Genomic DNA, 223,574 nt, shown 5'->3' with positions numbered 1-223,574 from the left:
CCGTCCAGGTCCGCGGATCCGCCGTCACCCCGCTGGGTTTCCATCCTCTTGCCACCTTCCGACACGCCCTGTACCGGCACACCACCAGCCGGTAGCCGGAAACCGTGGGGACCCTACCCCAGGCTGAACTCGCGGGTAACGGCCGGGGGTGTGTGGTGGGGACGGCCCGGCCGGGTCAGGCGGCCGTGTACCCGAGTTGACGGCGCATGTAGGGAGTCATGAGGCTCTTCGCCTTGGCCAGGGTGGTGGTGCGGCTTCCGAGGACGGCGGAATCGCCGCCCGGCACGGGCAGCACGGTCAGTCCGTCTGCGGACCCGAAGGGCACGATGAGCGGGGTGCGCCGGGTCGGGCGGTAGAGGCGCGGTTCCCTGCGGTGCTTACCCGAACTCTGCAGGTAGGTACGGATGTTGTGGGCGGCGGTGTCGGCCTGGGCGAGGGCGGCGGGGGTGACCTTGAGTTCGCTGACGTCGTTCACGTCGCCGACGGCGAACACGTCCAGCCGGCCCTCCACACGGAGCGTCCGGTCGACCTTCACGCGGCCGGCCGGGTTGAGCCAGTCGCCGTGCCCGGCCAGACGCAGCCAGAGCGTGTTGGGGGTGGTGCCCGTCGCCCAGAAGGACAGGTCGGCCTCGACGATCGTGCCGCGGGCGTCGCGGTAGGTGCCGAAGTCGGTGCCGGGTGACATGAAGGAGTCGAGCAGCACCTCGACATCGTGGGACTGGAGCCAGGCCAGGGCCTTGCGCCCCGGGCGGGCGTTGCCCGCGGAGTCGAGCAGCGCGGACCCGGAGTGGGCGAGGGTGACCCGGGCGTCCGGGCGGGCCAGGCGGATCTCGGCGCTGAGTTCCACGCCGCCGGGACCGCCGCCGACGACCAGGACGTGCTCGGCCGTGGCGACGTCGCGCTGGTGCTCGGCGAACGACGTGGCCGCTTCCTCCGTGGTGGTGCCGGTGAAGCGGGCCGGCTCCGGGTAGTCGGCGCCGGTGGCGATCACGACCACGTCGTACGGCAGCCGCTCGCCGGTGGCGAGGACGACCTGCCGCTCGGCGGTGTCGATGCGGACGGCCTTGCCGGTGACCAGGCGCCCGTGCCGCAGCAGCCGGTCGTAGGGGATGAAGGGTGTGTGCGTCCACTCGGGGTGCACGCCGGCGCGCAGGGAGGCGACGCGGTGGAAGAAGACCTCCTTGCGGTCCACCAGCGTGACCCGGGCCGTGCTGTCGAGCCGCCTGGCCAGCCGGACACCGGCGTAGCCGCCGCCGATCACCACTACGTCGCCGTCGTACACGCCGAGTCTCCTGTGCCTGGTGGGGGGAAGAGGGCCGCCGCGGACGGGCCCCGCTCGGATCGACCCCGGCGGCCACTCGACTGACGTGACAGTAGCGATTGAGACTTAAAGGGATCCCGAGGTTCCGTGCATGTTCCGTGAAGGGATCGGCACCTGAGCGGGCGTCACTTCCCCCAGATCTTCCGGTAGGCCTCCCGGTAACCCGACGGGTCCCAGGCCGTGGCCCCTTCGCTGTTGTCGGCCGTCGCGATGTGCACCGGGGCCACGTACCCGCTGTGGGGGCGGCCGGAGAAGGCGCGGTTGAACTCGTCGACGATCTGCCAGCCCTGCAGGGACAGCGGTTCGGGCACGGTGGCGGCCTGGTACTGCTCACTGTTGACACGCTGGAACGCGGACGGGTCACCGTCGCCGGCCCCGATGTTGAAAGGCGGGCCGGAGCCCTTCTCGCCGGCGGCACGGAAGGCGGGGGCGGCGTCGGCGAAGTACAGGTCGTTGATGGCCACGGAGTGGGTCCAGCGGTCCTGGAAGCGGGAGAGCAGGGAGGAGATCTCCCGCGGGGTTCGGCTGCTCGCGTCGGGGATCGGGATGTTCTCCACCGAGAGCAGCCTCACGCCCTGACAGGCGGCCAGCTCCTCGCGGATCAGGTCGGACTTGTTCCGGGCGAAGGGGATCGACGCGTCGGTGATGAGCACGACCCCGGCGCGGCCGTCGGAGTCGGAGATGATCCACTGCGCGCTGACGCGGGCCACGTCCTGGACGCGGGTGGTGACGTTGGTGAAGAGGTCGGGCCGGCGGCTCGGGCCGGGGTCGGGGACCGCGTGCCAGCCGATCAGCGGGATGCGCTGGGCGTTGGCCCGGGCGGTCTGCTGGGCCGTCGAGTCGGGGTCGAACCCGCCGATGACGATGCCCGAGGGCCGCAGGGCGACGGCTTCGCTCATGGCCGCCTGAATACCGGCCGGGGTGCCGCCGCCGTCGATCACACGGACGTTCCAGCCGATGGCGCGTGCGGCGTCGCGCACTCCCTCGGCCGCGCCCGCGACACCGGGGTTCGTCATGGTCTGGGCGACGTAGACGAGGGCCTTGCCGGCGACCGCCCGGGGGCCGCTGGCGGGACCGCCCCAGGGGATGTCGGTCCGCTCCGCCCGGGCGACGGCTTCCCGGGCCCGGGTGTGGACGGCGGGGCAGCCGCTCGGGCCCGTGGTGCTCTCGTCGGAGTCTTTGGAGGAGCCGCGTTCGCAGCCGGTGAGGACGGCGACCGTGGCCAGCAGGGCGCAGGAGGCGAGCCGCGCGGCGCGGACTGCGGGGGCGGCCTTGCGGGTGTGGTGCACGGGAGCTCCAGTGAGGGTCGACGCGGCGGGGCGGGCCGTGGGTCAGGGCGGGGCCGTGCCGCCCTCCCGCGCGGGAGGGTATGGGGGTGGCGTGGCGGGCGCGTCGCGGGCCACGCCGCCGCGCAGCCGGCGGCGGGCGGCGTATCCGGCCAGGCCCACGGCGATGAGCAGGGTGCCGCCGTTGAACAGCGGGACCGTCCAGAACTCGGCGCCCAGCTGCGCGATGCCGGTGAGGCCGACGGCGAGCACGGCGACGGCGACGACGGTGCCCAGGGCGTTGGGCCGGCCGGGCTTGATCGCCGTGGAGCCGAGGAGTGCGCCGACGAAGGCGGGCAGCAGGTAGTCGAGGCCGACGCTCGGGTTGCCGATCTGCTGCTGGGCGGCGAGCAGCACCCCGGCGAAGCCGACGATCAGGCCCGAGGCGGCGAAGGCGTAGACGGTGTACCTGCGGGTCGGGATGCCCACGAGGTCGGCGGCGCGCGGGTTCGACCCGACGACGTACAGGTAACGGCCCAGCGGCAGCCGCTCCAGCACCAGCCAGAGGGCGGCCGCGAGGGCGAGCACGTAGAAGGCGGGAACCGGGAGCCCGAGGAACGAGGAGTCGTAGAGGTCGGTGAACCCGGGGGGCAGGCCCTGCGGGCCGGGGACGATCCGGCCGCCGTCGGTGATCCAACCGGTCACGGCGTACATCATGCTGCCGGTGCCGAGGGTGGCGATGAAGGAGTCGATCCTGCCGAACTCGACGATGACACCGTTGAGGACGCCCACGACCAGCCCTCCGGCGAGCACGGTGAGGCAGGCGAGCGGCCAGGGCCAGCCCTCGTTGACGACGAGCTGCAGCACCAGCACATGGGCCAGGCCCAGGCCGTAGCCGATGGAGAGGTCGAACGCGCCGGTGACGACGGGCACCGTCGCGGCGAGCGCGAGGACGGCCGGGATCGACTGGTTGGAAAGGATCGAGTCGAGGGTGTCCAGTGTGGGGAAGGTGTCCGGCAGGGCGAGGGAGAAGGCCAGGTAGAGCAGGGCGGTGAGGGCGAGCAGGCCGTAGGCACCGATGTGGTGGCCGCCGGGGCGGCGCCGCGGCGGGGGCGGGGGCGTCACCGGTGCCCGGCCGGGGACGGGGGCATGGCCGAGGCCGCCCGGGTGAGACCGGTGACGGTGAGCGCGGGGCCGCTCAGTTCCGCCGTCACGGTTCCGCGCACGAAGACCAGCGTGCGCCGGCACACGCTCGCCACCTCCTCGAAGTCGGTCGACAGCAGCAGCACCGCGAGGCCCGCCTCCAGCGCCTGGTGGAGCAGGCGGTGGATCGCGGCCTTGGCGCCGACGTCGACGCTCGCGGTCGGCTCCTCCAGGATCAGCAGCCGCAGGTCCGTCCGCAGCCAGCGGCCGAGCATGACCTTCTGCTGGTTGCCGCCGGACAGGGTGGCGATGGGCGTCTCGCTGTCGCGCGGGCGCACCGAGAAGCGGTCCATCAGGGCGGCGGCCCGGAGCCGTTCGCCGCGGGGGCCGATCCAGCGTGGTGCGGGCGCACCCCCCGCGCGGGGATTGGCCAGGAGGTTCTCCCGTACGGTCAGCTCGGCGAGGCAGCCCTCCCGCAGCCGGTCGCCCGGCACCAGGCCTACCCCGAGGGAGACGGCCTCCGCGACCGTACGGGGGCGGTACGGCTGTCCGTGCAGGACGGCCCGCCCGCCCCGGAGGGGGCGGGCACCGGCGAGGGCGCGGCCCAGGTCCATGTGCCCGGCGCCGGAGAGGCCGACCAGGCCGAGGACCTCCCCGGCGGCGAGTTCGAGGGCCACGGGCCCGGTCCGGGCGGTGTGCACCCCCTCCAGGCTCAGGACGGGGGGTGCGCCGGCCGTCGTTCCGGTACGGCGGTGGGCGGCCGGTTCGTCCGCCTCGCCGACGATGTCGCGGACCAGACGCGCGGGGCTGCGCTCGGCGAGCCGGCCGTGGCTGACGACCCGGCCGTCGCGCAGGACGGCGAAGGTGTCGGCGACCCGGTGGACCTCGTCCAGGCGGTGGCTGACGTAGAGCAGGGCGTGGCCGCGGTCGCGCAGGTCGTGCAGGACGCGGAAGAGCCGGTCGCAGTCCGCGGCGGGCAGGCGGGCGGTCGGCTCGTCGAGGACGATGAGCCGCGCGCGTGCGGCGAGGGCCCGGGCGATCGCCACCAGGGAGCGGTCGGCCGGCGCGAGGTCGGACACCGGCGTGTCCGGATCGAGGTGCGCGGCGACGGTCCGCAGGACCTCGACGCAGCGCGCGCGGGTGCGCCGCCACGAGATCAGCCCCGACCGGCGCCCGTACCCGGTGGTCAGGGCGATGTTTTCGGCCACCGTCATCCACTCCACGAGACCGAGGTCCTGGTGGATGAACGACATCGCCCGGGTGGCGGTCGGGCTGCCCAGGGGTTCCCCGGCGACGGTGACCTGCCCCGCGTCGGCGTGGTGGACCCCGGCGAGGATCTTGATGAGGGTGGACTTCCCGGCGCCGTTGGGGCCGAGGAGGGCCAGGACGCTGCCGGGGTGGACCTCGAGGTCGGCTCCGGCCAGCGCGACGGTGCCGCCGAACCGCTTGCTGAGTCCGCGGATCCGGACCAGGGGTTCCGGCCCGAAGGGCGAAGCCGTCTCCGGGGGCGTGTCGGGAGCGTCGCGCACTCGATCAAATTACAGCATTCCGGGCATTTTCCGGCCTGCTACGGCTTTGATGGCCCGTGGCCTCCCCGGTCCCCCGCCGATGGTCGCGTCACGCCGCGCCGAGTTCGCACTCGGCCCAGATGACCTTGCCCTCGGGCAGGTAGCGCGTGCCCCAGCTCTGCGACAGCTGCGCGACGAGGAACAGGCCGCGTCCGCCCTCGTCCGTGCTGGCCGCCCGACGCAGGTGCGGTGCGGTGTTGCTGGCGTCGGAGACCTCGCAGATCAGGGTCCGGCCGTAGAGCAGCCGCACCCGGATGGGCGCGGCGCCGTGCCGGACGGCGTTGGTGATCAGCTCGCTGAGGATCAGCTCCGCGGCGAACGCGGTCTCCTCCAGCCCCCGGTCGGACAGCCACCGCACGGCGGCCGCCCGGACCTCGCCGACGAGGGCCGGGTCGGCGGAGAGCTCCCAAGTGGCGATCCGGCCGGGATCCAGGGCGTGCACGCGGGCGACGAGCAGGGCGATGTCGTCGTGCGGGTGCGCGGGCGCCACGGTGTCCAGGACCGCCTGGCAGGTCTCCTCCGGGGCGCGCCCGGGATGGGCCAGGGCCGCGCGCAGCTGCTCCAGGACCACGTCGACGTCGCGGTGCCGGTCCTCGATGAGCCCGTCGGTGTACAGCACGAGCTGGCTGCCCTCGGGAAGGCCGACCTCGACGGCGTCGAAGGGCAGGCCCCCGAGACCCAGCGGAGGCCCGGCCGGCAGGTCGGGGTAGGTCACGGCGCCGTCGGGGTGGACGAGCGCGGGGGGCGGGTGGCCGGCGCGGGCCATCAGACAGGTCTGGGCCGCCGAGTCGTAGACGGCGTAGAGGCAGGTCGCGCCGATGACGCCGGCGCCCTTGCCGTCGGGGTCCTCCCGGTCGAGGCGGCCCACGAGGTTGTCCAGGTGGGTGAGGACCTCGTCCGGCGGGAAATCAAGCTCGGCGAAGCTGCGGGCGGCGGTGCGCAGCCGGCCCATGGTGGCCGCGGAGAGCATGCCGTGGCCGACGACGTCGCCGACGAGGAGACCGACGCGGGCCCCGGGCAGGGGGATGACGTCGTACCAGTCGCCGCCCACGTCGGACTCGGCGGGCAGGTAGCGGTGGGCGACCTCGACGGCGTCCTGGTCGGGCAGGCCGTGCGGGAGGAGCCGGCGCTGGAGGGCCAGGACCATGGTGCGTTCATGGGTGTAGCGCCGGGCGTTGTCGATGGACAGGGCGGCGCGGGAGGCCAGTTCCTGGGCGAGGGAGCGGTCGTCGTCGCCGAAGGAGCCCTCCGCGCGGTAGAAGCAGGCGACGCCCAGGACGACACCGCGCGCGAGCAGGGGCACCGCTATGAGGGACTGCACGTGGGCCAGCAGCCGTGCGGTGGGCTCGGGGTCCTGGGCGAGCCAGCCCTCGGCGGCCTTCAGGTCCGGCTCCAGCACGGCCTCGCCGCTGCCGAGGCAGCGCAGCTGGGGCGTGGCCGGTCCGAAGTCGATGCGCTTGCCGGCCGGCGTGAAGGGCAGGCCCTCGCGGATGCCGTGGACGACCGTGCGGCGCAGGTCGGCGAGGGGGTCGGCGGACTCCTCGCCGCGCAGCACGGCGTCGGGCAGGTCGATGGTGACGAAGTCGGCCAGCCCGGGGACCGCGGTCTCGGCCAGTTCCTCGGCGGTGCGGCGCACGTCCAGGGTGGTGCCGATGCGGGTGCTGGCCTCGGACAGCAGCTCCAGACGCCGCCTCGCCGCGAGGGCGTAGGCCCCGACCTGAGGCTCCCCCAGCATCACCAGTCCCCGGGCCGGGAAGGCGTCCCCGGACTGCCGCTCGTCCGCGGTGCTCCTGCCGCCCTCGGCCGCGAGGGCCCCGTCGGACTCGGCAACGCCCCGGGCCTCGCCGCTCGGGACGCCCGCACCCGGCTCGACGCGAGGCCGACCGCCGTCGGCCGCGGCAGGCCCGCCGGTGCTGGGCGGATGATCCGTCGCTGCGGGGGTGTTCGGAGGGTGATCCACCGCCGCAGGCGCGGCGGGGGGCGGGTCGCCGTTCGCCGGGGCGGTCCTCTCGGTGCCCGTGGCCACCCGGAGGCCGTCGGTGCCGTCAGGGCCCGCCGTCGCGCCGTCTCCGTCGGGCGGCCCGGCCAACCGGGGGGATACGGCGAGGTGCCCGGTCGGCAGGGTGAGCGCCGGGCGCGCGGCGGAGAGCGCGACGGCGGGGGCGCCGAGGCCGGACGGCTCATCCGTCTGGTGCGGTATGACGAGGGGATGCCCTGCCGGGAAGTCCGGCAGCAGGGCCTCGATGGCGAACCCCCGGACCCCGGAGCCGCTCGTCACCGGACGGCTCACCAGCGTCACCCGCCGGCCGTCGGGCAGGGTCACCTCGGCGGCGCCGCGCTGCGCACCGGAGATCAGCTCGGCGGCCTTCTCCCGAAGGATCGCCTGGTCACGGGGGTTGAACTGGTTCACCAGCGCGTCCAGCGCCACACCGTGGTGCGGACCGGCGGCCCGGGCTCCGGTGGCCAGGTACGTCCGCAGCAGGGCCTGCTCGCGCGCGGAGCTCTGCCCCAGCAACCGCCGCTCGATGCCCTCGGCGGCCCGGCGGATGGCGACCCCCAGCCCGGGCCGCTCGAAGGTGCGCGGATAGCCGAGACACAGGACGCCCTCGATACGACCGCTGAGCGGGTCCCGTACGGGCATCGCGACGCAGGCGTTCTGCTGGGAGCGCTGCGCGAAGTGCTCGGCGCCGTAGACACGGATGAGCTGCCGTTCGGCCAGCGCCAGTCCGATGCCATTGGTACCGGCGACCTGCTCGGCGAACACGAACCCCGGGACGACCTGGATGGCCGGGAGGCTCCGGGCCATCGCCGCGTCCCCGAAGCGGCGCAGCAGGACCGTGCCGTTCGCGTCGGCGACCGAGATGTTGACCTGGCTGCCGGCGAACGTGGACTGCAGCCGGTCGAGCACCGGCACGGCCGCCCGGACGATACGGCCGCCCGCGTCGAAGTCCTCCCGGTAGGGCAGGTCCGATGTGTCCGGCGACAGCCCCAGGGACCGGCAGCGCTGCCACGAGTTCAGGATGGACGCCCGCACACCCGTCTCGACGAGCTCGCCCTGCAGGAACAGCTCGCGCAGGCTGGCGGGCCCCGTGCCGTCCGTCGCACGCCCCGCCGGCCTGGGTTCCTCGCCGGACCGACCCACGCTTCGCCTCACTTGCGCCCGCGGTATATCCGCTGCTCCCAAGAGAATCTGGCATTGATGAGGATACGGGCATTACGGGCGGGCGTCACGGCGCGCCGGGGCCGGCGGCCGGGAGCCGGGGCGACACCCCGTGCTCACCCCAGGAAACTCAGGCGCACCTTGCGTTCCGGGTTGTCCTTGTTGGTGTCCACCAGGCACACGGACTGCCAGGTGCCGAGCTCGAGCCGGCCGCCCAGCACGGGGAGGGTCGCATGGGGCGGGACGAGGGCGGGCAGGACGTGGTCGCGGCCGTGGCCGGGGCTGCCGTGCCGGTGCTGCCAGCGGTCGTCGGCGGGCAGCAGGCTGTGCAGCGCGGCCAGGAGGTCGTCGTCGCTGCCGGCTCCTGTCTCCAGGACGGCGATGCCGGCCGTCGCGTGCGGGACGAAGACGTTGAGGAGACCGTCGCGGCCGGCCGCCGCGTCGCGAAGGAAGGCCTCGCAGTCGCCGGTGATGTCGAGGACGCGCTCGGCGGCACCGGTGCTGACGTTCAGGACTCGGGTCGTGAAGACATCTGACATGCCCTCCATCCTGACGCACGCGCCGGAGTTTCTCCGGGTCCTGCCGGGCCGGGTGGCGATACGGGCGTCCCACTGATCGAGACGCCATTGACCGTGCGCATGCCAGCTGGCTAGGTTCGGCCGCATGTTGCGTTCAGCCCTGCTCACCACGCGCGGTCACATCGACCTGCTGCGGGTGGCCTCCGCCGCGTGTCGCCGCGGCTGCTGACGCCCCTCTCCCCCTCTCTTCTCTCTTCGCCCTTCCGGCCTCCTCGCCTGCGTTCCGCCTGTCCGCCGATCGCTTCCGATCGCATGGCACGGCGGCGGTGAGGCGCGCTTTCCCCGGCCCGCGCTCTCCCCCGTGGATCACTCATGAGCATCAGTCATGCCCCGCCCGTGTCCGAAGAACCCGATATTTCGTCTGTATCGGTTTCCGATCTCGACCTCCAGCCTCTCGTCCCCACCTCTTCCCGCCACGCCCGCGTCCCGCGCTGGCTGCGCCGCACCACCGGCCCGGTGCTGCTGCTGGCGTTGTGGCAACTCCTCAGCAGCACCGGCGCGTTGCCGCCCGACGTGCTCGCCTCACCCAGCCGGATCGCCCGGGTCGGCGCAGACATGCTGGCCGACGGTTCACTGCCCACGGCCATGGGCACCTCGCTCCAGCGGGTCGCCGGCGGGCTGCTGTTCGGCCTCGTCGTCGGCACCGGACTCGCCCTGCTCTCGGGCCTGTTCCGGATCGGCGAGGATCTCGTGGACGCGCCCGTGCAGATGCTGCGGACCGTGCCGTTCGTGGGGCTCATCCCGCTGTTCATCATCTGGTTCGGCATCGGCGAGGCCCCCAAGGTCGCCATCATCACGCTCGGCGTGACCTTCCCGCTCTATCTCAACGTCTACGCCGGAATCCGGGGAGTGGACGCCCAGTTGATCGAGGCCGGCGAGTCCCTCGGACTGTCGCGGTGGGGACTGGTGCGGCACGTCGTCCTGCCCGGTGCCCTGCCGAGCGCCATGACCGGCCTGCGCTACTCGCTCGGCATCGCCTGGCTCGCACTGGTCTTCGCGGAGCAGGTCAACGCCGACTCCGGCATCGGGTTCCTGATGGTGCAGGCGCGTGACTTCCTGAGGACCGACGTGATCGTGGTCTGCCTCGTGGTCTACGCCTTCCTCGGCCTGCTCGCCGACTTCATCGTCCGCTCTCTCGAAAAGGTGCTGCTGCAATGGCGACCGACGTTCACCGGCCGGTGACCCCCCAGGCGGTCCACGTCGAGGGCCTGACCCGTTCGTTCGACGGCCGGGCCGTCATCGACGACCTGCGCGTGGACGTCCGGCCGGGCGAGTTCGTGGCCCTGCTCGGCCGCAGCGGCTGCGGGAAGTCGACGCTGCTGCGCATCCTCGCCGGGCTCGACCGTGACATCGAGGGCACCGTGCTGGTACCCCGCCGCAAGGCCGTCGCCTTCCAGGCACCGCGGCTGATGCCGTGGAAGAAGGTGTGGCGCAACGTGCTGCTCGGTCTGCCCGGCAAGCCCGAGCGCGCCGTCGCCGAGCAGGCTCTGGACGAGGTCGGCCTCGGCCACCGCACGGACGCCTGGCCCAAGACCCTCTCCGGCGGTGAGGCCCAACGTGCCTCCCTGGCCCGGGCGTTGGTGCGCGAACCCGATCTGCTGCTGCTCGACGAGCCGTTCGGCGCGCTCGACGCCCTCACCCGGATCAAGGCCCAGCGGCTCGTGGGTGAGTTGTGGCAGCGCCGGGGCTGCGCGGTGCTCCTCGTCACCCATGACGTCGAGGAGGCCGTGCTGCTCGCCGACCGCGTCCTGGTGATGGACCGCGGGGTCATCGCCCATGAGCAGCGCATCGACCTGGACCGCCCGCGCGACATCACCGACCCCCGCTTCGCCGCCCTGCGCGCCGGTCTCCTCGAACGCCTCGGCGTCGAGGCGACAGCCGCCGAAGCCGCCTGACCCTCCCCGCGTACCGCCAGTACGCCCGTACGACCCACATGAACGGAACCATCATGCGACGACGACGCCTCTCCCCCGCCGCCCTGCTCCTGCCCCTCGCCCTGCTCCTCACCGCCTGCGGCGGCACCTCGGCAGCCGGCACATCGGAGGGCCGCGTCGACGGCAAGGGCTCCGTGACACTCAATGTGGGTGATCAGAAGGGCGGCTCGGAGGCCATCCTGCGGGCCGCCGGGGAACTGAAGAACCTCGACTACAAGATCAAATGGTCGACGTTCACCTCCGGCCCGCCGCTGTTGGAGGCCATCAACGCCGGGGCCGTCGACACCGGAGGCGTCGGCAACACCCCGCCGGTCTTCGCGGCCGGTGCGGGTTCGAAGATCAAGGTGATCGCGGCTTGGCACGGCACGTCCAAGGGCGACACCATCCTCGTCCCGAACGACTCCCCCCTGAAGAGCCCCGAGCAGCTCAAGGGCAGGTCGGTGGCCGTGGCACAGGGTTCCTCCGCGCACTTCCAGCTGGTCGCCTCCCTGAAGAAGGCCGGGCTGAAGCTGAGCGACATCAAGGTCAAGTACCTCCAGCCGGCCGACGCCCTGGCGGCGTTCACGTCCGGCAAGGTCGACGCGTGGGCGGTGTGGGACCCGTACACCTCACAGATCCTCCAGGGCAGGCAGGGGCGGGTGCTGACCGACGGCGACGGCGTGACCAACGGGCACACCTTCCAGGTCGCGTCCCCGGCGGCCCTGAAGGACAAGAAGAAGGCAGCCGCCATCAAGGACTACCTGGAGCGGCTGCGGCGCGCCTACACCTGGGTGTACGACCACGAGGAGGAGTGGGCGAAGGTCTGGGCCGAGGACACCGGGCTCCCGAAGGACGTGGCGCTGGCCGCGGTGAAGCGCACCTACACGACCCGGATCGCGGTCGCCGTCGACAAGCCGCTGATCGCCTCCGAGCAGGAGATCGCCGACACCTTCACGGCGTTGAAGCTCATCCCGCGCAAGGTCGACTTCGCCGAGTTCACGGACACGCGCTTCAACGACGGCCTGCCGCCGTCGACGACGCGGGCACGCCCTTCCACCGGTTCGTGAGGCGGCCGTGGGAAGATCCATCACCCCGCCGCGGTTAGTAGAAATGTGAACAACACGCCCGAGGTCGAGGTAGTCGTCATAGGCGCAGGTCAGGCCGGTCTGGCCGGCGCCTATCACCTGCGCCGATCCGGTTTCGAGCCGGACCGCGACTTCGTCGTGCTGGACCACTCCCCCGGCCCCGGCGGCGCCTGGCAGTTCCGCTGGCCGTCGCTGACGTACGGCAAGGTGCACGGCATGCACGCGCTGCCGGGCATGGAGCTCACGGACGCGGACCCCGCGCGACCGTCGGCCGAGGTGATCAGCGCGTACTTCGACCGCTACGAGCGGACCTTCGACCTGCGGGTCAGGCGCCCGGTGGACGTTCGGGCCGTGCGGGAAGGGCCGGGCGGACGGTTGCTCGTGGAGACCTCGGACGGCGTGTGGTCGCCACGGGCGCTGATCAACGCGACCGGCACCTGGGACCGGCCGTTCTGGCCGCGTTATCCGGGCCAGGAGACCTTCCGGGGACGGCAGTTGCACACCGCGCAGTACCCCGGGCCCGAGGAGTTCGCGGGGCAGCGGGTCGTGGTGGTCGGCGGCGGCGCGTCCGGCACCCAGCATCTGCTGGAGATCGCCTCGTACGCGTCGGCCACCACCTGGGTCACGCGGCGGCCGCCCGTCTTCCGGGAGGGGCCTTTCGACGAGGACGCGGGCCGCGCGGCGGTGGCGCTCGTCGAGGAGCGGGTACGGCAGGGGCTGCCACCCCGCAGTGTCGTCTCGGTCACCGGCCTGCCGCTCAACGACGCGATCCGGCAGGGCATCGAGGACGGGGTGCTCGACCGGCAGCCGATGTTCGACCGGATCACTCCCACCGGAGTCGAGTGGGCCGACGGTCGCCGCCTCGACGCGGACGTCATCCTCTGGGCCACCGGCTTCCGCGCCGCGATCGACCACCTCGCCCCGCTCCGGCTGCGCGCCCCCGGCGGTGGCATCCGCATGGAAGGCACGCACGCGGCCGCGGACCCCCGCATCCACCTCGTCGGCTACGGCCCTTCGGCCAGCACCATCGGAGCCAACCGGGCCGGACGCGCGGCCGTACGGGACATCAGGCAGCTGCTGGAGCGCGCGCCGGCCGCGGCATGACAGGGCGGGTCCAACGGGTCGGTGAGGCTCGGGAGACCCAGCCGCGCAGATACAGGCCGGGGCTGTCACCCGGCCGCCGGGGCCCCGCTCTTCTTGCTCAGCGCGTTGAACTCCGCGACGTTGCGCTGGTGCTCCTGGTAGTCCGCCGTGAACCGGGTGTCGCCCGGGCGGACGGTGACGAAGTACAGCCAGTTGCCCGCGGTCGGATTGACGGCCGCGCGCATCGCCTCCTCGCCCGGGCTGCCGATCGGGGTGGGAGGCAGGCCCATGCGCTGGTACGAGTTGTAGGGGCTCTCGATCCGGGTGTCGCTCTCCGTCGTGCGAACGGAGGAGCGATTGAGGGCGTAGTTGATGGTGGAGTCCATCTGCAGGGGCATGCCGCGTTCCAGACGGTTGAAGATGACCCGGGCCACCTTCCCCATGTCGGCCCTGGTGGCGGCCTCGGCCTGGACGATGCTCGCGATGGTGACGGCCTGGTACACGTTCATGGCGTTGCGCTGCGCCCCGGCGGCGATGGGCGCACCGTTGAACTTCTCGTTCGCGGTGTCGACCATGAGCGCGAGGAGCTTGTCCGGAGTGGTCTTCTCCTGGATCCGATACGTGGCCGGGAAGAGGTAGCCCTCCGGATTGCCCTCGGCGTCGTTGGGCAGTTTCAGCGCGGCCCTGTCCAGGGACTTCTTCGTACTGCCGGCAGGCAGGGCGAGGGCCTTGTCGACGGCCGCGTAGATCTGGCTCGCGCGCCGGCCCTCCGGGACGGCCAGGGTCGTGGGCCGGCTCTCCCCCTCTGTCCCGGCCCGCAGGGTCAGCAGCGGCACCGCCACGGCGGTGCCGACCACGACGGCTCCGGTCGCGACGAGGACGATGCGGCCCCTGCGCGTCAGTCGAATCGTGCTCCGTGGCGGAGTGTTCTTCTCCATGCGGGCACGGTAACCCCCATATCGCCATAAACCCGGCATATTTTCATCTTGTCGGCTCCAGTTGGGCGTCCCGGCGTACGAGTGCCGCGTACCGGCCGCCCTCCCCCATGAGGTCCTCGTGCGTACCGCGTTCGACCGCGCGGCCCGCGTCGAGGACCACGATCTGGTCGGCGCCGCGCACGGTCGACAGCCGGTGGGCGATGGTGAGGGTGGTGCGGTTGGCCGACAGAGCGTCGATGGCGTCCTGGACGGCCGCCTCGGTCCGGGTGTCCAGCGCGCTGGTGGCCTCGTCGAGGATGAGGACCGGCGGGTCGCGCAGGATGGTGCGGGCGATGGCCAGCCGCTGCTTCTCGCCACCGGAGAAGCGGTGGCCGCGCTCGCCGACGACGGTGTCGTAGCCGTCGGGCAGGGCCGCGATGTGATCGTGGATCTGCGCCGCCTTCGCCGCCTGGTGAAGCTCCTCGTCGGTGGCGTCGGGCTTGGCGAAGCGCAGGTTCTCGGCGACCGAGGCGTGGAAGAGGTACGTCTCCTGCGAGACGACGCCGACCGCGCGCGCCAGCGTGTCGAAGTCGAGGTCGCGAACGTCGGTCCCGTCGAGGGTGACGCGGCCGCCGGTGACGTCGTAGAGCCGGGGCACGAGGTAGCCGAGGGTGGACTTGCCGGCGCCGGTGGGGCCGACGACGGCGAGGCTGCCGCCGGCCGGGACGGTGAGGTCGATGCCGTCGAGAACCGGGCCGCCCTTGTCGTCGTAGCCGAAGGAGACGTTCTCGAAGCGGACCTCGCCCTTGATGCGTTCGAGACGGACCGGGTCGGCCCGCTCGGTGATGTCGATCGGGAGGTCGAGGTACTCGAAGATGCGCTGGAACAGGGCGAGCGAGGTCTGGATCTGCACCCCGGTCGACAGCAGGCTCACGGCCGGGCGGAACAGGCCCTGCTGGAGCGAGACGAAGGCGACGATCGTGCCGATGGAGACCGCGGGGCCGCCCAGCTGGAGGGCCATGCCGGCGGTCCAGTAGATGACGGCGGGCAGGGCGGCCATGACGATCGTGATGACCGCCATGCGCCACCGGCCGGCCATGTTCGACCGCACCTCCAGGTCGACGAGCTCCTCGGACTCGTCGGCGAAGGACTTCGTCAGCGAGTCGGAGCGGCCCATCGTGCGGCCGAGCAGGATGCCGCTGACGGAGAGCGACTCGGTGACGGTGGCGGCCATGGCGGCCATCTGCTTCTGGCGCTGGGTGGTGATCTTCCGGCGTTCGTTGCCGACCCGGCGGCTGATCCACACGAACACCGGCAGCAACAGCAGCGAGACGACCGTCAGGCGCCAGTCGAGGGCGATCATCGCGACGATGGTGGCGACCACGCTGGTGACGTTGGAGACCAGGGAGGTCGCGGTGGAGGTGACGGTGGCCTGCATGCCGCCGATGTCGTTGGCGATGCGGGACTGCACCTCACCCGTGCGGGTGCGCGTGAAGAAGGCCAGGGACATGCGCTGGAGCCGGCCGTAGACCGCGGTGCGCAGGTCGTGCATGACGCGCTGGCCGACCGTCGTGGAGATCAGGGTCTGGAGGACCCCGAAGACGCTGGTGAGGACGGCGCTGAGGATCATGCCGAGGGCGAGCAGGCTCAGCAGGCCCGTGCGCCCTTGCGGGATCGCGACGTCCAGGATCTCCTTCAGCAGGAAGGGCGTGGCGACCGAGACCAGGGACGCGGCGCCGACCAGCAGGCCGACGATCGCGAGGCGGCCCCGGTAGGGGCGGAAGAGGCCGAGGATGCGGCGGACCTGCCGGGGCTGCTCCTTGGAGTCGGCCGGTGGGGTCCAGGGGGCTTCACGGTCGGGATGCATGGGCTCCTACGAGGGATGCGGCGGATCGGATCACAGCTCATTGTTACCTATGCTCACAATGAACTGCATCCTGATATTGTTCCCGCATGACCACGCCCGACGCCGACGGCCTGCTCGCCGAGCAGTTGCTGCGGCTCACCCGCCGGGTGCACCGCATCCAGAAACGCCATCTGGAGCACCGCGACCTCGGCATCACCCCGGCCCAGTCCAGGCTGCTGCGCACGCTCGCACACTGGGGCTCGCCGCCGCGCATGGCCGATCTTGCCGAGCGCCTCGAGGTGGTGCCGCGGGCCGTGACGACGCTGGTCGACGGTCTGGAGGCGAGCGGCAAGGTGCGACGGGTCCCGGACCCGGCGAACCGGCGGGTGATCCGCATCGAGCTCACGGACGACGGCCGGGGCGCGCTGCGCGAGCTGCGGGCTGCGCGCAGGTCGGCCGCGGAGGAGATCCTCGCGCCGCTGACGGAGGCTCAGCGGGAGGCGCTCGGGGGTCTGCTGGACACGCTGATCGACGGGACGCCGGTGCAGTCCTGCTGACAAGGCCGGAGCGGCGGCAGCCGGACACCGGCACGGCCCCGCCGGCCGGCCGGCGGGGACACGGCAGCGGATCCCAGGCCCCGCCGGCTTAAGGGGGGAGCGCGGCAGCGGATCCCGGGGCCCTGCCGAGCCCCGGGGCCCCGGGGGGCGGAGCGCGGCAGCGGGCCGCGGTCACCGCTCGTCCTGTCCGTGCGGTGGCGCGGCCCGATGCCGTTCGGGTCAACCGGCCTCGGGAGCGGGCTCCTTGAGGTCCTCGGTCTTCTGGGCCGGGATGTCCGGCACCGGTGTCCCGGCGCCGACCACGGCAGCGGCGCCCTTCTGGGTGCCGACCGGCACGGAGACGTCCGCCGCGTCAGGGGCGCCCTTCCCGGCCTCGTCCGGATCCGGGGCGTCCTCCCCGTCCAGCGTCCTCTTCGCCCGGTCGATGTCCAGGGCCCCCTCCCAGCGGGACACCGCGAAGACGGCGACGCAGTTGCCGAGCAGGTTCGTCACGACGCGCATCGAGTCCATGATGCGGTCCACGCCGAGCAGCAGCGCGACGGCTCCGGCGGGGATCGCTCCGAGGGACGAGGCGGTCGCGGACAGGGCGAGGAACGCCGAACCCGGAATGCCCGCCATGCCCTTGCTGGTCAGCATCAACACCAGCACGACCGTGATCTGCTGGCCGAGGCTGAGGTCCACGCCCACCGCCTGGGCGATGAACAGCGTGCCGATGGACAGGTACAGCGAGGCGCCGTCGAGGTTGAAGGAGTAGCCGGTGGGGAGCACCAGCCCCACGGCGTCGTCGCGGGCACCGGCCCGGCGCAGCTTCTGCATGACACGGGGCATCACCGACTCGGTGGACGCGGTGCCGAGCGCGAGCAGCATCTCCTCGCGGATGTAGCGCAGGAACTTCCAGAGGCTGAGCCCGGTGACGGCCTTCAGGGCGACGGCGAGCAGCGCGACGAACAGCGCCGCGGCCACGTAGCAGAGCACGATGAGCTTGGCGTACGTCCTCATCACGCCCAGGCCGTAGTTGCCGACCAGATGGGCCATCGCGCCGAACACCGCGAGCGGGGCCAGCCGCATGATGAAGCCGACGATCGCGAAGATGACCTCCTGGGCCTGCTCGATCGCGGGCAGGATCTTCGGCACCTTGGTGTGCCCGAGGTGCAGCAGGGCGGCGCCCACCAGGCAGGCCAGGATGAGGACTTGAAGCAGCTCGTTCTCGGCGAAGGCGCCGAGGAAACTCTGCGGCAGCGCGTTCAGTACGAACTCGGCCGTCGAGGGAAGGTGGCCCCCGCCCGTCGTCTCGTTGACGGCCGCGGTGTTCAGCGAGGAGGGGTCGACGTTCATGCCCTTGCCCGGGCCGACGACGTTGGCGGCGACGAGGCCGATGACCAGCGCGGCCGTGGAGGCGATCTCGAACCAGATGAGGGCCTTCACCCCGATCCGGCCGAAAGCCTTCAGGTCCCCGGCCTTGGCGATGCCGACGACGACCACACAGAACACCAGCGGCGAGATCACCGTCTTGATGAGGCGGGTGAAGCCGTCGCCGAGCGGCTGGAGAGCCGTGGCCGTGTCCGGCCACAGCTTTCCGACGACGATTCCGAGGACGAGCGCGCAGGTGACCTGCGCGAAGAGCGAGGTGCGCAAGGTGCGGGCGACGCGTCGCGGGAGGGACGGTACGAACGGCGGCACGAAGCCTCCTAGGGGGACGGGACACACAGAAGCCGGAGGAGACTTCTGTGATACGGAAAGGAGATTCCGCTTCCGACACCCTGAAGGCCGTCTTGATCGCACACAAGACCGCAACGTTTCGGCCAAGTAAAACATCACGCGTGATACAGGTCACACACGCCTCGGATGTCGCCTCAGCAACGGTTCCGGTTCTCCGTGAGCATCCCCTGCACGGTGGCCAAGGTGCGGTCGTAGCAGCCGCGTGGGCCGGACAGCCGGTAACGCTCGCTCGTGGTGCCGACCGCGTGGCGCTGGTCGCGCGGCACGTCGGCCGTGTAGGTCGCGTCGCCCGTGTACGAGTCGTCGAGCCGTGACCACGAGGTGCGCCGCCCGCGGCTCGTCCCGACGACCGTGGCGTGATCGCCGAGCTTCAGTACCGTGCGCAGGCGGTCGCCCGTGCCGAGGATGGTCGTGCCGTCCATCGTGTAGCTGCGGTGGGTGCGCGTGGTGCGTGCGCCGACGGTCACCGACTCGTCGTCCGTCCAGACGGCTTCGAGAGCGTCACGCGTCTCGCCGTCGGTCCAGCGGTGGGCGGAGGTGCCGGTCAGCGAGCGGCTGACGGTGGTCCTGACGCGGCCGCGCGAGGTGTCGACATAGCCGGCGACGGTCAGCCGGTGGGCGCCCTCGGTGTCCACCCGGTGCTCGGAACCCGGCGTGTACACAGATGAGTCGGTGAGGTCTTCCGCCGTGTGCGCGGTGAGCTTCCCGGTGACCCGCTCGCGCTGTTCGTCCTGCCACACGAGGACGTTCACCGGCGTGCTCCAACCGCTCTGCCCCTCGGGCACACCGACCACCGAGACCTCGACGCGGTGCGGACGGCCGTCGTTGAGGATCCCGGCGAAGGGAGTGAGGTCGTAGGTGATCGGTTTGATGTCGAAGGCACGCGGGCCCGGGATCACGTACCAGAGGAACGGGTTGGACCAGCCTCCGGTCCACACCGTCGGGAACGGGGCGGCGATGCCGGCGAGCCGGCCGTCGACACTGATCTGCACCTCACGGTAAGGGCCTTGACCGGCCTTGCAGGAGTATGGCGCCGGTTCGGGCACCGTCAGGTACCAGTACTCCTCGCAGCCGCCACCGGACCCGGTCGCGTACACCTCGGCCAGGATGCGCTCGCTGTTGCGCGGGGTGGTGAGGGCCGAGCCGCCGTCGAGGGTGAGGACCCGGTCGGGGCTCTTCGGATCGGGGCGCCCCTGGAAGAACGTCAGCGTGACCTCGACGTCGAGGACGCCCGTGTAGGTGTCGTCCACGACGTTCCCGATGAGCATCTCGACGCCCCTGCTCGTGCGGAAGGTGTCGCTGTAGCGTGTGACGTCCTCCTCCACGGACCACTCGACGCCGTCGGGTGAGGGCTGCGGGGTCGACGTCCGGAAGATCTCGACACCGCCGACGTGGAGATAGCCGAGCCGGTCGTACTGACGCCCCTTGACCTTGCCGTCGAGCCGCAGCACCACCTTGCTCCAGCGGTCGCCGCAGCCGCCGGGCGGGGTGTAGGTGCCGCGGTACGGGGTGAAGTCCCGGAACTGCGCCCGGGCGAGGGTGACTTCGCACGACTTTCCGGCGGGCTTCGCGACGGGCGGCGCGGCCGTGACCGGGTCGTGCCAGTCGGTGCCGAACTCGGCGGGGACGCCGGCCGCCCGGGCCGGGACGTCCGCCGCCCCGGCGGGAGTGGTACCGAGGAGGGTGCCCGCCAGAAGGGTCGCTCCGGCAAGCATGGACATGACGATCCGTCTCTTCATGGGCGGTGTTCTACGGGGACTGGGCCACCCGCGCAATGAGGCCTAGGCGGCCAGGTCCGCCCTGTCCCCCATCACCACCACGGGACGCTGCCCGGGGTCGAGCGTGCGCAGCAGGTACCTCATGGCCGACTCGGGCACGCTGACACAGGCCGACGTGCCGCTGCCGTGGTCCATGTGCAGCCAGATCCCGCCGCCCTTCTTCTCGCCCTCGGGGCGGGTCGGGTCGTTCGGCGGGGTGCCCTTGACGCGGTTGTAGTCGATGGCGATGACGTAGTCGAAGTCGTGCCAGTACGACTTGGCCCACCAGCGCGGGGCGGCGAAGGCGGCGGAGCGGGTGTACGGCAGCCCGGAGCCCGGGTCCGGCAGCACGCCGCCCGCGTCGCTCAGGGTGAACACGCCCACGGGGCTGCGGTCGTCGTCCTCGCGGTGGTCGGTGGTCCAGCCCTTCTTGCCGTTGTGCCCGGCCCAACCGCGCTCCCGCTGCCAGGTGGAGCCGTGCTTGGTGTAGAGAACGACCGTGGAGTCGGCGGAGTTCTTCCCGTCGCCGTAGACCGCGACGACCTGGTGGGAGCCGGACGGGATCCGCCGCTGGAGCCGGTCACCGACGCCGGGGATGCGGGTCGGATCGGCCGTGGCCGCGCGGGTGCGAGTCGCCGGGCGTGCGGCGTCCGTCCCGCCGCCGCCCTCCGCGCCGCCGCAGGCGGACAGAGCCGTCAGGAAAGAGGCCAGGACCGCCGTCGCGGCCACCGCTCGTCGTACGCCACCAGTGTGCATCGCTCCATGGTCGCACCACCCCGCCTGCCGACCGGTGGCGCACGGCGGACGGCCGGTTCCGCTCGGTTGCAGACCGGATGCGCACGCCGGACGACCGGTCCCGCCCGGTCGTCGTCGGCCGGCTGCGCACGGCGGACGGCTGGTTCCGTGCTGCGGGCGGAAAACCGGTTGCCTCCGGCCGCGTCGCAACGCGAACCTGTCACGGTTTGCTGCCGTCGTCGGCGGCCGCCCCCCACTTTCCTGCCGACCCGCCTCCCGACCCCTTCGCCCCCTGACACGAGCCAATGGGACGTCATGCAGATTCAAGACCTTCCGTACCCCGACCCGGGCGTCCCGGACGCGCGTTCGGGCCCCCGATTCCTGTGGTGGCTCTTCCGGAACCAGCTGGGCGGTCAGCTCAAGTCGCTGAGCTGGGGGCTGCTGCACTTCGCCTCCGTCGCCGCTCTGCCGTTCTGCGTCGGGGTCGCCGTACAGGCCGTCGTCGACGGCTCCGGTACCCGGCTCGCCCTGGCGGGTGGCCTGCTGGCGCTGGCCTGCGTGGGCAACGCGGTCGGTGACACCTTCCTGCACCGCACCGCGATCACCAACTGGATCACCGCTGCCGCGCGCGTCCAGCAGCTGCTCGCCCGCAAGACCGCCCATCTGGGCTCGGCCCTGACCCGGCGGGTCGCGGCCGGTGAAGTGGTGGCCGTGTCGACCGGTGACGTCGAGAAGATCGGCTGGTTCGTCGAGGCCCTGTCCCGGTTCACCGCGGCCTTGGTCACCGTCGCCCTGGTCTGTGTCGGCCTGCTCGTCTACCAGCCCGCGCTCGGCGTGGTCGTCGCCGTGGGGCTGCCCGCGCTGGCGCTCGCCGTGCTGCCGCTGCTGCCCCGCGCCACCCGGCGTGCCGACACCCAGCGTGAGAAGGCCGGGCGGGCCACCGAACTGGCCTCGGACACCGTCGCCGGTCTGCGGGTGCTGCGCGGCATCGGCGGCGAGGAGCTGTTCCTCGACCGCTACCGCAGCGCCTCCCAGGAGGTCCGCCACGCCGCCGTGCGCAGCGCCCGGATGTGGTCCCTGATCTCCGCGATCCAGGTCCTGCTGCCCGGGCTGCTGCTCATCGCCGTCGTCTGGTACGGAGTGGGGCTGGCCCGCGAGGGCCGGATCACCGTCGGCGAACTGGTCACCGTCTACAGCTCGGTCATGGTCCTGACCTATCCGCTGCGGCACTTCGAGGAGATCGCCATGGCGTACTCCTTCTCCCGGCCCTCCGCCAAACGGGCCGCGGGGGTGCTGTCGCTCCAACGGCCCACGGACACCGCAGGATCACGCGCGGCCGAGGTCCCGTCGGGGGACCTGTACGACCCGGAAACCGGGCTGCTCGCGCCCGCCGGCCGGCTCACGGCCGTGGTGTGCGGCGACCCGGACGCCGCGGGCCTGCTGGCGGAACGGCTCGGCGGACACGCCTCCCGGCAGGGCACCTCGGTGCTGCTGGGCGGGGTGCCGCTCGACGAACTCCCGCTGGACAGCGCCCGGACGGCCGTCCTCGTCCAGGACAAGGACCCGGTACTGCTGTCCGGCACGCTGCGCGAGCTGCTCGACGTACCCGCGTCCGGTGCGGTGACGCCGCGGGAGGCGCTGGCCGCCGCGCAGTGCGACGACGTGCTGGCGGCCCTCGTGCAGGGCTCACTGGACGCGGCCGACCCGATGGACGCCCGGATCACCGAACGCGGCCGGTCCCTGTCCGGCGGTCAGCGCCAGCGGCTCGCGCTCGCCCGGTCGCTGGTCACGGACCCGGAGGCGCTCGTCCTGGACGAGCCGACCTCGGCCGTCGACTCGCACACCGAGGCCCGGATCGCACAGGGCGTACGGGAGTTGCGCACGGGACGCACGACGGTGGTCTTCACCTCCTCCCCGCTGCTGCTGGACCGCGCCGACCGGGTGGTGTTCGTCCACGACGGCGAGGCCGTGGCCGTCGGCGCCCATCGTGAACTCGTGCGGACCGAGCCCCGTTACCGGGCGGTGGTCACCCGCGAGACGGACGACGAGGCCGCCCTGGACGGCTCCGTCGCCCTGAAGGACGTACTGCAGGAACTGGAAGAGATCGAGGAGAAGGCATGATCGGCGTCGCGCCACCGGCGTACGACCCGGCGGCCCCGACGACGGCGAACACCCTGCCGGTCGGCGCCCCCGAGACCGTCCGCGCCTACGTGGCCGAACTGCTGCGCCGGCACCGGCGGGCGTTCCTGCTGCTGGTCGCCGTCAACACGGCCGCCGTGCTTGCCTCGATGGCTGGTCCCTGGCTGCTGGGCGGACTGGTGGAGCGGGTGTCCGACGGGGTCGGGAACCTGCGGCTGGAGCTCACGGCCGGGCTCTTCGTGGTCGCTCTGGCCGTCCAGGCCGTGTTCGTCCGGCAGGTGCGGCTGCGCGGCGCGATGCTGGGCGAGCGGATGCTGGCCGACCTGCGCGAGGACTTCCTCGTCCGGTCGGTCGGGCTGCCGCCCGGGGTGCTGGAGCGGGCCGGGACCGGCGACCTGCTGTCGCGCATCACGACGGACATCGACCGCCTGGGCAACGCCATGCGCGAGGCCGTACCGCAGCTGTCGATCGGCGTGGTGTGGGTGACCCTGCTGATGGGCGGGCTGGTGATCACGGCGCCGCCGCTGGCACTCGCCGTCCTGCTCGCCCTGCCTCTGCTGATCGCCGGCTGCCGCTGGTACTTCCGGCGAGCGCCCTCGGCCTACCGCTCCGAGGCCGCCGGGTACGCCGCCGTGGCCGCCGCGCTCGCCGAGACCGTGGACGCCGGGCGCACCGTCGAGGCACACCGCCTGGGCGAGCGCCGCGTCGCGCTGTCGGAGCGCCGGATCCGGGAGTGGACGGCCTGGGAGCGCTACACGCTCTGGCTGCGGTCGGTGCTCTTCCCGGTCGTCGACGTCACCCACGTGACGGTGCTCGCCTCGGTCCTGCTGGTCGGCGGTGTGTTCGCCCTGCACGGATGGATCGACGTCGGCCAGCTGACCACCGGCGCGCTGATCGCCCAGATGCTGGTCGACCCGGTGGGCATGATCCTGCGCTGGTACGACGAGCTGCAGGTGGCCCAGGTGTCACTGGCCCGGCTCGTCGGGGTCCGGGACATCGAGACCGACCCGGGGGATCCGACCCTGGCTCCCGAGGGACGCCATGTCCACGCCGACCGGGTGCACTTCGGCTACCTCGAGGGCGTCGACGTCCTGCGCAAGGTGTCCCTGGAGGTCGCTCCCGGCACCCGGCTGGCCCTGGTGGGTCCCTCGGGTGCGGGCAAGTCCACACTGGGCCGGCTGCTCGCCGGGATCTACGCGCCCCGGGACGGCCGGATCACCCTGGGCGGCACGGAACTGTCCCGAATGCCCGCCGAGCACGTCCGCTCCCACGTGGCCCTGGTCAACCAGGAGCACCACGTCTTCGTGGGCTCCCTGCGCGACAACCTCCGGCTCGCGCGGACCGGCGCGGTCGACGCCGAGCTGTGGGCGGCGCTGGGAGCGGTCGACGCCGACGGCTGGGCCCGTGCGCTGGAGGACGGCCTGGACACCGAGGTCGGCTCGGGCGGTCTGGCGCTCACCCCGGCCCAGGCCCAGCAGATCGCGCTGGCCCGCCTGGTGCTGGCCGACCCGCACACGCTGGTCCTGGACGAGGCGACCTCCTTGCTCGACCCGCGTGCCGCCCGCAACCTGGAACGCTCCCTGGCCCGGGTCCTCGACGGCCGCACCGTCGTCGCCATCGCCCACCGGCTGCACACGGCCCACGACGCCGACGTCATCGCCGTCGTCGAGAGCGGTCGGATCAGCGAGCTGGGCAGCCATGAGGAGCTGGTCGCGGCGGACGGGGCGTATGCGGCGCTGTGGAGGTCGTGGCACGGGTGAGCACCTCGTCGTACCAGGCGGCGCGGCCCCTCGCGAGGCGGCCGCGTCCTTGGCGTTGCGCGGTCCCGAACCTGGGTGGAAGGCTGGAATCAGGCACCGGCTCGGGGAACGCCCCGGAACCAGTGGTTCGGGCGGCGTCGGCGCTCCGTGCGGCGGCGGCCCGGCACGGGTCCCGTGAGAACGGGCCCGCCCCACCCCCTGGAGGTACCCGTGAACAGCTCCGACGGCTGGGGAGACGACGTCTACCAGCCGGACCAGGACGAGCAGAGGGAGGACACGGGGCTGCTCGACGCCGAGGACACCCTGGAGAACGACGGCGTCGACGATCCCCTGGACCGTGGCTGGTCCCCTCCCGAACGGCCCTGGGCCGTCGAGCACCTCGGTGTGACGGCCGCCGAGCGTCAGCGGGGCGAGACGCTGGACCAGCGGCTCTCCGAGGAGCTGCCGGACGCCGCCGTCCCGGACGGTGACGGCCTCGGCGACTGCACGGGCACCGACGGGGAACTCCTGGACAACGAGGTCGGAGCCGAGCGCTCCGGCCGGCTCGTGGCACCCGACGAGGGCGCCCACGAGGACGAGGAGGAGGCACTGGTCGCCATGGACGTGGGCATCGACGGCGCCGCCGCGTCGGCCGAGGAGGCCGCCGTGCACATCGTCGATGAGGACACCCTGCCCGGCTGATCGCAGAACCGGCCCGAGCCGCCCGAGGAGCATCCATGCAGCAGGACAAGCACCCCGACTACCACCCCGTCGTCTTCCGTGACCGCGCCGCCGGGTACGCGTTCCTCACCCGGTCCACCGCGACCAGCGACCAGACCATCGAGTGGGACGACGGCGAGACCTACCCGGTCGTGGACGTGGAGATCTCCTCGGAGAGCCACCCCTTCTACACCGGCAAGGCCCGCACGGTGGACTCGGAGGGCCGGGTCGCGGCGTTCGAGCGGCGCTACGGCGGCGGCTGAGGCGCCCGGAGGGGCGGGCTCCTGGAGGCTCCTTGCGGCTCCTTGCGGCTCGTGGGAGGCCGACTCCTGGGGCCGGCTCCTGGGGGTCAGATGAAGTTGAGCGCCGCCGCGCAGCCCACGCCGCCGAGCAGCATGAACACCGGCATCAGCACCTTGAGCTCCACCCAGCTGCCCGCCCGGAAGCGCATGGCCTTCGGGGGCCCGACCGGGTACCAGCGCTTGCGCCCGACCGGGATGGGCCACAGGATCGGGCAGCCGGACACGGTGAGCGCGTCCCCGATGTCGTGCACGATCGCACCCAGCACCACCGGCAGCCCCAGCCACAGGTACTCCTGGCCCGGTGCCGTGAACAGCCAGTCCGCGCCGTTGCCCGGCTTGTCCAGTATGCCGGCGAGGATCCACGCGGTGGTCGCGGCCAGCAGCCACACCAGGACCTCACTGCTGGAGCCGCGCGTCGCCCGCCACAGCAGGCCCTCGATGGCCAGGACCATGTGCACGAAGAGGACGGCGAGCACGCCCCAGCGGTCGCTGGTGATCGCCACGGCCGAGGTGCCCGCACCGATCAGGACCGCCCACAGCCAGGTGTGGGTCAGGGTGCGGTGCCCGCCGGAGCGGCGCGGGTCGCCCTGCTTCTTGGTGGCCTTGTAGACGGCGTACGACAGCTTGTCGACGATCTCGCACAGCCAGCGCGACAGCGGTCCGAAGGACCGGGAGATGGTGGCCGCCTTGTGGTCGAGGTCCGGGGCGAGGGCGGCTCCGGCGCAGATCAGCGCGCCGACGAGGAGGACCGGCCAGGGCATCGGGTGTCCGGCGGCCGCGGCGGCCGCACCGACGCCGAGCCAGGCGGCGGCCCCCGACAGTGAGTGTGCTGGTCCCATCATGGCCGTGGCCCGCCTCATTCCCATGTACCGCTGTCCAGTTGACCGGGCGCGCTGACGTCCCGTCGGCGCCCCAGCGTAGCGTTCGTGATCTTCGGGCCCGCAGCCGATTCCCGCATCGGGCACCGGGCCGGGCAAGATGGGGGCGTGACCCTCATCGATCAGCTGCCGCGGACCCCCGACCCCGACGCCCTGTACGAAGCCTTCGAGTCGTGGGCCGGCGAGCGGGGTCTCACGCTCTACCCCCACCAGGAGGAGGCGCTGATCGAGGTGGTCTCGGGTGCGAACGTGATCGTGTCGACGCCCACCGGCTCCGGCAAGAGCATGATCGCGGCGGGCGCGCACTTCGCCGCCCTCGCCCGTGACGAGGTCACCTTCTACACCGCCCCGATCAAGGCCCTGGTGTCGGAGAAGTTCTTCGAGCTGTGCAAGATCTTCGGCACCGAGAACGTCGGCATGCTGACCGGCGACGCGTCGGTCAACGCCGACGCCCCCGTCATCTGCTGCACCGCCGAGGTACTGGCGTCGATCGCGCTGCGCGACGGCAAGGACGCCGATGTCGGCCAGGTCGTGATGGACGAGTTCCACTTCTATGCCGAGGGCGACCGCGGCTGGGCCTGGCAGATCCCGATCCTGGAGCTGCCGCAGGCGCAGTTCGTGCTGATGTCGGCGACGCTCGGCGACGTCTCCTTCTTCGAGAAGGACCTCGCCCGCCGCACCGGCCGCCCCACGGCGGTGGTCCGCTCGGCGACCCGGCCGGTCCCGCTGTCCTACGAGTACCGCTACACCCCGCTCACCGAGACCCTCACCGATCTGCTGTCCGCCCGGCAGGCGCCCGTGTACATCGTGCACTTCACGCAGGCGCAGGCCGTGGAGCGGGCGCAGGCGCTGATGAGCATCAACATGTGCTCCAAGGAGGAGAAGGAGCAGATCGCCGAGCTGATCGGCAACTTCCGTTTCACCACCAAGTTCGGCCGCAACCTCTCCCGTTACGTCCGGCACGGCATCGGCGTGCACCACGCCGGCATGCTGCCCAAGTACCGCCGTCTGGTGGAGAAGCTCGCCCAGGCCGGTCTGCTGAAGGTCATCTGCGGCACCGACACGCTCGGCGTCGGCGTCAACGTCCCCATCCGTACCGTTCTGTTCACGGCCCTCACCAAGTACGACGGCACCCGTGTACGCACCCTGCGCGCCCGGGAGTTCCACCAGATCGCGGGCCGCGCCGGGCGGGCCGGGTACGACACGGAGGGCTTCGTCGTCGCGCAGGCGCCCGAGCACGTCGTCGAGAACGAGAAGGCCCTCGCCAAGGCGGGCGACGACCCCAAGAAGCGACGCAAGGTCGTCCGCAAGAAAGCCCCTGAGGGCTTCGTCGCCTGGTCGGAGCAGACCTTCGAGAAGCTCATCGGCTCCGAGCCGGAGCCGCTGACGTCCCGCTTCCGCGTGACGCACACGATGCTGCTGTCCGTGATCGCCCGCCCCGGCAACGCCTTCGAGGCGATGCGACGGCTGCTGGAGGACAACCACGAGCCGCGCAAGCAGCAGTTGCGGCACATCCGCCGGGCCATCGCGATCTACCGCTCACTGCTGGACGGCGGCATCGTCGAGAAGCTCGACCAGCCGGACGCCGAGGGCCGTATCGTCCGCCTCACGGTCGACCTCCAGCAGGACTTCGCCCTCAACCAGCCGCTGTCCACCTTCGCCCTGGCCGCCTTCGAGCTGCTCGATCCCGAGTCCCCGTCGTACGCCCTCGACATGGTGTCCGTCGTGGAGTCCACGCTCGACGACCCGCGGCAGATCCTCGCCGCCCAGCAGAACAAGGCGCGCGGCGAGGCCGTGGCCCAGATGAAGGCGGACGGCGTCGAGTACGAGGAGCGCATGGAGCGCCTCCAGGACATCACGTACCCGAAGCCCCTGGAGGAGCTGCTCTTCCACGCGTACAACACGTACCGCAAGAGCCACCCCTGGGTCGGCGACCATCCGTTGTCGCCGAAGTCCGTGATCCGCGACATGTACGAACGGGCGCTTTCCTTCACCGAGTTGGTGTCCCACTACGAGCTGGCCCGCACCGAGGGCATCGTGCTGCGCTATCTCGCCAGTGCCTTCAAGGCCCTCGACCACACCGTCCCGGACGACCTGAAGTCCGAGGACCTCCAGGACCTGATCGCCTGGCTGGGCGAGATGGTGCGCCAGGTCGACTCCAGCCTGCTGGACGAGTGGGAGCAGCTGGCCAACCCGGCGGAGATGACGGCCGAGGAGGCCCAGGAGAAGGCCGACGAGGTCAAGCCGGTCACCGCCAACGCGCGCGCCTTCCGCGTCCTGGTCCGCAACGCCATGTTCCGCCGCGTCGAGCTGGCCGCCCTCGACCAGGTGGGCGAACTGGGCGAGATGGACGGGGAGTCCGGCTGGGACGCCGACGCGTGGGGCGAGGCGATGGACAAGTACTGGGACGAGTACGAGGATCTCGGCACCGGCCCCGACGCCCGCGGGCCGAAGCTGCTGCTCATCGAGGAGGAACCGGAGAACGCCCTGTGGCGGGTCCGGCAGATCTTCCACGACCCGAACGGCGACCACGACTGGGGCATCAGCGCGGAAGTCGACCTCACGGCCTCGGACGCGGAGGGCCGCGCGGTCGTCCGCGTCACCGACGTCGGCCAGCTGTGACGGGCCCGGCAGCAGCGAGCACAGGAGAATTCCACCCATGACGACCAACCCGGCCGAAAGGCTCGTCGACCTGCTCGACCTGGAGCAGATCGAGGTCAACATCTTCCGCGGCCGCAGCCCGCAGGAGTCCCTGCAGAGGGTCTTCGGCGGTCAGGTGGCGGGGCAGGCGCTGGTCGCCGCCGGCCGCACCACCGAGGGCGACCGTCCCGTGCACTCGCTGCACGCGTACTTCCTGCGCCCCGGACGGCCGGGCGTGCCGATCGTCTACCAGGTCGAGCACGTGCGCGACGGGCGGTCGTTCACCACCCGGCGGGTCACGGCCGTGCAGCAGGGCCGCACGATCTTCAATCTCACCGCCTCCTTCCACAAGCCGGAGGAGGGCAGCTTCGAGCACCAGCTGCCTCCCGCACGCGAGGTGCCGGACCCGGAGTCCCTGCCCACCGTCACGGACGAGATCCGCGAGCACCTGGGTGCGCTGCCCGAACAGCTGGAACGGATGGCCCGCCGCCAGCCCTTCGACATCCGTTACGTGGACCGGCTGCGCTGGACCGTCGACGAGGCCCGCGACGCCGAGCCGCGCAGCGCCGTGTGGATGCGCGCGGTCGGGCCGCTCGGCGACGATCCGCTCGTGCACACCTGCGCCCTCACCTACGCCAGCGACATGACCCTCCTGGACGCCGTCCGCATCCCGGTCGAACCGCTGTGGGGTCCGCGCGGTTTCGACATGGCGTCGCTGGACCACGCCATGTGGTTCCACCGTCCGTTCCGCGCGGACGACTGGCTCCTCTACGACCAGGAGTCGCCGATCGCGGTCGGCGGCCGTGGTCTGGCCCGGGGCCGGATCTACGACCGTGAGGGCCGTCTCGTCGTGTCCGTGGTGCAGGAGGGGCTCTTCCGGAAGCTGGGCTGACCTTCGCCGCCGGGCCCTGCTCGCCGGGGTCCTGCGCGGCGGGCCCTGCCCGGCGGGGCCCTGCTCGCCCGGGTTCCGATCGCGCCCCTGACCGGATCCGGCGACCATGGCAGCAGCAGGCACCGCCGACGCCACACCCCCGCCGATCCGGGAGGTGACCACGCTGCACACCGTGCTGCCCGTCGTGTTCGCGATCTGCGCCGCCTTCAGCAACGCGGTCGCGACCGTGCTGCAGCGCAAGGCGGCGCTCACCGTGCCCTCCTCCCAGGGGCTGCGGGCCGGGCTGATCGTCGATCTGCTGCGCCGGCCGGTGTGGCTGGCCGGCATCCTCGCGGTGATCGGCGCCGCCGTCTGCCAGGCGCTGGCGCTGGCCACCGGGCCGCTGACCATCGTGCAGCCGCTGTTCGTGCTGGAGCTGCCGCTCACCCTCATCGTCGCCTCTGTGCTGATGCACCGACACCTGCCCGGGAGGGGTTGGCTGGCCGTCACGGTGGTGGTGGCCGGTCTGGCGGTGGCGCTCGCCGCCGCCTCCCCCGCCGGCAACCGCACCCATGTGGCGCTGGACCGCTGGATTCCCGCGCTCGCCGTGTGCGCGGGGGCGGTCGCAGCCCTCGCCGTCGCGGCCCTCCGCCGGCCCGAGGGCCGGGCCCGGGCGGCATGCCTGGGTGCCGCGACGGCGATCAGCTACGCGGTGACCGCGGCGCTGATGAAGGCCGCCACCCACATCCTCGACGAGCAGGGCCTCGTGGCCTTCCTCACCGCCTGGCAGACGTACGCCTTCGCCGCCACCGGAGTGTGCGCGTTGTTCCTGCTGGAGAACGCCATGCAGGCCGGCCCCCTGGTCGCCTCGCAGCCCGCGCTCACCCTGGGCGACGCCCTGGTGAGCCTCGCCCTCGGCATCACCCTGTACGAGGAGACCATCCGCTCCGGGTGGTGGCTGCTGCCCCAGTTGGTCGGTGTCGCGCTGATCGCCGCCGGCGTGCTCGCGCTGGCGCGCATTCCGTTCACACAGTCGCTGGTGGCCCCCGCCGACGAGCGCGAGACCGCTGCGACGCCCTGACCATGTGGTCCACGACGGGGACGCTGCGGGGGCCGGGACGGCGGAGCCTCGAGACGGCAGGACGCAGGCATCGGGCCCCGGCGTCGCGGGGCGGGGCAGTGGAACCGGGTGGCGCGTACTGTCGGCCCGGTTCTCGCCGCTCACCCTTCCGGCTGGCACCGCGGGCACCACACCGTGCCCCGGCCCGCCATACGGGTCCGGCGCAGCCCGGCGCCGCACCGCGGGCACCTCGGGTCATGGTCGTCCCGGTGGCCGGTGAGCCAGGAGTCACGGGGCGGCACGCAGCCGGCCGCCACGGACGAGCGCAGGGTGCGGCGCATCTCTCTGTACAGGCGACGGTGGTCCTCCCGGGTGAGATCACGCGTCCCGTGGTCGGGGCGCAGCCGGGCCCGCCACAGGATCTCGTCGGCGAGCAGATTGCCGAGCCCGGCGAGCACGGACTGGTCGGTGAGGGCCGTCTTGAGGTGCCCCCGGCGTGACGAGAGCACCTCCTCGAACTCCGCGTGGTCGACCGTCAGGGCGTCGGGCCCCTGCTTCCGCAGCAGCCGGCCGACGTCGGTCTCGTCGTGGGCCAGCCACAGCCCCTGGAGTTTGCGCTGGTCACGAAAGCGCAGCTGGCGTCCGCCGCCCAGGGTGAACAGGACGCGGTCATGTGTCTCGACGGGATCATCGACCTGCCCGCAGACCAACCGCCCGGTCATGCCGAAGTGCAGGACGAGGGTGGGACCGCCGGTACGGGCCAGCAGCCACTTGCCGTGCCGCTCCGGCGTACCGAACCGCCGCCCTTCGAGCGCGTCCCGCAGCTTCCGGGTGTCGACGCCGTGCAGCACGCCCGGATCCCGCACGTCGACCCGGCGGATCACGCGTCCCTTGGCGCAGGACTCGAGCACCTGCCGGAAGCCTTCGACGTCGGGCAGCTCGGGCACGACCGGCGCGTCAGGCTTCCTGAAGGACGGAGAGCACGTTCCCCGCCGGGTCGGTGAACCAGGCGATCAGCGGGCCGCCGCCGCGGAAGATGCCCTTGTCGTCCGCCTTCAGGTGGTCGTAGCGCTCGAAACGCACCCCTTTCCTGCTCAGCTCGTCGACCGCGGCCTCGATGTCGTCGACGGGAAAGTTGAGGATGGTGAACGTGGCCGGCGTGTGGTCCGGCTTGGGGTAGACCACGGTGTCCCGGTCACCCGCGATGTGCAGGATCAGCAGCCCGTGCTCCTCCGACACCCGCAGCCCGAGCGTGTCGGCGTAGAACGCCTTGGCCGCGTCGATGTCGTCCACCGAGAACCCGCTGAACGCCTTCGTCGTACCGAACATGGTCGCCTCCCGGACATAGTCTCCTGAGGGTGTGACCACGGCGCATCCGGAAAGTCATCGGTCGACGGGCCGCCCCCGCGGTGACGTCGACCGCCGGGTCACCCGGTCGGCTGCCGGCCTCTGCGGCGCAACCAGCTCAGCAGACCGCGGGAAGGAGTGCAGCCCGAAGGCGCGGGAGGGGGCCGCTTCGCCGCCGGGGTGGGGGCTGCGGCGGGGGCTGCTGACGTGTCCGGATGAGCCCCAGGTTCACCGCGAGGTCGAACTCCCGCCGTTTGAGCTCCAGTTCACGGGCTGCTCGGCTCGGGGCCCAAGTGGTGCGGTCGGATGTCGTGCTGGTACGTGCCATGGTCGCTCTCCCCCGTGGTGTCAGCGGCTCACGCCAGTGTGCGGTGGCCGCGTGCAGTGGCCCTGCGCGGTGGCCTGGAAAAAACCGTAGCCGCTTCGGCGGATCTCGTGGCGAGCCTGTGGATAACTCCACGGGGGATGACGAACGTACAGGTCAGAGGTCTGTCATCGGTTTTGGTAAGGGCTGGCGCGCGTCGACGTCGAGGCGCTCGCCGACCCGGTTGACCAGCAGTGTCATCTCGTAGGCGATCTGGCCGATGTCGGCCTCCGCGCCGCTGAGGACGCACAGACAGCTGCCTGTGCCGGCCGCGGTGACGAACAGCACCGCGTCGTCGAACTCGATCATCGTCTGGCGTACGCTGCCCGCCCCGAAGTGCCGTCCGGAGCCCTTGGCCAGGCTGTGCAGCCCGGACGAGACGGCCGCGAGGTGCTCGGCGTCCTCGCGGCGCAGTCCGGTGCTCGCGCCCGTCACCAGGCCGTCGTTGGACAGGACCAGTGCGTGCCGCACTTCGTGGACGCGCTCGGTCAAGTCGTCCAGCAGCCAGTCGAGTCCCTGGTTCTGCGCCATCTTGCGTTCTCCCCGTTTTCTCCCCGTGCGGAAGTCCTCCTTGGCCGGAGGACCTCCTTGTCAGCCTTCCCCACGAGCGCGGTCGGGGCAAGGAGGATGAAAGCCATGGCAGAGAAGATGACCGACGCTCGCCGGCCGAGCGGGACGTCGCGAACTGACCGCGCGCGCCCACCTGTTCGCTCAGCCGACCGAGTCGAGCAGCCGGGCGGTGTGCATCCGCCCGGCGTACTCGACGAGCCGGATCAGCACCTCCTTTCCCGAATCGCGGTCACGGGCGTCGCACAGCACCACGGGGGTGCCCCTGTCGAGATCGAGTGCGCGTGAGACGTCCGGGGCACCGTGCCGGCGGGCGCCCGCGAAGCAGTTGACGGCCACGACGAACGGGATGCGCCGGTGCTCGAAGTAGTCGACCGCGGGGAAGCAGTCCTCCAGGCGGCGGGTGTCCGCGAGGACCACCGCACCGAGGGCCCCCTGCGACAACTCGTCCCACAGGAACCAGAAGCGGTCCTGGCCCGGCGTGCCGAAGAGGTACAGGGAGAGGCCGGACCGGATGGTGATGCGTCCGAAGTCCATGGCGACGGTCGTGGTGGTCTTGTGGTCCACGCCGTCGGTGTCGTCCACCGACTGTCCCGCTTCGCTGAGCAGCTCTTCGGTGCGCAGCGGCCGGATCTCGCTGACGGCGCCCACCAGGGTGGTCTTGCCCACGCCGAATCCGCCGGCGACCAGAATCTTCAACGCCAGCGCGGCGCTCTCGCCGTCCGGGGCGTCGGAGTGCTCGGAGACCATTGATCACTTCTCTCAGGAGTACCGGGTGTCGGGAGTGCCTGCGTGGGGACTGCGGGGGGCGGGATGACCGTGCGTGAGGAGTCCGGGGATGGGGAGGGCCGCGTGCAGGGCCTGCGTGGGTGCAGGGAGCGTGCGCGGGTGGTGCGGTTTGCATCTGTGCGTCGGGTGTGCCGGGGTCACAGCGCTCTCAGGCCGTCGATCACCTCGCGCAGGATGCGTTCGTCGGGCAGCTGCGCCGGGGGGACGGGACGGCTGACGGTGACACAGCCGAGCTCCAGGAGATCGCCGAGGAGGACCCTGACCACACCGACGGGCAGGTCCGCACCTGCGGCGAGTTCGGCGACCGACTGGGTCTCCGGGCGGCACAGGTCGATGAGGTTGCGGTGTTCCGGTCCGAGCGGCGCGTCGTCCACCCCGGGTGCTCCCGGGTCCAGCGTGACCAGGGCGATCAGGTCGAACCGCACGCCGGTGGGACTCGGCCGGGTGCGTCCGCCCGTCATGGCGTAGGGGCGGACGAGCGGGCCGGCCTCGTTGTCGTACCAGTGGCTGCCCTGCTCGTGCGGGGTGCCCGTCATGTCCTCGGTCATCTGCACGGACCGTTCTCCCGGTTCATCCGGCGACGGGTGGCCGCGCGGCCGTGCGGGGCGCCGTGCCGAGGTGCTCGCCGACGCGTTTGACCAGGCGTGCCATCTCGTAGGCCACGAGACCGATATCGGCGGTGACGGCGGTGAGGAGGGCGAGGCAGGAGCCGTCGCCCGCGGCGGCCACGAACAGGAAGCCCTCGTCCATCTCCACCATGGTCTGGCGGACCCCGCCGGCGCCGAAGTGCCGTCCCGCGCCCTTGGCGAGGCTGTGGAAGCCCGAGGCGACCGCCGCGAGGTGCTCGGCGTCCTCGCGGCGCAGGCCGGACGACGCGCCCACGGCCAGGCCGTCGTTGGACAGCACCACGGCGTGCCGGATGTCGGTCACGCGGAGCACCAGATCGTCCAGCAGCCAGTCGAGTTCGCCGGTTCGCCGGGCGGACTGTGCGCTCGGATCCTGGATCATGCGGGGTCTCCTTCGCTGCTGTCGCTGCCCGTCGCGGGGCCGGGAGTGGTGCCGCGGCCGGGCCGCCTGCCGCCGCCGCGCGCCCAGCCGTCGCGGTAGGCGGCCATGCGGTCGCGTACGAGTTCGGGTGTTCGCTCGTCGTCCAGGGGGGCGGGCGCGGGCGGCTGTTCCTCGGGGCGCCGGTCGCGCAGTTGGGGAGCGAGGCTGGCCTGACGTACGCGCCGGGGGAGGTCGTCGTAGTCTTCGGGCTGCTGCGGTGGTCGGTGCAGTCGCAAGGTGGCGACTCCTGGGGCTGGGGGCTGGCTCGGGGTCTCCAGGTGACGAGGGCCGTCCGGGAGCCCTGAGGTCTCCGCGTGTCGTGAAGTCGCCGCGCGACGGGAGAGATCCGCGTGAGGCGAGGTCTCGGGCTGAGCGGCGGACGGCACCGGAGCCACAAGGGCCCTCCGGTCACCGTGGGCGGGGACGGCATCCTGGAGCGGTGTGTCGTCGGGCACGCGCGCACAGGTGCGGGCCCCGGGTTGCCGCGCGGGTTCCACCGCTTCGGGGGAGCGTGGTGCCGCGCCCGTGTGAAGGAGAGCGGTGGGCAGCAGGACGACCGCGGTGGTGCCGCCGTACGGGGAGGTCCTCAGCTGGACTTTGACGTCGTGCCGGGCGGCGAGCCTGCTGACCACGAACAGGCCGAGCCGGTCGCTGTCGAACAGGTCGAGCGCCTCGGACTGAGCGATGCGGCGGTTGGCTTCGGCGAGGGTTTCGTCGCCCATGCCGAGGCCGCGGTCCTCGACCTCGACGGCGTAGCCGTTGCCGACGGGTTCGCCGGTGACGCGCACCCGCGTGTGGGGCGGGGAGAACTGGGCGGCGTTCTCGATGATCTCGGCCAGCAGATGGGTGAGGTCGGCGACGGCCGCGCCGACGACGGCCGCCTCGGGGAGTTGCCGTACCTCCACGCGCGCGTAGTCCTCCACTTCGGAGACGGCCGCGCGGACCACGTTCGTCAGGGAGACGGGCATGCGCCAGGCCCGGCCCGGGGCGGCACCGGAGAGGATGATCAGGCTCTCCGCGTGCCGCCTCATACGGGTGGTGAGGTGGTCGAGGCGGAAGAGGTCGCTCAGCTCGTTGGGATCGTCGGAGCGGCGTTCCATGCTGTCGAGGAGGGCCAGCTGCCGGTGCACGAGGATCTGGCTGCGGCGGGCGAGGTTGACGAAGACGCCGGAGATGCCGCTGGCGAGTTCGGCGCGTTCCACGGCGGCCCGCAGCGCAGCGCGGTGCACGGTGGTGAGGGCCTCGGCGACCTGGCCCGTCTCGTCCTCCGCGGGCGCTCCCGGCGGTGCCTCGGCCCGGATGTCGATCTCCTCGCCCGCGCGCAGTCTGTGCATGGCGTCGGGCAGTTTGCGCCGGGCGATCTCCAGGGCGCTGTTGCGCAGGCCTTCCAGTTCCACCACGAGGCCGCGGCCGATGCGCACGGAGATGACGAGCGAGGCGGCGACGGCGGCGAGGCCGAGCAGGACGGCGGCGCCGGCCGGGGTAAGCAGTCCCCGGGTGAACGGGTCGGCCCGGTCGGCGACTCCGCGTGCCGCGTCGTCATCGATGGTGCGCATGCCGCTCTGCACGCGCGCGTGTGCCGTGTTCCAGCTGCTCTCGGGTGCCGCTTCGACCGCCTTCGTGCCCGGTCCCCGGGTGAGGACGACGTCCTCGGTTTCGTCCAGGCCGGCGTAGGCGCTGCTGCCGGCGAGGGCCTCCCACGCGGAGCGTTCGACGCCGCTCAGGTCCGCCACGGCCGACTCGGTGAGCGTACGGCGCAGGTCGACGGCGCCGGTGAAGAGGCGCAGCCGCTCCCCCGTCAGGGTGCCCTCCAGGCGGGCGCTCGCCAGCAGGGCGTCCTCCTGGGCCAACGCCTCGCCCGCGCGGGCCAGTTCGAGCAGCACGCGCGCGTCGGATCCGAGGTCGGCGTCCCGGATGCCGGTGAGTGCGCCTCCGACGCCGAACGCGGCCGAGATGGTCCGGGTGTAGCGGTCGTACGTCTCGGCCCAGCCGGCGCGCCGGTCTCGTACCGCGGTGCGCAGGGGCCGCAGTTGTTCGGCATCGGAGACGAACGTCTTCAGCCGCTGGGCGACTCCGGCGGGCAGTTCCCCGCTGTCGGCGACGGTGGTGCCCTGCCCGAGCCGGAGTCTCGCGACGGCCCGGTCGGTGCGCCGGGCCAGCTCGTCCAGTTCGCCGGTCCGGACGGCGGACGGCTCGGTGGCGCGACGTACGGCGGCGGCGCGTTCGGCCTGGAGGGCGGTGACGGCTGCGGAGACGGGGGCGCGGACGGTGGCGTCGACGCGCTGGACCTGCCGGAGCCGGGAGACGTCCTGGGCGGTGGTGACGGTGGCGTATCCCCACAGGGCCAGGAGGGAGACGACCGGCACCATCAGCAGGCAGACGATCTTGGCGCGTACGGTGCGGGGGCGTATGTGCCAGCGCTCCGCGCGCGCGGGCGCCTCGTCCGGTGCGGCGTCCGAGACGGTGTCGCTGCTCTCGTCGGCCGGTGGTCCGGCGTGCGCGCGGCGCCCGCGCAAGGGAGGGGGCGGCGCCTCGGCGCCGGCGGTGGGGGTCCTACGGGGTGTGCGCATGGACTCCTCGCTCGGGAGTGGGTCGGAGGGCTGAGGGCCGGCGTCCCGCCGGGGGCGCGTGGGGCTTGGAGCGCATGGCCCGACGGGGAGGGGACTGTCCATGCGGATGGGTGCGCCACCGCCGCCCGGACCGCTGGGACGGCCCCTCCTTGTCCGCCGGGACTCGTGCACCGAGAGGCATGCCTTGCCCCCCCGGGCCGCTCGGCAGCGGTCGGCGGTCTCGGGCCCCCTCGTGGCTAGGGGACGGCGCCCTGGACCGGGCGCTGGGCCGAGGCGGAGGCCGCACGCTCCCCCGCTGTGGGCGACAGCGCGACGAAGGCCGACGTCAGGAAGAGGTAGGAGCCGAGGCCGACGGCGAGGGGGAAGATGAACTGCATCGCCGAGGCCCCGGGCAGCGCCTCCCCGGAAGGCGTGACGCGCACGCCCACCGCGAACATCCCGGTGTAGTGCATGCTGCTGACGGCGGCGCCCATGATCAGGGAGGCGATGGTGACCGCCACGGGCGACTTGATGTTGAGGGCAGCCCACAGGGCCGCCGTGGCCGCGACGACCGCGATCAGCACGGAGAGTGCGACGAGCAGCGGGTCGTAGGTCACGTCGCCGTGCAGCCGGACGGCCGCCATGCCGAGGTAGTGCATGCTCGCGACGCCGAGGCCGGTGGTGAGCCCGCCGGCGAGCAGGGCGCGGCCGCGGTCCTTGCCGTAACCGACGGCGAAGACACCGGCGCAGACGACGAGCATGGCGACGAGCAGACTCAGCAACGTGAGCGGCACGTCGTAGCGGATGTCGGTGCCGGTGACGCCGAAGCCGAGCATGGCCACGAAGTGCATGGTCCAGATGCCGGTGCCGATCGCCGAGGCGGCGGTGACGAGCCAGTTGCGGCGCGAGCGCCCGGTCGTCGCGAGCGCGCGGACGGTGCAGCGCAGACCGAGCGCGGCGCCTATGCAGGCCATTGCGTACGACAGTGCGGGGGTCAGCCACCCCAGGGCTGCGTGGTCCAGGTGTCCCATGGCCCCGGGACGCTAGACCCGGCACCGGCACCCGAAGGGGGCGCATTTCGAAAGGTGTTGGAATATGACCCGAGGCTGTACCGGAACGATCGGGTCACGCTCGAACGTGTGCACTGAGGCGTCATCCGTGCCGGTGAGGAATCATGCGGTACATGAGCGACGAGCAGACGCGTGTCCAGGAGTTCTTCACCGCCCGCGCCGCCGACTGGGACAGCCGTTTCCCCGACGACGGCCCGGCCTACGCGGCCGCGGTCGCCGAGCTCGGACTGCGTACGGGCGACCGGGTGCTGGACGCGGGGTGCGGCACCGGACGCGCGCTGCCGCCCCTGCGAGCCGCCGTGGGGCCGTCGGGGATGGTCCTCGGGGCCGATCTGACGCCGGCCATGCTGCGGGAGGCCGTGCGGGCCGGACGGGACCGCGACGGGCAGTTGCTGCTCACGGACGTCGCCGCGCTGCCCCTGCGCTCGCGGTCGCTGGACGCCGTGTTCGGAGCGGGCCTCATCTCGCACCTGGGGAGTCCGGCCGAGGACCTGTCGGAACTGGCACGCGTGGTGCGCCCCGGTGGGGTGCTGGCGCTGTTCCACCCCATCGGCAGGGAGGCTCTCGCAGCACGCCACGGTCGTCCGCTCACCCCTGAGGACCTGCGTGCCGAGCCCAACCTCCGCCCCCTTCTGGCCGGTTCCGGGTGGCGCCTGAGGTCGTACGTCGACGAGGACTCCCGTTTCCTGGCACTCGCCGTGCGCGAGGACTGAGCCGCGTCGCCCCCCGGGCGTCCGGCCCGGTGTCGCCCCGCCCGGTCGTCCGGCCCCGCCTCAGCCCGCCCGGTCGTCCCGCCCCGTGTCACCCCGTCCGGTCGTCCGGCGCGGCGTGCCGCACCGGGCAGCCCCGGACGCCCGGGACCGGGCGGGTGCCGAGATCTGCGATCCGGTAGCCGTACGGGTACCCCTTGATCTCCCGGTTCTGGCGGGCGAAGTGCGGGGTGCGCCGGGGCGGCAGCAGGCGGACGGCGCGGCCCCGGAGCCGGACGGCGCGCCTCACCCACGCGCGCGTGGTGGCACTCGGCGGGGTGTAGCGGAAGGCGTGCAGCAGCGAGTCGTCGAGCAACGCGAGGGTCATGGTGCGCAGCAGGGGCGCGAGGGGGCCGGGGTACCAGGAGGCCATCAGGCGCAGCGTGGCGTCCGAGACGCGCCGGGCGTCCTCGTCCCAGGCGAAGTGGGCGGCCTCGTACGAGTCGAGGCAGCGCTCGAACTCCTCGTAGGTCTCAGGGATGCCCTTGATTCCCATGTGACGGCCCAGGGTGCGGTAGTGGACCACACTGGCGACGATCTCGTGGCGTGACATCCTGCGCCAGCCGTAGGCATCGATCCAGCGCTTGGGCATCACGACGAAGGTGCAGAGCACGTACCGCATGTCGTCGTCGCTGATGTCGTAGCTGCGGTGCATCTGGTTGATGCGGCGGATGGCGGTCCTGCCCTGCTCACTGCCGAAACCGTGCTCGACGACGGCGTCCAGCAGCAGCGAGGTGTCGTCGTAGCGCTTCTGCGTCCTGTCCGTGAGCTCTGCCGTGCGCGCGAGCAGCCTGCCGATGCCGGGGACGGCGTACGTGCGGAACAGGGCCAGCTCCAGGGCGCGTGTGAAGTCCCAGGGGAACTCGTGGGCGACGCTGAGCCGGTAGATCTCCGTGGCCTCCTCGTACGGGTCCATCCGCCGGATCTGTTCGAGCCGTGAGAAGCGTTTCACTGCTCCGTCCCCCTTCTGCCCCAGGATCTGCAACTTTACGTTGGAGACCGGGAGATGAACGACCGGGCACGGCAGAGGCAGAGGGAAGGTGGTCAGCATGTGGGACCGGTTCCGCAGAGCCGGGGGAAGGGTCGCCGATGTCTTGCGCACGGAGCCGAAAGCCGGTGAGGACAAGCGTCCGCACAATCTTTTCGAGGCTGCGGCGACCTATGTCACGGCCTGCGCGGAGAACCGCCCGGAGCAGGCCGACGAAGCGGCCGGCTGGGTGTCGCCGGAGGCGCTGTCGTTCGGCGTGAACGAGCTGGCCTGCCGGGCCGTGGTCGCACTGGCCCGTGAGCGCGGTCAGTCGCCGGAGACCGTGGCCCGCGGGTTGCTGGGGCTGCCGGCGGCATGAGGTGCGCCTCCAGGACGGCCGATTCGCCCCGTCCGCCGGAAAACTGCAGCTCCGAGTGCGCCTGCGAGACCGTGACAAGGGGCTTGCGGGCGCATTAGGGTGCGCGCCGGTGGACGAACCGATGGGGAGGCTGGGATGGCCGGGACGGACGAGGAAGCCGTCGCCGCCGCGGACGATGCGCTCTATGTGCTCACGGCGGTGCTGCTGACGCCGGCGAAGTTCCCGAGCGTACTGGGCGACGACTATCCCGAGGCATGCGCGGCGCTCGGCCTCGCGCCGCTCGCCGACGGGTACGGGCTGGTGCTCGGCCAGGACGGCGAGGGCGCCCGGTGGACGGTGGCCATCGACGACGTCTCGCTGGTGGCCGTCGCGATCGCCTCCTGGGACTGCGGCATGGAGTACGAGCTGTCGCCCGACGAGCGCACGGTCGTCGCGGCCTTGCCCGGGTGGCCCCTCGCGGTCGCCGTCGCGGCCCCCGGCGTGCCCGCGCCGCACGATCCGGGTCCGGAGGCTGACGACCGGCCCCCGCTGACCCCGCCGGACACCGGCGTGTGGGGCCCGGCCCAGCGGCGTCTGGGCGCGGACGAGATCGCGCTGCAATGGGCGACATGGCGGGAGCAGGTCGACGACACGGCGTTCCGGACGCCGGAGTCCACCGAGGCTCCCGGCTCCCCGGGAGACGACAGCGCCGCGACCGACGGCCCGGACGGAAGCGGGACCGCCGACGGATCGGGCGGGCGCCGGACGGCCGACGAATCGGGCGGGCGCGGGGCGGACGCGCAGAAGGGTGGCCACAGCGGCATCCGGCGCGTTCTCGCGGAGGCCCGTACCTACATCGACTCGCCGCCGCCGCTGGGCCGGGTCAGGTCCTCCTTCGCGCCGGGTGACGCCCGGACCCTGCGGGCCGACGGTCCGGGCTGGTCGCTCGTCGCGCGAACCGACGACATCGCGTTCGTGCTGCTGGACGAGGAGCCCGGTGAGGTCCTGCCGGTGGGCAGGGGGCCGGAACTGCCGAGTCTCCTGGAGGCGCTGGACAAAATGGCCGTGCGGCCGAACTGAGCCGGTGCGGCCGGGCTCCTTGCGGTGCCCGGCCGGTCGCGCGGAGCCGGGGCCTCAGCGGCCGAGTTCCTTGCGGGTGGCGCGGCGCAGCCTGCGCCGCTGCGACGGGTCGAGCGTGAGGTACGCGGCGGCCGGGACTCCCAGGATGATCAGGAGCGATGCCCACCAGGGCAGCCAGATCAGCAGGATGAGCCCGACCGCCACACCCCCCGCGGCGATCTTGGCGTTGTTCGACATGACTGTCGCCTCCTTCGCGGCCACTGCCGCTCTCTGTCTCGAAAACGGACCCGCCTCCACGGCGGTTCCGGACCGCGACCCTGAGACATCCCTGAGGTGCGACCCGACGCACCCCTGAGACCTCCATGGTGACCCAGCTCACAGCACATCCATACCCATGCGCACTGAAAGTGCTGTACTCTCGGCGACTCCGCTCTCACTAGTCAAATTTGAGGACTACGCCATAGCCGAGCATCGGAATCACCCGGCACCCTCCTCCGACGACTCCGAACTGGCCCTGTGCCGCTCCGTTTTCCTGCCCGGCGATCCCGCGCGCGCCGGCAGCCTCGCCTTCTGGCGGCCCGACGGCGCTCCCCTTCCGGTGTGGGAGTCCGCGTCCGTCACGGACCTGACGGTCGCCGTGCCTCACGACGGTGGGGTCGAGAAAATGAGCCTGCCCGCCGTCCTGATGCCGGTTCGCACGGCCTTGCCGGTCCTCACGCGCGCGCGTGTCGGCGAGCAGGGGCACCGGTCCACCGTCTTCTGGGGCGCGGCCGCCCTGCACGCCCTGCACCTCGTCGCCCGCGGACTGCTGTTGCCGGGACTGTCCCCGGGCGATCACGACGCCTGGCGCGCGGGACCGCTGCGCGCCCAGGACATCGAGGCCGTACGCCGCCTCGCCGCCGCGATGCCTCCCGAAGCGCACGCCGTCCCCCTGGAGAGCGCCGGGCCGATGCGGTTGCCCGACCCGGAGCAGCTCCTGCGCGCCTTCCTCGACGCGGTCGCCGACTCCCTGCCCCGCTCCCCCGCCGCACCCCTCGTGACGGGCGGCCCCGCCTACGCCGCGCAGGATCCGGTGCGGTTGCCCGAACAGCGTGCCTGGGCCGCCGCTGTCGCCGCGGGCCACGACGCGGGCGTCCGGTTGTCGCTGCGGATCGAGGCGGACGGGCTCACCGACTCGGCGGACGACGGCGCGGGCGTGACCTTCCGGGCCGTGCTTCAGGTGCACAGCGTCAGCGATCCGGCGTTGGTCGCGGACGCCGCGGACGTCTGGGCCGGGTCCCTGGGCGAGGCCTTCGGTCCGCGCGCGCGGATGGACGCGCTGCTCGCCCTGCGCCGTGCGGCCCGGGCCTGGGCCCCGCTCACGCCCCTGCTGTCGGCTTCCGTGCCGGACGCGGCGGAACTCGCCGACGAGGAGGTCACCGAGCTTCTCGGCGCCGGTGCCCGGGCTCTGAGCGCGGCCGGGGTCGATGTGCACTGGCCGAGGGGGCTGTCCCGTGAGCTCAGCACGCGCGCGGAGGTGGGGCCCGGCGACAGTGAGTCGGACGGCGCGCCGGAGCCCGGCGCGGCCCTCGCGGGCGTGCCGTCGTTCCTTTCGGCCGACGCGCTGCTCGCCTTCACCTGGTCCTTCGCCCTGGGCGAGAGGCGACTGGACCGGGAGGAACTGGACCGTCTGGCCGAGGCGAAGCGGCCGGTGGTCCGGCTGCGCGACCAGTGGGTCCTGATCGACCCTCAGGAGGCCCGCCTGGCCCGTTCCCGGCAGGACCGCCGGGTGACGCCCGTGGAGGCCCTGGGCGCGGCCTTGACGGGCTGGGCGGAGGTGGAGGGCCGCCGGGTCGAGGTGCGGCCCACGGGATGGCTGGCGGATCTGCGGGAGCGGCTCGCGACCCCCGAGGGGCAGCGGTCCGTGGAGCAGCCGGCCGCCCTCGCCGCCACCCTGCGGGACTACCAGCGGCGGGGCCTGAACTGGCTCGCGAGTATGACGTCACTCGGATTGGGCTGCTGTCTCGCCGACGACATGGGACTCGGCAAGACGATCACGCTGATCGCCCTCCACCTGCACCGGCAGTCCGACGCACTCTCCGCCGGACCCACCCTGGTGGTCTGCCCGACGTCCCTCATGGGCAACTGGCAGCGGGAGATCGAACGGTTCGCCCCCGGCACACCGGTACGGCGCTTCCACGGGACTCGGCGCGGCCTGGACGACCTGGCCGACGGGGAGTTCGTGCTCACCACGTACGGCACGATGCGCCTGGACGCGCCGCGGCTCGCCCGGGTGCCGTGGGGCCTGCTCGTGGCGGACGAGGCCCAGCACGTGAAGAACCCGTACTCCTCCACCGCGCGCGAACTGCGCTCCATCGGCGCACGCGCGCGCGTGGCGCTCACCGGCACCCCGGTGGAGAACAACCTGTCGGAGCTGTGGGCGATCCTCGACTGGACGACTCCGGGGCTGCTGGGCCGGCTCGGCGCCTTCCGCCGGCGGTACGCGGAGGCTGTGGAGGGTGGCCAGGACCCGGCCGCAGCCGACCGGCTGGCCCGGCTCGTACGGCCGTTCCTGCTGCGTCGCCGCAAATCGGATCCTGGGATCGCGCCCGAACTTCCGCCGAAGACCGAGACCGATCGCGCCGTGTCGCTCACCCAGGAGCAGGTGGCCCTGTACGAGGCGGTGGTGCGGGAGGCGCTCGCGGAGGTCTCCGGCGCCGGCGGCATGGCGCGGCGGGGCCTGATCGTGAAGCTGCTGACCGGGCTCAAGCAGATCTGCAACCATCCGGCGCAGTACCTCAAGGAGGAACGCCCCGTGATCGCCGGGCGCTCGGGGAAGCTGGAGCTGCTGGACGAGCTGCTCGACACGATCCTCGCCGAGGATGCGGGCGTACTGGTCTTCACGCAGTACGTGCAGATGGCCCGTCTCCTGGAACGGCACCTCGCCACCCGCGGCACACCCTCGCTGTTCCTGCACGGAGGGACACCCGTCCCCGAGCGCGAGGCCATGGTGCGGCGCTTCCAGGACGGCGAGATCCCGGTGTTCCTGCTGTCGTTGAAGGCGGCGGGCACCGGGCTGAACCTCACCAGGGCGGAGCACGTCGTGCATTACGACCGCTGGTGGAACCCGGCCGTCGAGGCACAGGCCACGGACCGCGCGTACCGCATCGGCCAGACCCGGCCCGTGCAAGTGCACCGGATCATCGCGGAGGGAACGATCGAGGACCGCATCGCCGACCTGCTGCTGCGCAAGCGGGAGCTGGCGGACGCGGTCCTGGGGGCCGGCGAGGCGGCGCTCACGGAGCTGACGGACGCGGAACTGGCGGATCTGGTCGAACTGCGAGGAGGCCTGCGATGACACGGCACGAGGGCGACACGGAACGCACCTTCCCCGCACTGCCGCCCGCGCACGGACGGGGCTTCGCGCAGTCCTGGTGGGGCCGGGCCTGGCTGCAGGCTCTCGAAGGCACCGCGTTGGACACGGCGCAGCTCAAGACGGGTCGTCGGCTCGCCCGTGCGGGTGCGGTCGGCGCGGTGTCGGTTCGCCCGGGGCGGCTCACGGCCGTCGTCCAGGACCGCGACCGTACGGCGCACCGGGCCGACGTCCTGCTGGAGGAGCTCACTCCCGAACGATGGGACCGCTTCCTGGACATGGCGGCGGAGCGGGCCGGTCACGTGGCGGCGCTGCTGGACCGGGAGATGCCGCCGCACCTGGTCGAGGACGCCGGGGACGCGGGCATCGACCTGCTCCCCGGCCTCGGTGATCTGGAGCCGGAGTGCGGCTGCGGGGCCTGGGACCACTGCGGGCACACGGCGGCACTCTGCTACCAGGTGGCACGCCTGCTGGACCAGGACCCGTTCGTGCTGCTGCTGATGCGGGGGCGCACCGAGGGCGCGGTGCTGGAAGATCTCCAGAGGCGCAGCGGTTCCTCCGCCGCGCAGGCCCCGGCGCCGGAGGGTGTGGACGCGGCCGAGGCGTACGCGGCCGGTGACATCCTGCCCCCGCTGCCGCCGCTGCCCGATGCGCCCGGCGAGCCGGGAGCGCCGCCGTCCCTCGACACCGACACGCCGCCCGCCCCCGGCCTCGACCCGCTCGCGCTGGAATTCCTGGCCGCTCGGACGGCCGTACGGGCCCGCGGCCTGCTCCGGGAGGCGCTCCGGGGCGGCTACCCCACGCAGTTGCGATCGGCGCAGGACGCGGTGCGGCTGGCCGCGGGCGATCCCGGACGGGATGTCGCCGACCGGCTCGCCGACGGGTCCGGACGCGGCCGGGAAGGGCTGGCGACGGCCGTGCGCGCCTGGCGTCACGGCGGGACGGCCGCGCTGTCCGTCCTGGATGAGGAGTGGCGCGTGGAGGGTGAAACGCTCGCACGCGCGCGTGCCGCCCTGGACTCGGCCTGGGACGCCGGCGAACGGCCGGAACTGCGGGCACGGGGCAATCGGTGGACGGTCGTCGGGGCGTCGGTCCAGCTCCGCCTCGGCCGGGACGGCCGCTGGTGGCCCTATCGCAAGGAAGGCGGCCGCTGGCAGCCCGCGGCAGGCGCCGCACCGGATCCGGCGACGGCCCTGGCCTCGATGACGGCCCCGGCCTCGGGGGAACTCGCGCCGGGAGAAGGAAACTCTCCGTAGGCGGTACCGGCCGGAAACCCCGGAGGGGCACGTGGAGCAGATGTCAGGGCAGTAGCCCGCCGGGGTCCAGGGACGGGACGAGTGATGCGAGGCCGCTCGGCAGCTCGCTCGGCCACCGCGTCGGGAAACCCGACGGCAACCTGGTCGGCAACTCGCTCGGCAGCATGGTGGGCAGCTTCGTGGGGAGGCCGAAGGACGGGGCGGGTGTGCGGGTCGCGCTCTCGCCGGGCGTCTTGTCGTCCGACGAGTCGCCCCGGCCCGAGGCCATGAGCACCACGAGCGACACGGCTGCCACGGCCACGAGCACGGCGAGCAGGATGAACAGCGGATTCCGGCGCCGGGGAGGTCCGGGCGGGTGGGGCGGTACGGGCGGCAGGGCCATACCGTCCAGCGTCGCCGCGTACCGCCCACGCCGGGAGGGGCGGACGGAAGCTGATACGGACTCATCGCGTGGATCGCACGATTCCGCGGCACGAACAGGGCCCGCCGGCCGGCCGGAGTGGCCGGACGACGGGCCCGCACGCGCGCGTGGCTCAGCCACGCGCCCCCAGCAGGTGATCCATCGCCAGCTGGTCCAGGTGCTCGAACGCCATGCCGCGCGCGGCGGCCGCTTCCACGTCGAACGCCTCGAACGCGGACCGGTCGGCGAGCAGCGCCTGAAGGCCGTCCGCGGCGGTGGGCTGGGCCAACTCGTCCAGCCGGGCCGCGCGCAGCGCCTCCTGCACCTCCGGGTCGGCGCGGAAAGCGGCGGCTCGCTCCTTGAGGATGAGGTAGTTGCGCATGCAGCCGGCCGCCGAGGCCCACACACCGTCGAGGTCCTCGGTCCGCGGCGGCTTGAAGTCGAAGTGGCGCGGTCCGGCGTAGCCGGCCGACTCCAGCAGGTCCACCAGCCAGAACGCGGCACGCAGGTCGCCGGCGCCGAAGCGCAGGTCCTGGTCGTACTTGATGCCGGACTGACCGTTGAGGTCGATGTGGAACAGCTTGCCCGCCCACAGGGCCTGCGCGATGCCGTGCGGGAAGTTCAGCCCGGCCATCTGCTCGTGCCCCACCTCGGGGTTCACGCCGTACAGCTCCGGGCGCTCCAGGCGCTCGATGAACGCAAGCGCGTGACCGACGGTCGGCAGCAGGATGTCGCCGCGCGGCTCGTTCGGCTTGGGCTCGATCGCGAAGCGCAGGTCGTAGCCCTGGGAGGTGACGTACTCGCCGAGCAGGTCGAAGGCCTCCTTCATCCGGTCCAGGGCCGCGCGGACGTCCTTGGCGGCACCGGACTCGGCACCCTCACGGCCACCCCAGGCCACGTACACCTGGGCGCCGAGCTCGACGGCGAGGTCGACGTTGCGGATGGTCTTGCGCAGGGCGTAGCGGCGCACGTCGCGATCGTTGGCGGTGAACGCGCCGTCCTTGAAGACGGGATGGGTGAAGAGGTTGGTGGTGGCCATCGGGACCTTCATGCCCGTGGCGTCCAGCGCCTGCCGGAAGCGCTTGATGTGCGCCTCGCGTTCGGCGTCGTTCGAGCCGAAGGGGATCAGGTCGTCGTCGTGGAAGGTGACGCCGTGGGCGCCCAGCTCGGCCAGGCGCTGCACCGTCTCGACCGGGTCGAGGGCACGCCGCGTGGCGTCACCGAAGGGATCCCGTCCCTGCCAGCCGACGGTCCACAGGCCGAAGGTGAACCTGTCCTCGGGGGTGGGCTGGAAGCTCATGCCGCGGCTCCTTGCTCGCTGGGGCTATTTCGTCATGCCGATTTACAAATTAGTATGCGAGCACCTCTCTGGGAAGAGACAAGGTGCCTCCGAACGGAGTCACGTGCCGCGCGCAGTAGGGAGAAGCCCGATGTCAGCAGCCGAGGGTCCGCTCGTCGTCGGTGTGGACTCGTCGACCCAGTCCACCAAGGCACTGGTCGTCGACGCGTCCACCGGCCGGGTGGTCGCGAGCGGCCAGGCGCCGCACACGGTCTCCTCGGGAGCCGGGCGCGAGAGCGATCCGCGTCAGTGGTGGGACGCCCTGTGCGAGGCCCTGCACCAGTGCGGGGAGCCGGCTCACGAGGCCGCGGCGGTGTCGGTCGGCGGGCAGCAGCACGGCCTCGTCACGCTGGACCGCCAGGGCGAGCCGGTGCGGCCCGCCCTGCTGTGGAACGACGTGCGTTCGGCTCCTCAGGCCCGCCGGCTGACGGAGGAGCTGGGCGGAACGAAGTACTGGGCCGAACGCACCGGAAGCGTCCCCGCCGCCTCCTTCACGGTCACCAAGTGGGCGTGGCTGGCCGAGCACGAGCCGGAGGCAGTACGCGCCACGAAGGCCGTGCGCCTCCCCCACGACTACCTCACCGAGCGGCTCACCGGGCAGGGCACGACCGACCGCGGTGACGCCAGCGGGACGGGCTGGTGGGCGTCCCGGACGGAGGCCTACGACGAGGAGATCCTGGCGCACGTGGGGCTCGATCCGGCTCTGCTGCCGCGCGTGGTCCGGCCCGGCGAGATCGCGGGCACGGTGCGCGACGGCCACGACCTGCCGTTCTCCAAGGGCACGCTGGTCGCGCCCGGCACCGGCGACAACGCCGCCGCGGCGCTGGGTCTGGGGGTGCGTCCGGGGGTTGCGGTGATGAGCCTCGGCACCTCGGGCACGGTGTACTCCGTGTCGCAGCGGCGGCCCGCCGACCCCAGCGGCACGGTGGCGGGCTTCGCCGACGCCCGCGGCGACTGGCTGCCCCTGGCCTGCACCCTGAACTGCACGCTCGCCGTCGACCGCGTGGCGGCGCTGCTGAGCCTGGACCGCGAAGCCGTCGAGCCCGGCACGGCCGTGACGCTCCTGCCCTACCTGGACGGCGAACGCACCCCGAACCTGCCGAACGCCTCCGGCCTGCTGCACGGCCTGCGTCATGACACGACCGCGGGCCAGCTGCTCCAGGCCGCCTACGACGGTGCCGTGCACTCCCTGCTCGGGGCGCTCGACCTGGTCCTCGACGCGGACGCGGACCCGTCGGAGCCGCTGCTGCTGATCGGCGGCGGCGCCCGGGGCACCGCCTGGCAGCAGACCGTGCGGCGGCTGTCGGGGCGCCCCGTGCAGGTGCCCGAGGCCAGGGAACTGGTCGCGCTCGGCGCCGCGGCGCAGGCGGCGGGGCTGCTGACCGGGGAGGATCCGGCGGCGGTCGCGCGTCGCTGGGACACGGCGGCCGGTCCGGTGCTCGACGCCGTCGAGCGGGACCAGGAGACGCTGACCAGGATCGCCGGGGTACTCTCCGACGCGGCTCCGCTGCTGGAGCGGCCCACGGACACCCACTGAGGACTGGCGTCAGGCATGACCGCACCGCTGCACGAGGCCCGTCCCACCGGCCCGGGACGGGCTCTGCCCGACACCCAGCAGGGCATGCGCCGCCGCAACCTCGCCCGTGTCCTGCACACCGTCCGCGCCGAGGGGCCGCTGTCCCGGGCCGCCGTCGCCTCGCGGATCGGCCTGACCCGGGCGGCGGTCTCGACGCTCGTCGACGAGCTCATCCGGTCGGGGCTCCTCGAAGAGCTGGGGCCCGAGCGGCCCGGCCGGGTGGGACGGCCCGGTTCCGCGCTCGCCGTGAGCGGACGCGGTCCGGCCGGCATCGGCGCGGAGGTGGGCGTGGACCATCTCGCGGTGTGCGCCGTCGACCTGCGCGGCACGACCCGGTCGCGGGTGATACGGCAGGGAGCGAACCGCGGCCGCTCCCCGCAGCCCGTGCTAGCCGAGCTCACCGACCTGATCCGGCAGGTCGTCGACGAGGCGGAGGGCGAGGGCCTGTACCCGGCCGGACTCGCCGTGGCGGTGCCGGGTCTGGTGGCGCGCGACGCCCGGACGGTCGTGCGGGCCCCGAACCTCGGCTGGCACGACACGGACCTCGCCCCGCTGCTGCCCGCGGACACCGCACTGACCGTGGACAACGAGGCCAACTTCGGTGCCCTCGCCGAGCTCTGGCTGGGTGACGGCACACCTCGCGACTTCCTGCACGTCTCGGCGGAGATCGGCATCGGCGCGGCGGTCGTGGTGGACGGCGGGTTGCTGCGCGGGACACGGGGTTTCGCGGGCGAGTTGGGGCATGTGCCGGTCCGGCCGGACGGGCCGGAGTGCGCCTGCGGCGGGCGGGGCTGCCTGGAGCAGTACGCCGGCGAGGAGGCCGTGCTGCGTGCGGCTGGTCTGGAACCCGACGAGGACAGGGTCGGGTTGCTCGCGGGGCGCGCCGCGCAGGGCGACGAGGACGTACGCCGGGCCCTGCGCGACGCGGGTACCGCGCTGGGCGTGGCCCTGACCGGGGCGGTCAACCTGCTCGACCCGCAGAGCGTGGTCCTGGGCGGCGAGCTGTCCGGGCTCGCCCCCTGGCTGCTGCCCTCGCTGCAGGAGGAACTCGCGCGCCGGACGGCGGGTCCCGCCTGCCCCGTGTCGGTGTCGCGACTGGGTCCTCAGGGGCCGCTGCTGGGGGCCGCCCATTCGGTGATCCGGGCGGTGCTGGACGACCCGGCGGCGTTGGCCGGACAGCCCTGAAACGGCGGGTCGCCACCCGTCGCAGACAGTGCTCCTCCTGCCCTGACCACCCGACCGGTTGAGGGAGTTGTCCACAACAAGGGGCCTGTCCACCGAATCGAGCCGCTCTCTCCGGGCCGGCCGCCGGGCGTCGTAGCTTGATTCACGCGAGCCGCGATCGCAACGGCCGCCGCTTCGCGCAGTCGCGTGAGAGACACCCTCCAACCGAGCCCGGAAGGCGCACACCCATGCCACAGACCACCCTTTTCCCCAGCAGGCGAGGCATTCTGGCGGGCGCCGCCCTCGCCGCCGTCCCGTCCGGCCTGCTCTCCGGCACCCGGGCCGACGCCCGGCCCCGGGTCGTCGATCATCCCGGAGTCGCGTGGCGACCGGCGAGCCGCGGCAACTACACGCCGTCCAACCGTCCACGGGCCCACCCACTGCGTTACGTGATCATCCACGTGGCGCAGACGACCTACTCCGGCACCCTGTCCGTCTTCCGCAACCCCCGGCAAAAGGTGTCCGCGCACTACGTGGTGCGTTCCTCCGACGGGCGGGTCGCACAGTGCGTACGCGAGTCCGACATCGCCTGGCATGCGGGCAACTGGCACTACAACACGCGCAGCATCGGCATCGAGCACGAAGGCTGGGTGGACCGGCCCGGATACTTCACCGACGTCATGTACGAGCGCTCGGCCCGGCTGACCGCGGCGATCTGCCGGAGGCACGGCATCCCGAGGAACCGCGCGCACATCATCGGCCATCACGAGGTCCCCGGCAGCGACCACACCGACCCGGGCCGGCACTGGGACTGGAAGCGCTACCTCAGACTCGTCAAGTCGGCCTGAGAGCAAGCTCGTCAAGTACGCCCGAAATGCCTGGCGCTCTCCTGCCGTCCACCTCACGTCCCGGTTACAAATCGCTCAACCTCTGGTTGCGGACCGGTGATCAGGCGACGATGGGGCCATGACTCTGGCCCAGCGCGCCATGGAGCGCCTGCAGGCCTGGCCCGACCTCAAGGCGGGCCCGGCGAGTTGCGGCACCGGAAGGGCGCTTCGTTCCGTCCGTGACGAGATCGTCCACTTCCACTCCTCACGGGACGTCGATCTCCACCTCACCCGCCGGGCCATACAGCGCTTCCACTACGACCTCGCCGGTTCGAGCGCGATCCACCTGCTGCCCGGATCGTGCTGGGTGACGATCCACCTCGACTGTGAGGCGGACGTCGATCTGCTGCTGAGTCTGATGAGCATCGCCCTCAAGGCTCACCATGCCCCGCCTGCCGATGACGACGGAGCACGGCTCGCCGGGTGCAACTTCCACCGGGTCACGGTGCTGCCGCGTGACGCGGTGGCGGGCGGCTGAGCCTTGGCGGCAGAACCGGAGGCGGCCAACGCCGAGGCGTGGGACGCGTACGGAACGCACCATCTGCGCCGGGGCACGGCGCTGCCCGAGGCGGCCCGGATCGACTGGGGGTTCGCGGGCGGCGGACCCGGGAGCGAGGTTCTCGGGGAGCTGACGGGCCGGCGGGTGCTGGACCTCGGCTGCGGTCCGGCTCGGCACGCCGCCCATCTGGTGAGGGCCCACGGGGCGCTGGTGGACGCGGTCGACGCCTCGGCCGGTCAGTACGAACGGGCCCGAGCCCGCTACGGCTCACTGCCCGGACTGCGACTGGTCCTCACCGACGCGGTGGAGCACCTGCTCACTGCCGAGCCGTATGACGTCGTCTACTCCGTCAACGCCGTCCCGTACATCGATCCGCACCGGCTGTTGCCCGCCCTCGCGGGAGCGCTCAAGCCGGGTGGCAGGTTCTGTTTCACGGTGCTGCACACCAACAGCCGGGGTGACGGACCGTGGGACCGGGTCGCGGCCCGGCCGGAGATTCTGCGGCTCGCAGACGGCGGTGACGTCACCGTCCACATGTGGGTGCTCGACCCGGAGCTCTGGACGGAGCTGCTGGCCGAGCACGGGCTGCGGGTGGAGGGGATCGACGTCCTCGACGCCCCGGAGGACGGCAACAGGGCCTCCTACCGGCTCTTTCGGGTGAGCCGGCCCGTCCGGGTGTCCTCCCGGCCACGCGTCGACAAGCCGCCGCCGGCGCACGCCGCGCTCGGCGTGGGTGCCGTTCTGTACGGGCCGCGCGGGTTGCTGCTGGGCCGGCACCGGCGCGGGACGTGGGAGCTGCCCGGCGGGACGGTGGAGCCTGGGGAGTCGTTGCAGGAGACGGTCGTGCGCGAACTCGGCGAGGAGACGGGGCTCGTGGCGCGGCCCGAGGACGTCCGGCTGCTCGGGACGCTGCTGGACGACGTCGGAGGTGTCGTCCGGATGACCGTGCCCGCCCGGGTGACCGTCTGGCGGGGCGAGCCGTCGGACCAGCCCGGGGAGAGCGTGGGCCGCTGGCGGTGGTTCGCCCTGGACCGGCTGCCGGAGCAGCTGTTCGTGTGCAGCGCACAGGCCCTCACCCTGTGGCGGCCCGGTCTGCCGATCGACCACGCGCCGGCGCACATATGGCGTCCCGGGCTTCCGCTCGACCACTCACCGGCGCGTGCCACGCCGTTCGACACCGGAACGGGTGACAGCTGAAGCACCCAGTGGGGTGTGTTTTTTCAGCCGTTCCCGCGTAGTGCGCGCTCGGCCGCCCTGCCGGACGCCCCCGTCTGGTGCACTGCCTCTGTGGTTCCCGACAGTTGACGAGGCATCAGGGGGCACGATGGCAGGTCGTCGCGAGCGACGGAGAACAGGCAGAGCGGTACTGGCGTTTCTCACGGCGTTCGGCGCGCTGGTCGGTGCGGGACTGGCTGGGGCGGCTCCGGCCGGCGCCGTGCAGAAGGGCGGACGGGTCGCGCCGGGTGTGACGTACGAGGAGTTCGACATCCAGGCGGCGAGGGGGGTGGCACACGCACATGTGCTGAGGGTCGAGCTGGGCAACCCGCAGGTACGGGTCGATCTGCTGTATCCAGGGTCCGTGGCCGCACGCGCGCGGGTCTCGGCGATGGCGGACACCCAGGGCGCCGTCGCCGGTGTCAACGGCGACTTCTTCAACATCACCGAGACGCAGCATCCGGGCGTGGAGGCGACCGGCGCGAGTGTGGGTCCGGCGATCGCGGCCGGGCGGACCCTCAAGGCCGCCGTGCCGGAGGGACAGCGTTTCGGGCCGGAGCCGCCGCCCGGCACGACCCCCGAGGACGTCTTCGGCGTCGGCACCGACGGGCGGGCACGGCTGGACCGGCTGGCGCTGGCCGGTTCGGTCCGTACGGCCGAGGCGCGGCTGCCGCTCGGCGGGCTCAATCAGTACGCGCTGCCGGTGGGGTCGGTCGGTGCGTTCACCTCCCAGTGGGGCAGCGTGTCGCGGGTGCGCGCCACCTGCGGCACGGACACGGACCGCGCCGCCCCGTGCAGCACGGACACCTACGAGGTGACGGTCCGCGACGGCACGGTCGTCTCGGCCGCCGACACTCCGGGCAGCGGCCCGATCGCCGAGGGGACCACCGTGCTGGTCGGTCGGGAGGCGGGCGCCCAGCAGCTGCGCAAGTTCTCCATCGGTGAGCCGGTCGAGGTCGAGCACAGCCTCGTGGCGGCGAACGGCGTCGCGTACCGGCTCGCCCTGGGCGGCTACCCGGTGCTCTCGGGCGGGCAGCCGCTGCCGGGGCTCGACGACACCACCTCGGCCGTCCGTACGGCCGTGGGGATCGCCGACGACGGGCGCCGTGTCCTGCTGCTCGCGCTGGACGGCGCCGCCGCCTACCGCAGCGGCCTGACGATCGCCGAAGTCGCCGCCACCATGCGGAACCTGGGCGCTCAGGACGCCTTCAGCCTGGACGGCGGCGGATCGTCGACGCTGGTCGCGCGGCAACCGGGCGCGAGCGCGGTCTCCGTGCGCAACCATCCCAGCGGCGGCGTCGAACGCCTTGTCCCGAACGGCATCGGTGTGTTCTCGGGGTGAACTCAGGGAGGGCTGAGACCGCTGACGATCCCCGGGGCGGGCTCAGGGCCGGAGGCCGCTGACGATCTCCGCCGTCGCCGTGATGCCGCTGTGGATGGTGGGGGCGATGCTGGTGCTGGCGAGATAGAAGCCGAGCAGCAGGCAGACCAGCGCGTGGGAGACCTTCAGCCCGCCGTTGCGCAGGAAGATCACCGCAAGGATCGCGAGCAGCAGCACCACAGAGATGGAAATGGCCATCGTCAACTCCTCCGCCACGCCGCCATGTCCGGTTCACGGCGTTCGGCCGCAAGTGTGGCGTAGCGGAGGGTTCGTTCGGGCGGCTGACCTGTCCGCCGAACGTGTGGTGTCCTGCTGTCGCCCTAAGCCGCCCGCCGGGCGTCGAGGAACGCTTCCAGGCCGGCGAGGTCGTCGGTGTTGAGGTGGTCCACACCGGCGGCGAGCAGTTCGGCCCATACCGCGTCGCGGGCGGGTCCGGCCAGGTCCGCAGTGGCCCAGAACCGCACCCGCTGCCCGCGCCTGTGGGCGGCCTCGGTGATGCCCCGCAGCTTCTGGCGTTCGGCGTCGGGGAACGGACCCACGCCCTGCCAGGTGAAGTTCAGCGTCCAGTTGTCGCTGATCAGCGGGATGAAGGAGGCGGGCGCGGGGCTGCCGAGGTCGGCGAGGCGGCCGTCGTAGAAGGCGCGCCGGACGGTCTGGGCCTCCATGGGCGCACGGGCCGCGCGGTCGCCGGAGATCACGGCGGTGACCGGACCGCGGTGGACACGGCCGTGGGCGTACGTGGTGAACAGGTCCCGGTGGCACCGGAGCCGGCGGTCGAGTGCGCGGTAGGTCGAGGCGCCCTCGGTCTTGATGTCGATGAGCAGTTGCAGCGAGCCGCGGTACCCCCGGTACACCGAGCCGTGGTGGGCCCGGACGCGGGACGCGAGCGGGGCGAGGTAGAGGGACTCGAGGGTACGGGACGGGTCGAGGTCCTCGGGGTCGTGGGCGACGAGGAGCTGGTCGCCCACGAGGTGGATGTCGGCTTCCACGCTGCCGAAACGATGGCCGAGGGCGTCGAGCAGCGGGCGGGGGTGCTCGTAGTCGTTGTGGGCGTGGGCGCGCCACAACGGGTGGCGCCGGTGCCTGCGTTCGCCCGCGGGTGCGGGGGTGGCGGGCAGGGCGATCGAGCCCGCCAGGGCTGCGCCGAAGGTGGTGAGGGCCGTGCGACGGGTGGTGAGGGCCATGCTCCGCCTCCCTGGAGATGCCGTACGGGGACCCTGCGAGTATGGGGTCCGCACAGCTCAAGGAGCAGGCCCACGCGCGGAGTTGGCCGGACGGAAGCCACGGGTTCACTTCGCCGGACCGGCGCGCACGGACAGGCCCGCCCCTGGCGGGACGGGCCTGTCCGGGTTCTCCCCCGGGAGTTGCCTGAGTCGAGAGGGGGCGTCAGGGGGCCTGGAGGTCGACCAGTGCGGCGAGGGCTTCCCGATGGGCTCCCGGCGTGCCGTAGGCGATCGAGTCGGCCTTGGCGCGCTTGAGATACAGGTGCACGGGGTGCTCCCACGTCATGCCGATGCCGCCGTGCAGTTGCAGGGCCTCTTCGGCGGCGCGCACGGCCACGGGTGCCGCGTAGGCCTGGGCGACGGTGACGGCCACGTCGACGTCCTCGCCCCTCGTCAGGGCGTCGGCGGCATTGCGGGCGGCCGCACGGGAGTTGACGACCTCCAGCCACAGCTGGGCCAGCCGGTGCTTGATGGCCTGGAAGCCGCCGACGGGCCGGTTGAACTGCTTGCGCTCCTTCAGGTAGCGGACGGTCTCCGTCAGCGTCCACTCGGCCAGGCCGAACTGCTCGGAGGCGAGCAGTCCGGCGCCCGCGCGCAGGGCGCGGCGTACGGCGGGCTCGGCGTCGCCCAGCAGCCGCCCCGGCACCCCGTCGAGGGTGACGGTGGCGAGCGGCCGGGTCAGGTCCAGGGAGGTCTGGGATGTGACGGTCGCGGCGGTGGCGTCGACCGCGTACAGACCGCCGTCGTCGGCCGGCACGAGCAGCACGTTCGCGGCTGCCGCGTCCGCGATGCCGGTCAACTCGCCGCGCAGCAACCCGTCCTCGTGCCGGACCACCTTGTAGGCGGCGCCCGGCGCGACGTGGAGGGCGACGGCCAGGGTGCCGATCGTCGTGCCGGTCGCGAGGGCACGCAGCAGGTCGTCGGCGCCGCAGGCCAGCAGGGCCTCGGTGGCGACGACCGCGCTCGTCAGATACGGCACCGGTGCGACCGCGCGGCCCAGTTCCTCCAGCACCACGGCGGCTTCGCGGTGGGTGGCGCCCTGGCCGTCGAGCTCCTCGGGCACCAGCAGGCCGGCCAGGCCCATGCCGTCGGTGAGGGCCTTCCACAGGGGCAGGTGGTGGGGGCTGTCCGACTCGGTGCGGGCGATGACGCCGGGGGCGTCGCAGTGGTCGGTCAGCAGGTCGCGGACGGCGGCGCGCAGCGCCTCTTCCTCTTCCGAGTACAACAGGTCACTCATCGGGCGAGGTCCTTCCAGGCGACGTCCTTGTCGGTGCGCGGTTCGGCGGGCAGGCCGAGAACCCGCTCGGCGACGATGTTCAGCAGGACCTCGCTGGTCCCGCCCTCGATGCTGTTGCCCTTGGAGCGCAGATAGCGGTAGCCGGCGTCGCGGCCGGTGAAGTCGACGAGCTCCGGGCGGCGCATGGTCCAGTCGTCGTAGAGCAGGCCCTCCTCGCCGAGGAGTTCCACCTCCAGGCCGCTGATCTCCTGGTTGAGGCGGGCGAAGGCCAGCTTCATTCCGGCGCCCTCGGGGCCGGGCTGGCCCGCGACGAGCTGCTGGCGCAGCCGCTCGGCGCTGAGGCGGGAGACCTCGGACTCCACCCAGAGCTTCAGCAGCCGCTGGTGCAGGTCGTGGGTGCGCAGTTCGGGCCGCTCGCGCCAGGTCTTCGAGACCGGGCCGATCATGCCGCCCTCGCGGGGCAGCCGCATGCCGCCGATGGCCACGCGCTCGTTGTTCAGGGTGGTCTGCGCGACCTTCCAGCCGTCGCCGACCGCGCCGAGGCGCCGCGAGTCCGGGATGCGGACGTCGGTGAGGAACACCTCGTTGAACTCGGCCTCGCCGGTGATCTGCCGCAGCGGCCGCACCTCGACGCCCGGGTCGGTCATGTCGCACACGAAGTAGGTGATGCCCCGGTGCTTGGGCACCTCCGGGTCGGTGCGGGCGATGAGGATCGCCCAGCGGGCCACATGGGCACTGGACGTCCAGACCTTCTGCCCGTTGACCAGCCAGCCGTCGCCCTCATGCACGGCCCGGGTGCCCAGCGCGGCGAGGTCGGACCCGGCGCCCGGCTCGCTGAACAGCTGGCACCAGACCTCCTCGCCCGTCCACAGCGGCCGCAGGTAGCGCCGCTTCTGCTCCTCGGTGCCGTACTGGAGGATCGTCGGCGCGGCCATGCCGAGGCCGATGCCGATGCGGCGCGGGTCGTTGTCGGGCGCCCCGGCGGCCTCCAGCTCTGCGTCCACGACGGTCTGCAGGGAGCGGGGCGCGCCGAGTCCGCCGAGGCCTTCGGGGTAGTGCACCCAGGCGAGTCCGGCGTCGAAGCGGGCCCGCAGGAAGTCCAGTCGGTCCGTGGCGGCCGGCGGGTGGGCGGCCAGCAACTCCCGGGTGCGGTTGCGCAGTTCCTCGGCGTCGGTCATGCCGCCTCCTCCATGACGACCGCGATGCGGCCTGTGGTCACACCGTCCGCCACCTTCTGCACGGCGGCGGCCGCCCCGCCGAGCGGCACGCGTTCGCTCACCAGCGGCTTGATCGCGCCCCGGGCTGCCAGCTCGGTGAGCTGCTCGTGGCAGTGCTGGACCAGCTTGGGGTTCTTGGTGTTGTACAGACCCCAGTGCAGGCCGAGGATCGAGTAGTTCTTCACCAGGGCGTGGTTCAGGCCGGGGCTGGGGATCGTGCCGCTCGCGAAGCCGACGACGACGATCCGCCCCTCGAAGGCGACGACTTTGGCGGACTGCGCATAGGCCTCGCCGCCGACCGGGTCGTAGATCACGTCGGCGCCACGGCCGCCGGTGGCCTCCTTGACGGCGGCGACGACGTCCTCGGAGCGCCGGTCGATCACGACGTCGCAGCCCAGCTCGCGGGCGACGGCCGCCTTCCCGGAGCCGCCGACGACACCGATGACGGTGGCGCCGGCGGCCTTCCCGAGCTGCACGGCCGCGCTGCCGACCCCTCCAGCGGCAGCGTGGACGAGCAGGGTCTCGCCGGCTTCCAGACCGGCCCGGCGGTGCAGACCGAACCAGCCCGTCTGGTAGCCGATGTGCAGGGCCGCGGCCTCGGCGTCGTCGAGGGCGTCGGGCGCGGGCAGGAGCGCGGCGGCGTCCGCGACGGCGTACTCGGCGAAGCCGCCGTGGGGCAGCGCCGGGTTGGCGATCACACGGCGGCCGTCCTCTGTCTCGCCGCAGATCTCCACGCCCGGGGTGAACGGCAGCGGCGGCCTGACCTGGTACTGGCCGCGGCACAGCAGGGCGTCCGGGAAGTTGATGTTGGCCGCGCGCACCCTCAGCAGCACCTGGCCGTCACCGGGAGTGGGGGGCTCGACGTCCTGGAGCCGCATCACCTCGCCCGGCTCGCCGTTCTCGTGCACTTGCCATGCCTGCATGCGGGGCCTCCACGGGGGACTGCTTCGTCTGACCGGGGTCGGTTCGCATACTAAGCGGTCGCTTGCCGATCAGGGAACAGTCTCCGTGCAAAGTCCCGCGCAGAGGCATCCCCTGCGTCACGCTCCCTTCGGCCGGGCCCGCACATGCATCCGCTCGCCCTGAGGACCGAACAGGCTGAGGAACTCCACGGGCCCCTCCCCCGTCGACCCGAACCAGTGCGGCACCCGGGTGTCGAACTCGGCGGCCTCCCCCGCCGTGAGCACCACGTCGTGCTCGCCCAGCACCACGCGCAGCTTCCCGGACAGCACGTACAGCCACTCGTAGCCCTCGTGGGTCCGGGGATCCGGCTCCTGCTTGCGCTTCGGTTCGAGGACCTTGTAGGCCTGCAGGCCGCCAGGACGGCTGGTGAGGGGCCAGTGGGTGCGGCCGCCCATCACGATCGGCTTGGCCCGCACCCGCGGATCACCGGCCGGCGGGGCCCCGACCAGCTCGTCCAGCGCCACCCGGTGGGCGCGCGCGATGGGCAGCAGCAGTTCCAGACTGGGTTTACGCAGGCCGGACTCCAGCCGCGAGAGGGTACTGACCGAGATGCCGGTGGTCTCGGAGAGCGCCGCCAGGGTCACCTCCCTTTCCTTGCGCATCTGCCGCAGCCGGGGGCCCACGCCCGCGAGTACCTCGTCCGTCGTCATGGCCGTATTGCAGGTTCGGCAAAGGCGTTTGTCAATCCCGCAGGGCCGGGGCGACGCTCGGCAGCGGAGGTGGTCACATGACCGAGAAGTACGCAGTGGTGGTCATCGGCGGGGGCGCGGCGGGCCTGTCCGCCGCGCTCGTGCTGGGGCGGGCCCGGCACCGCACGCTGGTGGTCGACGCGGGCGAGCCGCGCAACGCACCCGCCGCGCACATGCAGGGCTATCTGACCCGGGACGGCATGCCGCCCGCCGAGTTCCTGGCGGCCGGCCGCGAGGAGATCGCGCGCTACGGCGTGGAGCTGGTGCGGGACCGGGTGGTGGAGGTGACTCGGGGCGAGGACCTCACCGGGGTGCAGGACGAGGACTTCACCGTGGCCCAGGGGGAGGGCTTCACCGTCGTGCTGGCCGGCGGCCGGACCGTGCGGGCCCGGCGGCTGGTCGTCGCGACCGGGCTGAGGGACGAGCTGCCCGCGGTCGCCGGGGTCGCCGAGCGGTTCGGCCGGGACGTGCTGCACTGCCCGTTCTGCCACGGCTGGGAGGTTCGCGACCAGCCGTTCGGGGTGCTGGCCACCGGTCCGGCGAGTGTGCACCAGGCGCTGATGGTGTCCCAGTGGTCGAAGGACGTGCGGTTCTTCCTGCACACGGTCGCCGAGGAGGAGCTGTCCGACGAGGATCTGCGCCGGCTCGCGGCGGCCGGGGTGGAGGTGGTGCCCGGAGAGGTCACGGGGCTGGTGGTCGAGGACGACCGGCTCACCGGCGTCCGGCTCGCGGACGGTACGGAGCACGCGCGCTCGGTGCTGTTCCTCGCGCCCCGGGCCGTTCCACAGACCGGCGTGCTGGAGCGGCTGGGCGCCGAGCTGCACGAGACGCCGTTCGGCGCGTATCCGGTGGTCGACGCGACCGGCCTGACGACCGTGCCGGGCGTGTGGGCCGCGGGCAACGCGATCGGCTTCGCCGAGCAGGTCGTGCACGCCGCCAGCGGCGGCTACCGGGCGGCGTCGGCCATCGTCGGGGATCTGCTGATGACCGACCTCGATGCGGCCGCCCAGGTGTAGAGACGACGGCACGCCGCCCGAGACCCGCCCGGTCACCCCGCGGCACGCCCCGGGGCCTCCGGCGAGCGGCTCCCGCACGGCCGCCCAGGTGTACCAGGTGTAGAGGCACCGCCTCCGGTGCACCATGGCTGCATGCTGCTGCACCGGCTGGCCAGAGTGTCCCAGGAGGTCGCCGCCACCTCCGCGCGGTCCCGCAAGACGGCCCTGCTCGCGGAACTCTTCCGGGACGCCGAGGCGGAGGACGTGCCGATCGTCATCCCGTACCTGGCGGGAAGGTTGCCGCAAGGCAGGATCGGCGTCGGCTGGAAGGTGCTGAGCCGCCCGGTCGCGCCGGCCTCCGAGCCGGGCCTGACCGTGCGGGAGGTGGACGCCCGGCTGGCGGTACTCGCCGAGGTGTCCGGTCCGGGCTCCCAGGCCGAACGGGTCCGGCTGGTCGGGGAGTTGATGGGCGCGGCGACCGAGGACGAGCAGCGGTTCCTGCTCGGGCTGCTGACCGGCGAGGTCCGGCAGGGCGCCCTGGACGCGGTGGCGGTGGAGGGGCTGGCCCAGGCGACCGGGGCGCCGCCCGCGGACGTGCGGCGGGCCGTGATGCTCGCGGGTTCCCTCCAGGCGGTGGCCGAGGCGCTGCTCGCGGACGGGCCCCCCGCCCTGGACCGCTTCCGTCTCACCGTCGGCCGCCCGGTACTGCCCATGCTGGCGCACAGCGCCTCCTCGGTGGCCGAGGCGATCGAGAAGCTGGGTGCCTGCGCGGTCGAGGAGAAGCTGGACGGCATCCGCGTCCAGGTGCACCGGGACGGCGACACCGTGCGGCTCTACACCCGCACGCTCGACGACATCACCGACCGCCTGCCCGAAGTGACGTCCGCCGTGCTGCAGTTGCGGGGCGAGCGGTTCATCCTCGACGGCGAGGTGATCTCCTTCGACGAGGCCGGGCGCCCCCGCTCGTTCCAGGAGACCGCCGGCCGCGTCGGCTCCCGCACGGATGTGACGACGGCCGCCCGTGCCGTGCCGGTCTCCCCCGTCTTCTTCGACGCGCTGTCCGTCGACGGGCACGACCTGCTGAACCTGTCCTTCGCCGAGCGGCACTCCGAGCTGGCCCGGCTGGTGCCCGAGCCGATGCGGGTGCGGCGCACGCTGGTGTCCGGGCCCGGCGACACGCCCGGCGCGGAGGAATTCCTCGCCGAGACGCTGAAGCGCGGCCACGAGGGCGTCGTGGCCAAGGCCCTCGACGCCTCCTACAGGGCGGGCCGGCGCGGCGCGTCGTGGCTGAAGGTCAAGCCCGTCCACACCCTCGACCTGGTCGTCCTGGCCGCAGAGTGGGGCCACGGCCGCCGCACCGGCAAGCTGTCCAACCTCCACCTGGGCGCCCGCACCGCCGACGGCGGCCTCGCCATGCTGGGCAAGACCTTCAAGGGCATGACCGACGCGATGCTCACCTGGCAGACCGAACGCCTCCAGCAGCTCGCCGTCGAGACCGACGCCTACGTGGTGAAGGTCCGCCCGGAACTCGTCGTCGAGATCGCCTACGACGGCCTGCAGCGCTCCACCCGCTATCCGGCCGGCGTCACGCTCCGCTTCGCGCGCGTGATCCGTTACCGGGAGGACAAGCGGCCCGAGGACGCCGACACGGTCGAGACGCTGCTCGCCGCGCACCCGGAGGTCAAGCCGTGAAGCGCAGCGCCGGCCTGCTGCTCTTCCACCCCGCCGACGACGGCATCGAGGTCCTGCTCGGCCACATGGGCGGCCCGTTCTTCGCCCGGCGCGACGCCGGGGCATGGACCGTGATCAAGGGCGAGTACGAGCCGGACGAGCCCGCCTGGGAGGCCGCCCGGCGCGAGTTCCAGGAGGAACTGGGGCTGCCCCCGCCCGACGGGGAGGCCATCGATCTCGGTGAGGTCCGGCAGACGGGCGGCAAGATCGTCACGGCCTGGGCGCTCCGGGCGGACCTCGACCCGGAGACGATCACGCCCGGCACGTTCCGGATGGAGTGGCCGCCGAGGTCCGGACGGCTCCAGGAGTTCCCCGAACTGGACCGGGTGGCCTGGTTCGGCCTCGACCGGGCCCGCACGGTGATCGTGAAGGCACAGGCGGCGTTTCTCGACCGGCTGGCGGAGCACTCGCACTGAGGAGACACTCCCGCGTTGCGGTCCCCTCCGCAGCGCGGGAAGGTCGAGACACAGCCCGCTCCGAGGGAGGTCGGTCATGCCCATCGCAACGGTGAACCCGGCGAACGGCGAGACGCTCAAGACGTACGAGGCCATGGGTGAGCAGGAGATCGAGCGCCGGCTCCAGCTCGCGGAGGCCACGTTCCGCACATACCGGACGACGACCTTCGACGAGCGCGCCCGGCTGCTGCACCGGGCCGCCGACCTCCTCGAAGAGGACCAGCAGGACATCGCCCGCGTGATGACCACCGAGATGGGCAAGCCGATCCAGCAGGCCCGCGCCGAGGCGGCGAAGTGCGCCAAGGCGATGCGCTGGTACGCCGACCACGCCGAGGAACTGCTCGCTGACGAGGAACCAGCGGACTCCGACGTGAAGGACTCCGGCGCCTCGCGCGTCCGGGTGCGCTACCGGCCGCTCGGCCCGGTGCTGGCGGTGATGCCGTGGAACTTCCCGCTGTGGCAGGTGGTCCGCTTCGCCGCGCCCGCGCTGATGGCGGGCAACGTGGGACTGCTCAAGCACGCCTCGAACGTCCCGCAGACCGCCCTCTACCTGGAAGACCTCTTCCACCGTGCGGGCTTCACGGAGGGCACCTTCCAGACCCTGCTGATCGGCTCCGGCGCGGTCGACGAGATCCTGCGCGACGAGCGGGTCAAGGCCGCCACCCTCACCGGCAGCGAGCCCGCGGGCCGTGCGGTCGCCTCCACCGCCGGCGAGATGATCAAGAAGACGGTGCTGGAGCTGGGCGGCAGCGATCCGTTCGTCGTCATGCCCTCCGCCGACATCGACCGGGCCGCCGAGGTCGCGGTGACCGCGCGGGTGCAGAACACCGGGCAGTCCTGCATCGCCGCGAAGCGGTTCATCGTGCACACGGACGTCTACGACGCGTTCGCCGAGCGGTTCGCCGAGGGCATGAGGGCGCTGAAGGTCGGCGACCCCATGGCCGACGACACCCAGGTCGGGCCGCTCTCCAGCGAGCAGGGACTGCGCGATCTGGAGGAACTGGTCGACGACGCGGTGCGCAGCGGGGCCCAGGTGCTGTGCGGTGGCGAACGGACGGACGGGCCGGGCTGGTACTTCGCGCCGACGATCCTGGCCGGTATCACCCGCGAGATGCGGATCCACCGGGAGGAGGCGTTCGGGCCGGTCGCGACGCTGTACCGGGCGGCCGACCTGGACGAGGCCGTGCTGATCGCGAACGACTCCCCGTTCGGGCTGAGTTCCAACGTCTGGACCCGCGACGAGGGGGAGGTCGACCGGTTCGTCCGGGATCTCGAGGCCGGCGGGGTGTTCTTCAACGGCATGACCGCGTCCCACCCGGCGTTCCCGTTCGGCGGTGTGAAGCGGTCCGGGTACGGGCGTGAGCTGTCCGGGCACGGAATCCGCGAGTTCTGCAACATCACCACTGTTTGGCATGGTGCGTGAGTGTTGCGGGGCTACGATCCCGTCTGTGAACCGCGAAGTGACTCTGCCTCTGATCGTCGACGACCGCGGGACCCTGCAGGTGGCTGCGGCGGATGTCAGCAAGCTCCTGCGGACGGTGGGGGGGCGGTGGGTGCGGCTCGTGGAGGGCGGGGAGTCGGGGCTGGACGAGGACACGGTCGCCGAGTTGGCCATCGAGCTGGCGAAGCTGGCCGACCGGATCGACGTCGCCTGTATCGCGCACAGCAGTGGGACCGCGACCTGAGTGGTGGGGGTGCCCGGGGGTGCTCGTGCGGTTCCCCGCGCTCGCACGGCACCTGACACGGCCGGGTCACGGCACCTGACACGCCCGGGTGCGGAACTCGGCGTCCCCGGTACGGAGTAGCTCCGCGCGAAGTCGGCGCCCCGGCGGGTGATCGTGAGTGGACCACCCTTGTGGTGAACCACCTTCTGACCGGGGGGCGAAGAGCCTTCCGGGCGGCGAAAGCAGGCGCGGCTCATGGCGACTTTGTGCAGACCCTCGGTGTCCGTTCCAGAGCACGTGATCACGATGGAGGAAACCCTGGAGCTGGCGCGCGAGCGCCACGCCGGGCACCCCCAACTGCCGCTGGCCCTGAGGCTGATAGAGAACACCGGGGTGCGCACCCGGCACATCGTGCAGCCCGTCGAGGAGACGCTCAAGCACCCCGGGTTCGCGGACCGCAACAAGCTCTACGAGGCCGAGGCGAAGGCCCGGGTTCCCGCGGTCGTCCAGCGGGCGCTCGACGACGCCGAGCTGCTCACCACGGAAGTGGACCTGATCGTCTACGTGTCGTGCACGGGTTTCATGATGCCCTCGCTCACGGCCTGGCTGATCAACGAGATGGGCTTCGAGCCGACGACCCGGCAGCTTCCGATAGCCCAGCTCGGCTGTGCGGGCGGCGGGGCGGCCATCAACCGGGCCCACGACTTCTGCACGGCATACCCGCAGGCCAACGCGCTGATCGTGGCCTGCGAGTTCTGCTCGCTGTGCTACCAGCCCACCGACATGGGTGTCGGCTCGCTGCTGTCGAACGGCCTGTTCGGTGACGGCATCGCCGCCGCCGCGGTCCGCGGCCGGGGCGGCGAGGGCATCCGGCTGGAGCGCAACGGCTCGTATCTGATCCCCAAGACCGAGGACTGGATCACGTACGACGTGAAGGCGACCGGTTTCCACTTCCTGCTGGACAAGCGGGTGCCGGCGACGATGGAACCGCTCGCGCCCGTGCTGAAGGACCTGGCCGACGACCACGGCTGGGACGCCTCCGACCTGGACTTCTACATCGTTCACGCGGGCGGCCCCCGCATCCTCGACGACCTCAGCACCTTCCTGCACGTCGACCCGCACGCCTTCCGGTTCAGCCGGGCCACGCTCACCGAGTACGGCAACATCGCCAGCGCCGTCGTCCTCGACGCGCTGCGCCGGCTGTTCGACGAGGGCGGCACCGAGCACCGGGCGCGCGGGCTGCTCGCCGGGTTCGGCCCCGGCATCACCGCCGAGATGGCCCTGGGCCGCTGGCACAGCGCGGACGAGACGAGGTGACATGAGCGGAGAGACGATCACCGAGGATGCGTCCCCGGCCCTGGACCGGCCCGCGCCCGGCCCGGCCGGCGCCACCGTCGCCCCAGTCGGCGCCACCGTCGACCGGGGCGGCGACGGCGACGCCTTCCGCCTCCTGGACCTGTCGGACCAGACGCGGTCGCGCCGCGCCGTCGCCGCCGCGTTCACGGCGCAGGGGGTGGAGCGGGTGCGCGAGCGGTGCCGGCGCATGCTGGCGGAACTGGTCGACGAGTTGCTGCAGGACGGCCCGCCCGCCGATCTGACCCGGGCCGTGCTCGGCCCCTTCCCCAGCGCGGCGATCTGCGAGCTGATGGGGGTCCCGCCCGCCGACCGGCAGGGCATGCACGCCTGGACCCGGCTGGTCCTGTCCTCCTCGCACGGCGCCGAGGCCGGCGAGAAGGCCAGGAGGGAGATGGGCGCCTACTTCTCCGATCTCATCGCCCTGCGCGAAGGCGGCACCGGCGAGGACGTCGCCTCCCTGCTCGGGGCCGCCGTGCGCCGTGGGGAGGTGACCCTGGAGGAGGCGGTCGGTCTCGCGGTCCTGCTCCGGATCGGCGGTGAGGCGGTCACCGACCAGAGTGTCCGGTTGTTCCACGTCCTGCTGACCCGGCCCGACCTCGCCGAACGACTGCGCGCCGAACCGGAGATCCGTCCCCGGACCGTCGACGAACTGCTGCGCCGACTGCCCCACCGCGACGCGGACGCCTTCCCCGAGCCGGGAACGAGCGACCTCGGCCGCGACCCCGACCGGCGTGTCTCCTTCGGCTGCGGCCCGCACTGCTGGCCCGGCGGTCTACCGGGCCGGATGGTGTCGGAGCTCCTGGTCGACGCGCTCCTCGACGGCGTGCCGGGCCTTCGGCTCTTCGTTCCGGCCGACGAGCTGCCCCTCAGGACGGGCTCGCGGCTCCACGGGCTCGAGTCCCTGCCCGTGACCTGGTGATCCGGCGATGACGGCGACGGAAGGGCTGCTCGTCCCGCCCGGCCACGGCCGGATCATGGAGACCCCCGCCCAGCGCGTCACCTTCAAGGTGACCGGCACGCACTCCCGCATGGCCTCCACCTTCGAGGTGGTCGTGCCCCCGGGCTTCGACGTCGGCGCCCATGTGCACACCCGCAGCGAGGAGTTGTTCTACGTGCTCGAGGGCGAGCTGGACGTCCTCGCCTTCGAGCCGCGGATCCGCACGCCCGACAACTGGCGGACGTGGCAGTCCGCTTCGGGCAACCGGGTGGTGCGGGCGACGCCCGGGACGGTGATCGCCGTGCCCCCGGGATGCCCGCACGCGTTCGCCAACCCGACCGACGCACCGGCGAAGATGTTCTTCCAGGCGAGCCCGCCGCCCGACCACGAGCGGTACTTCGAGGAACTGCTGGAGATCCTCGGGGACGGGGGCCCGCCGGACCAGGCGGCGATCGAGGCGCTGCGGGCGCGCTACGACATCGAGCAGCTGACGCCGCTCCGGCACCGCTAGCGGATGGGCACGCCGGCGAGGGTACGGGCGATGACCAGGCGCTGGATCTCGCTCGTGCCCTCGAAGATGGTGTAGATGGCCGCGTCCCGGTGCATCCGCTCCACGGGGTACTCCCGGGTGTAGCCGTTGCCGCCGAGGATCTGGATCGCCTGGGCCGTGACCTTCTTGGCCGTCTCGCTCGCGAAGAGCTTGGACATCGAACCCTCGGCCGCCGTGAACGGCTTGCCGTTGATCGCCATCCAGGAGGCGCGCCACACCAGCAGCCGGGCCGCGTCGATGGACGTCCGCATGTCGGCGAGCTGGAAGGCGACGCCCTGGTTGTCGATGATCGGCCGGCCGAACTGCTCGCGCGTCTTCGCGTAGTCGAGGGCGACCTCGTAGGCGGCGCGGGCCGTGCCGACGGCCATGGCGCCGACCGCCGGGCGCGAAGCCTCGAACGTGGCCATGGCCGCGTTCTTCACGCGCTCGCCGCCCGCCTTGGCCCGCTCCCGCGCCCGGGCCAGCCGCTCGTCCAGCTTCTCCTTGCCGCCGAGCAGGCAGGAGCCGGGAACGCGCACGTTGTCCAGGATGACCTCGGCGGTGTGCGAGGCGCGGATGCCGTGCTTCTTGAACTTCTGGCCCTGGGCGAGACCCGGCGTCCCCGGCGGGACGATGAAGGAGGCGTGCCCCTTGGAGCCGAGCTCCGCGTCGACGACCGCGACGACGACGTGGACGTTGGCGATGCCGCCGTTGGTCGCCCAGGTCTTGGTGCCGTTGAGCACCCACTCGTCCTTGGCCTCGTCGTACACGGCCCGGGTGCGCATGGAGGCCACGTCGGAGCCGGCGTCGGGTTCGGAGGAGCAGAAGGCGGCGACCTTGACGTCGTTGGCGTCGCCGTACATCTGCGGGATCCAGGTGCCGATCTGTTCCTCGGTGCCGTTGGCGAGGACGCCGACGGCGGCGAGGCCGGTGCCGACGATGGACAGTGCGATGCCCGCGTCGCCCCAGAACAGCTCCTCCATCGCCATGGGGATGCCGAGGCCGGTGGAGTCGAAGTACTGCTGGGCGTAGAAGTCCAGGGAGTAGATGCCGACCTTGGCGGCCTCCTGGATGACCGGCCAGGGAGTCTCCTCACGCTCGTCCCATTCGGCGGCCGCGGGGCGGATCACATCGGCCGCGAAGCCGTGCAGCCAGTCCCGGACCTCCTTCTGTTCGTCGTTGAGATCCATGGTGAACTCGGCCATGTCGTCCCCTCCAGCGGCACACATGCATGTTACTTGCGGTAACACCAGTCTGTTACCGGCGGGTAGTCGAAGTCAACTCCTACCGACCGGTCGGCACCCGTTCGGTGTCGGGGGCACGCTTCAGTGTTAGTTTTCGCAGGCGTCATGGAAACAGCACGGGTGGGGAGAGACCATGGACACCACGCAGCGGACCGATCAGCAACGGTCCGCCGACCGCCGCCGGCGTGAGCTGCTGGAGGCCGCCGACCGGGTGGTGCTGCGCGACGGCCCGCAGGCCTCGATGAACGCGATCGCGGCGGAAGCCGGCATCACCAAGCCGATCCTCTACCGGCACTTCGGTGACAAGGGCGGACTTTACGCGGCCCTTGCCATGCGGCACACCGACGCGCTGCTGGACTCGCTGCGGGCGGCGCTGGACGCGCCGGCGGACCGACGCGAGCGGGTCGAGGCGACGTTGGACACGTACCTCACTGCGATCGAGCTGCGGCCCCAGGTGTACCGGTTCCTGATGCACCCCGCGGAGGGGGGCCAGCCGGGGGACGCGGGGTTCGATGTCGGCAAGCACAGCGCGCCGTTGCTGCGGCGGATGGGCGAGGAGCTGGCGCAGGTCATCGAGGAGCGGCTGGATCTCGGGCCGGGCGGGCAGCAGCTGGCGCGGGTGTGGGGGCACGGGATCGTCGGCATGATGCATGCGGCCGGGGACTGGTGGCTGGGGGAACGGCCTTGTTCCCGTGCGGAGTTGGTGCGGAGTCTGGCCGACCTGTTGTGGGGGCGTCTTGCTGCTGCGGGGGATCGGGTGGGGGGTCCGGGGTTCTGACCGCCGCGTTCGTGTGCGGGGCCGTGGGGGCTGGTCGCGCCCACGCGGCGGAGCCGCATATTGAACACAGCCCCGCGCCCCTGAAAAGAGGGCGAATCACCTTCACCGGCGCCAAGAAGCCCGGCTGACCTGGCGCATCAGCTTGCGATGGCGCCAGCCCGTGAGATGGTCCGCGTAGATCCGGCCCTCCAGGTGGTCGCACTCGTGCTGCAGGCAGCGGGCGAAGAAACCCGTGCCATGGACGGTGACGGGGTCGCCGGTCATCGTGAAGCCCTCGACGACCGCGTGGTCGTGGCGTTCCGTGCCCGCTTCCAGGCCCGGGAGGGACAGGCAGCCCTCCGGGCCCCGGATCACCACGCCGTCCTTTTCGGTCAGGCGGGGATTGACCACATGGCCCACATGGCGGACGTCCTCGTCGTCCGGGCAGTCGTAGACGAAGACCCGCACGGCCTCGCCGACCTGGTTGGCGGCGAGGCCGACGCCCTGGGCGGCGTACATCGTCGCGAACAAGTCCTCGACGAGACGGGCCAGTTCGGAGCCGAAGTCGGTGACCTCCGCGCAGGGGGTGTGCAGCAGCGGATCGCCGTGCAGGGTGAGGGGTCTCACGCGGCCGTGGGCGCCGGGGATGGAGCTGTGTCGCATGGCGGCAAGAGTAAGGTCCTGTCGGTCCGCGTCTCCCACACGAGTTCGCCACAGTGCCGCGGTTCGGGAGTGCGAATGGATCTCGATAGGCTGAGGTCCACACCACGTGGCCGTCAGGCTTCAAGGCGCGGCGCGTACGCAAGGAGGATCGAGAACTGATGGCAGGCAACTCGGACCCGCTCTCGCCGCGGGCCAAGCTGGCCGTGACCGCGGGCAAGGCGGTCGCGGCGGCATCGCGCGCCGCAGGGCGGGGCAGCGGTTCGGTGATCGGCGGCCGGGTCGCGCTGAAACTCGACCCCGACCTCCTCGCCCGGCTCGCCCAGAACCTGGACGTGATCCTGGTCTCCGCGACGAACGGCAAGACCACCACCACGCGGCTCATCGCCGAGGCCCTGCGCGCGGCGGGACCGGTCGTCTCCAACGCGCTCGGCGCCAACATGCCGGCCGGCATCACCTCGGCCCTCGCCGGCAGCTCGGACGCCCGCTACGGCGTCATCGAGGTCGACGAGAAGTACCTCGCCGGCGTCGCCCGGGACACCGCCCCGAAGTGCATCGCCCTGCTCAACCTCTCGCGCGACCAGCTCGACCGTGCCGCCGAGACCCGCATGCTCGCCGAGAACTGGCGGGAGGGCCTCGCGGGCTCCAAGTCGGTGGTCGTGGCCAACTGCGACGACCCGCTGGTGGTGTGGGCGGCGTCGTCCTCCCCCAATGTGATCTGGGTCGCCGCCGGGCAGATGTGGAAGGACGACGCCTGGTCCTGCCCGTCGTGCGGTGGCGTGATGCAGCGCCCCGGCGACGACTGGTTCTGCGGCGAGTGCGGCTTCCGCCGTCCCACCCCGAGCTGGGCGCTCTCCGGTGACCACGTGCTCGACCCGCACGGCTCGGCGTGGCCGATCCACCTCCAGCTGCCGGGCCGCGCCAACAAGGCCAACGCCGCCTCCTCTGCCGCCGTCGCCGCCGTGTTCGGCGTGCCGCCGCAGGTCGCGCTGGAGCGCATGTACCAGGTGCAGGCGGTCGCCGGCCGGTACGACGTCGTCCAGTTCCAGGGCCGTGACCTGCGACTGCTGCTCGCGAAGAACCCGGCCGGCTGGCTGGAGACGTTCTCCCTGATCGACCCGCCGCCCACCCCGGTCATCCTGTCGGTGAACGCGCGCTCCGCCGACGGCACCGACACCTCCTGGCTGTGGGACGTCGACTACTCGCGCCTGACCGGCCACCCGATCTGCGTCGTCGGCGACCGGCGACTGGACCTGGCGGTGCGCCTGGAGGTCGCCGACCAGCACTTCCAGGTCTACGAGAACCTCGACCAGGCCGTGGCGGCGTGCCCGCCGGGCCGTATCGAGGTCATCGCCAACTACACGGCGTTCCAGGACCTGCGCCGCCGGGTCGGCAACTGAGCACGAGACGTCAGGGGACTTTTGTGAGCGACAACCAACTGCGGGTCGTCTGGATCTATCCCGACCTGCTCAGCACCTACGGCGACCAGGGCAACGTCCTCGTCGTCGAACGCCGGGCGCAGCAGCGCGGCCTGGACGTGGCCCGGCTGGACGTGCGCAGCGACCAGCCCATCCCGACCTCCGGAGACATCTACCTGATCGGCGGCGGTGAGGACCGGCCGCAGCGGCTCGCCGCCGAGCGGCTGCGCCGGGACGGCGGACTGACCCGGGCCGTGGAGAACGGCGCCATCGTGTTCTCGGTGTGCGCCGGCTACCAGATCCTCGGCCACGAGTTCATCAACGACCTCGGCCAGCGCGAGCCCGGCCTCGGGCTGCTGGACGTGGTGTCGGTGCGCGGCGAGGGCGCGCGGTGCGTCGGCGACGTGCTGGGCGACATCGACCAGCGCCTCGGCCTGCCCCCGCTGACGGGTTTCGAGAACCACCAGGGCGTCACCCACCTGGGCCCCACCGCACGCCCGCTCGCCCAGGTGCGCTTCGGCAACGGCAACGGCACGGGCGACGGCACGGAAGGTGCGTACAACGACACCGTCTTCGGCACGTACATGCACGGGCCGGTGCTCGCGCGCAACCCGCTGATCGCGGACCTGCTGCTGAAGCTGGCCCTCGACGTCAACGCGCTGCCGCCGACGGACGACCGCTGGTACGAGGCCCTGCGCAACGAGCGCATCGCGGCTGCGCAGCAGCCTGCGTAGACACAGCTGCGCAGCAGCCTGCGTAGACACAGGTGCGCAGCAGCCCGCCCGGGAACAGCGCCGCAGCGTGCCCGGGGTACGCGTCAACCTGCTGGTCAACAGCCCGTATGACGGCCCATCCGCACAGGTGAGCGGGGTCGTCCAGCAGGCGGACGCGTGCTTCGGTCCGGCCCCTCGGTGCCGCTAGGGTGGCGGGGATTCCAGCCGGACAACGTGGTCCGGTCCCCGGCCCACGTTGAGAAGGTATTTCGGGCTATGCGCATTGGTGTCCTCACGTCCGGCGGCGACTGCCCCGGCCTGAACGCCGTCATCCGGTCCGTCGTGCACCGCGCCGTCGTCGACCACGGCGACGAGGTCATCGGCTTCCGGGACGGCTGGAAAGGCCTCCTGGAGTGCGACTACCTCAAGCTCGACCTCGACGCGGTGGGTGGCATCCTCGCCCGCGGCGGCACGATTCTCGGGTCCTCCCGGGTCCAGCCCTCCCATCTGCGGGACGGTGTGGAGCGGGCCAAGGAACATGTCGAGGAGCTCGGCCTCGACGCGATCATCCCCATCGGCGGCGAGGGCACGCTCAAGGCCGCGCGGCTGATGTCGGACAGCGGTCTGCCCGTCGTGGGCGTGCCGAAGACCATCGACAACGACATCGCGGTCACGGACGTCACCTTCGGCTTCGACACGGCCGTGGGCGTGGCGACCGAGGCCCTGGACCGGCTGAAGACCACCGCCGAGTCCCACCAGCGGGTCCTGGTGGTCGAGGTCATGGGCCGGCACACCGGCTGGATCGCGCTGCACTCCGGCATGGCGGCCGGTGCGCACGCCATCGTCGTGCCCGAGCGGCCCTTCGACATAGAGGAACTGACCAGGCGCGTCGGCGAGCGGTTCGAGGCGGGCAAGCGCTTCGCGATCGTCGTGGCGGCGGAGGGGGCGAAGCCCCGGGCCGGGAGCATGGAGTTCGACGAGGGCGGCAAGGACATCTACGGGCACGAGCGGTTCGCCGGGATCGCCCGGCAGCTTTCCGTGGAGCTGGAGGGGCGCCTGGGGAAGGAAGCCCGCCCGGTGATCCTCGGACACGTGCAGCGGGGCGGTACGCCGACCGCCTACGACCGGGTGCTGGCCACGCGGTTCGGGTGGCACGCGGTGGAGGCGGTGCACCGGGCTGAGTTCGGGCAGATGACCGCGCTGCGGGGGACCGACATCGTGATGGTGCCGCTGGCGGAGGCCGTGGAGACGCTGAAGACGGTGCCGGAGGATCGGTACGACGAGGCGGAGTGCGTCCTCTGAAGGTGCCGTGGCCGGCCGGGTGCGGGTGGTTCGTGGTTTGTCGCGCCCGCGCGGCGGAGCCGCATTTGGACACGGCCCCGCGCCCCTGAGGGACGACGGACCGCCCCCGGTCGTAGCCGCGACCGGGGGCGGTTCTACTCTTATGGGCGGACAGATTGCTGCACACCCCCACGAAACAGGAGCCGGCGGAATGGATCACAGCGGGCACGGCATGACCATGGATCTGCCGCCGTTCACGCTGGGGCGAGGTCTGGAGTGGTCGGCGGACCCGTTCTTCCTGGTCGCGTGCCTGGCCGGGCTGGCTCTGTACGGGTGGGGTGTCGCACGGCTCGTCCGGCGCGGGGACAAGTGGCCGGTGGGGCGTACGGTCGCCTACGTCCTGGGCGTGCTCAGCATCGTGCTGATGATGTGCACCGGGCTGAACGACTACGGCATGGTCATGTTCAGCGTGCACATGGTGCAGCACATGGTCATCAGCATGGTCTCGCCCATCCTCATCCTGCTCGGGGCGCCGATCACGCTGGCGCTGCGGGCGCTGCCCACGGCGGGGCGGGGCCGCAAGGGGCCGCGTGAGCTGCTGCTGATGTTCCTGCACAGCCGGTACATGCGGATCATCACGCACCCGGCGTTCACGATCCCGCTGTTCATCGCGAGCCTGTACGGGCTGTACTTCACCCCGATCTTCGACACCCTGATGGGTTCCAAGGCGGGCCACATCGCGATGATGGTGCACTTCCTCGCCGTGGGCCTGGTGTTCTTCTGGCCGATCATGGGCGTGGACCCGGGCCCGCACCGTCCGGGCTACCTGATGCGGATGCTGGAGTTGTTCGCAGGCATGCCGTTCCACGCGTTCTTCGGGATCGCGCTGATGATGGCGTCCGAGCCGATGGTCGAGACGTTCAAGAACCCGCCCGCCTCGCTCGGCATCGAGGCGCTGTCCGACCAGAACGCGGCGGGCGGCATCGCCTGGGCTTTCAGCGAGATCCCCTCCGTGCTGGTGCTGGTGGCCCTGCTGTTCCAGTGGTACGCCTCGGACCAGCGGCAGGCCAGGCGCAGCGACCGGGCCGCCGACCGCGACGGGGACAAGGAGCTGGAGGCGTACAACGCCTATCTGGCCTCGCTGAACACGCCGGGGCGCTGAAGACCTCTTCGGTACGGGCCGTGCGCGCCGGGCGTCCGCCGGGCACCATGGAGGGACCGAACCCGAGGAGGGTGTTGCGATGCCCGGTTCCACGAACGGTTCCAACTCGACGAAGACCATGGGAGCGCTCACGCTGGGCGGGCTGGTCCTGGTGACGGCCTACACGGTGGCGCTCGGGAGCAACGGCTGGCTGTGGTTCGGCTGGGTCGTCCTGGGCCTGATCACGCTGGGACTGGTGGTCACCACGCGCAGCACCTGACGGATCACCGCCCGGTCAGCCGGTGGCGCGGCTCACTTCCCTGTCAGCCGCTGGGGGCTCATCCGCTGGCCAGCCGCCCCGCCGAGTGCACGCCGGGCTGGTACTTGGGGAGCCGGACGGTGATCTTCATGCCGGCTCCCACGGCGGTTTCGATGACGAGCCCGTAGTCGTCGCCGTAGACCTGGCGGAGCCGGTCGTCGACGTTGGACAGGCCGATGCCGCCCGAGGGGCTCATCTCGCGGGCGAGGATGCGGCGAAGCAGGCCGGGGTCCATGCCGGCGCCGTCGTCCTCGATCACCACGAGGGCTTCGGCGCCCGCGTCCTGTGCGGTGATCTGGATGTGGCACTTGCCCGAGGACGGGGCCTTGCCCTCCAAGCCGTGCTTGACGGCGTTCTCGACGAGTGGCTGAAGGCACAGGAACGGCAGGGTCACCGGCAGCACCTCCGGCGCTATCTGCAGGGTGACGGAGAGGCGGTCGCCGAAGCGTGCCCGCACCAGCGCCAGGTAGTGGTCGATGGCGTGGAGCTCCTCGGCGAGGGTGGTGAAGTCGCCGTGCCGGCGGAACGAGTAGCGGGTGAAGTCGGCGAACTCGAGGAGCAGTTCCCGGGCGCGCTCGGGGTCGGTGCGGACGAACGAGGCGATCACCGCGAGCGAGTTGAAGATGAAGTGCGGGGAGATCTGGGCCCGCAGCGCCTTGATCTCGGCCTCGATGAGGCGGGTGCGGGACTGGTCGAGATCGGCCAGTTCCAGCTGGACCGAGACCCAGCGGGCGACCTCGCCGGCGGCCCGGACGAGCACCGCCGACTCACGCGGTGCGCAGGCCACGAGCGCGCCGTGCACCCGGTCGTCGACGGTGAGCGGGGCGACGACCGCCCAGCGCACCGAGCAGTCGAGGCTGTCGCAGGTGAGCCGCAAGGCCTCGCCGCGGCCGGTTTCCAGGGCGCCAGTGAGGCGTTCCATGATCTCGGTGCGGTGGTGGGAGCCGTCACCGTCCCAGACCAGGACCTGCTCCCGGTCGGTGAGGCACAGGGCGTCCGTTCCCAGCAGGGAGCGGAGTTTGCGGGCGGACTTGCGGGCGGTCTCCTCCGTCAGGCCGGCCCGCAGCGGGGGCGCGGCGAGGGACGCCGTGTGCAGGGTCTCGAAGGTGGCGTGCTCGACGGGAGTGCCGAGGCCGGCGAGGCTCTTGGCCCGTGCGGTGCGCCGGCCGAGCCAGACCCCGAGGGCGAGCACCGGGAGCACGGCGACGCACAACCCCGCCAGGAACCCGCTCATGCCGTCACCTCGGAGCGCAGTTCCTCGGGCAGGTGGAACCGGGCCAGGACCGCCGCGGTGCCGGGCGGGACCCGGCCGGGGGTGGCCAGGGACACCAGGATCATGGTGAGGAAGCCCAGGGGCACCGACCACAGCGCGGGCCAGGCGAGCAGGGCGTGCAGGGCGGCTCCCTGGCCCGGGTAGCCCGCCATGGTCGCGGCGACGGCGAGCAGGGCGGAACCGCCGCCGACCAGCATCCCGGCGGCGGCTCCGGGCGGGGTCAGCCGCCGCCACCAGATGCCGAGGACCAGCAGCGGGCAGAACGAGGACGCCGAGACGGCGAAGGCCAGCCCGACGGCGTCGGCCACCGGCAGCCCGCCGACCAGGACGCTCGCCGCGAGGGGCACGGCCATGGCGAGGACCGTACCGAGCCGGAAGTGCCGTACGCCCCGGGACGGCAGGACGTCCTGGGTGAGGACGCCCGCGACCGCCATGGTCAGGCCCGAGGCGGTGGACAGGAACGCGGCGAAGGCGCCCCCGGCGACCAGCGCGCCCAGCAGGTCGCCGCCCACTCCCCCGATCATGCGGTCGGGCAGCAGCAGGACGGCGGCGTCCGGGTCGCCGGTGAGGGTCAGCTCCGGGGCGTAGAGGCGGCCGAGGGCGCCGTAGACGGGAGGCAGGAGGTAGAAGACGCCGATCAGGCCGAGGACCGCGACGGTGGTGCGGCGGGCGGCGACGCCGTGCGGGCTGGTGTAGAAGCGGACCACGACGTGCGGCAGGCCCATGGTGCCGAGGAACGTGGCGAGGATCAGTCCGTACGTGGCGTACAGCGGGCGTTCCTCCCGGCTCTCGGCCTGTGACGGGGACAGGTCGCCGCCGCTGCGCTCGGCCTCGGGGACGGGGGCGCCCCGGGCGAAGGTGAGCCGGGTGCCGCGCTCGATGTGGTGGTTTCCGGCGGTGAGTTCCAGGCGCGCGCCGGTGTGGGTCCGACCGTCCACGGTGCCGGTCACCGTGACGCTCAGGGGCCGGTCCAGTTTCAGGTCGATCGAGTCGTCGACGCGCACGACACGCTGCTCGCGGAAGCTGGCCGGTTCGTCGAAGGCGTGCCGGGGTGCTCCGTCGCTCTGCCAGGTGAGGACCAGGAACAGGGCGGGGACGAGCAGGGCGGTGAGTTTCAGCCAGTACTGGAAGGCCTGGACGAAGGTGATGCTGCGCATGCCGCCGGCGGCCACGGTGGCGGTCACGACGACGGCGACGATCACCCCTCCGAGCCAGTCGGGCGCCCCCGTCAGCACGGTCAGGGTCAGTCCGGCGCCCTGGAGCTGCGGCAGCAGGTACAGCCAGCCGACGCCGACGACGAAGGCGCCGGCCAGCCGGCGCACGGCCTGGGAGGCGAGGCGCGCCTCGGCGAAGTCGGGGAGGGTGTAGGCGCCGGAGCGGCGCAGCGGGGCGGCGACGAAGATCAACAGGACCAGGTAGCCGGCGGTGTAGCCGACCGGGTACCAGAGCATGTCGGGGCCCTGGACGAGGACGAGTCCCGCTATGCCGAGGAAGGAGGCGGCGGAGAGGTACTCGCCGCTGATGGCGGCGGCGTTGAGGCGGGGGCCGACGGTGCGGGAGGCGACGTAGAAGTCGGAGGTGGTGCGGGAGATGCGCAGGCCGAAGGCGCCGACGAGGACGGTGGCGACGACGACGAGGGCGACGGCGGGGACGGCGTAGCTGGAGTTCATCGGAGGCCGGAGTTCATCGGTGGGACTTCATGGGACTTCAGCGGTCTTCGACGAGGCGCACGAAGTCGCGTTCGTTGCGTTCGGCGCGGCGGACGTACCAGCGGGCGAGCAGCACGAGCGGGACGTAGAGGCCGAAGCCGAGGACGGCCCATTCGAGGCGGCGGGTGTCGGGCATCGCCGCGAAGAGCAGCGGGAGCGGGCCGACGAGCAGGCCGAGGACCGCGAACACGGTGAGGGCGGCCCGCAGTTGGGTGCGCATCAGGGAGCGGACGTAGGTGTGGCCGAGGGTGGTCTGCTCGTCGATCTCGGTGCGCGGACGGTAGTGGCCGGAGGAGGCCTGGGGGTACCGGCCGCGCGAGCGGAGCCGGGCGTGGGGAAGGGTCTGCCGCGGCGGGCCGGTGACGACGACGCGGCGTTCGGTGGGGTCCTGGGGCACCGTCACGGCCTCCGCATGAGCAGGTCGCGCAGTTCGCGCGTGTGGCGGCGGCTGACCTGGAGTTCCTCTGAGCCGACGAGGACGCTGACGGTGCCCGCGTCAAGGCGGAGTTCGCCGATGTGGCGCAGGGCGACGAGGTGGCGGCGGTGGATGCGGACGAAGCCGCGGGTGCGCCAGCGCTCCTCGAGGGTGGACAGCGGGATGCGCACCAGATGGCTGCCCTTGTCGGTGTGCAGACGGGCGTAGTCGCCCTGGGCTTCGACGTGGGTGATGTCGTCGACGGCGACGAAGCGGGTCACGCCGCCGAGTTCGACGGGTATGTGGTCCGGGTCGGGTTCGTGCACGGGAATGCGCGGGGCGGCTCCGCGCAGTTCTGCGGCTCTGCGGACGGCCTCGGCGAGGCGTTCCTTGCGGACCGGTTTGAGGACGTAGTCGACGGCCTTGAGGTCGAAGGCCTGCACGGCGAAGTCCTCGTGTGCGGTGACGAACACGACCAGCGGCGGCCGGGCGAAGCCGGTGAGCAGCCGGGCGAGGTCGAGACCGTCGAGGCCGGGCATCTGGATGTCGAGGAAGACGACGTCGATGGCCTCGGGCCCGCCCGGGCCGGACTCCAGGGCGCGGTTCATGCGGCGCAGCGCCTCGGTCGCGTCGCCGGCGCCCTCCGCGCTGCCGATGCGGGGGTCGGCGTGCAGCAGGTAGAGCAGCTCCTCCAGGGAGGGGCGTTCGTCGTCGACAGCCAGGGCACGCAGCATGAACCCGGAGTGTAGGGGTGATCCGTACGTCTGGACATGTGCCGGGGGTGGACGCGTCCGCTGGATGCGGTGCTCGCGCCCGGCGGGGCGCGAGCCGGGGTGCCGGTGGATACAGTGCGCCCATGAACAGCAGGTCCACGCCGTTCGACGAACTCGACCGGAAGATCATCACCGCGTTGATGGCGAACGCGAGGACGTCGTTCGCCGAGATCGGCACGGCGATCGGGCTGTCGGCCACGGCGGTCAAGCGGCGGGTCGACCGGTTGCGCGAGACGGGCGTGATCACCGGCTTCTCCGCGACGGTGAAGCCGTCGGCGCTGGGCTGGCGCACGGAGGCCTACGTCGAGGTGTACTGCGAGGGGGCCGCCCCGCCGCGGCGCCTGGCCGAGGTGGTGCGCGACTACCCGGAGATCGCCGCGGCGATGACCGTGACGGGCGGTGCGGACGCGCTGCTGCACGTGCGGGCGCGGGACGTGGAGCACTTCGAGGAGGTACTGGAACGGATCCGGCAGGAGCCGTTCATCCGGAAGACGATCAGCGTGATGGTGCTGTCCCACCTGCTGCCGGAGAGCCCGGAGGCGGGCGCGAGCCATCCGGCCCCGGAGGGGGTTCCCGGCGGCGCAGCAGACGTGCGCTGAGCGCCTGGAAGACGCAGCGTTCCTGCGCGAACGCGCAACCTTTGTTTCTTGTCGGGCACCACCCCCGGTTCCTACCGTTGTGTCAACCCCCAGTCACACACCGTGAGGAAGCGGAGGGACCCCTCTGTGCCCGACTCCCGTGTGCCGCGCCGGCGGCGCTACCTCGTCTGCGAACCCAGACACTTCGCCGTGCAGTACGCGATCAACCCGTGGATGCATCCCGACGAACCGGTCGACGTCATCCGCGCCCTGGACCAGTGGCAGGCGCTGGTCGACACCTACCGTGTCCACGGCCATACCGTGGACAGTGTGAAACCCGTTCCCGGCCTGCCCGACATGGTTTTCGCCGCGAACGCGGCGGTCGTCGTCGACGGCCGCGTCTTCGGCTCGCTCTTCCACGCGCCCGAGCGCCGTCCCGAGTCCGTGCCGTACGAGGCGTGGTTCAAGACGGAGGGCTACGACGTCCACCACCCCGAGTCGGTGTGCGAAGGGGAGGGCGACCTGGTGCCGGCCGGCCGCTGGATCCTGGCCGGGACGGGCTTCCGGACGACCAGGGAGGCCCACAGCGAGGTCCAGGAGTACTTCGGGACGCCGGTGATCAGCCTGACGTTGGTGGATCCGTACTTCTACCACCTGGACACGGCGCTGTTCGTCCTGGACGAGGGGCACGACGGGAACATCGCCTACTACCCCGAGGCGTTCTCGCCGGGCAGCCGCGAGGTGCTGGCCCGGCTGTACCCGGACGCGGTGCTCGCCACCCGCGAGGACGCGATGGCGTTCGGGCTCAACTCCGTCTCCGACGGACGCCACGTGTTCATCCCACCGGGGGCGACGGGCCTGGCCGGGCAACTGGCCGACCGCGGTTACGTCCCCGTGCCCGTCGACCTGTCCGAGTTCCACAAGGCCGGTGGCGGCATCAAGTGCTGCACCCAGGAGATCCGGGAGATCCGCTCATGACCGCACCCGTCCGCACCGAGGACCCGCAGGGAGCCCGTGGCCCGCGGGAGGCCCGTGACGCGCAGGAGACGCGTGGCTCGCAGGAGCTGATCCGCGCGGAGGAGCCGGTCCTCGCGCACACCTACCACCCGCTGCCGGTGGTCGTCGCCCGCGCCGAGGGCACCTGGGTGGAGGACGTGGAGGGGCGGCGCTACCTCGACATGCTGGCCGGCTACTCGGCCCTCAACTTCGGCCACCGGCACCCCGCGCTGATCGAGGCGGCCCACCGGCAGCTGGACCGGCTGACGCTCACCTCGCGCGCCTTCCACAACGACCGGCTCGCGGAGTTCGCTGAGCGGCTGGCGGCACTGACCGGTATGGACATGGTGCTGCCCATGAACACCGGCGCGGAGGCGGTGGAGAGCGGGGTGAAGGTGGCCCGCAAGTGGGCCTACGACGTCAAGGGCGTACCGGCCGACCGGGCGACGATCGTGGTCGCGGCGGACAACTTCCACGGGCGTACGACGACGATCGTCAGCTTCTCGACCGACGAGACGGCCCGGGCGGGCTTCGGTCCGTACACCCCGGGGTTCCGGGTGGTGCCGTACAACGACCTGGCCGCGATGGAGGCGGCCGTCGACGAGACGACGGCGGCGGTGCTGATCGAGCCGATCCAGGGCGAGGCGGGGGTGATCATCCCGGACGAGGGCTATCTGGCCGGCGTGCGGGAGCTGACGCGCCGCAAGGGCTGTCTGTTCATCGCGGACGAGATCCAGTCCGGGCTCGGCCGTACGGGCCGCACGCTGGCGGTGGAGCACGAGCCGGTGGTGCCGGACGTGCTGCTGCTGGGCAAGGCGCTGGGCGGCGGCATCGTGCCGGTGTCGGCGGTGGTCGGGCGCCGGGAGGTGCTCGGGGTGCTGCACCCGGGTGAGCACGGCTCGACGTTCGGCGGCAACCCGCTGGCGGCGGCGGTCGGAACGGCGGTGGTGGAGTTGCTGGAGACCGGCGAGTTCCAGCGCCGCGCGGCCGAGCTGGGCGCGATCCTGCGCGACGGTCTGGCGGGGCTGGTCGGCAAGGGCGTGGTGGGCTTCCGCTCGCGCGGGCTGTGGGCGGGCGTCGACATCGATCCCGCACTCGGCACCGGCCGCGAGATCAGCGAGCGGCTGATGCGCCAGGGGGTCCTGGCGAAGGACACCCACGGCTCGACGATCCGCCTGGCCCCACCGCTCACCATCACGGCCGAGGAGCTGACGGGCGCCCTGGGTGCACTGGAGAAGGCACTGGGGTAAGGGGCTGGTCGGCGCCGGGCTCGGCGTGGGCGGCGCCCAGGTCGGGTGGGCGGCGTGTCGGCGCTCGCCGTCCCGGCGTCGGCCGCCGTACCACCGCGCAGCCGACCCTGGCGGACGTACTCGTCCGCACGTCGGCCGCCGTGGTTCGTCCGGTGTCCGCCACGTCCGGCACGAGCCCCGACCGGCCCCGCACAAGCCGCCCCGCGTCGCCGGAAGGGTGAAGATTGAGGCAAGAGGTGGTAGACCACTCTCAGCGACAGAGAGGTCGGCCGTGGGCGCAGACGAGGTGGACGGCGTTACCCGGCAGCGGTTCGATGTGGCCGACGCGGCGCCCCTGTTGCTCGATCCGCAGGGCGTGGTGACGGGCTGGACCGATGCTGCCCGGCGGCTGCTGGCGTACCCGGCTGCCGAGGCGGTCGGCAGGAAGCTGGCCGACCTGCTGGCCGCCGAGGACGCACAGCGCGTACCGGACCTGGTGGAGCGGTGCCGCAGGGACGGCGGCTGGACGGGGCTGCTGACGGCCCGCCGCAGGGACGGACGGCCGGTGAAGGTCGCGGCCCGGATCGTCTCGGCCGAGGAGGCACAGGGCGGCGCCCGCTGGCTGCTGCTCCTGTCGGAGCTGTCCGACGCCCCCGGCTGGGACATGAGCCGCACGGTCCTGGAGCAGATGGCGGCGGGCGCCCCGGTCGGCATCGCGATCGTGGACACGGACCTGCGCTTCGTGTGGTCGAACGCCGCCCTGGAGCAGTTCGGCGGCGGCCCGGCGGCGCGCCGGCTCGGGCTGCGCTTCGCGGACGTGCAGCCGGGCATGGACGCCCAGGCGGTCGAGGCGCAGATGCGGCACGTGCTGGAGACCGGCGAGCCGGTGGTCGGCTACGAGCACGTCGGGCACGTGCGCTCTGCCCCGCTGCGCGAGACGGCGCACATGCTGTCGTTCACACGCCTCGAGGACGACCGGGGTCATCCGATCGGCGTGTACTACACGGTCGTGGACATGACCGAGCGGCACCGGGCGCGACAGCGGCTGGCTCTGCTCGACCGGGCGGGCGAGAGTATCGGTCGCAGTCTCGACCTCACGCGCACCGCGCAGGAACTGGCGGACGTGGCCGTGCCGGGGCTGGCCGACTTCGTCACCGTCGACCTGCTGGAGTCGGTGCTGCGGGGCGGCGAGCCGGTGCCCGGGCCGCTCGCGGACTCGGAGGAGCCGGTGGAGCTGCGCCGCGCCGGCTACCGGTCCGCGCAGGACGATCTCGTGGAGGCCGTCATCGAGATCGGTGAGGGGGTGGCCTTCCGGGCCGGGACGCCGCCCTTCCGCTGTCTGGCCACGGGACGGTCCTGGCGCGCCGAGCGGCTCGACCCCCTGACCCGGGACTGGACCACGAGGACCCCGAGCGGCCGCAGGGCGACGTTCCGGGAGCTGGGCCTGCACAGCGTGATGACCGTGCCGATCCGCTCGCGCGGCATCACCCTCGGCATCACGACCTTCTACCGGCGCGACCACCGGGAGCACTTCGACGACGAGGACCTGCGGCTGGCCGAGGACCTCGTCGCCCGCGCGGGCGTCTGCGTGGACAACGCCCGTCGCTACACCCGCGAGCGGGACGCCGCGCTCGTCCTGCAGCGCAGTCTGCTCCCCCACCGCCTGCCCGAACAGGACGCCGTCGAGGTGGCCGCGTGCTACCGGCCGGCGGACGAGCTGACCGGTCTCGGCGGCGACTGGTACGACCTCATCCCGCTGTCGGGGGCGCGTGTGGCACTGGTCGTGGGCGAGGTGCCGGGGCACGGGATCGACGCCGCCGCGGCCATGGGGCAGTTGCGGACCGCCGTGCGGACCCTGGCGGCGCTGGATCTGCCGCCCGCGGAGGTGCTGGCGCACCTCGACGACCTGGTGGCGCGTTCGGCGCGGGAGGAGGGCGCGGAGCCCGGGACCATGGGCTCCGCGGGCACGCAGGGCGTGGGCTCCGGTTGCCTGTACGCCGTCTACGACCCGGTCGACGGGGGGTGTGCGCTGGCCGCGGCCGGGCATCCCGCCCCGGCCGTGGTACGGCCCGACGGCTCGGTCGGCTTCGTCGAACTGCCGCAGGGGCCTCCGCTCGGCGTCGGCGGCCCGCCCTTCGAGGCGGTCGAGCTGACCCTGCCGGAGGGCAGCACGCTGGCGCTGCACACCGACGGGCTGCTGGCCCGGAGCGAGATCTGGGCCGTCGACGCGGGCCGGGAACGGCTGCGCCGGGCCCTGGAGCGGACGGGCCCGCTGGAGTCGTACTGCCGTTCCGTGGTCGACGCGCTGGTCCCGGCCCGCCCGTACGACGACGTGGCCCTGCTGATGGCCCGGACGAGACGTCTCGGCAGCGATCAAGTCGCTGCCTGGGACCTGCCGTCGGACCCTGCCGTGGTCGCCGACGCCCGCCGCACGGCCACCCGGCAGCTCGCGCACTGGGGCCTTGAGGAGCTGGCCTTCACCACGGAGCTGGTGGTGAGCGAGCTCGTCACCAACGCCATCCGGTACGCCACCGGGTCCATCCGGCTCCGGCTGATCAGGGAGCGTGCCCTGGTCTGCGAGGTCCTCGACGGTGGTGCCACCGCGCCCCATCTGCGCCACCCCCGGACGACGGACGAGGGCGGGCGCGGGCTGTTGCTGGTCTCGCAGCTCACGCAGCGGTGGGGCACGCGGTTCGTTCCCGAGGGGAAGGTCATCTGGGCCGAGCAGTCCCTGACTGATCGGCCCGGGTGAGTACATCCGGAGTTCGCCCATACCGTGCGAAACTGGTGTGACCCCGGCGGCGATGAGGCGGCAGCCATGGCGGAGACGGCGATCGACTACGGTGCGGTGTTCAAGGCCCTGCCCGGCATGGTGGCGCTCCTGACGCCCGAACTCGTGTACGCGGACGTCAACGACGAGTTCGTCCGCGTGTCCGGCCGCTCGCGGGAGCAGCTGATCGGCCAGTACCTGTTCGACGTCTTCCCGGACAATCCGAACGACCCGGCCGCGACGGGCATGCGCAATCTGGAGGCCTCGTTGTACCGCGTCCTTGCCACCGGGGAGCGCGACGCCATGGCCCTGCAGCGGTACGACGTCGAGGACCCCGAGCGGCCCGGCGAGTGGCAGAAGCGCTACTGGAGCCCGGTGAACGCGCCGCTGCTGGGCTCGGACGGCAAGGTAGTGCTGGTACTGCACCGGGTAGAGGAGGTCACGGAGCTGATCCGGGCCCGGGGCGGCTCTCCGGGGGACCGGGGCAGCCGGGCCAGTGTGCTGGAGGCCGAGCTGTACACCCGCGCCCGGGAGCTGCAGGAGCTCAACGAACGGCTGCGCCAGGCGCACTCCCGGGAGCGGGAGGTGGCGCTGGCGCTCCAAGCGGCGATGCTCCCCGCACCCCGGCAGGTCCGCCGTCACCGGACCGCCGTGCGGTACCGGCCCGCCGTGGGTGCGCTCAACGTGTGCGGCGACTGGTACGACCTGGTCGATCTGGTGGGCGGCGACCGGATCGGTGTGGCGGTGGGCGACGTGGTGGGGCACGGGCTGGAGGCCGCCGGTGTGATGGGTCAGCTGCGCAGCGCGCTCAGCGCCGCCTCCCGGGTCGCCGACGGGCCGGCCCAGGCCCTGGACGTGCTGGGGCGCTACGCCCACGTCATCGACGGGGCCGAGTCGGCGACCGCCACCACGACCTTCATCGACTGCGACCGCCACCTCATCACGTACAGCAGCGCCGGCCATCCCCCGCCCGTGCTCGTCCACGCAGACGGCCGCACGGAGTTCCTCGACCAGGCCACGGACACCCCGCTCGACGCCCGCCCGGACCCGATCCCGAGACCTCAGGCAGAGACCACGTACGCACCCGGCGCCACGCTCGTGCTCTACACCGACGGCCTGATCGAACGGCGCCACGAGGACATCGACAAAGGCCTGGACCGGCTCGCCGACGCCCTGCGCGACCATCGGGACCAGGACCCCGAGACGCTCGCCGACACGGTTCTTCTGGACTTGCTGCCACACGGCGGTGCCACCGACGACACCGCGCTGATCATCGTGCGGCTGTGACCCGCTCCGGTTGTGAGCTACATGCGGGCCTTGCCGTGGTCGAGCAGCCGGACGCGGTCGACGTTCTGCCGGTCCTCGGCGTCCGCGCTGGGCTCACCGGCGAACCACGCGTCGAGGATCTCCGTCAGCAGCGGCTGCGACGTCAGCCGCAGGCTGAGCGCGAGCACGTTGGCGTCGTTCCAGCGGCGCGCCCCGTCGGCCGTGTAGGAGTCCGTGCACAGGGCGGCCCGTACGCCGGGCACCTTGTTCGCGGCGATCGAGGCGCCCGTGCCGGTCCAGCAGCACACCACCGCCTGGTCCGCCGTACCGTCGGCGACCTCGCGGGCCGCCGCCTCGGAGCACACCGCCCATTGCGGGTCGTCGCCCGGGCGCAGCGCGCCGTGCGGGCGCACCTCATGACCCCGCTCGCGCAGGGCGGCCACGAGGGAGCGGGCGACGGGTTCGTCCATGTCCGAGGAAACAGCGATCCGCATGCCTGGCAGGTTACTCGCGAAGGGCGCCGAGGCCGACCCACAGCGGCCGTCGAGCCCGCAAGAGCCACCGGCAGGTCACGCACCCCCGCGATCGCGCCACCCCACCCGTTCGGCTTGCCCGTCACCCGGGTGGCCCAGCACGCTGGTCCCGCGACCCTCCCCAGCCGCAGGAGCATCACCGGACACACGCGCCTGACTGACCATCAGTCAATTGGCGAAGGATCTGTGCCCTCCGCCCGCACGAGGTGCCCGGTGACCGCGCCTACACCTACACTGGCACCCCACGACATGCCGGTTGACCTGCTGGAACGCGGCGGTTGAGGCCACCGCGAGAGTCGAGGAGCGCCCGCTTTGTTCTACTACCTGCTGAAATACGTGCTGCTGGGTCCGCTGCTGCGACTGGTCTTCCGGCCTCGGATAGAGGGCTTGGAGCACGTGCCCGCGGAGGGCGCCGCCATCATCGCCGGCAACCACCTGTCGTTCTCGGACCACTTCCTGATGCCCGCCATCCTCAAACGGCGCATCACCTTCCTCGCGAAGGCCGAGTACTTCACGGGCCCCGGGGTCAAGGGCCGCCTGACGGCCTTCTTCTTCCGCAGCGCGGGGCAGATCCCGGTCGACCGCTCAGGCAAGGACGCCGGCCAGGCCGCGATCCGCGAGGGCCTGGGGGTGCTGAGCAAGGACGAACTGCTCGGCATCTACCCGGAGGGCACCCGCTCGCACGACGGCCGGCTCTACAAGGGCAAGGTCGGGGTGGCGGTGATGGCTCTCAAGGCCGGCGTCCCGGTGATTCCCTGCGCGATGATCGGCACCTTCGAGGCCCAGCCGCCCGGCAAGGTCATCCCCAACATCCACCCCGTGGTGATCCGCTTCGGCAAGCCCCTCGACTTCTCCCGCTACGAGGGCATGGAGAACGAGAAGGCCGTCCTGCGCGCCATCACCGACGAGATCATGTACGCGATCCTCTCCCTGTCCGAGCAGGAGTACGTCGACCGCTACGCGGCCGTGGTGAAGGCCGAGGAGGCAGCCGCCACGAAGGAGCGGAAGTTCCGGCGCATGCCCCTTAGTTGAGCTCTGCTGTCGGCAGAAGCCCGTTCCCCGGCCGGCCGCCGGCGATCTACGGTCGCGGCATGAGACGAGCTGTGGTGATCGGGGCGGGCGGGCAGATCGGCGGACCGGCGGTGGCGGCGCTGGTGCGGGACGGCTGGGAGGTGACCGCCGCCTCACGCGGCGGCGGCCGGCGGGACGACTGGCCCGCAGAGGTGCGGACGCCGCGGCTGGACCGGGAGGACGACGCGGCCCTCGGCGCTCTGATCGGCGACGGCTGCGACCTCGTGGTCGACCTGGTCGCCTACGGGGCCCGGCACGCACGGCAGCTCACGGGCCTGGCCGACCGGATCGGCGCGGCCGTGGTGGTGTCGACGGTGTCGGTCTACGAGGACGGCAAGGGCCGCGGCTTCGACACGATGGGCGAGCCGGACGGGCTGCCGGACTACCCGGTGCCGATCCCGGAGGACCAGGTCACGGTCTCTCCGGGCGACGCCACGTACAGCACGGGCAAGGTGGCCCTGGAGCGTGAACTCCTCGCGGCCGCCGACCGGTTGCCCACGACCGTACTGCGCCCGGGCGCGGTCCACGGCCCGTACAGTCCGCTCCCCCGCGAGCTGTACTTCGTCAAACGGAACCTCGACGGCCGACGCAGGAGGGTGCTCGCGTTCCGGGGTGAGAGCCTCTTCCACACCTCGGCGGCGCGCAACGTCGCCGAACTGATCCGGCTGGCGGCGAACCGGCCGGGCTCGCGGGTGCTCAACGCCTGCGATCCGCAGCCGCCGACCGTGGCGCAGATCGGGGTAGCGGTGGACGCGGTCATGGGCGTGGCGACGGAGACGGTCACGCTGGACGGGCCCGCGCAGGCGTCCGTGGGCCGTACGCCCTGGTCGGTGGAACAGCCGGTGCTGTGCGACATGTCCGCCGCGGAACGGGAGCTGGGCTACCGGCCGGTCGTGACCTACCGGGACAGCCTGCCGGAGACGGTCGAGTGGCTCACTCGCCGGCTGTCCCGCCAGGACTGGCGGCAGGCGTTCCCCACCCTCGCCCGTGCCTACCCGGACCTCTTCGACTATGCGGCGGAGGACGCCTGGTTCGCGGCCCGGCAGGCATGAAGAAGGGGCTGCCGGTGTCCCGGCCGCCCCTCACCACCGTCGGACGACGGCTACGGCTTCGGCGTGGCGTGCGGCGCGCAGGTCACGTCGGCGCCGTCCAGCTTGCCGGTGAGCAGGTAGCTGTCCACCCGGGGATTGATACAGGGGTTCACCAGGCTGGTGACGCCGTGGGAGCCCGCGTCCTTCTCCGTGATCAGGCGGGAGCCCTTGAACCGCTTGTGCAGCTCCACGGCGCCCTCGTACGGAGTGGCCGCGTCCCGTTCGGACTGGACGATGAGCACGCCGGGCAGGCCCTTGCCGGTCTTGACGTTCAACGGCGTCTGCTGCTTGGCCGGCCAGGTCGCGCACGGCAGGTTCATCCAGGCGTTGGCCCAGGTCATGAACGGGTGATCCTTGTGCAGCCGCGTGTTGTCGCGGTCCCACGTGCGCCAGTCGGTGGGCCACTTGGCATCGGCGCACTCCACGGCGGTGTAGACGGCGTTGCCGTTCTCCGAGGACGCGTTGCCGGCCGTGTCCGACAGATCCGGGGCGGCTGCGTCGACGAGCGCCTGGGTGTCGCCGGCGACGTACTTGCTGAAGACCGACGCGACCGGTGCCCACGAGGAGTCGTAGTACGGGGCGCTCTGGAAGAAGGAGATGAGCTCGGCCGGGCCGACGACCCCGCCGATGGGGTTCTTCTTCGCGGTGGCGCGCAGCTCCAGCCACTTCGCCTGGACGGCGCCGCGGGTGGTGCCCAGGTGGTAGGTCGCGTCGTTCGCGGCGACCCAGTCCTGCCAGTCCTTCCAGCGGCCCTCGAACGCCACGTCCTGGTCCAGGTTGGCCTGGTACCAGATCTTGTCCCGCGAGGGGTTGACCACGCTGTCGACGACCATGCGGCGCACGTGCCCCGGGAAGAGGGTGCCGTAGACGGCGCCCAGGTAGGTGCCGTAGGAGACGCCGAGGAAGTTGAGCTTCTTCTCGCCGAGGGCAGCGCGGATGACGTCGAGGTCGCGCGCGGTGTTCGGCGTGGTCATGTGCGGCAGCATCGCGCCGCTGCGCTCCTGGCAGCCTTCGGCGTACTCGCGGGCCAGCTTGCGCTGGGCGAGCTTGTCCGCCTCGGAGTCGGGCACCGGGTCGGCCTTGGGCGCCTTGACGAACTCCTGGGGGTCGACGCAGGAGATGGGCGCGGACCTGCCGACGCCGCGCGGGTCGAAGCCCACGAAGTCATAGGCCTTGGCCACGTTGGCCCAGACGGCGTTCTTGTTGGTGACCCGGGTCGGGAAGCGCAGCCCGGAGCCGCCGGGGCCGCCCGGGTTGTAGACGAGCGCGCCCTGCCGCTCGGCCTGCGTGCCGGTGTTGCCGATGTGGTCGACGGCGAGCTTGATCTGCTTGCCGTACGGCTTGGCGTAGTCGAGCGGCACGGTGACGTACCCGCACTGGATCGGCTTGGCCAGGTTCCAGTCGGCGGGGCAGTCCTGCCAGTCGATGCCGGCCTTCGCGGCCCGGGCGGCGGCGATCGCGGCGCCCTTGGCCTCCCGGTCCTGGCCGTGGCCGCTGCCCGCGCTCGCGGCGGGCGCCGCGACGGCGCCGGCTATCAGCGTGGCCGTGACGAGCGCGCCGGCCGAACCGAACGCCGCCACCCGCCTCTTCGGTCTCGAACCCCTCAAGGGGGACCTCCCCGTACCTCGTTGAGATCAGTACGGGGGATCCTCCCTGTTGTGGGGTCCCTGACAACAGGGTCGGGCGCTCTTCTTTGCCAATCCGATAAACGGAGAAGGTGTACTTCTCTCCGGACGCTCGCGTCCGTCGGGACGGGCGCCCGGTCCGGAGGGGACGGCGCCTAGGTCTGCCGCAGGGACGACAGGGCCTCGTCGAGCAGTCGCCTGAGCCGGAGGGCGTCCGGCGCCACCGCGGTCACCAGCGCGGCGGGCCCGGCGAGCGGCACCAGCGAGGCTCCCTCCCCCAGCACCCCGGCCGTCACCGGTTCGTCGGCGAACTCCGGCCGCACCACGACCAGCTGACCGACGGCGCGATGCCCTGCCAGCACTGCGGGCCCGTCCCAGCCGCCCGGCGCGCCGGGCCCGCAGGACAGTTCCTGGTCGAGGACGGCCTGCCCGGCCACCCGCACGGTCAGACGGCTCGTGAGCCGCCCCGGTTCCTCGCCGACGCGTCCGAGCACCTGCTCCTCGCGCAGCACGAGCCGGGCGGTGGGTGCGAGCTCGACGCGGGTGGTGACGTACAGGTCGCTGCCCTGGGCGGAGATCAACTGCTCGGGAAGCCAGTGCAGTTCGCCATGACCGGCGACCTCGAGCCGGACGTCGTAGCGGGCCTCGCCCTTCGCCTGCCCGGGCAGCGCGATGGTGGCGGCGGCCGACCCGACGGACAGCCGCGCTCCTTCCGCCACCCGGCCCTCCACGGTGAAGTGGTCACCGCCGAGCGGCCCGCTCATCGCGCCGACCAGCATGACCCGCGCCTCGGAGCCGGAGGCCCGGGTGCGCCGCAGTGCCAGGGGCCCGTCGCTCTCCAGCACGGGCAGCGAGGTCCCGCCACGCCCGTCGTCCCGGGCCTCGATCCGCGCGAGGGACCGCACCCCGGCACCGGCACGCATGCTCACGCCCGCCACGCGGCGAGCTGCGCCCGCACCCACGCGGCGACGTCCGCCACCCCGGCCTCGCTGCGCAACGACTGGAAGACCACCGGCAGTTCGGCGCGCTGCGCCTTGGCGTCGGCCGCCATCCGGGCGAGGTCGGAGCCGACGTACGGGGCGAGGTCGGTCTTGTTGACGACGAGGAGGTCGGCGGTGGTCACGCCCGGTCCTCCCTTGCGCGGGATGTCGTCTCCCCCGGCCACGTCGATCACGAAGATCTGCGCGTCGACGAGCCCCTTGGAGAAGGTCGCGGTGAGGTTGTCCCCGCCGGACTCCACGAGCACCAGATCCAGCGACCCGACCGCGTCCTCCAGATCCTCCACCGCCTCCAGGTTCGCGGAGATGTCGTCCCGGATCGCGGTGTGCGGACAGGCACCCGTCTCCACGGCGGTGATGCGCTCGGGCGGCAGCACGGCCTCGCGGAGCAGGAATTCGGCGTCCTCACGCGTGTAGATGTCGTTGGTGACGACGGCGAGCGCCAGTTCGTCCCTGAGCGCGCGGCAGAGCGCGGCGACGGTGGCGGTCTTGCCGGACCCGACAGGTCCGCCGAGCCCGATACGGAGCGCTCTGCGGGTGCCGTCGGGGCGGTGGGCGTCCGCGCTGAGGGCGGTGGAGGTGTCGTGGTGGTGATCGAGGTGCATGTGCGGCTCCTGGTGGTGGGCGAGCGGGGGCCCGGGGTGGCGGGCGGTGGTGGCGGGGTGCGGGTGCATGGGGGCTGGTCGCGCAGCTCCCCGCACCCCTGAAAGGGATGGTCTGCGCGGCGTTCAAGGGACGGCTACGACGCGAACAGGCGCACACCCCACCCGGCGTGGACCTCCGCCCCGATCTCCAGCAGCGGCGCCGACGCCGCGGGCAGTGCGTCGACCCCGTCGTCGACCACCCGCCGCGCCGCCTCCACCGCACGGTCCACCACGCGGTCCACCTCCGGCGCCAGCCGGGCCAGCACCCGCGTAGCGTCGAACGGATCCAGACTCAGCAACCGCACCGTCGCCGAGGCGGGTCCGCTCACGTTCTCGTACGCCGCGCAGTACGCCGCGTCCACCGGGCCCAGCCCCGCCGCCCGGGCCGCCAGTCCCAGCACCACCGGCTGATGCGCCCCCTTGGGGAACTCCCTGCCGATCGCGTCCAGTTCGGCGGACGGCCAGGTCACCCGGACGGCGCGCAGCAGCTGCCGCCCCAGTTTGCGCGCGGCGACCCGCAGCGCGGGCGACGGCGTACGGGCGTCCGCGGCACGGTCGAGCGCGACGGGGTCGATCCCGAGCGCGGCGGCCGCCGCCAGGCCGGCCGCGACCAGCCCCGCGGTGTGCAACCGCCCCCGGCAGAACTCCTCCAGGCTCGCCGCCCCACTGATCCGTCCGGCCTTGACGGCCGCCTCGGCCCCGCCCGAGTGGGCGTGACCACCGGCGGGAAAGCGGCCGTCGGCCAGGACGAGCAGCGCCGCACGTGACATCAGACCTCCCTCAGACTTCAGAACAGGAAGTACCGCTGGGCCATGGGCAGTTCGGCCGCCGGGGCCGCCTCGACGAGCTCCCCGTCGATGTGCACGGCGAAGCTGTCGGGATCGACCCGTACCTCGGGCCGCGCGTCGTTCTCGCGCATGTCGGCCTTGGTGACCCCGCGCGTCGACTCGATCGCCGCGAACCGCTTCCCGAGCCCCAGCCGCTCCGGCAGCCCCGCCTCGACGGCCAGGGGGGCGACGAAGTTCAGGGAGTTGGAGGCCGGTGCCCGCCCGATCGCCCCGTACATCGGCCGCGGCAGGATCGGCTGCGGGGTGGGGATGGAGGCGTTCGCGTCTCCCATCTGCGCGTAGGCGATCTGGCCGCCCTTGATGACGAGCTGCGGCTTGACGCCGAAGAACGCCGGCTCCCACAACACCAGGTCGGCCAGCTTGCCGCTCTCCACCGATCCGATCTCCCGGGCCAGCCCCTGGGCGAGCGCGGGGTTGATCGTGTACTTGGCGACATAGCGACGGACGCGGCGGTTGTCGGCCCGTCCGTCCCCGGGCAGCGCGCCCCGCCGCCGCTTCATCACGTGTGCGGTCTGCCAGGTCCGCATGACGACCTCGCCGACGCGTCCCATGGCCTGGGAGTCGGAGGAGATGATCGAGATGGCACCCAGGTCGTGCAGCACGTCCTCCGCCCCGATCGTGGAGGGGCGGATCCGGGACTCGGCGAAGGCCAGGTCCTCCGGCACCGCGGGGTTGAGGTGGTGGCACACCATCAGCATGTCGAGGTGTTCCTCGGCGGTGTTGACGGTGAACGGCCGGGTCGGGTTGGTGGAGCTGGGCAGCACGTACGACTCGGAGACCACGGTCATGATGTCCGGCGCGTGCCCGCCGCCGGCCCCCTCGGTGTGATACGCGTGGATGCCCCGCCCGGCGATCGCGGCCAGCGTGTCGCCCACGAACCCGGCCTCGTTGAGGGTGTCGGTGTGGATGGCGACCTGGATGCCGGTCTGCTCGGCGACGGTCAGCGAGGCGTCGATGACGGCCGGGGTGGAGCCCCAGTCCTCGTGCAGCTTCAGGCCGAGTGCGCCGCCCCTGATCTGCGACAGCATCGCCTCGTGGGAGACGGTGTTGCCCTTGCCGAGCAGGCCGATGTTGAGCGGGAAGGCCTCCATCGCCTCCAGCATCCGGGCGAGGTGCCAGGGGCCGGGGGTCACGGTGGTGGCCTTGGAGCCCTCCGCGGGGCCCGTGCCGCCGCCGACGAGGGTGGTTATGCCCGAGGACAGGGCCTCGTCGGCGATCTGCGGGCAGATGAAGTGCACGTGCGCGTCGATCGCGCCGGCCGTGAGGATCCGCCCGTTGCCCGCGATGATCTCGGTCTCCGGGCCGATGACCAGGTCGGGGTGGACGCCGTCCATGGTGTCGGGGTTGCCGGCCTTGCCGATGCCGGTGATCCGGCCGTCGCGGATGCCCACGTCGGCCTTGACGATCCCCCAGTGGTCGATGATCACCGCGCCGGTGATCACCGTGTCCGGGGTGCCCTCCGCGCGCGTGGCCCGCGCCTGGCCCATGGACTCACGGATGACCTTGCCGCCGCCGAACACGGCCTCGTCACCGGCGAGTCCGGGGCCGCCGGAACGATCCTCCTCGATCTCGACCAGCAGATCGGTGTCGGCGAGGCGGATCCGGTCGCCGGTCGTCGGGCCGAACAGGTCGGCGTACGCGGCACGCGAGATCTCAGGCATCGAGGGCACCTCCGGTCTCCCCACGCAGACCGGGCACCACACGTGATCCGGCCAGCGGAACGAGTTCGACGTCGACGGGGATCCCGGGCTCGAAGCGCACGGCCGTGCCGGCGGGGACGTTCAGCCGCTTGCCGCGCGCGGCGTCGCGGTCGAACTCGAGGCCGGGGTTGGCCTCGGCGAAGTGGTAGTGGGAGCCGACCTGGACGGGCCGGTCGGCGGCATTGAGGACGGTGAGGCGGGTGACCTCGCGACCCTCGTTGTAGGCAATCGGGTCCTCGGCGAACAGGAACTCTCCGGGAATCACGGCGGCCCCGTCAGACGATCGGCTCGTGGACGGTGACGAGCTTGGTGCCGTCCGGGAAGGTGGCCTCGACCTGAACGTCGTGGATCATCTCGGGGATGCCCTCCATGACGTCGTCCCTGGTCAGGAGCTTGCGACCGGAGGACATGAGCTCCGCGACGGTCCGGCCGTCCCGCGCGCCTTCGAGGATGTGCGAGGTGATGAGCGCGACCGCCTCGGGGTGGTTGAGCTTCAGACCACGGGCCCGGCGCTTCTCGGCGACGTCCGCCGCCACATGGATCAGCAGTCGTTCTTGCTCGTGCGGGGTCAGCTGCACGTCCCACCTCACAGTCGTCGCTCCGGGCCGTGCGGGACCCGGTTGCCGCGGCCACGGGGCAAAGTGCCAGGTGGCGTGGATCGGCAGGCTAATTGGACCGCGTTTCGGGCACGTTAACCGAGGTGTGATCCATCGGGCCCCTCGCCGCGCATGCCCGTCAGGGCCCGCAGGCCGTCCTGGAGGACCTCGACCGGGGCGGGTCCGAAGAGGGACTGCTGCGCGATGAATCCGAGCACGGCGGCGATCATCGTGCGGGCCACGTGGTCCGGTGCCACGTCCGCCCGCATCATGCCGGCCTCCTGGTAGCCCTCGACGACCCTCCCCCAGGCCGCGCGGACCGAGCCGTACCCCTCCCCCAGGAGGGCCGCCAGCTCCTCGTTGCGCAGGGTCTCCGTCCACACCTGGATGACGAGCCGCGGAAAGGCGGGCCGGCCGTCGACGACCAGGGACTCACGGGCGGCGAGCGTCCTGCCGAGGACCGAGGCGACGAGTTCGTCCGGCGGCGGGGGCGGACTCAGTCGCGCCGCCTCCTCGAAAGCCTCGCGGACGGAACCGAGCGTCTCGGCGACGATCGCGCCGATCAGCTCCTCCTTGCCGCTGAAGTACCGGTACACCGCACCGGCCGAGAGGTCGACCTCCTTCAGCACGTCCTGCATGGACGTGGCGTGGAAGCCGTTGCGGGCGAAGCAGAGCGCGGCGCCGTCGAGGATCTGGCGGCGGCGGGCGTCGAGATGTTCCTGGGACACGCGAGCCATGATCCCCAACGTAAAACGAATATTCATTCTTGACAAGACGCCGCGACGGGAGCACGGTGAGAACACAGCAAAAACGAACGATCCTTCTTTTTGCAGTCCAGGTCCCGCTCGCTTCAGGAGACCCTCATGCCTTCCCGCAACCGCCATGTGATCGCGGTCGTCGTCCTCGTGCCCGTCCTGGCCGCCCTCGCCCTGTGGGCCTTCGCCTGGCCGGCCTCCCGCATCGCGCCCCGCGACCTGCCGCTGGGCGTGGCCGGACCGCCCGCCGCGGCGGCCCAGGTCGAGCGGCAGCTGGAGCGGCACGAGGGCGCCTTCGAGATCCACCGCTACGCCGACGAGGCCGCCGCCCGGGACGCCATCGAGGACCGGAGCGTGTACGGCGCGGTCGTGGTCACCCCGCAGGGGCCCGAGTTGCTGACCGCTTCCGCGGCCAGTCCGGTCGTCGCCCAGTTCCTCCAACAGGCCGTGGGCCGACAGGCCGACGCCCAGGGCACACAGGTCAAGACGGTCGACGTCGTAACCACCCCGGCCAGTGATCCGCGCGGTGCGGTGCTGAACGCCGCCGCACTGCCGCTCGCCCTGGCCGGCATCGCGGCGGGCGCGGCCGTCACCCTGCTGGGGCTGCGCGGCTCCCGGGCCGTGATCGCGCTACTCGGCGCGTCCGCCCTGGTGGGTGTGATCGCGGCCGGGATCGCGCACAGCTGGCTCGGCGCGCTCAGCGGCGACTGGTGGACGGAGGCATCGGCGCTCGGCCTGTCCACACTGGCCGTCGGCGGTGCCGTCGCCGGACTCGCCGCCCTGATCGGCCCCGCCGGCACGGGCGTCGGGGCCGCCCTGGTGATGCTGATCGGCAACCCCTTCTCCGGCGCCACCTCGGCCCCGCAGATGCTGCCGGAGCCGGCCGGGGCGATCGGCCAGTGGCTGCCGCCGGGTGCGGGGACGAGCCTGCTGCGCTCGGTGTCGTACTTCGACGGCGCGGCGGCGACCGGGCCCGCCCTGACGCTGACCTGGTGGGCGGTGCTGGGCCTGGGGGCCGTGCTGCTCGGCGGATCGCTCAGGGCCCGTAAGACGGGCAGTGCGCCCGCGGCCGAGCAGCGGGAACTCTCGGCCGTCGGCTGACTCCGCCCGTACGCCCCGGAGGTGACCGGGGAAAGCGACCGTGCGTCCCCGCCGTAGCGGACGGGGGCGCACGGTCTCTCCGTCCGTCTGTCCGACTCTGGACCGGGCCGAGGGTCCTCACGTCTGTCCGGCCCTAGGCCGGGCCGCCCTCCGGTGCTCCGCGGCGATGCAGGAGGCGGTCGAGTGCGGCCTGGTAGACGGGATCATCCCGGCCGCAAGGCACACCCTCGCCCCGCCGACCGGCCAGTGAGGACCCGATGCTCCCGCCCGAACTGCCGCCGCTGCCCGCTCTGACCCGCGTCGAGGCGGGACTGATCGACCGTTACCTCGGCGTGGTCGACCTGCTCGGCCGCATCGACCCGGCCCGCGACGGCGACACCTACCGCGGGCTGCGTGCCACCCAGGCCCTCGTCGGCAAGGCGACCGCGCTGCGTGACGCCTTGGCCCTGATGCACCAGCGGGGCGAGGCGGAACTGCACGCCGCCACCCCGGCCCGGGCGCTGCGGGTGCTGGACCACGAGCGGCGCACGACCCGGCTCACCCTGTCCCCGGAGTCCGTCAGTTGACGCGCGAGCCTCGACCCGGATGCCCGACGCGACTCGAAGCGTTGGCAGTTGAGTTGAAACGGACCAAAAGACGTACCCCTGTTCGGAGTAGGCGGAGGACCAATTTTGGGACCCTTCCGGTTGCGCAACGCGCGTAGCCTCAGGGCGGAATGAGGCATTCCGCTGCTGGTCCGACGGTCCGCGAACCCGTGAACAGTGGCGCGAACGCACACGTGTCCACCCGAACGGGTGAGTGGTGAGTAACAACACAAATCCCCGGTTCCGTTGGGAAATCCGGACAGGCATGCGCCAAGATCCCTGTCTGACGACAAGCCCCCGCCGCTGTGGCGGGGCGATCCGGGCGGACGCCGAGTCCTGCCGCCGCCCGGATGACCGGTCGACAGGAGTGGATCGGCAGGAGTGGAGGACCCGAGCACGACGGGTCGCCGGGACGGTCACGCCATGACCGGATCCGAGCAGCCCTTGGGGTGAAGCCGCGTCAGCGGCCGGGCAACTTTGTCAGCCCGAATCCGACAGGTCATCCTTCACAGGCGGCTGACGAAGGGTTGCGCATGACTGCGCTCAATCGTGTCCCGTCGCTCATGGCCCGAGCCGGCACCGCCTCGGCGCTCACCATCGCCGCGGTGGGCGGCTCGATCGTGGCACCCGGCTTCGCCTCCGACGCCGCAGCGGCCACGCCGGCGACCAAGGCACTCCAGATAGCGGCCTCGAAGAAGGGTGCACCTTACAAGTACGGGGCCACCGGTCCGCACCGGTTCGACTGCTCCGGGCTCACGCTCTACTCGTTCAAGAAGGCCGGCAAGAAGCTCCCCCGCACGGCTGCCCAGCAGTACAACAAGACGCGCCACATCTCCGCCAAGAACCGCAAGGCGGGAGACCTGGTGTTCTTCCACTCGGGCAGCAACGTGTACCACGTCGGCATCTACGCGGGTAAGAACAAGCTCTGGCACTCCCCGAAGAGCGGGGACGTGGTGCGGCTGCAGAAGATCTGGACCAAGAGCGTCTGGTACGGGCGCGTGAAGTGATCCGCCCGGCGTGCGGCGGCGTCCTTGACGCGCCGCCGCACGCCGGAGCGTGACACGGGCTCCTGTGGATACCCGTGATGTCATGGCCGAGCACCGTCCTTGCACCGCGCGCAACGAGACTCCGCTGCAACGCGCCGACCGCAACTTCGTCGAGCTGCTCCAGGAACTCCGCGTCACCCAGACGGGTGTGCAGATCCTCTTCGCCTTCCTGCTGTCGCTGGCCTTCACCTCGCGCTTCGGGGACCTCGACACGGTCCAGCGCGTCACCTACGTCATCACGCTGCTGCTGGCGGTCCTGGCCGCCGCGTTGTTCACCGCGCCGGCCGCGCTGCACCGCTCCCTCTTCCGGCAGGGCGCCAAGCCGCGCATAGTGCAGGTCTCCTCGCGCCTGGCCACGACCGGTCTGAGTGTGCTGGTGTTCGCGTTCAGCGGTTCGGTGCTCCTGGTGGTCGACGTGACCACGGGCCGTACCGGTGGCATCGCCGCGGGCGTCGCGACCTTCCTGGTCTGCGTCGGGCTGTGGGGGGTGCTTCCGCGGCTGGTGCGACGGGCGGGGCTGCACGGGGAACGGAAGGGGGCCGAGGAGGCCGCCGGGGAGGATCCGCAGGGGGCCGGGATCAGGGTGCCCGCACCGCTGCGGCGCACTGTCCGGCAGCCGTCAGGGGTTCGAGGGGCGGCAGCGCACCGGGAGGCATCGACTCGGCACCGGTGACGGCCGCGGGCAGATCCGTCAGGTCTTCCAGGTTCTGTGGTGACCGGCTACGGCTCCTGCCGGCCCGCCGTCGTCACCGGCCGGACCGGAACGGCCCACGGGAGTTCGATCGAGATGGTCTTGCCGCCCTCGCGGGTCGGGCGGATGCGCAGTCTGCCGCCGCACTCGGCGGTCAGCCAGCGGATGATGACCAAGCCGCGGCCGTTGTCCTGCTGGACGGCTGCGGGCAGGCGTCTGGGGAAGCGTGGGTGACTGTCCGTGACACCGATGCGCAGCTGTTCGTCGCGGTCCAGCTCGAGGCCCACGGTGAAGGTGGGCGACTGGCCGAAGGTGTGCTGGACGGCGTTGGTGGCGAGTTCCGAGATGATGAGCCGGACGGTGTCGGACACCTCCGTGTCCGCCGGCAGGCCCCACTCCGCCAGCGTGCTCACCACGTAGGCACGCGCTGCGGAGACCGAGGCGGGATCGCTCGGCAGAGTGACGGATGCTTCCAGATGGTCTGCCATGGCGACGTCGTCCCTTTCCCACGGGACCGTAGCCCGACACGGAGCGGATGGTTCGAGTACGGTCCCGGACTGGTGCTTCGTCGTCAGACTGCCACCAGAACACCCGTGAAGGTCGGCGATCCACCAAGATGTGCATATATCTGTCGCTCAAAGCGGTGAACTCTGCGACGCGAGACCGTATTTGGGTGGCTCCGAAGGAGTAAGGAGAAGCCCATGCAGCACGGTCCCGCGGTGCGCCGCCGGAAACTGGGCGCCGAACTGCGTGCGCTGCGCTCCTCGGCGGGGCTCACGAGCGGTGAGGCGGCCCGGCTGGTGGGTTGGCACCAGTCAAAGGTCAGCCGGATCGAGACGGGCACGAGCGGGGTGAAACCGGCCGATGTGCGGTTACTTCTGGATGCCTACGGCGTGACGGACGCACAACTCCGCGAACTGCTCATGGTGTTGGCGGGCGCTGAGGACAGCGACGGCCGGCACCACTGGTGGCACGCCTACCGCGGGGTACTGCCGCCGACCTACCGGGACTTCATCAGCCTGGAGTCGCAGGCCGGCGCGATGCGCACGCTGGAGACCGCCGTCGTCCCGGGGCTGCTCCAGACCGCCGAGTACGCGCGCGCGGTGACCCGGGCCGCGGTGGAGGGACTGCCGGAGGATCGGCTCGACACGCTGGTCGAGGTGCGGTTGGCCCGGCAGGACGTGCTGCGCGCCGATCCGCCGCTGAAACTGAGCGCCGTGCTGGACGAGGCGGTGCTACGGCGGGAAGTGGGCGGGCCCGGGGTCATGGCCCGCCAGCTGGAACGACTGGTCGAGGCGGCCCGGTTGCCCCAAGTACGCCTGCAGGTACTGCCGTTCGCCGCCGGGGCGCACATCGGCGTCACCGGACCTTTCGTTATCTTCTCATTTTCGAGCACTTCCGATCTGGATGTGGTTGTTCTCGACCACTTGACGAGTAGCCTCTACCTCGAACGGAAAGAAGACCTCCAGGCCTACACGGAGGCCTTCAACGCCCTTCAGATCCACGCCCTTTCGCCCGAGGACTCGTTGGATTTCATCGCCGGGACAGCCGCCGGCGCGTAAGGAGGCACCATGCGTGCACTGCCTCGTCACGTCCCCTCAAGCATCGAACTGCACGGTGTGCGGTGGTTGCGCAGCAGCTACAGCACCGGCGCGAACAACTGCGTCGAGACCGGGTGCCCTGATGCCCCGCCCTGGGCCGGACTGCTCGCCGTGCGCGACTCCAAGGACCCGGCCGGGCCCGCGCTGCTCTTCTCCGCGGGGAGCTGGCAGGCCTTCACGGCCGGGGTGGACCGCATGTAGGCGCGCTTGCAGGCGCGCTCGATCAGACCGTCATCCCGTCATCGCGCGACGCACGGCCGTGTCACGCCGACTCACGGCCGCGTCTCGCCGATCAGCCGTACAGCGCGTTCGATCTGCTGACCGGTCAGGTCCGCGCGTGCGGTCAGCCTGAGCCGTGAGATGCCGTCCGGCACGGAAGGGGGCCGGAAGCACCCCACGGCCAGGCCCGCCGCGCGGCACTGTGCCGCCCAGCGCACGGCGTCCTCGGGAGAGGCCGCCCGCACCGAGACCACCGCGGCGTCCGGACGGACCGCTTCCAGACCCGCGGCGGTCAGGCGTGCGTGCAGTTCGCCCGCCACTGCGCGGGCCCGTGCGGCCCGCTGCGGCTCGCGGCGCAGCAGCCGCAGGGCCGCCAGGGCCGCCCCCGCCGCCGCGGGTGCGAGCCCGGTGTCGAAGATGAAGGTCCGGGCCGCGTTGACCAGGTGGTCGACGACCCGCGCCGGGCCGAGGACGGCTCCGCCCTGGCTGCCGAGCGACTTGGAGAGGGTGACCGTCGCGACGACATCGCCGGCGCCCGCGAGGCCCACGGCGTGCGGGGCGCCACGGCCGCCGTCACCGAGAACGCCCAGCCCGTGGGCGTCGTCGACGACCATCCCGGCGCCCTGCCCCCGGCAGGCCTCGGCGAGCGCGGTGAGGGGGGCCGCGTCGCCGTCGACCGAGAAGACCGTGTCGGACACCGCGATCGCCGTGCCCTCATGGGTCGCCAGCGCCTTGCGCACGGCGTCCGGTTCGGCGTGCGCCACCACCTGGGTGGTGCCGCGGGCCAGCCGGCAGCCGTCGATGAGCGAGGCGTGGTTGCCCGCGTCCGAGACGATCAGGGATCCGTGGGGGCCCAGCGCGGTGACCGCGGCGAGGTTGGCGGCGTAGCCGGAGGAGAAGACGAGGGCCGCCTCGAAACCGCAGAAATCGGCCAGTTCCCGCTCGAGTTCGGCGTGCAGTTCGGTCGTCCCGGTGACGAGCCGGGAGCCGGTCGAGCCTCCGCCCCAGTCCCGCGCGGCCCGGGCCGCCCCCTCGGTGACCTCGGGATGGCGCGCCAGCCCGAGGTAGTCGTTGCTCGCCAGGTCCAGGAGCGGCGAATCGGCCGGACGGGGGCGCAGAGTCCGTACGAGTCCGGCGCGGGCCCGCAGCGCCGCCTGCTCGTCGATCCAGCCGAACGCCATGGGTGGTCTCCCGGGGAATTTGTAGGCAGTGCACAGACACTAGCGGGACCACCAGCAGGTCAGTGTGTGGCAATACCCACACCTCGAAGCGACTCTGTTGTACGAACTCTCCTTTGCCCCGGGCGCCTCCTTAGGACAGGATCGGCTCCCATGGACCTGCTGAACACGCTGGTGGACAAGGGGCTTCGGCGCGAGCTGCCGACCCGCGACGAGGCACTGGCCGTCCTCGCGACGTCCGACGACGACCTGCTCGATGTGGTGGCCGCGGCCGGAAAGGTGCGCCGGCACTGGTTCGGCCGACGGGTGAAACTGAACTATCTCGTCAACCTCAAGTCCGGCCTGTGCCCCGAGGACTGCTCCTACTGTTCGCAGCGGCTCGGCTCGACGGCCGGGATCCTGAAGTACACCTGGCTGAAGCCCGACCAGGCGTCCGACGCGGCGGCGGCCGGGGTGGCGGGCGGGGCCAAGCGGGTGTGCCTGGTGGCGAGCGGGCGCGGCCCGACCGACCGGGACGTGGACCGGGTCTCCGAGACGATCAAGGCGATCAAGGACAACAACGAGGGCGTCGAGGTGTGCGCCTGCCTCGGACTGCTTTCCGACGGCCAGGCGGAGCGGCTGCGCGAGGCCGGCGCCGACGCCTACAACCACAACCTCAACACGTCCGAGGCCACGTACGGCGAGATCACCACCACGCACACCTACGAGGACCGCGTCGACACCGTGCAGAAGGCGCACGCGGCCGGTCTGTCCGCATGCTCCGGGCTGATCGCCGGCATGGGCGAGACGGACGAGGACCTGGTGGACGTCGTCTACTCGCTGCGTGAGCTGGACCCGGACTCGGTTCCGGTCAACTTCCTGATCCCGTTCGAGGGCACCCCGCTCGGCAAGGAGTGGAACCTGACGCCCCAGCGCTGCCTCAGGATCCTGGCGATGACGCGGTTCGTCTGCCCGGACGTCGAAGTGCGGATCGCGGGCGGGCGCGAAGTCCATCTGCGCACGATGCAGCCGCTCGCGCTGCACCTGGCCAACTCGATCTTCCTCGGCGACTACCTCACCAGTGAGGGCCAGGCCGGCAAGGCCGACCTGGAGATGATCGCGGACGCCGGTTTCGAGGTGGAGGGCACCGACCAGGTGACGCTGCCGGAGCACCGGGCCGCCGGGGGCTGCCACGACGGTGGCGGCGTCTGCGGTTCCGAAGGTGGCGGAGCCTGCGGCTCCGACGCCGCGCCGGAGGTCTCCGAGCCCCGTACGGCCGCGGACGCCCGTACCGACCTGGTCGCCGTCCGCCGCCGGGGCGCCGGAACGGACCTCGCGCCCAATGCCTGACCTGGCGGTGCCCGAGCTGCTGGAGCTCGACCGGCGGCATGTGTGGCACCCGTACGGTCCGATGCCCGGGCGGCAGGAACCGCTCGTCGTGGAGTCGGCGAGCGGGGTACGGCTGCGGCTCGCCGACGGCTCGGGAGCGCAGAGCGGTCCGGGTGGTTCGGGAGGACCGAGCGGTCCGGGGGCGCCCGGCGGTTCACAAGTGCCGGACGGTCCGCGCGAACTGGTCGACGGGATGTCGTCCTGGTGGTCGGCGATCCACGGCTACAACCACCCGGTGCTCAACGAGGCCGCCCGCGAGCAGCTCGAGCGGATGTCCCACGTGATGTTCGGCGGGCTCACCCACGAGCCCGCCGTGCGGCTGGCGAAGCTCCTCGTCGACCTGTCACCCGAAGGCCTCGAGCACGTCTTCCTGGCCGACTCCGGGTCGGTGTCGGTCGAGGTCGCGGTCAAGATGTGCCTGCAGTACTGGCGTTCGCTGGGCCGTCCCGCCAAGCAACGGCTGCTGACCTGGCGCGGCGGCTACCACGGCGACACCTGGCAGCCGATGTCGGTGTGCGATCCGGAGGGCGGGATGCACGGCCTGTGGACCGGCGTGCTCCAGCGTCAGGTGTTCGCCGGCCCGCCCCCGGCGCAGTACGAGGACGCGTACGCCGAGCAGTTGCGGTCGCTGATCGAACAGCACGCCGGTGAACTGGCGGCGGTGATCGTCGAGCCGGTGGTGCAGGGCGCGGGCGGGATGCGGTTCCACTCCCCCGCCTATCTGCGGGTGCTGCGCGAGGCGTGCGACGCGCACGACGTGCTGCTGGTGTTCGACGAGATCGCGACCGGCTTCGGCCGTACGGGTGCGATGTTCGCTGCGGAGCACGCGGCCGTCACGCCGGACGTGATGTGCGTGGGCAAGGCGCTGACCGGCGGCTACATGACCATGGCGGCGACCCTGTGCACCGCGCGGGTGGCCGACGGCATCTCGCGGGGCGAGGTGCCGGTGCTCGCCCACGGGCCCACGTTCATGGGCAACCCGCTGGCGGCGTCGGTGGCCTGCGCCTCGATCGAGCTGCTGCTCGGCCAGGACTGGCTCGCGGAGGTCAAGCGGATCGAGGCGGGGCTGCGGGACGGGCTCGCGGCCGCGCGGGACCTGCCGGGCGTGCAGGACGTCCGCGTCCTCGGCGCCATCGGCGTCGTCCAGCTGGACCACGCCGTGGACATGGAGGCGGCGACGCGAGCTGCCGTGCGCGAGGGCGTGTGGCTGCGGCCGTTCCGCGATCTGATCTACACCATGCCGCCGTACGTGACGGGCGACGCGGACCTGGCGAGGATCGCGCGCGCCGTGTGCGCCGCGGCGCGGGAGGGATGACATGCCGGTACTGGTGATCACGGGCACGGGCACGGAGGTCGGCAAGACGGTCGTGACCGCCGCCGTCGCGGCGACGGCGCTGGCGGCGGGCCGTTCGGTGGCCGTGCTGAAGGCCGCCCAGACGGGCGTGGGGCCGGACGAGCCCGGGGACGCCGCCGAGGTGGCGCGCCTGGCGGGCCCGGTGACGACGGCAGAAGTGGCCCGGTATCCCGGGCCGCTGGCCCCGGCCACCGCGGCGCGCCGGGCCGGCCGGGCGCCGGTGCATCCGCAGGAGGTCGCGGAGGCCGCCGCCAAGCTGGCCACCGAGCACGACCTGGTGCTGGTCGAAGGGGCGGGCGGGCTGCTCGTACGGTTCGACGCGGCCGGAGGGACCCTGGCGGACGCGGCCCGGCTGCTGTCGGCGCCGGTGCTGGTCGTGGCGCCCGCGGGTCTCGGCACCCTCAACAGCACGGAGCTCACGGCGCGTGAACTGCGCTCCCGGGGGCTGGAACCGGCCGGGATCGTGATCGGCAGCTGGCCCGCGGCCCCGGATCTCGCCGCGCGCTGCAATCTCGCGGACCTGCCGGACGTGGCCGGAGCGCCGCTGCTGGGCTCCGTCCCGGAGGGGGCGGGCGTCCTGCCCCCCACCGCCTTCCGGGCGGCGGCGCCGCAGTGGCTTGCTCCCGGACTGGACGGTTCCTGGGACGCGGAGGCCTTCCGGGTACGGGAGGCGCCCGAGGCGTTCTGAGGGGCCCGGCTGACGCGTGGTGAAACCGAAGCGGCCGTGATCGCGTGTTCGACCACGTAAGTGATCGCCTTCGAAGGGACCACCTTGTACACGAACGGATCACGCCCGTCCCGCCGCACGGCCCTCACGATCGGCACGGCCGCCGCCGCTCTCGCCCTGGGCGGCGGCACCGCACACGCCTCGACCGCCACCGGCGGGGCGACCGCGCGGTTACGGGAACTGGAGCGGGAGCACACCGCCCGGCTGGGCGTGTACGCCCGCAACCTGCGCACGGGCCGGACGGTGGCCTACCGGGCCGACGAGCGCTTCCCGATGGCCTCGGTGTTCAAGACACTGGCCGCCGCGGCGGTGCTGCGCGACCTGGACCGCGACGGCGAGTTCCTGGCCCGGCGCATCCACTACACCCAGGCCTGCGTCGACGCGTCGGAATACTCCCCCGTCACCAAGGACCACGTCGCGACCGGCATGACCGTCGGAGAACTGTGCGACGCCACCCTTCGCTTCAGCGACAACACCGCTGGCAACCTGCTGCTGAGGGAGCTGGGCGGCCCGACCGCGATCACGCGCTTCGCCCGCTCGACCGGTGACCGCGTCACCCGGCTCGACCGCTGGGAGCCCAAGCTCAACTCCGCGGAGCCGTGGCGCGTCACCGACACGACCTCGCCGCGTGCCATCGGCCTGACCTACGCCCGGCTGGTGCTCGGCGACGTGCTCGAGCCCCGGGACAGGGCCCGGCTCACGGAATGGCTGCTGGGCAACACCACGAGCCTGGAGAGGTTCCGCAAGGGTCTGCCGGCCCGCTGGCTGCTCGCCGACAAGACGGGTGGCGGGCGGTACGGCAGCAACAACGACGTGGGCATCACCTGGCCGCCGGACGGTCCGCCGATCGTGATGTCGGTGCTGACCACGCAGCCGGAGGAGGACGCCGAGGCAGACAACCCGCTGGTGGCCCGGACGGCGGCGCTGCTGGCGGCGGAACTCGCCTAGCGGCGGACCCGAACCGAGCGGGCCCCGGTCACGGCCCGCTCGGGGCCGGGTCCTCCCGCGAGCGGTGAACAGGGGTGCGGCGGGCTCGCGAGGGGGAGAATCACCCCACAGCGCAAGGCCGACCTTGTCAGGGAGGTTCCCATGCCGCTCCGCTCCGGCAAGGTGTCACGGGACGCCGTGCACCATCCGCTGTTCGCCCGCTGCTACGCCCGGATCAGCGTGGCCGCCGAGGCCCGGATGGGCATGGGCCCGATACGCGGGAGACTGCTCGGCGGGCTGGCGGGACGGGTGATCGAGATCGGCGCGGGCAACGGGCTGAACTTCGCACACTATCCGGGCACCGTCGCGGAGGTCGTGGCCATCGAACCGGAGCGGCGGCTGCGGCGGCTGGCCGTGGAGGCCGCTCTGCGGGCCGAGGTGCCGGTGGACGTGGTGCCGGGAGCGGCCGAGGCGCTGCCGGTCAAGAGCGAGGGCTTCGACGCGGCCGTGGTGTCGCTGGTGCTGTGCAGTGTGCGGGACGTGCCCCGGGCGCTCGGGGAGCTGCGGCGGGTGCTGCGGCCGGGCGGCGAGGTGCGGTTCTTCGAGCACGGCCGGGGCGGCGGCCGGGCGATGACCTTCACCCAGCAGGCGCTGGACCGGACGGTGTGGCCGCTGCTGAGCGGGGGTTGCCATGTGGCGCGGGAGCCCGTGCGGGCGCTGCGGGACGCCGGGTTCGAACTCGGCCCCTACCGGCAGGTGCTGATGCCGGCGGAGGGGCCGCAGCTGCCCACCTCGTACTGCGTGCTCGGGACCGCGTGGCGCCCGGCCGGCGGGTGATCACAGGCTCCCCGTGGCGCCTGGGTGATCACAGACTCCACTGCCGCAGCTCCTGCTCGATCTCCCGTACGGACGCCTCGCCGCTCTTGACCAGCCGGGCGAGGTCGCGCACCTGCTCGGGCGAGGTGATGACCTTGACGCCGCTGGCGACGAGGTAGGCGTAGGCGACGGCGGAGGCGAACAGGGCGTTGGAGCGTTCCAGCGCGGGGACGTGGATCAGGAGCTGGAGCAGGGCGGCGGCGCGGGCGTGCGGGCTGTCGTAGACGGGGACGTCGAACACGGCGGCCTGGTGGCGGGCGACTGCGGCGACGAGTGCTCCCCAGTCGGTGACCTGGGGGTCCCCGGGGGTCTTGTGCTCGGCGAGCATCAGCAGCCAGGCGAGGTCGATCTCGAGGTTGTTCAACGGTTCAGTGGCGACCTTCGCGCGTGCCCTCGCGGTCCTCCCCCACTCGCGGCTTCGCTCGAGCGGGTGCACCTCCACCGAACTCCTCGGCGAAGACGGACTCGTACTGCTTCATGAAGTCGGCGGCGGCCTCCACGAAGGTGTGGCCCACCTCGCCGGTGTCCTGTCGGACCAGCTCCTCGATGTAGCGGTTGACGCTCATCCCGCGGGCCAGGGCGCGTTCACGGGCGGCGCGGGCGGTGCCCTCGTCGACGCGCACGTTCAGCTGGGTCTTCGCCATACCCCGAAGCTAGCGCTAAGGCGCTAGCACCGGCAAGGGCGGTGTCCGACCCGCGGAGGATACCGAGTGTGGGCCGGGTCACATTACTCTCGGGCAGGGTTGGGGCCCTGCACGTCCACCCGGAGGAGGCGGCCTTGTCCACACCTGCTGCGCAGCACGCTCCCGGCCTCGCGCCGGCCGACGGGATCGCTGCCCGCGCCCGCGGCCTGACCAAGGCGTACGGCACGGGTGAGACGACCGTGCTCGCACTCGACTCGGTGGACGTGGACGTCGTCCGGGGCCGCTTCACCGCGGTGATGGGCCCGTCGGGTTCGGGGAAGTCCACCCTGATGCACTGCCTGGCCGGGCTCGACAGCGTCTCCGCCGGTCAGGTGTGGCTCGGTGACACGGAGATCACGGGACTGCGGGAGCGCGAGCTGACGCGGCTGCGCCGGGACCGGATCGGGTTCATGTTCCAGTCGTTCAACCTCATCCCGACCCTGAACGCGCTGGAGAACATCACCCTGCCGATGGACATCGCGGGCCGCAAGCCTGACGCGAAGTGGCTGGACCAGGTGATCGACACCCTGGGCCTGCGGGACCGGCTCGGGCACCGGCCCTCGCAGCTCTCCGGCGGGCAGCAGCAGCGCGTGGCCTGCGCGCGGGCGCTGGCCTCCCGGCCCGAGCTGATCTTCGCGGACGAACCGACCGGCAACCTGGACTCGCGAGCCGGCCTGGAGGTCCTCGGTTTCCTGCGCGAGGCGGTGGACCGGCTCGGGCAGACCGTCGTCATGGTCACCCACGACCCCGGCGCGGCCGCCCACTCGGACCTGGTGCTCTTCCTCGGGGACGGCCGGATCGTCGACGAGATGCGGCGCCCCACCGCTGAGGCGGTCCTGGAGCGGATGAAGAGGTTCGACGTGATCCGCACCCGCTCCGAGGACGTCGGCACCCCGGTGCCGGGCGAGGAGAACTGAGCCCGTGCTCAAAGCGACCCTGAGGAGCTTCCTGGCGCACAAGGGGCGGCTGCTGCTCTCGGCGCTCGCCGTCCTGCTGTCCGTCGCGTTCGTCACGGGGAGCCTGATCTTCTCGGACACCGTGAGCCACACGTTCGACCGGCTGTTCGCCTCCACGGCGGCCGATGTCACGGTCAGCCCGAAGAAGGACCTCGACGAGGCGCTGCCGTCGGGCCGTACGGCCACCCTGCCGGCCGCGTTCGCCGAACGGGTCCGGCGGGTCGACGGGGTCGCGGCGGCCCGCGCCGACGTGAAGGTGAACGGCCTCACGGTCGTGAACGAGAAGAACGAGCCTGTGGGCCCGACCACCGGGGCACCGACGCTCGGTTACGCCTGGAACCCCAACGAGCGCAGCCCCGTGCGGCTGGACTCGGGCCATGCCCCGCGCGGACCCGCGCAGGCGCTGCTCGACTCCGAGACCGCCGGCCGCAAGCACGTGCACGTGGGCGACACCCTCAGGGTCATCGCACCCCCCGGGTCGTTCCGGGTCCGGGTGGTCGGCATCGTCGCCTTCAGGACCACGAACCCCGGCTCCGCGCTGCTCTACTTCGACACCCCGACCGCCCAGACGAAGCTGCTGGGCCGGGCGGGCACGGCCACGAGCATCTCCGTCGACGCGGCGCCGGGCGTCGGCGACGCCCGGCTCAAACAGCGCGTGGCCGACGTGCTCGGCACGCACACCTACGACTTCAGGACGGCCGGTGAGCAGGCCGAATCGGACGTCGAGCAGCTGGGCGGGTTCCTCGACGTCATCAAGTACGTGATGCTCGGCTTCGCCGGGGTCGCCGTTCTGGTCGGCGTCTTCCTGATCGTCAACACCTTCTCCATGCTCATCGCCCAGCGCACCCGTGAGCTGGGCCTGCTGCGGGCGCTGGGCGCCGACCGGCGCCAGGTCCGGGCCTCGGTGCTCATGGAGGCCCTGCTGCTCGGACTGGTCGGCTCCACGCTGGGACTCGCCGCGGGCATCGGGCTGGCGGCCGGGCTGATCGGACTGATGGGCCTGCTCGGCATGAACATCGACGCCGACGAGATGCAGATCGGCTGGGTCACCCCGGTGGCGGCGTACGTCGTCGGGCTCGGCGTCACCTTCGTCGCCGCGTACCTCCCGGCCCGGCGGGCCGCGGGTGTCTCGCCGATGGCCGCGCTCTCGGACGCCGAGGTGGCCGGGGTGGGCCGACCGCTGCGGATGCGGGCGGTAGCGGGCGCGCTCGTCGGGGCGGCCGGTGCGGCGGCCCTCGCGGGCTGCGCGGTGTCCCGGCAGACGCCGTCGGCGGCGTCCCTGCTCGGGCTGGGCGTGGTGCTCACCCTGATCGCGACGGTGATCGCCGGGCCCCTGCTGGTGCGCCCGGTGATCCGGGTGCTCGGCGCGGCCTTCCCCGCGCTGTTCGGTCCGATCGGCCGGATGAGCCAGCGCAACGCGCTGCGCAACCCCCGCCGCACCGGAGCCACCGCGGCGGCGCTGATGGTGGGGATCGCCCTGGTCGGCGGGATGTCGGTGGCGAGCGAGTCGATGACCGCGTCGTTCGACCGGCAGATCGACACGACGCTCGGCGCCGACTTCGTCGTGCAGAACACCAACTTCCAGCCGTTCCCGCAGGAGGTCACCGACAAGGTGCGCCGCACCGAGGGCGTGGGCCTGGTCGTGCGTGGGAGGTTCACACCGGTCGCGGTACGTCTCCCGGACGGCGACCGCGTGGAGACCACGGCGGCGGGGTACGACCCGCGGCTCGACGAGGTCGCCGACATCACCTATGTGCAAGGGGACTCCGCGGCCGCGCTCGCCCGCGGGCACCTGGCCATGGACCGGGACTTCGCTCGCGACCACGGCGTACGCGTGGGCAGCGTCCTCCCGGTGGAGTTCCCGGGCGGACGCTCGGCCGAGCTGACGGTCGGCGCGCTCACCGATCAGGACGCCGCCGAGGGATTCGGCACCCAGGGCGGGCTGTTCTTCGGGCTGGGCACCCTGGAGCGCTACGCGCCGGGCGGCCGGGACTCCGCCCTGTACGTCAACGGCTCCCCCGGCACGAGCGACGACGATCTGCGCGCGCACCTGGAGCAGACCCTGGATCCGTACCCACAGGTGCAGGTGCGGGACCTGGCCGACTACAAGCAGCTGGTCCATGACCAGATCGCCGTCCTGCTGTACCTCGTGTACGCGCTGCTCGGGCTGGCGATCATCATCGCGGTGCTGGGCGTGGTCAACACCCTCGCGCTGTCGGTCGTCGAACGCACCCGGGAGATCGGCCTGTTGCGGGCGATCGGGCTGGCCCGGCGTCAGCTGCGGCGGATGATCCGGCTGGAGTCGGTGGTGATCGCGGTGTTCGGCGCGGTCCTCGGGCTGGCGCTGGGGCTGGTGTGGGGTGTGTGCATGCAGCGGGTGCTGGCGCTCCAGGGCATGACGGTCCTGGCGATCCCGTGGGTCACGATCGTGCTGGTGGTGGCCGGCTCGGCGGTGGTCGGGGTGGTGGCGGCGCTGCTGCCGGCGTTGCGTGCCTCCCGCATGAACGTCCTGGCGGCCATCGCGCACGAGTGACGTCCGGATGGTGAAACGGCCTGCCGCGGTCCGGCGTGAGTGATGTGATCTTGGGATGACCGACTTGCGTATCCGGGCCGCGACGCCCGAGGACCTCGACGCCGTGCTGGCCTTCTGGAAGGTCGCCGCCGAGGGGACGAGCATCAGCGACGACCGCGGCGGGGTGGAGCGGCTCGTGGAGCGTGACCCCGAGGCGCTGATCCTGGCCGAACGGTGCGGCGAACTGGCGGGCACGGTGATCGCCGGGTTCGACGGCTGGCGCTGTCATCTGTACCGGCTGGCCGTGCACCCGGAGCACCGCCGCCGGGGCATCGCGACCGCGTTGCTCGCCGCCGCGGAGGAGCGGTTCGTACGGCTCGGCGGGCGCCGCGCGGACGCGATGGTACTCACGCGCAACGAGACCGCGCACCGGACGTGGGGAGCGGCCGGATACGGGGCAGAGGAGCAGTGGCGACGTTGGGTGAAGCCGCTCACCGAGTAGGTGTGGCCGCGGGGTCATGATCACAACACGAGGCGGACTTTGCCCATCCTTTACCCTTGAGTGGCCACTCGGTCCTGCATGAAAGGTTGTGAGCCTCCGCCCATGGGCGAGCCTCCCCGTGCGCGACACCGCGCGTTCCGCCCCGTCCTGGACAACCATGGAACGGGGGTGAACCGATGACCGAAGTGCTCCTCCTCCTGGCGGCGATCGCGCTCTCGCTCGCCTGCGGTGCCTTCGTGGCCGCCGAGTTCTCCCTCACCACGGTCGAGCGCGCCGAACTGGAGCAGGCCGTCGAGCGGGGCGAGCGGGGTGCGCAGGGTGCGCTGAAGGCCGTACGGAACCTGACGTTCCAGCTTTCCGGGGCGCAGCTCGGCATCACCGTCACCAACCTGGTGGTCGGCATGCTCGCGGAGCCGTCGATCGCCGCCCTGATCGCGGGGCCGCTGGAGGACCTCGGCGTGTCGCGCTCGGCGTCGCACAGCATCGCACTGGTGGTCGGCACCGCCTTGTCCACGGTGTTCCTCATGGTCGTCGGCGAGCTGGTGCCCAAGAACTGGGCGATCTCCTCGCCGCTGACCGTCGCCAAGACCGTGGGCAACGCACAGCGCTGGTTCAGTGCCGCGTTCCGGCCGTTCATCACGCACCTGAACAACACCGCGAACCGGGTCGTGCGGCGGATCGGTGTCGAGCCCGCCGAGGAACTCGCCTCGGCACGCGGGCCGCAGGAGCTGGCCGCCCTCGCCCGGCACTCCGCCAAGGAGGGCGCCCTGGAGGCGGACACCGCCGAGCTGTTCGTGCGCACGCTGAACCTCGCCGACCTGACCGCGGAGAACGTCATGACCCCCCGGGTGCAGGTCGTCGCGCTGGAGGTGCAGGCGACCCTGGAGGACGTGGCGAACGCGACCCGGGCGACGGGCCTGTCCCGGTTCCCCGTCTACCGCGGGACCCTCGACTCGGTCGTCGGGACCGCCCACGTCAAGGACGTGCTGGCGGTACCGGCCGAGCGCCGGACCCGGATCTACGTCTCCGAGCTGATGCGCGAACCCCTGCTGGTCCCGGAGACGCTCACCGTCGACCGGCTCCTGGACCGGCTCTCCGGCAAGCGCACGATGGCCGTCGTGATCGACGAGTACGGCGGCACGGCGGGCGTGGCCACGCTGGAGGACATCGTCGAAGAGGTCGTCGGCGAGGTGCGTGACGAGCACGACCCGCACGAGACGCCGGACCTGGCCGCGGCAGGCACCGACGAGTCCGGGCACGCGCTGTACTCGGCCGACGGCTCCGCACGCGTGGACCACCTCGAGCGGGTCGGGCTGCGCGCGCCGGAGGGGCCCTACGAGACGCTCGCCGGGCTGGTGGCGACGGTGCTCGGCCGGATACCGGCCGCGGGGGACACCCTCGAGGTCGCCGGCTGGCACCTGGAGGTCCTGGACGCCGCGGGGCGCCGGGCCTCCCGCGTCCGGCTGCGCGCCCCTCTCGACGACCACAAGCCCGACGAGAAGGGGGTGGAGCTGTGACCGCCGTCCAGCTGCTGATCGGACTGGCGACGCTCGTCGTCAACGCCTTCTTCGTCGGCGCGGAGTTCGCGCTGATCTCCGTGCGCCGCAGCCAGATCGAGCCCTACGCCGACCAGGGCGACCGGCGCGCGAAGAGCGTGCTGTGGGGCCTGGAGCACGTGTCCGCGCTGATGGCGGCCGCCCAGCTCGGCATCACGCTGTGCACGCTGGTGCTGGGTGTGGTGGCCGAGCCCGCGATCGCGCACCTGCTGGAGCCGGTGTTCCACGCGGTGGGCGTGCCGGAGGGGGCGGGGCACGCGGTGTCCTTCGTGATCGCGCTGTCGCTTGCGACCTATCTGCACATGCTGCTCGGCGAGATGGTGCCGAAGAACATCGCGCTCGCCGAGCCGGTGCGCAGCGCGCTGGCACTCGGACCGCCCTTGGTGGCGCTGTCCCGCGCCCTGCGTCCGGTGATCTTCACGGTGAACGCGTTCGCCAACACGCTGCTGAAGCTGCTGCGGGTGGAGGCCCGGGAGGAGGTCGCCGCCTCCTACTCGGACGCCGAGATAGCGCAGATCGTGAAGGACTCCAGCGAGGCGGGCCTGATCGACGACCGCGCCCAGGAGCGGCTGCGCGACGCGCTGGAGCTGGGCCGCCGCCCGGTGCGGGACGTGGTGCTGCCGCTGGAACACGTGGTGTACGCGAGTGTCGGTGTCACCCCGGAGGAACTGGAGCGGCTGTCGGCGGAGTCCGGGTTCTCCCGCTTCCCGGTGGTCGACGAGGGGCGGCGGATCGTCGGGTACCTGCATGTGAAGGACGCGCTGGACGCCGCCGGGCGTGACGTGGCGTTCCGGTTGCGGGACATGCGCCCCATCGCGCGGGTGCGGGAACACACGCCGCTGGACGACGTCCTCACGGCCATGCGGGGCAGCCGCACCCACCTCGCGGCGGTCCTCGGGGCGGACGGACGGCTGGCCGGGCTGGTGACCATGGAGGACGTCCTGCGGGAGCTGTTCGGTCAGCGGGCATGAGGAACCGGGCCCGGTCGGCTGTCGGAGCTGTCCAGCCAGGGTCCGGGACCCGGCCCGGCGGGACCGACCGACTGATGGGTATGTGCACGGGATACCATTTCCGTCGCCATGCAGACGAACCCCACCCACAGCAGCCTGGTCGCCATCGGCGACTCGTTCACCGAGGGCATGTCGGACCTGATGCCCGACGGCTCCTACCGCGGCTGGGCCGACCTGCTCGCCGCGCGGATGGCGGCCCGCGCGCCCGGCTTCCGGTACGCCAACCTCGCCGTGCGCGGCAAGCTCATCCAGCAGATCGTCGACGAGCAGGTCGACGTCGCGGCGGCCATGGGAGCCGACGTGATCACCCTGGTCGGCGGGCTCAACGACACGCTGCGGCCCAAGTGCGACATGGGCCGGGTCCGCGGGCTCCTGGAGGAGGCCGTGGAGAAGCTGGCCCCCGCGTGCCGGCAGCTCGTGCTGATGCGCAGCCCGGGGCGGCAGGGCCCGGTCCTGGAGCGGTTCCGGCCGCGCATGGAGGAGCTGTTCGCCTGCGTCGACGAGCTGGCCGCCCGGCACGGCGCGATCGTCGTCGACCTGTACGGCGCGCCCTCCCTCAGCGATCCGCGGATGTGGGACGTGGACCGGCTGCACCTGACGGCCGAGGGCCACCGCCGGGTCGCGGAGGCGGTGTGGCAGACGCTGGGCTACGACCCCGAGGACGCCGAGTGGCGCACGCCGATGGCGGCGACGCTGCCGCCGGGCTGGGTCGTGCGGCGCGTGGCGGACGCGCGTTTCGCCCGGCAGCACCTGCTCCCGTGGATAGGCCGCCGCCTGACGGGCCGCTCCTCGGGCGACGGACGGCCCCCGAAGCGGCCGGAGCTGCTGCCGTACGAGGAACCGGCCCAGGACCCGGTACAGGACCCGGCGTAGCCGCAGGTGGACACGGCCGGGACGCATTCGTAGGTTCCCACGAAGGCACCCGCGGCGCTGGCCTGCAGGAATCGCCAGTAGAATCCGTACACGTGACTTCTGCGCCCGCCAAGCCCCGCATCCCGAACGTCCTCGCCGGACGCTACGCCTCCGCCGAACTCGCCACGCTCTGGTCGCCCGAGCAGAAGGTGAAGCTGGAGCGGCAGCTCTGGCTCGCCGTGCTCCGGGCCCAGAAGGACCTCGGCATCGACGTGCCGGACGCGGCGCTCGCCGACTACGAGCGCGTCCTCGACACCGTCGACCTGGCCTCCATCGCCGAGCGCGAGAAGGTCACGCGGCACGACGTGAAGGCGCGGATCGAGGAGTTCAACGACCTCGCCGGGCACGAGCACGTGCACAAGGGCATGACGTCCCGCGACCTCACCGAGAACGTCGAGCAGCTGCAGATCCGCCTCTCGCTGGAGCTCGTGCGCGACCGCGCGGTCGCCGTCCTGGCCAGGCTCGGCAAGCTGTCCGGCGAGTACGGCGAGCTGGTCATGGCCGGCCGCTCGCACAACGTCGCCGCCCAGGCCACCACCCTCGGCAAGCGCTTCGCCACCGCCACCGACGAGCTCCTCGTGGCGTTCGGCCGGGTCGAGGAGCTGCTGGGCCGCTACCCGCTGCGCGGCATCAAGGGCCCCGTCGGCACCGCGCAGGACATGCTGGACCTGCTGGGCGGGGACGCGGCCAAGCTCGCGGACCTGGAGCAGCGGATCGCCGCGCACCTTGGCTTCGCGCAGGCGTTCACCTCGGTCGGCCAGGTCTACCCGCGCTCGCTGGACTACGAGGTCGTGACCGCGCTGGTGCAACTGGCGGCGGCCCCGTCGTCGCTGGCCAAGACGATCCGTCTGATGGCCGGGCACGAGCTGGTCACCGAGGGCTTCAAGCCCGGCCAGGTCGGCTCCTCGGCGATGCCGCACAAGATGAACACCCGCTCCTGCGAGCGCGTCAACGGCCTGATGGTGATCCTGCGCGGTTACGCCTCGATGACCGGTGAGCTGGCGGGCGACCAGTGGAACGAGGGCGACGTGTCCTGTTCGGTGGTGCGCCGGGTCGCGCTGCCGGACGCGTTCTTCGCGCTGGACGGTCTGCTGGAGACGTTCCTGACGGTGCTCGACGAGTTCGGCCCGTTCCCTGCCGTCGTCGCCCGTGAGCTGGACCGTTACCTGCCGTTCCTCGCCACCACGAAGGTCCTCATGGGCGCCGTGCGCGCGGGCGTCGGCCGGGAGCTCGCGCACGAGGCGATCAAGGAGAACGCCGTCGCCTCCGCGCTCGCCATGCGCGAGCAGGGCGCCGAGCGCAACGAGCTGCTGGACAAGCTGGCCGCCGACGCGCGCATCCCGCTGGACCGGGACCAGCTGGACGCGCTGATGGCCGACAAGCTGTCCTTCACCGGCGCCGCGGGCGACCAGGTCGCCGCCGTCGTCGCCCGGGTCGAGGAGATCGTCAAGCAGCACCCCGAGGCCGCGGGCTACACGCCCGGCGCGATCCTCTGACGCGCCGCTCGCGATGGCGCGTTTCACGCCCGAGGAGCTTCAGGCCGCCCGCGACCGCGTCGTGCCCGACGTGGTCGCGGAGGGTCTGCACGTCCTCTTCTGCGGGATCAACCCCGGCTTGATGACGGCCGCGACCGGCCATCACTTCGCCCGGCCGGGCAACCGCTTCTGGCCGGTGCTGCACCGGTCCGGGTTCACCCCGCGACTCCTGAAGCCGTCCGAGCAGCAGGAGTTGCTGTCGTACGGGCTCGGCATCACCAATGTCGTGGCGCGGGCCTCCGCCCGGGCGGACGAGCTGAGCGCCGAGGAGTACCGGGAGGGCGGGCGGCTGCTCGCGGCGAAGGTGGCACGGCTCCGGCCGCGCTGGCTGGCCGTGGTCGGCGTGACCGCGTACCGCGCCGCGTTCGACGACCGCACGGCGCGGGTGGGGCCGCAGGCACGGACGATCGGTGACACCCGCGTGTGGGTGCTGCCCAATCCGAGCGGGCTGAACGCGCACTGGACGCTCGACACGATGGCGGAGGAGTTCGGGCGGCTGCGGGAAGCCGCCGAGGACTGATCCGCTAGGGCGGGTCCGCCTCCGTGACCAGGGCCAGCAGCTGGACCTCCCGTGAGGCGTCCCGGTCCGCGACCGCCACGGCGACCCAGCGGCCCGTGCCCTCCACCTCCCACAGGTGGGCGACGCCGGCCCGCGCGCTCAACTCGGCCCAGGGCCGGGGCAGATCCTCCCGCTCGGTGCGCAGCAGCACGGTCTGCAGGTTGTAGGGGTCCGTGTCCCCCCAGCGGGAGGCGAGGAGTTCGTAGACGGCGTCCCGGTCCTTCTCGAACTGGTCGATCGTCACCGCCCGGGCTCCGGGGTCGCCGTCGGTCCCGGCCTCTAACACCGCGAGGTGGTGGCCGGGCCCCGAGACGCCGACGTCCGACGGGCCGTGCTCCGCCGGAAAGGGGCGGTAGCACAGCTCGTCGATGAGGGCGATGTGCTGTGCGATGTTCATGGCTCCAGTAAACCCGCAGCCACTGACACTTGGCGGGGCATCAACCCGCTCGCCCTCAGGCGTCCCTGCGCCGCATGCTCCAGGCTCCGGCCAGCAGGGCACCGGCCGTCCACAGCCCGGTCACCCCGAGCCCCGACCACGGTCCGAGTGTGCCCTCGTACGTCTCCCTGAGGGCCAACTGCCCGGCCTTGTCGGGGAGGAAGTCGGCGACGGTGCCCGTGGCGTCGCCGATCACGAACGACACGACGAGGATGAACGGCACCAGCAGGGAGAGGGTGGCCACGCCGCTGCGGAGGAGGGCGGCGATCCCAGCGGCGAACAGGGCCATCAGCATCAGGTAGACGCCGCAGCCCACCACCCCCCGCACCTGCTCGCCGGTAGCGAGCCCGTCGGCCGCCGCGCCGAGCCCGGCCCGGCCCACGAGGAGGGCGGCGAGGGCCGTGACCAGCCCCACCAGGAGCACCGGCAGGGCGATGACGGCCGCCTTGGCCGCGAACCACCGTCCGCGCTGCGGCACTGCGGCCAGGGAGAGCCGCAGCGCGCCCTGGTGGAACTCCGACGACACGGCCATGGCCCCGAAGGCGACGGCCGCGATCTGGCCCGGAATGACGCCCGACAGAGCCGTGAACAGCGGATCGAAATCCGGGTCCGAGGCGTCGGAGACTCCGGCGATCGCGGAGAACGCCGTGGTCACGGCGAGCAGGGCCAGCAGCGCTCCCGGGAGCGAGCGCAGGGTGCGGACCTTCAGCCACTCGGAGTGCAGTACGGGCGTGAATTCCATGGTCAGGCCTCCTGGGGTCGTGCGGTGAACTCGGTCTCGGCCCCGGTGAGGTCGAAGTAGGCCTGCTCCAAGGTGCCCTCCTCGGCCGCCAGTTCCAGGACCGGCACGCCTGAGGCCGAAACGATGCGGCCGATGTCGTCCACACGCGCGTCACGCACGGTCCAGTGCCCGTCCTCGTGTTCCTCCGCGTCGTGGCCGTGCCGGGCGAGGGCCGACTTGAGCGCGACGGAGTCGGTCGTGCGGATGCGCACGCGGGGCTGCACGCGCGCGTGGATGAAGTCCCGCATCGGGGTGTCGGCGAGGAGCCGTCCCCGGCCGAGGACGACGAGGTGGTCGGCGAAGGACGCGGTCTCGTTCATCAGGTGGCTGGAGACCAGGACCGTGCGGCCCTCCTGCGCGAGCCGGCGCAGCAACCGCCTGATCCACACGATGCCTTCGGGGTCGAGGCCGTTGGACGGCTCGTCCAGCATGACGACCTCGGGGTCTCCGAGCAGGGCGGCGGCGATGCCGAGCCGCTGGCGCATGCCCAGGGAGTACGTCCGTACCCGGCGCCGGGCCACCGACGCCAGGCCCGTCTCCTCCAGGACCTCGCCGACCCGCCGGTCCGGGATGCGGTTGCTCGCCGCCAGGACGCGGAGGTGGTCGCGGGCGGTGCGGGAGCCGTGCGCGGCCTGCGCGTCGAGGAGGGCGCCCACGTGGCGCAGGGGTTCGCGGAACGCCGGATAGGGACGGCCGCCGAGGGTGGCGGCACCGGCGGTCGGCCGGTCGAGGCCGAGCACCAGCCGCATGGTGGTGGATTTCCCGGCGCCGTTGGGGCCGAGGAAGCCGGTGACGCGGCCGGGCAGCACGCGGAAGGTGAGCCGGTCCACGGCTCGCCGGCCGCCGAACTCCTTGGTGAGGTCCTGGACGTCGATACTGATCATGGCAGAAGCGTCGCGGCCGGACCGGGGTGCGGTCCTCCCCCGGCGGTGGAGATCGTCTCCCCCGTGCGGGGGAGGTTCGCTGTCGGTGCCGACTGGCACGATGACGCCATGGTCCGCATGCTGCGCCCCTTCACCCGGGCGGTGACGTACACGCGGTGGCTGCATCTGTCGATGGCCGTCGTGTGGCCCGCCCTGTGGCTGTTCATCGACGAGGCCTGGTGGACGGTGGGCACGGCGACCGTGCTGCTCGGACTCGCGGGTCTGGTCCCGGCCGTGCGGGTCGTGGAGGGGTTCCAGGCGAGATTGCTGCTGACCGGCCATCGGGACGGCAGCGCGAGCGCGGAGATCGTCGTCGCGCCCTCGGCCACCTGGGGTGACCGCGGGCGGATGGTGGTGTGGCTCCAGACGCGGCTCTTCCTCGGCGCCCTGGTGTCGCATCTGTCCGTCCAGCTCCTCCTCCTGACGGCGGACCTGGTGTCCACTGCGTTCAGCGGGGAGCGCGCCGGGGGCGCCTTCCTTCACGTCGAGGGCCCCCGCTGGTGGCACGCCCTGTTCGCACCCCTGCCCCTGGCCGTGGCGGCCGCTGTCGTGGTCGGTTCGGGGCACCTCGTCACCCGGATCGCCCTGCGCCTGCTCGGCCCCTCCCCCACCGAGCGACTCACCGCCCTGGAAGAGCGCACCGAGCAGCTTCTGGAACGCACCCGGATCGCCCGCGAGTTGCACGACTCCATCGGCCACGCGCTCACGGTCGCCGTGGTGCAGGCGGGAGCCGCCCGGGCGGCGGGCGATCCGGCCTTCACCGACCGGGCGCTGGACGCGATCGAGGAGACGGGCCGGGCCGCCCTGGAGGACCTGGAGCGGGTGCTGGGCGTCCTGCGCGAATCGGAGAAGCCGGTGCGCAGCGGACCGACCCTCGCGGACGCCGACCGGCTGCTGGACTCCGCGCGCGCGTCCGGGGCGAAGGTCGACGCCGAGGTGACCGGTCCGGTGGAGACCGTGCCGGGGCCGGTGTCGAGGGAGGGCTACCGGATCCTCCAGGAGTCTCTGACCAATGTGCTGCGGCACGCGGGTGCGGTCCCGGTGCGCGTCCGTGTGCACGTCGCCGACGGCACCCTCGTCCTCGCGATACGCAATCCCCTGCCGGCCGCGGTGACCGGCTCCGGACGAGGCAGTGGCCTGCGCGGGATCCGGGAGCGCGCGACCCTGCTCGGCGGCCGGGCCCGGACCGGGCCCGACGAAGGCGACTGGCAGGTCCATGCAGAACTTCCCCTGAGGTGATCTACGCTGGCCCGATGCCGGTCACCGTTCTCCTCGTCGACGACGAACCCCTCGTGCGGGCGGGTCTGCGGGCCGTACTGGAGGCACAGCCCGACATCGAGGTCGTCGGGGAGGCCGCGGACGGGGCGGCGGTGATCCCGCTGGTGCGGAAGCTGCGGCCGGACGTGGTCGCCATGGACGTGCGGATGCCGCTGCTGGACGGCATCGAGGCCACCCGGGCGCTGCTGCGGACCGTCGACGATCCGCCGCGGATCCTCGTGGTGACGACCTTCGAGAACGACGAGTACGTGTACGAGGCGCTGCGGGCGGGCGCCGACGGGTTCCTGCTCAAGCGGGCCCGGCCCGCCGAGATCGTGCACGCGGTGCGGCTGATCGCCGAGGGCGAGTCGCTGCTGTTCCCGGCCTCCGTGCGGCAGCTGGCCGCCGAGTACGGCGACGCCGGCGGGAACCGTGCGGCCCGGGCCGTGCTGGAGCGGGCCCAGCTGACCGAGCGGGAGGCCGAGGTGCTGCGGCTGATGGCGCGTGGCCTGTCCAACGCGGAGATCGCCGCCCGGCTGGTCGTGGGGACCGAGACCGTGAAGTCGCATGTCAGCTCGGTGCTGGCGAAGTTGGGTGCGCGGGACCGCACCCAGGCGGTGATCGCGGCGTACGAGTCGGGGTTCGTGGCGCCGGGCTGACCGGCGGGGCGGGTGCCTGCCCCTCGCCGGGGTGCGCCGTACCGAAGTACGATCCGGCCAACACGCGCACGACCTGGGAGGACGGACGGTGGGGCGGCTGACCGGCGGGGATCCCTCGCTGCTGCGAAGGATCAACTCCGCGGTGGTGCTGCACGCGCTGCGTGCCACGGACTGCGCGACGCTGACCGAGATCACCCTGGTGACGGGGCTGTCCCGGCCGACCGTCGAGGGCGTCGTCGAAGGGCTCATCGAGGCCGGGCTGGTCGTCGAGAAGGCGGCCGAGGAGGGTGCTGCCCGGCGGCAGGGGCGCCCGGCGCGGCGGTTCCGGTTCCGGGCGGAGGCCGGGCATCTGATGGGGCTGGAGATCGGGGCGCACCGGGTGGCGGCGCTGCTGTCCGACTTGGACGGCCGGGTGATCGGCGCCCAGGCGAAGGACGTGCCCGAGGCGGCGGGGGCCGACGAGCGGCTGGAGCGGCTGCGCGGGGCGGTCGCCGAGCTGCTGCGACGGGCCGGGGTCGCCCGCGGCTCGCTGCGGGCCGTGGGCGTGGCGACGCCCGGGATCGTCGAGGCCGACGGCACGGTGCGGCTGGGCACGGCGCTGCCGGGGTGGACGGGACTGCGGCTGGGCGAGCGGCTGGGCCGGTCGTTCACGTGCCCGGTCCTGGTCGAGAACGACGCCAACGCCGCTGCGGTGGCCGAGCACTGGAAGGGCGCGGCCACCGAGTCGGACGACGTGGTCTTCGTGCTGGCGGGGCTCAGCCCGGGCGCCGGTTCGCTGATCGGCGGGCGGCTGCACCGCGGCTACGGCGGTGCCGCCGGCGAGATCGGGGCGCTGCACCTGCTGGGCCGGGGGGTGACGCCCGAGACACTCCTGTCGACCACGGACGAGCCCCTGCACCCCCTCGACGAGCAAGCGGTCGCCGCGGTCTTCGCGCAGGCCCGCGAGGGCGACCGGCGCGCCCGCGCGGCCGTCGACCGCTTCATCCAGCGTCTGGTCCACGACGTGGCGGCCCTCGTCCTCGCCCTGGACCCGGAGCTGGTCGTGATCGGCGGCTGGGCGGCGGGCCTGGACGGCGTCCTGACCCCCCTGCGCGAGGAACTCGCCCGCTACTGCCTGCGCCCCCCGCGGGTCACCCTCTCGGGCCTGGGCGACGCGGCCGTGGCGACAGGCGCCCTACGCCTGGCCTTGGACCACGTGGAGGAGCAGCTCTTCGCCGTGGAACGTCCCTGAGCGACAACGCCCTTCAGGGGCGCGGGGAACTGCGCGACGAGCCACAACGAACCCGCAGCTCCTCACGCACCGCACGCCCCCATATCGGGGTTCAGGACGCCTGCTTCTGAAGCCCGGCGTGGATCTCCACACCCCCCGGATCACCGAAGGTGAGACGGCACGTGTCAGCACGATAGGTCGCCACGGACAGCGCAGCCGTACGCCCCAGGGCGATGAAACGGGTCGTGACGACAAGGACCGGCGCCCCCGGCAGCCGGTCCAGCTCCTTCGCCTCGTCCGCTCCGGCGGAGCCGAGCTCCACGGCGTTCTCCTGCCGCTCCAGCTCCAGTCGCTGCAGTTCCCGCAGCACCGCACGCGCGCGTGCCGCTCCGGAAGGCGCGTCGATGCCGGACAGCTCGGGCACCGAGAGCCGCGGGACGTACAGCAGCTCCGCGGCAACCGGCCGACCGTGCAAGACGCGGGAGCGCCGCACGATGTGCACGGGCTCCTCCCGGCCGGTCTCCAGAGCGTCGGCGACGGTCGCCGGCGGCACGGCCGCCGTGCAGTCGGCGGGCTGCCAGGCGTCTTCGGGGCCTCCCGGCCAGGTGTGCGGGCCGGTGCCGAGTGAGACACCCATGCGGGGCGGCGCGACGGTCGTACCGACGCCACGGCGCCGCTGCAGCCTGCCCTCGAGTTCGAGTTGCTCCAGGGCCTGGCGGAGCGTGGCCCGGGCGACTCCGAAGCGGGCCGCGAGGTCGCGCTCGTTGGGCAGGATCTCGCCCACCGAGAACTCCGAGTCGAGCGCCTCACTGAGCACGGTCTTGAGATGCCAGTACTTCGGTTCCTGCACCGATTCCAGCTGCGTGGTCCCCACCCTGTCCTCCGCAATCGCCGTGGTCGGCGGCTTTTAGCGCCCTTGTTTATTAAAGGTTGTTGCACTTCTCTGCGACCATAGGGCGGCCCTGATGCTTGGTCAAGACCAATGGCCGGGAACGTTCACGGGGCGTTCATGAAGGGCCCCGGACGGTCTCGGCGAAGCACCTAAAAGGCAGTCAGGAACCGGAGTTTGTCGGGGTTTCGGATGATGTAGACGGACTGGATTCGGCCGTCGGCGACATCGACCTGGAAAACGGAGTCGGGCCTGCCCTCGGAGAGGATCAGCGCGGCCGGGCCGCCGTTGAGCTCCAGGAAGCGCACGGACAGGCCCGGGAGGCTCTTCTGCGCGACGCCGACGAGGAAGCGGCCCACCTTGTCGGCCGTCTGCAGGATCCGCAGCGGCGCCTGCGACTTGCCGCCGCTGTCGCCCACGAGCCGGACCTCCGGGGCAAGCAGTGCCATCAGGCCTTCCAGGTCGCCGCCGGCCGCCGCGACGAGGAACCGCTCGGTGAGGTCGCGTCGCTCGGCAGGGTCGACCTCGTAGCGCGGGCGTCGCTCCTCGACGTGCTTGCGGGCCCGCGCGGCCAGCTGACGCACCGCCGGTTCGCCGCGGTCGAGCATGGTGGCGATGTCGGCGTAGGGGAAGCCGAAGGCCTCGCGCAGCACGAACACGGCCCGCTCCAGCGGTGACAGCGACTCCAGCACGACGAGGACGGCGAGGGAGACGGAGTCGGCGAGCACGGCCCGCTCGGCGGTGTCCGGCACGGTGTCCCCGAAGTCGGTGACGTACGGCTCGGGCAGCCAGGGGCCGACGTACGTCTCGCCGCGGGCCTTGATCTGGCGGAGCCGGTCGATGGCGAGGCGGGTCGTGATCCGCACGAGGTAGCCGCGCGGCTCGCGCACGGCGGCGCGGTCGCTGCCGGACCAGCGCAGCCAGGTCTCCTGGACCACGTCCTCCGCGTCGGCCACGCGCCCCAGCATTCGGTAGGCGACGCCCAGCAGGACGGGGCGGTGTGCTTCGAAGACGTCGGTCGGGGTCTCGGTGGTCACGGCCCCATCCCAGCCCACCCCTGCGGCCCTGTCCAGGCGGAATGGTCACTTCCCGGACAGAATGGCCGACAGGACGCCGGTGATCGGCGGTACGGCTGCGGAGGTGGCGATGCGGTACGGGGTGCTGGGCACGGGACAGGTCGGGCGCACGCTCGGCGGGCGGCTGGTGGAGCTGGGGCACGAGGTGCGGCTGGGATCGCGCACGCCGGACAACACGGCCGCCGTGCAGTGGGCCGCCGCCGCGGGCCCCCGGGCGGGAGCGGGGACGTTCGCGCAGGCGGCGGAGTTCGGGGAGGTCCTGGTCAACGCGGTCGGCGGGCGGGTGGCGCTGGCCGCGCTGGAGGCGGCGGGCGCGGAGAACATCGACGGCAAGATCGTCGTGGACGTGTCCAATCCACTGGCTTTCGAGGAGGGCGAGCTGCGGCTGTCCCCCGTCGAGTCGGACAGCGTGGGCGAGCAGCTTCAGCGGGCCTTTCCGCACGCGCGCGTGGTGAAGTCGCTCAACACGGTCAACTGCCGGGTGATGGTGGATCCGGGCAGCGTGCCGGGCGAGCACAACGTCTTCGTCTGTGGGGACGACCCGGGCGCCAGGGAGCAGGTGACGGCGCTGCTCGGGGAGTTCGGCTGGCCGGCGGAGCGGGTGCTGGACCTCGGCGGCATCCGGGCGGCCCGCGCCGTGGAGATGTGGCTGCCGCTGTGGGTCGGACTGTTCCAGAAGTTCGGGCACGGCGAGTTCAACCTGGAGGTGCGACGGTCACGCTGAACCGGACCGACGCCGCGAAGGTCACGCGACTTGGGGCTACCCGCCGGTAGCAATTGCTGACAAGCTGTCTACGGCGTCCGTCAGCGAGTACAGCCGAGGAGCACCCCATGTCCGCCACCGTCTCCTTCGAAGTCGCCTCCGCGCAGGGCGCGCAGAGCGTGACCCTGTCCTACACGCGCCGGGGCAGCGGCGAACCGCTGCTCCTGCTGCACGGCATCGGTCACCACCGGCAGGTGTGGGACCCGGTGATGTCGGCGCTGGCGGCCGAACGCGACGTGATCGCCGTGGACCTGCCGGGCTGCGGTGAGTCGCCGGCGCTCCCGGACGGCATGGCGCACGATCTGCCCACGATGAGCACGGTCCTGACGGCCCTCTTCGGGGCCCTGGAGATCGACCGGCCGCACGTGGCGGGCAACTCGCTGGGCGGACTGCTGGCGCTGGACCTGGCCCGGGCGCAGCTCGTCCGCTCCGTCACCGCACTGTCCCCCGCCGGCTTCTGGAACGAGGCCGAGCGCCGCTACGCCTTCACCGTGCTGACGGCGATGCGGCAGATCGCCCGGCGGATGCCACCGCCCCTGGTGGAGCGGATGGCCCGCCCGGCCCTCGGCCGCACCTTGCTGACGAGCACCATCTACGCCCGCCCGGGTCGCCGGTCACCCGAGGCCGTGGTCGCCGAGACGCTCGCCCTGGCCCGCGCCCAGGGGTTCTCCGAGACGCTGCGCTCCGGCCGGACGGTGCAGTTCACCGACGACATCGTGGGAACGCCGGTCACCGTGGCGTGGGGCGACCGGGACCGGCTGCTCATCCCCCGACAGGGCGTCCGCGCCAAGGGCGTCATACCCGGGGCCCGGCTCGTGCGGCTGCCCGGTTGCGGGCACGTCCCGATGAACGACGACCCGGCGCTGGTGGCCCGGGTGGTGCTCGACGGCAGCCGCTGACCCCGCACGCAGGGCCGCGGAGCCTCTAAGGTCTCCCCTCATGAGGCCGACGCGGAGCAATCCGGGCGCAGGTGCGGCGTCCGCCGCCTGGGAGTTGCTGCTCCCGGCCGCTTCGGCGCCGGCACGCACGCGTGGCCGTTCCCTGCAGGCCGCGCTGCGCGAGGCGGTCCGCTCGGGCCGCCTCGCGCCGGGTACCCGGCTGCCGTCGAGCCGGGACCTCGCGGCGGACCTGGGAGTCTCACGCGGGCTGGTCACGGAGGCCTACGAGCAGCTGACGGCCGAGGGGTATCTGCGCAGCGGCCGGGGCGCCGGAACGTGGGTGGGCGCGGCCGTACGGGCGGCGCGGCCGCGGGCGCACGATCTCGCTCCGCGCTCGCCCGGCGCCCGGGCGGACTTCGTACCCGGGACCCCGGACCTCGCCCTGTTCCCGCGCACGGCCTGGGCCGCCGCGCAGCGCGCCGTGCTCGCGGAACTTCCGCACCGGGAGCTGGGCTACCCCGACCCTCGGGGGCTTCCGAGGCTGCGTACCGCGCTGGCCGAACTCCTCGCCAGGCGACGGGGCGTGGTGGCCGACCCCGAACGGATCGTGGTCGTCTCGGGCGTGGCCCAGGCGACGGCCCTGCTCGGCTTCGCCCTGCACGCGCGCGGGATGCGCAGCGTCGGCGTGGAGGACCCGGGCAGTCCCCAGCACGACGCGCTGTACGCGGCGGCCGGGGTCACCGTCGTGCCGCTGCCGCTGGACGACGAGGGCGTCGCCCCGGAGCCGCTGCGGGCGTCCGGCGTACGGGCCGTGGTGACGACCCCGGCGCACCAGTTCCCCACCGGCATCGCGTGTTCGGCCCGGCGGCGCGCCGAACTGCTGGACTGGGCGCGGTCGGTGGACGGCATCGTGCTGGAGGACGACTACGACGGCGACTTCCGTTACGACCGTGCCCCCGTCGGCGCTCTCCAGGGCCTCGACCCGGACCACGTGGCCTACACGGGCTCGGTCAGCAAGTCGCTCGCGCCGGGCCTGCGGCTGGGCTGGCTGCTGGTGCCGGAGTCCTGGACGGAGGAGGTCGTCGAACGCAAGCGCACGATGGATCTCGGCCACCCTGCCCTCGACCAGGCCGTGTTCGCCCGCTTCCTGGAGCGCGGCGACTACGACCGCCAGCTGCGACGCTGCCAGCGCGCCTACCGCGAACGGCGCGACACGCTGGTCGCGGCCCTGGACGCCCGCTTCCCCGGAGCGGAGGTGTCCGGGATCGCCGCGGGCCTGCACGTGATCGCCGCTCTGCCGCAGCGGTACGGGCCCGAGGAGCGGTTCCTCACGCGCATGGCCGAGGCGGGGGTGGCGGTGCGCCCGCTCTCGGCCTACGGGCACACGCCGACGGGGCCCGGGCCGGCCGGGGAGGTTCGGCTGGTCCTGGGGTACGCCCATGTGCCGCCCGCCCGGATCGCCGAGGGCGTGCGGCTGATGGCGCAGGCCGCGGCCGGGTGAGGCGACCGGGTGAGGCGACCGGTTCGCGCGTTCCCTCACCCTGCGGTCGGTTGTTCACTTGGGGTTCGTGTGTGCGCCGCGATGTGCCAGTAGGTGTGGCTCTGCACACTTGGCCGGATCCCGTCCCCGGAGGCGTATCCATGTCACACCGTCCGTTGCCCGGACGCCGCAGCGTCCTGCGTGGCTCCCTCGCCGCGACTGCGGCCCTGTCCCTGCCCACCGCTCTCGGCGCGGCGCCCGCTTTCGCACGCTCCGGGCGCCCGACGGCAGGGTGGGGGGTGCAAGCGGGCGACGTGACGTCCGACTCGGGGCTGGTGTGGGTGCGCTCCGACCGGCCCGCCCGGATGATCGTCGAGACGTCGGCGACCGAGTCGTTCCGCAACCCGCGGCGGTGGCACGGCCCCCTGCTGGGCGCGGGCACCGACTTCACCGGCACGACCCGGCTGCGCGGACTGCCGTCCGGGGAGCAGATCCACTACCGCGTGCTGCTCGCCGACCCGGACGACCCGCGCCGTGCCGGTGAACCGGTCACCGGCACGTTCCGCACGGTGTCCGCCAGACGCCGCGACGGCGTGCGGTTCGTCTGGTCCGGCGACCTGGCCGGGCAGGGCTGGGGCATCAACCCGGAGGCCGGTGGCTACCGCATCTACGACGCGATGGGCGCCCTCGACCCGGATTTCTTCCTCTGCAGCGGCGACAACATCTACGCCGACGGCCCGATCACCGAGACCGTGGCCCTGCCCGACGGCCGGACCTGGCGCAACGTCACGACCGAGGAGAAGGCGAAGGTCGCCGAAACGCTCGCGGAGTTCCGCGGCAACTTCCGCTACAACTTCCTGGACGAGAACCTGCGGGCCTTCAACGCCCGGGTCCCGTCCATCGTCCAGTGGGACGACCACGAGGTCCTCAACAACTGGTATCCGGGAGAGATCCTCACCGACACCCGCTACACCGAGAAGCGCGTCGACGTGCTCGCCGCGCGGGCCCGCCAGGCATTCTCCGAGTACTTCCCGATCTCCACCCTGCGCCGCCCCGACGGCCGGGTCTACCGAGTGCAGCACCACGGCCCGCTGCTGGACGTGTTCGTCCTGGACATGCGCACCTACCGCAACGCGAACTCGCCGGACGACCAGACCACGGACACGCAGGGCATCCTCGGCCGGGAGCAACTGGAGTGGCTCAAGCGGGAGCTGTCCCGCTCGCGGGCGGTGTGGAAGGTGATCGCCTCCGACATGCCGATCGGACTGGTCGTCCCGGACGCGACCCAGGGCAAGGCGAACATCGAGGCCGTCGCGCAGGGCGACCCCGGCAAGCCGCTCGGCCGCGAGCTGCAGATCGCCGAACTGCTGCGGTTCGTCAAACACCGTCGCATCACGGGCACGGTGTGGCTGACGGCGGACGTGCACCACACCTCGGCGCAGCACTACCAGCCGTCGAAGGCCGCCTTCACGGACTTCGAGCCGTTCTGGGAGTTCGTCTCGGGTCCGCTCAACGCGGGCGCCTTCCCCGCGAGCGCGCTGGACGGCACCTTCGGCCCGGACCGCGTGTTCGTGAAGGCGCCGACCACCGCCAACGTCTCCCCCGCCGGTGGCTACCAGTTCTTCGGTGAGGTCGACATCGACGGCCACAGCGGCGAGCTGACGGTACGTCTGCGGGAGCAGGACGGCACCGTGTTGTTCACTCAGACCCTCCAGCCGGGCCTGGTCGGCCAGTAGGTACGGAACTCAACGTTTGAAGCATCTACAAAGGGGGCAAACTGCCCCCCTTTACCCATCGGTCACAATGCGTTCGCGATCACGCAACACCGCTCGGTCACAGTGGGTGCATGACGCGAGAACTGACGCACCTGACGCACGCAGAGGCCGACCGCCGCACCGCCCTCTCCTGGCAGCGGGTCGCGGCGGCGTTCCACGCCTGGCGAACACGACGCCAGGAACACGCGCCGCCCACGAGTGATACCGGGTCCCCGGCACCGGAGCCGGTGCCGGGGGCGAACACCCTGTGGCGGATGCGGACCACGGTTCAGGAGGAACCGGGGTCACTGGCCGCGCTGTGCGGCGCCCTGGCCGGGCAGCGCGTCGACATCCTCAGCCTGCAGACGCACCCGCTGGCCGAGGGCACGGTCGACGAGTTCCTGCTGCGTGGCCCGGACGGCCTGTCGGCGTCCGCGATCACCACGGCCGTCGAGTCGGCCGGTGGCACCGACACCTGGATCGAGCGCGCCGACGCCCACGACCTGGTGGACGCGCCGACCCGGATCCTGGGGCTCGCCGCCCGCACCGCCCTGGACTCGGCGGAACTGCCGCTGGCCTTGCGTCAGTTGCTGGGCCGGTGCACGATCCGGTCCCTGCCCGCGCCGGCCGGTGGCGGCAGGGCACCGGAGAGCCTCGCCGTCGAGGGTGCCCTCGACGACACGGTGATGCGGCTCCGTGCCCCGGAAGGCGGAGTGATCATCGTCGAACGGCCGTATCTGCCGTTCACACCGACCGAGTTCGCCCGGGCGAGGGCTCTGGTGGAGCTGGACGCCCGGCTCGGACCGCGCCTGCCGCACGGACGGGACGTGTTCACGCTCGCCGAGGGCAGCGACATCACTGTGCGGCGGGCCGACACCCGCGACCTCGAAGCGGCCCGGGCGATGCACGAGCGCTGCTCGCCGCGCACGCTGAAGCTGCGCTATCACGGGCCCGTCGGTGACGCCGACCGGTACCTCAACCACCTGCTCAGCCCGCGCTACGGGCGCACGCTCGCCGTGCAGACGGCCTCCGGGCGGATCGTCGGGCTCGGCCACCTCCTGTGGGACGGGGACGAGACGGAGGTCGCGCTGCTCGTCGAGGACGCGTGGCAGCGGCGGGGCGTCGGGGCGGAGTTGCTGTCGCGACTGGTCGGGATGGCCGTTGAGGCCGGTTGCTCGAGTGTGTATGCCGTGACGCAGGCGTCCAACACGGGGATGGTCGCGGCGATGCGGGGGCTGGGGCTTCCTCTGGACTACCAGGTCGAGGAGGGGACGCTGGTGATCACGGCGCGGCTGGGTGAGGCGGTCGTGAGGAGTGCGGAGGAACTGGGGAGCGCCTCCGCGTCGTAGGAGCGCTCGTCAGTGGGCGGGTGCGGGTTCGGCGTGGCTTGTCGCGCCCACGCGGCGGAGACGCACATCGATACAGCCCAGCGCCTGGTCCAGATCCGACCAGAGGTCCTCCACGTCCTCCAGCCCCACCGACATGCGCAGGAGCCGGTCGCTCACACCGGCTCCCCTGCGGTCGTCCGCGTCCACGATGCGGTGGCTGATGGAGGCCGGGTGCTGGATGAGGGTGTCGACGCTGCCGAGGCTGACCGCCGGGGTGATCAGGCGGACCGCGCCGATCACCCCGTGCGGGTCGCCGTGCACCTCGAAGGCGACCATCGCGCCGCCGATGCGCGGGTAGTGCACCCGGGCGATCCGCGGGTCGGCGGCGAGGCGGCGGGCCAGTTCGGCCGCCGTGGCGGAGGCCGCCCGGACCCGGACGGGAAGGGTGGACAGGCCACGCAGCAGCAGATAGCCGGCCAGCGGGTGCAGGACTCCGCCGGTGGCGAACCGCACCTGTCGCAGCCGGCCCGCGAACTCCTCGTCGCAGGCGACCACGCCCGCCAGGACGTCGCCGTGGCCGCCGAGGTACTTGGTGGCGCTGTGCAGGACCAGCCGGGCACCCTGCTCGGCGGGGCGCTGGAGGACCGGCGTGGCGAAGGTGTTGTCCACCAGCAGCGGCACCGATCCGCAGGCGTGTGCGACGGCCCGCAGGTCGACCTCGGCGAGCGTGGGGTTGGCCGGGGACTCGACCAGGACCAGCCCGGTGTCCGGGCGCAGGGCGTCGGCGACGCCGGCCGGGTCGGTCCAGGTCACCTCCGTGCCCAGCAGCCCGGCGGTCAGCAGGTGGTCACTGCAGCCGTAGAGGGGGCGTACGGCGACGACGTGCCGCAGGCCCATGGAGCCGCGGACGAGCAGGACTGCGCTGAGGGCGGCCATGCCGCTCGCGAACGCCACCGCCGCCTCGGTGCCCTCGAGCCGGGCCAGAGCGGTCTCGAAGCGGGCGACGGTCGGGTTGCCGAGCCGCCCGTAGACCGGCGGGCCGTCCGGCTCGGCGCCGGTGGTGGCGAAGGCGTCGATGCGGGCCGCCTCGCCACGGCTGTCGTACGACGGGTAGGTGGTGGACAGGTCGATCGGCGGGGCGTGCAGCCCCTGCCGGGCGAGGTCGTCCCGCCCGGCGTGCACGGCCTCGGTGGCGAGGGCTCGCGGTGCGGTGCGTACGTCGTCGTGGGCGCGCGTGCTCGTTGTGTCCATGTCCATGGTGGGCAAGGGTGAACATCGACCGGGCTCCCGGGTACGTTTCCCGTGCTACGTTCGGCCGATGGCTGAATCTGTCGTACTGGATCCGGTGGATCTCCATCTGCTGCGGCTGTTGCAGAACGACGCCCGGGCGACCTACCGGGATCTCGCCGCACAGGTCGGGGTGGCACCGTCGACGTGTCTGGACCGGGTGACGCGGCTGCGCCGCTCGGGCGTGATCCTCGGGCACCGGCTGGAGCTGGATCCGGCCAAGCTCGGGCGAGGGCTGGAAGCCCTGCTGTCGGTGCAGGTCAGGCCGCACCGCCGGGAGCTGGTGGGGCCGTTCGTGGAGCGGATCCGGGTCCTGCCGGAGTCACGGACGGTGTTCCACCTGACCGGTCCCGACGACTATCTGGTCCATGTCGCGGTCGCCGACATGGCCGACCTGCAGCGGCTGGTGCTGGACGAGTTCACGTCGCAGCGGGAGGTGGCGCGGGTGGAGACCCGGCTGATCTTCCAGCAGTGGGAGTGCGGCCCGCTGCTGCCGCCTTCGCCCTCGGCTCAATCCGCGTGACGTGCGCGGTCCGTCGTACGAGGATGGCGACATGTCTGAGATCAAGAGCCCGCTGCCCCGAGAGGTCGCCGACGCCTACGTCGACGAGCTCGTCGCCCTCGACCCGATCACCGGTACGTTCCTCGGCGACAAGGAGAGTTCGAGCAGGCTGCCCGACACCTCGCCGGCGGGGCAGGAGGCACTCGCCGAGCTGGCGCGGCGGACGCTGGCCCTGCTGGACGAGGCCGAGCGGCTGCCCGGCGCGGACAGTGACATCGAGCGCCGGTGCGCGCGGCTGCTGCGCGAGCGGCTGGGCGCCGAACTCGCGGTGCACGAGGCGGACGAGAGCCTGCGTTCCGTCAGCAATCTGAGTTCCGTCGCCCATGCGGTGCGGCAGGTCTTCACCGTGACGCCCGCGCAGACGGAGCAGGACTGGACGGCGATCGCCGAGCGGCTGCGCGGCGTCCCGGCCGCGCTGGAGGGCTACCGGGAGTCCCTGGCGCTCGGCCTGGAGCGGAAGCTGTACGCCGGCCCCCGGGCCACCGCCACCTTTGTGACGCAGCTCGGTGAGTGGGCCGACGCGGACGGCGAGGGGCACGGCTGGTTCGAGCAGTACGCGGCGGCCGGCCCCGAGGCCCTGCGGTCCGAGCTGGATGCCGCCGCCCGCTCGGCCACCGAGGCGGTCGTGCGGCTGCGCGACTGGATGCGGGACGTGTACGCGCCGACGATCGAGGGCGCGCCGGACGTGGTGGGCCGGGAGCGGTACGCGCGCTGGGTGCGCTACTTCAACGGCACCGACCTCGACCTGGACGAGGCGTACGCCTACGGCTGGTCCGAGTACCACCGCCTCCTCGGCGAGATGAAGAGCGAGGCGGAGAAGATCCTGCCGGGCGCCGGCACGCCGTGGGAGGCGCTGGCCCACCTCGACGCGCAGGGCACGCACATCGAGGGCGTCGACGAGGTCCGCGACTGGCTGCAGGGCCTGATGGACGAGGCGATGGACGCGCTCGACGGCACGCACTTCGACCTGGCCGAGCGGGTGCGCCGGGTGGAGTCGCGCATCGCCCCTCCGGGCAGCGCCGCGGCCCCCTACTACACGCCGCCGTCGGACGACTTCTCCCGCCCCGGCTGCACCTGGCTGCCGACCATGGGCGAGACGCGCTTCCCCGTCTACGACCTGGTGTCGACCTGGTACCACGAGGGCGTGCCCGGCCATCACCTCCAGCTGGCGCAGTGGAAGCACGTGGCGCAGAACCTCTCCCGCTACCAGGCGAGCGTCGGCATGGTGAGCGCCAACGCCGAGGGCTGGGCGCTGTACGCGGAGCGGCTGATGGACGAGCTGGGCTTCCTGACGGACCCGGAGCGCAGGCTCGGCTACCTGGACGCGCAGATGATGCGGGCCGTGCGCGTCATCATCGACATCGGCATGCACCTGGAGCTGACGATCCCGGACGACTCGCCCTTCCACCCCGGCGAGCGCTGGACGGCCGAGCTGGCCCAGGAGTTCTTCGGCTCGCACAGCAGCCGCCCGGCCGACTTCGTGGAGAGCGAGCTGACCCGCTACCTGTCCATGCCGGGCCAGGCCATCGGCTACAAGCTCGGCGAACGGGCGTGGCTGCTGGGCCGCGAGAACGCCCGCGCCCGCCACGGCGACGCCTTCGACCCGAAGGCCTGGCACATGGCGGCGCTTTCGCAGGGGTCACTGGGTCTGGACGACCTGGTGGACGAACTGTCGCAGCTGTAGTTCGCACACCGGGGGAGGCACTGTCCTCGCGCGGTGCGGGTCCGTCATGGCCGGTTCCGCAGTCCCACGCGCCCGTGGGGGTGTCCGTCAGCGCGGCGTTCGCAGCCGGAGCCGGACGAGGTCCAGCCAGGTCTCCGGGCCCGGCTGGACCCGTGCGGTGCGGACCGTGTAGGTGCCGGGCTCCAGAGCGACCCGGACCTGGTCGGTGTCCGCGAGGCCCGTCCCGGGCCAGGCCGCGTCGAAGAGACGGACGGGGCCGGGCACCTTCCAGGTCGTCTCCGCTCCCCATTCCGCCGTGGCGGTCGCGGACGGCACGCTCGCCAGCAGTTCGTCCTCACAGTCGCCGGCGCACCAGCGGACGAACGTGCCGTGGTCGGGCAGGTAGGCGGTCGCGGCGGGCTCGTCGCCCAGGACCAGCGCGGTGCAGTCGCCGACCGGGAGGAGACCGACGTGGCCGTCCACCTCGCAGGCCCGGTCGTAGTCCGAGGCGGCCTCCTCGCCATCGGCGCCCGCCCAGAACGGCAGGACGGTCTCCGGTACCGCTATCAGCGGCCCGCCGCCCGACTCCACCCACTCCACAGCGCCCGGCTCCGCGTATCGCACCATGGCGCAAGAACCTACAGGGCTGACTCGCGGGCGTGGGTCAGGGGTGGCGGCTGCGGCGCCTCCGCAGAGGGGCCGTGCAGGGCGAGATCGAGGAGTTGGTGGGGGCGTTTCGGGTGGTACAGGAGGCGTCGACGGGTTCAGCAGCCGCAGGCGTCCGCGTCCACGGGGGCCGTCAGGGGATCCGGAGCCCGGCGCTCACGCCCCTGCCCGGTCTCGAACTCCAGCCCTTCGCGCACCCAGTACTCGAAGCCGCCGAGCATCTCCTTGACCTGGTAGCCGCGTTCGGCGAGGGCCAGGGCGGCACGGGCGGCTCCGTTGCAGCCGGGCCCCCAGCAGTACGTCACGACCGGCACCGTCCGGTCGAGGAGCTGCCCGGCCCGCTCGGGGACGAGAGCGGTCGGCAGGTGGAGCGCGCCGGGGATGTGGCCCTGGTCCCAGGCCTCGGTGGAGCGTGTGTCGACGAGGACGAAGCCGGGGTCGCCGCCGTGCTCGAGTGCGGCGGCGACGTCGGACACGTCGGTGTGGAAGGCGAGGCCGGCGCGGAAGTGGGCGGCGGCCTCGGCGGGAGCGGCGGGCGCGACGCGCAGGACGGGGTTCACGGTGGTGGTCATGCGGCAAAACTACGGCCGTCGGCCCGGCCCCTGAAGTGACGATCCACGGTGCTCTGCTTGATCTGCCGGGGATTTCCCTGCTATCCCTCGGGCATGACCGAGTATTCCCCGGACGCCACCGACTGGCGCATCCTGGACGTCCTCCAGCGGGAGGGCCGGGCCAGCTTCGCCGAGCTAGCCCGTGCCGTGTCGATGTCGGCCAGCGCGGTGACCGAGCGGGTGCGGCGCCTGGAGGAGGCCGGGGTCATCCGGGGCTACGCGGCGGTGGTCGACCCTGAGCGGCTGGGCCTGCCGATCCTGGCGTTCGTGCGTCTGAGGTACCCGACCGGCAACTACAAGCCCTTCCACGACCTGGTCGCCGTCACACCCGAGATCCTGGAGGCGCACCACGTCACGGGCGACGACTGTTTCGTCATCAAGGTGACAGCCCGCTCGATGCGCCACCTGGAGGAGGTGTCGGGGAAGATCGGGGCGCTGGGCTCGGTGACCACGAGCGTGGTGTACTCCTCGCCCCTCCCCCGGCGCCCCCTGGGCAGCTGACCTCAGCCGGCGCCGCGCTGCCGCAGCGTCGACCCGGAGCGGCCCTTGACCACGTCGAGCTGGGCGTGGATCCGCCGCCGCAGGTCGGCGACATGGCTGACGATGCCGACACTGCGGTCGCGTTCGCGCAGGGAGTCGAGCACGTCGAGGACCTCGTCCAGGGTCTGGTCGTCGAGGCTGCCGAAGCCCTCGTCGATGAACAGCGTGTCCAGCCGCACCCCGCCCGCCTCGTCCGTCACGACGTCCGCGAGGCCGAGGGCCAGGGCGAGCGAGGCGAAGAACGTCTCGCCGCCCGAGAGCGTCGCCGTGTCGCGTTCGCGGCCGGTCCAGGCGTCGACGACGTGCAGTCCGAGTCCGCTGCGGCCGCGTCCGGTGCGGTCGTCGGAGTGGACGAGGGTGTAGCGGCCGGACGACATGCGGCGCAGCCGTACGGTCGCGGCGGAGGCGACCTGCTCCAGCCGGGCCGCCAGGACGTACGACTCCAGACGCATCCGGCGCTCGTTGTCCGCGGAGGTACCGGCGGCGAGGCCGGCCATGCGGGCGACGCGGTCGTACTCCTCGCGCAGTGGCGCCAGCCGGCGCACGGAGGCGGTCGCCCGGGCGGAGAGCCGGTCGAGGTCGGCGCAGCGCCGCTCGGCGGCGTCATGGGCGGAGGCGGCGTCGCGCAGCCGCCTCACCGCCGCGTCGGCGGCCTGCTGCGCCATCTCCGGGTCGGCCCGCGGCTCGCGGGCCGCGGCGGCCGTGTCGGCCTCGGCGAGGACGACCCGTACGGCGGCCTCCTCGTGCTCCCAGGCGTCCAGGCGGCGTTGCAGTTCGCGGTGGGCCGCGCGGTCGAGCAGGGCGTCGGCGGCGGCCTGCGGGGTCTCGAAGCCGGCCCGGAAGGCGGCGTCGGCGAGCCGGGCGTCGGCGTCCTTCAGCCGCTGGGCGGTGTCCTCGGCCATGCGGGCGGCGTCGGCGGCGTCCGTGAGCAGGGCGGTCCGCCGCTCCAGTTGCGCGGCCCGCGCGGCGACACTGTCCGAGGAGCCGCGTGCCCGCTCCAGCTCCTCTTCCAGCGCGGCCCGTTCACGGTCCAGGCGCTCCCGGTGACCGACCCGGGACGCGGTCCGCACGGCGGCCTCCTGCCGGGCGGCGAGGCGGCGCTCGTGCTCCTGTCCGGCCTGCCGCAGCCGCTCCTGCGCGGCGTGCAGCTCGGCGGCGGCACCGCGGGCCTGCTCGTGCTGCTCCTCCAAGTCGGCCAGTTCGTCCTCGAGTTGTGCGGTCGGCGTGTCGCCGGCCTCCGCGGTGGCGGCGGCGAGCGCCTCCCGTACGACGCCGAGGCGCCGTTCGTGCTCGGCGCGCTGTTCGTCGGCACCCTGGTAGGCGGCCAGGGCGTCCTCCTCCGCCTCTCGGTCCACGTGCCCGGCGACCTTGCGGGCGGGGGCGGGGTGTTCGGTGGCGCCACAGACGGCGCAGGGTTCGCCGTCGGCGAGGTGGGCGGCCAGTTCGGCGGCGATGCCGTTCAGGCGCTGCTCCTTGAGGTCGAGCCAGTGCTGCTTGGCCCGGAGCGTCTCGTCCTGCGCGGTGCGCACCCGCTCGACGGCACGCTCCGTGTCCTGGGCGAGCTGGTCGCGCATGCGGGCCGCCCGCAGCCGCTGCCGCGCGGGCTCACGCCGTGCGCCGAGCTGCTCGGCGAGGGCGGCGGCCTGTTGCGCGGAGTCGACGCGGGTCTGGAGTGCGGTGCGCCGCTCCTCCCAGCCGTCGAGCCAGGCGTCGGCCTCCTGCAGGAGGTCGGCGTCGGCGCGCTCCTGGCGGTCCAGGCCGGCGCGCTCGTCCAGGAGTGCGGTCAGTCGTCGCTCGGCGCGGCGGGCCGAGTCGAGCCCGCCCAGTTCCTCGGCGGCCCGGCGTGCGGCGGCGGCGAGTCCGGCCGCGCCCGCGTCGGCGAAGGTCTGAGGCAGCTGGGCACGCGCGCGTGTCTCGGCGGCGGCCGCCCGGCGGTGTTCGGCTTCGGAGGCTTCCCGCAGGTCGAGGGCGGGCGCGACGGCTTCCGCCTTGCGGGCCCGCTCCATGAGGGCCCGGGCCTCACGGTAGGCCTCGGCTCCCTGCTCCAGGTGTGCCGCCCGTTCCTGGGCCTCGTCGAAGCGCCGCTGCAGCCGGGCCAGTTCGCGTACCTCGTCCAGGGCGCGGCCGGCGGCGGCCTGCACGGACTCGGCCGCGGTGAGCGTGCACGCGGCGACGGTGAGCTGCTCGCGGGCGGTGCTGCGGGCCACGGCGGCGGCACTCAGCACGGCCTCGGCGAGCCCCGGTTCGCCGGGGGCGAGTTCGGGCAGTTCCATGGCGGCGTCCGCGGCCTGTTGCATGCGGTGGGCGTCGGCCAGCAGTTCCGCGTCCCCGTCGCGCACCTGGGCCTCGGTGGTGCGGCGCCGCTCGGCGAGGCGCTTTTCGACGTCGGCGAAGCGGCGGGTGTCGAACAGACGGCCCAGCAGCTTGCCGCGGGCCTCGGCGTCGGCGCGCAGGAAGCGGGCGAAGTCACCCTGCGGCAGCAGAACGACCTGGCAGAACTGTTCGCGGCTCATGCCGAGCAGCTGGGTGATCTCCTCGCCGATCTCCTGATGGGAGCGGCTGAGGTCCTTCCAGGTCCCGGCCGTGGGGTCGTACTCGCGCAGCCAGGTCTGGGCCTTGTCGAGGGTCGTGCCGGTGCCGCGTTTCTTGGGGCGTTCCCAGGGCGGCTGGCGGGTGATCTCCAGGCGGCGTCCGGCGACGGTGAGGTCGAGGGTGACCTCGGTGCGGGTCGCGGGAGCGGCGTGGTCGCTGCGCAGGGCCGTGCCCTGGCCGCCGCCCTGCCGGGCGCCCGGCACCGAGCCGTAGAGGGCGTAGCAGACGGCGTCCAGGACGGACGTCTTGCCCGCGCCGGTGGGTCCGTGCAGCAGGAACAGGCCTGCCGCCGACAGCTCGTCGAAGTCGACGGTCTGCGTCCCCCCGAAGGGCCCGAAGGCGGTGACCGCGAGCCGGTGGAGCCTCACCGGGTCACCTCCCGTACGGTCTCGTCCGCCCGTACGGCGTCGAACGCGTCGCGCAGCACGCCCTGTTCGTGCGGGTCTGGTCCGGCGCCGCGCACATGGGCGACGAAGTCCTCGGCGATCTGCTGGTCGCTGCGGCCCGCCAGGCGCCTGGCGTACGACACCTCGGACTCGTCCTCGTCGCGGTCGGGGTCGAAGACGAGGCTGAGCGTGTGCGGGAAACGCGCGGTGAGCCGGGCCATCGGGTCGGCGGGGCGGACGGGGTCGGTGAGGGTCGCCTCGACCCAGGCCTCTTCGTACCGTGTCAGGTCCGCATCGGAGAGCAGGTCCTCCAGGTTGCCCCGGATCCGGGCGAGGGCGCGGGGCACCGGGCAGTCGACGCGCTCGGCGTCGACGGAGCCGTCCGCGGCCAGGTCGACCAGCCACATGCTCTTGCGGTGGGCGGCCTCGGAGAAGGAGTACGGCAGCGGCGAACCGGAGTAGCGGACGCGGTCGGTGAGGGCCTGGCAGCCGTGCAGGTGGCCGAGCGCCACGTAGTCGACGCCGTCGAACACCCCGGCCGGCACCGCGGCGACGCCCCCGACGGTGATGTCCCGCTCGCTGTCGCTCGGTTCGCCGCCCGTGACGAAGGCGTGCGCGAGGACGACGGAGCGGGTGCCGGGCGGGCGGGCGGCGAGGTCGGTGCGGACCCGGTCCATGGCGGCGGCGAGGACGGTCTCGTGCCCGGCCTTGTCCACCGCGAACTCGTTCTTGACCAGGGCCGGTTCGAGGTAGGGAAGTCCGTAGAAGGCGACATCGCCGTGGGTGTCGGACAGCATGACCGGAATGCCGGCCGCCGCTGGTTCCGTCCGCAGGTGGATACCGGCCCGCCCGATGAGCCCGGCACCGACCCCGAGCCGGCGGGCCGAGTCGTGGTTGCCGGAGATCATCACCGTCGGCACGCCGAGGTCGGCGAGGCGGTGCAGGGCGTCGTCGAACAGCTCGACCGCGGCGAGCGGCGGCACCGCCCGGTCGTAGACGTCCCCCGACACGACCACCGCGTCCACGGCGCGCTCCCGCACGGTCGTGACGAGGTGGCCGATGAACTCGGCCTGGGCGTCGAGCATGTTCACCCGGTGGAAGGCCCGGCCGAGATGCCAGTCGGAGGTGTGCAGCAGCCTCAAGACGCCGCTCCGCCCCGCATGTCTCCCCCTGCTGTCCGTTCGTCGGCGGCAACGGGCCGGTCCGGCCCGCTGTCAGCCCACCACGCTAACGCCTGTGGGCCCCTGGTCCATCACGAACCCCGGACCACCACGCACGTCCGGCAGCAATTCAGGGGATATGTCCGTAACTGGGCTATGAAGCAGGTCATTGACGTGCGTGCGCAGGCCGTCGGGTTCGAGGTGCGCCTCCCTCAGGCGTCCCCGTATGCCTCCCTCAGGCGTCTCCGTACGCCTCCCCGCCCGTTTCGAAACCGGCCGTGCCGGCGGTGGCGTCGGCGAGCCAGGAGCGGAAGGCGTCGACATCGGAGTCCGGGAGGGCGATCTCGATGGTGACCGCCTCGCCGTAGTGCACGTCACGGACTTCGCGTCCGGTGGTGCGCAGGTCGTTCTCCAGCTTGCCGGCCCGCTGGTGGTCGACGGTGACCGTGGCCAGCCGGAACCTGCGGCGCGTGCGGGTGCCGAGGGCGTCCAGGGCCTCACCGACCGCCCCGCCGTACGCCCGGATGAGTCCGCCCGCTCCGAGTTTGACCCCGCCGAAGTAGCGGGTGACGACGGCGACGACGTACCGCACGTCGCGGCGCAGCAGCATCTGGAGCATGGGGACGCCCGCGGTGCCGCCTGGTTCGCCGTCGTCGCTCGCCTTCTGGACGGAGGCGTCGGCGCCGATGACGTAGGCCCAGCAGTTGTGGGAGGCGTCGGCGTGCTCCTTGCGGACCGAGGCGATGAAGTCCTGGGCCTCCTGCTCGCTGGCCGCCGGGGCGAGGGCGCACAGGAAGCGGGAGCGGCCGACCTCGGTCTCGTGCACGCCGGCACCGGCCACCGTGCGGTATTCGTCCTGCATCCGGCCAGCCTAATCCCCTGGTCGGGAGCGTCCCGGCGAGGCGGCTGTCTCTCCGAAACCCGGGAGGGCGGCCCGCGAACACCTCGGGAGAGCCGGTAGCGCCGAGGTTGTCCGCTACGAGTGGGCCACGACCTCGCCGGCCGTGACCTGGGGCGGTTGCGGCAGCAGTTCGGCAAGCCGCTCCCGTACGAAGTCCCCGGCCCTCTCGGTCGACTCCTCGGCGCCGGCCCTGTCCTGGAAGACACCGGTGGAGACCATCACCCCGCCGCCGGCGTCGACCCAGTAGTAGGCCACGAACCCCTCGACCTGGCGGACGAGCGGCAGGAACTCCTCGCTCACCCGGCGACCCGCCTCAGCCGGGTCGGTCACCCCTTCGTACCGCCGGATCACTGCGTGCATGACTGCTCTCCTCATGGGTCGGCGAGGCGTTCGACTCAGAGGCCATACCCGCCGCGGGAGGTGTGCGCAGCGCACGCCCGGCGCACATCACCGGAAAGGCCCCATGCCGTGCGGGGGCCCGGGCTGGTGCTTCGCGCCCCGGGGCACCGTCACGGATGTGAGCAGCGCGATGCCGGGGGCCAGCGCCTGCCAGGTCGGGCCGTGCCAGGACAGGACGGCGATCGCAGAGGTGGGGAATTTCGTGCGGACCTGCTCCAGCGTGTCGTCGAGGCCGTCACCGGCGAGGGCCAGGACCAGCTCCTCCAGGCCGGGGTTGTGCCCGATCAGCAGCAGCGTCTCCACCTCGGCGGGCACCTCGTGCACCACGGCCAGCAGGCCGGACGGGCCGACGGCGTACAGGCGCCGGTCGAGCCGGACCGGCGGGGGCGTGCCCCACTCGGCCGCGGCCAGGTCCCAGGTCCGGCGGGCGCGGACGGCGGTGGAGCACAGTGCGAGGTCCGGCAGGAGGTCGGCGTCGGCCAAGGCCCGTCCCGCCGCGGGGGCGTCCCGGTGGCCGCGCGGGGCGAGGGGGCGTTCGTGGTCGGCGACGTCCAGGGGCCAGGCCGACTTGGCGTGCCGCAGCACGATCAGGCGGCGCAGTGGGCCGGCGCCGCTGCGGGCGATCACGACGGCGATCCCAGGTCGCGGGCGAGGTCGAGGCCGAGGAGCCGGTCGGCGTAGGCGTACGTCTCGAAGCGGGCGCCGTCCGCCAGTTCCGGCTCGGTCTCGACCTGCCGCAGCACCTCCAGCACCCGCGGCACGTCCAGGTCGGCGTCCCAGGCTTCGCGCAGCCGCTCCCGTACGCGGTCGGGGACGGGCCGCGAGGGCTGTCGAGCCCAGCGGGCGACCGCGGCGCGCCAGCGGGCCAGGGTGGCGCCGGCCTCGTCGAGCACGGCGGGCTCCAGCCGGACCGGGGCGCTGTGGTGCCGGGTGATCAGGGCGAGGCGCAGGGCGGCGGGGTCGCTGTGGTCCGGCGGGTCCGGTTCGACGGGTGCGACGGCGATCCGCACGCCGTCGGGTACCGCCTCGCCCTCCGCCGCGACATGGACGACCTGGGACTCGCCCAGACCGGCACCGACGTCGGGGCTGTCCTCGAAGGGGCGGATGCCGAGTGCCGTGGCGTCCGCGCGCAGCTCCGCCTGTCGGTTGCCGCCGGTCAGCAGTGCCCAGACCGGTGTGCCGCCCAGTTCCAGGGTCCGCACGAGGATGTCCCCGACGAGCAGCACCCGCAGGTCCGTCGTGCCGGAGTCCGACGCCTGCACGTGGACGCGGGTCAGGCCCCGGCGGGCCGGGGCGGCGTCGACCGGCCGGCGGGTTCGGGCGTCGATGATGCGCAGCACGAGGCGAGCGTAGGCGGGCGGACGGGCCCGCGCAGGCAGGCAGGGCGTTTCCCGGCCACCGTGGCGCGCGGCGTGGGCGGGGTGGTCCTGTCAGTTCAGTGTTCCGAGAAACCGCACATGAGGCCGCCCTTCGGGTCCCTCCGTGCTGACGGCGGCCCGCACCCCGTACACCTCGGCGATGAGTTCCGCCGTGAGGACGTCCCCCGCGGGGCCCGCCGCCACCACCCTCCCCGCGCGCAGCACGACGACCCGATCGCAGTACATCGCCGCGAGGTTGAGGTCGTGCAGGGCGACGACGGTGGTGACGGGCAGGGCCGTGACCAGGGCGAGCAGGTCGAGCTGGTGCTGGATGTCGAGGTGGTTGGTGGGCTCGTCGAGCAGGAGTTCGCGGGGTTCCTGGGCGAGCGCCCGGGCGATCTGCACCCGTTGGCGTTCGCCGCCCGAGAGGGTGTGCCAGAGCCGGCCGGCCCGGTCGGCGAGCCCCGTGCGCTCCAGGGCGGCGCGCACCGCCCGCTCGTCGTCGGCCGAGGGGGGCGTCCAGGCGCGGCGGTGCGGGACTCGGCCCAGCCGCACGACGTCCTCGACCGTCAGCTCGACCTGGGTGTCCGACTGTTGTTCGACGACCGCCAAGCGGCGTGCGACCGTGCGGCGGGGCAGCTCGGCAAGGGGCGTGCCGTCGAGGGTGACGACTCCCGAGGACGGCGCGAGCAGCCCGGCCAGCAGCCGCAGCAGCGTGGACTTGCCCGAGCCGTTGGGGCCGAGCACGCCGACCGTGGAGCCGGTCTCCGGCGCGAGGGCGACGCCGTCCAGGATGAGGCGCCCGTCGGCACGGCGGCTGACCCGGTCGGCCCGCAGCCCCGCCGCCACCGGTGTCTCCGTGCCGCTCATCGCACCCTCCGCGTCCGGTAGAGCACCGCCACGAACGCCGGCACCCCGATCAGCGACGTCACGACCCCGACCGGCACCTCCTGCGGGTCGAGGACGGTACGGGCCAGGGTGTCCACCCACACCAGGAAGACCGCTCCCGCGAGGGCGGTGACCGGCAGCAGCCTCGCGTGCCCGGGACCGGTCAGGGCCCGGGCGGCGTGCGGCAGGACCAGTCCGACGAAGCCGATCGCCCCGGCCGAGCTGACCAGCGCGGCCGTGAGCAGGGCCGTGACGCACAGCAGGACCAGGCGGGTGCGGGCGACTGACACCCCGAGCGCGGCGGCCGCGTCCTGGCCGAAGGCGAAGGCGTCGAGGGTCCGGGCGTACGACAGGCACACCACCAGCGCCACCGCCAGCACGGCCAGGCACAGCCACACGTCGGTCCAGCCGGCGCCGCCGAGCGAGCCGAGGAGCCAGAACAGCACGCCGCGGGTCGTCTCGGCGTCGGCGGAGGTCATCACGACGAAGGAGGTGAGCGCGGAGAAGAGCTGCATGGCGGCGACGCCCGCGAGGACGACCCGGTCGGTGGTGCCGCCGAGGGTGTGGCTGAGCAGGAGCGCCAGCGCGAAGGACAGCAGGGCGCCGAGGAACGCGCCCGCGGACACCGGGAGGGCGCCGCCGCCCACGCCGAGCACGACGACGAGGACCGCACCGGTGGAAGCGCCCGAGGACACCCCGAGCACGAAGGGGTCGGCGAGCGGGTTGCGCAGCAGGGACTGCATCACCGCCCCGCACACGGCCAGTCCGGCCCCGCACACGGCGGCGAGCAGCGTGCGCGGCAGACGCAGCTGCCAGACGATCCCGTCCCGGATCGGCGTCAGGCCCGAGTCGCCCAGGCCGAGATGGGCGGCGACGACGGACCACACGTCGGCGACGCCGAGGTCGGCGGGGCCGATGGTGACGGCCACGGCGAGGGAGGCTACGAGCGCGACGGCCCCGGCCAGACCCTGCGCGAGCCCGGCCCTGCGCCCGGGCCCGGCGGCCCGCAGCTCCTGCCCCCGCCCCCGCTCCCGCTCCTGCTCCTGCCCCCGCCCCCGCTCCTGCTCCTGCTCGCGCCCCAGCCTCTGCTCCTGCCTCTCCCCCTGCCCCTGCCCCTGGGCGGTCACGTCACCAGGCCGAACCGTCGCAGCCCGGCGGCGACCTGCTCCACGCCCTCGACGGTGCGGATCGTCGGGTTCATGGCCTGCCCGCTGAGCAGCACGTACCGCTTGTGCCGGACGGCCTCCATGTTCCTGGTGACCGGGTTGGACTCCAGGAAGGCGATCTTCTTCGCTGCCGACTCGGCGGTCTGGGACTCGCGGCTCAGGTCGCCGATGACGAGGACGTCGGGGTCACGGTCGGCGACCGTCTCCCAGTTGACCTGCGGCCATTCCTCGTGCGTGTCGTCGAAGACGTTCTTCGCGCCGAGGGCCCGGGTGATGATGCCGGGCGCTCCGCAACAGCCCGCCATGTAGGGCGACTCGGAGTTCGCGAACCAGTAGAGGAGGGTGACGTCGGAGGCGTCGATGCCCCGCGTGGCCTTGTTCATGCGCTTCCGGAGGGAGGTCACGAGGTCGTCGCCGCGTTCGCGCACACCGAACACGGTCGCGAGGTCGTGGACTTCGCCGTAGACGGTGTCGATGTCCAGGGCCTTGTCGCGGGTGCCGTCGCCGCCGCCCGAGTTGTCCTTGCCGGCGCAGTCGGCCGGGGAGACGTAGGTGGGGACGCCGAGCTTCTCGAACTGCTCGCGGGTGGCGACGCCGCCCTTGCCCAGGGTGGAGACGAAGGACGCGGCGACGAAGTCGGGCTCGGTGTCCAGGACGCGTTCGAAGGACGGATTGTCGTCGGCGATGCGCGGCACCGTCGCGTTCGCCTTCTCCAGTCCCTTCATCACGGGGTCGGTCCAGGTGGCCGTGCCCGCGAGGCGGTCGGCGAGACCGAGGGAGAGCAGGATCTCGGTGGTGCCCTGGTTGAGGGACACCGCGCGACGAGGCGGGGCGGCGACGCGGACCTCGTGCCCGCAGTCGGTGAGCGTGACGGCGGCCTTCGCGTCGGTGGCCGGGCTCCCGCCGCAGCCGGCCAGGAGCAGGGAGCCGGCCGCGAGCAGGACGGCGGCACGGGCGGGGCGGGCGAGGGGCACGGGAACCAGTCCTCAGTCGTCGAGGGCTCGGTCGCGGAGCCCGGTCGTACGGTGCTCCCCCACCGCGCGCGGCCGCGGGGGCCGCCAGCAGGTCTTCGGACTCGGGTTCACCCGGGTCGGAGCGCCTTCCCGGACGTCCGCGTGGAGTCCAGTGGCCGAGGCCCCGCCCGTCCCCCTCACCGCTGCGCGTCAGTTCCGGATTCGCACCGGATTCCCTGACCCACGTACATGGGTTCGACTGGCCCCGGCAAGCTATCACGGGGGCTTCCGGGGAATCACCGCGCACCCGGCGTCGTTGCACGGAGATCAGCTCGTCCACGACTTCCGAGGAGGCCGCCGGTGTACGGCGACGAGGCAAAGGTCCGCAGGATCCTCACCGAGCTCGGCGACACCTGGGCCGTGGTGGGCCTGTCGTCGAACCAGCGGCGCGCGGCGTACGGCGTCGCCGCCGTGCTCCAGCGTTTCGGCAAGCGCGTCGTGCCGGTGCATCCGAAGGCGGAGACGGTGCACGGGGAGAAGGGTTACGCGAGCCTGGCGGACATCCCCTTCGACGTGGACGTGGTGGACGTGTTCGTGAACAGCGACCTCGCCGGGGCCGTCGCGGACGAGGCGGTCGCCAAGGGCGCGAAGGGCGTCTGGTTCCAGCTCGGCGTGATCGACGGGGCGGCGTACGACCGGACCCGTGCGGCGGGCCTGGAGATGGTGATGGACCGCTGTCCGGCAATCGAGATCCCACGGCTGCCTCATCACCGCGTACAGGAATCCTGAAGCGTTCTCCAGTAAATGCCCGCAGCCGGTCAAGGCTTCCCGCGCCCGGTCAAGGCTGCACAACTCGTCTTCTACGTCCGGGCGGTCGATTCCTAATCTGAGGCCTCTTACTCGCTGAACTCTCCGAGTTCACTATGAGAGGCCCCTGAATTCATGGAAAGAGACGGCCTGCGCCGGGACGTCGGGCTGATCGGGCTCATGTGGGCCTCGGTCGGCTCCATCATCGGCTCGGGCTGGTTGTACGGCGCCGAGAAGGCCGTCGTGGCGGCCGGCCCAGCGGCGATCCTGTCCTGGCTCATCGGTGCGGTGGCGATCGTGCTGCTGGCTCTGGTGCACGCGGAACTCGGCGGCATGTTCCCGGTCGCCGGCGGCACCGCCCGTTATCCGCACTACGCGTTCGGCGGGCTGGCCGGCATGTCCTTCGGCTGGTTCGCCTGGCTCCAGGCCGCGACGGTGGCACCGATCGAGGTCGAGGCCATGATCGGCTACGCCGGGCACTGGCACTGGGCGCAGGGCTTCCAGCATGCGAAGGACGGGACGCTCACGACGAGCGGCTTCGTGGTCGCGGTCGTGCTGATGGCCGTGTTCGTCGTCGTCAACTTCCTCGGGGTGCGGATCCTGGCCCACACCAACAGCGCCGCCACCTGGTGGAAGGTGGCCGTGCCGCTGGCCGCGATCTTCATCATCGCGGCGGGCAACTTCCACCCGGGTAACTTCACCGAGCACGGCTTCGCCCCGTTCGGCGCCCATGGTGTGCTGAGCGCCGTCAGTTCCAGCGGCATCATCTTCGCCCTGCTGGGCTTCGAGCAGGCGATCCAGCTGGCGGGCGAGAGCCGCGACCCGCAGCGGGACCTGCCGCGCGCGACGATCGGTTCGGTCGCCATCGGAGCGGCCATCTACGTCCTGCTGCAGGTCGTCTTCATCGCCGCTCTGCCGCTGGGCTCCTTCGCACACGGCTGGACCAAGCTCGACTACCCCGGTATCAGCGGCCCGTGGGCGGGGCTCGCGACCCTGTTGGGCCTCGGCTGGCTGAGCGTGGTGCTGTACCTGGACGCGGTGGTCTCCCCGGGCGGCACCGGCCTGATCTACACGACGGCCACGTCCCGGGTCTCCTACGGACTGGCCCGCAACGGCTACGCGCCGAAGCTGTTCGTCCGCACCGACGCGCGCGGCGTGCCGTGGTTCGGGCTGATCGTGTCCTTCGTGACGGGCGTGGTCTGCTTCCTGCCGTTCCCGAGCTGGCAGCAGCTGGTCAGCTTCATCACCTCGGCGAGCGTGCTGATGTACGCGGGTGCCCCCCTGGCCTACGGCGTCTTCGCGGACCGGCTGCCGCACCGGGAACGCCCCTACCGCCTGCCGGGCGGGAAGGTCGTCTCACCGCTGTCGTTCGTCGTGGCCAACCTCATCATCTACTGGTCCACCTGGGACACCCTGTGGCGGCTCGGCGTCGCCATCGTCCTCGGCTACGTCCTGCTCGGCGGCTACGCCTGGTACGCCACGAGCAAGGGCCTGCCCGACGCTCCCCGGCTCGACTGGAAGGCCGCCCAGTGGCTGCCCGTCTACCTGCTGGGCATGGGCGTCATCTCCTGGCAGGGCGGCTTCGGCGGCCAGGGACACCTCGCACTGTGGTGGGACATCCTGGTCATCGCGGTGTTCTCGCTGGCGATCTACTACTGGGCCCGGGCCTCGGCCTCCCTGTCGGGCGAGATCGAGCGGAGCATCGAGGAGGTGGCCGTCACCGAGGTGCCGGTCCACTGAGACCGGCCTCCATAATGGGCGCATGCCCCACGCCTCTCCGCCTGTGAACTCCGGCGCCCCGCAACGCTTCCCAGTCGTTGTCGTGGGCGCCGGTCCGGCGGGTCTGACGGTCGGCAACATCCTGCGGGCCGCGTCCGTCGACTGTCTGGTGCTGGAGACGGAGACCCGCGAGTTCATCGAACAGCGGCCCCGCGCCGGGGTCATCGAGGAATGGGCCGTACGGGGCCTGGAGAAGCGGGGCCTGGCCCGGAACCTGCTGGACCGCGCGGAACTGCACACCGCGTGCGAGTTCCGCTTCGACGGGGAGCGCTACCGCTTCCCCTACGGCGAGCTGACGGGCAGCCATCACTTCGTCTATCCGCAGCCGTTGCTGGTGACGGACCTGGTGCGCGAGTACGCCGACGTCCGTGGCGGCGATATCCGCTTCGGCGTCCGGGACGTGGCGCTGCACGACGTCGACAGCGACCGGCCGTCGGTGTCGTACATCTGCCCCGAGACGGGAGAACGCCGGGTCGTGCACTGCGACTTCGTCGCCGGGTGCGACGGGGCACGCGGAGCAAGCCGGGCCTCGCTGCCACCCGAGCGGGTCCGGATCGCACGGCACGACTACGGCATCGGATGGCTCGCCCTGCTCGCGGAGGCGCCGCCGTCCGCCGACTGCGTGCTGTTCGGCTGCCACCCGCGTGGATTCGCCGGGCAGATGCCCCGCAGCCCGGAGGTGACCCGCTACTACCTCCAGTGCCCGCCGGGCGACGCTCCGGACGACTGGCCGGAGGAACGCGTGTGGTCGGAGCTCCGGCAGCGGCTCGGAGCGGCCGGCGTCCCCCCGTTGACCGAGGGGCGGCTGATCGAGAAGCGCGTGCTGGACATGCACGACTACGTGGTCGAGCCGATGGTGCACGGCCGGCTCCACCTCGCGGGCGACGCGGCCCATCTGGTCGCCCCCATCGCCGCCAAGGGCATGAACCTCGCCCTGCACGACGCCTTCCTGCTGGGCGACGCCCTGGTCACGCGGCTGACCACGGGTGACGACAGCGCTCTGGCCGGCTACGAGCAGGCGTGCCTGCGGCGCGTGTGGGACTACCAGGAGTTCTCACAGTGGCTGTCCGAGGTGTTTCACGGCACGGCGGCGGGCGACCCCTTCCGCGCGGGCACGGCGCTCGCCCGGCTGCGCCGCCTGTTCACCTCCCCCACCGCGGCGGCCGCCTTCGCCGAGCAGTACCTCGGGACGGCTGCGCGTTACTGAGAGGGCCCTGCGCGGTGCTGCCCGAGCCGTCCTCAGTCGTGCAGGGGGCGGTCGCTGAGGCGGTGGTCGGCCACGTTCAGCGCCTCGTCGACCAGGCGGCGCAGATGACCGTCGCGCAGTGAGTAGACCACCCGGCGGCCCTCCTTGCGCGTGTTCACCAGGCCCGCCAGGCGCAGTCGCGCCAGGTGCTGGCTGACGGCCGGCCTGGCGGCCCCGCACGCCTCCGTGAGCGTCGTGACGTCGGCCTCTCCCCCGGTCAGCGCGTGCAGCAGGGCGAGCCGGGTCCGGTCCCCCAGCAGGGCGAGGACTTCCGCGGCGAGCGCGAACTGCTCCTCGCCCGGGCTGCGCGGATGCGCATCGTGCGCAGATGACAGGTGCATGCGTGCGCTCATACGCACATAATGGCGGCACGGCACGGGTACGTCCACTCCCGCGCGCACCGGAAGGGGATCCACGTGAGCGAACGGCACGAGCACACCCAGCCTCATGACCACCGTCACGACCACCCCCATGACCACGCTCATGGGTCCCCGCACCAGCGCGACCATGGAAACGCCCACGGCCACCGGCACTCCCTGCGCCACCGGATGGCCCACGTCATCGCCCCGCACTCCCACGAGACCGCCGACAAGGTCGACTCCGCCCTGGAGTCCTCGGCGCGCGGGATGCGGGCGTTGTGGGTCTCGCTGGCCGTGCTCGGGTTGACCGCGCTGGCCCAGGCGGTCGTCGTGGCCGTCTCGGGGTCGGTGGCACTGCTCGGGGACACGGTGCACAACACCGCGGACGCGCTGACCGCCGTCCCGCTCGGCATCGCCTTCGTGCTGTGCCGGCGCGCGGCCACGCGCCGTTTCACCTACGGCTACGGACGCGCCGAGGACCTGGCCGGACTCGTGATCGTGCTGACGATCGCGGCGTCCGCGGTCTTCGCGGGCTGGACGGCCGTGGACCGGCTGCTGGATCCGCGCCCGGTCGAGCACGTCCCGGCGGTCGCCGTGGCCGCTGTCGTCGGCTTCGCCGGAAACGAGTGGGTGGCCCGCTACCGCATCCGCGTCGGCCGCTCGATCGGCTCGGCCGCGCTGGTCGCCGACGGTCTGCACGCCCGCACCGACGGCTTCACCTCTCTGGCCGTGTTGGTGGGCGCCGGCGGTTCGGCCCTGGGGTGGCAGCCGGCCGATCCGATCGTCGGGCTGGCGATCACGGCGGCGATCGTCCTGGTGCTGCGGGACGCGGCCCGGGAGGTGTTCCGCCGGGTGATGGACGCCGTCGACCCGGCCCTGGTGGACCGGGCCGAGCGGGCGCTGACCGAAGTACCCGGAGTGCGCGGGGTGGGTGAACTGCGGCTGCGCTGGATCGGCCACCGACTGCGCGCCGAGGTGGCGGTCGTGGTGGACGGCGAGGTGACGGTGCGCGAGGCCCACCGCATCGCCGTGGACGCCGAGCACGCGCTGCTGCATGCCGTACCGCGTCTGACCGCGGCCCTGGTGCACGCGGACCCCGAGCCGGCACCGGGCGAGAGCGACCCCCATCTGCCGCTGGCCCACCACATGGCGGCGTAGGCCGGCGGCTGCGTCACCGGCTCACGTCACGGGTGGCACGGAGACGGCCATGACCATCTCCATGGGGGTGTCGCCGGTGTTGCCGTAGGTGTGCGGGACGTTCGCCTCGAAATGGACGCTGGCACCCGCGGGCACGCGGTGCTCGACGCCGTCGACGGTGAGGGTCAGTTCGCCCGCCGTGACGTGGAGCAGTTCGGTCGTGCCGGCGGGGTGCGGGTCCGACGGGCTGCTCTCACCGGGCATGAGCCGCCAGTCCCACATCTCCAGCGGGCCGGGTGCCTCGGTGCCCGCGAGGAGCCGGTTGTAGCTGCCGGCGTCGGTGTGCCACAGCCGTACCGCCTGCTCGGCCGGGACGATGCGGACGTTCGGTCCCTGCTCGTAGTCGAGCAGGGTGGTGATGCTGACGCCGAGCGCGTCGCCGATCTTGACGACGGTGCCGAGGCTGGGGTTGGTGCGGGCCTGCTCGATCTGGATGAGCATGCCGCGGCTGACGGCGGCCCGGGCGGCGAGCACGTCCAGGGTGAAGCCGCGCACCGCGCGCCAGTGCTTGACGCTCCGCGCCAGGGACTGGGTCAGCAGGTCGAGGTCCGACACATTCCGTCCAATATTCTGTATGACACAGTGCAATGGAGTGCACTATGGTGTGGTTGACCTGATCGTTCACTGCACTGTACTGCGATTACTGCGAGGTACCCGTCCCATGACAGCGCTCTTCGCCCTGGCCACCAGTCTGTTGTGGGGGCTGGCCGACTTCGGCGGCGGTCTGCTGACCCGGCGCACACCCGCCCTCACGGTGGTCGTGGTCTCGCAGTCGATCGCGGTGGTGGTGCTCGGCGCGGTCGTGGTGGCGACCGGCGGCTGGAGCGAGGCGGGGCCGCAGCTGTGGTTCGCGGTGGCGGCCGGGCTCGTCGGGCCGGTGGCGATGCTCGCCTTCTACAAGGCCCTGGCGCTCGGTCCCATGGGCGTGGTCTCGCCGCTGGGCTCCATCGGTGTGGCCGTGCCGGTCGGGGTCGGCCTGGTGCTGGGCGAGCGCCCCGGCCTGCTGCAGCTGGTCGGCATCCTGGTGGCCGTCGCCGGTGTGTGCCTCGCCGGCGGTCCGCAGTTCCGTGGCGCACCGGTCCAGCGCCAGGCCATCGCCCTGACCCTGCTCGCGGCGTTCGGCTTCGGCGCGGTGATGGCGCTGATCGCCGAGGCGTCCACGACGCTGACCGGCCTGTTCCTCGCCCTGTTCGTCCAGCGGGTCACGAACGTCGCCGCAGGCGGACTGGCCCTCTACGTCTCGGTGCGGCGCGGATCGCCCGCGCTCCCGGCGGACGGCTTCCCCTGGCGCTCCCTGCCCGCCCTCGCCTTCGTCGGCCTCGCGGACGTCGCCGCGAACGGCACGTACTCGATCGCCGCGCAGCACGGCCCGGTGACGGTCGCCGCCGTGCTGGCCTCCCTGTACCCGGTGGTGACGGCCGTGGCAGCGCGGGGTGTTCTCCGGGAACGGCTGCGGGCGGTACAGGCCGCGGGAGCCGGGCTCGCCCTGGTCGGGACGGTGCTGCTGGCCTCGGGCTGAGCCCGACGGTTCAGGAACCCGGCTCCAGCTTCGCGAGATCGGCCGCCGTCTCCTCGTCCAGTTCGGCCAGCCGGGCCGCCGTCTCCTCGTCCAGGTCCGACAAGGCGCGGAGCTGTTCGGGGGTGACGCCCTCGGGTATCGGCACCGGCGCGGGGGTGCGCAGCGGTGGCTGCCAGCCGTCCGCGGGGGTCCAGCGGCGTACGACCCGGGCGGGCGCGCCGGCCACCACGGCGTGGTCGGGCACCACGCCCCGTACGACCGCACCCGCGGCCACCACGACGTTCCGTCCGATCCGGGCGCCCGGCAGGATCACCGCCCCGGTGCCGATCCAGCAGCCCGGCCCGATCTCCACGGGTTCCATGCGCGGCCACTGCTTGCCGATCGGCTCATGCGGATCGTCGTAGGAGTGGTTCGTGGAGGTGACGTAGACGTACGGACCGAAGTAGCAGTCGCTGCCGATCGTGACCGTCGTGTCCGCGATGACATGACTGCCGCGGCCCAGGACGACCCCGTCGCCGATGCGCAGGATCGGGTCCGGGCCGAGGTCGAGGTCGGGCATCAGACCCGCGGTGAGGGTGACCTGCTCACCGATGATGCAGTGGGAGCCGAGGTGGATCCAGGGTTCGCCGAAAACCGTGCCGAGTGGGAAGGCCAGTCTGGTACTCGTTCCCATCGCGCCGAAGCGGTAGCGGCCGGGGTGCTCGGCGGTGACGGAGCCCGTGCGCTGCAACCAGGCCCAGCCCGCGTGGACGGCGCGCTGCGCGAGGCCCCGCCGCCAGGATGAGAACGTGTTCTTGGGCTTCGGCACGACCTCACGGTACTCACCGGTAGCTCCGGCCGCGGCGCCGGAGGCCTGTGATCTTCGCCCCACCGGGTGGCGTACGGTGTGCGCGTTGTCTACGACGTTCCTGGAGGCGGACATGGCGCATCGGGCGATGATCACGGGGATCGGCGGCAGGGAGCCGGAGATCCATGAGACGGCGTTCGTGGCGCCCACGGCGTCGGTGATCGGGGGCGTGACGCTGGGCCCGGGAGCGAGCGTCTGGTACGGAGCGGTGGTGCGCGGCGACGTCGAGGCGATCTCCGTCGGGGCCAGCAGCAACGTCCAGGACAACTGCACCCTTCACGCCGATCCGGGGTTTCCCGTGAGCGTCGGTGAGCGGGTGAGCATCGGGCACAACGCGGTGGTGCACGGGGCGACGGTCGAGGACGACTGTCTGATCGGCATGGGGGCTACGGTCCTCAACGGCGCCGTGATCGGGGCCGGTTCGCTGGTCGCGGCGCAGGCGCTGGTGCCGCAGGGGATGGTGGTCCCGGCCGGGTCACTGGTGGCGGGGGTTCCCGCGAAGGTCCGGCGGGAGCTGTCGGAGGAGGAGCGGCAGGGCGTCACCCTCAACGGCACGATGTACGCCGAGCTGGCGAAGGCGCATCGGGAGGTGCATGCGTAGGTTCTGCGGCGAGTGCGGCGTCGTTGGGGGCTGGTCGCGCAGTTCCCCGCGCCCCTAGGGCACCGAAGCCCCGGTCGCTTCCACGTTCTGGTTGGCCTTCTTCGCCCTGCGCCTGATCACCAGCATGGACGTGAGGCCCACCAGGACCGCCGCCACCAGGCCCAGCCACGAGAAGCGCTTCAGCCAGGACTCCGCGACGATGCCGACGTAGTAGATGACGGCCGTCGTGCCGCCCGCCCAGACGATGCCGCCGAGGACGTTGGCGATGAGGAACTTCCAGTACGGCATGCGGAGCACACCGGCGAGGGGGCCCGCGAAGATGCGGAGCAGGGCGACGAAGCGGCCGAAGAAGACGGCCCACATGCCCCACTTCTCGAAGGAGCGCTCGGCGGTGGCGATGTGGCCCTCGCTGAAGTGCTTGGGGAACTTGCCGCCCAGCCAGGCCAATAGGGGCCGCCCGCCCTTGCGGCCGATGGCGTAGCCGATCGAGTCGCCGATGATCGCGCCGGCCGTGGCGCTGGCGCCGAGCACGACGGGGTCGATCTCGCCGCTCTGGGACGCGAGCAGCGCCGAGGAGACGAGGATGATTTCGCCCGGCAGCGGGATGCCCAGACTCTCCAGGCCGATGACCAGCCCGACCAGCGCGTATACGGCGACCGCGGGTACGGTTTCGAGCCACTCCTGGACGTGCAACGCCGGTTCCTTTCGCTGAGCTTCCCTGCGTGCCCTGGGAAGCCTACCGGCTCATAGGACGTCCCTCGGGGCTCAGGCGTTCCAGCTCCACTCGGCCACCTCGGGCAGGTCGGTGCCGTGCTCCCGGATCCAGGCGTGGTGGCGGGTGCGGGCGTCGGCCATCCGCTGGCGCACGGCCGTGGCGCGGACCGCGAGGCCGGGGACGCGGTCGATGACGTCCATGACCAGGCGGTAGCGGTCGAGGTCGTTGCGGACGACCATGTCGAACGGCGTGGTCGTGGTGCCGGCCTCCTTGTAGCCGCGCACGTGCAGGTTCTGGTGGCCGGTGCGGCGGTAGGCGAGGCGGTGGATCAGCCAGGGGTAGCCGTGGTACGCGAAGATCACCGGTTTGCCGGTGGTGAAAAGGCCGTCGTACTCGAAGTCGCTCATGCCGTGCGGGTGTTCGCCCTGGGGCAGCAGCCGGGCGAGGTCGACGACGTTGACGACCCGGACGGACAGCTCGGGCAGGTACCGGCGGAGCAGGTGGGCGGCGGCCAGGGTCTCCTGGGTCGGGACGTCCCCGGCGCAGGCCAGGACGACATCGGGCTCGGCGCCGTCCTCGGTGCCCGCCCACTCCCAGATGCCGGCGCCTCGGGCGCAGTGGACCCGGGCCTCGTCCATCGACAGCCAGTCGAAGCAGGGCTGCTTGCCGGCCACGATCACGTTGACGTAGTCGCGGCTGCGCAGGGCGTGGTCCGCCACCGACAGCAGGGTGTTGGCGTCCGGCGGGAGGTAGACCCGCACGACCTCGGGGCTCTTGTTGAGGACGTGGTCGACGAAGCCGGGGTCCTGGTGGGAGAAGCCGTTGTGGTCCTGGCGCCACACGTGGGAGGTCAGCAGGTAGTTGAGGGAGGCGATGGGGGCCCGCCAGGGCAGCCTGCGGGAGGTGCGCAGCCACTTGATGTGCTGGTTGACCATGGAGTCGACGATGTGCACGAACGCCTCGTAGCAGGAGAAGAGCCCGTGCCGGCCGGTGAGGAGGTAGCCCTCCAGCCAGCCCTGGCAGAGGTGCTCGGAGAGCACCTCCATCACCCGTCCGTGCCGGTCGAGGTGCTCGTCCACGGGCAAGGTCCCGGCCTGCCAGGCCTTGCCGCTTGCGTCGTAGACGGCCTGGAGCCGGTTGGAGGCGGTCTCGTCCGGGCCGACCAGGCGGAAGTCGCGGCGGTCGGCGGTGTCGCGCATGATCCGGGCGAGTAGGTCGCCGAGGACCCGGGTCGGCTCGTGCGTCGTCGTGCCGGGCTTGTCGACGGGAACGGCGAAGTCGTCCAGGGACGGGATCGGCAGGTCACGGACGCGCAGTCCGCCGTTGGCATACGGGGTGGCGCCGAGCCGCCTGGTGCCCTCGGGGACGCAGGCGAGGACGTCCGCGACCGGGCGGCCCTCCGCGTCGAACAGCTCCTCGGGCCGGTACGAGCGCAGCCAGGACTCCAGCTGCCGCAGGTGGTCGGGGTTGTCGCGGACGCCGGACAGCGGCACCTGGTGGGCGCGCCATGTGCCCTCGACCGGCTCGCCGTCGACCTCGGCCGGGCCGGTCCAGCCCTTGGGGGTGCGCAGCACGATCACCGGCCAGCGCGGGCGCTCGGTCTCGCCCTGCTCGCGGGCGGCGTGCTGTGCGGCGGCGATGCGGTCGAGCGCGGTGTCCATGGCCTCGGCCAGGGTGCGGTGGACGGTGGCCGGGTCGTCACCGGCCACGTGGATCGGCTCGTGGCCGTAGCCGCGCAGCAGCGCGTCGAGCTCCTCCTGAGGGAGGCGGGACAGCACGGTCGGGTTGGCGATCTTGTAGCCGTTGAGGTGCAGGATCGGCAGGACGGCACCGTCGTGGACGGGGTCGAGGAACTTGTTGGCGTGCCAGGACCCGGCGAGCGGACCGGTCTCCGCCTCGCCGTCGCCGATCACGCAGGCGACGAGCAGGTCCGGGTGGTCGAGGGCGGCGCCGTAGGCGTGGGCGAGGGAGTAGCCGAGTTCGCCGCCCTCGTGGATCGAGCCGGGCACCTCCGGGGCGACGTGGCTGGGCACGCCGCCGGGGAAGGAGAACTGCCGCATCAGCAGCTCCATGCCGTGCGCGTCCCGGGACGCGTCCGGGTACTTCTCGGTGTAGCTGCCCTCCAGCCAGGAGTTGGCGAGGACCGACGGCCCGCCGTGGCCCGGGCCCCAGACGCACAGGGCGTCGAGCCCCCGGTTCTTGATCACCCGGTTGAGGTGCGTGTGGACGAGGTTCAACCCGGGTGAGGTGCCCCAGTGGCCGAGCAACCGCGGCTTGATGTGCTCGGGCCGCAACGGCTCGGTGAGCAGCGGGTTCGCCAGCAGGTAGATCTGACCGGCCGCCAGGTAGTTGGCGGCCCGCCAGTGGGCGTCCAGGGTCCGCAGTTCCTCGTCGGTCGGCGCGGTCCTGCTGCCGGTCCTGCTGTCCTGGTGCGGCGCCTCGGACATGGGTGACTCCCTGGGTTCTGCGGGCGGACTCAGGAGGAGTACCAGTCTGTTCCGATTCGATGCCAGGCGCCTGTCGGCCATCCGGCCCGCCGGGGGTGCCGAGCACCCGCCCTGCCAGGTGCTGGGCACCCGTCCCGGGGGCGCACCCAGGAGTTCTACGGCAAGCGCACCGCGGAGCGCAGCGTCGCCACGGTGTCGGCCACCGTGGCAGGCGTGCGACCGAGGACACCGGAGCCTGTCTGCGGCGCGGCCTCACCGTCCCCACCGGCCTCGCCGGCCCTGCCTGCCGCGCCGGGCCCTGACCCGGCTTCCTCACAGCACCCCACCTGCGCGAACCGCGTCTCGTAGCGCTCCTGCGGCGGTTCCGCGGGCTGGGTGCGCGGCGGTACGGGCCAGTGCCCGGGCGGGGCGTCGTCGTACGGCCGCTGCTCGTCCTCCCGGCTCTCCCGGGGAGCGTCCTGCGCCCGCTTGTCCCGGGAGTCCCCGGGCCCGCGGGGGGCGGCGGCCGGTTCCAGTGCCCAGCGTTGCGCCTCGGATCCGTCGCGGTCGGTGACGATCACGTTCCGGCCCTTCCCGGGGGCGAGGGCCAGCCCCTTGCCGCCGCGCGGCAGGAGCTCACCGCGCACGGTCATGTCGTAGCGGACGACTCCCGCGTTCACCAGGCAGCCGGCCAGGGCGACGGAGCCCTTGGCGGTGTCGGAGCCGAGACACAGGGTGGGGTCGGCGGCGCTGCGCAGGACGCCGTCGTCCCGGTAGGACCACTGCTGGGATCCACCCGTGGAGCAGGCGGCCAGCACGATGCGGGCGTCGGCGCGGACGCGTCCGCCGAGGACGTCGACGCACAGGCCCTCGTCGAGGTTGCGCAGCCGCCCCCCGGCCACTTCGGCGGCGTTGCCGGCGGAGGCGGCCGACGGGGAAGCGGCGGCCGAGGGTGCGACGGAGTCCGGTCCGACGGACGAGGACCCCGCGCCGTCCGGGTCGACGGAGTGGCCGCTGACCGCGCCCCAGGTGGCCTGCGGTTCGACGGTTCCGCCCTCCTCGGTCCAGCCCCGGGCGGCGAGCAGGGTCGCGAGCAGCACGAGGGAGGTCACCCCGACGGCGGCGGCCAGTGCCTTCGCGTGCCTCCTCGGCGCCCCGGGCCTTCCCGCCGCAGGCAGGGCACCGGGCCGGAGGCGGTGTCGTCCACCGGAGGCCGGGGCGCCCTGGTCCGCGACGCGGCCCGGCCGTGATTCCAGGTAGCGGCGGGCGCCCCAGCCGAGCACCGTCTCGGTGAGCAGCTCCTCCAAACCGCCCTCGAAATAGCTGAGTTGTTCGGCTGCGTGGCGGCAGTAGCGGCATGCCATGAGATGCCGCTGCACATCGGGAAGCAGCGCCCCGCCGCGACGCATGGGAACGTCCAGCAGACGGTTGTAGTAGCGGCATTCCTGCGTCGGTGCGAGTTCCCGGTGGGCGCGTACGCACCCCGACCTGAATTCCTCGCGTGCCTGTTCCAGAGCGGCCGAAGCGGTACGGGTGTCCACTCCCAGCAGACCGGCCGGTACGGATATGGGTTCGGCCTCGACCTCCGTGTGCCAGAGCAGGCATTGGGAAGCTCCCGGAAGGTTGCGGAATGCGCGCTCCGCGAGGCGCCGCCTTTCGGGTGTCCCGGGGCGGGCGGCGCGCAGGCCGCGGGCGCCGACGGTTTTGCGGAGTTCCGGCAGTACTTCGGAAATGCCGTCGTCGGCGGCCCACTCCCTGGCCGTCTCCCGGACGGCGGTGAGCAGCCGCGGACGCAGGGCCCCGCCGCCCGGTCGGGCGAGTTCCGTGCGGAAGGCGGCGGCCGCCGCCATCGACGCGGAATCCTCGGAGGTCGCCAGGCAGATCACGGCGTATTCGTAGACCGCGCGCCAGTGCCGGGCGAGCAACAGGGCAACGGCGCGCGGCCCTTCGGCGGGTGCGCCCACCAGGGCGAGGAGATCGCGGTCGGATTCGGCGGGTCCCGCTCCGGGGCGTGGCGCGTACGGCGGGCGTGGGGGGGTGGGGGATTGCACGGAACCATTTCCTTCCAGCCGCGAAACGGCAGGCGAATTGCGCGTCCGTCGGAAAGCAGGTGGGTGATTGGTGCATACCTATGCCGCGTCAGCTACGGACTTGGCTGTGAGCCGGCTCACTTTCGCACAGACGACTGACAGGTAACAAGGAGTGCGGATGACCCAAGTTCAAAACGGAAGGAATTCAGATATGTTACCGGCGGTATCCGCACCGGTTTTCGAAAACGCGGGCGCGAAGGGCCGCAAGTTGTGCGCGCTCAGAGGCGGTCGGTCCACACAATCTTCAACTCCACAGCGCGCCCGCATGCGGCTCCCCGCGGGCTCTCAGCTCTCCGCGCCGGCATGAGCCGCATGATCACCCCCGCCGGGCACCGTCGGCGGAGCGGTCGTCCCGGCCGCCGGCCTCGGCACCCGCTTCCTGCCCGCCACGAAGGCGACGCCCAAGGAGATGCTCCGGACCGGCGTCAGGCACCCAGCCGTTACGCCGCCATCGGCCGCCACGTCCTCGGCCCGGCCGTCTTTCCCGTCCTGGAGCGCCCCCCGGGCCGGGCGGTGAGATCCAGCCGGCCGACGCCCTGCAGGAGTTGGCCGCGGACGGCACGGTGCACGGAGTGGTCTTCAGGGGCCTGCGCCACGACACCGGCGGCAAGGCCGACCATCTGCGCACGGTGGTCAGGATGGCCTGCGAACGGCCCGCCCCCGGGCCGGAGTTCGTGGCGTGGCTCCGGCTCTTCCTCGCGGAGCCGGACGGCGTGCTCCCCGGGCACCGGTACGCGGCGGCCTGACCCGCGAAGGCCCCGGCACCCGGCCGGGGCCGACGCGCACCGGCTGCCGGATCAGCCGTTGGGCCGCAGGGTCCACACCACGGTCATCTCGCCGGTCACGGCACCGTCGGCCCGCTGGATGGCGATGGCCACCGGGAACTCGGGGCGCTCACCGGCGTCCAGCTGCGCGACGACCTCGGCGGCCGGGCGACCCAGGGTGGCCGTGGCCGTGACGGCGCCCATCGCCAGCTTCTTGTAGGAGATCTCGGCGCTGACGGCGAGCGGCACGGCGCGCGAGAGCTGGTCGCCGAACGCGGCCAGCACGATGGCCCCGCTCGCGGACTCGCCGAGCGTGAACATCGCACCGGCGTGCGGGCCGCCCACGTGGTTGTGGTACTCGGGCTGGTCCGGCAGCGACACCACTGCCCGGTCCGGCGAGGTCTCCACGAACTCGAGGTTCAGGGTCCGGGCCATGGGCACCGTGGCGGCGAGCATCTCGCCGATGGACATCTGGTCTGCGCTCATGCCCGAATGTTACTCACGAGTAGATGCGCCTGGCCAGGCCGGTGTGACGACCGCCGCATCCCTGCGCACGACATCCGCACCGGGCCGTCTCCGGGTTGCTACGTCTCCGTCCACGGGCGGTGACCGAATCGTGTCGGGGCGCGGCTAGGGTTGCTGCCCATGTGGCCAGGACAGCAGCCGCCCGGGGGCGAGCAGAACCCGCAAGCGAACAACCCGTACCAGCAGCCGGGGTACCAGCAGCCGAATCCCTACCAGCAGCCGGGATACCAGCAGCAGCCCCACCCCTACGGGCAGCAGCCGCAGTGGGGCGCCCCCGGGCCGGCCGGCGCGCCGCAGCCCCCGCAGCCCCCGCAGGGCGGTGGCGGTGGCAGCCGGACGAAGCTGGTCGCGATCATCGCCGCCACCGCGGTGATCGTGGCGGCCGGTGTCACGGGCTTCCTGGTGCTGGGCGGCGACAAGGACGACACGGCCGACGGCGGGAAGGACGGCAAGGGCGGCAAGGTCACGACGAGCCCGTCGGCCGAGGAGCCGAGCGCCCCCGCCTCGGACGACAACCCCCGCGGCGGCGAGGCGGCGCAGCCCACCGTCAAGGGCTGGAAGGTCGTCGTCAACCCCAAGTGGGGCACGGCCTTCGACGTCCCCGCGGACTGGGAGGTGGCCTCCCCGACCTCGTCCGTCTTCTTCGAGGACGAGAAGTCCGACGACGGCAAGCCGCTGATCATCATGTCGGCACCGGCGTTCTACAAGTCCAAGTGGTGCACGAGCGACGACAACAAGGACGGCAGGACCGAGACCGAGTCCCTGGCCGGGGCGGGTACCAAGGGCGCCGACGGCGCCAAGAACACGGACGAGGTCGCGGTCAACCAGGTGGCCTGGTGGGTGTACGGCGGCTACACGCAGCCGGACAAGAAGAGCGTCAAGACCGACGACAAGGCCAAGCCCTACACCACGGCCTCGGGCGTGAAGGGCAGCGTCGCCTGGGCGCATTCGGAGAACACGCCCGACAAGGGCAAGTGCGCGAGCGACGGCAAGGCGGTCACGTTCGGCTTCAAGAACTCCGCCGGCGACTTCGTGGCGTGGAGCTTCTTCGGTGCCAAGGGCGTCAAGGGCGAGGTGCCCGAGAAGACCATCATGAAGATCCTCAGCACGGTCCGCCTGCACGGCGAACCGACCGGCGGCTGACCCGGAGAAGCGGAATCGGGTCCGACCCGCGACACGACGGGGGCGGGCCCGGCTCACCGGAGCACCGTGAAGGAAACGGTTTGGCAGGAGGGGCCGCGGGCGGCGATAGTCGGCCGGTGACGTCCCCCACCGCCTCTTCCCGGAGCCCCCGCAGACCCGCTTGGGCGGGCCGCAACTACTCCCTGCTGACCGCGGCCGCGGTCGTCACCGGCCTGGGCAGCCACGGCGCCCTGGTGGCGTCGGCCTTCGCCGTCCTCGAAGCGGGCGGCGACGGCGGTGACGTCGGCCTGGTGGCTGCGGCGCGGACGCTGCCGCTGGTGCTGTTCCTGCTGATCGGCGGCGCCGTGTCGGACCGGCTGCCCCGGCACCACGTGATGGTCGCGGCCAACGTCCTGAACTGCCTCTCGCAGGCCGCCTTCGCCGTGCTCGTGCTGACCGGGGAGCCCCGGCTGTGGCACATGATGCTGCTGGCCGCGCTCGGCGGCACCGGTCAGGCCTTCTTCAGCCCGGCCGCCGAGGGCATGCTGATGTCCTCGGTCGACGGCGAGAACGCGGGCCGCGCCTTCGCCGTGTTCCGGATGGCGATGCAGGGTTCGGCCCTCGGCGGTGCCGCGCTCGGCGGCGCCATGGTCGCGGCGATCGGGCCCGGCTGGGTGCTGGCGGCGGACGCGGCGGCCTTCGCGCTCGCCGGTGCGTTGCGGGCCTTCCTCGACGTCGGCCACATCCCGCCCCGCGCCCCGGGCGGCGGCCTGCTCGCCGATCTGCGGGACGGCTGGCGCGAGTTCGCCGGCCGCCCCTGGCTGTGGGGCATCGTCGTCCAGTTCTCCCTCGCCAACGCGGTCGTGGCCGCCGCCGACGCGGTCTACGGCCCACTCGTCGCCCGCGACCACCTGGGCGGGGCGGGCCCCTGGGGACTCGCCCTGGGCGCCTTCGGCGCGGGCACGGTGGCCGGTGCGCTGCTGATGACCCGCTGGAAACCCCGCCGCCTGCTCCTCGCCGGCACCCTCTGCGTGTTCCCGCTGGCCCTGCCCTCGGCCGCCCTGGCCGTCCCGGTGCCGATCGGCGTCCTGTACGGGGTGATGTTCCTCGCCGGCGCGACGGTGGAGGTGTTCGGCGTCTCCTGGATGACGGCACTGCACCAGGAGATCCCCGAGCACAAGCTGTCCCGCGTCGCGGCGTACGACTGGTTCGGCTCCGTCGCGCTGGTCCCCCTCGCCACGGCCGCGGCCGGACCGGCGGAGGACGCCTTCGGCCGCACTGCCGCCCTGTGGGGCTGCGCCGGCCTGGTCGTCCTGGTCACGGCGGCCGTGCTGTGCGTACCCGACGTCCGCGATCTGCGCCGCAGGACCACGCCGGTCGCCCAGGGCGGCACGGACCCCGCGTCAGCCGATGCCGAACGCCCCGTCGGGGGGCTCGGGTGACGGCACGGCGTCGGCGTCCGCGACGGGCCGTGCGCCGCCGATGAACGTCCGCAGGGCGGAGCCGTGTTCGACCCGGGCGGGGAAGGCGTCGGCGGCGGTGAGACGGGTCAGGGCGACGATGTCGACCGGCTGGTTCCCGGCGACGAGCACGGCGTTACCGAACCGCCGCCCCCGCAGCACCCCCGGCTCGGCGATCAGCGCCAGTTCCTCGAAGACGGTGGCCAGCGTGGCGAGTTGCGATCGCAGGAAGCCGAAGGGCGCAGCGTCGGGGAGGTTGGCGAGGTAGACCCCGCTCCCCCGCAGCACCCGCGCGGCCTCGCGGACGTAGGAGACGGAGGTGAGGTGTGCCGGCACCCGCGAGCCGCTGAAGACGTCCGCGAGGAGCACGTCCGCCGAGTCGGCGGGGGCGCTCTCCAGCCAGGCCCGGGCGTCCGCCGTGTGGAGGGCGACGGCCGCGTCTTCCGGCAGCGGCAGATGCTCCGCCACCAGTTCCAGCAGCCCCCGGTCGGCCTCGACGACGTCCTGCCGCGAGCCCGGCCGGGTCACGGCCACGTACCGCGGCAACGTGAGCGCACCGCCCCCGAGGTGCACCACGTCCAGCGCCCGCCCCGGCTCGGCCGCCACATCCAGCACGTGGCCGAGCCGCCGCGTGTACTCGAACTCCAGATGCGCGGGTTCGTCGAGATCGACGTAGGACTGCGGCGCCCCGTCCACGGTCAGCAGCCAGGCCCGTTCCCGGTCGACGTCGGGCATGAGCTTGGCGGTGCCGTGATCGGTGGTCCGGGTCACGGGGACGGCGTCTTTCACCCCTCCATTGTGCGGTGGGACAACGCGGCCCCGGGGCGGGGCCGTTCCGATATGCGGCTCCGCCGCGTGGGCTCGGCCGGCCCAGGGCGGCCCGCAGTCCCCCACATCCTCAACCGACCACGGTCACGGTCCCCGCCCCGACGGTCCGCCCACCCTCACGGATGGCGAACCCGAGCCCCGCCTCCAACGGCACCTCCCGCCCCAGTTCCACGGTCATGGCGACGGTGTCGCCGGGCCGTGCCACCGCCACCTCACCGAGATCGACGACCCCCACCACGTCCGCGGTCCGGATGTAGAACTGCGGCCGGTACCCGGAGGAGACAGGCGTCGTCCGCCCACCCTCCCGGGCCGACAGGACGTACACCTGCGCGGAGAATCGCCGGCGCGGCTTCACACTCCCCGGCGCGGCGACCACATGACCCCGCCGAACGGCGTCGCGTGGAACACCCCTCAACAGCAACGCCACGTTGTCCCCGGCCTGCGCCTCGTCCATCGGCTTGCCGAAGGTCTCAAGACCCGTGACCACCGTCTCGACGGACGCCCCGAGCACCTCGACCCGGTCGCCGACGCGCACCAGGCCCCGCTCGACCGCCCCGGTCACCACGGTTCCCCGCCCCGTGATGGTCAGCACGTTCTCCACCGGCAGCAGGAACGGCGCGTCCAGGTACCGCTCGGGCATCGGCACATAGGTGTCCACCGCGTCGAGCAGCGCCTCGATCGACGCCGTCCAGCGCGGGTCCCCCTCCAGCGCCTTCAGCCCGGAGACGCGTACGACGGGCACGGAGTCACCGCCGTAGCCGTGCGCGGTGAGCAGGTCGCGGACCTCCAGCTCGACCAGGTCGGTCAGCTCCTCGTCCCCCGCGTCGGCCTTGTTGAGGGCGACCACGATGTGGTCGACACCCACCTGCCGGGCGAGCAGGACGTGTTCGGCGGTCTGCGGCATGATCCCGTCGAGCGCGGAGACGACGAGGATCGCCCCGTCGAGCTGGGCGGCGCCGGTCACCATGTTCTTGACGTAGTCGGCGTGGCCCGGCATGTCGACGTGCGCGTAGTGCCGGGTGTCGGTCTCGTACTCCACGTGCGCGATGTTGATGGTGATGCCGCGCGCCGCCTCCTCGGGCGCCCGGTCGATCCGGTCGAACGGCACGAACGCGCCACTGCCGCGGTCGGCGAGGACCTTGGTGATGGCGGCGGTCAACGTGGTCTTGCCATGGTCGACATGACCCATCGTGCCGATGTTGAGATGCGGTTTCGTACGGACATAAGCCGTTTTGGACATGGCGTACCTCGAAGCGTCTGATCGGCGGAGAAGAAGGGGGACCCCGAGGACCTGCCCGACCCTCCCCTTGCGGGGTCCGCCGGACGAACCGGAGAGGGTCAGCTTCGGGCGCCGTCCATGACGGCCGTGAGATCGAGGACGGCAGCCTTCGGGGCATCCGTGACCACGGATGCTGCGAGGGGGAAGGCGTGCCGGAACATGCCGTCGATCATTGCCGACGCTTTACCGCACGTCGAATGGTTTTCATCGGCCCTGCGCACAGGCGCGGGGACCGCTCCCTGTGACGCCGGTGAGACGAACCATACGGCGATCACCCACATTTGTCGGTTAGTGTCACTGGATGCTCGATGCCACCACCCGCTCTGGGGGCACCGCCACGGCCTCTCCCCGGGCCACCGCCGCGGAGCTCGCCGTCGCCGTTCCCCCGGCAACGACCGTCACGTCCGCCGTACCGACCCGTTTCGCCGCTCGCTGCACGAGAGTTCTGCTTTCTCCCTATGCCCGACTGTCCCTGCTCGTCGTGCTGCTCGCCGCGGGCGCGTGCGGGGTGCTCCTGTTCGAGCCGCAGAAGCTGCTGACGGAGGGCTGGCCGCCGCAGCTGTCAGGTGCCGCCGCGGCGGCGGTGTTCACGGTGGCGTACGGCGTGTGCACCGTGGCGTTCGTGCCGCGGCCGCTGCTGAACCTCGCGGCGGGTGCGCTGTTCGGCTCGCAACTCGGCCTCGGCGTGGCGCTGACGGGCACGGTGCTCGGCGCCGGCATCGCCTTCTGCCTGGGCCGGGCGCTGGGCCAGGACGCCCTGCGGCCGCTGCTGCGGGGGCGCTGGCTGAAGGCCGCGGACGGCCAGCTCAGCCGGCACGGCTTCCGCTCGATGCTGGCGGTGCGGCTGTTCCCGGGTGTGCCGTTCTGGGCCGCGAACTACTGCGCGTCCGTCTCCCGCATGGGCCTGCTGCCGTTCCTGCTGGCCACGGGCATCGGCTCGATCCCGAACACCGCCGCCTACGCCGTCGCGGGCGCCCGGGCTTCGACCCCGACCTCCCCCGCCTTCCTGATCGCCATGGCGTGCATCGCCCTGCCCGCGCTGGCGGGCGTGGTGGTGGCCTGGCGCAAGCGCCACCGGCTGCGCGACCTCTGACGTTCCGTCACATCAGGCTCAGAACCGTTCCAGCACCATGGCGTTGGCGAGTCCACCCGCCTCGCACATGGTCTGGAGCGCGTACCGGGCGCCTCGTTGCCGCATCGCGTGCACCAGTGTCGTCGTCAGCCGGGTGCCGCTAGCGCCGAGCGGATGCCCGAGCGCGATGGCCCCGCCGTTCACGTTGACCCGGGCGAGGTCGGCGCCGGTCTCCTGCTGCCAGGCCAGTACGACACTGGAGAACGCTTCGTTGACCTCGAACAGGTCGATGTCGTCGAGGGTCAGTGAGGCCCTGCGCAGCACCTTCTCGGTCGCCGGGATGACACCCGTGAGCATCAGCGTCGGGTCGGATCCGGTGACCGCGAAGCTGTGCAGGCGGGCCAGCGGGCGCAGACCGAGCCGGGCCGCCGTCTCGCTGGACGTGATGAGCACCGCCGACGCCCCGTCGTTGATCGGGCTGGCGTTGCCCGCCGTGATGTTCCACTCGATCTGCGGAAAGCGCTCGGCGAAGGCGGGGTCGTGGTAGGCGGGCTTGAGGCCGGCGAGGACCTCGGTGGTGCTGCCGGGGCGCACGCACTCGTCGCGCGTGACGCCCTCAAGGGGTGCGACCTCGGCGTCGAAGAGCCCGCTCTCCCAGGCCTCGGCGGCCTTGTGGTGCGAGGCGACGGCGAAGGCGTCCATCCGTTCGCGGCCGATCGACCACTTGGCCGCGATCAGTTCGGCACTGATCCCCTGCGGCACGAGCCCCTCGGGGTAACGCCTGGCGACTCCGGGGCCGAAGGGGTCCTTGCCCTCGGGCACGTTCGACCACATCGGCACCCGGCTCATCGACTCCACGCCGCAGGCCACGACCATGTCGTACGCGCCCGAGAGCACCCCCTGCGCCGCGAAGTGCACGGCCTGCTGGGAGGAGCCGCACTGGCGGTCCACGGTGGTCGCGGGCACCGACTCCGGGAACCCGGCGGAGAGCACGGCGTAGCGGGTGGTGTTCATGGCCTGCTCGCCGACCTGGTCGACGGTTCCGCCGATGACGTCGTCGATCAGCTCCGGGTCGATCCCGGACCGCTCGACGAGGGTGCGCAGGGTGTGGGCGAGGAGCTCCACGGGGTGGACGTGTGCCAGGGCGCCGTTCGGTTTGCCCTTGCCGATCGGGGTGCGTACGGCTTCGACGATCACTGCGTCACGCATGTGCGGGCCTCCACGACTACCGGTGAGTAGGAAATCCAAACTCACCGTATCCTGCAGCGTTGGAAAATCCAACCCTCTCCTAGACTGATCCTCATGGCCGACCGCAAAGACCCGCGCCCCTGCTCCATCGCCGACACGCTCGCGCTCGTCGGCGAGAAGTACTCCCTGCTCGTGCTGCGGGAGGTGTGTCTGGGCAACGGCCGCTTCGACCAGCTGGTACGCAACACCGGCGCCCCGCGCGACGTCCTGGCCACCCGGCTGCGCCGGCTCGTCGACGCCGGGATCCTGGCCAAGCGCCTCTACAGCGAGCGCCCGCAGCGCTTCGAGTACCGGCCGACACCCGCGGGACTGGAGCTGGAGCCGGCACTGATGACCCTGATGGCGTGGGGCGACCGCCACCTCCGGCCGGACGGCGACCGGCCGATGGTCGTGGAGCACTCCTGCGGGCGGCCCCTCACCCCGGCCGTCACCTGCCGCGCCTGCGGCGAGGAGGTGCGGCACGAGGACCTCACGGCCCGGCCCCAGACCCCGGGCTGGACGGTGGCCGGACCCACCCCGGCCTGATCGCCGCTGGTCGGGAGCGGCTTCCAAACCCCTGTGTCCGGTAGGCCGTCCGGGGACGCTACGCTTCCCCCTCGGCACACATGATCCCCCGTTCATCGCAACGGCGGCCCGGTGCGCCCGTCGCCCGTCCCACGATCGGCACTTGGACTCCGCTACCTCATGTCTTGGTTCGAATCACTCATCCTCGGACTCGTCCAGGGGCTGACCGAGTTCCTCCCCGTCTCCTCCAGCGCCCACCTGCGGCTGACGGCGGCCTTCTCGGGATGGGAGGACCCGGGCGCGGCCTTCACGGCGATCACGCAGATCGGCACCGAGGCGGCCGTGCTGATCTACTTCCGCAAGGACATCGGGCGGATCATCTCGGCCTGGGCGCGTTCGCTCACCGACAAGTCGCTGCGCGGGGACCCCGACGCCCGGATGGGCTGGCTGGTCATCGTCGGCTCGATCCCGATCGGTGTGCTCGGCGTGACGCTGAAGGACCAGATCGAGGGCCCGTTCCGCGATCTGCGGATCACCGCGACGATGCTGATCGTCATGGGCATCGTCCTGGGCGTCGCCGACCGGCTCGCGGCCCGCGACGAAAGCGGGGGCAAGCACCGCGCGCCCAAGCAGCGCAAGGCCCTCGAGGACCTGGGTGTGCGGGACGGCCTGATCTACGGCGTCTGCCAGGCCATGGCGCTCATCCCGGGCGTCTCGCGCTCCGGTGCCACCATCAGCGGCGGTCTGTTCATGGGCTACAAGCGCGAGGCCGCGGCCCGCTACTCCTTCCTGCTCGCCATCCCCGCCGTGCTCGCCTCCGGCGTGTTCGAGCTGAAGGACGCCACGGAGGGCGGCCACGTCTCGTGGGGTCCCACGATCTTCGCGACGATCATCGCCTTCGGCGTCGGATACGCGGTGATCGCATGGTTCATGAAGTTCATCTCGACCAAGAGCTTCATGCCGTTCGTCTACTACCGCATCGTGCTCGGCATCGTCATCATCGCCCTGGTCAGCGTGGGTGCGCTGAGCCCGCACGCCGCCGAGTCGGCGGGCTGAGCACGAGGGTCTGTGACCGCGGTCTCGTGACCAACCGCATAGCCGTGGGGTAGCCGTCCGGTAGCGGGCTGTCAGTGGCTGCCCCTAGGCTTGTCCGCATGTCCCCCGATTTCGTGACCCCTGGTTCCGTGCGTTCCGCTGCCGAGGTCAACGAGGAGATCCGTGCGCTGTGGCAGCGCACGGGCGGCACCCTGTCGGCCGAGGAGCGCGCGGAGTACGAGCTTCTCGTCGTCGAATGGGCCGCCGCTCTCCGAGGCGGCGTCGTCAAGGCGGCCTGAGCGGCTCCACAGTCCCCCTCTCCGACTCGTACCACCGTTCTCTCTGGTCGTACCGCACTCTTCAGGCGCGCAGTCGCGCCAGTACCTCGTCGTGGACGGCGAACGGCCGCTCCTCGGGCAACAGCCCCGCGGCCGACTCCAGTTGCCCTGCCCGCACCAGCTCGTGGATCTCCGTGGCGAGCGGTGTGACGTCCTCGATCCCGACGATCCACTCGTCCGCGTACCGCGCGGCCGCCTCCCCCGCGAGCCCCAGCTGGAGCGACCGGTGGGGCAGCGGATCGAGCCGCAGATCCCGTTCCGGGTCCCACTGCACCCGCGCGGGCGCCTGCCTCAACTGCCGCTTCCAGGAGGCCTGGTCGCCGTGCAGGGCGGGGACGTGGTGGGACAGGCAGGCGTTGCGCAGCGCCCAGAGGAAGCCCTCGCGGTCGATCTCGATCGCCAGGACGGTCTCCTGGCCCTCCTTGGTGCCCCAGCCGCAGCGGTACATCATCCACAGGAACGAGGGCTTGATCCAGGTCATGCGCTCCCGTTTCCAGGAGGCCGGGAAGCGGCCGTGGCGGGCGGCAGGGCCGCCGATCTCCGGGCGGTAGGCCTGGTAGACGGTGAGCGTGGACTCGGTGTGGCGGGCCCTCACCTGGTACTTCGGTTCGTGTCGTTCGTTCACGCACGACAGGCTGGGCCCCGGCACCCCTCGGCGGCCAGCGAATATCGGGCACGCACGGCTCTTGGCCCGGCCCTCGCCATGGCCAACACTGAGCCGATGACGCAGCGCGTGGAACTCGCCACCGTGAGAGACCGGCTGGCCGTCGACGGACTGATCACCGACTACGCGGTGGCGGTCGACGACGGTGACTGGGAGGGATATCGAGGCCTGTTCGCTCCTCGCGGGCGGGCGGACTACCGCTCGGCCGGCGGCATCGAGGGAGAGGCCCGGGCGGTCGCCGACTGGCTCGCACAGAGCCTGGAGCTGTTCCCGATGCGGCAGCATCTGATCGTCAACCGGCGGGTGCGCTTCGGGCTCTGGGAGCAGGACACCGGCGACACGGCCGAGGTCCAGGCCGACTACGTCAACCCCATGGCCACCACCGGACCCGCTCCCGACTTCGTGTGCGGCGGCCGGTACGCCTTCGCGGCGCTGCGCACGGCCGACGGCTGGCGGCTGAGCGAGGTGGTCGTACGGGAGAAGTGGCGCCGCCTTCCCGAGCCGAAGAGCGCACCTGCGGCGACCTGACCCGGCTCGGAAGCAGCGGCGGTGCCTTCCCGGGCCGGACAAGGCACCTGTGGTCAACTGACCGGGCGTCCTGTGTCCTAGATCGTCCGCGGAGCGCACACTGGAGGCACCCGCGGGTAGGAGGCGCCTATGAAGACGCTCGGCCACTGGCCCGCCTCCCCCTGGCGCCGCTCGGCCGCCGCGGCGGTCGCGGGCGCCCTCCCCGTCCTCGCCTTCCCCGCGCCGTCCCTGTGGTGGTGCGCCTACATCGCCCTCGTGCCCTGGCTCCTGCTGCTGCGCACCGCGCCGACCGGGAAGCGCGCCGCGTACGACGGCTGGAGCGGCGGCTTCGGCTTCATGCTGGCCATGCACCACTGGCTGCTGCCGAGCCTGAACGTGTTCACCTTCCTCATCGCCGCCCTCCTGGGCGCCCTGTGGGCCCCGTGGGGCCTGCTGGTGCGCCACCTCCTGGGCGGCCTCCCCTCCGGCAGCCGGGTCGCGGGGGCTCTGCTGGTGCTGCCGTCGGGCTGGCTGGCCGTCGAGCTGGTGCGCTCCTGGCAGGGGCTCGGCGGCCCCTGGGGCATGCTCGGCAGCAGCCAGTGGCAGGCCGAGCCCGCGCTGCGGCTCGCCTCGGTCGGCGGGGTGTGGCTGCTCAGCTACCTGCTCGTGGCCGTCAACGTGGCGGTCGCCGTCCTCGTCGCGGTCCGCCGGGCCCGGGTGCCCGCCGTGGCCGGTCTGGTCGCCACGGCCGCGGCCACCTCCGCCGCCTGGGCGTTCTCACCCCGCCCCGCCGTCGACGGCCGCGTCAGGATCGCGGTCGTACAGCCGGGCGTCATCGCCGGCCCCGACGGCCGGTTCGACCGGGAGGAGCAGCTCACCCGGCGCCTCGCCGGGCAGGACGTCGACCTGATCGTCTGGGGTGAGAGCAGCGTCGGTTTCGACCTCGGGGACCGGCCCGACCTCGCCCGGAGGCTCGCGGACCTCTCCCGTGCGACGGGCGCCGACATCCTGGTCAACGTGGACGCCCGGCGCTCCGACAAGCCCGGCATCTACAAGAGCTCGGTCCTGGTCGGGCCCGACGGCCTGACCGGCGAGCGCTACGACAAGATGCGGCTCGTGCCGTTCGGCGAGTACATCCCGGCCCGCTCCCTGCTCGGCTGGGCCACCTCGGTCGGCAAGGCCGCGGGCGAGGACCGCAGGCGCGGCTCGCTGCCGGTCGTGATGAACGTCGGCGACGATCTGCGCGTCGGCCCGCTGGTGTGCTTCGAGACCGCCTTCCCGGACATGACCCGCCACCTCACCCGGGAGGGCGCCGACGTGCTGGTCGGCCAGTCGTCGACGTCCTCGTTCCAGCACAGCTGGGCGCCCGAGCAGCACGCGTCGCTGGCCGCGCTGCGGGCCGCCGAGACCGGCCGCCCCATGGTGCACTCGACCCTGACGGGCGTCTCCGCCGTCTACGGCCCGGACGGGCAGCGCGTCGGGTCGTGGCTCGGCACGGAGGCCTCCGCCGCCCTGGTCTACGACCTCCCCCTCGCCCACGGCACCACGCCCTACGTCCGCCACGGCGACTGGGCGGTGCACGCGGCGATGCTGATCCTCGCTCTGTGGGCCGCCGGCGAGGGCGGACGGGCCCTGCGGATCAGGCGGTCCGCTCCTGAACCGCGCGTACGACCCGCTCGCACAGTTCATGGGTCTCCAGTGCGTCCCGGGCGCTGAGCACCCTGCCGGCCCGGACCGCGTCGAGGAAGGCGAGCACCGCCTGCTCGATCCCGCGCTGCCGGGCCACCGGCACCCAGTCACCGCGTCGCCGCACAGTCGGCTGCCCCTTGTGGTCGACGACCTCGGCGAGATTGACCACCTGCCGTTTGGTGTCCTGCCCGGACACCTCGAGGACCTCCTCGGCGGAACCGCTGAGCCTGTTCATCACGCCGAGCGCGGTGAAGCCGTCCCCGGCGAGCTGGAGCACCAGGTGGTGCAGCAGCCCGTCCCGGACCCGGGCCCGCACGGTGACGTCGTCGATCTCGCCGGGAACGAGGAAGCGCAGGGTGTCGACGACGTGGATGAAGTCGTCCAGGATCATCGCGCGGGGCTCCTCCGGCAACCCGATGCGGTTCTTCTGCATGAGGATGAGCTCACGCGGATGGTCCGCGCACTGGGTGTAGCCGGGGGCGTGGCGCCGGTTGAAGCCGACGGCGAGGCTGACGTCCCGTTCCTCGGCGAGCGCCACCAGCCGCGCGGAGTCCTCGAGTTCGTAGGCGAGCGGCTTGTCGACGTAGGTCGGTACGCCCGCCTGGAGAAGCCGCGTCACGATCTCCGGGTGCACGAGGGTGGGGGCGTGCACGAAGGCCGCGTCGAGATCCGCCGCGAGCAGCGAGTCGAGGGTGGTGTGCCGTCGCTCCCGCGGGATGTGGAGGCTCTCGGCGACCCGGTCGAGCGTGGCGGGCGTACGGGTCTGCAGGTGCAGTTCGACGCCCGGCTGGAGGGCGAGGACCGGGAGGTAGGCCTTCTGCGCGATGTCGCCGAGTCCGATGCAGCCGACCTTCACGGGGTGATCTCCTCTAACCGTTGCCTGCCGGGGTTTGCTCGGAGCATACGGCGTCCGTCTGCGGGGGCCGCCAGTCGGCGATGCCGTCGAAGCCGCGCAGGAACAGGGCGGGCCCGGCCTTCGACAGCAGCCTCATGGCCGTGTCGCGCAGGGCGAGACCGGTCCGGCTGCTCATCAGGCTGAGGCGGGACGCCTTCACGGCCTGGCGGGCGATGGCGGTCGTGCGGGGGCGCCGGGCGGTGGTGTAGGCGGCGAGGTCGTCGCAGTGGTGAGCGAGGACGACGGCGTCCTCGATGGCCAGGTTGCCGCCCTGGCCGAGACTCGGCGGCATGGCGTGCGCGGCGTCGCCGAGCAGCGCGACCCGGCCGTGGTGGTAGGCGGGCAGGGGGTCGGCGATGTGGTGGACGTCGTGACGCAGTACGTCCTCGGGGCGAACGGCGGCGAGCACGGCGGGGATGGGGGCGTGCCAGTCGCCGAAGAGGCGCAGCAGCTCCGACTTCTCGTCGTCGGACGCCCGTTCGCCTGCGGGGGTGGTGGCGCCGGCGTAGGCGTAGACGCGGCCGTCCTTCAGCGGGTGAGTGCCCCAGAGGCGGCCCGGGCCCCAGGTCTCGTGCGAGGCGAACCGGGCTCCGGGCGCGGGGATCACGACCCGCCAGGTCGTCCAGCCCGAGTAGACGGCGCCCGGGTGGTGCGGGAAGAGCGTTCCGCGCACGGCCGACCGGATCCCGTCCGCGCCGACCACCAGGTCGGCCTCGAGGTCGCCGTCCGCGGTCGCCACGCGGGCCGCCCGGGCAGGACCGCCGCTGTCGGCGAGGGTCGCGGCGGCGTTCGTCCGGACGGCTCCGGCGGGCAGCAGCGCGGCCAGCCGCTCGATCAGGGTCGCGCGGTGCAGCAGCACGAGTGGCCCGCCGAAGCGCCGGGCTGCGGCCTCGGCGGAAGAGCGGGACAGCCACCGCCCCTGCGGGCTGCGCAGTCCGCCGTCCCCGGACCAGGCGGCGAGGTCGCGGATCTCGTCGCCGAGGCCGATGACGTCCAGCGCGCGCAGGGAGTTGGGCGCGAGGGAGATCGCCGCACCGACCGGTTCCAGCGAGCGGGCCCGCTCCAGCACGGTGACCCGCACGCCGCGCTGGTGCAGGGCGACCGCAGCCGTCAGACCGCCGATCCCGCCGCCGATCACGACGGCATGTCCGGGCTGTTCCATGACCCCTCCTTAAGCGACTACATCTGTAGTGAGGACTTCGACGTTACTACACCTGTAGTCGGAGGGGTAGCGTGAACCCCATGCCCGCACGCACCGAAGGCCCCGCCCGCTCCGACCTCGTCGCCGACACCGCCCTCGCCCTGCTCGCCGAGCGCGGGATGCGCGGCCTGACGCACCGGGCGGTCGACGAGCTGGCCGAGCTCCCCCAGGGCTCGACGTCGAACCTCGCGCGGACCAGGCAGGCCCTGCTGGAGCTGGCGGTTCGGCGCCTGGCCGACCGTGAGGCCCGGGTGCTGGCCCTGCACGAGATGCCGGGCCCCGAGGCCGGTGCCGGCTCCCTGGCGGACGCCCTGGCCGTGGCGACCCACCGGGCCCTGACGCAGCACCGCGCGCTCACCCTCGCCCGCTACGAACTGGCCCTGGAGGCGACGCGCCGCCCCGAGCTGCGGGCCTTCTTCGACGCCACGGGCGCCCGCTTCCGGGACCAACTCACCGTGCTGGTCGCCGCAATGGGCTCGACGGATCCGGCCCGGCACACCCTCTCGCTGATCGCCTGGGCGGACGGGCTGATGTTCAGCTGCGTGGCGGGGTCGTTCGGTGCCGACGCGCCGAGTCTGGAGGAGGTGCGGGCCGGCCTGCGGGAACTCCTGCAGGGGATGCTCGGGGGCTGAAAACCTGGTGGTGCGGCACGGGCGGCTCGGAAAGGATGCGTCCATGACGAACGAACGCCGAGAGCCCTCCACCTTCGCCGACGAGCGCACGATGCTGGAGGGCTGGCTGGACTACCACCGCCAGACCCTCGCCTGGAAGTGCGAGGGCCTGAGCGACGAGCAGCTCAGGACCGCGGCCGTCGAGCCGTCCGACCTGTCCCTGATGGGGCTGGTCCGGCACATGGCGGACGTGGAGCGGAACTGGTTCCGCCGGGTGCTGACGGGCGAGGACGTGCAGCCCATCTACTGGAGCGACGAGAACCGGGACGGCGAGTTCCACCTCACCGAGGCGGACACCTGGCAGGATGCCCACACCACCTGGCAGGCCGAGATCGAGACGGCCCGGCGCAACGCAGCCCGCTTCGGCCTCGACGACATCACCGAGGGCAAGCACCGGCGCACCGGCGAGCGGTTCAACCTGCGGTGGCTCTACACCCACATGATCGAGGAGTACGCGCGGCACAACGGTCACGCCGACCTGCTCCGCGAGCGCATCGACGGCGCGACCGGCGACTGACTCACCGCCGTCACACACCGCGCCACCACCCCTCACCTCACCGCCGCCACGGCACCACTGCACGTCACCCGGCGCCACCGGACAAAACCCGGCATCGCCGGGCGTCACCCCCGTCGCACGAGAGCCCTCCGTACGGGGCGCGAGATCACCCGTGCGGGGCAACCTCCGCCTGTCCGACGCCTCAACGCGGGTTGGACGCACCAGAGTTGCCCGGGTGCATCGAACGACGACCACAGCGACGCTCCTGGTGACCGTGGCGGTCTCGGCCCTCTCCGGCTGTACGACGGTCCCGCCTTCCGCCGCGCCGGAGCCCTCGGTCGCACCGTCCCGGCCGTCGGCGCCGGAGCCGGGGGGCGCGGCGGAGACCCCGATCGTGCAGGCACCGGCCCGCGAGGCCCTGCTGCTCATCGAAGAGGCGTCCCACAGCCCGGCGGCAGCCGTGTCACCGACCGGCCCGGCCGCTCCCCCGGCGGCCTCGCAGTCGCTGGGGGCGCCGCAGCGCGGGCATCGCGACGTCCGTCCGCGCCCCGCCCGTCCGGAACGCCCCGAGCCCGCACCACGACGCCCCCAGCGGCCGCACGCCGATGTCCGCGACGTGTCGGAGGCGGTACGCCAGAACATCGAGAAGAGCGTCCCGAGCAACAACGCGGACGTGTGCGCGCTGGGCAGGCGCTACGGGCGATGGCGGGCGGACAGCCCGGAGGCGACGATCTGCCGCGACACGTACGGGCGTTGACCTGTCGCCTCAGGGCCGTTGACGAGGCGGCGTCCACGTCCCCGGGGCGCCGCCCTCCCCCAACCGGGACTCCAGCCGTCCGATGGCCGCCCACACGCCCTCGGCGTAGCCGTCGTCGGTGAGGGCGGTGGCGGCCTCCCGGGCCCACCGCAGGTGTGTGCGGGCTGCGTCACCGCGCCCCAGCCTGACGTAGTCGTCGGCCAGGTTCAGGTGCAGGGAGGGGTAGAGCGCGGCCACCGCCGCCACCGCGAGGGCCTCCTCCCCGGCCTCACCGGCGGCCGTCAACGCGCGCAGGTCCCAGGCCAGTTCGTCCACCGGGTCGTCCTGGGTGTCGGCGAGGTAGTGGGCGAGGGTGCAGCGGTGCAGCGGGTCGCCGTGCTCGCCGATCTCCGCCCACAGGCCGAGGAACCGGCGCCGTGCCTCCTCGCGGTCCCCCGCGTGGTGCAGCATGACCACCTGCCCGATCCGGGTCAGCACGGCATCGGGCGCCGCCTGCTCCTGTCGCTCCGCCACGACGCCCTCCGCGCACTCGCCGGCTGTTCCCGCCGACGCTAACCGCAGGCGGGGGCGATCCGGCTCAGGCGGCTCCGGACACCACCGGGCCCGTCACCGCACACTCCCGCGCGGCTACGGACACCCCATCGCCCCCTCACCTCGGCCGGCAGGTCTCAGCCCAGGTTCGGGATCGTCCAGTCGATCGGCGTGTGGCCCTGCGCCGCCACAGCCTCGTTGATCTGCGTGAAGGGGCGCGAGCCGAAGAACTTCTTAGCCGAAAGGGGGGAGGGATGGGCGCCCTTGATCACGATGTGCCGGGACTCGTCGATCAGCGGGAGCTTCTTCTGCGCGTAGTTGCCCCACAGCACGAAGACCGCCGGATCGGGGCGCTCGGCCACGGCCCGGATCACGGCGTCGGTGAACTTCTCCCAGCCGCGGCCCTTGTGCGAGTTGGCCTCGCCGCCGCGGACCGTGAGGACCGCGTTGAGCAGCAGCACGCCCTGCTCGGCCCACGGCATCAGATAGCCGTTGTCCGGGATCGGCGTGCCCAGCTCCTGGTGCATCTCCTTGTAGATGTTGCGCAGGGACGGCGGGATCCGCACGCCCGGCCGGACCGAGAAGCACAGACCGTGCCCCTGGCCCTCGCCGTGGTAGGGGTCCTGACCGAGGATCAGGACCTTGACCTCCTCGTACGGCGTGGCGTCCAGCGCCGCGAAGACCTCCTCGCGCGGCGGGTGGACGGGACCCTTCGCCCGCTCCTCCTCGACGAACTCCGTCAGCTCCTTGAACCAGGGCTGCTGCAGCTCGTCGCCCAGAACCCCGCGCCAGGACTCGGGCAGCATGGCGGTGTCGGTCACGTCAACGTCCTCACGATGTGCGGTCACTTCCAGGCCACAGAACCTACAGGCGACCACTGACAACGCGCCCGGCGAAGCCCGGTGCCGGACCGCCTACCAGGCGGTCTTGCGGTGCAGCTCCCACATCATCATGATCGTCGACGGGTCCATGGCCCGCTCCGCGCCCGAGATGTCCGCGCTGGCCGCCACGTACTGCCGCCCCTGCCACAGCGGCAGCAGCCGCGCGTCGTCCACCAGGATCTGCTGGGCCTCCTCGAACTCCTTCACCACGTTCGCGCGGTCGCTCTCCCGGCGCGAGCGGGGCAGCAGGTCGCCGGTGATCTCGGGCGCCGGGTAGGGCGTGCCGAGGGCGTTCTGGTCGCCGACGAACGGCGCGATGAAGTTCTCGGCGTCCGGGAAGTCGGGGAACCAGCCCCGCCCGAAGACCGGGTACTCACCCTTCTGGTAGCCCTCGACGTACGTCTTCCAGGGCCGGCTCTTCAGGCTGATCGTGAACAGGCCGGAGGCCTCGAGCTGGCGCTCAAGCTCCTTGAACTCCCCGGCGGTCTCGGAGCCGTAGCGGTCGCTGGTGTACCAGAGGGTGAGCGGGACGCGCCGGTTGATGCCCGCTTCGGTGAGGATCTTGCGGGCCTTGGCGATGTCGGGGTCGCCGTAATCGTCGAAGAAACCCGTGGTGTGGCCCGTGAGGCCCTTGGGGACCATGGAGTACAGCGGGTCCACGGTGTCCTTGTAGACCTTGTGGGCGATCGCCGCCCGGTCGACGACCTGCGCGATGGCCTGGCGGACGGCCTTCTTGCTCGCCCAGGGGTCCTTCGGGTTGAACACCAGGTAGTTGATGTCGGTGCCGGTGCCCTCGACGAGCTGGATCTCCTCGTCCTTCGAGGACTTGCCCTGGAGCTCGACGACGTCACCCGCCGCCAGACCTCGGTAGGTCACGTCGATCTTCTTGTCCCGCAGCGCCGTCACCATGGCGTCGGAGTCCTGGAAGTAGCGGACGGTCACCGCGTCGTTCCGGCGCTCGGCGTAACCCTTGTAGGAGTCGTTGCGGACGAGGACGGCCTCTTTGCCCTCGGAGTACGAGTCGAGGGTGTACGGCCCGGACCCGACCACGTCGTCGCCCTTGCGCAGGCTGTCGTCCGGGTAGGCGTCCGGGGACACGATCGACATGGCGGGGGTGGCGAGCACGAACGGGAAGGTCGAGTCGGGCTTGTTGAGGTGGAAGACCACCTCACGCTCGTTCGGTGCCTGGACCCGCTCGAGACTGCCCAGGAGACCGGCGGGGCCGCCGTTGACGTTGATCTTCCGGATCCGGTCGAAGGAGTACTTCACCGCTTGGGCGTCGAGCGCGTCGCCGTTGGAGAACTTCAGGCCCTCGCGCAGCTCACAGCGGTAGACCTGGTTCGAGGAGTCGCTGAAGCCGCAGCTCTCGGCGGCGTCCGGCTGAGGCGTGCTCGCGCCCGTCGGATAGCTCAGGAGCGTCTGGTAGATGTTGCGGAACAGCTCCCAGGAGCTGTCCCACGACGCGGCAGGGTCGAGCGTGCTGGGCGAACTGGTGGTGCCCACGACGATCGGTCCTTCGTCCTCCGGGGTGTCGGACGACAGCACGCCGCACCCGGCGAGCAGGGCCGATATGGACGCGATGGCCGCCACCCGCCGCAGGCATCGGTTCCGCTTGAACACGCGCACGCTCCTCGATCTGCCATACCAAGGGTCGGCAGACCATACCGCAGTGCCGCGCCCGCTGACCCTCCCCGTCCATGACCTCTTGATCGATAAACCTTTGACGACGTTGTCATCGCGCTTTGCGGTGTTTTTACGCCGGCACGGGCGCCGTTCCTGTCGGCGGGCGCCCGTGCCTGACCCCGTGCGCGGTCCTCGTCAGCCGGTTCCGGCGTTGAGGAAGATGCCGCCGTCGACGACGAGCGTCTGGCCGGTGACCCAGTCGGACTGCCCGGAGGTGAGGAACGCGGCCGCGCCCCCGATGTCGGAGGGCACACCGAGCCGGCCGAGCGGGTAGGCCGCCGCGGCCTCCTCCTCCCGGCCCTCGTACAGGGCCTGGGCGAACTTGGTCTTCACGACGGCCGGAGCGATCGCGTTGACCCGCACCTTGGGCGCGAACTCGTGCGCGAGCTGCACGGTGAGGTTGATCATCGCGGCCTTGCTGACGCCGTAGGCACCGATGAACGGCGAGGGTGAGAGGCCCGCGACGGAGGCGATGTTGACGATCGCGCCGCCGTTGTCCTTCTGCCAGGCGTGCCAGGTCCGCTGGGCGAAGCCGAGCGCCGAGACGACGTTGGTCTCGAACACCTTGCGGGCGACGTTCAGGTCGAGGTCCGCGATCGGGCCGAACACCGGGTTGGTGCCCGCGTTGTTGACCAGGTAGTCGACGCGGCCGAAGGCCTCCATCGTGCGCTCGACGGCGACGGCCTGGTGGGCCTCGTCGTGCGCCTTGCCCGCCACGTAGACGGCGCGGTCGGTGCCGAGCTGCTCGACGGCCTCCTTGAGGGCGTCCTCGTTGCGGCCGGTGATGCACACGCGGTCGCCGCGCGCGACGAGGGCCTCGGCCACGCCGTAGCCGATGCCGCGGCTGGCGCCCGTGACGAGGGCGACCTTGCCGGAGAGTTCCACGGAAGTCATGTTCTTCGTCCTCTAGTCGAGCGGTCCGCCGGCCACGTACAGCACCTGGCCGGAGACGAATCCGGCCGCCTCGCCGGTGAAGAAGGCGATGGCGTTGGCGATGTCCTCCGGCTCACCGACCCGGGCCACCGGGATCTGAGTGGCGGCGGCGGCCTTGAAGTCCTCGAAGCCCATGCCGACGCGGTCGGCGGTGGCCTTGGTCATCTCGGTCACGATGAATCCGGGGGCGACGGAGTTGGCGGTGACGCCGAACTTGCCGAGCTCCTTGGCGAGGGTCTTGGTGAAGCCCTGCAGACCCGCCTTGGCCGCCGAGTAGTTCACCTGACCGCGGTTGCCGAGCGCGGACGACGAGGACAGGTTGACGATCCGGCCGAAGCCGGCGTCCACCATGTGCTTCTGGCAGGCCTTGGACATCAGGAAGGCGCCGCGCAGGTGCACGTTCATGACGGTGTCCCAGTCGGAGACGCTCATCTTGAACAGCAGGTTGTCGCGCAGCACGCCCGCGTTGTTGACGAGGATCGTCGGGGCGCCGAGCTCCTCGGCGATCCGCGCGACGGCCGCCTCGACCTGCGCCTCGTCGGAGACGTCGCAGCCGACGGCGATGGCCTTGCCACCGGCGGCGGTGATCTTCTCGACGGTGTCCTTGCAGGCTGCCTCGTCGAGGTCGAGCACGGCGACCGCGCGGCCCTCGGCGGCCAGTCGTACGGCGGTGGCGGCACCGATGCCGCGCGCGGCACCGGTCACGACGGCAACCCGCTGCTCAGTGGTGGACATGACTGCTACTCCTCAGGTGAGCGACCGCTTAGTACCTTCAGTGGGTGTGACGCTAGAAGCCCTGGCACGCGGTGTCAACGGCCCCGGGCGGCATGTGATCCATTACCCGGGTCCCGCCCGGCCCTGTGGCCTTCTCGGGGACACCCGATCGGCCCAGGGCGGCGCGCCGCCGCACCCCTCGGCGCCTAGCGTCGGAGCGCGAGCCACCCATGGCCGGAGGGAGGCGCTCCATGCGCCGTCGCACCGGTGTCACGGGCGCGCTGTTCGCGATCGCCGCGATCGTGCCCATGGCCGACCCCGCTCACGCCCGGCAGGACCTGGACTGCCGCGACTTCGCCTTTCAGGAGGACGCGCAGGCCGTCTTCGACGCGGACCCGAGCGACCCCAACAGGCTGGACGAGGACCAGGGCCCCGACGACGGTGTCGCGTGCGAGGCGCTGGCCCGCCGCGGGATCAGCAACCCCACGACGTCGCCCACCCCGCCCGGCCCCTCCACCAGGGCGTCCGTGCCTCCCTCGATCAGTCCTTCCGCTCCCGTCGCCACCACTCCCACCGGCGCTCCGAGCCAGGGTGTGCGGGGCGGGCTGGGGGGCGCGGTGGCCTCGGGGCCGAGCGACTGGGACCTCGCGATGGGAGTGACCTTCGCCGTGGGTGCCGCTCTCGCCGCCGGCTACGTGGTGAGGCGCCGGCGGCGCTGACGGCCCGGTGCCCGTCACCTCACCAGCAGGTCCAGCAACCGCTCGGTCTCCGCCGCCGGGTCCGTGGTCAGGCCGGTGTGCACCGGGCCGGGCTGGACGATCGTGGAGCGGGGGGCGACGAGCCAGCGGAAGCGGCGGCCCGGGTCGTCGGAGGCCGCCTGCCCCGCAGCGCTCCCACCCGTGCACAGGCCCTCCACGGCCCCCAGGGCGGCCCGGACGCCGGCCACGTCGGCCAGCGGGTCGAGGGCCAGCAGACGGGTCTCGTCGAGGTGGGTGCGGGCACCGACGTAGGACTCGGCGCGGCAGTACACCAGGACCCCGGCGTTGATGCATTCGCCGCGTTCCACGCGCGGGACGACGCGCAGGACGGCGTACTCGTAGACGTGGCGGTCCCGTGGCCCGCCCCTGATGATGTGCCGGTCGTTCACTTCAGCCCCTGGATGCGGTCGTGGATGACGGCGGCCCGTGCCAGCAGCGGGCGCGCGTAGGCCTGCCTCAGATCGTCCGGCGCGGCGAAGCCCGGTTCGTCCGTGAGCCAGGTGTCCGGGATCTGCGCGGTGACGTCGGCGAGCAGTTCCTCGGTGACCAGGGGCGCCAACTCGGCTGCGGCGGAGGCGACATCGGGCGCGAAGGGCGCGAGCGCGTGGTCGGAGGCGTCGTACGGGCGGGCGGCGGAGGCCTCCACACCGGGCCAGTTGTGGTGCCAGATCATCGTCGCGCCGTGGTCGACGAGCCACAGCTCGCCGCGCCACCTCAGCAGGTTGGGGTTGCGCCAGGAACGGTCGACGTTGTTGATCAGCGCGTCGAACCAGACCACACGGCCGGCCTCCTCGGGGCTCACCGGGAACGCGAGCGGGTCGAAGCCGAGCGCGCCGGAGAGGAAGTCCATGCCGAGGTTGGTGCCGCCGCTGGACCGGAGCAGGCTCTGCACCTGCTCCTCCGGTTCACCGAGCCCCAGGTCGGGGTCGAGCTCCACGGTGACGAGACGCGGCATGCGCAGCCCCAGCCGCCGGGCCAGTTCCCCGCAGACCACTTCGGCGACGAGTGTCTTGCGGCCCTGTCCCGCGCCGGTGAACTTCAGGACGTAGGTGCCGAAGTCGTCCGCCTCGACCAGACCCGGCAGCGAACCGCCCTCGCGCAGGGGCGCGATGAAACGGGTCGCGATCACTTCCTTGAGCATCGCCCCAGGTTACTGACGAATCCGGCAACGGGGACGACGGCCTCACGGGGGCGGGCCGGAACCCGACAGCAACCCGACAGCTCCGCTTTACCCGTGTCCCTCCCCGAACGGGTCAGGATTTCGGCGGGGCCTGAACAGCCGGTCCCCAGGGGCCGTACCTCTCGGCAGATCACCGATCCCCCGGAAGGAACGTCAGCATGACCAGCGAATCCGTTCAGCCGATGTCGGGACCGAACCGCCGCACCGTCGTGGCGGCGGTCGGCGCGGCGGGGCTCACCGTGGCGCTGACGGCGTGCGGTTCGGAGGACAAGGCGTCCGACCCGTCCACCGAGCAGGGTGCGAACGGAGGGGGCGGCTCGTCCGCCGGAGCGGGAGCCGGTGGTGCGGCGCTCGCGAAGACCTCCGACATCCCCGAGGGCAGCGGCAAGATCTTCAAGGACGAGAAGGTCGTGGTCTCACAGCCGGCGGCGGGCGACTACAAGGCGTTCTCGACCATCTGTACCCACCGGCAGTGTCCGATGGTGGACCTGAAGGACGACATCATCTCCTGCACCTGTCACGGCAGTCAGTTCTCCGTCCTCGACGGCAGCGTCAAGAAGGGGCCGGCGGTCGAACCGCTGGAGGCGAAGCAGATCAGCGTGAAGGGCGACTCCATCACTCTGGCCTGACGCCCCGCGCACGCTCCAGGCACGCCAGCACCTCGTCCGTGGTCGCGACCGTGGCGACCAAGGCGAGGGTGTGGCGGATCATCGCAGGGGTGTAGTCGGCCGGCACTCCCGCGATGGCGTCCGCCGGGACGACGACGGTGTAGCCGCGGTTCACGGCGTCGAACACGGCATTGGGGACGGCCACGTTGGCCGAGACCCCGGTGACGATCAGCGTGCGGCAGCCGAGGTTGCGCAGCAATGGATCGACGTCGGTGCCCTGTAGGGGTGACAGCCCGTGCAGTCGCCGTACGACGAGATCCTCCTCGGCGACCTCGATCGGGGTGGCCACCCGCACCGCCGGCGTGCCGGTCAGCTGCTGGACGGGCAGCCGTGCGGCGGCGCGGAACAGCCGGGCGTTGCGGCTGGCGCCGCGGCCGTCGGGGCGGCGCTCGGCGACGGCGTGGACGACCTGGACGCCGCCGTCGTGGGCTGCCGCCACCAGACGGGCGACGTTGGCGAGGGCGCCGCCGGCGCGTGCCTGTTCGGCGAGTTCGGGCAGCGCGCTGTCCGCCCCGACGACGCCTTCCTGGCACTCGACGGTGAGCAGCACGGTGGTGCGCGGTTCGAGGAGTTCGCTGAGCGCTGAGTACGAGGGCACGGGTTTCCCCCTGTCACCGGCGGCAGGGCGGGCGAGCGTAGCGACCATTGCGCACGGGCGGAAGAGCACTCATCCTTTTCTGACGTGATGTCAGAGGATCTCCTCTGGCACGACGTGGGAGAAAGAGGGGGAGCATGACCGTCACGCAGCAGCGCAGGGGCCGGAAGATCATGATGACGCCGGGCGAGCTGGACGAGTTCCTGACCAGCCAGCGCACCTGCCGGGTCGCCACGGTGTCGGCCGGCGGGGCGCCGCACGTGAGCACGCTGTGGTTCGCCTGGGACGGCACCTCGATGTGGCTGTACTCGGTCGTACGCAGCAAGCGGTGGACCGACCTGCGGCGCGATCCGCGGGTGGCGATCGTGGTCGACACCGGCGAGGAGTACGACGAGCTGCGCGGCGCCGAGCTGTCGGGCACCGCCGAGTTCGTGGGCGAGATACCTCGCACGGGCGAGCTGCGCGCCGAACTCGACGTCCCGGAGATGCTGTTCGCGCGGAAGAACTTCAACCTGGAGGAGATGCCGCACGACGGCCGGCACGCCTGGATCAGGCTGAGGCCCGAGAAGATCGTCTCCTGGGACTTCCGCAAGCTCGCCGGGCAGTAGCCTCTCCCCGGAACGTCAGCCGACCCTCTCCCCCGCCGCCCGCAGGGCCTTCACCGCCGCGCGGATCGACGGACGGCGGTCCGCGTCCGCGCGCCAGACGACGTACACGTGCCGCCGGACCCGCTGCCGGAGGGGGACGGTCACCACACCGGCCGGCACGGGGTGGCGGCCGAGCAGCGGGGCGATGCAGACCCCGAGGCCCGCGGCGACCAGGGCGAGCTGCGTGTGGGTCTCGGCGGCGCGATGGCCGACGATCGGCTCGACGCCCTTGGAGCGGAGGGTGAACATCAGCCACTCGTGGCAGAACTCGCCGTCGCCCCAGGTGATCCACTCGTCGTCGGCGAACTCGCCGAGGTCGACCTCCTCGCGCTCCGCGAGCCGGTGGTCCACCCGCAGGGCGACCTCGGCCGGGTCGTCCAGGATCGACGCCTTGACCAGTCCCTCGGGCAGCGCCATCGGCTTGTTGTACCAGTCGAGCACGACGGCCAGGTCGAGGTCGCCGCGCACGACTCCGGCGATGCCGTGCTCCGGCTCCAGCTCGCAGGAGCGCAGCCGGAGCGCGGGGTGCTCCTCCCGCAGTGCGGCCAGCGCGTGCGGGAACAGCCCCCGCGCTGCCGTCGGGAACGCCGACAGCCGGAGCTCGCCGACCACCTGCCCGCGCTGTGCCTCCAGATCGGACTGGGCGAGTTCCACCTGGGACAGGATGCGCGCGGCGTGCTCGGCGAGCAGCCGGCCCGCGTCGGTGAGCCGCACCCCCCGGCCGTTCTTGGCGAGGAGCTGCTGACCGACCTCCCGCTCCAGCTTCGACAGCTGCTGGGAGACGGCGGACGTCGTGATGTGCAGCCCCTCGGCCGCGCCGCTCACCGAGCCGTGCCGGGCGAGGGCGTCGAGGGTGCGCAGGCGCTCCAGATTCAACATGTAAGCAATGCTACGCAGTACCGGGTGCGAAATCTCGATTGTGCTACGAGGTCGCGTCGGCGCATCGTGGTGGCCATGAGCACCGTCACCACCCCGGCCGACCGGGCCGCCACCGCCCCGCCGGCACAACCGCGCCGTCGCCTCGACTGGCGCCTCAGGTTCGCCGCCCTGTCTCTGATCTGGGGCTTCAGCTTCCTCCTCATCAAGGTGGGCACCGAGAGCTACGCGCCGTTCCAGGTGACGCTCGGCCGGCTGGCGTTCGGCACCGCGGTGCTGGCCGCCGCGATGGCGGTACGACGCGAGCGGCTGCCGCGCGGGGCGCGCGTCTGGGGGCATCTGACGGTCGCCGCGTTGTTGCTCAACGCCCTGCCGTTCTCGCTCTTCGCGTACGCCGAGCTGACCATCCCGTCCGCCCTCGCGGGCATCTGCAACGCGACCTCGCCGCTGTGGGGCATGGCGTTGTCGCTGGTCGCCCTGTCGGAGGACCGGCCGACCCGGGTGCGGGTGGCGGGGCTCGGGCTGGGCTTCCTCGGGGTCCTCACGGTGCTGGGGGCCTGGCAGGGCTTCAACGGCCTGGACGCCACCGGCACGGCACTGGCCCTGCTGGGCTCCCTCAGCTACCCGATCGGCTGGATCTACGTACGCCGCACCCTCGCCGGCACCGGCCACTCGCACCTGTCGATGACCGGCGCGCAACTGCTGCTCGCCACGGCCCAGTTGGCCGTCGTCACCCCGCTGTTCACGACCCTGCCGACCCGGGCGTCCGCCGTGCCGCTGCTGGCGGTCGCCGCCCTGGGCGCGCTGGGCACGGGCCTCGCGGTGCTCCTCCAGTACGGCCTGGTCGCCGAGGTCGGTCCGACGACCGCCCAGATGGTCACGTACTTCATCCCGGTCATCGCCACGGCCGCGGGCGTCGCCCTCCTCGGCGAGGGGCTCACCTGGTCGACTCCGGTCGGGGCGGTGATCGTACTGGCGGGGGCGGCACTCACCCAGATCCGCCCGAAGCCGGCTCCGGGACCTCGACCGTAGCCCGCCGGGACCCGGCCGCCCGGGCCGACGACTCAGCCGTAGCCCCGTGCGGGAGCCGGCCGCCCAGCCCCACGTCTCAGTCGTAACTCCGCGCGGGGGCGGGTTCGAGGGCCGAGGCGATCGCTTCGGCCAGCCTCTCGATCTCGCCGTCGACGAGGGTCGAGACGGTGACCCGGATACCGGGCGGAGCGCTCAGCCGGAAGCGGGCACCGGGAGCCACGGCCCAGCCGGCGTGCAACAGCCGGGCGACGGCGCCGGTCTCGTCCGGCACCGGCACCCAGACGTTCATGCCACTGCGCCCGCAGGCCGCGACACCACGCCGTCCGAGCGCCTTGATCAGCGCGTCCCGCCGCCGCCCGTACGACGCCGCCGCCTCGGCCGTGTCCACCGCCCCGTCCGCCCACAGCCGGACCAGGGCCCGCTGCATCAGCCGGCTCACCCAGCCGGGTCCGAGCCGGTGCCGCCCGCGGACCCGGTCGACGGTGACGGAGTCCCCGGTGAGCAGGGCGAGCCGCAGATCCGGGCCGTAGGCCTTGGCTGCCGAGCGCACGAACGCCCAGTGCCGGGTGGCTCCGGCCAGGGGGTGGAGGGGTACGTCGACGATGCCGTGACCGTGGTCGTCCTCGATCAACAGGGTCTCCGGATACGCCCGGAGCACGGCTCGCAGTGCACGCGCGCGTGCCGAGCTCACCGCCGCACCGGTCGGGTTCTGTGCCCGGGCCGTGACGATCAGGGCCCGAGCCCCGGCCTCCAGCGCCCGGCGCACGTCCTGAGCGCACGGCCCCTCGTCGTCGACGCCGACGGGTTCGGTGCGCAGCCCGAGCGCGGGCACCAGGTCGAGGGTGCGGCCCCAGCCGGGGTCCTCGACGGCGACGGTGTCACCCGGCTTGAGGTGGGCCGCCAGCACCCGCTCGACGCCGTCCAGGGCGCCGGAGACGACGGCGAGCGGCCCGTCCGGCACGCCGTCGGCGTCGAACCCGGCCCGGGCGATCCTGGCCAGCTCCGGTTCGATCGGGGTGTCGCCGTAGAGCACGGGCGCCCGGTCGCCCTCGGCGGCGGCCGCCGCGAACGCGCCCGCGAGGGCCGGCAGCAGCGCCGGATCCGGATTGCCCTGCGCGACGTCGCGCACCCCCTCCGGGACCTCCACCCGGAAGTGGTCCCGCCCGGTCGTCGCCGGCGCGGGCCGCACCCGGCTGCCGCGCCGCCCCGCCGTCTCGATGACCCCGCGCTCGCGCAGGGTCCGGTACGCGGCCGCGACCGTGTTGGGATTCACCCCCAACCGCTGCGCCAACTCCCGCATGGGGGGCAGCAGTTGACCCGGTTGCAACTCACCGGCTCCCACGGCGCGCTCGATGCTCGCGGAAATGTCCGCTGCACGACGCCCACTGATCCGATACTCTCCTAGCACAAAGCCAATTATGCGCTAGTGCAATGGAGAGCGCCATGCAGGGGACCACACAAACGCCGTCGCAGCCCGAAACGGCCTACACCCCGACCGACCGCACCGTCCCCACCCGCTCCCCGGGCCGGGCCTCGTACGACAAGGACCTGGTGCACTCGATACTCGACGAGGCCTACGTCTGCCATCTCGGCTTCGTCCGCGACGGGGCACCCGTCGTGCTGCCCACCCTGTACGCCCGGGTCGGCGAGCGGCTGTACGTGCACGGCTCGACGGGCTCGCGTCCGCTGCGGACCACCGCCCAGTCAGAGCCCGGCCTCCCGGTCTGCCTGACGGTCACCCACGTCGACGCCCTGGTCCTGGCCCGCTCGGCCTTCCACCACTCGATCAACTACCGCTCCGTGGTGGTGCACGGCGTCGCCCACGACGTGACGGACCCCGAGGAGAAGCTGCGGGCGCTGGACGCGCTGGTCGACCACGTCGTGCCCGGACGCTCCGCGGACTCGCGCCCCGCCAACCAGAAGGAGCTGGCCGCCACGGCCGTGATCCGCCTGGACCTGGACGAGGTCTCCGCGAAGCTGCGCACCGGCGGTGTGAACGACGGACCGGAGGACCTCGCCCTGCCTCACTGGGCCGGCGTCGTCCCGGTGCGGCGCACCTACGGCACCCCGCTCTCCGACCCCGCCCTCGCCCCCGGCACCGAGCTGCCCGACTACCTCACGGCCCTGTGATGCTGATCCATCCCTGGGACGCGCCCCGTGACGACACCGAATGGCAACGGTGGCTGGCCGACCACGACTTCGGCCAGCTCGCGGTCAACGGCCCGCCGGGCGAACCGCCACACGTCCAGCCCCTGCACTTCGCCTACGACGCCGGGCGCCGCGAGGTCCTCACCCACCTCGCCCGCCCCAACCCGCTCTGGCCCGCGCTGGAGGCCGCCCCGGATGTTTTGCTGAGCGTGGTCGACGACTACGTGTTCGTGCCCGGCCCCTGGCAGGCCGCCCCGGACGTCCCGCCCGAGCACGGCACCCCGACGAGTTTCTACGCGGCCGTCCAGCTTCGCTGCCGCGCCCATGTCGTGGACGACCCGGCACACAAGGCCGCACTGCTCAACCGCCAGGTCGACCACTTCCAGCCGCGGGGCGGCTCCGCACGGGCGGCGGCGGGTGAGGCCCCCTACGGCAGGATGCTCGCCGGCATCCGCGGCCTGCGCCTGGAGGTGACGGACGTACGAGCGAAGTTCAAGTACGCCAACCACAGGCCGGCCGAGGTCCGGGACCGGATCGCCGCGGGTCTCGCGGCCCGCGGCGGCCCGGGCGACTCCAGGGCCCGCGCCCATCTCCTGCGCAGACAGCAGGCGTAGGTCGCGGCTCCCCGCCCCGACACCTCAGGCGCTGGTCCCGCGCCTGGACAGTTCCCTTTCCGGGCCGCCGCTCGCCACCTGCTGTCCGGACCCCTTCGACGGCGTCGAGGACTGCGCGATGAACGCGCCCACCAGCACGATCGCGCCACCGGCGATCTGCGGCGCGGAGAGGTGCTCACCGAGCAGGACCCAGGCCAGGACGGTGGCGATGACCGCCTCGAGGCAGGCCACGACCCCGGCGACCTGCGGGGAGAGCCGGCGCACGGAGACCACACCGGTGACGTAGGCGACGACCGTGGCGACCAGGACGATCCACGCCAGCAGTACGGCGGCGGGAACGGGCCGGCCGTCCATGCTCGCGGTACCCCCGAGCACCGGCCAGTCCATGGTCCAGGGCCGGGCGACGACGGTCAGCACGGTCGCGCCGACCAACAACCCGTAGGCGATGACGCCGAGCGGATCGGGCGCCTCGTCCCCGGCGTCGCTGCCCTGGTCGGACAGGACGAAGTAGCCGACCTGGCAGCAGGCCGCGCCGAGCGCGAACAGCAGCCCCAGCGCGTCGAACCCGAGGCCCGACCACACCTCCACGACACAGGCGAGGCCGCCGACCGCGAGCACGACACCGACGGCTGCGGCACGCGTCACGGGCCGCTTCTGCACGAACCGCACCCAGCCCAGCACCAGCGCGGGCGCCAGGTACTCGATGAGCAGCGCCACCCCGACGGGGATCCGGGAGAGCGCCGCGAAGTAGCAGGCCTGGACACCGGCGACGGCGAGCAGCCCGAACCCGGCGAGCAGTCCGGGGCGCCTGCGCACCAGCGCGCGGTGACGCACGGCGAGCGGCAGCATGACCAGGGCAGCCCCGGCCACCCGCAGCCACACCACGTGCAGCGGCTCCAGACCCGCTTCGATCAGCGGTTTGGCCGCGACACCGGATCCGCCGAAGGCCACCGCGGACAGGAGGGCGAGTCCGAGCCCCACACCCCTGCCGCGCCCGCTCACGCTGCTGTCAGTGGTACGCACCGGCACATGATGACAGGCGATGACAGGAGCGTCATCCCCTATGACACCTGTCTCACAGCCTGGACGGGACGGCCGGCCGCACGCCGCAGCGCTCAGTGGGCGGCTTCGCCGCACTCCTCGGCGACGCCGGACCGGCCGTCGAGCCGGGTGAGCACGTCGCGCGGGTCGATGCCGGCCCGCCCGAGCACCTCGACCGCGCGCGCCTGCGGGTCGACGACGATCGCCGCGAGCAGGTCGGTGCCACGGGCCGGTTCGCCGCGCTCGGCGGCACGCTCGCAGGCGTACTCCATGCACGCGGCGGCGAGCGGGGAGAAGCCCGCCGTCTCCGTCACCACGGGGACGGCGCCGGAGTCCTCGACTCCGTTCTGCCAGCGCAGGCCGTACCCGATGCTGCGCTGGACGAGATAGCCCAGCAGACGCGCGATCTGCGGCCCCTCGACGAAGGCGGCACGCGCCTCGGGGTCCGACTCCAGCAGGGAGTGGAGCAGATGGGCGGTGTCGATCTGCCGGTCGCCGTCCCGGACGGCCCGGCGCCGGGCACCACCGACCACCGACGCCAGCTCGTCACTGAGCCTGGCATCGTTGTCCACGCGCTGAATGCCGTGCTCATGGGCCGACTGTCGGGGGGTACGGGGTTGCACATCCCCTAGCCCACCAGTCTCACGGGCTCGCGTCATCCTCGGTGGGAAGCATGTTCGCGTCCCACGGGAAGTGGACTCCGCCGGTCTGGTCTCCTCCTTGCGGAGGAGACCAGGCAGATCCGGATGCAGACGCGACCGGTCTGACAGTTCGTCAGTATTGAACATTGCGGCCGCTGCGGCTACGTTCCGCGCACCCAGCCCGCTACGGAGAGGTGGTCGCATGGCCGAAGTCAGCGCGGAGGCCCGCATCGGGGCGCCGGCCGGCACGGTGTGGGCGAAGCTCACCGACTGGTCGACGTACGGCGAATGGAACGCGACCCACACGAGCTTCCCGGCGGGCGGCCCGGAGCCCCTGCACGTGGGCGCGACGTTCCAGGAGAACATGCGGCTGATGAACTTCCCGGCCGAAGTGGCCTGGACCGTGGAGGAACTGGAACCGGCGCGGGTGCTCGCCATCCGCGGCAAGGGCCCGATGGCGGTGACCGTCGCGACGCGCTACACCCTCACACCCGACGGCGATGCCACGACGGTCCGCATCGACGGCGAGTTCACGGGGGCGACGGTGTCCTTGATGGCGGGCAAGCTCAAGGACTCGGCGACGGCCGCCCTGCACGAGTCGCTGCGCAAGCTGGACCGGCTGGTGACCTGACACCCCGCCACGCCCCCGGACCCCCGGCACACCGAGACGCCCCCGGACCACTCCGGGGGCGTCTCGTGTCCTACGCGGTTCAGTCAGTCCTCGTCGGCGAGGATGAGATACAGCTTCTTACGGGCCTCGTTGATGACGCCGAGGGCCTTCTCCCGCTGCTCCTTGCTGCCGGTCTTCCAGACCTGGCCGAAGGCCTCCATCAGGCCGAAGCCTGCCTGGCGGATCTCACCGAGAGCCTCCCAGTCGACCCCGCGAGAAGCTTCTTCCCAGGGAGCCTCGGGCCCCTCCTCGGCGGCCTCGCGGCCCGCCTCGGTGAGCGAGAACAGCTTCTTGCCGCCCTCGGAGGCGCTGGCGATCAGCCCCTCGTCCTCCAGCAACTGGAGGGTGGGGTACACCGAGCCGGGGCTGGGCTTCCACGCCCCGCCGCTGCGCTCGGCGATCTCCTGGATCATCTCGTAGCCGTGCATCGGCCGGTCCTTCAGCAGGGCCAGGATCGAGGCGCGTACGTCACCGCGCCGCGCCCTCCCCCTGGGTCCCCCGCGCCCTCGGCCACCCCATGGGCCCGGACCGAAGCCCGGCCCACCGGGCCCGCCCCAGCCGGGGCCACCCGGACCGCCCGGCCCGAAGGGGCCGAAGGCCGCACGCAGCCCTTCGAAGCCGCCCCGACCGTGGTGCGGGCCACCGTGTCCATGTCCACGCTCGAATCCGTGGGTACGCATCGCAACCACTCTCCATTCCATCGTTGATCTGTCGCGATGCTTCAACGATATATCGGTACCCCTCCACCGACAAGGCCTTCTCCGAGGTTTCCGTCTGCAGAAGTGGTGCTCAGGCAGCCACCCGCGAGCCCGCCCGATCAGCACCCCGCCGCAGCACGAGGAGCGGCCCGGCGGACTGATCTCGGCGGTGCGGCGGTAGAGCACCTGCAGGCGATCGGACGTCAGTAGGCAAGAGGTCGAAGTTCACCGTCGCAGGGCATCCCTGCCGGGGGAATCGGGCCAGTGGGTGCGAATTGGCCTTGGTCTGCCGCGTCGTGGGCGCCCTAGCGTCGGGGCATGCGGATCCGAATCGTCGACGCCTTCACCGATAGCCCCTTCTCCGGCAACCCGGCAGGGGTCCTGCTCCTGTCCGGCGCGGACGCCTTCCCGGACGACACCTGGCTGCAGAACGTAGCCCTGGAGGTCAACCACGCCGAGACGGCCTTCGCCCACCCGCTCCCCGAGGGCTCCGGGGCGGACTGGGCGCTGCGCTGGTTCACTCCGGCCACCGAGGTCGCGATGTGCGGCCACGCCACCCTCGCCACCGCCCATGTCCTGCACACGACCGGCGCCCACGTGGGGCCGGTGCGGTTCGCCACCCGCAGCGGCGTCCTCGTCGCCACCCCCGCGGCGGACGGCTCCGTCACCCTGGACTTCCCGACGGCCCCGCTCACGCGGATCGAGCCGCCCGAAGGTCTCGCCGAGGCGCTGGGCGCGAAGGTGCTCACGGTCCTCGACACCGGCCCGAACGTCGGCGATCTGCTCGTCGAGGTCGCCGACGAGAGGACGGTGCACGCCCTCAGCCCGGACCTGGCGGCCCTCGCCACCCACTCCGAGCGCGGTGTGATCGCCACGGCCCGCGCCGAGGACCCCGCCGGGGGCTACGACTTCGTCTCGCGCTGCTTCTTCCCGAACGTGGGCATCGACGAGGACCCGGTGACCGGCAGCGCCCACACGGCACTCGCCCCGTTCTGGTCCGAGCGCCTGGGCCGCCCCCGCCTCACCGGCCTGCAGGCCTCACCCCGCTCCGGCCGGATCCGTACCGAGTTGCGCGGCGACCGCACCCTGCTGACGGGTACAGCGGTCACCGTCATCGAGGGCGAGCTGCTGGCCCATGACGAATGAGAGGCCATCTCATGTGGCGAGTCTGCGGTAGCAGGTGAGGGTGCAGGCGGTGATGTCGAGCGCCCCGCTCAGCCGACCGGAGTGTTCTTCGTCGCCTCGCGTGCCTCGGTGAGGGCTCGCTGCCTGATGTCGCCGCCGAACAACTGAATGGTGGTGGCGGCCAGGATGTCATCCCTGCCGATGGTCCGCCTGTCCCCCCGACGGGTGGACAGTGCCCGGAGGGAGTCCTCGAGGGGCGGGGGTGGGGCCGGTTCGTCCGACATCACCACCGTACCGAAACGTTTGACCCCGCCCTCGCGTACGACCATGGCCGCGTCCCGGGCAAGGTCCGTCAGGAACGCGCTCGCGATTCCGTCCAGGTCGCGGACCATCGCCGGGACGGCCGTCGCCCCCTGGTTCCGCAGCAGCTTCCTGACCCCGGCCTCGAACCTGTGGGCGCCGACCACAGCACTCGGTTTGCGCGACCTGCTGCGCTCAGGAGGGGGCACGACGACACCCTCGGCGTCGTACAGGACACCGGTCCGGCTTTTGAACGTCGGGCTGTGGCCATACCACACCTCTCCCACCTGGAGCTCGATGTTCCGGCCGATCGCCGAAAGAAGGTCACCGGGAATCAGCTTCTTCCGGGCTTCCTCCGCCGCCGCTCTCTTCGCGCCGTCGATGATCTCCGTCAGCACCGTCCGCGTCACCGACGCGGCGGCCCAAGCGGCCGACCGAGAGACGTGCATCGGGGTCACGTCCCGGAACACCGTTCTGACGAGAGAAGACTTGAACGGCGAGACATCCGTGACCGAGGCGGTCCCGGAACCGCTGCGCTCAGGACGTGCGGGCTGTGCGGGCTGTGCGGTCATCGGAAGACGCGCTCCCTGCGGTTGGAGTTGTCACAGGCCCGCACTTCACCCAAGGGGGCCGCGAACCGTCGTACGCCCTTCACCCGCTGCTTCACGCCGTCGGGAGCCAGCCCACCTTGCCCGCCAGCAGCGCGTATCCGACGAACGCCCCGATGTCGAGCAGCGAGTGGGCGACGACGAGCGGGCCGACGCGCCCCCAGCGGCGGTAGAGGTACACGAAGACGACGCCCATCACCATGTTCCCGACGAAGCCGCCGATGCCCTGGTAGAGGTGGTACGACCCGCGCAGAACGGCGCTGCCGGCCAGCGCGGCCGTCGGCGTCCAGCCCAGCTGGCCCATGCGGCGCAACAGGTAGCCGACGACGATCACTTCCTCCAGCACGGCGTTCTGGATCGCCGACAGGATCAGCACCGGGTACTTCCACCAGACCGCCGGCAGCGCCTCGGGCACCACGGTGAGGTTGAAGCCGAGGCCGCGGGCCGCCAGGTAGAAGGCGATGCCGGTGCTGCCGATGACCGCGGCGATCGCCGCTCCGCGGCCGAGGTCGGGCCAGGGGCGGGTGCGGTCGAAGCCGATCGTGCGCAGGCTCGCGCCCTCGCGGAGCAGGAAGTGCGCGACGAGTGCGACGGGTACGAGCGCGGTGGTGATTCCGAAGAGTTGCCAGGCGAGGTCGAGCCAGGGCCGGCCGGGCGCGGCCGAGGCGTTCATCGTGGCGGCCTGGTCCTTGAGTCCACCCGGCTTGGTGACCGACCCGACGAAGCTGATCAGCGCCGACAGTCCGCTCGCGCCCAGTGACAGCGCGAGGACCAGCAGCGTCTCGTTGCGGAGCATCCGCCGTGAGAGCCCCTGCTGGGGAATGGAATCGCCCACCGGGCTCGCCTCCGCCTGCACACCCGCCTCCACTTCACCGACCTGTCGGATCAGTATGGCGGCAGCGGGATGTCAGCCCTGAGGCGGCGTCGACCCTCGGCGCACTCGCAACGTCAGCCGGAGACGGTGGCTCTCTGCGTCAGCCCAGCGACACAGGCTCCGGCAGCCCCACCGGCCAGCTGTGCACCGGCTCGCCCTTGTGCATCAGCTCGCGGTAGCGCCGGGTCGTGGCGGCCAGTGCGTCCTCCCGGGAGAGGCCCGCGTCCAGTGCCTTGTGGAAGGTGGCGGCCTGCCAGCTCGCCCCGTTCACCCGGCGCCGGCACCGCTCCTCGATCACACCCAGGTACAGATCGCGGTCGGCCGGCTCGACCCCCCAGGCGTCCAGCCCGGCTTCGGCGAGCGGCAGCAGCTCGTCGCGGATCAGGCTCACCGCGTCGACCTGGGTGGTGCCGCTGTACCGGCCGCGCCGGGGCCAGGTGAAGCGGGCGTCGATCCCGTCCTTGCACGCGGCGTCGAAGTTGGCGGCGGCCGCCTCGAAGGGCAGCCGGGACCACACCGGCCGGGACTCCTCCGCGAGCGCCCGGACGACCCCGTAGAAGAAGGCCGCGTTGGCGACGACGTCGGTGACGGTGGGCCCGGCCGGCAGCACGCGGTTCTCCACGCGCAGATGCGGGACGCCGTCGGCGATGCCGTAGACCGGGCGGTTCCAGCGGTAGATCGTGCCGTTGTGCAGGACGAGTTCGGCGAGCGAGGGCGTGCCGCCCTGGTCGAGCACCTCGAGCGGGTCCTCGTCGTCGCAGATCGGCAGGAGGGCCGGGTAGTAGCGCAGGTTCTCCTCGAAGAGGTCGTACGCCGAGGTGACCCAGCGCTCCCCGAACCAGGTGCGCGGCCGGACGCCCTGGGCCTGGAGCTCGGGCGGGCGGGTGTCGGTGGACTGCTGGAACAGCGGGGGCCGCGACTCGCGCCACAGTTCGCGCCCGAAGAGGAAGGGCGAGTTGGCGCCGACGGCGATCTGCGCGGCGGCGACCGCCTGGGCCGCGTTCCACACGTCGGCGAAGCGGGCCGGGGTGACCTGGAGATGCAGCTGAACGGAGGTGCAGGCGGCTTCCGGCGCGATGGACTTCGAGGTGCAGCTCAGGTGCTCCACGCCGTCGATGTCGAGGGTGAACTCCTCGCCGCGGGCGGCCACGATCTGGTCGTTGAGAAGCGTGTACCGGTCGACGTCCGAGAGGTTCGACGACACCAGATCGTCACGGTCGAGAGTCGGCAGAATACCGATCATCACGATACCCGCGTCGACCTCGCCGGCCTTCCGGTCGGCATATGCCAGCGACGTACGGAGTTCCTCCGCGAGACGGTCGAATACCCGCCCCCCGAGGCGGTGTGGGGGAATGTTCACTTCCAGATTGAACATGGCGAGTTCTGTTTGGAAATCGCGACTCGCGATGCGTTCCAGGACTTGCCCGTTCAACATTTTCGGCATGCCGTCGGCGCCCGCGAGATTCAATTCGATCTCCAGCCCCATGAGGTTCTTGGGGCGATCGAACCGCTTCTCCGCCAGGAGTCGCTCCAAGCCCGTCAGGCACTGACGCAGCTTGTCGCGGTAGCGCTGGCGATCGGACAGGTCGAACCGCCCTGCCACGACCTTCTCCCCCATCGAAGCGTCCCTCCTTGGATGATGCGGGCCCGGGACCCGGCTCACGGGGCCCCGGTCAGGTGGAGGATGCCCAGCGAAAGCGATCGATAACGTCCCGGGCGGACCCGGCGACCGCTACGCTGGTCGCGTGTGACCGGTGGCACATTCACTCGGCATGACGCACAGGACAGGTTTCGGGGCCTCGGGAACTCGTGAAAAACGCCGACGAGAATAGGCCGACCGGTTGGCGGACATTCGCCGAGGTCACCGTCGTGCACCCCCGCATGGAATCGGGATAATTCTCGCGTATCGTCGCCCGAATGTACCCTTGTTCTACTCACCGGAAACGGCTAGACGAAACACAGCCCGAACCCGTGTCGTATAAACTCCGCGAACAAGGCAGAAGGCCGGCGCCCACGGTCGATGGGTCCTGCCGTCCAGGCGATGCGGACCCCACCCCCCTCTCGTTCACACGACCTCGGCCCCTGCCGCTCTGACCCCCGTGAGCAGACAGCGCCGTCCGCCCCCGCCCTCGTGCCACCGTGCCTTTGAATGAGAGGCGACCCACCATGCCGCTGCACGTCCCTCCGGCTCCCGCGCCCGCACTCCGCTCCGTCCTCACCGCCCTCTCCTCTCCCACCGCGGTCCGCGAAGCCCGCACCCCCTCCCTGCTCGGCACCCAGGGACCCGTCACACCCGAGCTGCCCCTGCCCGTGCACGTCCTCGACCACGTCACGGCCGAGGGCGTCTCCGCGACCCGGCTGGCCGGGTGGCGCTTCCTGATCCGCTGCGGCGACCACGTCGTGGCCGCGGCGGAGACCATGCTGACCGCAGACGGCTGGGCCTTCTCGCACTTCTTCGAGGGCCCGTACATCACCTCCACGGAGCGCGCCCTGCGGCAGGCCGAGACGATCCCGCAGCCGTACCAGCCCCGCCTGCTGTCGGTGCCCGGCCTGTACATGCTGACGCTCTGGCTGCACGAGGACTGCTCCGCGGACGGCGCCGCCGGTCACCCCGCGGCGACCGACCTGCTCGTCCCGCTGGCGCCGGCGCCGCCTGGCATCGCGGCCCACCGTCCGCACCGCGTCTCCGAACTCCTCCCGGTGCTCACCCATCGAGTGGCTCCCACCAGACTTCTCGGATCACCCGCCTGAAACACCGCACGGCTCCCCGCACCCCGTCGCCAGGAATTCCGGCGGCGGGGTCGTTCCTTTGGCGCCGACGAGCCACGGACCGCTCGCACGATCGACTTATCGCTCACACGATCGCTCGTACGAGCGATGAATAGCTCTTAAGAGCCGGAGAGGTCGTCGGCCCGAGCGGACTAGCCCCATCCGGCCCCTACGAACCACCCGAAGGGACAGCCCAGTTGGGATGAACCGTCCGCGCGGGTGACGCGTCCTGAACCTGTGAGAAGCGGTGCCGCGAAATCCCTGCGGATCGACGCCCGTGGGGCAACACTGGGTTCCGACGACCTATCACAACGGGGGCGGCCATGAACGACACTTCTAGCCGCGGAACAGACACGACAGCCCACTCGGACACGTCAATATCATCGTCCGTCTCTACACAGCGAAAGATCCCACCCATGTGCCAGCACCAGACCCAGTGCCCCTCAGCGGAATCCGCCGACCGGGAATCCGCCCGCCTCGTGGCGCACCACCCGGAGCAGGGATGGAGCCTGCTGTGCAACGGCGTGGTGCTCTTCGAGGACACCGGCGAACTCCTGCCGGACGGGCGGGCCATCGCCCCGCATCGTCCGCTGGCCGGCCAGGTGATGACCGCCGCCTGAGGCCGTCCGCGGGGTGATGCCCCGCCGCACGACATGAGGGGCCGGCCGCGGGACACCCCGCGCACCGGCCCCGACGCATGCCCGAAGGCCGTCACCGACCGTCACGCCCCGCGACGTGGCGCCCCCGTCCGATATGCCTTCCCCGTACGCCTTCCCACGGATGCGTCGTTTCCGGAAGACTCCTGGAAGTTTCGCGGTCATCCGTCGACGGAGGTGGGGCTGGTGGGTTCAGGTGGGGCCGACCCCGGGGGCAGGGTCACGATCACGGAGATCGCCCGCCAGGCCGGCGTGTCCGTACCGACCGTGTCCCGGGTGGTCAACGGCCGGTCCGACGTCTCGCCGCGGACCCGGGCCCGGGTCGAGGATCTGCTGCGTCGGCACGGTTACCGCAAGCGTCCCGCGGCCCCCGGTACTCGCGCCGCCCTGCTCGACCTGGTCTTCAACGACCTCGACAGCCCCTGGGCGGTGGAGATCATCCGCGGGGTCGAGGAGGTCGCGCACGCCGCCGGGGTCGGCACGGTGGTGTCGGCGATCCACGGGCGATCCGGCGACGCCCGCGCATGGATGCGCAACCTGAGGGCCCGCGCCTCCGGCGGGGTCGTCCTCGTGACGTCCGCCCTGGATCCGACACTCCACGAGGAGTTACAGATCCTCGGCGTGCCCCTGGTGGTGGTCGACCCGGCGGGCTCCCCGGCCCTCGACGCCCCCACGATCGGCGCCGCGAACTGGGCGGGCGGCCTGGCGGCCACCGAGCACCTGCTGTCCCTCGGCCACCGCCGGATCGGCTTGATCGCCGGACCGCCCCGCCTGCTGTGCTCCCGGGCCCGTCTTGACGGCTATCGCGCCGCCCTGGAAAGCGCCGGCGTCCCGAGGGACCCGTCCCTCGTCGTCCCCGGCGATTTCCGCCCCGAGTCCGGTTTCACCGCCTGCGAAACCCTGCTCGACCTCCCGGAGCCGCCGACCGCGCTGTTCGCGGCCAGCGACCAGATGGCACTCGGCGCGATCGAGGCGCTGCGCCGGCGCGGTCTCCGGGTGCCGCAGGACATGAGCGTGGTCGGCTTCGACGACCTTCCGGAGGTCCGCTGGTCGGCCCCACCCCTGACGACGGTCCGCCAGCCCCTGGCCGACATGGGCAAACTGGCCGCGCGCACCGTGCTCCGCCTGACCCGTGACGAGCAGCCGGACTCACCGCGGGTGGAGCTGGGCACCGAACTGGTCGTACGGGCTAGCACGACCCCCTTGCTCTGACCCCTCGGTACGAGGAACAACCCGCTTGCCTGACCCCTCGGTACGAGGAACGGCACCTTTGCCCTGAGACTCCTCGGTACGAGGACCGGCACCTTTGCCCTGACCACTCGGCACGAGAACGGCACCCGTGACCTGCCCCCTCGGTACGAGAACGGCGCCCCACCACCCCCTGTCCGGTGGGGCGCCGCCCGCCCCCGCTACCTCCCCCCGAGCACCTCACGCAGCGCGAAGTACGCGGGCTTGTGCCGCAGTTCCTCGTCCCACGGCAGGGCCGCGCCCTCGCCCGGGAAGAACGCGGGGATCCAGGAGTACTTGTCGGTGTAGTCCCACAGGGTGATACCCACGCAGCGTCGGACCGCCAGGCACGCCTCGGTCAGGTCGGCGTACCACTCGGCCTGCCGGTCCAGCTTCTCCTCGGTCGCGGGCAGCTGCATCCGTATGTCGACCTCGGTGAGCGCGGTGTCGAGGCCGAGCCGGGAGAAGCGGCGGAGGTTGTCCTCCAGGGTGGTCGGATAGCCGTACTGCAGGGCCAGATGGGCCTGCAGGCCGATGCCGTGCAGCGGGACGCCCGCCGCCTTGAGCTCCTTGGCCAGTCGGTGGTAGGCGTCGCTCTTCGGGCCGATGCCCTCGATGTTGTAGTCGTTGAGGTACAGCTTGACCCGCGGATCCGCCTGGTGCGCCCAGCGCAGCGCGTCGGCGATGTAGCCGGGCCCCAGCGTCTTGTAGAAGACCGACTCCCGGTACGTGCCGTCCTCGTTGAACGCCTCGTTGACGACGTCCCAGGCGAACACCTTGCCCCGGTAGTGCCGTACTTCCGTCTGGATGTGTTTCTTCAGTACGGCCCTCAGCTCGGGGGCCGTCCACTCCCTGCCCGTGAGCCATTCGGGCAGCTGGCTGTGCCAGACCAGGGTGTGGCCGCGCACCTTCTGCCGGTTGGCCCGGGCGAGGTTCACGATCTCGTCGCCCGCCGAGAAGTCGAACACCCCTTGCTGGGGCTCGGTCGCGTACCACTTCATGCCGTTGCCTGGCGTGATCTGGTCGAACTCGCTGCCGAGCAGGGCCGTGTACGGCCCGTCGACGAGCTCGGGGTTGTCGGTGGCGCTGCCGAAGTAGCGGCCGTGCCGCTGCGCGAGGTCGGCGAGGGTGGGCTGCTGGTGGCCCGCCTGGGCGGGCGTGCCGGCGCCGATTCCGGCGGCGACCAGGAGCGCGGCGACGGCGCCGACGAGTCTGAGACGGGTGGTGCGCATGGTGCGACTCCTCACGACGGTGGGTGGGTAGAGCCGTACGTTCGCGGCGCGCGTCAGCCCTTGGTGGCGCCGGCGGTGAGGCCGCCGACGAGCTGACGCTCGGCGACCGAGTAGAAGGCGAGGGCGGGGACCATGGCCAGCACCAGGTAGGCGAAGACCTTGGCGTACTCCGCGGAGTACTGTCCCTGAAACTGCTGGACGCCGATCGGCAGCGTCCACCACTGTGCGTCGGTGAACACCAGCAGCGGCAGGAAGAAGTTGTTCCAGCTGGTGACGACGGCCAGCACGGAGACCGTGCCGAGCGCGGGCCGGGCCATGGGCAGCAGCACCCGCCAGAAGAAACCGAACGAACTGCACCCGTCGAGCGTGGCGGCCTCCTCCAGCTCGCCGGGGATCTGCCGGAAGAAGCCCCGCAGGATGATGATCGTCATCGGAAGTCCGAAGGCGGCCTGCGGCAGGATCACGCCGAGCGGGTTGTCCAGCAGGTCCAGTGAGCGCAGCAGCAGGAACAGCGGCAGGGCCGCCACCGCGAACGGGAACATCAGCCCCATGGTGAAGAGCGTGAACAGCGCCTCCCGGCCCCGGAAGGCGAACCGCGCGAAGGAGAAGGCCGACAGGGCGGAGACCGCGACGACCAGGACGGTCGTGCCGATCGCGATCAGTGTGCTGTTGCCGATCAGCCGCCAGAAGTCCCCCGAGCCGAGGATCTGGGTGTAGTTGGAGGTGATCCACGACTCGGGCAGTCCGACCGGGTTGCGGGAGAGCTCGTCGGTGGACTTGAAGCCGGAGAGCGCGGCGTAGAGCAGGGGGGCTGTCATGACGGCCCCGACGACGACCAGGACGAGGTGAAGGCTCCAGGTCTTCCCGCGTACACGGGTCTTCTGACTGGCTGTCACTTTCCGTCACCCCGCATGGTCGTGGTGGCCCCTTCCAAGTCGCGTCGGAGGACGAACCGCTGGTAGGCGAGGGCGAAGACGAGACTGATGCCGAACATGACCACGCTGATCGCGCTGGCGTAGCCGACCTGGTAGCGCTTGAAGCCGTACTGGAACATGGTCACGGCCATGGTCTCGGAGTGGTGGTCGGGACCGCCCGCGGTGGTCACCCACACCAGGTCGAACAACTGGATCGACCCGATGACCGCGAGGAAGACGCTGATGCGCAGGGTGGGCGCGAGCAGCGGCAGGGTGACGTTGCGGAACCGCTGCCAGGCACTCGCCCCGTCGATGAGCGCCGCCTCGGTCAGTTCCTTCGGGACGGCCTGGAGCCCGGCCAGGTACAGCATCATGTGGAAGCCGAAGTACTTCCAGGTCATGACCAGGAACACCGTCGCCATCACGGTGGACGGGTCCGCGAACCACTCCCCGCCCAGCCCCGCCAGACCGATCCTGCCGAGGACCTGGTCGGCGAAGCCGTCGTCCGGGGCGAAGATCATGCCGAAGAGGATGCCGGTGATGGCCTCCGACAGGACGTACGGGGCGAAGAACAGCATCCGGTACACCGCCCGCCCGCGCATCCGCTGGTTGAGCAGGACGGCCATGGCGAGGGCGAACGGCAGCTGGATCGCGAGCGACAGCACCACAAGCACCAGGCAGCGCCACAGGTCTCCGAGGAAGACGTCGTCCTGGAAGAGCCGGGCGAAGTTCTCGCCGCCGACGTAGTCGGAGGGCATGCCGAAACCGCCCCAGCGGAAGAACGCGGCGTACAGGGCGAACAGCATCGGCAGCAGCACGAGCCCCATGAACAGCACCAGGGCCGGGAGCTGGAAGCCGGCCGCGGTGAGCCAGTGCAGTGTGCGTCGCCGGGCCCGCCCCGGGGGCCGGGCCGCGGCCGGGGGCGGGGAACCGGCGCCGGGGCCGGTCCGTTTGTCCGGCAGGAACGTGGAGGTCATCGGCGGCTACTGCTCTTCCTTCGCGGTCTTCGTGATCGACTGCGCGACCTGCCCGGGCGACTTGGAGCCCGCGATGAGCGCGGCCACGCTGTCGTTGACCTCCTGGCCGACGGCGGGCGCGTACGCCTGGTCGAGGTAGAGCTGGAAGCCGGTGGCGGCCTTCAACTGGGCCTGTACGGACTTGATGTTGGGGTCGGCGATGGCGCTCTCGGCCGCCGGGACCACGGGCAGGACACCGGTCTTCTTGACCAGCTCCAGGTCGGTGGCCTCGGACGCGAAGAACTTGAGGAAGTCGACGGCCTCCTGCGGGGCGCCCCTGCGCAGTGCGTGCCCGCCGCCTCCGCCGAACACCTCGGTGATGGCTCCCTTGCCGCCCTCGACCGCGGGGAACGGGAAGAAGCCCAGGTCCTTGCCGAGGCCCTTGCCCACGTCGGCCTGCACGGTGGGCGCCCACTGGCCCATGAGCTCCATGGCCGCCTTGCCGTTGCCGACGGCGGCGGCCTGGCCGGTGGGAGTCGAGTAGGCGGCTCCGAGGAAGCCCTTCTGGAACGGCTGCAGGGCGACGAGTTCCTTGAGGTGTTCGCCGGCCTGGAGGAAGGGGGCGCCGGTGAAGTCCTTGTCGTCGTAGGCCTTCGTCAGCGCCTCGGCCCCTGCGGTGCGCATGGCGAGGTAGGCCCAGTAGTACATGCCGGGCCACTTCTCCTTCCCGGCCAGGGCCAGGGGCGTGACCTTGGCGGCCTTCAGCTTGCGTACGGCGTCGAGGAAGCCGTCCCAGGTGGTCGGCGGCTCGGCGATGCCGGCCTTCTCGAAGAGCGCCTTGTTGTACCAGAAGCCGATCATGCCGATGTCGAACGGAATGCCGTAGGCCTGGTCGTCGAACAGGTACGGCTCCCGGGCGACCGGCAGCAGGGCGTCGCCCCACGGCTTGGTCCGGTCCGTGAGGTTCTCCACGAGGCCCGCGTCGACCTGCTGCTTCAGCACGCCGCCGCCCCACGTGTGGAAGATGTCGGGCAGCTTCCCGGAGGCGGTCAGGGCCGTCATCTTCGACTTGTAGGCGTCGTTCTCCAGCTGGACGATCTTTATCTTGACCTTGGGGTTCTGTGCCTCGAACTTCCGCGCGAGAGCGGCCCAGACGGTCTTGGACGGCTGGGTGGTGGAGATGTTCCACCATTCGATCGTGGTCGTCCCGGACGACCCCCCGTCCGAGTCCCCGCCGCATGCGGTCAGTGCCGTCATCCCCAGACCGGCCGCGGCGGAGGCCGCCAGGAAGCCGCGGCGGGACAGTGCGGGGTCGCCCATCATGCACTCCTCGAGAGTGTCGAAAGTTTCGGATCAAAATCAGAAAGCTTCGCTGCTGCCGCACCCTAGAGACAGCCGACAAACGGTGGCAACCCCTTGTACGAGGTGAATCTCTCGGTAACTTCGGAACCTGATGGAGATGCGAAACATTCGACTCACCGGACGAACGTTACGAAGTCGACTGCGCGGTGATCACACAGGGTGTCCACCACGAGTCGACCGGGAGCGCTGCCCCCATCGGGGCACAACGCCGCCCGACGCGCGCTCAGCTCGTGTTTCCGGATCCACGACCGCCCGGGCCGTCAGTCTTAACGGAAGCTTGACGCGCTCAGCCCCTTCACCCGTGGGCCACGGCGTCACGCTCCGCTTACGCTGATCGGGCCGTCCAGTGATGGCCGGAAACCACGCTGAGCCGCACGATCGGGAGCACGTCGATGGCCACCACCGAGCACCCGGCACCGAGCCGTCCGGAGCCCTTCCCACCCAGCCGTCTGCGCGCCTGGATGCTGGAAGGCCTGTCGGACATGGGCAGGGGCGGCGGCCACACCGGGCCGCATGCCGAGCCGGAGCCTCCGCACCGGGGTCAGCGCTGGTGGCGGGTGATGTGCCTGACCGGCGTCGACTACTTCTCGACCCTCGGGTACCAGCCGGGCATCGCGGCCCTGGCCGCCGGTCTGCTGTCGCCGATCGCGACCATCGTCCTGGTGGTCGTCACGCTGGCGGGCGCCCTGCCCGTCTACCGCCGCGTCGCCGAGGAGAGCCCCCACGGCGAGGGCTCGATCGCGATGCTGGAGCGGCTGCTCTCCTTCTGGCAGGGCAAGCTGTTCGTCCTGACCCTGCTGGGCTTCGCCGCGACCGACTTCCTCATCACCATCACCCTGTCGGCCGCCGACGCCTCCACCCACCTCGTGGAGAACCCGCATCTGACCGGTGTGCTGCACGACAAGCAGCTGCTGATCACCCTGGTCCTGGTGGCCCTGCTGGGCGCGGTGTTCCTCAAGGGCTTCCTGGAGGCGATCGGCGTCGCCGTCGCCCTCGTCGGCGCCTACCTCGCGCTGAACGCGGTCGTGGTGGTCGTCGGCCTCTACCACGTCATCACGGCCGGCCACGTGGTCGCCGACTGGTCGAGCGCCCTCACCGCCCAGCACAGCAACGTCTTCGCCATGATCGGCGTCGCCCTGCTCGTCTTCCCGAAGCTGGCCCTCGGCCTCTCCGGGTTCGAGACGGGCGTGGCCGTGATGCCGCACGTCAAAGGCGATGCGGGCGACACGGAGGCACGACCGGCCGGGCGCATCCGTGACACGAAGAAGCTGCTCACCACGGCCGCTCTGATCATGAGCGTCTTCCTGATCACCACCAGCTTCATCACCACCCTCCTCATCCCGGAGAAGGAGTTCGAGGCGGGCGGCCAGGCCAACGGGCGTGCGCTCGCCTACCTGGCGCACCACTACCTCGGCAACACCTTCGGCACCGTCTACGACGTCTCGACGATCGCCATCCTCTGGTTCGCCGGTGCTTCCGCCATGGCCGGTCTGCTCAATCTGATGCCGCGCTACCTCCCCCGCTACGGCATGGCCCCGCACTGGGCCCGCGCGGTCCGGCCCATGGTCATCGTCTTCACGCTGATCGCCTTCCTGGTCACCTGGATCTTCGACGCCGACGTCAATGCCCAGGGCGGCGCCTACGCCACCGGTGTGCTGGTCCTCATCAGCTCGGCGGCGATCGCGGTGACCATCGCCGCCCGCAAGGCCCGGCAGCGCAACTGGACGATCGCCTTCGCGGTGATCTCCGCGGTGTTCCTGTACACGACCGTGCTCAACGTCATCGAGCGCCCGGACGGCGTGAAGATCGGCGCCTGCTTCATCGCCGGCATCATCCTGGTCTCCCTGTTGTCACGCCTGGCCCGGGCGTTCGAGCTGCGCGTGACCAGCGTGACGCTGGACGACATGGCGGAGCGCTTCGTCCGGGACATGGCCAGTCGCCGGCTGCGGTTCATCGCCAACGAGCCCGACCGGCGCGACATCGCCGAGTACCGCGACAAGATCGAACAGATCCGGCACGACAACGACGTACCCGGCCAGGAGGACTTCGTCTTCGTCGAGGTGACGGTGACCGACCCGTCCGAGTTCGAGGCGGGCCTGACCGTGCGCGGTGAGGTGCTGCACGGCCGCTACCGTGTCCTGACCCTGGAGTCGTCCTCGATCCCCAACGCCCTGGCCGCGCTGCTGCTGCACGTCCGCGACGCGACCGACCGGACCCCGCACATCTACTTCGAGTGGACCGAGGGCGGGCCCTTCGCCAACTTCCTGCGCTTCTTCCTGTTCGGCCAGGGCGAGGTAGCCCCGGTGACCCGCGAGGTCCTGCGCGAGGCGGAGCCGGACCGGAAACGGCGGCCGAGGGTGCACGTGGGGTGATCGGGCCCGTCGGCTGCGAGGGCTGCCGCGGCCGCCAGCGGCTGTTGTATGCGATCAGGCGCCATGGCACGTCACGCCCCACGGCCGGCCCCGCATCCCCAGCCGCCCTCCCCCGCCCCTATCGTGACCGGCATGCAGTCCTACACGATCGGCCAGGCAGCACGGCTGCTCGGCGTCAGCCCGGACACCGCCCGCCGCTGGGCCGACGCGGGCCGCATCACGACCCACCGCGACGAGACCGGACGCCGTCTCATCGCCGGGCGGGACCTGGCCGCCTTCTCGGTCGAGCTCGCCCGGTCCGGCGCCGCCGAGGAGGACACCCCGTACACCTCGGCCCGCAACGCCTTTCCCGGCATCGTCACCGCGATCAAACTCGGCGATGTCGCCGCCCAGGTCGAGATCCAGGCCGGCCCGCACCGGCTGGTCTCACTGCTCACCCGCGAGGCGGTGGAGGAACTGGGCCTGGAGGTCGGCATGGAGGCGACGGCCCGCGTGAAGTCGACGAACGTCCACATCGACCGCGTTTGAGCCCGGCACGGCAGGGCGGGGCGACGCACAGCCACACCTACCGTCCCGATCCGCCGGCCGGGGCTACCGTGCACCCATGAGCCTGAGCATCCGCAACCAGCTCCCCGGCACCGTCACGGCTGTCACCTCCGGCGAGGCCATGGCGACGGTCAGGATCCGCCTCACCGGCGGCCAGGACCTCACCGCGGCTGTCACCCGCGAGGCAGCGGAGGACCTCCGTCTCGCCCCGGGCACCGCCGTGCGCGCCCTGCTGAAGTCGACGGAGGTCTCCGTGGCCACCGCGCCCGTCGAGGGCCTGTCGATCCGCAATCAGCTCCCCGGTACGGTCACGGACCTCGCAGCAGGCGAGGCGATGGTGTCGGTCCGGCTCACCATCGAGGGCGGCGAGCTGACCTCCGCGATCACCAGGGACGCCGCGGAGGATCTGGCCCTGTCGCCCGGGACCCCGGTCGTGGCTCTGATCAAGGCGACCGAGGTGTCACTCGCCACCGCATGACAGGGCGGCGAACGGCAGGAGGGGCCCCGCATCGCGGAGCCCCTCCCCCTTGTCACCGGTCGGCCGATCAGTCCTCGTACGCGTCCAGCGGCGGGCAGGAGCACACCAGGTTCCGGTCGCCGAAGGCCTGGTCGATGCGGCGCACCGGCGGCCAGTACTTGTCGGCGCTCGACACTCCGGCGGGGAAGACGGCCTCCTCGCGGCTGTAGGCGTGCTCCCACGCCCCGGCGAGCGCACCGGCGGTGTGCGGGGCGCCGCGCAGCGGGTTGTCCTCCGCGGGCCACTCGCCGGAGCCGACCTTCTCGATCTCCGCGCGGATGGCGATCATCGCCTCGCAGAACCGGTCCAGCTCGGTCAGGTCCTCCGACTCGGTCGGCTCGATCATCAGCGTCCCGGCCACCGGGAACGACATGGTCGGCGCGTGGAAGCCGTAGTCGATCAGCCGCTTGGCGACGTCGTCGACGCTCACGCCGGTCGCCTTGGTCAGGGGCCGCAGGTCGATGATGCACTCGTGCGCGACGAGACCGCCGGGGCCGGTGTAGAGCACCGGGTAGTGCGGCTCCAGGCGCTTGGCGATGTAGTTGGCGCTGAGCACGGCCACCTGCGTGGCCCGCTTCAGCCCCTCGCCGCCCATCAGCCGGACGTACGCCCACGAGATGGGCAGGATGCCGGCGGAGCCCCACGGAGCGGCCGAGATGGGACCGACGCCCGTCTCCGGGCCCGCCTCGGGCTGCAGCGGGTGGTTGGGCAGGTAGGGCGCGAGGTGCTCGCGCACCGCGACCGGGCCGACGCCGGGGCCGCCGCCGCCGTGCGGGATGCAGAAGGTCTTGTGCAGGTTCAGGTGCGAGACGTCGCCGCCGAAGTGCCCGGGCTTGGCGAGCCCGACCAGCGCGTTGAGGTTGGCCCCGTCGACGTAGACCTGCCCGCCCGCCTCGTGGACCTGCGCGCAGATCTCGGAGACGTGCTCCTCGAACACGCCGTGGGTGGACGGGTACGTGATCATCAGTACGGCGAGTTCGTCGCGGTACTGCTCGATCTTGGCCCGCAGGTCCGCGACGTCGATCTCGCCGTCGTCGGCGGTCTTCACGACGACGACCTTCATGCCGGCCATGACCGCGCTGGCCGCGTTGGTGCCGTGCGCGGACGACGGGATCAGGCAGACGGTGCGCTGCTCGTCCCCGTTGGCCCGGTGATACCCGCGGACGGCGAGCAGACCGGCCAGCTCGCCCTGCGACCCGGCGTTCGGCTGGAGGGACACCTTGTCGTAGCCGGTGACCTCGGCGAGCCGGTCCTCCAGCTCGTGGATGAGGGTGAGGTAGCCGCCGGCCTGCTCGGCGGGCGCGAAGGGGTGCAGCTGCCCGAACTCGGGCCAGGTGACCGGCTCCATCTCGGTGGTCGCGTTGAGCTTCATGGTGCAGGAGCCCAGCGGGATCATGCCCCGGTCGAGCGCGTAGTCGCGGTCGGCCAGCTTGCGCAGGTAGCGCAGCATGGCGGTCTCGGAGCGGTGCTGGTGGAAGACGGGGTGGCTCATGTAGTCGTCGGTGCGCAGCAGCGCACCGGCAAGACCGTCCTCGGCGGCCGCGTCGAGCGCCTCGACGACGCCCTCGACGCCGAAGGCCGCCCACACGGCACGCAGCTGGGCGCGGGTGGTGGTCTCGTCGCAGGCGATGGAGACGTGGTCGGCGTCAACGAGACGCAGGTTGACGCCGTTGTCCCGGGCGGCGGCCACGACCTCGGCGGCCCGTCCCTCGACTCGCACGGTCACGGTGTCGAAGTAGGAGCCGTGCACGACCTCGACCCCGCCGTTCGCGAGCCCGGCGGCGAGGACCGTGGCGTACCGGTGGGTGCGCCGCGCGATGCCCTTCAGGCCTTCCGGGCCGTGGTAGACGGCGTACATGCCGGCCATGACGGCGAGCAGGACCTGAGCGGTGCAGATGTTGCTGGTGGCCTTCTCGCGGCGGATGTGCTGCTCACGCGTCTGCAGGGCCAGCCGGTAGGCCTTGTTGCCGTCGGCGTCCACGGACACGCCGACGAGCCGCCCGGGCAGGCTGCGCGCCATCTTGTCCTGGACCGCCATGTAGCCGGCGTGCGGTCCGCCGAAGCCCATGGGGACGCCGAAGCGCTGCGTCGTGCCGACGGCGATGTCCGCCCCGAGCTCACCGGGCGACTTCAGCAGGGTCAGCGCGAGCAGGTCGGCGGCGACGGTGACGAGTGCCCCGAGCTCGTGCGCCCGGTCGATGACGGGCTTGATGTCCCGCACGGCACCGGAGGCGCCCGGGTACTGCAGCAGTACGCCGTTGATCTCACGCTCGGCGATCCCGTCGGGGATGCCCTCGCTGAGGTCGGCGACGACGACCTCGACCCCTGCGGGCTCGGCGCGGGTCTGGATCACGGCGACGGTCTGCGGCAGCGTGTCCGCGTCGACCAGGAACAGGCCCTTCTTGTTCTTGCCGAGCCGCCGCGACAGCGCCATGGCCTCGGCGGCCGCGGTGCCCTCGTCGAGCAGGGAGGCGCCCGAGGTCGGCAGGCCGGTCAGGTCGGCAACCATGGTCTGGAAGTTGAGCAGCGCCTCGAGCCGGCCCTGCGAGATCTCCGGCTGGTAGGGCGTGTAGGCCGTGTACCAGGCCGGGTTCTCCATGACGTTGCGCATGATCACCGGCGGAGTGAACGTGCCGTAGTAGCCGAGGCCGATCATGGAGCCGAGGACCTGGTTGCGGTCGGCGAGGGAGCGCAGCTCGGCGATCACTTCTGCCTCGCTGCGGGCGCCGGGCAGATCCAGTGCCTCGGCGCTCTTGATCACGGCCGGGACGGCGGCGGCGGTCAGCTCGTCCAGCGAGCCGTAGCCGATGTGCGCGAGCATCTTGGCGCAGGCCTCGTGGTCGGGGCCGATGTGGCGCTGCTCGAAGGGGACTGCCTCTTCGAGCTCGGAGAGCGGAATGCGGTGGGCGGTCATTACGGAGGCCTCCTGGTCGACACGACCTGCGAGGGGCACCACGGCACGGGTACCCGGACGGCCTCCCCCTCTGTCATCTCAACCTGAGAGCTTCACCGGATCGCCCGAAGGCCTCCGGCTTTCACCGTCGGTGAGAGCGGAAGCCGTCGACACCCGCCCTGCTTTCCAGAGTGACCTCGTCCGTGCGGTACGTGTGCCTGAGAGATTCCGGGGAGGATTTGCTCCTTCGGCGCCTCCGATGGTGTCTGGAGGACTCTCCCGCACGGGGTCAGCAGCCGCTGCCAGCGTACCAGCGAGGTTCACGCACGGACCTTCGAGTGGCCACATCCCCGCTTGTACCGTTTTGTTGTGTTTACGGATGAGGTGCGACCATGTGGAGGGCCCGTGCGAACCGATATCGATCCGCGCAACCTGATCGGCCGCAAGGCGTTCGACCGCAACGGGACCAGGATCGGCACCATCGACGAGGTCTACCTCGACGACGCCACCGGCGAGCCGGAGTGGGCGGCCATACGGACCGGCCTGTTCAGCAGGGACGCCTTCGTCCCCCTGGAGCCCAGCGAACTGATCGAGGGTGCCCTCCACGTCCCCTTCGAACGGGCCCTGATCAAGGACGCCCCGGACTTCGGCGTGGGCCGCCACCTCTCCCCCGAGCAGGAACTGCAGCTCTACCACCACTACGGTCTCGACGTCGCCGCCCCGCCCCCGCTCCCGGACCACGACTTCGGCAAGCTCGCGGGCACCGACGAAACGGCCTGATGTTCCACCTCAGCGGCCGGACCCCTCTCTTCCGCTAACACCAGAGGCAGCGGATCCGCCGCTTCCAGATCCGGATCGTCGATGCGGAAGGTCCGCACCCGCCCGGGCTCCGAGTCGGGCGTCTCGAACCGTACGGTGACCCGCCCCAGACCGCTGCCCTGCACCCAGCCGTGCCCGAACTCGGCGTGCCGCACGTCGTGCCCGGCGGGCCAGCGCCGCTCGGCGAGCGAGGGCTGCTCCTCGACCGGTGACACGGGCTGCTCCTCGACCGGGCCCTCTTCGACCGCCCGCTCCCCCGCCGCCTGGGCGAACAGGTCCTCCTGCGTGTAGTCGGCGAGCCCGCTGACCCCCACCCCGAGCAGCCGCACCCCGCCGGTCGTGTCGACCGAGTCCAGCAGTCTGGCCGCCGCCTCGCGGACCACCGCGGGGTCGTCCGTGGGCCCGCGCAGCGTCTCCGAGCGGGTCAGCGTCGAGAAGTCGTACCGTCGCACCTTCAGCACGATCGTCCGCCCGGAGAGCCCGGCCCCGCGCAGTCTCCGCACGCACCGCTCGGCGAGCCGCTGCACCTCCAGCCCGACCCGCGTGCGGTCGTGGATGTCCACGTCGTAGGTGTCCTCGACCGACACCGACTTCGCCTCGCGCTCCGCCACCACGGGCCGGTCGTCCCGCGCCAGCGCCATGGCGTAGAGGCCATGCCCGTGTGCCTTGCCCAGCAGCCGGACCAGTTCGTCCTCGCCCGCCTCGACGATCTCCCCGACCGTGGTGATCCCGGCCCGCCTCAGATGGTCGCCCGTCGCCGGCCCCACCCCCGGCAGGATCCGCACCGGCATCGGCCCGAGCATCGCCCGCTCGGTCCCCGGCTCTATGACCACCAGCCCGTCCGGCTTGGCCTCCTCCGAGGCGATCTTGGCGAGCATCTTGGAGGCGGCGAGCCCCACCGACCCCGTGAGCCCCGTCACGGCACGGATGTCCGCGCGCAGCTTCACCCCGGCCAGCCGTGCCGACCGCTCGTCCCACGCCACTCCGCCGGCCTCCAGGTCCACGAACGCCTCGTCCAGGCTCAGCGGCTCCACCAGCGGCGACAGCGCGCGCAGCAGCTCCATGACCCGCTCACTGATCGAACGGTAGAGAGGGAAGCGCGGCACGAGATACGCGGCGTTCGGCGCGAGCCGCCGGGCCTGCCCCATGGGCATCGCCGAATGCACCCCGAAGACCCGCGCTTCGTACGACGCGGTCGCCACCACGCCCCGCGGCCCGAGCCCGCCCACCACCACGGCCTTCCCGCGCAGACTCGGCTTGGACGCCTGCTCCACCGAGGCGTAGAAGGCATCCATGTCGAGATGCAGGATCGTGGGCGAGGTTCTCACACTCCCGATGCTGCCCTACGCCACTGACAACGCCCTGCCCGGCCGGTCGGAACACCCCGCCGCAAACCGCTCACGGCCCGGGCGACGACCGCCGGCAGAGCCCGCTCGCCACCGTGAGGCAACCGTCCAGGCGAACCGCTCACCCCTCGGCACCTTCTCTTCGTCCCAGCAGAAAACCCTCCTGCGGGAAAGCGCTTACGGCCCGGCGCGGAAACGTCCGGTCTCCTTCGGCCACGTAGGCCCCCTGCCGGAGGACGGCTCAGACGGCCCGGTTCCGTCGGCGTGCCAGCTCGTCCGCCGGGTTGGGCCCGACCAGGGTCTCGCCGGTGTCGATCCGCTCGCCGTGCAGCTGGGACAGCGCGCTCTCGACGTCCCGCCACACCACCCCGACGGCGATCCCGAAGACCCCCTGACCACCCTGGAGCAGGGCATGGACCTCGTCGGGCGAGGTGCACTCGTAGACCGTCGCACCGTCACTCATCAGCGTCATGCGCTCGAGGTCGCTGAAACCGCGTTCCCTGAGGTGCTGGACGGCGGTGCGGATGTTCTGCAGCGACACCCCGGTGTCCAGGAACCGCTTGACGATCTTCAGGACGACCACGTCCCGGAAGCTGTACAGCCGCTGCGTCCCGGACCCGTAGGCGGGACGCACACTCGGCTCGACGAGCCCGGTGCGGGCCCAGTAGTCCAACTGCCGGTAGGTGATGCCGGCGGCCGCACAAGCCGTGGGACCGCGATAGCCGATCTGCTCGGACGCCATGGACGCCGCCCCTCCGCTGCTCGGCACCGCTGTCGGTCGCTGCGGAACGTGGTCGGCCCCACCACCTGGCTGGGGGCATCCCCCTGCCGGGAGGGGCCGCGAGCCGGGGGGAGGGTACGGACCGCTCGCCCTGAGAATGCGCTCGGGGCCGCCCCCAGCCGTACCGTCGCCGCTGCTTCTCACGCCGACCTCCGTCCTTGACCTGCCTTCTCGACGGTAGGCAGTCACCAGGGGTGCGTCAACGATCGCCACACTCGCCACGCCGAGTGATAATCACCCTGAGAGTGGTTTCCCGTGCCCCGTCGCGGGGAAAGGCTAGCCGAATGTGCCTCGAACAGCCTGCGTGACGCTCTCACACGCCACCGGCACATGCGGGCATTTCACCCGTCACACGGCGGGCGGCCCTGCCGCGGACCACGTCGTCCGCCGGGCCGCCCACACGCTTCTCAGGCCGCTGCCCCTCCCGAGGAACTCACTGGCTGCTGCTGCCGAAGTCCTCCGGGGAAATCTGGTCGAGGAACTCGCGGAACTTCTCCACCTCGTCCTCCTGCTCGTCCGGGATCGCGATACCCGCGTCGTCGAGCACCGTGTCACTGCCGTAGATCGGCGTCCCGGTGCGCAGAGCGAGTGCTATGGCGTCGGACGGGCGGGCACTCACCTCGACGCCACTGGCGAAGACCAGTTCCGCGTAGAAGACGCCCTCACGCAGGTCCGTGATGCGCACTTCCGTGAGCTCCTGGCCGACGGCTTCCAGCACGTCCTTGAAGAGGTCGTGTGTCAGCGGCCGCGCGGGAGCCATGCCCTGCTGGGCGAAGGCGATCGCCGTCGCCTCCCCCGGTCCGATCCAGATGGGGAGGTAACGGTCGCCTCCCACTTCACGCAGCAGCACGATCGGTTGGTTGGAGGGCATTTCGACCCGGACACCTACGACATCGAGCTCGTTCACACAGCAACCCTAGGCCGTGCCCGGGATGTTTGGGTAGTCGGGCCGGGATCGGGCGCCTGATCCGGCCCCCGAGCGCCTGCCCGTCTCAGGGCAGCCGCACTCCGAGCGCCCTCTGCACCAGCGCGGCGTGCAGCTTCACCGTGAGCCCCGCCAGCTCCTTGGCGCGGGCCTCGGCATGAGCCCTGGTCTGCGGGTTCCGGTGCCGCTTCAGCGGCGCCACCACCTGGTCCACGAGCCCGGCCTCCCGGTCGGCGGCGGCCTTCATCACCCGCAGGTGCCGCGGCTCGATCCCGAACCGACCGAGCTCCACCACGAGCAGGGCGACGGTGACCGCCTCGGCGTCGTAGGCCCCGTCCTCCAGCGGGGTGAGGAGCCCGTAGGCCTCCCACTCCGCGAGCTCCCTCTCGTCCACGCCGACGGCCGTGAGCAGCTCGTCCCGCCCGATCCTGGCCGCTGTGGGCGGCTCCGGCGGCTCCGGCGCGGATTCGCCGTCCCGCTGACGGCCCACGACCGGCAGCTGCACGGCGTCACCACGCTCCACGGCCTCCAGATGCTCCCGGATCACCTTCAGGGGCAGGTAATGGTCCCGCTGCATCCGCAGGACGCGTCCGAGGCGCTCGACGTCATGGGCGCTGAACTTGCGGTACCCCGAGGGGGTCCGCTGCGGCTCGATGAGCCCTTCCGACTCCAGGAAGCGGATCTTGGAGATGGTCACTTCGGGAAACTCACCGCGCAGCGCGTTCAGCACGGCGCCGATGCTCATCAGCCCACTGTCCGTGGCGGCGGTGCCGTGTCCGGCACCGCCGCTCGGTGTATGAAGCATGGACCTTCCCTGACGGATGGACCTTCGCTGGGTCTGCCCGGACGCTGCCGGTCAGTAGCCCCGCTGGCTGGCGTAGAAGACCAGCCGGTACTTGCCGATCTGCACCTCGTCGCCGTTGGTCAGGGCGACCTGGTCGATCCGCTCCCGGTTCACGTACGTGCCGTTCAGGCTGCCCACGTCGGCCACCGTGAAGGAGCCGTCCTGGGCCCGGCGGAACTCCACGTGCCGCCGGGAGACCGTCACATCGTCCAGGAAGATGTCGCTCTGCGGGTGCCGGCCGGCCGTGGTCAGGTCACCGTCCAGCAGGAAGCGGCTGCCCGAGTTCGGCCCCCGGCGCACGACCAGGAGCGCGGAACCGAGCGGCAGCGCGTCGACGGCGGCCTGCGCCTCCGGAGACAGGGTCGGCATCGGCGTCTGACCGGTGGTCTCGCTGTCGTAGGCCTCGAGACCGGAGATGGAGATCGTGGAGGTCGTCTCGGACGGACGCTCCGGTGCCGCCCCCGCCCGCAGCGGCGCGCCGCAGTTGGAGCAGAAACGGCTGTTCTCCGCGTTGCGGTTACCGCACCTCGTACACACCAGGGCCGACATCGGATCCTCCTGCCGCGGCTGCCCCACGGGGGCGTTGGACGCGTACGGGTCGGAAAACCCTCCACCCGCACTTGAGGTTGACGGCTGCCCGAAACCTATGCCGCCGGACTGTGCAGGGTCAACCGACGGCGCGCCCTGACCACCGGAAACATCGCCACCCGGGCCGCCGACCTGGTCCCGGAACAGCGGCCGCTGACCCTCCGCGTCAGGCTGTGCGCGATGACGAGCGGTCGCATTGTCGCTGCCCTCTCGCGCGCTCTTGCCGAACAACTTCGCAAACAACTTCACGGGCGATTCCCCTTGACCGAAACAGACCCGCCCGTGGGGCAGGACGAACCCTGACTGAACACTCTGGCCGACCCGGACATCCTGACAACGTCCGTCTGCACCAGACAGTTTCCACCACGCACCGCCCATTCGGTGCGCCGACCCCCCGCAACCTCATGCCCTCGCCGAACGCCGCCCATGCACCCCCTGTTCACTGCGAGGACGACCGAGCGTAGTCAGGCCGCTTCGCTGCTCGCAAGGCGTCCACGACGATGTCCGTCGACCGCTCGATCGTGACGGTGGCCTGTTCCTTCTCGAGGGTCTGCACCACGCCTCCCGGGATGTTGAGCGCCGGCTCGAGGTCCTGCGGCTTGCCGATGACCTTGAAACGATAGGGCGCGTTGATCTTGTTCCCGTCGACGCCCACGCCCTTGCCCGAGTCCGTGAGATACGTACCCGCGACCACCCGAACACCGTTGACCTGGATCGCCTCGGCACCCGCCGCACGCAGCTCCTGGATCGCGTCGAGCAGCATGTCCGCCTCGACCGTCCCCTTCGTGTCCTGGATCGTCATGGTGATGCCGGGCCCCTGCGCGGCCACCGTGCCCGCCAGGATGCCGAGCTGCCTCTCCTTCTCGACCGTCTGCTTCCGGGCCTCCTCAGCCTGGTCGGAGCTGTTCTCCAGCTCGTCGCGCTGCTTCTCGAGACCCTGCTTCTCGTCCTCAAGACGTTGCGTACGGTCATCCAGTTCATCGAGGATGCGGACAAGATCTTCCTGTCGCGCCCCGCGCAGCGCGTTGTCGCTGTCGCTGTTCGACGCCACCTGCACCGCAAGACCGAACCCCAGACCGAACAGCAGCACCGCGACGATGAGTTGGGCCCGGGTCACGCGCGGCGGCCACACCCCCTGCGCCAGCCGCTGCCGCCCGGTCAGCCGCGGCTCGGGGTCCGGCTGCGGTTCCGGTGCCTGCTCGGGCAACGGCTCCGGCTCCACCGGGGCCGCCCCGGCCGCTGGCGCCTCCGCGGGTCCGGCCCCGGGGACCTCCTGGGGCAGCTCCTTGCGCAGCCTGTTCCCGGACTCGCCGCTGCCGTCGCGCGTGTCGCCCTGCCCCGCGGCGATGTCGGCGGGCTTGGCGGGCTTCTCGTCGTGCTCGCTCATCGGCCTCACGCCCGGAACACGTGCCGGCGGATCGCCGCGGCGTTGGAGAAGATCCGGATGCCGAGGACGACCACCACACCGGTGGACAGCTGCGCACCCACACCCAGCTTGTCGCCCAGGAACACGATCAAAGCGGCCACGACCACGTTCGACAGGAACGACACCACGAACACCTTGTCGTCGAAGATCCCGTCGAGCATGGCCCGCAGACCCCCGAAGACAGCGTCCAGAGCCGCCACGACGGCGATCGGCAAATACGGCTCGACCACCGCCGGAACCTCAGGCCGGACCAACAGCCCGGCCACGACTCCCACCACGAGGCCCAGTACGGCGATCACGATGTGCCCTTCTCGCTCTTCTCAATGCTCGGCTGTGCTGTTCGTACGATCACACTCGGTGCGGCAGGCAGCCGGAGGTCGTCCTCCACCGAGATGCCTGTCCTGATGCCGTAGCTCTCCTGCAGCGCGTTGAGGTACAACCCGTCCGCGCTGTCCTGGAAGCGTGTGCTCAGCCGCTGCCCGTCCCCCACCGCGAGCACCGTGTACGGCGGCACCAGCGGCTTGTTGTCGACCAGTATGGCGTCCCCGGCGGCCCTGATCGCGGACAGCGCCGTCAGCCGCTGCCCGTTGATGGAGACGGCCTCGGCACCCGACTCCCACAGCCCGTTGACGACACGCTGCATGTCCCGGTCACGCACGCGGCCGGTGTCGGAGAAGCCGGACGTCTCCCGCGGGTTGCCATCGCCTCCGGAGGCGGCTTCCTTGGCGTCGTTCACGACGAGCTTCACACCGGGCCCGTGCACCGCGACCGCCCCCGACAGGATGCCCGCCAGGTCGGATTCCCCGCCGCCGCTGTGCTTCAGTGCCTCGCGCTGTCGTGCGCCCACGTCCGCGCGCAGTTCGTCGACGGTGTCCGCCAGCTTGTCCGCCGCCTCGGTCTCCCGGTCGATGCGATCGACCAGCTCTTCCCGCTCCTTGGCGACCACCGGAGCCGCGACCCTCGCCTGCGCCGCCCCGACGGTCACCACGAGGGCCGCGAGCACCAGTCCGGCTGCGAGCCCCAGCTTCGCCCTGAGCGTCTTCGGCATGCCGCTGTCACCCGCGGCCTTCTTCCGCGCGGCCGCCTCGGCGTATCCGTCATCGAGGCTGTGGTCCATGACGTTGGTGAGCAACGACATGGACGCATCCGGGCGCCGGGGCCGCGCGGGTGTGCTCCGAATGGGGGGTTGCTGCGGCATGCCGCACATCGTCGCACGTCGCGAGCACTACCTCCGAACGGGGCCACCGGCGTGCCGGACAGGCCCCGTTGGGGGCCACGTGTCCGGCACGCACGCGTCCAGCCCGTTCTACCGGCCGGCGCTGTCCACGACCGCCGACCATTCATCCAGCAGGGCCTGCGCGGAGGCGTCGTCCGGCCCCTCGGCCCACAGGTGGGTGACGGCCTCGGCCGGGTCGGGCAGCACCATCACCCAGCGGCCGTCGGTCTCCACCACACGCACACCGTCCGTGGTGTCCACGAAGCGATCTCCGGCCGCTTCGACGACCCGGCGCATCACCAGCCCCTTGACGGCCCACGGGGTCGCCAGATCACGCTTCAGGACGTGCGCCCGCGGGATCCTCGCGTCGATCTGGCTGAGCGTGAGCTGCGTCCGCGCCACGAGCCCGATGAGCCGTACGAAGGCCGCGGTGGCGTCGTACACGCTGCTGAACTCGGGGACGATGAACCCGCCCTTGCCGTCACCGCCGAAGATCGTCCCTTCCTCACCGCCCACGCGTGTGAGGTCGTCGGGCGAGGTGGTCGTCCACTCGACCTGCGTCCCGTGGTACGCCGCGACCTGCTCGGCGATCCGGGTGGTGGTCACCGGCAGCGCGACCCGGCCGCTGCGCCGTTCCGCGGCGACGAGGTCGAGCATGACGAGCAGCGCCCGGTCGTCCTCGATGATCCGGCCCTTCTCGTCGACGAGCGACAACCGCTCACCGACGGGGTCGAACCGCACGCCGAACGCGGCTCCCGAGGACGCCACGATCTCCCCGAGGCGCACCATCCCCGACCGCCGCATGTCGGCCGTCTCCGTCGGCCTGGACTCGTCGAGACCGGGGTTGATCGTCAGCGAATCGACCCCGAGCTTGCCGAGGAGGCTCGGCAGGACGAGTCCGGCACTGCCGTTGGACGCGTCCACGACGACCTTCAGCCCCGACTCGGAGATGCCTGTCGTGTCGACGTTCCGCAGCAGCGACCCGGTGTACGAGTCGAAGACGCTGGCCGGGAAGTGCAGATCCCCGATCTCACCGGGGAACGCCCTTCGGTACTCCTGCCTCGCGAACACTCGGTCGAGCTTCCGCTGGCTGCCCTGTGACAGGTCCGCACCGTTCCCGTCGAAGAACATGATGTCGACGGAGTCCGGCACCCCGGGGGTGGTACGGATCATGATGCCGCCGGCACTGCCGCGCGCGGTCTGCTGCCGCGCCACGGGCAGCGGCACGTTCTCCAGGTCGCGCACGTCGATCGCGCTGGCCTGCAGTGCTGAGATCACCGCCCGCTTCAGGGCACGGGCACCACGCGAGTGGTCCCGGGCCGTGGTGACGGTCGAGCCCTTCTTCAGCGTCGTCGCATACGCGCCGGCGAGCCGCACCGCGAGTTCCGGCGTGATCTCGACGTTCAGGATGCCGGACACACCGCGGGCGCCGAAGAGATGCGCCTGGCCCCTGGACTCCCAGATCACCGAGGTGTTGACGAATGCGCCGGCCTCGATGGTCTTGAACGGGTAGACCCGCACATTGCCCTGGACGATCGATTCCTCACCGATCAGGCACTCATCACCGATGACCGCCCCGTCCTCGATCCGCGCCGCACGCATGATGTCGGTGTTCTTACCGACCACGCAGCCGCGCAGATTGCTGTGCGGCCCCACGTAGACGTTGTCGTGAACGACGGCCTTGTGCAGGAACGCGCCGCTCTTGACGACCACATTGGAGCCCACGACGGTGTGCTCGCGGATTTCGGAACCGGCCTCGACCTTGGCGTAATCGCCGATGTAGACAGGCCCGCGGAGTACGGCGTCGGGATGGACTTCCGCCCCCTCGGCGACCCACACGCCCGGGGAGATCTCGAACCCGTCGATGTCGACGTCGACCTTGCCCTCGAGGACATCGGCCTGCGCCTTCACATAGCTCTCGTGGGTGCCGACGTCCTCCCAGTAGCCCTCGGCGATGTAGCCGTAGACGGGCTTGCCTTCCTTCATCAGCTGAGGGAAGACATCACCGGACCAGTCGACGGGCACATCGGGTTCGACGTAGTCGAAGACCTCGGGCTCCATCACGTAGATGCCGGTGTTCACCGTGTCGGAGAAGACCTGGCCCCAGGTGGGCTTCTCGAGGAAGCGCTCCACCTTGCCTTCCTCGTCGACGATGGTGATACCGAATTCCAGTGGATTGGGCACACGCGTCAGACAGACGGTGACCAGCGCGCCCTTCTCCTTGTGGAAATTGATGAGCTCAGTGAGGTCGAAATCCGTCAGAGCGTCGCCGGAGATGACGAGGAAGGCATCGTCCTTCAGCGCTTCCTCGGCGTTCTTGACGCTCCCGGCGGTACCGAGTGGCTTCTCCTCATTGGCATAGGTGAGCTCCATACCCAGCTCTTCGCCGTCACCGAAGTAGTTCTTGACGAGCGAGGCCAGGAACTGGACAGTCACGACTGTTTCGTTGAGCCCATGCCTTTTGAGCAGCCGAAGAACATGCTCCATGATCGGCCGGTTGGCCACTGGCAGGAGCGGCTTGGGCATGCTTGAGGTCATAGGGCGAAGGCGCGTGCCTTCGCCTCCGGCCATCACGACGGCCTTCATGTCGGAAGCGTCCTCCTCGAAGAGACGGTCTAGCCGACTTCCCCCGTCAGGATTGTCCCGCACTTATCCGGTACAGGCCATCGCTCCGCTACGGCAGCAGGACCATCCGAGAGTTCAATCGGCTATGGCGTCCGCACGGACCAGGCGGCGGACTTGTACCACGTAGAGGACTCCTGCCCACCAGTAGAGGGTTGTACCCCATCCGGCGAACGCCCATCCGAAAATGGCAGCCAGTGACGAGATCCAGCTGCTTCCGTCACTCAGCAGAAGCAAGGGGAACGCGTACATCAGGTTGAAGGTGGCGGCCTTACCCAGGAAGTTCACCTGGGGCGGCGGATAGCCGTGCCGGCGGAGGATGCCCACCATCACCAGCAGAACCAGCTCTCGCGCGAGAAGTGCGGCGGTCAACCACAGGGGCAGGATCTCACGCCAGGTGAGGCCGACCAGGGTCGAGAGAATGTAGAGCCGATCGGCCGCGGGGTCGAGGAGCCGGCCGAGGCTGCTGATCTGGTTCCAGCGCCGCGCGAGCTTGCCGTCCAGATAGTCGCTGACGCCGCTCAGAGCGAGTACCAGAAGAGCCCAACCGTCGCTCTGGGGTCCACCGAACTCAGGGAGCAGGATCAGCCACAGGAAGACGGGTACGCCGACGAGGCGGGCCATGCTGAGGATGTTCGGGATGGTGAGCACACGGTCCGTCTGGACGCGAGTCTCCTGAACCTCCACCCGGGGGCCTCCTGTGGGAAACGTGCCAACGATGCCCCCTGACCCTACCTCAACGCAAAAAAGCTCTGGCTCTTGGGCTGTGTGCCCAAGAGCCAGAGCTGCAAAAGGAGTTCGGCGGCGTCCTACTCTCCCACAGGGTCCCCCCTGCAGTACCATCGGCGCTGTAAGGCTTAGCTTCCGGGTTCGGAATGTAACCGGGCGTTT

General features: G+C 72.1%; 218 protein-coding genes, 1 rRNA gene, 2 pseudogenes and 3 riboswitches (1 of these 224 running past the window's edge). Of the genes and pseudogenes, 108 read left to right on the top strand and 113 right to left on the bottom strand.

The features are described from left to right. The 7 genes from AB0B29_RS24755 to AB0B29_RS24725 form a co-directional block, all read right to left on the bottom strand. Positions 1 to 44, bottom strand: partial view of a cytochrome P450 gene (locus AB0B29_RS24755; protein ID WP_362243596.1) — the start only. It extends 1,360 nt beyond the left edge of the window; the window shows 44 of its 1,404 coding nt (coding positions 1–44); the start codon lies at positions 42 to 44; the stop codon falls past the left edge of the window. Between the two features lie 131 nt (positions 45 to 175). Then, entirely contained in the window at positions 176 to 1,282 is a 1,107-nt protein-coding gene (locus AB0B29_RS24750; RefSeq protein WP_362243593.1) for an FAD-dependent oxidoreductase, read from the bottom strand. 164 nt (positions 1,283 to 1,446) lie between these two features. Further along, positions 1,447 to 2,610 (bottom strand): substrate-binding domain-containing protein, encoded by a 1,164-nt coding sequence (locus tag AB0B29_RS24745; protein ID WP_362243590.1) that lies wholly within the window; start codon positions 2,608 to 2,610, stop codon positions 1,447 to 1,449. 42 nt (positions 2,611 to 2,652) lie between these two features. Continuing rightward, positions 2,653 to 3,711, bottom strand: coding sequence for an ABC transporter permease (locus AB0B29_RS24740; RefSeq protein WP_362243587.1), 1,059 nt, complete (start codon positions 3,709 to 3,711; stop codon positions 2,653 to 2,655). After that, entirely contained in the window at positions 3,708 to 5,258 is a 1,551-nt protein-coding gene (locus AB0B29_RS24735) for a sugar ABC transporter ATP-binding protein (RefSeq protein WP_362243584.1), read from the bottom strand. Before AB0B29_RS24735 ends, AB0B29_RS24740 begins: the two co-directional genes overlap by 4 nt. A gap of 88 nt (positions 5,259 to 5,346) precedes the next feature. Next, positions 5,347 to 8,439, bottom strand: coding sequence for a SpoIIE family protein phosphatase (locus AB0B29_RS24730; protein WP_362243582.1), 3,093 nt, complete (start codon positions 8,437 to 8,439; stop codon positions 5,347 to 5,349). A gap of 134 nt (positions 8,440 to 8,573) precedes the next feature. Next, positions 8,574 to 8,996, bottom strand: a complete 423-nt coding sequence (locus tag AB0B29_RS24725; protein WP_362243579.1) for a YjbQ family protein — start codon at positions 8,994 to 8,996, stop codon at positions 8,574 to 8,576. Between the two features lie 124 nt (positions 8,997 to 9,120). Here AB0B29_RS24725 and AB0B29_RS24720 point away from each other — a divergent pair, with 124 nt between their 5' ends. The 5 genes from AB0B29_RS24720 (at position 9,121) to AB0B29_RS24700 (ending at position 13,137) form a co-directional block, all read left to right on the top strand. After that, positions 9,121 to 9,204 (top strand): putative leader peptide, encoded by an 84-nt coding sequence (locus AB0B29_RS24720; protein WP_349817350.1) that lies wholly within the window; start codon positions 9,121 to 9,123, stop codon positions 9,202 to 9,204. A gap of 143 nt (positions 9,205 to 9,347) precedes the next feature. Next, positions 9,348 to 10,217 carry an ABC transporter permease gene (locus tag AB0B29_RS24715; protein ID WP_362243576.1) on the top strand — a complete coding sequence of 290 codons (870 nt, stop codon included), beginning with the start codon at positions 9,348 to 9,350 and terminating at the stop codon, positions 10,215 to 10,217. After that, entirely contained in the window at positions 10,190 to 10,930 is a 741-nt protein-coding gene (locus tag AB0B29_RS24710; RefSeq protein WP_362243573.1) for an ABC transporter ATP-binding protein, read from the top strand. Before AB0B29_RS24715 ends, AB0B29_RS24710 begins: the two co-directional genes overlap by 28 nt. A 53-nt stretch (positions 10,931 to 10,983) precedes the next feature. After that, the gene (locus tag AB0B29_RS24705) at positions 10,984 to 12,015 is read left to right on the top strand and encodes an ABC transporter substrate-binding protein (protein ID WP_362243570.1); all 1,032 of its coding nucleotides are present in this window, start codon (positions 10,984 to 10,986) and stop codon (positions 12,013 to 12,015) included. A 45-nt stretch (positions 12,016 to 12,060) separates the two neighbouring features. Next, positions 12,061 to 13,137, top strand: coding sequence for an NAD(P)-binding domain-containing protein (locus AB0B29_RS24700; RefSeq protein ID WP_362243568.1), 1,077 nt, complete (start codon positions 12,061 to 12,063; stop codon positions 13,135 to 13,137). Between the two features lie 65 nt (positions 13,138 to 13,202). On the opposite strand, the gene mltG is transcribed toward AB0B29_RS24700, so the two are convergent. Further along, a complete protein-coding gene (gene mltG, locus AB0B29_RS24695) occupies positions 13,203 to 14,054 on the bottom strand; it encodes an endolytic transglycosylase MltG (RefSeq protein WP_362243565.1) in 852 nt (283 codons plus the stop codon). A gap of 43 nt (positions 14,055 to 14,097) precedes the next feature. Further along, on the bottom strand, positions 14,098 to 15,900 hold the full coding sequence (locus tag AB0B29_RS24690) for an ABC transporter ATP-binding protein (protein WP_362243563.1): 1,803 nt from the start codon (positions 15,898 to 15,900) through the stop codon (positions 14,098 to 14,100). A gap of 86 nt (positions 15,901 to 15,986) precedes the next feature. Between AB0B29_RS24690 and AB0B29_RS24685 the strand changes: the two genes are divergently transcribed. Continuing rightward, entirely contained in the window at positions 15,987 to 16,436 is a 450-nt protein-coding gene (locus AB0B29_RS24685) for a MarR family winged helix-turn-helix transcriptional regulator (protein WP_362243560.1), read from the top strand. A gap of 219 nt (positions 16,437 to 16,655) precedes the next feature. Here the strand turns inward: AB0B29_RS24685 and AB0B29_RS24680 are convergent, their stop codons facing one another. The 3 genes from AB0B29_RS24680 to AB0B29_RS24670 form a co-directional block, all read right to left on the bottom strand. Further along, positions 16,656 to 18,116, bottom strand: a complete 1,461-nt coding sequence (locus tag AB0B29_RS24680; RefSeq protein ID WP_362243558.1) for a cation:dicarboxylate symporter family transporter — start codon at positions 18,114 to 18,116, stop codon at positions 16,656 to 16,658. A 173-nt stretch (positions 18,117 to 18,289) separates the two neighbouring features. Beyond that, positions 18,290 to 19,894 carry a peptide-N4-asparagine amidase gene (locus tag AB0B29_RS24675; protein ID WP_362243555.1) on the bottom strand — a complete coding sequence of 535 codons (1,605 nt, stop codon included), beginning with the start codon at positions 19,892 to 19,894 and terminating at the stop codon, positions 18,290 to 18,292. Between the two features lie 42 nt (positions 19,895 to 19,936). Continuing rightward, positions 19,937 to 20,668, bottom strand: coding sequence for a L,D-transpeptidase family protein (locus AB0B29_RS24670; RefSeq protein WP_362243553.1), 732 nt, complete (start codon positions 20,666 to 20,668; stop codon positions 19,937 to 19,939). Positions 20,669 to 20,962: 294 nt separating this feature from the next. On the opposite strand from AB0B29_RS24670, the gene AB0B29_RS24665 reads away from it, so the two are divergent. From AB0B29_RS24665 to AB0B29_RS24650, 4 genes are all read left to right on the top strand, one after another. Beyond that, positions 20,963 to 22,768: an ABC transporter ATP-binding protein gene (locus AB0B29_RS24665; RefSeq protein ID WP_362243550.1), complete on the top strand. Its 1,806-nt coding sequence runs from the start codon at positions 20,963 to 20,965 to the stop codon at positions 22,766 to 22,768. Then, positions 22,765 to 24,546, top strand: coding sequence for an ABC transporter ATP-binding protein (locus AB0B29_RS24660; protein WP_362243547.1), 1,782 nt, complete (start codon positions 22,765 to 22,767; stop codon positions 24,544 to 24,546). The genes AB0B29_RS24665 and AB0B29_RS24660 overlap by 4 nt, the downstream gene beginning before the upstream one ends. A 210-nt stretch (positions 24,547 to 24,756) precedes the next feature. Continuing rightward, on the top strand, positions 24,757 to 25,227 hold the full coding sequence (locus AB0B29_RS24655; RefSeq protein ID WP_362243544.1) for a DUF5709 domain-containing protein: 471 nt from the start codon (positions 24,757 to 24,759) through the stop codon (positions 25,225 to 25,227). Between the two features lie 35 nt (positions 25,228 to 25,262). Further along, the gene (locus AB0B29_RS24650; RefSeq protein ID WP_010040933.1) at positions 25,263 to 25,508 is read left to right on the top strand and encodes a type B 50S ribosomal protein L31; all 246 of its coding nucleotides are present in this window, start codon (positions 25,263 to 25,265) and stop codon (positions 25,506 to 25,508) included. Between the two features lie 86 nt (positions 25,509 to 25,594). Here the strand turns inward: AB0B29_RS24650 and AB0B29_RS24645 are convergent, their stop codons facing one another. Then, positions 25,595 to 26,389: a metal-dependent hydrolase gene (locus AB0B29_RS24645; RefSeq protein WP_362243542.1), complete on the bottom strand. Its 795-nt coding sequence runs from the start codon at positions 26,387 to 26,389 to the stop codon at positions 25,595 to 25,597. Between the two features lie 144 nt (positions 26,390 to 26,533). Between AB0B29_RS24645 and AB0B29_RS24640 the strand changes: the two genes are divergently transcribed. From AB0B29_RS24640 to AB0B29_RS24630, 3 genes are all read left to right on the top strand, one after another. Further along, a complete protein-coding gene (locus AB0B29_RS24640) occupies positions 26,534 to 29,047 on the top strand; it encodes a DEAD/DEAH box helicase (protein WP_362243539.1) in 2,514 nt (837 codons plus the stop codon). A gap of 37 nt (positions 29,048 to 29,084) precedes the next feature. Further along, a complete protein-coding gene (locus AB0B29_RS24635) occupies positions 29,085 to 29,957 on the top strand; it encodes an acyl-CoA thioesterase (protein ID WP_362243536.1) in 873 nt (290 codons plus the stop codon). 106 nt (positions 29,958 to 30,063) lie between these two features. Continuing rightward, positions 30,064 to 31,017 (top strand): DMT family transporter, encoded by a 954-nt coding sequence (locus AB0B29_RS24630; protein ID WP_436845875.1) that lies wholly within the window; start codon positions 30,064 to 30,066, stop codon positions 31,015 to 31,017. 140 nt (positions 31,018 to 31,157) lie between these two features. Here AB0B29_RS24630 and AB0B29_RS24625 read toward each other — a convergent pair whose 3' ends face one another. The 9 genes from AB0B29_RS24625 to AB0B29_RS24585 form a co-directional block, all read right to left on the bottom strand. Beyond that, positions 31,158 to 31,943 carry an Fpg/Nei family DNA glycosylase gene (locus AB0B29_RS24625; protein ID WP_362243533.1) on the bottom strand — a complete coding sequence of 262 codons (786 nt, stop codon included), beginning with the start codon at positions 31,941 to 31,943 and terminating at the stop codon, positions 31,158 to 31,160. A gap of 10 nt (positions 31,944 to 31,953) precedes the next feature. Then, positions 31,954 to 32,325: a VOC family protein gene (locus tag AB0B29_RS24620; RefSeq protein ID WP_362243530.1), complete on the bottom strand. Its 372-nt coding sequence runs from the start codon at positions 32,323 to 32,325 to the stop codon at positions 31,954 to 31,956. Between the two features lie 136 nt (positions 32,326 to 32,461). Next, positions 32,462 to 32,671: a DUF6397 family protein gene (locus AB0B29_RS24615; RefSeq protein WP_362243527.1), complete on the bottom strand. Its 210-nt coding sequence runs from the start codon at positions 32,669 to 32,671 to the stop codon at positions 32,462 to 32,464. Between the two features lie 153 nt (positions 32,672 to 32,824). After that, complete coding sequence (locus AB0B29_RS24610) at positions 32,825 to 33,238, bottom strand: roadblock/LC7 domain-containing protein (RefSeq protein ID WP_362243524.1); 414 nt, start codon at positions 33,236 to 33,238, stop codon at positions 32,825 to 32,827. Positions 33,239 to 33,418: 180 nt separating this feature from the next. Then, entirely contained in the window at positions 33,419 to 34,024 is a 606-nt protein-coding gene (locus AB0B29_RS24605; RefSeq protein WP_062925504.1) for a GTP-binding protein, read from the bottom strand. 176 nt (positions 34,025 to 34,200) lie between these two features. Further along, the gene (locus AB0B29_RS24600) at positions 34,201 to 34,611 is read right to left on the bottom strand and encodes a DUF742 domain-containing protein (protein WP_362243780.1); all 411 of its coding nucleotides are present in this window, start codon (positions 34,609 to 34,611) and stop codon (positions 34,201 to 34,203) included. A 22-nt stretch (positions 34,612 to 34,633) separates the two neighbouring features. Further along, positions 34,634 to 35,071, bottom strand: a complete 438-nt coding sequence (locus AB0B29_RS24595; RefSeq protein ID WP_362243521.1) for a roadblock/LC7 domain-containing protein — start codon at positions 35,069 to 35,071, stop codon at positions 34,634 to 34,636. Next, the gene (locus AB0B29_RS24590) at positions 35,068 to 37,680 is read right to left on the bottom strand and encodes a sensor histidine kinase (protein WP_362243518.1); all 2,613 of its coding nucleotides are present in this window, start codon (positions 37,678 to 37,680) and stop codon (positions 35,068 to 35,070) included. Before AB0B29_RS24590 ends, AB0B29_RS24595 begins: the two co-directional genes overlap by 4 nt. Before the next feature lie 236 nt (positions 37,681 to 37,916). Further along, entirely contained in the window at positions 37,917 to 38,690 is a 774-nt protein-coding gene (locus AB0B29_RS24585) for an MHYT domain-containing protein (RefSeq protein ID WP_362243516.1), read from the bottom strand. Positions 38,691 to 38,842: 152 nt separating this feature from the next. Between AB0B29_RS24585 and AB0B29_RS24580 the strand changes: the two genes are divergently transcribed. After that, positions 38,843 to 39,442, top strand: coding sequence for a class I SAM-dependent methyltransferase (locus AB0B29_RS24580; protein ID WP_362243514.1), 600 nt, complete (start codon positions 38,843 to 38,845; stop codon positions 39,440 to 39,442). An 88-nt stretch (positions 39,443 to 39,530) separates the two neighbouring features. On the opposite strand, the gene AB0B29_RS24575 is transcribed toward AB0B29_RS24580, so the two are convergent. Beyond that, the gene (locus tag AB0B29_RS24575; protein ID WP_362243512.1) at positions 39,531 to 40,430 is read right to left on the bottom strand and encodes an oxygenase MpaB family protein; all 900 of its coding nucleotides are present in this window, start codon (positions 40,428 to 40,430) and stop codon (positions 39,531 to 39,533) included. A gap of 97 nt (positions 40,431 to 40,527) precedes the next feature. Between AB0B29_RS24575 and AB0B29_RS24570 the strand changes: the two genes are divergently transcribed. Both AB0B29_RS24570 and AB0B29_RS24565 read left to right on the top strand, forming a co-directional pair. Next, positions 40,528 to 40,824, top strand: coding sequence for a hypothetical protein (locus AB0B29_RS24570; protein WP_362243510.1), 297 nt, complete (start codon positions 40,528 to 40,530; stop codon positions 40,822 to 40,824). A 135-nt stretch (positions 40,825 to 40,959) separates the two neighbouring features. Continuing rightward, positions 40,960 to 41,883, top strand: a complete 924-nt coding sequence (locus AB0B29_RS24565; protein ID WP_362243508.1) for a hypothetical protein — start codon at positions 40,960 to 40,962, stop codon at positions 41,881 to 41,883. Positions 41,884 to 41,937: 54 nt separating this feature from the next. Here the strand turns inward: AB0B29_RS24565 and AB0B29_RS24560 are convergent, their stop codons facing one another. After that, on the bottom strand, positions 41,938 to 42,120 hold the full coding sequence (locus AB0B29_RS24560) for a hypothetical protein (RefSeq protein ID WP_234749500.1): 183 nt from the start codon (positions 42,118 to 42,120) through the stop codon (positions 41,938 to 41,940). A 157-nt stretch (positions 42,121 to 42,277) separates the two neighbouring features. Between AB0B29_RS24560 and AB0B29_RS24555 the strand changes: the two genes are divergently transcribed. Continuing rightward, entirely contained in the window at positions 42,278 to 45,220 is a 2,943-nt protein-coding gene (locus tag AB0B29_RS24555) for a DEAD/DEAH box helicase (RefSeq protein WP_362243506.1), read from the top strand. Next, positions 45,217 to 46,491 carry an SWF or SNF family helicase gene (locus tag AB0B29_RS24550; protein WP_362243503.1) on the top strand — a complete coding sequence of 425 codons (1,275 nt, stop codon included), beginning with the start codon at positions 45,217 to 45,219 and terminating at the stop codon, positions 46,489 to 46,491. Before AB0B29_RS24555 ends, AB0B29_RS24550 begins: the two co-directional genes overlap by 4 nt. A gap of 43 nt (positions 46,492 to 46,534) precedes the next feature. Here AB0B29_RS24550 and AB0B29_RS24545 read toward each other — a convergent pair whose 3' ends face one another. Next, positions 46,535 to 46,873, bottom strand: coding sequence for a hypothetical protein (locus AB0B29_RS24545; protein ID WP_362243500.1), 339 nt, complete (start codon positions 46,871 to 46,873; stop codon positions 46,535 to 46,537). Between the two features lie 151 nt (positions 46,874 to 47,024). Next, positions 47,025 to 48,191: a xylose isomerase gene (xylA, locus tag AB0B29_RS24540; protein ID WP_362243498.1), complete on the bottom strand. Its 1,167-nt coding sequence runs from the start codon at positions 48,189 to 48,191 to the stop codon at positions 47,025 to 47,027. Between the two features lie 130 nt (positions 48,192 to 48,321). On the opposite strand from xylA, the gene xylB reads away from it, so the two are divergent. The 6 genes from xylB to AB0B29_RS24510 all read left to right on the top strand — a co-directional run bounded on the left by xylB (position 48,322) and on the right by AB0B29_RS24510 (position 54,913). Beyond that, positions 48,322 to 49,767: a xylulokinase gene (gene xylB, locus AB0B29_RS24535; protein WP_362243496.1), complete on the top strand. Its 1,446-nt coding sequence runs from the start codon at positions 48,322 to 48,324 to the stop codon at positions 49,765 to 49,767. A gap of 15 nt (positions 49,768 to 49,782) precedes the next feature. Continuing rightward, complete coding sequence (locus tag AB0B29_RS24530; protein WP_362243493.1) at positions 49,783 to 50,991, top strand: ROK family transcriptional regulator; 1,209 nt, start codon at positions 49,783 to 49,785, stop codon at positions 50,989 to 50,991. Between the two features lie 227 nt (positions 50,992 to 51,218). Next, positions 51,219 to 51,818, top strand: a complete 600-nt coding sequence (locus AB0B29_RS24525) for an N-acetylmuramoyl-L-alanine amidase (RefSeq protein WP_362243490.1) — start codon at positions 51,219 to 51,221, stop codon at positions 51,816 to 51,818. Between the two features lie 118 nt (positions 51,819 to 51,936). Next, positions 51,937 to 52,335: a luciferase domain-containing protein gene (locus AB0B29_RS24520; RefSeq protein ID WP_362243488.1), complete on the top strand. Its 399-nt coding sequence runs from the start codon at positions 51,937 to 51,939 to the stop codon at positions 52,333 to 52,335. A gap of 3 nt (positions 52,336 to 52,338) precedes the next feature. Continuing rightward, entirely contained in the window at positions 52,339 to 53,553 is a 1,215-nt protein-coding gene (locus AB0B29_RS24515) for a bifunctional class I SAM-dependent methyltransferase/NUDIX hydrolase (RefSeq protein ID WP_362243485.1), read from the top strand. 127 nt (positions 53,554 to 53,680) lie between these two features. Continuing rightward, positions 53,681 to 54,913, top strand: coding sequence for a phosphodiester glycosidase family protein (locus AB0B29_RS24510; protein ID WP_362243482.1), 1,233 nt, complete (start codon positions 53,681 to 53,683; stop codon positions 54,911 to 54,913). 42 nt (positions 54,914 to 54,955) lie between these two features. Here the strand turns inward: AB0B29_RS24510 and AB0B29_RS24505 are convergent, their stop codons facing one another. From AB0B29_RS24505 to AB0B29_RS24480, 6 genes are all read right to left on the bottom strand, one after another. Further along, a complete protein-coding gene (locus AB0B29_RS24505; protein ID WP_104782004.1) occupies positions 54,956 to 55,150 on the bottom strand; it encodes a hypothetical protein in 195 nt (64 codons plus the stop codon). 122 nt (positions 55,151 to 55,272) lie between these two features. Then, positions 55,273 to 56,136 carry a phosphatidylinositol-specific phospholipase C/glycerophosphodiester phosphodiesterase family protein gene (locus AB0B29_RS24500; RefSeq protein WP_362243480.1) on the bottom strand — a complete coding sequence of 288 codons (864 nt, stop codon included), beginning with the start codon at positions 56,134 to 56,136 and terminating at the stop codon, positions 55,273 to 55,275. A gap of 202 nt (positions 56,137 to 56,338) precedes the next feature. Beyond that, positions 56,339 to 57,412 carry an acyl-CoA dehydrogenase family protein gene (locus AB0B29_RS24495; RefSeq protein ID WP_362243477.1) on the bottom strand — a complete coding sequence of 358 codons (1,074 nt, stop codon included), beginning with the start codon at positions 57,410 to 57,412 and terminating at the stop codon, positions 56,339 to 56,341. After that, positions 57,409 to 58,590, bottom strand: a complete 1,182-nt coding sequence (locus AB0B29_RS24490; RefSeq protein WP_362243474.1) for an acyl-CoA dehydrogenase family protein — start codon at positions 58,588 to 58,590, stop codon at positions 57,409 to 57,411. The genes AB0B29_RS24495 and AB0B29_RS24490 overlap by 4 nt, the downstream gene beginning before the upstream one ends. Beyond that, positions 58,587 to 59,552, bottom strand: coding sequence for an NADPH:quinone oxidoreductase family protein (locus AB0B29_RS24485; RefSeq protein WP_362243471.1), 966 nt, complete (start codon positions 59,550 to 59,552; stop codon positions 58,587 to 58,589). The genes AB0B29_RS24490 and AB0B29_RS24485 overlap by 4 nt, the downstream gene beginning before the upstream one ends. Positions 59,553 to 59,669: 117 nt before the next feature. Further along, positions 59,670 to 60,242: a helix-turn-helix domain-containing protein gene (locus AB0B29_RS24480; protein WP_362243468.1), complete on the bottom strand. Its 573-nt coding sequence runs from the start codon at positions 60,240 to 60,242 to the stop codon at positions 59,670 to 59,672. 77 nt (positions 60,243 to 60,319) lie between these two features. Here AB0B29_RS24480 and AB0B29_RS24475 point away from each other — a divergent pair, with 77 nt between their 5' ends. The 8 genes and pseudogenes from AB0B29_RS24475 to AB0B29_RS24440 all read left to right on the top strand — a co-directional run bounded on the left by AB0B29_RS24475 (position 60,320) and on the right by AB0B29_RS24440 (position 67,930). After that, positions 60,320 to 61,297, top strand: coding sequence for an NAD(P)/FAD-dependent oxidoreductase (locus tag AB0B29_RS24475; RefSeq protein WP_362243465.1), 978 nt, complete (start codon positions 60,320 to 60,322; stop codon positions 61,295 to 61,297). A gap of 132 nt (positions 61,298 to 61,429) precedes the next feature. Next, positions 61,430 to 62,968, top strand: a complete 1,539-nt coding sequence (locus tag AB0B29_RS24470; RefSeq protein ID WP_362243463.1) for an ATP-dependent DNA ligase — start codon at positions 61,430 to 61,432, stop codon at positions 62,966 to 62,968. After that, the gene (locus tag AB0B29_RS24465; protein WP_362243460.1) at positions 62,965 to 63,423 is read left to right on the top strand and encodes an NUDIX domain-containing protein; all 459 of its coding nucleotides are present in this window, start codon (positions 62,965 to 62,967) and stop codon (positions 63,421 to 63,423) included. The genes AB0B29_RS24470 and AB0B29_RS24465 overlap by 4 nt, the downstream gene beginning before the upstream one ends. Before the next feature lie 76 nt (positions 63,424 to 63,499). Then, positions 63,500 to 64,885, top strand: a complete 1,386-nt coding sequence (locus tag AB0B29_RS24460) for an NADP-dependent succinic semialdehyde dehydrogenase (RefSeq protein ID WP_362243457.1) — start codon at positions 63,500 to 63,502, stop codon at positions 64,883 to 64,885. A 25-nt stretch (positions 64,886 to 64,910) separates the two neighbouring features. Further along, the gene (locus AB0B29_RS24455; RefSeq protein ID WP_033307522.1) at positions 64,911 to 65,147 is read left to right on the top strand and encodes a DUF6213 family protein; all 237 of its coding nucleotides are present in this window, start codon (positions 64,911 to 64,913) and stop codon (positions 65,145 to 65,147) included. Positions 65,148 to 65,375: 228 nt separating this feature from the next. Further along, positions 65,376 to 66,443 (top strand): annotated as a pseudogene (locus AB0B29_RS24450) (type III polyketide synthase); the annotation flags it as partial. Position 66,444: 1 nt separating this feature from the next. Beyond that, entirely contained in the window at positions 66,445 to 67,401 is a 957-nt protein-coding gene (locus tag AB0B29_RS24445) for a cytochrome P450 (protein ID WP_362243455.1), read from the top strand. Between the two features lie 7 nt (positions 67,402 to 67,408). Further along, positions 67,409 to 67,930: a cupin domain-containing protein gene (locus tag AB0B29_RS24440; protein ID WP_362243452.1), complete on the top strand. Its 522-nt coding sequence runs from the start codon at positions 67,409 to 67,411 to the stop codon at positions 67,928 to 67,930. On the opposite strand, the gene AB0B29_RS24435 is transcribed toward AB0B29_RS24440, so the two are convergent. Next, on the bottom strand, positions 67,927 to 69,153 hold the full coding sequence (locus tag AB0B29_RS24435; RefSeq protein WP_362243449.1) for an acyl-CoA dehydrogenase family protein: 1,227 nt from the start codon (positions 69,151 to 69,153) through the stop codon (positions 67,927 to 67,929). The two genes, AB0B29_RS24440 and AB0B29_RS24435, sit on opposite strands and share 4 nt — an antisense overlap. Before the next feature lie 172 nt (positions 69,154 to 69,325). Here AB0B29_RS24435 and AB0B29_RS24430 point away from each other — a divergent pair, with 172 nt between their 5' ends. After that, a complete protein-coding gene (locus AB0B29_RS24430; protein ID WP_053674268.1) occupies positions 69,326 to 69,970 on the top strand; it encodes a TetR family transcriptional regulator in 645 nt (214 codons plus the stop codon). Positions 69,971 to 70,072: 102 nt separating this feature from the next. Here AB0B29_RS24430 and def read toward each other — a convergent pair whose 3' ends face one another. Next, complete coding sequence (gene def, locus AB0B29_RS24425) at positions 70,073 to 70,612, bottom strand: peptide deformylase (protein ID WP_362243446.1); 540 nt, start codon at positions 70,610 to 70,612, stop codon at positions 70,073 to 70,075. Positions 70,613 to 70,770: 158 nt separating this feature from the next. Here def and AB0B29_RS24420 point away from each other — a divergent pair, with 158 nt between their 5' ends. The 5 genes from AB0B29_RS24420 to AB0B29_RS24400 all read left to right on the top strand — a co-directional run bounded on the left by AB0B29_RS24420 (position 70,771) and on the right by AB0B29_RS24400 (position 75,442). After that, on the top strand, positions 70,771 to 72,009 hold the full coding sequence (locus tag AB0B29_RS24420; RefSeq protein ID WP_053674266.1) for a MurT ligase domain-containing protein: 1,239 nt from the start codon (positions 70,771 to 70,773) through the stop codon (positions 72,007 to 72,009). Positions 72,010 to 72,032: 23 nt separating this feature from the next. Then, on the top strand, positions 72,033 to 72,761 hold the full coding sequence (locus AB0B29_RS24415) for a type 1 glutamine amidotransferase (RefSeq protein ID WP_102910632.1): 729 nt from the start codon (positions 72,033 to 72,035) through the stop codon (positions 72,759 to 72,761). A gap of 255 nt (positions 72,762 to 73,016) precedes the next feature. Then, on the top strand, positions 73,017 to 74,042 hold the full coding sequence (locus tag AB0B29_RS24410; protein WP_362243442.1) for a 6-phosphofructokinase: 1,026 nt from the start codon (positions 73,017 to 73,019) through the stop codon (positions 74,040 to 74,042). Positions 74,043 to 74,232: 190 nt separating this feature from the next. Next, positions 74,233 to 75,183, top strand: coding sequence for a cytochrome c oxidase assembly protein (locus AB0B29_RS24405; protein WP_362243440.1), 951 nt, complete (start codon positions 74,233 to 74,235; stop codon positions 75,181 to 75,183). Positions 75,184 to 75,262: 79 nt separating this feature from the next. Continuing rightward, the gene (locus tag AB0B29_RS24400) at positions 75,263 to 75,442 is read left to right on the top strand and encodes a hypothetical protein (protein ID WP_362243437.1); all 180 of its coding nucleotides are present in this window, start codon (positions 75,263 to 75,265) and stop codon (positions 75,440 to 75,442) included. 58 nt (positions 75,443 to 75,500) lie between these two features. On the opposite strand, the gene AB0B29_RS24395 is transcribed toward AB0B29_RS24400, so the two are convergent. The 4 genes from AB0B29_RS24395 to AB0B29_RS24380 are packed head-to-tail and all read right to left on the bottom strand — an operon-like array spanning position 75,501 to position 79,612. Next, positions 75,501 to 76,715: a sensor histidine kinase gene (locus tag AB0B29_RS24395; RefSeq protein ID WP_362243435.1), complete on the bottom strand. Its 1,215-nt coding sequence runs from the start codon at positions 76,713 to 76,715 to the stop codon at positions 75,501 to 75,503. Beyond that, on the bottom strand, positions 76,712 to 78,424 hold the full coding sequence (locus AB0B29_RS24390) for a cation acetate symporter (RefSeq protein WP_362243432.1): 1,713 nt from the start codon (positions 78,422 to 78,424) through the stop codon (positions 76,712 to 76,714). The genes AB0B29_RS24395 and AB0B29_RS24390 overlap by 4 nt, the downstream gene beginning before the upstream one ends. 37 nt (positions 78,425 to 78,461) lie before the next feature. Further along, positions 78,462 to 78,860 (bottom strand): hypothetical protein, encoded by a 399-nt coding sequence (locus AB0B29_RS24385; RefSeq protein WP_362243779.1) that lies wholly within the window; start codon positions 78,858 to 78,860, stop codon positions 78,462 to 78,464. A gap of 2 nt (positions 78,861 to 78,862) precedes the next feature. Continuing rightward, on the bottom strand, positions 78,863 to 79,612 hold the full coding sequence (locus AB0B29_RS24380) for a LytR/AlgR family response regulator transcription factor (RefSeq protein ID WP_053674358.1): 750 nt from the start codon (positions 79,610 to 79,612) through the stop codon (positions 78,863 to 78,865). Positions 79,613 to 79,734: 122 nt separating this feature from the next. On the opposite strand from AB0B29_RS24380, the gene AB0B29_RS24375 reads away from it, so the two are divergent. From AB0B29_RS24375 to AB0B29_RS24355, 5 genes are all read left to right on the top strand, one after another. Then, positions 79,735 to 80,250: an Lrp/AsnC family transcriptional regulator gene (locus AB0B29_RS24375; RefSeq protein WP_142165257.1), complete on the top strand. Its 516-nt coding sequence runs from the start codon at positions 79,735 to 79,737 to the stop codon at positions 80,248 to 80,250. A 126-nt stretch (positions 80,251 to 80,376) separates the two neighbouring features. After that, complete coding sequence (gene ddaH / locus AB0B29_RS24370) at positions 80,377 to 81,207, top strand: dimethylargininase (protein ID WP_362243429.1); 831 nt, start codon at positions 80,377 to 80,379, stop codon at positions 81,205 to 81,207. After that, a complete protein-coding gene (rocD, locus tag AB0B29_RS24365; protein ID WP_362243426.1) occupies positions 81,204 to 82,475 on the top strand; it encodes an ornithine--oxo-acid transaminase in 1,272 nt (423 codons plus the stop codon). Before ddaH ends, rocD begins: the two co-directional genes overlap by 4 nt. A 271-nt stretch (positions 82,476 to 82,746) precedes the next feature. Beyond that, positions 82,747 to 85,206, top strand: coding sequence for a SpoIIE family protein phosphatase (locus AB0B29_RS24360; protein WP_362243423.1), 2,460 nt, complete (start codon positions 82,747 to 82,749; stop codon positions 85,204 to 85,206). A 66-nt stretch (positions 85,207 to 85,272) separates the two neighbouring features. Further along, entirely contained in the window at positions 85,273 to 86,511 is a 1,239-nt protein-coding gene (locus AB0B29_RS24355) for a PP2C family protein-serine/threonine phosphatase (protein ID WP_362243420.1), read from the top strand. A 17-nt stretch (positions 86,512 to 86,528) separates the two neighbouring features. Here the strand turns inward: AB0B29_RS24355 and AB0B29_RS24350 are convergent, their stop codons facing one another. Further along, positions 86,529 to 86,984 (bottom strand): RpiB/LacA/LacB family sugar-phosphate isomerase, encoded by a 456-nt coding sequence (locus tag AB0B29_RS24350; RefSeq protein WP_362243417.1) that lies wholly within the window; start codon positions 86,982 to 86,984, stop codon positions 86,529 to 86,531. Between the two features lie 351 nt (positions 86,985 to 87,335). On the opposite strand from AB0B29_RS24350, the gene AB0B29_RS24345 reads away from it, so the two are divergent. Continuing rightward, positions 87,336 to 88,055, top strand: a complete 720-nt coding sequence (locus AB0B29_RS24345) for a lysophospholipid acyltransferase family protein (protein ID WP_362243415.1) — start codon at positions 87,336 to 87,338, stop codon at positions 88,053 to 88,055. Between the two features lie 59 nt (positions 88,056 to 88,114). Next, positions 88,115 to 89,146, top strand: a complete 1,032-nt coding sequence (locus tag AB0B29_RS24340) for an NAD-dependent epimerase/dehydratase family protein (RefSeq protein WP_362243412.1) — start codon at positions 88,115 to 88,117, stop codon at positions 89,144 to 89,146. Positions 89,147 to 89,196: 50 nt separating this feature from the next. Here the strand turns inward: AB0B29_RS24340 and AB0B29_RS24335 are convergent, their stop codons facing one another. The 8 genes from AB0B29_RS24335 to AB0B29_RS24300 all read right to left on the bottom strand — a co-directional run bounded on the left by AB0B29_RS24335 (position 89,197) and on the right by AB0B29_RS24300 (position 96,333). Then, on the bottom strand, positions 89,197 to 90,792 hold the full coding sequence (locus AB0B29_RS24335) for an alpha/beta hydrolase (RefSeq protein WP_362243410.1): 1,596 nt from the start codon (positions 90,790 to 90,792) through the stop codon (positions 89,197 to 89,199). 173 nt (positions 90,793 to 90,965) lie between these two features. After that, positions 90,966 to 91,733, bottom strand: coding sequence for an urease accessory protein UreD (locus AB0B29_RS24330; protein WP_362243778.1), 768 nt, complete (start codon positions 91,731 to 91,733; stop codon positions 90,966 to 90,968). A gap of 2 nt (positions 91,734 to 91,735) precedes the next feature. Beyond that, positions 91,736 to 92,413 (bottom strand): urease accessory protein UreG, encoded by a 678-nt coding sequence (gene ureG, locus AB0B29_RS24325; protein ID WP_362243407.1) that lies wholly within the window; start codon positions 92,411 to 92,413, stop codon positions 91,736 to 91,738. Between the two features lie 134 nt (positions 92,414 to 92,547). Continuing rightward, positions 92,548 to 93,222, bottom strand: coding sequence for an urease accessory protein UreF (locus AB0B29_RS24320; protein WP_362243404.1), 675 nt, complete (start codon positions 93,220 to 93,222; stop codon positions 92,548 to 92,550). A 17-nt stretch (positions 93,223 to 93,239) separates the two neighbouring features. After that, entirely contained in the window at positions 93,240 to 94,961 is a 1,722-nt protein-coding gene (locus tag AB0B29_RS24315; protein ID WP_362243401.1) for an urease subunit alpha, read from the bottom strand. Further along, on the bottom strand, positions 94,954 to 95,265 hold the full coding sequence (locus tag AB0B29_RS24310; protein WP_362243398.1) for an urease subunit beta: 312 nt from the start codon (positions 95,263 to 95,265) through the stop codon (positions 94,954 to 94,956). The genes AB0B29_RS24315 and AB0B29_RS24310 overlap by 8 nt, the downstream gene beginning before the upstream one ends. Positions 95,266 to 95,275: 10 nt before the next feature. After that, on the bottom strand, positions 95,276 to 95,578 hold the full coding sequence (locus AB0B29_RS24305; RefSeq protein WP_104781970.1) for an urease subunit gamma: 303 nt from the start codon (positions 95,576 to 95,578) through the stop codon (positions 95,276 to 95,278). Positions 95,579 to 95,691: 113 nt separating this feature from the next. Beyond that, a complete protein-coding gene (locus AB0B29_RS24300; RefSeq protein ID WP_362243395.1) occupies positions 95,692 to 96,333 on the bottom strand; it encodes a TetR/AcrR family transcriptional regulator in 642 nt (213 codons plus the stop codon). A 126-nt stretch (positions 96,334 to 96,459) separates the two neighbouring features. Here AB0B29_RS24300 and AB0B29_RS24295 point away from each other — a divergent pair, with 126 nt between their 5' ends. From AB0B29_RS24295 to AB0B29_RS24280, 4 genes are all read left to right on the top strand, one after another. Continuing rightward, on the top strand, positions 96,460 to 97,452 hold the full coding sequence (locus AB0B29_RS24295; RefSeq protein WP_362243393.1) for an ABC transporter permease: 993 nt from the start codon (positions 96,460 to 96,462) through the stop codon (positions 97,450 to 97,452). Between the two features lie 257 nt (positions 97,453 to 97,709). Beyond that, positions 97,710 to 98,018 carry a hypothetical protein gene (locus AB0B29_RS24290; RefSeq protein ID WP_362243390.1) on the top strand — a complete coding sequence of 103 codons (309 nt, stop codon included), beginning with the start codon at positions 97,710 to 97,712 and terminating at the stop codon, positions 98,016 to 98,018. Positions 98,019 to 98,366: 348 nt separating this feature from the next. Continuing rightward, positions 98,367 to 98,566, top strand: a riboswitch (cyclic di-AMP (ydaO/yuaA leader). A gap of 3 nt (positions 98,567 to 98,569) precedes the next feature. Next, positions 98,570 to 99,043: a C40 family peptidase gene (locus AB0B29_RS24285; RefSeq protein WP_362243388.1), complete on the top strand. Its 474-nt coding sequence runs from the start codon at positions 98,570 to 98,572 to the stop codon at positions 99,041 to 99,043. Between the two features lie 82 nt (positions 99,044 to 99,125). Then, the gene (locus AB0B29_RS24280) at positions 99,126 to 99,755 is read left to right on the top strand and encodes a DUF6328 family protein (protein ID WP_362243385.1); all 630 of its coding nucleotides are present in this window, start codon (positions 99,126 to 99,128) and stop codon (positions 99,753 to 99,755) included. Between the two features lie 47 nt (positions 99,756 to 99,802). Here the strand turns inward: AB0B29_RS24280 and AB0B29_RS24275 are convergent, their stop codons facing one another. Next, positions 99,803 to 100,261 carry an ATP-binding protein gene (locus tag AB0B29_RS24275; protein WP_362243383.1) on the bottom strand — a complete coding sequence of 153 codons (459 nt, stop codon included), beginning with the start codon at positions 100,259 to 100,261 and terminating at the stop codon, positions 99,803 to 99,805. 213 nt (positions 100,262 to 100,474) lie between these two features. On the opposite strand from AB0B29_RS24275, the gene AB0B29_RS24270 reads away from it, so the two are divergent. Continuing rightward, on the top strand, positions 100,475 to 101,335 hold the full coding sequence (locus AB0B29_RS24270) for a helix-turn-helix domain-containing protein (protein WP_362243380.1): 861 nt from the start codon (positions 100,475 to 100,477) through the stop codon (positions 101,333 to 101,335). Between the two features lie 9 nt (positions 101,336 to 101,344). Then, positions 101,345 to 101,575, top strand: a complete 231-nt coding sequence (locus AB0B29_RS24265) for a DUF397 domain-containing protein (protein WP_362243377.1) — start codon at positions 101,345 to 101,347, stop codon at positions 101,573 to 101,575. A 71-nt stretch (positions 101,576 to 101,646) separates the two neighbouring features. Here the strand turns inward: AB0B29_RS24265 and AB0B29_RS24260 are convergent, their stop codons facing one another. Then, entirely contained in the window at positions 101,647 to 102,774 is a 1,128-nt protein-coding gene (locus AB0B29_RS24260) for an 8-amino-7-oxononanoate synthase (protein ID WP_362243374.1), read from the bottom strand. A 150-nt stretch (positions 102,775 to 102,924) separates the two neighbouring features. Here AB0B29_RS24260 and bioB point away from each other — a divergent pair, with 150 nt between their 5' ends. The 5 genes from bioB to AB0B29_RS24235 all read left to right on the top strand — a co-directional run bounded on the left by bioB (position 102,925) and on the right by AB0B29_RS24235 (position 107,984). Next, entirely contained in the window at positions 102,925 to 104,100 is a 1,176-nt protein-coding gene (bioB, locus tag AB0B29_RS24255; RefSeq protein WP_362243372.1) for a biotin synthase BioB, read from the top strand. Then, positions 104,093 to 105,454 (top strand): adenosylmethionine--8-amino-7-oxononanoate transaminase, encoded by a 1,362-nt coding sequence (locus AB0B29_RS24250; protein WP_362243370.1) that lies wholly within the window; start codon positions 104,093 to 104,095, stop codon positions 105,452 to 105,454. Before bioB ends, AB0B29_RS24250 begins: the two co-directional genes overlap by 8 nt. A 1-nt stretch (position 105,455) precedes the next feature. Beyond that, on the top strand, positions 105,456 to 106,181 hold the full coding sequence (gene bioD / locus AB0B29_RS24245; RefSeq protein ID WP_362243367.1) for a dethiobiotin synthase: 726 nt from the start codon (positions 105,456 to 105,458) through the stop codon (positions 106,179 to 106,181). A gap of 84 nt (positions 106,182 to 106,265) precedes the next feature. Continuing rightward, on the top strand, positions 106,266 to 107,168 hold the full coding sequence (gene bla / locus AB0B29_RS24240; protein ID WP_362243365.1) for a class A beta-lactamase: 903 nt from the start codon (positions 106,266 to 106,268) through the stop codon (positions 107,166 to 107,168). Positions 107,169 to 107,309: 141 nt separating this feature from the next. After that, the gene (locus AB0B29_RS24235; protein ID WP_362243362.1) at positions 107,310 to 107,984 is read left to right on the top strand and encodes a class I SAM-dependent methyltransferase; all 675 of its coding nucleotides are present in this window, start codon (positions 107,310 to 107,312) and stop codon (positions 107,982 to 107,984) included. Between the two features lie 28 nt (positions 107,985 to 108,012). Here the strand turns inward: AB0B29_RS24235 and AB0B29_RS24230 are convergent, their stop codons facing one another. Together AB0B29_RS24230 and AB0B29_RS24225 are read right to left on the bottom strand one after the other, a co-directional pair. Further along, positions 108,013 to 108,387, bottom strand: coding sequence for a fic family toxin-antitoxin system, toxin component (locus tag AB0B29_RS24230; RefSeq protein WP_104781954.1), 375 nt, complete (start codon positions 108,385 to 108,387; stop codon positions 108,013 to 108,015). 4 nt (positions 108,388 to 108,391) lie between these two features. After that, positions 108,392 to 108,667 (bottom strand): toxin-antitoxin system HicB family antitoxin, encoded by a 276-nt coding sequence (locus AB0B29_RS24225; RefSeq protein ID WP_104781953.1) that lies wholly within the window; start codon positions 108,665 to 108,667, stop codon positions 108,392 to 108,394. A gap of 134 nt (positions 108,668 to 108,801) precedes the next feature. Between AB0B29_RS24225 and AB0B29_RS24220 the strand changes: the two genes are divergently transcribed. From AB0B29_RS24220 to mug, 8 genes are all read left to right on the top strand, one after another. Beyond that, positions 108,802 to 109,623 carry an ABC transporter ATP-binding protein gene (locus tag AB0B29_RS24220; protein ID WP_362243359.1) on the top strand — a complete coding sequence of 274 codons (822 nt, stop codon included), beginning with the start codon at positions 108,802 to 108,804 and terminating at the stop codon, positions 109,621 to 109,623. Between the two features lie 4 nt (positions 109,624 to 109,627). Continuing rightward, a complete protein-coding gene (locus AB0B29_RS24215; RefSeq protein ID WP_362243357.1) occupies positions 109,628 to 112,195 on the top strand; it encodes an ABC transporter permease in 2,568 nt (855 codons plus the stop codon). A gap of 55 nt (positions 112,196 to 112,250) precedes the next feature. Beyond that, entirely contained in the window at positions 112,251 to 112,676 is a 426-nt protein-coding gene (locus AB0B29_RS24210) for a GNAT family N-acetyltransferase (RefSeq protein WP_362243355.1), read from the top strand. Between the two features lie 176 nt (positions 112,677 to 112,852). Continuing rightward, positions 112,853 to 114,193: a hemolysin family protein gene (locus AB0B29_RS24205; protein ID WP_362243352.1), complete on the top strand. Its 1,341-nt coding sequence runs from the start codon at positions 112,853 to 112,855 to the stop codon at positions 114,191 to 114,193. After that, positions 114,190 to 115,203: a hemolysin family protein gene (locus AB0B29_RS24200; RefSeq protein ID WP_362243349.1), complete on the top strand. Its 1,014-nt coding sequence runs from the start codon at positions 114,190 to 114,192 to the stop codon at positions 115,201 to 115,203. Before AB0B29_RS24205 ends, AB0B29_RS24200 begins: the two co-directional genes overlap by 4 nt. Before the next feature lie 108 nt (positions 115,204 to 115,311). Then, positions 115,312 to 116,115 carry an SGNH/GDSL hydrolase family protein gene (locus AB0B29_RS24195; protein WP_362243346.1) on the top strand — a complete coding sequence of 268 codons (804 nt, stop codon included), beginning with the start codon at positions 115,312 to 115,314 and terminating at the stop codon, positions 116,113 to 116,115. Between the two features lie 92 nt (positions 116,116 to 116,207). Further along, complete coding sequence (gene purB / locus AB0B29_RS24190; protein WP_362243343.1) at positions 116,208 to 117,650, top strand: adenylosuccinate lyase; 1,443 nt, start codon at positions 116,208 to 116,210, stop codon at positions 117,648 to 117,650. Between the two features lie 13 nt (positions 117,651 to 117,663). Beyond that, entirely contained in the window at positions 117,664 to 118,209 is a 546-nt protein-coding gene (mug, locus tag AB0B29_RS24185; protein ID WP_362243341.1) for a G/U mismatch-specific DNA glycosylase, read from the top strand. A 4-nt stretch (positions 118,210 to 118,213) separates the two neighbouring features. Here the strand turns inward: mug and AB0B29_RS24180 are convergent, their stop codons facing one another. Genes AB0B29_RS24180 through AB0B29_RS24170 form a run of 3 tightly spaced genes read right to left on the bottom strand, consistent with a single transcriptional unit; the run spans position 118,214 to position 120,349 of the window. After that, on the bottom strand, positions 118,214 to 118,645 hold the full coding sequence (locus AB0B29_RS24180; RefSeq protein WP_362243339.1) for a hypothetical protein: 432 nt from the start codon (positions 118,643 to 118,645) through the stop codon (positions 118,214 to 118,216). 55 nt (positions 118,646 to 118,700) lie between these two features. Further along, entirely contained in the window at positions 118,701 to 119,426 is a 726-nt protein-coding gene (locus AB0B29_RS24175) for an ABC transporter permease (protein WP_362243336.1), read from the bottom strand. A 2-nt stretch (positions 119,427 to 119,428) separates the two neighbouring features. Further along, on the bottom strand, positions 119,429 to 120,349 hold the full coding sequence (locus tag AB0B29_RS24170) for an ATP-binding cassette domain-containing protein (RefSeq protein WP_362243334.1): 921 nt from the start codon (positions 120,347 to 120,349) through the stop codon (positions 119,429 to 119,431). 108 nt (positions 120,350 to 120,457) lie between these two features. On the opposite strand from AB0B29_RS24170, the gene AB0B29_RS24165 reads away from it, so the two are divergent. From AB0B29_RS24165 to AB0B29_RS24155, 3 genes are all read left to right on the top strand, one after another. Further along, complete coding sequence (locus AB0B29_RS24165) at positions 120,458 to 121,627, top strand: sensor histidine kinase (protein WP_362243331.1); 1,170 nt, start codon at positions 120,458 to 120,460, stop codon at positions 121,625 to 121,627. Between the two features lie 14 nt (positions 121,628 to 121,641). After that, on the top strand, positions 121,642 to 122,304 hold the full coding sequence (locus AB0B29_RS24160; RefSeq protein ID WP_362243328.1) for a response regulator transcription factor: 663 nt from the start codon (positions 121,642 to 121,644) through the stop codon (positions 122,302 to 122,304). Between the two features lie 88 nt (positions 122,305 to 122,392). Then, positions 122,393 to 123,535: an ROK family transcriptional regulator gene (locus AB0B29_RS24155; protein ID WP_362243326.1), complete on the top strand. Its 1,143-nt coding sequence runs from the start codon at positions 122,393 to 122,395 to the stop codon at positions 123,533 to 123,535. Between the two features lie 91 nt (positions 123,536 to 123,626). On the opposite strand, the gene AB0B29_RS24150 is transcribed toward AB0B29_RS24155, so the two are convergent. Both AB0B29_RS24150 and AB0B29_RS24145 read right to left on the bottom strand, forming a co-directional pair. After that, positions 123,627 to 124,388 (bottom strand): GntR family transcriptional regulator, encoded by a 762-nt coding sequence (locus tag AB0B29_RS24150; protein ID WP_362243324.1) that lies wholly within the window; start codon positions 124,386 to 124,388, stop codon positions 123,627 to 123,629. A gap of 167 nt (positions 124,389 to 124,555) precedes the next feature. Next, on the bottom strand, positions 124,556 to 125,440 hold the full coding sequence (locus AB0B29_RS24145) for an RNA polymerase sigma-70 factor (RefSeq protein WP_362243321.1): 885 nt from the start codon (positions 125,438 to 125,440) through the stop codon (positions 124,556 to 124,558). A 109-nt stretch (positions 125,441 to 125,549) separates the two neighbouring features. Here AB0B29_RS24145 and AB0B29_RS24140 point away from each other — a divergent pair, with 109 nt between their 5' ends. The 5 genes from AB0B29_RS24140 to AB0B29_RS24120 all read left to right on the top strand — a co-directional run bounded on the left by AB0B29_RS24140 (position 125,550) and on the right by AB0B29_RS24120 (position 131,703). Next, positions 125,550 to 126,203: an NADPH-dependent F420 reductase gene (locus tag AB0B29_RS24140; RefSeq protein ID WP_362243777.1), complete on the top strand. Its 654-nt coding sequence runs from the start codon at positions 125,550 to 125,552 to the stop codon at positions 126,201 to 126,203. Between the two features lie 107 nt (positions 126,204 to 126,310). Then, complete coding sequence (locus AB0B29_RS24135) at positions 126,311 to 127,141, top strand: alpha/beta fold hydrolase (protein ID WP_362243318.1); 831 nt, start codon at positions 126,311 to 126,313, stop codon at positions 127,139 to 127,141. Between the two features lie 40 nt (positions 127,142 to 127,181). Then, positions 127,182 to 128,621, top strand: a complete 1,440-nt coding sequence (locus tag AB0B29_RS24130) for a PLP-dependent aminotransferase family protein (RefSeq protein ID WP_362243315.1) — start codon at positions 127,182 to 127,184, stop codon at positions 128,619 to 128,621. Positions 128,622 to 128,761: 140 nt separating this feature from the next. Further along, positions 128,762 to 130,336: an alkaline phosphatase D family protein gene (locus tag AB0B29_RS24125; protein WP_362243312.1), complete on the top strand. Its 1,575-nt coding sequence runs from the start codon at positions 128,762 to 128,764 to the stop codon at positions 130,334 to 130,336. A 110-nt stretch (positions 130,337 to 130,446) separates the two neighbouring features. Then, positions 130,447 to 131,703 (top strand): GNAT family N-acetyltransferase, encoded by a 1,257-nt coding sequence (locus tag AB0B29_RS24120; RefSeq protein ID WP_362243309.1) that lies wholly within the window; start codon positions 130,447 to 130,449, stop codon positions 131,701 to 131,703. A gap of 9 nt (positions 131,704 to 131,712) precedes the next feature. Here the strand turns inward: AB0B29_RS24120 and AB0B29_RS24115 are convergent, their stop codons facing one another. Beyond that, complete coding sequence (locus AB0B29_RS24115; RefSeq protein WP_362243776.1) at positions 131,713 to 132,933, bottom strand: trans-sulfuration enzyme family protein; 1,221 nt, start codon at positions 132,931 to 132,933, stop codon at positions 131,713 to 131,715. Between the two features lie 67 nt (positions 132,934 to 133,000). On the opposite strand from AB0B29_RS24115, the gene AB0B29_RS24110 reads away from it, so the two are divergent. Continuing rightward, positions 133,001 to 133,492: an Lrp/AsnC family transcriptional regulator gene (locus AB0B29_RS24110; protein ID WP_030835643.1), complete on the top strand. Its 492-nt coding sequence runs from the start codon at positions 133,001 to 133,003 to the stop codon at positions 133,490 to 133,492. Positions 133,493 to 133,523: 31 nt separating this feature from the next. After that, entirely contained in the window at positions 133,524 to 135,215 is a 1,692-nt protein-coding gene (locus AB0B29_RS24105) for a DUF885 domain-containing protein (RefSeq protein ID WP_362243306.1), read from the top strand. A gap of 87 nt (positions 135,216 to 135,302) precedes the next feature. Here AB0B29_RS24105 and AB0B29_RS24100 read toward each other — a convergent pair whose 3' ends face one another. Further along, complete coding sequence (locus AB0B29_RS24100) at positions 135,303 to 135,821, bottom strand: immunity 21 family protein (protein WP_362243304.1); 519 nt, start codon at positions 135,819 to 135,821, stop codon at positions 135,303 to 135,305. A 137-nt stretch (positions 135,822 to 135,958) separates the two neighbouring features. Then, a complete protein-coding gene (locus AB0B29_RS24095) occupies positions 135,959 to 136,432 on the bottom strand; it encodes a rhodanese-like domain-containing protein (RefSeq protein WP_362243302.1) in 474 nt (157 codons plus the stop codon). Positions 136,433 to 136,525: 93 nt separating this feature from the next. Here AB0B29_RS24095 and AB0B29_RS24090 point away from each other — a divergent pair, with 93 nt between their 5' ends. Beyond that, positions 136,526 to 136,972, top strand: coding sequence for an Lrp/AsnC family transcriptional regulator (locus AB0B29_RS24090; RefSeq protein WP_362243300.1), 447 nt, complete (start codon positions 136,526 to 136,528; stop codon positions 136,970 to 136,972). A gap of 2 nt (positions 136,973 to 136,974) precedes the next feature. Here AB0B29_RS24090 and AB0B29_RS24085 read toward each other — a convergent pair whose 3' ends face one another. From AB0B29_RS24085 to AB0B29_RS24045, 9 genes are all read right to left on the bottom strand, one after another. Beyond that, entirely contained in the window at positions 136,975 to 139,971 is a 2,997-nt protein-coding gene (locus tag AB0B29_RS24085; protein WP_362243298.1) for an SMC family ATPase, read from the bottom strand. Further along, positions 139,968 to 141,131: an exonuclease SbcCD subunit D gene (locus tag AB0B29_RS24080; RefSeq protein WP_362243295.1), complete on the bottom strand. Its 1,164-nt coding sequence runs from the start codon at positions 141,129 to 141,131 to the stop codon at positions 139,968 to 139,970. The genes AB0B29_RS24085 and AB0B29_RS24080 overlap by 4 nt, the downstream gene beginning before the upstream one ends. 253 nt (positions 141,132 to 141,384) lie before the next feature. Beyond that, positions 141,385 to 142,011 carry a YigZ family protein gene (locus AB0B29_RS24075; protein ID WP_362243292.1) on the bottom strand — a complete coding sequence of 209 codons (627 nt, stop codon included), beginning with the start codon at positions 142,009 to 142,011 and terminating at the stop codon, positions 141,385 to 141,387. A gap of 114 nt (positions 142,012 to 142,125) precedes the next feature. Then, positions 142,126 to 142,410 carry a hypothetical protein gene (locus AB0B29_RS24070; protein WP_362243289.1) on the bottom strand — a complete coding sequence of 95 codons (285 nt, stop codon included), beginning with the start codon at positions 142,408 to 142,410 and terminating at the stop codon, positions 142,126 to 142,128. A gap of 87 nt (positions 142,411 to 142,497) precedes the next feature. Beyond that, positions 142,498 to 143,076 (bottom strand): SixA phosphatase family protein, encoded by a 579-nt coding sequence (locus tag AB0B29_RS24065; RefSeq protein WP_362243286.1) that lies wholly within the window; start codon positions 143,074 to 143,076, stop codon positions 142,498 to 142,500. After that, a complete protein-coding gene (locus AB0B29_RS24060) occupies positions 143,073 to 143,789 on the bottom strand; it encodes a hypothetical protein (protein ID WP_362243284.1) in 717 nt (238 codons plus the stop codon). Before AB0B29_RS24060 ends, AB0B29_RS24065 begins: the two co-directional genes overlap by 4 nt. A 90-nt stretch (positions 143,790 to 143,879) precedes the next feature. Next, on the bottom strand, positions 143,880 to 144,677 hold the full coding sequence (locus AB0B29_RS24055) for an ABC transporter ATP-binding protein (protein WP_362243281.1): 798 nt from the start codon (positions 144,675 to 144,677) through the stop codon (positions 143,880 to 143,882). Beyond that, positions 144,674 to 145,705, bottom strand: coding sequence for a FecCD family ABC transporter permease (locus tag AB0B29_RS24050; RefSeq protein ID WP_436845877.1), 1,032 nt, complete (start codon positions 145,703 to 145,705; stop codon positions 144,674 to 144,676). Before AB0B29_RS24050 ends, AB0B29_RS24055 begins: the two co-directional genes overlap by 4 nt. 113 nt (positions 145,706 to 145,818) lie before the next feature. Beyond that, positions 145,819 to 146,835, bottom strand: coding sequence for an ABC transporter substrate-binding protein (locus tag AB0B29_RS24045; RefSeq protein WP_362243278.1), 1,017 nt, complete (start codon positions 146,833 to 146,835; stop codon positions 145,819 to 145,821). Between the two features lie 83 nt (positions 146,836 to 146,918). Then, positions 146,919 to 147,078, bottom strand: a riboswitch (cobalamin riboswitch). A 96-nt stretch (positions 147,079 to 147,174) separates the two neighbouring features. Between AB0B29_RS24045 and AB0B29_RS24040 the strand changes: the two genes are divergently transcribed. The 3 genes from AB0B29_RS24040 (at position 147,175) to AB0B29_RS24030 (ending at position 150,607) form a co-directional block, all read left to right on the top strand. Further along, entirely contained in the window at positions 147,175 to 147,603 is a 429-nt protein-coding gene (locus tag AB0B29_RS24040) for a CoA-binding protein (protein ID WP_362243276.1), read from the top strand. 153 nt (positions 147,604 to 147,756) lie between these two features. Continuing rightward, positions 147,757 to 149,361: an APC family permease gene (locus tag AB0B29_RS24035; RefSeq protein ID WP_362243273.1), complete on the top strand. Its 1,605-nt coding sequence runs from the start codon at positions 147,757 to 147,759 to the stop codon at positions 149,359 to 149,361. A gap of 22 nt (positions 149,362 to 149,383) precedes the next feature. Continuing rightward, positions 149,384 to 150,607 (top strand): 4-hydroxybenzoate 3-monooxygenase, encoded by a 1,224-nt coding sequence (locus tag AB0B29_RS24030; protein ID WP_362243270.1) that lies wholly within the window; start codon positions 149,384 to 149,386, stop codon positions 150,605 to 150,607. A 32-nt stretch (positions 150,608 to 150,639) separates the two neighbouring features. Here the strand turns inward: AB0B29_RS24030 and AB0B29_RS24025 are convergent, their stop codons facing one another. Continuing rightward, complete coding sequence (locus AB0B29_RS24025; protein ID WP_362243268.1) at positions 150,640 to 150,999, bottom strand: ArsR/SmtB family transcription factor; 360 nt, start codon at positions 150,997 to 150,999, stop codon at positions 150,640 to 150,642. Between the two features lie 63 nt (positions 151,000 to 151,062). Between AB0B29_RS24025 and AB0B29_RS24020 the strand changes: the two genes are divergently transcribed. Continuing rightward, positions 151,063 to 152,163 carry a cation diffusion facilitator family transporter gene (locus AB0B29_RS24020; RefSeq protein ID WP_362243265.1) on the top strand — a complete coding sequence of 367 codons (1,101 nt, stop codon included), beginning with the start codon at positions 151,063 to 151,065 and terminating at the stop codon, positions 152,161 to 152,163. Positions 152,164 to 152,184: 21 nt separating this feature from the next. Here AB0B29_RS24020 and AB0B29_RS24015 read toward each other — a convergent pair whose 3' ends face one another. Continuing rightward, positions 152,185 to 152,757 (bottom strand): XRE family transcriptional regulator, encoded by a 573-nt coding sequence (locus AB0B29_RS24015; RefSeq protein WP_362243262.1) that lies wholly within the window; start codon positions 152,755 to 152,757, stop codon positions 152,185 to 152,187. Positions 152,758 to 152,863: 106 nt separating this feature from the next. Here AB0B29_RS24015 and AB0B29_RS24010 point away from each other — a divergent pair, with 106 nt between their 5' ends. Continuing rightward, positions 152,864 to 153,721, top strand: coding sequence for a DMT family transporter (locus tag AB0B29_RS24010; RefSeq protein ID WP_362243259.1), 858 nt, complete (start codon positions 152,864 to 152,866; stop codon positions 153,719 to 153,721). A 10-nt stretch (positions 153,722 to 153,731) separates the two neighbouring features. Here AB0B29_RS24010 and AB0B29_RS24005 read toward each other — a convergent pair whose 3' ends face one another. After that, complete coding sequence (locus AB0B29_RS24005) at positions 153,732 to 154,529, bottom strand: acyltransferase (RefSeq protein WP_362243257.1); 798 nt, start codon at positions 154,527 to 154,529, stop codon at positions 153,732 to 153,734. Between the two features lie 112 nt (positions 154,530 to 154,641). Here AB0B29_RS24005 and AB0B29_RS24000 point away from each other — a divergent pair, with 112 nt between their 5' ends. Continuing rightward, on the top strand, positions 154,642 to 155,169 hold the full coding sequence (locus AB0B29_RS24000) for a gamma carbonic anhydrase family protein (protein WP_362243774.1): 528 nt from the start codon (positions 154,642 to 154,644) through the stop codon (positions 155,167 to 155,169). A 54-nt stretch (positions 155,170 to 155,223) separates the two neighbouring features. Here AB0B29_RS24000 and AB0B29_RS23995 read toward each other — a convergent pair whose 3' ends face one another. The 3 genes from AB0B29_RS23995 to AB0B29_RS23985 form a co-directional block, all read right to left on the bottom strand. Beyond that, positions 155,224 to 155,862 carry a DedA family protein gene (locus AB0B29_RS23995; RefSeq protein ID WP_362243255.1) on the bottom strand — a complete coding sequence of 213 codons (639 nt, stop codon included), beginning with the start codon at positions 155,860 to 155,862 and terminating at the stop codon, positions 155,224 to 155,226. Between the two features lie 72 nt (positions 155,863 to 155,934). Then, positions 155,935 to 158,331 carry a phosphoketolase family protein gene (locus AB0B29_RS23990; RefSeq protein WP_362243252.1) on the bottom strand — a complete coding sequence of 799 codons (2,397 nt, stop codon included), beginning with the start codon at positions 158,329 to 158,331 and terminating at the stop codon, positions 155,935 to 155,937. A 155-nt stretch (positions 158,332 to 158,486) separates the two neighbouring features. After that, positions 158,487 to 160,361: an RICIN domain-containing protein gene (locus tag AB0B29_RS23985; RefSeq protein ID WP_436845874.1), complete on the bottom strand. Its 1,875-nt coding sequence runs from the start codon at positions 160,359 to 160,361 to the stop codon at positions 158,487 to 158,489. 447 nt (positions 160,362 to 160,808) lie between these two features. Here AB0B29_RS23985 and AB0B29_RS23980 point away from each other — a divergent pair. Beyond that, positions 160,809 to 161,146 (top strand): annotated as a pseudogene (locus AB0B29_RS23980) (UTP--glucose-1-phosphate uridylyltransferase); the annotation flags it as partial. Between the two features lie 51 nt (positions 161,147 to 161,197). Here the strand turns inward: AB0B29_RS23980 and AB0B29_RS23975 are convergent. Beyond that, on the bottom strand, positions 161,198 to 161,650 hold the full coding sequence (locus AB0B29_RS23975; RefSeq protein WP_362243249.1) for a DUF4442 domain-containing protein: 453 nt from the start codon (positions 161,648 to 161,650) through the stop codon (positions 161,198 to 161,200). A 159-nt stretch (positions 161,651 to 161,809) separates the two neighbouring features. Here AB0B29_RS23975 and AB0B29_RS23970 point away from each other — a divergent pair, with 159 nt between their 5' ends. After that, entirely contained in the window at positions 161,810 to 162,832 is a 1,023-nt protein-coding gene (locus AB0B29_RS23970; RefSeq protein WP_362243246.1) for a hypothetical protein, read from the top strand. 116 nt (positions 162,833 to 162,948) lie between these two features. After that, the gene (locus AB0B29_RS23965; protein ID WP_362243243.1) at positions 162,949 to 164,253 is read left to right on the top strand and encodes an MFS transporter; all 1,305 of its coding nucleotides are present in this window, start codon (positions 162,949 to 162,951) and stop codon (positions 164,251 to 164,253) included. Here AB0B29_RS23965 and AB0B29_RS23960 read toward each other — a convergent pair. Continuing rightward, complete coding sequence (locus AB0B29_RS23960; RefSeq protein WP_362243240.1) at positions 164,215 to 165,060, bottom strand: spermidine synthase; 846 nt, start codon at positions 165,058 to 165,060, stop codon at positions 164,215 to 164,217. The genes AB0B29_RS23965 and AB0B29_RS23960 overlap by 39 nt on opposite strands. A gap of 109 nt (positions 165,061 to 165,169) precedes the next feature. Continuing rightward, on the bottom strand, positions 165,170 to 166,339 hold the full coding sequence (tuf, locus tag AB0B29_RS23955) for an elongation factor Tu (protein WP_362243237.1): 1,170 nt from the start codon (positions 166,337 to 166,339) through the stop codon (positions 165,170 to 165,172). Between the two features lie 340 nt (positions 166,340 to 166,679). On the opposite strand from tuf, the gene AB0B29_RS23950 reads away from it, so the two are divergent. Then, complete coding sequence (locus tag AB0B29_RS23950) at positions 166,680 to 167,471, top strand: TVP38/TMEM64 family protein (protein WP_362243234.1); 792 nt, start codon at positions 166,680 to 166,682, stop codon at positions 167,469 to 167,471. A gap of 18 nt (positions 167,472 to 167,489) precedes the next feature. Here the strand turns inward: AB0B29_RS23950 and AB0B29_RS23945 are convergent, their stop codons facing one another. After that, positions 167,490 to 168,659 carry a thiolase family protein gene (locus tag AB0B29_RS23945; protein WP_362243232.1) on the bottom strand — a complete coding sequence of 390 codons (1,170 nt, stop codon included), beginning with the start codon at positions 168,657 to 168,659 and terminating at the stop codon, positions 167,490 to 167,492. Positions 168,660 to 168,752: 93 nt separating this feature from the next. Here AB0B29_RS23945 and AB0B29_RS23940 point away from each other — a divergent pair, with 93 nt between their 5' ends. The 3 genes from AB0B29_RS23940 (at position 168,753) to AB0B29_RS23930 (ending at position 170,536) form a co-directional block, all read left to right on the top strand. After that, positions 168,753 to 169,223 (top strand): winged helix-turn-helix transcriptional regulator, encoded by a 471-nt coding sequence (locus tag AB0B29_RS23940; protein WP_362243230.1) that lies wholly within the window; start codon positions 168,753 to 168,755, stop codon positions 169,221 to 169,223. Positions 169,224 to 169,382: 159 nt separating this feature from the next. Next, on the top strand, positions 169,383 to 170,258 hold the full coding sequence (locus AB0B29_RS23935; protein ID WP_362243227.1) for an undecaprenyl-diphosphate phosphatase: 876 nt from the start codon (positions 169,383 to 169,385) through the stop codon (positions 170,256 to 170,258). Positions 170,259 to 170,356: 98 nt separating this feature from the next. Then, positions 170,357 to 170,536: a hypothetical protein gene (locus AB0B29_RS23930; protein ID WP_104781900.1), complete on the top strand. Its 180-nt coding sequence runs from the start codon at positions 170,357 to 170,359 to the stop codon at positions 170,534 to 170,536. 61 nt (positions 170,537 to 170,597) lie between these two features. Here the strand turns inward: AB0B29_RS23930 and AB0B29_RS23925 are convergent, their stop codons facing one another. Then, positions 170,598 to 171,200 (bottom strand): DUF4291 domain-containing protein, encoded by a 603-nt coding sequence (locus AB0B29_RS23925; protein ID WP_362243224.1) that lies wholly within the window; start codon positions 171,198 to 171,200, stop codon positions 170,598 to 170,600. Between the two features lie 96 nt (positions 171,201 to 171,296). Here AB0B29_RS23925 and AB0B29_RS23920 point away from each other — a divergent pair, with 96 nt between their 5' ends. Together AB0B29_RS23920 and lnt are read left to right on the top strand one after the other, a co-directional pair. Beyond that, complete coding sequence (locus tag AB0B29_RS23920) at positions 171,297 to 171,767, top strand: nuclear transport factor 2 family protein (RefSeq protein ID WP_362243221.1); 471 nt, start codon at positions 171,297 to 171,299, stop codon at positions 171,765 to 171,767. A 129-nt stretch (positions 171,768 to 171,896) separates the two neighbouring features. Then, positions 171,897 to 173,462: an apolipoprotein N-acyltransferase gene (gene lnt / locus AB0B29_RS23915; RefSeq protein WP_362243218.1), complete on the top strand. Its 1,566-nt coding sequence runs from the start codon at positions 171,897 to 171,899 to the stop codon at positions 173,460 to 173,462. On the opposite strand, the gene AB0B29_RS23910 is transcribed toward lnt, so the two are convergent. Next, positions 173,386 to 174,291, bottom strand: a complete 906-nt coding sequence (locus AB0B29_RS23910; protein ID WP_362243216.1) for a Gfo/Idh/MocA family protein — start codon at positions 174,289 to 174,291, stop codon at positions 173,386 to 173,388. The genes lnt and AB0B29_RS23910 overlap by 77 nt on opposite strands. Before the next feature lie 13 nt (positions 174,292 to 174,304). Further along, positions 174,305 to 175,492, bottom strand: coding sequence for an FAD-dependent monooxygenase (locus AB0B29_RS23905; protein ID WP_362243214.1), 1,188 nt, complete (start codon positions 175,490 to 175,492; stop codon positions 174,305 to 174,307). An 80-nt stretch (positions 175,493 to 175,572) separates the two neighbouring features. Between AB0B29_RS23905 and AB0B29_RS23900 the strand changes: the two genes are divergently transcribed. From AB0B29_RS23900 to AB0B29_RS23890, 3 genes are all read left to right on the top strand, one after another. Further along, complete coding sequence (locus AB0B29_RS23900) at positions 175,573 to 176,163, top strand: TetR/AcrR family transcriptional regulator (protein ID WP_362243211.1); 591 nt, start codon at positions 175,573 to 175,575, stop codon at positions 176,161 to 176,163. Positions 176,164 to 176,206: 43 nt separating this feature from the next. Next, entirely contained in the window at positions 176,207 to 176,719 is a 513-nt protein-coding gene (locus AB0B29_RS23895; protein WP_362243208.1) for a DinB family protein, read from the top strand. A 214-nt stretch (positions 176,720 to 176,933) separates the two neighbouring features. Then, positions 176,934 to 177,455 carry a hypothetical protein gene (locus AB0B29_RS23890; RefSeq protein ID WP_362243206.1) on the top strand — a complete coding sequence of 174 codons (522 nt, stop codon included), beginning with the start codon at positions 176,934 to 176,936 and terminating at the stop codon, positions 177,453 to 177,455. A 9-nt stretch (positions 177,456 to 177,464) separates the two neighbouring features. Here the strand turns inward: AB0B29_RS23890 and AB0B29_RS23885 are convergent, their stop codons facing one another. The 5 genes from AB0B29_RS23885 to fabG all read right to left on the bottom strand — a co-directional run bounded on the left by AB0B29_RS23885 (position 177,465) and on the right by fabG (position 182,218). Continuing rightward, complete coding sequence (locus AB0B29_RS23885; protein WP_362243204.1) at positions 177,465 to 177,968, bottom strand: hypothetical protein; 504 nt, start codon at positions 177,966 to 177,968, stop codon at positions 177,465 to 177,467. Between the two features lie 155 nt (positions 177,969 to 178,123). After that, positions 178,124 to 178,807 carry a uracil-DNA glycosylase gene (locus tag AB0B29_RS23880; RefSeq protein ID WP_362243201.1) on the bottom strand — a complete coding sequence of 228 codons (684 nt, stop codon included), beginning with the start codon at positions 178,805 to 178,807 and terminating at the stop codon, positions 178,124 to 178,126. Positions 178,808 to 178,900: 93 nt separating this feature from the next. Beyond that, positions 178,901 to 180,487 carry an ABC transporter substrate-binding protein gene (locus tag AB0B29_RS23875; RefSeq protein WP_362243199.1) on the bottom strand — a complete coding sequence of 529 codons (1,587 nt, stop codon included), beginning with the start codon at positions 180,485 to 180,487 and terminating at the stop codon, positions 178,901 to 178,903. A 198-nt stretch (positions 180,488 to 180,685) separates the two neighbouring features. Further along, positions 180,686 to 181,444: an SDR family oxidoreductase gene (locus AB0B29_RS23870; RefSeq protein ID WP_362243196.1), complete on the bottom strand. Its 759-nt coding sequence runs from the start codon at positions 181,442 to 181,444 to the stop codon at positions 180,686 to 180,688. A gap of 12 nt (positions 181,445 to 181,456) precedes the next feature. After that, on the bottom strand, positions 181,457 to 182,218 hold the full coding sequence (gene fabG, locus AB0B29_RS23865; RefSeq protein ID WP_362243194.1) for a 3-oxoacyl-ACP reductase FabG: 762 nt from the start codon (positions 182,216 to 182,218) through the stop codon (positions 181,457 to 181,459). Positions 182,219 to 182,448: 230 nt separating this feature from the next. Between fabG and AB0B29_RS23860 the strand changes: the two genes are divergently transcribed. Further along, complete coding sequence (locus AB0B29_RS23860) at positions 182,449 to 182,916, top strand: excalibur calcium-binding protein (protein ID WP_362243191.1); 468 nt, start codon at positions 182,449 to 182,451, stop codon at positions 182,914 to 182,916. 14 nt (positions 182,917 to 182,930) lie between these two features. On the opposite strand, the gene AB0B29_RS23855 is transcribed toward AB0B29_RS23860, so the two are convergent. After that, entirely contained in the window at positions 182,931 to 183,344 is a 414-nt protein-coding gene (locus tag AB0B29_RS23855; RefSeq protein WP_362243188.1) for a DUF3037 domain-containing protein, read from the bottom strand. Next, a complete protein-coding gene (locus AB0B29_RS23850; protein ID WP_362243185.1) occupies positions 183,341 to 184,096 on the bottom strand; it encodes a HipA family kinase in 756 nt (251 codons plus the stop codon). The genes AB0B29_RS23855 and AB0B29_RS23850 overlap by 4 nt, the downstream gene beginning before the upstream one ends. A gap of 197 nt (positions 184,097 to 184,293) precedes the next feature. Here AB0B29_RS23850 and AB0B29_RS23845 point away from each other — a divergent pair, with 197 nt between their 5' ends. After that, positions 184,294 to 184,764, top strand: coding sequence for a Rieske (2Fe-2S) protein (locus AB0B29_RS23845; RefSeq protein ID WP_362243182.1), 471 nt, complete (start codon positions 184,294 to 184,296; stop codon positions 184,762 to 184,764). On the opposite strand, the gene AB0B29_RS23840 is transcribed toward AB0B29_RS23845, so the two are convergent. Then, positions 184,751 to 185,401, bottom strand: coding sequence for a cysteine hydrolase (locus AB0B29_RS23840; RefSeq protein ID WP_362243179.1), 651 nt, complete (start codon positions 185,399 to 185,401; stop codon positions 184,751 to 184,753). The two genes, AB0B29_RS23845 and AB0B29_RS23840, sit on opposite strands and share 14 nt — an antisense overlap. Positions 185,402 to 185,535: 134 nt before the next feature. Here AB0B29_RS23840 and AB0B29_RS23835 point away from each other — a divergent pair, with 134 nt between their 5' ends. After that, positions 185,536 to 186,006: a pyridoxamine 5'-phosphate oxidase family protein gene (locus AB0B29_RS23835; RefSeq protein WP_362243176.1), complete on the top strand. Its 471-nt coding sequence runs from the start codon at positions 185,536 to 185,538 to the stop codon at positions 186,004 to 186,006. Between the two features lie 15 nt (positions 186,007 to 186,021). Here the strand turns inward: AB0B29_RS23835 and AB0B29_RS23830 are convergent, their stop codons facing one another. After that, positions 186,022 to 186,924 carry a LysR family transcriptional regulator gene (locus tag AB0B29_RS23830; RefSeq protein ID WP_362243173.1) on the bottom strand — a complete coding sequence of 301 codons (903 nt, stop codon included), beginning with the start codon at positions 186,922 to 186,924 and terminating at the stop codon, positions 186,022 to 186,024. A 75-nt stretch (positions 186,925 to 186,999) separates the two neighbouring features. On the opposite strand from AB0B29_RS23830, the gene AB0B29_RS23825 reads away from it, so the two are divergent. Continuing rightward, positions 187,000 to 187,953, top strand: a complete 954-nt coding sequence (locus tag AB0B29_RS23825) for a DMT family transporter (RefSeq protein WP_362243170.1) — start codon at positions 187,000 to 187,002, stop codon at positions 187,951 to 187,953. 76 nt (positions 187,954 to 188,029) lie between these two features. Here AB0B29_RS23825 and AB0B29_RS23820 read toward each other — a convergent pair whose 3' ends face one another. Next, positions 188,030 to 189,361 (bottom strand): aminotransferase class I/II-fold pyridoxal phosphate-dependent enzyme, encoded by a 1,332-nt coding sequence (locus tag AB0B29_RS23820; protein WP_362243167.1) that lies wholly within the window; start codon positions 189,359 to 189,361, stop codon positions 188,030 to 188,032. A gap of 35 nt (positions 189,362 to 189,396) precedes the next feature. Between AB0B29_RS23820 and AB0B29_RS23815 the strand changes: the two genes are divergently transcribed. Both AB0B29_RS23815 and AB0B29_RS23810 read left to right on the top strand, forming a co-directional pair. After that, positions 189,397 to 190,083 (top strand): pyridoxamine 5'-phosphate oxidase family protein, encoded by a 687-nt coding sequence (locus AB0B29_RS23815; protein ID WP_362243164.1) that lies wholly within the window; start codon positions 189,397 to 189,399, stop codon positions 190,081 to 190,083. After that, positions 190,083 to 190,715, top strand: a complete 633-nt coding sequence (locus tag AB0B29_RS23810) for an FMN-binding negative transcriptional regulator (protein WP_362243161.1) — start codon at positions 190,083 to 190,085, stop codon at positions 190,713 to 190,715. Before AB0B29_RS23815 ends, AB0B29_RS23810 begins: the two co-directional genes overlap by 1 nt. Positions 190,716 to 190,739: 24 nt before the next feature. Here AB0B29_RS23810 and AB0B29_RS23805 read toward each other — a convergent pair whose 3' ends face one another. Together AB0B29_RS23805 and AB0B29_RS23800 are read right to left on the bottom strand one after the other, a co-directional pair. Beyond that, entirely contained in the window at positions 190,740 to 191,744 is a 1,005-nt protein-coding gene (locus AB0B29_RS23805) for an EamA family transporter (protein WP_362243158.1), read from the bottom strand. Positions 191,745 to 191,830: 86 nt separating this feature from the next. Next, positions 191,831 to 192,379 (bottom strand): Clp protease N-terminal domain-containing protein, encoded by a 549-nt coding sequence (locus tag AB0B29_RS23800; protein WP_436845873.1) that lies wholly within the window; start codon positions 192,377 to 192,379, stop codon positions 191,831 to 191,833. Between the two features lie 220 nt (positions 192,380 to 192,599). Here AB0B29_RS23800 and AB0B29_RS23795 point away from each other — a divergent pair, with 220 nt between their 5' ends. Further along, the gene (locus AB0B29_RS23795; protein WP_362243152.1) at positions 192,600 to 193,028 is read left to right on the top strand and encodes a type II toxin-antitoxin system Rv0910 family toxin; all 429 of its coding nucleotides are present in this window, start codon (positions 192,600 to 192,602) and stop codon (positions 193,026 to 193,028) included. 83 nt (positions 193,029 to 193,111) lie between these two features. On the opposite strand, the gene AB0B29_RS23790 is transcribed toward AB0B29_RS23795, so the two are convergent. Then, positions 193,112 to 193,747 carry a PadR family transcriptional regulator gene (locus AB0B29_RS23790; protein WP_362243149.1) on the bottom strand — a complete coding sequence of 212 codons (636 nt, stop codon included), beginning with the start codon at positions 193,745 to 193,747 and terminating at the stop codon, positions 193,112 to 193,114. A gap of 336 nt (positions 193,748 to 194,083) precedes the next feature. Between AB0B29_RS23790 and AB0B29_RS23785 the strand changes: the two genes are divergently transcribed. Then, complete coding sequence (locus tag AB0B29_RS23785) at positions 194,084 to 194,911, top strand: PhzF family phenazine biosynthesis protein (protein ID WP_362243147.1); 828 nt, start codon at positions 194,084 to 194,086, stop codon at positions 194,909 to 194,911. A 68-nt stretch (positions 194,912 to 194,979) separates the two neighbouring features. On the opposite strand, the gene AB0B29_RS23780 is transcribed toward AB0B29_RS23785, so the two are convergent. The 3 genes from AB0B29_RS23780 to AB0B29_RS23770 all read right to left on the bottom strand — a co-directional run bounded on the left by AB0B29_RS23780 (position 194,980) and on the right by AB0B29_RS23770 (position 198,290). Further along, positions 194,980 to 195,762: a hypothetical protein gene (locus tag AB0B29_RS23780; protein ID WP_362243144.1), complete on the bottom strand. Its 783-nt coding sequence runs from the start codon at positions 195,760 to 195,762 to the stop codon at positions 194,980 to 194,982. A 91-nt stretch (positions 195,763 to 195,853) separates the two neighbouring features. After that, complete coding sequence (locus AB0B29_RS23775; protein WP_362243142.1) at positions 195,854 to 196,654, bottom strand: CPBP family intramembrane glutamic endopeptidase; 801 nt, start codon at positions 196,652 to 196,654, stop codon at positions 195,854 to 195,856. A gap of 118 nt (positions 196,655 to 196,772) precedes the next feature. Further along, complete coding sequence (locus tag AB0B29_RS23770; protein WP_362243139.1) at positions 196,773 to 198,290, bottom strand: glutamate-cysteine ligase family protein; 1,518 nt, start codon at positions 198,288 to 198,290, stop codon at positions 196,773 to 196,775. Between the two features lie 548 nt (positions 198,291 to 198,838). Here AB0B29_RS23770 and AB0B29_RS23765 point away from each other — a divergent pair. The 3 genes from AB0B29_RS23765 (at position 198,839) to AB0B29_RS23755 (ending at position 201,309) form a co-directional block, all read left to right on the top strand. After that, positions 198,839 to 199,423, top strand: coding sequence for a hypothetical protein (locus tag AB0B29_RS23765; protein ID WP_362243136.1), 585 nt, complete (start codon positions 198,839 to 198,841; stop codon positions 199,421 to 199,423). Between the two features lie 434 nt (positions 199,424 to 199,857). Then, positions 199,858 to 200,061 carry a DUF5999 family protein gene (locus AB0B29_RS23760; RefSeq protein WP_033307435.1) on the top strand — a complete coding sequence of 68 codons (204 nt, stop codon included), beginning with the start codon at positions 199,858 to 199,860 and terminating at the stop codon, positions 200,059 to 200,061. A 222-nt stretch (positions 200,062 to 200,283) separates the two neighbouring features. After that, positions 200,284 to 201,309 carry a LacI family DNA-binding transcriptional regulator gene (locus AB0B29_RS23755; RefSeq protein WP_362243133.1) on the top strand — a complete coding sequence of 342 codons (1,026 nt, stop codon included), beginning with the start codon at positions 200,284 to 200,286 and terminating at the stop codon, positions 201,307 to 201,309. 197 nt (positions 201,310 to 201,506) lie between these two features. Here the strand turns inward: AB0B29_RS23755 and AB0B29_RS23750 are convergent, their stop codons facing one another. From AB0B29_RS23750 to AB0B29_RS23735, 4 genes are all read right to left on the bottom strand, one after another. Next, positions 201,507 to 202,556 carry an endo-1,4-beta-xylanase gene (locus tag AB0B29_RS23750; protein WP_362243130.1) on the bottom strand — a complete coding sequence of 350 codons (1,050 nt, stop codon included), beginning with the start codon at positions 202,554 to 202,556 and terminating at the stop codon, positions 201,507 to 201,509. Between the two features lie 53 nt (positions 202,557 to 202,609). Beyond that, positions 202,610 to 203,374: a carbohydrate ABC transporter permease gene (locus AB0B29_RS23745; RefSeq protein ID WP_362243772.1), complete on the bottom strand. Its 765-nt coding sequence runs from the start codon at positions 203,372 to 203,374 to the stop codon at positions 202,610 to 202,612. 74 nt (positions 203,375 to 203,448) lie between these two features. Then, on the bottom strand, positions 203,449 to 204,447 hold the full coding sequence (locus AB0B29_RS23740) for a carbohydrate ABC transporter permease (protein ID WP_362243128.1): 999 nt from the start codon (positions 204,445 to 204,447) through the stop codon (positions 203,449 to 203,451). 6 nt (positions 204,448 to 204,453) lie between these two features. Further along, positions 204,454 to 205,746, bottom strand: a complete 1,293-nt coding sequence (locus tag AB0B29_RS23735; RefSeq protein ID WP_362243125.1) for an extracellular solute-binding protein — start codon at positions 205,744 to 205,746, stop codon at positions 204,454 to 204,456. Positions 205,747 to 206,180: 434 nt separating this feature from the next. On the opposite strand from AB0B29_RS23735, the gene AB0B29_RS23730 reads away from it, so the two are divergent. From AB0B29_RS23730 to AB0B29_RS23720, 3 genes are all read left to right on the top strand, one after another. Then, the gene (locus AB0B29_RS23730; protein WP_362243122.1) at positions 206,181 to 208,160 is read left to right on the top strand and encodes an amino acid transporter; all 1,980 of its coding nucleotides are present in this window, start codon (positions 206,181 to 206,183) and stop codon (positions 208,158 to 208,160) included. A gap of 132 nt (positions 208,161 to 208,292) precedes the next feature. Next, positions 208,293 to 208,688, top strand: coding sequence for a TOBE domain-containing protein (locus tag AB0B29_RS23725; protein ID WP_362243119.1), 396 nt, complete (start codon positions 208,293 to 208,295; stop codon positions 208,686 to 208,688). A 76-nt stretch (positions 208,689 to 208,764) separates the two neighbouring features. Further along, on the top strand, positions 208,765 to 209,184 hold the full coding sequence (locus AB0B29_RS23720) for a TOBE domain-containing protein (RefSeq protein WP_362243116.1): 420 nt from the start codon (positions 208,765 to 208,767) through the stop codon (positions 209,182 to 209,184). Between the two features lie 67 nt (positions 209,185 to 209,251). Here the strand turns inward: AB0B29_RS23720 and gcvP are convergent, their stop codons facing one another. Next, complete coding sequence (gcvP, locus tag AB0B29_RS23715; RefSeq protein ID WP_362243113.1) at positions 209,252 to 212,137, bottom strand: aminomethyl-transferring glycine dehydrogenase; 2,886 nt, start codon at positions 212,135 to 212,137, stop codon at positions 209,252 to 209,254. A gap of 175 nt (positions 212,138 to 212,312) precedes the next feature. Beyond that, a riboswitch (glycine riboswitch) is annotated at positions 212,313 to 212,408 on the bottom strand. Positions 212,409 to 212,521: 113 nt separating this feature from the next. Here gcvP and AB0B29_RS23710 point away from each other — a divergent pair. Continuing rightward, positions 212,522 to 212,896: a PRC-barrel domain-containing protein gene (locus AB0B29_RS23710; RefSeq protein WP_031104789.1), complete on the top strand. Its 375-nt coding sequence runs from the start codon at positions 212,522 to 212,524 to the stop codon at positions 212,894 to 212,896. Here the strand turns inward: AB0B29_RS23710 and AB0B29_RS23705 are convergent. The 11 genes from AB0B29_RS23705 to rrf form a co-directional block, all read right to left on the bottom strand. Beyond that, entirely contained in the window at positions 212,815 to 214,263 is a 1,449-nt protein-coding gene (locus AB0B29_RS23705; RefSeq protein WP_362243110.1) for a DNA polymerase IV, read from the bottom strand. The two genes, AB0B29_RS23710 and AB0B29_RS23705, sit on opposite strands and share 82 nt — an antisense overlap. 259 nt (positions 214,264 to 214,522) lie before the next feature. Next, positions 214,523 to 215,206, bottom strand: a complete 684-nt coding sequence (locus tag AB0B29_RS23700) for a MerR family transcriptional regulator (RefSeq protein WP_362243107.1) — start codon at positions 215,204 to 215,206, stop codon at positions 214,523 to 214,525. 289 nt (positions 215,207 to 215,495) lie between these two features. Next, entirely contained in the window at positions 215,496 to 215,969 is a 474-nt protein-coding gene (locus AB0B29_RS23695; RefSeq protein ID WP_003988851.1) for a bifunctional nuclease family protein, read from the bottom strand. An 85-nt stretch (positions 215,970 to 216,054) separates the two neighbouring features. After that, positions 216,055 to 216,792, bottom strand: a complete 738-nt coding sequence (gene ftsR, locus AB0B29_RS23690; protein WP_362243104.1) for a transcriptional regulator FtsR — start codon at positions 216,790 to 216,792, stop codon at positions 216,055 to 216,057. A 51-nt stretch (positions 216,793 to 216,843) separates the two neighbouring features. Continuing rightward, positions 216,844 to 217,797, bottom strand: coding sequence for an FHA domain-containing protein (locus tag AB0B29_RS23685; RefSeq protein WP_362243101.1), 954 nt, complete (start codon positions 217,795 to 217,797; stop codon positions 216,844 to 216,846). A gap of 61 nt (positions 217,798 to 217,858) precedes the next feature. Further along, complete coding sequence (locus tag AB0B29_RS23680) at positions 217,859 to 218,806, bottom strand: DUF881 domain-containing protein (RefSeq protein ID WP_362243099.1); 948 nt, start codon at positions 218,804 to 218,806, stop codon at positions 217,859 to 217,861. 5 nt (positions 218,807 to 218,811) lie between these two features. Then, entirely contained in the window at positions 218,812 to 219,144 is a 333-nt protein-coding gene (locus tag AB0B29_RS23675) for a small basic family protein (protein ID WP_003988855.1), read from the bottom strand. Then, complete coding sequence (locus AB0B29_RS23670) at positions 219,141 to 220,052, bottom strand: DUF881 domain-containing protein (RefSeq protein ID WP_362243096.1); 912 nt, start codon at positions 220,050 to 220,052, stop codon at positions 219,141 to 219,143. The genes AB0B29_RS23675 and AB0B29_RS23670 overlap by 4 nt, the downstream gene beginning before the upstream one ends. Before the next feature lie 99 nt (positions 220,053 to 220,151). Beyond that, positions 220,152 to 222,647 carry a mannose-1-phosphate guanyltransferase gene (locus AB0B29_RS23665; RefSeq protein ID WP_362243094.1) on the bottom strand — a complete coding sequence of 832 codons (2,496 nt, stop codon included), beginning with the start codon at positions 222,645 to 222,647 and terminating at the stop codon, positions 220,152 to 220,154. A 114-nt stretch (positions 222,648 to 222,761) separates the two neighbouring features. Next, a complete protein-coding gene (locus AB0B29_RS23660; RefSeq protein ID WP_053674126.1) occupies positions 222,762 to 223,370 on the bottom strand; it encodes a CDP-alcohol phosphatidyltransferase family protein in 609 nt (202 codons plus the stop codon). A gap of 109 nt (positions 223,371 to 223,479) precedes the next feature. After that, a 5S ribosomal RNA gene (gene rrf, locus AB0B29_RS23655) occupies positions 223,480 to 223,574 on the bottom strand; the annotation flags it as partial.

Origin of the sequence: Streptomyces tibetensis, assembly GCF_040647715.1 — a bacterium.
Lineage (GTDB): Bacteria > Actinomycetota > Actinomycetes > Streptomycetales > Streptomycetaceae > Streptomyces > Streptomyces tibetensis_A.
This window is presented reverse-complemented; position numbering and strand designations above follow the sequence as displayed.

Bases quoted from the DNA above. Each gene is read 5' to 3' on its own strand.
- AB0B29_RS24725 (WP_362243579.1), bottom strand. From the start codon at position 8,996: ATGTCAGATGTCTTCACGACCCGAGTCCTGAACGTCAGCACCGGTGCC.
- AB0B29_RS24720 (WP_349817350.1), top strand. From the start codon at position 9,121: ATGTTGCGTTCAGCCCTGCTCACCACGCGCGGTCACATCGACCTGCTG.
- AB0B29_RS24715 (WP_362243576.1), top strand. From the start codon at position 9,348: ATGAGCATCAGTCATGCCCCGCCCGTGTCCGAAGAACCCGATATTTCG.
- AB0B29_RS24710 (WP_362243573.1), top strand. From the start codon at position 10,190: ATGGCGACCGACGTTCACCGGCCGGTGACCCCCCAGGCGGTCCACGTC.
- AB0B29_RS24705 (WP_362243570.1), top strand. From the start codon at position 10,984: ATGCGACGACGACGCCTCTCCCCCGCCGCCCTGCTCCTGCCCCTCGCC.
- mltG (WP_362243565.1), bottom strand. From the start codon at position 14,054: ATGGAGAAGAACACTCCGCCACGGAGCACGATTCGACTGACGCGCAGG.
- AB0B29_RS24690 (WP_362243563.1), bottom strand. From the start codon at position 15,900: ATGCATCCCGACCGTGAAGCCCCCTGGACCCCACCGGCCGACTCCAAG.
- AB0B29_RS24685 (WP_362243560.1), top strand. From the start codon at position 15,987: ATGACCACGCCCGACGCCGACGGCCTGCTCGCCGAGCAGTTGCTGCGG.
- AB0B29_RS24675 (WP_362243555.1), bottom strand. From the start codon at position 19,894: ATGAAGAGACGGATCGTCATGTCCATGCTTGCCGGAGCGACCCTTCTG.
- AB0B29_RS24670 (WP_362243553.1), bottom strand. From the start codon at position 20,668: ATGCACACTGGTGGCGTACGACGAGCGGTGGCCGCGACGGCGGTCCTG.
- AB0B29_RS24665 (WP_362243550.1), top strand. From the start codon at position 20,963: ATGCAGATTCAAGACCTTCCGTACCCCGACCCGGGCGTCCCGGACGCG.
- AB0B29_RS24660 (WP_362243547.1), top strand. From the start codon at position 22,765: ATGATCGGCGTCGCGCCACCGGCGTACGACCCGGCGGCCCCGACGACG.
- AB0B29_RS24650 (WP_010040933.1), top strand. From the start codon at position 25,263: ATGCAGCAGGACAAGCACCCCGACTACCACCCCGTCGTCTTCCGTGAC.
- AB0B29_RS24645 (WP_362243542.1), bottom strand. From the start codon at position 26,389: ATGATGGGACCAGCACACTCACTGTCGGGGGCCGCCGCCTGGCTCGGC.
- AB0B29_RS24635 (WP_362243536.1), top strand. From the start codon at position 29,085: ATGACGACCAACCCGGCCGAAAGGCTCGTCGACCTGCTCGACCTGGAG.
- AB0B29_RS24630 (WP_436845875.1), top strand. From the start codon at position 30,064: ATGGCAGCAGCAGGCACCGCCGACGCCACACCCCCGCCGATCCGGGAG.
- AB0B29_RS24620 (WP_362243530.1), bottom strand. From the start codon at position 32,325: ATGTTCGGTACGACGAAGGCGTTCAGCGGGTTCTCGGTGGACGACATC.
- AB0B29_RS24615 (WP_362243527.1), bottom strand. From the start codon at position 32,671: ATGGCACGTACCAGCACGACATCCGACCGCACCACTTGGGCCCCGAGC.
- AB0B29_RS24610 (WP_362243524.1), bottom strand. From the start codon at position 33,238: ATGGCGCAGAACCAGGGACTCGACTGGCTGCTGGACGACTTGACCGAG.
- AB0B29_RS24605 (WP_062925504.1), bottom strand. From the start codon at position 34,024: ATGGTCTCCGAGCACTCCGACGCCCCGGACGGCGAGAGCGCCGCGCTG.
- AB0B29_RS24600 (WP_362243780.1), bottom strand. From the start codon at position 34,611: ATGACCGAGGACATGACGGGCACCCCGCACGAGCAGGGCAGCCACTGG.
- AB0B29_RS24595 (WP_362243521.1), bottom strand. From the start codon at position 35,071: ATGATCCAGGATCCGAGCGCACAGTCCGCCCGGCGAACCGGCGAACTC.
- AB0B29_RS24590 (WP_362243518.1), bottom strand. From the start codon at position 37,680: ATGCGCACACCCCGTAGGACCCCCACCGCCGGCGCCGAGGCGCCGCCC.
- AB0B29_RS24585 (WP_362243516.1), bottom strand. From the start codon at position 38,690: ATGGGACACCTGGACCACGCAGCCCTGGGGTGGCTGACCCCCGCACTG.
- AB0B29_RS24580 (WP_362243514.1), top strand. From the start codon at position 38,843: ATGAGCGACGAGCAGACGCGTGTCCAGGAGTTCTTCACCGCCCGCGCC.
- AB0B29_RS24570 (WP_362243510.1), top strand. From the start codon at position 40,528: ATGTGGGACCGGTTCCGCAGAGCCGGGGGAAGGGTCGCCGATGTCTTG.
- AB0B29_RS24565 (WP_362243508.1), top strand. From the start codon at position 40,960: ATGGCCGGGACGGACGAGGAAGCCGTCGCCGCCGCGGACGATGCGCTC.
- AB0B29_RS24560 (WP_234749500.1), bottom strand. From the start codon at position 42,120: ATGTCGAACAACGCCAAGATCGCCGCGGGGGGTGTGGCGGTCGGGCTC.
- AB0B29_RS24555 (WP_362243506.1), top strand. From the start codon at position 42,278: ATGCGCACTGAAAGTGCTGTACTCTCGGCGACTCCGCTCTCACTAGTC.
- AB0B29_RS24550 (WP_362243503.1), top strand. From the start codon at position 45,217: ATGACACGGCACGAGGGCGACACGGAACGCACCTTCCCCGCACTGCCG.
- AB0B29_RS24545 (WP_362243500.1), bottom strand. From the start codon at position 46,873: ATGGCCCTGCCGCCCGTACCGCCCCACCCGCCCGGACCTCCCCGGCGC.
- xylA (WP_362243498.1), bottom strand. From the start codon at position 48,191: ATGAGCTTCCAGCCCACCCCCGAGGACAGGTTCACCTTCGGCCTGTGG.
- xylB (WP_362243496.1), top strand. From the start codon at position 48,322: ATGTCAGCAGCCGAGGGTCCGCTCGTCGTCGGTGTGGACTCGTCGACC.
- AB0B29_RS24530 (WP_362243493.1), top strand. From the start codon at position 49,783: ATGACCGCACCGCTGCACGAGGCCCGTCCCACCGGCCCGGGACGGGCT.
- AB0B29_RS24525 (WP_362243490.1), top strand. From the start codon at position 51,219: ATGCCACAGACCACCCTTTTCCCCAGCAGGCGAGGCATTCTGGCGGGC.
- AB0B29_RS24520 (WP_362243488.1), top strand. From the start codon at position 51,937: ATGACTCTGGCCCAGCGCGCCATGGAGCGCCTGCAGGCCTGGCCCGAC.
- AB0B29_RS24510 (WP_362243482.1), top strand. From the start codon at position 53,681: ATGGCAGGTCGTCGCGAGCGACGGAGAACAGGCAGAGCGGTACTGGCG.
- AB0B29_RS24505 (WP_104782004.1), bottom strand. From the start codon at position 55,150: ATGGCCATTTCCATCTCTGTGGTGCTGCTGCTCGCGATCCTTGCGGTG.
- AB0B29_RS24500 (WP_362243480.1), bottom strand. From the start codon at position 56,136: ATGGCCCTCACCACCCGTCGCACGGCCCTCACCACCTTCGGCGCAGCC.
- AB0B29_RS24495 (WP_362243477.1), bottom strand. From the start codon at position 57,412: ATGAGTGACCTGTTGTACTCGGAAGAGGAAGAGGCGCTGCGCGCCGCC.
- AB0B29_RS24490 (WP_362243474.1), bottom strand. From the start codon at position 58,590: ATGACCGACGCCGAGGAACTGCGCAACCGCACCCGGGAGTTGCTGGCC.
- AB0B29_RS24485 (WP_362243471.1), bottom strand. From the start codon at position 59,552: ATGCAGGCATGGCAAGTGCACGAGAACGGCGAGCCGGGCGAGGTGATG.
- AB0B29_RS24480 (WP_362243468.1), bottom strand. From the start codon at position 60,242: ATGACGACGGACGAGGTACTCGCGGGCGTGGGCCCCCGGCTGCGGCAG.
- AB0B29_RS24475 (WP_362243465.1), top strand. From the start codon at position 60,320: ATGACCGAGAAGTACGCAGTGGTGGTCATCGGCGGGGGCGCGGCGGGC.
- AB0B29_RS24470 (WP_362243463.1), top strand. From the start codon at position 61,430: ATGCTGCTGCACCGGCTGGCCAGAGTGTCCCAGGAGGTCGCCGCCACC.
- AB0B29_RS24460 (WP_362243457.1), top strand. From the start codon at position 63,500: ATGCCCATCGCAACGGTGAACCCGGCGAACGGCGAGACGCTCAAGACG.
- AB0B29_RS24445 (WP_362243455.1), top strand. From the start codon at position 66,445: ATGAGCGGAGAGACGATCACCGAGGATGCGTCCCCGGCCCTGGACCGG.
- AB0B29_RS24440 (WP_362243452.1), top strand. From the start codon at position 67,409: ATGACGGCGACGGAAGGGCTGCTCGTCCCGCCCGGCCACGGCCGGATC.
- AB0B29_RS24435 (WP_362243449.1), bottom strand. From the start codon at position 69,153: ATGGCCGAGTTCACCATGGATCTCAACGACGAACAGAAGGAGGTCCGG.
- AB0B29_RS24430 (WP_053674268.1), top strand. From the start codon at position 69,326: ATGGACACCACGCAGCGGACCGATCAGCAACGGTCCGCCGACCGCCGC.
- def (WP_362243446.1), bottom strand. From the start codon at position 70,612: ATGCGACACAGCTCCATCCCCGGCGCCCACGGCCGCGTGAGACCCCTC.
- AB0B29_RS24420 (WP_053674266.1), top strand. From the start codon at position 70,771: ATGGCAGGCAACTCGGACCCGCTCTCGCCGCGGGCCAAGCTGGCCGTG.
- AB0B29_RS24410 (WP_362243442.1), top strand. From the start codon at position 73,017: ATGCGCATTGGTGTCCTCACGTCCGGCGGCGACTGCCCCGGCCTGAAC.
- AB0B29_RS24405 (WP_362243440.1), top strand. From the start codon at position 74,233: ATGGATCACAGCGGGCACGGCATGACCATGGATCTGCCGCCGTTCACG.
- AB0B29_RS24400 (WP_362243437.1), top strand. From the start codon at position 75,263: ATGCCCGGTTCCACGAACGGTTCCAACTCGACGAAGACCATGGGAGCG.
- AB0B29_RS24395 (WP_362243435.1), bottom strand. From the start codon at position 76,715: ATGAGCGGGTTCCTGGCGGGGTTGTGCGTCGCCGTGCTCCCGGTGCTC.
- AB0B29_RS24390 (WP_362243432.1), bottom strand. From the start codon at position 78,424: ATGAACTCCAGCTACGCCGTCCCCGCCGTCGCCCTCGTCGTCGTCGCC.
- AB0B29_RS24380 (WP_053674358.1), bottom strand. From the start codon at position 79,612: ATGCTGCGTGCCCTGGCTGTCGACGACGAACGCCCCTCCCTGGAGGAG.
- AB0B29_RS24375 (WP_142165257.1), top strand. From the start codon at position 79,735: ATGAACAGCAGGTCCACGCCGTTCGACGAACTCGACCGGAAGATCATC.
- rocD (WP_362243426.1), top strand. From the start codon at position 81,204: ATGACCGCACCCGTCCGCACCGAGGACCCGCAGGGAGCCCGTGGCCCG.
- AB0B29_RS24355 (WP_362243420.1), top strand. From the start codon at position 85,273: ATGGCGGAGACGGCGATCGACTACGGTGCGGTGTTCAAGGCCCTGCCC.
- AB0B29_RS24350 (WP_362243417.1), bottom strand. From the start codon at position 86,984: ATGCGGATCGCTGTTTCCTCGGACATGGACGAACCCGTCGCCCGCTCC.
- AB0B29_RS24340 (WP_362243412.1), top strand. From the start codon at position 88,115: ATGAGACGAGCTGTGGTGATCGGGGCGGGCGGGCAGATCGGCGGACCG.
- AB0B29_RS24330 (WP_362243778.1), bottom strand. From the start codon at position 91,733: ATGCGTGCCGGTGCCGGGGTGCGGTCCCTCGCGCGGATCGAGGCCCGG.
- ureG (WP_362243407.1), bottom strand. From the start codon at position 92,413: ATGCACCTCGATCACCACCACGACACCTCCACCGCCCTCAGCGCGGAC.
- AB0B29_RS24320 (WP_362243404.1), bottom strand. From the start codon at position 93,222: ATGTCACGTGCGGCGCTGCTCGTCCTGGCCGACGGCCGCTTTCCCGCC.
- AB0B29_RS24315 (WP_362243401.1), bottom strand. From the start codon at position 94,961: ATGCCTGAGATCTCGCGTGCCGCGTACGCCGACCTGTTCGGCCCGACG.
- AB0B29_RS24300 (WP_362243395.1), bottom strand. From the start codon at position 96,333: ATGGCTCGCGTGTCCCAGGAACATCTCGACGCCCGCCGCCGCCAGATC.
- AB0B29_RS24295 (WP_362243393.1), top strand. From the start codon at position 96,460: ATGCCTTCCCGCAACCGCCATGTGATCGCGGTCGTCGTCCTCGTGCCC.
- AB0B29_RS24290 (WP_362243390.1), top strand. From the start codon at position 97,710: ATGCTCCCGCCCGAACTGCCGCCGCTGCCCGCTCTGACCCGCGTCGAG.
- AB0B29_RS24285 (WP_362243388.1), top strand. From the start codon at position 98,570: ATGACTGCGCTCAATCGTGTCCCGTCGCTCATGGCCCGAGCCGGCACC.
- AB0B29_RS24280 (WP_362243385.1), top strand. From the start codon at position 99,126: ATGGCCGAGCACCGTCCTTGCACCGCGCGCAACGAGACTCCGCTGCAA.
- AB0B29_RS24275 (WP_362243383.1), bottom strand. From the start codon at position 100,261: ATGGCAGACCATCTGGAAGCATCCGTCACTCTGCCGAGCGATCCCGCC.
- AB0B29_RS24270 (WP_362243380.1), top strand. From the start codon at position 100,475: ATGCAGCACGGTCCCGCGGTGCGCCGCCGGAAACTGGGCGCCGAACTG.
- AB0B29_RS24265 (WP_362243377.1), top strand. From the start codon at position 101,345: ATGCGTGCACTGCCTCGTCACGTCCCCTCAAGCATCGAACTGCACGGT.
- AB0B29_RS24260 (WP_362243374.1), bottom strand. From the start codon at position 102,774: ATGGCGTTCGGCTGGATCGACGAGCAGGCGGCGCTGCGGGCCCGCGCC.
- bioB (WP_362243372.1), top strand. From the start codon at position 102,925: ATGGACCTGCTGAACACGCTGGTGGACAAGGGGCTTCGGCGCGAGCTG.
- AB0B29_RS24250 (WP_362243370.1), top strand. From the start codon at position 104,093: ATGCCTGACCTGGCGGTGCCCGAGCTGCTGGAGCTCGACCGGCGGCAT.
- bioD (WP_362243367.1), top strand. From the start codon at position 105,456: ATGCCGGTACTGGTGATCACGGGCACGGGCACGGAGGTCGGCAAGACG.
- AB0B29_RS24235 (WP_362243362.1), top strand. From the start codon at position 107,310: ATGCCGCTCCGCTCCGGCAAGGTGTCACGGGACGCCGTGCACCATCCG.
- AB0B29_RS24225 (WP_104781953.1), bottom strand. From the start codon at position 108,667: ATGGCGAAGACCCAGCTGAACGTGCGCGTCGACGAGGGCACCGCCCGC.
- AB0B29_RS24210 (WP_362243355.1), top strand. From the start codon at position 112,251: ATGACCGACTTGCGTATCCGGGCCGCGACGCCCGAGGACCTCGACGCC.
- AB0B29_RS24205 (WP_362243352.1), top strand. From the start codon at position 112,853: ATGACCGAAGTGCTCCTCCTCCTGGCGGCGATCGCGCTCTCGCTCGCC.
- AB0B29_RS24195 (WP_362243346.1), top strand. From the start codon at position 115,312: ATGCAGACGAACCCCACCCACAGCAGCCTGGTCGCCATCGGCGACTCG.
- mug (WP_362243341.1), top strand. From the start codon at position 117,664: ATGGCGCGTTTCACGCCCGAGGAGCTTCAGGCCGCCCGCGACCGCGTC.
- AB0B29_RS24180 (WP_362243339.1), bottom strand. From the start codon at position 118,645: ATGAACATCGCACAGCACATCGCCCTCATCGACGAGCTGTGCTACCGC.
- AB0B29_RS24175 (WP_362243336.1), bottom strand. From the start codon at position 119,426: ATGGAATTCACGCCCGTACTGCACTCCGAGTGGCTGAAGGTCCGCACC.
- AB0B29_RS24170 (WP_362243334.1), bottom strand. From the start codon at position 120,349: ATGATCAGTATCGACGTCCAGGACCTCACCAAGGAGTTCGGCGGCCGG.
- AB0B29_RS24165 (WP_362243331.1), top strand. From the start codon at position 120,458: ATGGTCCGCATGCTGCGCCCCTTCACCCGGGCGGTGACGTACACGCGG.
- AB0B29_RS24160 (WP_362243328.1), top strand. From the start codon at position 121,642: ATGCCGGTCACCGTTCTCCTCGTCGACGACGAACCCCTCGTGCGGGCG.
- AB0B29_RS24140 (WP_362243777.1), top strand. From the start codon at position 125,550: ATGCGGTACGGGGTGCTGGGCACGGGACAGGTCGGGCGCACGCTCGGC.
- AB0B29_RS24135 (WP_362243318.1), top strand. From the start codon at position 126,311: ATGTCCGCCACCGTCTCCTTCGAAGTCGCCTCCGCGCAGGGCGCGCAG.
- AB0B29_RS24130 (WP_362243315.1), top strand. From the start codon at position 127,182: ATGAGGCCGACGCGGAGCAATCCGGGCGCAGGTGCGGCGTCCGCCGCC.
- AB0B29_RS24125 (WP_362243312.1), top strand. From the start codon at position 128,762: ATGTCACACCGTCCGTTGCCCGGACGCCGCAGCGTCCTGCGTGGCTCC.
- AB0B29_RS24120 (WP_362243309.1), top strand. From the start codon at position 130,447: ATGACGCGAGAACTGACGCACCTGACGCACGCAGAGGCCGACCGCCGC.
- AB0B29_RS24115 (WP_362243776.1), bottom strand. From the start codon at position 132,933: ATGGACACAACGAGCACGCGCGCCCACGACGACGTACGCACCGCACCG.
- AB0B29_RS24110 (WP_030835643.1), top strand. From the start codon at position 133,001: ATGGCTGAATCTGTCGTACTGGATCCGGTGGATCTCCATCTGCTGCGG.
- AB0B29_RS24105 (WP_362243306.1), top strand. From the start codon at position 133,524: ATGTCTGAGATCAAGAGCCCGCTGCCCCGAGAGGTCGCCGACGCCTAC.
- AB0B29_RS24100 (WP_362243304.1), bottom strand. From the start codon at position 135,821: ATGGTGCGATACGCGGAGCCGGGCGCTGTGGAGTGGGTGGAGTCGGGC.
- AB0B29_RS24095 (WP_362243302.1), bottom strand. From the start codon at position 136,432: ATGACCACCACCGTGAACCCCGTCCTGCGCGTCGCGCCCGCCGCTCCC.
- AB0B29_RS24090 (WP_362243300.1), top strand. From the start codon at position 136,526: ATGACCGAGTATTCCCCGGACGCCACCGACTGGCGCATCCTGGACGTC.
- AB0B29_RS24075 (WP_362243292.1), bottom strand. From the start codon at position 142,011: ATGCAGGACGAATACCGCACGGTGGCCGGTGCCGGCGTGCACGAGACC.
- AB0B29_RS24070 (WP_362243289.1), bottom strand. From the start codon at position 142,410: ATGCACGCAGTGATCCGGCGGTACGAAGGGGTGACCGACCCGGCTGAG.
- AB0B29_RS24055 (WP_362243281.1), bottom strand. From the start codon at position 144,677: ATGAGCGGCACGGAGACACCGGTGGCGGCGGGGCTGCGGGCCGACCGG.
- AB0B29_RS24035 (WP_362243273.1), top strand. From the start codon at position 147,757: ATGGAAAGAGACGGCCTGCGCCGGGACGTCGGGCTGATCGGGCTCATG.
- AB0B29_RS24030 (WP_362243270.1), top strand. From the start codon at position 149,384: ATGCCCCACGCCTCTCCGCCTGTGAACTCCGGCGCCCCGCAACGCTTC.
- AB0B29_RS24025 (WP_362243268.1), bottom strand. From the start codon at position 150,999: ATGAGCGCACGCATGCACCTGTCATCTGCGCACGATGCGCATCCGCGC.
- AB0B29_RS24010 (WP_362243259.1), top strand. From the start codon at position 152,864: ATGACAGCGCTCTTCGCCCTGGCCACCAGTCTGTTGTGGGGGCTGGCC.
- AB0B29_RS24000 (WP_362243774.1), top strand. From the start codon at position 154,642: ATGGCGCATCGGGCGATGATCACGGGGATCGGCGGCAGGGAGCCGGAG.
- AB0B29_RS23990 (WP_362243252.1), bottom strand. From the start codon at position 158,331: ATGTCCGAGGCGCCGCACCAGGACAGCAGGACCGGCAGCAGGACCGCG.
- AB0B29_RS23975 (WP_362243249.1), bottom strand. From the start codon at position 161,650: ATGAGCGCAGACCAGATGTCCATCGGCGAGATGCTCGCCGCCACGGTG.
- AB0B29_RS23970 (WP_362243246.1), top strand. From the start codon at position 161,810: ATGTGGCCAGGACAGCAGCCGCCCGGGGGCGAGCAGAACCCGCAAGCG.
- tuf (WP_362243237.1), bottom strand. From the start codon at position 166,339: ATGTCCAAAACGGCTTATGTCCGTACGAAACCGCATCTCAACATCGGC.
- AB0B29_RS23950 (WP_362243234.1), top strand. From the start codon at position 166,680: ATGCTCGATGCCACCACCCGCTCTGGGGGCACCGCCACGGCCTCTCCC.
- AB0B29_RS23945 (WP_362243232.1), bottom strand. From the start codon at position 168,659: ATGCGTGACGCAGTGATCGTCGAAGCCGTACGCACCCCGATCGGCAAG.
- AB0B29_RS23940 (WP_362243230.1), top strand. From the start codon at position 168,753: ATGGCCGACCGCAAAGACCCGCGCCCCTGCTCCATCGCCGACACGCTC.
- AB0B29_RS23935 (WP_362243227.1), top strand. From the start codon at position 169,383: ATGTCTTGGTTCGAATCACTCATCCTCGGACTCGTCCAGGGGCTGACC.
- AB0B29_RS23930 (WP_104781900.1), top strand. From the start codon at position 170,357: ATGTCCCCCGATTTCGTGACCCCTGGTTCCGTGCGTTCCGCTGCCGAG.
- AB0B29_RS23920 (WP_362243221.1), top strand. From the start codon at position 171,297: ATGACGCAGCGCGTGGAACTCGCCACCGTGAGAGACCGGCTGGCCGTC.
- lnt (WP_362243218.1), top strand. From the start codon at position 171,897: ATGAAGACGCTCGGCCACTGGCCCGCCTCCCCCTGGCGCCGCTCGGCC.
- AB0B29_RS23905 (WP_362243214.1), bottom strand. From the start codon at position 175,492: ATGGAACAGCCCGGACATGCCGTCGTGATCGGCGGCGGGATCGGCGGT.
- AB0B29_RS23900 (WP_362243211.1), top strand. From the start codon at position 175,573: ATGCCCGCACGCACCGAAGGCCCCGCCCGCTCCGACCTCGTCGCCGAC.
- AB0B29_RS23895 (WP_362243208.1), top strand. From the start codon at position 176,207: ATGACGAACGAACGCCGAGAGCCCTCCACCTTCGCCGACGAGCGCACG.
- AB0B29_RS23870 (WP_362243196.1), bottom strand. From the start codon at position 181,444: ATGACTTCCGTGGAACTCTCCGGCAAGGTCGCCCTCGTCACGGGCGCC.
- fabG (WP_362243194.1), bottom strand. From the start codon at position 182,218: ATGTCCACCACTGAGCAGCGGGTTGCCGTCGTGACCGGTGCCGCGCGC.
- AB0B29_RS23860 (WP_362243191.1), top strand. From the start codon at position 182,449: ATGCGCCGTCGCACCGGTGTCACGGGCGCGCTGTTCGCGATCGCCGCG.
- AB0B29_RS23850 (WP_362243185.1), bottom strand. From the start codon at position 184,096: ATGCTCAAGGAAGTGATCGCGACCCGTTTCATCGCGCCCCTGCGCGAG.
- AB0B29_RS23845 (WP_362243182.1), top strand. From the start codon at position 184,294: ATGACCAGCGAATCCGTTCAGCCGATGTCGGGACCGAACCGCCGCACC.
- AB0B29_RS23835 (WP_362243176.1), top strand. From the start codon at position 185,536: ATGACCGTCACGCAGCAGCGCAGGGGCCGGAAGATCATGATGACGCCG.
- AB0B29_RS23830 (WP_362243173.1), bottom strand. From the start codon at position 186,924: ATGTTGAATCTGGAGCGCCTGCGCACCCTCGACGCCCTCGCCCGGCAC.
- AB0B29_RS23825 (WP_362243170.1), top strand. From the start codon at position 187,000: ATGAGCACCGTCACCACCCCGGCCGACCGGGCCGCCACCGCCCCGCCG.
- AB0B29_RS23815 (WP_362243164.1), top strand. From the start codon at position 189,397: ATGCAGGGGACCACACAAACGCCGTCGCAGCCCGAAACGGCCTACACC.
- AB0B29_RS23810 (WP_362243161.1), top strand. From the start codon at position 190,083: ATGCTGATCCATCCCTGGGACGCGCCCCGTGACGACACCGAATGGCAA.
- AB0B29_RS23795 (WP_362243152.1), top strand. From the start codon at position 192,600: ATGGCCGAAGTCAGCGCGGAGGCCCGCATCGGGGCGCCGGCCGGCACG.
- AB0B29_RS23790 (WP_362243149.1), bottom strand. From the start codon at position 193,747: ATGCGTACCCACGGATTCGAGCGTGGACATGGACACGGTGGCCCGCAC.
- AB0B29_RS23785 (WP_362243147.1), top strand. From the start codon at position 194,084: ATGCGGATCCGAATCGTCGACGCCTTCACCGATAGCCCCTTCTCCGGC.
- AB0B29_RS23780 (WP_362243144.1), bottom strand. From the start codon at position 195,762: ATGACCGCACAGCCCGCACAGCCCGCACGTCCTGAGCGCAGCGGTTCC.
- AB0B29_RS23770 (WP_362243139.1), bottom strand. From the start codon at position 198,290: ATGGGGGAGAAGGTCGTGGCAGGGCGGTTCGACCTGTCCGATCGCCAG.
- AB0B29_RS23765 (WP_362243136.1), top strand. From the start codon at position 198,839: ATGCCGCTGCACGTCCCTCCGGCTCCCGCGCCCGCACTCCGCTCCGTC.
- AB0B29_RS23760 (WP_033307435.1), top strand. From the start codon at position 199,858: ATGTGCCAGCACCAGACCCAGTGCCCCTCAGCGGAATCCGCCGACCGG.
- AB0B29_RS23750 (WP_362243130.1), bottom strand. From the start codon at position 202,556: ATGCGCACCACCCGTCTCAGACTCGTCGGCGCCGTCGCCGCGCTCCTG.
- AB0B29_RS23745 (WP_362243772.1), bottom strand. From the start codon at position 203,374: ATGACAGCCCCCCTGCTCTACGCCGCGCTCTCCGGCTTCAAGTCCACC.
- AB0B29_RS23740 (WP_362243128.1), bottom strand. From the start codon at position 204,447: ATGACCTCCACGTTCCTGCCGGACAAACGGACCGGCCCCGGCGCCGGT.
- AB0B29_RS23735 (WP_362243125.1), bottom strand. From the start codon at position 205,746: ATGGGCGACCCCGCACTGTCCCGCCGCGGCTTCCTGGCGGCCTCCGCC.
- AB0B29_RS23730 (WP_362243122.1), top strand. From the start codon at position 206,181: ATGGCCACCACCGAGCACCCGGCACCGAGCCGTCCGGAGCCCTTCCCA.
- AB0B29_RS23725 (WP_362243119.1), top strand. From the start codon at position 208,293: ATGCAGTCCTACACGATCGGCCAGGCAGCACGGCTGCTCGGCGTCAGC.
- AB0B29_RS23720 (WP_362243116.1), top strand. From the start codon at position 208,765: ATGAGCCTGAGCATCCGCAACCAGCTCCCCGGCACCGTCACGGCTGTC.
- gcvP (WP_362243113.1), bottom strand. From the start codon at position 212,137: ATGACCGCCCACCGCATTCCGCTCTCCGAGCTCGAAGAGGCAGTCCCC.
- ftsR (WP_362243104.1), bottom strand. From the start codon at position 216,792: ATGCTTCATACACCGAGCGGCGGTGCCGGACACGGCACCGCCGCCACG.
- AB0B29_RS23685 (WP_362243101.1), bottom strand. From the start codon at position 217,797: ATGGGCGGTGCGTGGTGGAAACTGTCTGGTGCAGACGGACGTTGTCAG.
- AB0B29_RS23680 (WP_362243099.1), bottom strand. From the start codon at position 218,806: ATGAGCGAGCACGACGAGAAGCCCGCCAAGCCCGCCGACATCGCCGCG.
- AB0B29_RS23670 (WP_362243096.1), bottom strand. From the start codon at position 220,052: ATGTGCGGCATGCCGCAGCAACCCCCCATTCGGAGCACACCCGCGCGG.
- AB0B29_RS23665 (WP_362243094.1), bottom strand. From the start codon at position 222,647: ATGAAGGCCGTCGTGATGGCCGGAGGCGAAGGCACGCGCCTTCGCCCT.